General features: G+C 68.4%; 204 protein-coding genes, 4 tRNA genes, 3 pseudogenes and 1 riboswitch (1 of these 212 running past the window's edge). Of the genes and pseudogenes, 116 read left to right on the forward strand and 95 right to left on the reverse strand.

The window, feature by feature from the left end:
• From E6A21_RS17865 to E6A21_RS09225, 3 genes are all read left to right on the forward strand, one after another.
• A partial coding sequence (locus E6A21_RS17865; protein WP_171041338.1) for an IS30 family transposase occupies positions 1-226 on the forward strand: 226 nt, incomplete at its 5' end.
• Positions 227-364: 138 nt separating this feature from the next.
• A complete protein-coding gene (locus E6A21_RS09220; RefSeq protein ID WP_138443867.1) occupies positions 365-1,006 on the forward strand; it encodes a winged helix-turn-helix domain-containing protein in 642 nt (213 codons plus the stop codon).
• Positions 1,003-1,725: an SRPBCC family protein gene (locus tag E6A21_RS09225; RefSeq protein WP_138443868.1), complete on the forward strand. Its 723-nt coding sequence runs from the start codon at positions 1,003-1,005 to the stop codon at positions 1,723-1,725. Before E6A21_RS09220 ends, E6A21_RS09225 begins: the two co-directional genes overlap by 4 nt.
• A 105-nt stretch (positions 1,726-1,830) precedes the next feature.
• On the opposite strand, the gene E6A21_RS09230 is transcribed toward E6A21_RS09225, so the two are convergent.
• The 5 genes from E6A21_RS09230 to E6A21_RS09250 all read right to left on the reverse strand — a co-directional run bounded on the left by E6A21_RS09230 (position 1,831) and on the right by E6A21_RS09250 (position 10,021).
• Positions 1,831-2,709, reverse strand: coding sequence for a DNA-formamidopyrimidine glycosylase family protein (locus E6A21_RS09230; RefSeq protein ID WP_138443869.1), 879 nt, complete (start codon positions 2,707-2,709; stop codon positions 1,831-1,833).
• Positions 2,702-7,615, reverse strand: coding sequence for an ATP-dependent helicase (locus E6A21_RS09235; protein ID WP_138444075.1), 4,914 nt, complete (start codon positions 7,613-7,615; stop codon positions 2,702-2,704). The genes E6A21_RS09230 and E6A21_RS09235 overlap by 8 nt, the downstream gene beginning before the upstream one ends.
• A gap of 123 nt (positions 7,616-7,738) precedes the next feature.
• On the reverse strand, positions 7,739-8,410 hold the full coding sequence (locus E6A21_RS09240; RefSeq protein WP_138443870.1) for a DUF4232 domain-containing protein: 672 nt from the start codon (positions 8,408-8,410) through the stop codon (positions 7,739-7,741).
• 31 nt (positions 8,411-8,441) lie between these two features.
• Entirely contained in the window at positions 8,442-9,608 is a 1,167-nt protein-coding gene (locus E6A21_RS09245; protein ID WP_138443871.1) for a cation:proton antiporter, read from the reverse strand.
• A 5-nt stretch (positions 9,609-9,613) separates the two neighbouring features.
• The gene (locus E6A21_RS09250) at positions 9,614-10,021 is read right to left on the reverse strand and encodes a hypothetical protein (protein ID WP_138443872.1); all 408 of its coding nucleotides are present in this window, start codon (positions 10,019-10,021) and stop codon (positions 9,614-9,616) included.
• A gap of 135 nt (positions 10,022-10,156) precedes the next feature.
• Here E6A21_RS09250 and E6A21_RS09255 point away from each other — a divergent pair, with 135 nt between their 5' ends.
• Positions 10,157-11,098 carry an alkaline phosphatase family protein gene (locus E6A21_RS09255; RefSeq protein WP_138443873.1) on the forward strand — a complete coding sequence of 314 codons (942 nt, stop codon included), beginning with the start codon at positions 10,157-10,159 and terminating at the stop codon, positions 11,096-11,098.
• A gap of 37 nt (positions 11,099-11,135) precedes the next feature.
• On the opposite strand, the gene E6A21_RS09260 is transcribed toward E6A21_RS09255, so the two are convergent.
• A complete protein-coding gene (locus E6A21_RS09260) occupies positions 11,136-12,128 on the reverse strand; it encodes an NAD-dependent epimerase/dehydratase family protein (RefSeq protein ID WP_138443874.1) in 993 nt (330 codons plus the stop codon).
• Between the two features lie 213 nt (positions 12,129-12,341).
• Between E6A21_RS09260 and E6A21_RS09265 the strand changes: the two genes are divergently transcribed.
• From E6A21_RS09265 to E6A21_RS09280, 4 genes are all read left to right on the forward strand, one after another.
• Positions 12,342-12,896, forward strand: a complete 555-nt coding sequence (locus E6A21_RS09265; protein WP_246036312.1) for a ferric reductase-like transmembrane domain-containing protein — start codon at positions 12,342-12,344, stop codon at positions 12,894-12,896.
• A gap of 9 nt (positions 12,897-12,905) precedes the next feature.
• Positions 12,906-14,117: an NADH-ubiquinone oxidoreductase-F iron-sulfur binding region domain-containing protein gene (locus E6A21_RS09270; RefSeq protein ID WP_138443875.1), complete on the forward strand. Its 1,212-nt coding sequence runs from the start codon at positions 12,906-12,908 to the stop codon at positions 14,115-14,117.
• The gene (locus tag E6A21_RS09275; RefSeq protein ID WP_138443876.1) at positions 14,117-14,344 is read left to right on the forward strand and encodes a ferredoxin; all 228 of its coding nucleotides are present in this window, start codon (positions 14,117-14,119) and stop codon (positions 14,342-14,344) included. Before E6A21_RS09270 ends, E6A21_RS09275 begins: the two co-directional genes overlap by 1 nt.
• A 123-nt stretch (positions 14,345-14,467) precedes the next feature.
• Positions 14,468-15,661, forward strand: a complete 1,194-nt coding sequence (locus E6A21_RS09280; RefSeq protein ID WP_138443877.1) for an outer membrane protein assembly factor BamB family protein — start codon at positions 14,468-14,470, stop codon at positions 15,659-15,661.
• Positions 15,662-15,710: 49 nt separating this feature from the next.
• Here the strand turns inward: E6A21_RS09280 and E6A21_RS09285 are convergent, their stop codons facing one another.
• Positions 15,711-16,238, reverse strand: a complete 528-nt coding sequence (locus E6A21_RS09285) for a hypothetical protein (protein ID WP_138443878.1) — start codon at positions 16,236-16,238, stop codon at positions 15,711-15,713.
• 87 nt (positions 16,239-16,325) lie between these two features.
• Positions 16,326-17,102 (reverse strand): hypothetical protein, encoded by a 777-nt coding sequence (locus E6A21_RS09290; RefSeq protein ID WP_138443879.1) that lies wholly within the window; start codon positions 17,100-17,102, stop codon positions 16,326-16,328.
• A gap of 476 nt (positions 17,103-17,578) precedes the next feature.
• On the opposite strand from E6A21_RS09290, the gene E6A21_RS09295 reads away from it, so the two are divergent.
• From E6A21_RS09295 to E6A21_RS09305, 4 genes are read left to right on the forward strand one after another with little or no spacing between them, the layout of a single operon-like run.
• Entirely contained in the window at positions 17,579-18,697 is a 1,119-nt protein-coding gene (locus E6A21_RS09295) for a glycosyltransferase (RefSeq protein ID WP_138443880.1), read from the forward strand.
• A 59-nt stretch (positions 18,698-18,756) separates the two neighbouring features.
• On the forward strand, positions 18,757-19,542 hold the full coding sequence (locus tag E6A21_RS09300; protein WP_246036313.1) for a class E sortase: 786 nt from the start codon (positions 18,757-18,759) through the stop codon (positions 19,540-19,542).
• A 1-nt stretch (position 19,543) separates the two neighbouring features.
• Complete coding sequence (locus E6A21_RS17870; RefSeq protein ID WP_171041339.1) at positions 19,544-19,708, forward strand: hypothetical protein; 165 nt, start codon at positions 19,544-19,546, stop codon at positions 19,706-19,708.
• Complete coding sequence (locus E6A21_RS09305) at positions 19,705-20,235, forward strand: DUF6993 domain-containing protein (protein ID WP_138443881.1); 531 nt, start codon at positions 19,705-19,707, stop codon at positions 20,233-20,235. The genes E6A21_RS17870 and E6A21_RS09305 overlap by 4 nt, the downstream gene beginning before the upstream one ends.
• Before the next feature lie 165 nt (positions 20,236-20,400).
• On the opposite strand, the gene E6A21_RS09310 is transcribed toward E6A21_RS09305, so the two are convergent.
• Positions 20,401-21,108, reverse strand: coding sequence for a CPBP family intramembrane glutamic endopeptidase (locus tag E6A21_RS09310; RefSeq protein WP_171041340.1), 708 nt, complete (start codon positions 21,106-21,108; stop codon positions 20,401-20,403).
• 101 nt (positions 21,109-21,209) lie between these two features.
• Here E6A21_RS09310 and E6A21_RS09315 point away from each other — a divergent pair, with 101 nt between their 5' ends.
• The 3 genes from E6A21_RS09315 to E6A21_RS09325 all read left to right on the forward strand — a co-directional run bounded on the left by E6A21_RS09315 (position 21,210) and on the right by E6A21_RS09325 (position 24,634).
• On the forward strand, positions 21,210-22,637 hold the full coding sequence (locus E6A21_RS09315; protein WP_138443883.1) for a tyrosine-protein kinase domain-containing protein: 1,428 nt from the start codon (positions 21,210-21,212) through the stop codon (positions 22,635-22,637).
• A gap of 30 nt (positions 22,638-22,667) precedes the next feature.
• Positions 22,668-23,297 carry an arsenate reductase/protein-tyrosine-phosphatase family protein gene (locus E6A21_RS18415; protein WP_425471539.1) on the forward strand — a complete coding sequence of 210 codons (630 nt, stop codon included), beginning with the start codon at positions 22,668-22,670 and terminating at the stop codon, positions 23,295-23,297.
• A 137-nt stretch (positions 23,298-23,434) separates the two neighbouring features.
• A complete protein-coding gene (locus tag E6A21_RS09325) occupies positions 23,435-24,634 on the forward strand; it encodes an oligosaccharide flippase family protein (protein ID WP_171041341.1) in 1,200 nt (399 codons plus the stop codon).
• 241 nt (positions 24,635-24,875) lie between these two features.
• On the opposite strand, the gene E6A21_RS09330 is transcribed toward E6A21_RS09325, so the two are convergent.
• Positions 24,876-25,613: an SGNH/GDSL hydrolase family protein gene (locus E6A21_RS09330; RefSeq protein ID WP_138443886.1), complete on the reverse strand. Its 738-nt coding sequence runs from the start codon at positions 25,611-25,613 to the stop codon at positions 24,876-24,878.
• A gap of 166 nt (positions 25,614-25,779) precedes the next feature.
• Between E6A21_RS09330 and E6A21_RS09340 the strand changes: the two are divergent.
• Positions 25,780-26,657, forward strand: a pseudogene (locus E6A21_RS09340) (IS3 family transposase); the annotation flags it as partial.
• Positions 26,658-26,664: 7 nt separating this feature from the next.
• Here the strand turns inward: E6A21_RS09340 and E6A21_RS09345 are convergent.
• A complete protein-coding gene (locus tag E6A21_RS09345) occupies positions 26,665-28,014 on the reverse strand; it encodes an IS30 family transposase (RefSeq protein WP_246036315.1) in 1,350 nt (449 codons plus the stop codon).
• Positions 28,015-28,108: 94 nt separating this feature from the next.
• Between E6A21_RS09345 and E6A21_RS09350 the strand changes: the two are divergent.
• Positions 28,109-28,399, forward strand: a pseudogene (locus tag E6A21_RS09350) (integrase core domain-containing protein); the annotation flags it as partial.
• Between the two features lie 186 nt (positions 28,400-28,585).
• Here E6A21_RS09350 and E6A21_RS09355 read toward each other — a convergent pair.
• The 5 genes from E6A21_RS09355 to E6A21_RS09375 all read right to left on the reverse strand — a co-directional run bounded on the left by E6A21_RS09355 (position 28,586) and on the right by E6A21_RS09375 (position 35,075).
• Positions 28,586-29,548, reverse strand: a complete 963-nt coding sequence (locus tag E6A21_RS09355) for a hypothetical protein (RefSeq protein ID WP_138443890.1) — start codon at positions 29,546-29,548, stop codon at positions 28,586-28,588.
• Positions 29,549-29,551: 3 nt separating this feature from the next.
• On the reverse strand, positions 29,552-30,784 hold the full coding sequence (locus tag E6A21_RS09360) for an oligosaccharide repeat unit polymerase (protein WP_138443891.1): 1,233 nt from the start codon (positions 30,782-30,784) through the stop codon (positions 29,552-29,554).
• A 322-nt stretch (positions 30,785-31,106) separates the two neighbouring features.
• Entirely contained in the window at positions 31,107-32,582 is a 1,476-nt protein-coding gene (locus tag E6A21_RS09365; protein WP_138443892.1) for a sugar transferase, read from the reverse strand.
• Positions 32,583-32,601: 19 nt separating this feature from the next.
• A complete protein-coding gene (locus tag E6A21_RS09370; protein ID WP_246036317.1) occupies positions 32,602-33,906 on the reverse strand; it encodes a glycosyltransferase family 4 protein in 1,305 nt (434 codons plus the stop codon).
• Positions 33,903-35,075 carry a glycosyltransferase gene (locus E6A21_RS09375; protein WP_138443893.1) on the reverse strand — a complete coding sequence of 391 codons (1,173 nt, stop codon included), beginning with the start codon at positions 35,073-35,075 and terminating at the stop codon, positions 33,903-33,905. Before E6A21_RS09375 ends, E6A21_RS09370 begins: the two co-directional genes overlap by 4 nt.
• An 875-nt stretch (positions 35,076-35,950) precedes the next feature.
• On the opposite strand from E6A21_RS09375, the gene gmd reads away from it, so the two are divergent.
• From gmd to E6A21_RS09420, 8 genes are all read left to right on the forward strand, one after another.
• A complete protein-coding gene (gmd, locus tag E6A21_RS09385) occupies positions 35,951-36,994 on the forward strand; it encodes a GDP-mannose 4,6-dehydratase (protein ID WP_138443895.1) in 1,044 nt (347 codons plus the stop codon).
• Entirely contained in the window at positions 36,984-37,958 is a 975-nt protein-coding gene (locus E6A21_RS09390) for a GDP-L-fucose synthase family protein (RefSeq protein WP_246036318.1), read from the forward strand. Before gmd ends, E6A21_RS09390 begins: the two co-directional genes overlap by 11 nt.
• Positions 37,955-39,781 carry a DUF4012 domain-containing protein gene (locus E6A21_RS09395; protein ID WP_138443897.1) on the forward strand — a complete coding sequence of 609 codons (1,827 nt, stop codon included), beginning with the start codon at positions 37,955-37,957 and terminating at the stop codon, positions 39,779-39,781. The genes E6A21_RS09390 and E6A21_RS09395 overlap by 4 nt, the downstream gene beginning before the upstream one ends.
• 77 nt (positions 39,782-39,858) lie before the next feature.
• Positions 39,859-40,443 carry a hypothetical protein gene (locus E6A21_RS09400; RefSeq protein WP_138443898.1) on the forward strand — a complete coding sequence of 195 codons (585 nt, stop codon included), beginning with the start codon at positions 39,859-39,861 and terminating at the stop codon, positions 40,441-40,443.
• 180 nt (positions 40,444-40,623) lie between these two features.
• A complete protein-coding gene (locus E6A21_RS09405) occupies positions 40,624-41,970 on the forward strand; it encodes a UDP-glucose dehydrogenase family protein (RefSeq protein ID WP_138443899.1) in 1,347 nt (448 codons plus the stop codon).
• 4 nt (positions 41,971-41,974) lie between these two features.
• Entirely contained in the window at positions 41,975-43,120 is a 1,146-nt protein-coding gene (locus tag E6A21_RS09410) for a glycosyltransferase (RefSeq protein WP_171041343.1), read from the forward strand.
• Between the two features lie 192 nt (positions 43,121-43,312).
• Positions 43,313-44,131 carry an AfsR/SARP family transcriptional regulator gene (locus E6A21_RS09415; protein WP_138443901.1) on the forward strand — a complete coding sequence of 273 codons (819 nt, stop codon included), beginning with the start codon at positions 43,313-43,315 and terminating at the stop codon, positions 44,129-44,131.
• Between the two features lie 234 nt (positions 44,132-44,365).
• Positions 44,366-44,644 carry a helicase associated domain-containing protein gene (locus E6A21_RS09420; RefSeq protein WP_138443902.1) on the forward strand — a complete coding sequence of 93 codons (279 nt, stop codon included), beginning with the start codon at positions 44,366-44,368 and terminating at the stop codon, positions 44,642-44,644.
• Positions 44,645-44,895: 251 nt separating this feature from the next.
• On the opposite strand, the gene E6A21_RS09425 is transcribed toward E6A21_RS09420, so the two are convergent.
• The 3 genes from E6A21_RS09425 to E6A21_RS09435 all read right to left on the reverse strand — a co-directional run bounded on the left by E6A21_RS09425 (position 44,896) and on the right by E6A21_RS09435 (position 47,303).
• Complete coding sequence (locus E6A21_RS09425) at positions 44,896-45,426, reverse strand: PP2C family protein-serine/threonine phosphatase (protein ID WP_138443903.1); 531 nt, start codon at positions 45,424-45,426, stop codon at positions 44,896-44,898.
• A 14-nt stretch (positions 45,427-45,440) separates the two neighbouring features.
• Positions 45,441-46,070: a GAF domain-containing protein gene (locus E6A21_RS09430; RefSeq protein ID WP_171041344.1), complete on the reverse strand. Its 630-nt coding sequence runs from the start codon at positions 46,068-46,070 to the stop codon at positions 45,441-45,443.
• 189 nt (positions 46,071-46,259) lie between these two features.
• The gene (locus tag E6A21_RS09435; protein ID WP_138443905.1) at positions 46,260-47,303 is read right to left on the reverse strand and encodes an NAD(P)-dependent alcohol dehydrogenase; all 1,044 of its coding nucleotides are present in this window, start codon (positions 47,301-47,303) and stop codon (positions 46,260-46,262) included.
• A 153-nt stretch (positions 47,304-47,456) separates the two neighbouring features.
• Here E6A21_RS09435 and E6A21_RS09440 point away from each other — a divergent pair, with 153 nt between their 5' ends.
• Positions 47,457-48,041, forward strand: coding sequence for a TetR/AcrR family transcriptional regulator (locus E6A21_RS09440; RefSeq protein WP_138443906.1), 585 nt, complete (start codon positions 47,457-47,459; stop codon positions 48,039-48,041).
• Positions 48,042-48,086: 45 nt separating this feature from the next.
• Here E6A21_RS09440 and E6A21_RS09445 read toward each other — a convergent pair whose 3' ends face one another.
• The 5 genes from E6A21_RS09445 to E6A21_RS09465 form a co-directional block, all read right to left on the reverse strand.
• Positions 48,087-49,205 carry a YeiH family protein gene (locus E6A21_RS09445; RefSeq protein ID WP_138443907.1) on the reverse strand — a complete coding sequence of 373 codons (1,119 nt, stop codon included), beginning with the start codon at positions 49,203-49,205 and terminating at the stop codon, positions 48,087-48,089.
• Positions 49,206-49,322: 117 nt separating this feature from the next.
• Entirely contained in the window at positions 49,323-49,568 is a 246-nt protein-coding gene (locus tag E6A21_RS09450; protein ID WP_138443908.1) for a hypothetical protein, read from the reverse strand.
• A 155-nt stretch (positions 49,569-49,723) separates the two neighbouring features.
• On the reverse strand, positions 49,724-50,758 hold the full coding sequence (locus tag E6A21_RS09455; protein WP_138443909.1) for a zinc-dependent alcohol dehydrogenase family protein: 1,035 nt from the start codon (positions 50,756-50,758) through the stop codon (positions 49,724-49,726).
• 38 nt (positions 50,759-50,796) lie between these two features.
• On the reverse strand, positions 50,797-51,096 hold the full coding sequence (locus E6A21_RS09460; protein WP_138443910.1) for a DUF4193 family protein: 300 nt from the start codon (positions 51,094-51,096) through the stop codon (positions 50,797-50,799).
• Between the two features lie 145 nt (positions 51,097-51,241).
• Positions 51,242-52,312, reverse strand: a complete 1,071-nt coding sequence (locus E6A21_RS09465; protein WP_138443911.1) for a LacI family DNA-binding transcriptional regulator — start codon at positions 52,310-52,312, stop codon at positions 51,242-51,244.
• Positions 52,313-52,443: 131 nt separating this feature from the next.
• On the opposite strand from E6A21_RS09465, the gene E6A21_RS09470 reads away from it, so the two are divergent.
• The 8 genes from E6A21_RS09470 (at position 52,444) to E6A21_RS09505 (ending at position 61,960) form a co-directional block, all read left to right on the forward strand.
• Entirely contained in the window at positions 52,444-53,265 is an 822-nt protein-coding gene (locus E6A21_RS09470) for an ABC transporter substrate-binding protein (protein ID WP_138443912.1), read from the forward strand.
• Positions 53,266-53,324: 59 nt separating this feature from the next.
• Positions 53,325-54,104 carry an amino acid ABC transporter permease gene (locus E6A21_RS09475; RefSeq protein WP_138443913.1) on the forward strand — a complete coding sequence of 260 codons (780 nt, stop codon included), beginning with the start codon at positions 53,325-53,327 and terminating at the stop codon, positions 54,102-54,104.
• Positions 54,101-54,892, forward strand: coding sequence for an amino acid ABC transporter ATP-binding protein (locus E6A21_RS09480; protein ID WP_212745900.1), 792 nt, complete (start codon positions 54,101-54,103; stop codon positions 54,890-54,892). Before E6A21_RS09475 ends, E6A21_RS09480 begins: the two co-directional genes overlap by 4 nt.
• The gene (locus E6A21_RS09485) at positions 54,892-55,962 is read left to right on the forward strand and encodes a Gfo/Idh/MocA family protein (protein WP_138443914.1); all 1,071 of its coding nucleotides are present in this window, start codon (positions 54,892-54,894) and stop codon (positions 55,960-55,962) included. Before E6A21_RS09480 ends, E6A21_RS09485 begins: the two co-directional genes overlap by 1 nt.
• Positions 55,963-55,984: 22 nt before the next feature.
• Positions 55,985-57,121, forward strand: a complete 1,137-nt coding sequence (locus tag E6A21_RS09490) for an NAD(P)/FAD-dependent oxidoreductase (protein ID WP_138443915.1) — start codon at positions 55,985-55,987, stop codon at positions 57,119-57,121.
• Positions 57,122-57,252: 131 nt separating this feature from the next.
• Entirely contained in the window at positions 57,253-58,305 is a 1,053-nt protein-coding gene (locus E6A21_RS09495; RefSeq protein WP_138443916.1) for a 3-oxoacyl-ACP synthase III, read from the forward strand.
• Positions 58,299-60,992 carry an alpha/beta fold hydrolase gene (locus E6A21_RS09500; protein ID WP_138443917.1) on the forward strand — a complete coding sequence of 898 codons (2,694 nt, stop codon included), beginning with the start codon at positions 58,299-58,301 and terminating at the stop codon, positions 60,990-60,992. Before E6A21_RS09495 ends, E6A21_RS09500 begins: the two co-directional genes overlap by 7 nt.
• A complete protein-coding gene (locus E6A21_RS09505; protein ID WP_138443918.1) occupies positions 60,989-61,960 on the forward strand; it encodes an NAD-dependent epimerase/dehydratase family protein in 972 nt (323 codons plus the stop codon). The genes E6A21_RS09500 and E6A21_RS09505 overlap by 4 nt, the downstream gene beginning before the upstream one ends.
• Here the strand turns inward: E6A21_RS09505 and E6A21_RS09510 are convergent.
• From E6A21_RS09510 to E6A21_RS09555, 10 genes are all read right to left on the reverse strand, one after another.
• On the reverse strand, positions 61,947-62,696 hold the full coding sequence (locus tag E6A21_RS09510) for a GolD/DthD family dehydrogenase (RefSeq protein WP_138443919.1): 750 nt from the start codon (positions 62,694-62,696) through the stop codon (positions 61,947-61,949). The two genes, E6A21_RS09505 and E6A21_RS09510, sit on opposite strands and share 14 nt — an antisense overlap.
• Positions 62,696-65,092, reverse strand: coding sequence for a beta-xylosidase/alpha-l-arabinosidase (locus E6A21_RS09515; RefSeq protein ID WP_138443920.1), 2,397 nt, complete (start codon positions 65,090-65,092; stop codon positions 62,696-62,698). Before E6A21_RS09515 ends, E6A21_RS09510 begins: the two co-directional genes overlap by 1 nt.
• A 48-nt stretch (positions 65,093-65,140) precedes the next feature.
• Positions 65,141-66,112 carry a Gfo/Idh/MocA family protein gene (locus E6A21_RS09520; RefSeq protein ID WP_138443921.1) on the reverse strand — a complete coding sequence of 324 codons (972 nt, stop codon included), beginning with the start codon at positions 66,110-66,112 and terminating at the stop codon, positions 65,141-65,143.
• Positions 66,112-67,059, reverse strand: coding sequence for an aldo/keto reductase (locus tag E6A21_RS09525; protein ID WP_246036319.1), 948 nt, complete (start codon positions 67,057-67,059; stop codon positions 66,112-66,114). Before E6A21_RS09525 ends, E6A21_RS09520 begins: the two co-directional genes overlap by 1 nt.
• Complete coding sequence (locus E6A21_RS09530) at positions 67,056-68,138, reverse strand: NAD-dependent epimerase/dehydratase family protein (protein WP_246036320.1); 1,083 nt, start codon at positions 68,136-68,138, stop codon at positions 67,056-67,058. Before E6A21_RS09530 ends, E6A21_RS09525 begins: the two co-directional genes overlap by 4 nt.
• 17 nt (positions 68,139-68,155) lie before the next feature.
• Positions 68,156-68,512, reverse strand: coding sequence for a tautomerase family protein (locus tag E6A21_RS09535; RefSeq protein ID WP_138443922.1), 357 nt, complete (start codon positions 68,510-68,512; stop codon positions 68,156-68,158).
• A 20-nt stretch (positions 68,513-68,532) separates the two neighbouring features.
• Positions 68,533-69,321: a carbohydrate ABC transporter permease gene (locus E6A21_RS09540; protein ID WP_138443923.1), complete on the reverse strand. Its 789-nt coding sequence runs from the start codon at positions 69,319-69,321 to the stop codon at positions 68,533-68,535.
• On the reverse strand, positions 69,321-70,253 hold the full coding sequence (locus tag E6A21_RS09545) for a carbohydrate ABC transporter permease (RefSeq protein ID WP_138443924.1): 933 nt from the start codon (positions 70,251-70,253) through the stop codon (positions 69,321-69,323). The genes E6A21_RS09540 and E6A21_RS09545 overlap by 1 nt, the downstream gene beginning before the upstream one ends.
• Positions 70,250-71,629, reverse strand: a complete 1,380-nt coding sequence (locus tag E6A21_RS09550; RefSeq protein WP_138443925.1) for an ABC transporter substrate-binding protein — start codon at positions 71,627-71,629, stop codon at positions 70,250-70,252. Before E6A21_RS09550 ends, E6A21_RS09545 begins: the two co-directional genes overlap by 4 nt.
• Before the next feature lie 292 nt (positions 71,630-71,921).
• The gene (locus E6A21_RS09555; RefSeq protein WP_171041345.1) at positions 71,922-72,953 is read right to left on the reverse strand and encodes a LacI family DNA-binding transcriptional regulator; all 1,032 of its coding nucleotides are present in this window, start codon (positions 72,951-72,953) and stop codon (positions 71,922-71,924) included.
• A 240-nt stretch (positions 72,954-73,193) separates the two neighbouring features.
• Between E6A21_RS09555 and E6A21_RS09560 the strand changes: the two genes are divergently transcribed.
• The 11 genes from E6A21_RS09560 to E6A21_RS09610 all read left to right on the forward strand — a co-directional run bounded on the left by E6A21_RS09560 (position 73,194) and on the right by E6A21_RS09610 (position 85,835).
• Positions 73,194-73,961: an SDR family NAD(P)-dependent oxidoreductase gene (locus E6A21_RS09560; RefSeq protein ID WP_138443927.1), complete on the forward strand. Its 768-nt coding sequence runs from the start codon at positions 73,194-73,196 to the stop codon at positions 73,959-73,961.
• The gene (locus tag E6A21_RS09565) at positions 73,958-74,821 is read left to right on the forward strand and encodes an SMP-30/gluconolactonase/LRE family protein (protein WP_138443928.1); all 864 of its coding nucleotides are present in this window, start codon (positions 73,958-73,960) and stop codon (positions 74,819-74,821) included. The genes E6A21_RS09560 and E6A21_RS09565 overlap by 4 nt, the downstream gene beginning before the upstream one ends.
• A 157-nt stretch (positions 74,822-74,978) precedes the next feature.
• Entirely contained in the window at positions 74,979-76,421 is a 1,443-nt protein-coding gene (locus tag E6A21_RS09570) for a glycoside hydrolase family 5 protein (RefSeq protein ID WP_138443929.1), read from the forward strand.
• A 3-nt stretch (positions 76,422-76,424) separates the two neighbouring features.
• A complete protein-coding gene (locus E6A21_RS09575) occupies positions 76,425-77,528 on the forward strand; it encodes a zinc-binding dehydrogenase (RefSeq protein WP_138443930.1) in 1,104 nt (367 codons plus the stop codon).
• A 29-nt stretch (positions 77,529-77,557) separates the two neighbouring features.
• Complete coding sequence (locus tag E6A21_RS09580) at positions 77,558-79,267, forward strand: IlvD/Edd family dehydratase (protein WP_138443931.1); 1,710 nt, start codon at positions 77,558-77,560, stop codon at positions 79,265-79,267.
• Between the two features lie 212 nt (positions 79,268-79,479).
• Entirely contained in the window at positions 79,480-80,481 is a 1,002-nt protein-coding gene (locus E6A21_RS09585) for an SIS domain-containing protein (RefSeq protein WP_138443932.1), read from the forward strand.
• 9 nt (positions 80,482-80,490) lie between these two features.
• Positions 80,491-81,414, forward strand: coding sequence for a PfkB family carbohydrate kinase (locus tag E6A21_RS09590; RefSeq protein WP_246036323.1), 924 nt, complete (start codon positions 80,491-80,493; stop codon positions 81,412-81,414).
• 34 nt (positions 81,415-81,448) lie between these two features.
• Complete coding sequence (locus E6A21_RS09595; protein ID WP_138443933.1) at positions 81,449-82,546, forward strand: LacI family DNA-binding transcriptional regulator; 1,098 nt, start codon at positions 81,449-81,451, stop codon at positions 82,544-82,546.
• A gap of 156 nt (positions 82,547-82,702) precedes the next feature.
• Positions 82,703-84,025 (forward strand): ABC transporter substrate-binding protein, encoded by a 1,323-nt coding sequence (locus tag E6A21_RS09600; RefSeq protein ID WP_246036324.1) that lies wholly within the window; start codon positions 82,703-82,705, stop codon positions 84,023-84,025.
• On the forward strand, positions 84,022-85,005 hold the full coding sequence (locus E6A21_RS09605; protein WP_138443934.1) for a carbohydrate ABC transporter permease: 984 nt from the start codon (positions 84,022-84,024) through the stop codon (positions 85,003-85,005). The genes E6A21_RS09600 and E6A21_RS09605 overlap by 4 nt, the downstream gene beginning before the upstream one ends.
• Complete coding sequence (locus E6A21_RS09610; RefSeq protein ID WP_138443935.1) at positions 84,999-85,835, forward strand: carbohydrate ABC transporter permease; 837 nt, start codon at positions 84,999-85,001, stop codon at positions 85,833-85,835. The genes E6A21_RS09605 and E6A21_RS09610 overlap by 7 nt, the downstream gene beginning before the upstream one ends.
• Positions 85,836-86,175: 340 nt before the next feature.
• On the opposite strand, the gene E6A21_RS09615 is transcribed toward E6A21_RS09610, so the two are convergent.
• Positions 86,176-86,478 carry a hypothetical protein gene (locus E6A21_RS09615; protein WP_138443936.1) on the reverse strand — a complete coding sequence of 101 codons (303 nt, stop codon included), beginning with the start codon at positions 86,476-86,478 and terminating at the stop codon, positions 86,176-86,178.
• Between the two features lie 258 nt (positions 86,479-86,736).
• Positions 86,737-86,823 (reverse strand) — tRNA-Ser (locus tag E6A21_RS09620).
• Positions 86,824-86,988: 165 nt separating this feature from the next.
• On the opposite strand from E6A21_RS09620, the gene E6A21_RS09625 reads away from it, so the two are divergent.
• Both E6A21_RS09625 and surE read left to right on the forward strand, forming a co-directional pair.
• Positions 86,989-88,011, forward strand: a complete 1,023-nt coding sequence (locus E6A21_RS09625) for a 1-phosphofructokinase family hexose kinase (protein WP_138443937.1) — start codon at positions 86,989-86,991, stop codon at positions 88,009-88,011.
• Positions 88,008-88,844 (forward strand): 5'/3'-nucleotidase SurE, encoded by an 837-nt coding sequence (gene surE / locus E6A21_RS09630; protein ID WP_138443938.1) that lies wholly within the window; start codon positions 88,008-88,010, stop codon positions 88,842-88,844. The genes E6A21_RS09625 and surE overlap by 4 nt, the downstream gene beginning before the upstream one ends.
• Here the strand turns inward: surE and E6A21_RS09635 are convergent.
• The 8 genes from E6A21_RS09635 to E6A21_RS17875 form a co-directional block, all read right to left on the reverse strand.
• The gene (locus E6A21_RS09635; RefSeq protein WP_212745901.1) at positions 88,841-89,737 is read right to left on the reverse strand and encodes a DNA-3-methyladenine glycosylase 2; all 897 of its coding nucleotides are present in this window, start codon (positions 89,735-89,737) and stop codon (positions 88,841-88,843) included. The two genes, surE and E6A21_RS09635, sit on opposite strands and share 4 nt — an antisense overlap.
• Positions 89,737-90,429 (reverse strand): DNA-3-methyladenine glycosylase I, encoded by a 693-nt coding sequence (locus tag E6A21_RS09640; protein ID WP_138443939.1) that lies wholly within the window; start codon positions 90,427-90,429, stop codon positions 89,737-89,739. The genes E6A21_RS09635 and E6A21_RS09640 overlap by 1 nt, the downstream gene beginning before the upstream one ends.
• Positions 90,426-91,127 (reverse strand): alpha-ketoglutarate-dependent dioxygenase AlkB family protein, encoded by a 702-nt coding sequence (locus E6A21_RS09645; RefSeq protein WP_246036326.1) that lies wholly within the window; start codon positions 91,125-91,127, stop codon positions 90,426-90,428. Before E6A21_RS09645 ends, E6A21_RS09640 begins: the two co-directional genes overlap by 4 nt.
• A complete protein-coding gene (locus E6A21_RS09650) occupies positions 91,124-91,825 on the reverse strand; it encodes a methylated-DNA--[protein]-cysteine S-methyltransferase (protein WP_246036328.1) in 702 nt (233 codons plus the stop codon). Before E6A21_RS09650 ends, E6A21_RS09645 begins: the two co-directional genes overlap by 4 nt.
• Complete coding sequence (locus E6A21_RS09655) at positions 91,822-92,319, reverse strand: RNA polymerase sigma factor (protein WP_138443941.1); 498 nt, start codon at positions 92,317-92,319, stop codon at positions 91,822-91,824. The genes E6A21_RS09650 and E6A21_RS09655 overlap by 4 nt, the downstream gene beginning before the upstream one ends.
• A gap of 135 nt (positions 92,320-92,454) precedes the next feature.
• Positions 92,455-92,955 carry a methylated-DNA--[protein]-cysteine S-methyltransferase gene (locus E6A21_RS09660; RefSeq protein ID WP_138443942.1) on the reverse strand — a complete coding sequence of 167 codons (501 nt, stop codon included), beginning with the start codon at positions 92,953-92,955 and terminating at the stop codon, positions 92,455-92,457.
• 72 nt (positions 92,956-93,027) lie between these two features.
• Positions 93,028-93,540: a tRNA adenosine(34) deaminase TadA gene (tadA, locus tag E6A21_RS09665; RefSeq protein ID WP_138443943.1), complete on the reverse strand. Its 513-nt coding sequence runs from the start codon at positions 93,538-93,540 to the stop codon at positions 93,028-93,030.
• Positions 93,541-93,657: 117 nt separating this feature from the next.
• Positions 93,658-93,822 (reverse strand): hypothetical protein, encoded by a 165-nt coding sequence (locus E6A21_RS17875; protein ID WP_171041347.1) that lies wholly within the window; start codon positions 93,820-93,822, stop codon positions 93,658-93,660.
• An 86-nt stretch (positions 93,823-93,908) separates the two neighbouring features.
• On the opposite strand from E6A21_RS17875, the gene upp reads away from it, so the two are divergent.
• The gene (gene upp / locus E6A21_RS09670; RefSeq protein WP_138443944.1) at positions 93,909-94,544 is read left to right on the forward strand and encodes a uracil phosphoribosyltransferase; all 636 of its coding nucleotides are present in this window, start codon (positions 93,909-93,911) and stop codon (positions 94,542-94,544) included.
• Here upp and E6A21_RS09675 read toward each other — a convergent pair.
• From E6A21_RS09675 to E6A21_RS09705, 7 genes are all read right to left on the reverse strand, one after another.
• Positions 94,526-94,963, reverse strand: coding sequence for a hypothetical protein (locus E6A21_RS09675; protein ID WP_138443945.1), 438 nt, complete (start codon positions 94,961-94,963; stop codon positions 94,526-94,528). The two genes, upp and E6A21_RS09675, sit on opposite strands and share 19 nt — an antisense overlap.
• Before the next feature lie 47 nt (positions 94,964-95,010).
• Positions 95,011-95,820, reverse strand: a complete 810-nt coding sequence (locus E6A21_RS09680; protein WP_138443946.1) for a hypothetical protein — start codon at positions 95,818-95,820, stop codon at positions 95,011-95,013.
• Entirely contained in the window at positions 95,817-96,371 is a 555-nt protein-coding gene (locus tag E6A21_RS09685) for an RNA polymerase sigma factor (RefSeq protein WP_246036330.1), read from the reverse strand. Before E6A21_RS09685 ends, E6A21_RS09680 begins: the two co-directional genes overlap by 4 nt.
• 155 nt (positions 96,372-96,526) lie before the next feature.
• Positions 96,527-97,189: a protein tyrosine phosphatase gene (locus E6A21_RS09690; protein WP_138443947.1), complete on the reverse strand. Its 663-nt coding sequence runs from the start codon at positions 97,187-97,189 to the stop codon at positions 96,527-96,529.
• Positions 97,190-97,312: 123 nt separating this feature from the next.
• Positions 97,313-99,439: a mannosyltransferase YkcB-related protein gene (locus E6A21_RS09695; RefSeq protein WP_138444087.1), complete on the reverse strand. Its 2,127-nt coding sequence runs from the start codon at positions 99,437-99,439 to the stop codon at positions 97,313-97,315.
• Positions 99,439-101,580, reverse strand: coding sequence for an ArnT family glycosyltransferase (locus E6A21_RS18295; RefSeq protein WP_138443948.1), 2,142 nt, complete (start codon positions 101,578-101,580; stop codon positions 99,439-99,441). Before E6A21_RS18295 ends, E6A21_RS09695 begins: the two co-directional genes overlap by 1 nt.
• A gap of 80 nt (positions 101,581-101,660) precedes the next feature.
• Positions 101,661-102,995: a bifunctional glycosyltransferase family 2/GtrA family protein gene (locus tag E6A21_RS09705; RefSeq protein ID WP_138443949.1), complete on the reverse strand. Its 1,335-nt coding sequence runs from the start codon at positions 102,993-102,995 to the stop codon at positions 101,661-101,663.
• 308 nt (positions 102,996-103,303) lie between these two features.
• On the opposite strand from E6A21_RS09705, the gene E6A21_RS09710 reads away from it, so the two are divergent.
• Positions 103,304-104,206 (forward strand): DMT family transporter, encoded by a 903-nt coding sequence (locus E6A21_RS09710; protein WP_138443950.1) that lies wholly within the window; start codon positions 103,304-103,306, stop codon positions 104,204-104,206.
• 79 nt (positions 104,207-104,285) lie between these two features.
• On the opposite strand, the gene E6A21_RS09715 is transcribed toward E6A21_RS09710, so the two are convergent.
• Complete coding sequence (locus tag E6A21_RS09715) at positions 104,286-105,827, reverse strand: sensor histidine kinase (protein WP_138443951.1); 1,542 nt, start codon at positions 105,825-105,827, stop codon at positions 104,286-104,288.
• Positions 105,824-106,564 (reverse strand): response regulator transcription factor, encoded by a 741-nt coding sequence (locus tag E6A21_RS09720; protein ID WP_138443952.1) that lies wholly within the window; start codon positions 106,562-106,564, stop codon positions 105,824-105,826. Before E6A21_RS09720 ends, E6A21_RS09715 begins: the two co-directional genes overlap by 4 nt.
• Before the next feature lie 57 nt (positions 106,565-106,621).
• Here E6A21_RS09720 and E6A21_RS17880 point away from each other — a divergent pair, with 57 nt between their 5' ends.
• Positions 106,622-107,770: a hypothetical protein gene (locus E6A21_RS17880; protein WP_171041348.1), complete on the forward strand. Its 1,149-nt coding sequence runs from the start codon at positions 106,622-106,624 to the stop codon at positions 107,768-107,770.
• Between the two features lie 185 nt (positions 107,771-107,955).
• On the opposite strand, the gene E6A21_RS09730 is transcribed toward E6A21_RS17880, so the two are convergent.
• Positions 107,956-108,645 (reverse strand): aggregation-promoting factor C-terminal-like domain-containing protein, encoded by a 690-nt coding sequence (locus tag E6A21_RS09730; protein ID WP_246036332.1) that lies wholly within the window; start codon positions 108,643-108,645, stop codon positions 107,956-107,958.
• A 4-nt stretch (positions 108,646-108,649) separates the two neighbouring features.
• A riboswitch (cyclic di-AMP (ydaO/yuaA leader) is annotated at positions 108,650-108,851 on the reverse strand.
• Between the two features lie 612 nt (positions 108,852-109,463).
• Between E6A21_RS09730 and E6A21_RS09735 the strand changes: the two genes are divergently transcribed.
• Together E6A21_RS09735 and E6A21_RS09740 are read left to right on the forward strand one after the other, a co-directional pair.
• Positions 109,464-110,276, forward strand: coding sequence for a winged helix-turn-helix domain-containing protein (locus E6A21_RS09735; RefSeq protein WP_138443954.1), 813 nt, complete (start codon positions 109,464-109,466; stop codon positions 110,274-110,276).
• A gap of 43 nt (positions 110,277-110,319) precedes the next feature.
• The gene (locus E6A21_RS09740; RefSeq protein ID WP_138443955.1) at positions 110,320-110,874 is read left to right on the forward strand and encodes a SixA phosphatase family protein; all 555 of its coding nucleotides are present in this window, start codon (positions 110,320-110,322) and stop codon (positions 110,872-110,874) included.
• Here the strand turns inward: E6A21_RS09740 and E6A21_RS09745 are convergent.
• The 3 genes from E6A21_RS09745 to E6A21_RS09755 form a co-directional block, all read right to left on the reverse strand.
• A complete protein-coding gene (locus E6A21_RS09745) occupies positions 110,816-111,451 on the reverse strand; it encodes a hypothetical protein (RefSeq protein WP_138443956.1) in 636 nt (211 codons plus the stop codon). The genes E6A21_RS09740 and E6A21_RS09745 overlap by 59 nt on opposite strands.
• Before the next feature lie 82 nt (positions 111,452-111,533).
• Positions 111,534-112,946 (reverse strand): dihydrolipoyl dehydrogenase family protein, encoded by a 1,413-nt coding sequence (locus E6A21_RS09750; RefSeq protein WP_246036333.1) that lies wholly within the window; start codon positions 112,944-112,946, stop codon positions 111,534-111,536.
• Positions 112,947-113,059: 113 nt separating this feature from the next.
• The gene (locus E6A21_RS09755) at positions 113,060-113,842 is read right to left on the reverse strand and encodes an IclR family transcriptional regulator (RefSeq protein WP_138443958.1); all 783 of its coding nucleotides are present in this window, start codon (positions 113,840-113,842) and stop codon (positions 113,060-113,062) included.
• A gap of 163 nt (positions 113,843-114,005) precedes the next feature.
• Here E6A21_RS09755 and E6A21_RS09760 point away from each other — a divergent pair, with 163 nt between their 5' ends.
• The 4 genes from E6A21_RS09760 (at position 114,006) to E6A21_RS09775 (ending at position 118,131) form a co-directional block, all read left to right on the forward strand.
• A complete protein-coding gene (locus E6A21_RS09760; protein WP_138443959.1) occupies positions 114,006-114,722 on the forward strand; it encodes a CoA transferase subunit A in 717 nt (238 codons plus the stop codon).
• A 13-nt stretch (positions 114,723-114,735) separates the two neighbouring features.
• A complete protein-coding gene (locus E6A21_RS09765; RefSeq protein WP_138443960.1) occupies positions 114,736-115,428 on the forward strand; it encodes a CoA transferase subunit B in 693 nt (230 codons plus the stop codon).
• Positions 115,425-116,612, forward strand: a complete 1,188-nt coding sequence (locus E6A21_RS09770) for an acetyl-CoA acetyltransferase (RefSeq protein WP_138443961.1) — start codon at positions 115,425-115,427, stop codon at positions 116,610-116,612. The genes E6A21_RS09765 and E6A21_RS09770 overlap by 4 nt, the downstream gene beginning before the upstream one ends.
• 121 nt (positions 116,613-116,733) lie before the next feature.
• Complete coding sequence (locus tag E6A21_RS09775; protein ID WP_138443962.1) at positions 116,734-118,131, forward strand: outer membrane protein assembly factor BamB family protein; 1,398 nt, start codon at positions 116,734-116,736, stop codon at positions 118,129-118,131.
• Positions 118,132-118,197: 66 nt separating this feature from the next.
• On the opposite strand, the gene E6A21_RS09780 is transcribed toward E6A21_RS09775, so the two are convergent.
• Positions 118,198-118,271 (reverse strand) — tRNA-Arg (locus E6A21_RS09780).
• A gap of 268 nt (positions 118,272-118,539) precedes the next feature.
• On the opposite strand from E6A21_RS09780, the gene E6A21_RS09785 reads away from it, so the two are divergent.
• Positions 118,540-120,378, forward strand: coding sequence for a phosphoenolpyruvate carboxykinase (GTP) (locus E6A21_RS09785; protein ID WP_138443963.1), 1,839 nt, complete (start codon positions 118,540-118,542; stop codon positions 120,376-120,378).
• Between the two features lie 198 nt (positions 120,379-120,576).
• Positions 120,577-121,776 carry an L-2-hydroxyglutarate oxidase gene (gene lhgO / locus E6A21_RS09790; RefSeq protein ID WP_138443964.1) on the forward strand — a complete coding sequence of 400 codons (1,200 nt, stop codon included), beginning with the start codon at positions 120,577-120,579 and terminating at the stop codon, positions 121,774-121,776.
• A gap of 99 nt (positions 121,777-121,875) precedes the next feature.
• Here lhgO and E6A21_RS09795 read toward each other — a convergent pair whose 3' ends face one another.
• Entirely contained in the window at positions 121,876-124,506 is a 2,631-nt protein-coding gene (locus tag E6A21_RS09795; protein ID WP_171041349.1) for an ATP-dependent Clp protease ATP-binding subunit, read from the reverse strand.
• A gap of 107 nt (positions 124,507-124,613) precedes the next feature.
• Here E6A21_RS09795 and poxB point away from each other — a divergent pair, with 107 nt between their 5' ends.
• Positions 124,614-126,338 carry a ubiquinone-dependent pyruvate dehydrogenase gene (gene poxB / locus E6A21_RS09800; protein ID WP_138443965.1) on the forward strand — a complete coding sequence of 575 codons (1,725 nt, stop codon included), beginning with the start codon at positions 124,614-124,616 and terminating at the stop codon, positions 126,336-126,338.
• A gap of 26 nt (positions 126,339-126,364) precedes the next feature.
• Here the strand turns inward: poxB and E6A21_RS09805 are convergent, their stop codons facing one another.
• Positions 126,365-126,733 (reverse strand): winged helix-turn-helix transcriptional regulator, encoded by a 369-nt coding sequence (locus tag E6A21_RS09805; protein WP_138443966.1) that lies wholly within the window; start codon positions 126,731-126,733, stop codon positions 126,365-126,367.
• Between the two features lie 86 nt (positions 126,734-126,819).
• Here E6A21_RS09805 and E6A21_RS09810 point away from each other — a divergent pair, with 86 nt between their 5' ends.
• Positions 126,820-127,434, forward strand: coding sequence for an NAD(P)-dependent oxidoreductase (locus tag E6A21_RS09810; RefSeq protein ID WP_138443967.1), 615 nt, complete (start codon positions 126,820-126,822; stop codon positions 127,432-127,434).
• Between the two features lie 30 nt (positions 127,435-127,464).
• Here the strand turns inward: E6A21_RS09810 and E6A21_RS09815 are convergent, their stop codons facing one another.
• The 5 genes from E6A21_RS09815 to E6A21_RS09835 all read right to left on the reverse strand — a co-directional run bounded on the left by E6A21_RS09815 (position 127,465) and on the right by E6A21_RS09835 (position 133,205).
• Positions 127,465-128,871: an alkaline phosphatase family protein gene (locus E6A21_RS09815; RefSeq protein WP_246036334.1), complete on the reverse strand. Its 1,407-nt coding sequence runs from the start codon at positions 128,869-128,871 to the stop codon at positions 127,465-127,467.
• A 17-nt stretch (positions 128,872-128,888) separates the two neighbouring features.
• Positions 128,889-129,422: an RrF2 family transcriptional regulator gene (locus E6A21_RS09820; protein ID WP_138443968.1), complete on the reverse strand. Its 534-nt coding sequence runs from the start codon at positions 129,420-129,422 to the stop codon at positions 128,889-128,891.
• A gap of 83 nt (positions 129,423-129,505) precedes the next feature.
• The gene (locus tag E6A21_RS09825) at positions 129,506-129,979 is read right to left on the reverse strand and encodes a hypothetical protein (RefSeq protein WP_138443969.1); all 474 of its coding nucleotides are present in this window, start codon (positions 129,977-129,979) and stop codon (positions 129,506-129,508) included.
• Positions 129,976-131,424 carry a phosphomannomutase/phosphoglucomutase gene (locus E6A21_RS09830; protein ID WP_246036335.1) on the reverse strand — a complete coding sequence of 483 codons (1,449 nt, stop codon included), beginning with the start codon at positions 131,422-131,424 and terminating at the stop codon, positions 129,976-129,978. The genes E6A21_RS09825 and E6A21_RS09830 overlap by 4 nt, the downstream gene beginning before the upstream one ends.
• A 77-nt stretch (positions 131,425-131,501) precedes the next feature.
• Entirely contained in the window at positions 131,502-133,205 is a 1,704-nt protein-coding gene (locus tag E6A21_RS09835) for a thiamine pyrophosphate-dependent enzyme (RefSeq protein ID WP_138443970.1), read from the reverse strand.
• Between the two features lie 152 nt (positions 133,206-133,357).
• On the opposite strand from E6A21_RS09835, the gene E6A21_RS09840 reads away from it, so the two are divergent.
• Together E6A21_RS09840 and E6A21_RS09845 are read left to right on the forward strand one after the other, a co-directional pair.
• Positions 133,358-135,520 carry a DEAD/DEAH box helicase gene (locus tag E6A21_RS09840; RefSeq protein ID WP_246036336.1) on the forward strand — a complete coding sequence of 721 codons (2,163 nt, stop codon included), beginning with the start codon at positions 133,358-133,360 and terminating at the stop codon, positions 135,518-135,520.
• Positions 135,521-135,595: 75 nt separating this feature from the next.
• A tRNA-Ser gene (locus E6A21_RS09845) sits at positions 135,596-135,684 on the forward strand.
• A gap of 141 nt (positions 135,685-135,825) precedes the next feature.
• Here E6A21_RS09845 and E6A21_RS09850 read toward each other — a convergent pair.
• Complete coding sequence (locus E6A21_RS09850) at positions 135,826-137,922, reverse strand: prolyl oligopeptidase family serine peptidase (RefSeq protein ID WP_246036337.1); 2,097 nt, start codon at positions 137,920-137,922, stop codon at positions 135,826-135,828.
• Positions 137,923-138,023: 101 nt separating this feature from the next.
• Between E6A21_RS09850 and E6A21_RS09855 the strand changes: the two genes are divergently transcribed.
• Positions 138,024-140,003, forward strand: coding sequence for an FAD/NAD(P)-binding protein (locus E6A21_RS09855; RefSeq protein WP_138443972.1), 1,980 nt, complete (start codon positions 138,024-138,026; stop codon positions 140,001-140,003).
• Positions 140,004-140,039: 36 nt separating this feature from the next.
• On the opposite strand, the gene E6A21_RS09860 is transcribed toward E6A21_RS09855, so the two are convergent.
• A complete protein-coding gene (locus E6A21_RS09860; protein ID WP_138443973.1) occupies positions 140,040-140,840 on the reverse strand; it encodes a VOC family protein in 801 nt (266 codons plus the stop codon).
• A gap of 194 nt (positions 140,841-141,034) precedes the next feature.
• Positions 141,035-141,122 (reverse strand) — tRNA-Ser (locus E6A21_RS09865).
• A gap of 84 nt (positions 141,123-141,206) precedes the next feature.
• On the opposite strand from E6A21_RS09865, the gene E6A21_RS09870 reads away from it, so the two are divergent.
• The 7 genes from E6A21_RS09870 to E6A21_RS09900 all read left to right on the forward strand — a co-directional run bounded on the left by E6A21_RS09870 (position 141,207) and on the right by E6A21_RS09900 (position 145,825).
• Entirely contained in the window at positions 141,207-142,190 is a 984-nt protein-coding gene (locus E6A21_RS09870) for an NAD(P)H-quinone oxidoreductase (protein ID WP_138443974.1), read from the forward strand.
• 55 nt (positions 142,191-142,245) lie between these two features.
• Positions 142,246-142,902, forward strand: a complete 657-nt coding sequence (locus E6A21_RS09875; RefSeq protein ID WP_425471538.1) for a bacterial proteasome activator family protein — start codon at positions 142,246-142,248, stop codon at positions 142,900-142,902.
• Positions 142,903-142,910: 8 nt separating this feature from the next.
• Positions 142,911-143,351, forward strand: a complete 441-nt coding sequence (locus tag E6A21_RS09880) for a hypothetical protein (RefSeq protein ID WP_138443976.1) — start codon at positions 142,911-142,913, stop codon at positions 143,349-143,351.
• Positions 143,352-143,439: 88 nt separating this feature from the next.
• On the forward strand, positions 143,440-144,294 hold the full coding sequence (locus E6A21_RS09885) for an aldo/keto reductase (RefSeq protein WP_138443977.1): 855 nt from the start codon (positions 143,440-143,442) through the stop codon (positions 144,292-144,294).
• A gap of 132 nt (positions 144,295-144,426) precedes the next feature.
• Complete coding sequence (locus E6A21_RS09890) at positions 144,427-144,888, forward strand: very short patch repair endonuclease (RefSeq protein ID WP_138443978.1); 462 nt, start codon at positions 144,427-144,429, stop codon at positions 144,886-144,888.
• Positions 144,889-144,953: 65 nt separating this feature from the next.
• Positions 144,954-145,547 (forward strand): hypothetical protein, encoded by a 594-nt coding sequence (locus E6A21_RS09895; protein WP_138443979.1) that lies wholly within the window; start codon positions 144,954-144,956, stop codon positions 145,545-145,547.
• A complete protein-coding gene (locus E6A21_RS09900; protein ID WP_138443980.1) occupies positions 145,544-145,825 on the forward strand; it encodes a DUF2795 domain-containing protein in 282 nt (93 codons plus the stop codon). The genes E6A21_RS09895 and E6A21_RS09900 overlap by 4 nt, the downstream gene beginning before the upstream one ends.
• A gap of 37 nt (positions 145,826-145,862) precedes the next feature.
• On the opposite strand, the gene E6A21_RS09905 is transcribed toward E6A21_RS09900, so the two are convergent.
• The 6 genes from E6A21_RS09905 to E6A21_RS09930 are packed head-to-tail and all read right to left on the reverse strand — an operon-like array spanning position 145,863 to position 152,528.
• Positions 145,863-146,987, reverse strand: coding sequence for an enolase C-terminal domain-like protein (locus E6A21_RS09905; RefSeq protein WP_138443981.1), 1,125 nt, complete (start codon positions 146,985-146,987; stop codon positions 145,863-145,865).
• Positions 146,984-148,774 (reverse strand): thiamine pyrophosphate-requiring protein, encoded by a 1,791-nt coding sequence (locus E6A21_RS09910; RefSeq protein WP_138443982.1) that lies wholly within the window; start codon positions 148,772-148,774, stop codon positions 146,984-146,986. The genes E6A21_RS09905 and E6A21_RS09910 overlap by 4 nt, the downstream gene beginning before the upstream one ends.
• A 56-nt stretch (positions 148,775-148,830) precedes the next feature.
• Positions 148,831-150,528, reverse strand: coding sequence for a GMC family oxidoreductase (locus E6A21_RS09915; RefSeq protein WP_138443983.1), 1,698 nt, complete (start codon positions 150,526-150,528; stop codon positions 148,831-148,833).
• Positions 150,525-151,142: a gluconate 2-dehydrogenase subunit 3 family protein gene (locus tag E6A21_RS09920; protein WP_138443984.1), complete on the reverse strand. Its 618-nt coding sequence runs from the start codon at positions 151,140-151,142 to the stop codon at positions 150,525-150,527. Before E6A21_RS09920 ends, E6A21_RS09915 begins: the two co-directional genes overlap by 4 nt.
• Entirely contained in the window at positions 151,139-151,624 is a 486-nt protein-coding gene (locus E6A21_RS09925) for a hypothetical protein (RefSeq protein WP_246036338.1), read from the reverse strand. Before E6A21_RS09925 ends, E6A21_RS09920 begins: the two co-directional genes overlap by 4 nt.
• A 13-nt stretch (positions 151,625-151,637) precedes the next feature.
• Positions 151,638-152,528 (reverse strand): SDR family oxidoreductase, encoded by an 891-nt coding sequence (locus tag E6A21_RS09930; RefSeq protein ID WP_138443985.1) that lies wholly within the window; start codon positions 152,526-152,528, stop codon positions 151,638-151,640.
• A gap of 159 nt (positions 152,529-152,687) precedes the next feature.
• Between E6A21_RS09930 and E6A21_RS09935 the strand changes: the two genes are divergently transcribed.
• The gene (locus E6A21_RS09935) at positions 152,688-153,659 is read left to right on the forward strand and encodes a DNA topoisomerase IB (protein ID WP_138443986.1); all 972 of its coding nucleotides are present in this window, start codon (positions 152,688-152,690) and stop codon (positions 153,657-153,659) included.
• 104 nt (positions 153,660-153,763) lie between these two features.
• Here E6A21_RS09935 and E6A21_RS09940 read toward each other — a convergent pair whose 3' ends face one another.
• Together E6A21_RS09940 and E6A21_RS09945 are read right to left on the reverse strand one after the other, a co-directional pair.
• Complete coding sequence (locus tag E6A21_RS09940; RefSeq protein ID WP_138443987.1) at positions 153,764-154,105, reverse strand: hypothetical protein; 342 nt, start codon at positions 154,103-154,105, stop codon at positions 153,764-153,766.
• A 39-nt stretch (positions 154,106-154,144) separates the two neighbouring features.
• Positions 154,145-154,408 carry a GlsB/YeaQ/YmgE family stress response membrane protein gene (locus E6A21_RS09945; protein ID WP_138443988.1) on the reverse strand — a complete coding sequence of 88 codons (264 nt, stop codon included), beginning with the start codon at positions 154,406-154,408 and terminating at the stop codon, positions 154,145-154,147.
• A 281-nt stretch (positions 154,409-154,689) separates the two neighbouring features.
• On the opposite strand from E6A21_RS09945, the gene E6A21_RS09950 reads away from it, so the two are divergent.
• Entirely contained in the window at positions 154,690-155,364 is a 675-nt protein-coding gene (locus E6A21_RS09950; RefSeq protein WP_171041350.1) for an SDR family oxidoreductase, read from the forward strand.
• Positions 155,365-155,886: 522 nt separating this feature from the next.
• Here the strand turns inward: E6A21_RS09950 and E6A21_RS09955 are convergent.
• The 6 genes and pseudogenes from E6A21_RS09955 to E6A21_RS09980 all read right to left on the reverse strand — a co-directional run bounded on the left by E6A21_RS09955 (position 155,887) and on the right by E6A21_RS09980 (position 162,444).
• Positions 155,887-157,023 carry a glycosyltransferase family 4 protein gene (locus E6A21_RS09955; RefSeq protein WP_138443990.1) on the reverse strand — a complete coding sequence of 379 codons (1,137 nt, stop codon included), beginning with the start codon at positions 157,021-157,023 and terminating at the stop codon, positions 155,887-155,889.
• A 13-nt stretch (positions 157,024-157,036) separates the two neighbouring features.
• On the reverse strand, positions 157,037-157,444 hold the full coding sequence (locus tag E6A21_RS09960; RefSeq protein ID WP_138443991.1) for a 6-pyruvoyl trahydropterin synthase family protein: 408 nt from the start codon (positions 157,442-157,444) through the stop codon (positions 157,037-157,039).
• Positions 157,422-158,468: a zinc-dependent alcohol dehydrogenase gene (locus tag E6A21_RS09965; RefSeq protein ID WP_212745902.1), complete on the reverse strand. Its 1,047-nt coding sequence runs from the start codon at positions 158,466-158,468 to the stop codon at positions 157,422-157,424. Before E6A21_RS09965 ends, E6A21_RS09960 begins: the two co-directional genes overlap by 23 nt.
• 8 nt (positions 158,469-158,476) lie before the next feature.
• Complete coding sequence (locus E6A21_RS09970) at positions 158,477-158,938, reverse strand: hypothetical protein (RefSeq protein ID WP_138443993.1); 462 nt, start codon at positions 158,936-158,938, stop codon at positions 158,477-158,479.
• A pseudogene (locus E6A21_RS09975) lies at positions 158,935-161,352 on the reverse strand (molybdopterin oxidoreductase family protein). The gene E6A21_RS09970 and the pseudogene E6A21_RS09975 overlap by 4 nt, the downstream one beginning before the upstream one ends.
• 117 nt (positions 161,353-161,469) lie before the next feature.
• Complete coding sequence (locus tag E6A21_RS09980) at positions 161,470-162,444, reverse strand: glycosyltransferase family 9 protein (RefSeq protein ID WP_342777853.1); 975 nt, start codon at positions 162,442-162,444, stop codon at positions 161,470-161,472.
• 140 nt (positions 162,445-162,584) lie between these two features.
• Between E6A21_RS09980 and E6A21_RS09985 the strand changes: the two genes are divergently transcribed.
• The 7 genes from E6A21_RS09985 (at position 162,585) to E6A21_RS10015 (ending at position 169,512) form a co-directional block, all read left to right on the forward strand.
• Positions 162,585-163,166 (forward strand): D-glycero-alpha-D-manno-heptose-1,7-bisphosphate 7-phosphatase, encoded by a 582-nt coding sequence (locus E6A21_RS09985; protein WP_138443994.1) that lies wholly within the window; start codon positions 162,585-162,587, stop codon positions 163,164-163,166.
• Positions 163,163-164,191 carry a glycosyltransferase family 9 protein gene (locus E6A21_RS09990; protein ID WP_138443995.1) on the forward strand — a complete coding sequence of 343 codons (1,029 nt, stop codon included), beginning with the start codon at positions 163,163-163,165 and terminating at the stop codon, positions 164,189-164,191. The genes E6A21_RS09985 and E6A21_RS09990 overlap by 4 nt, the downstream gene beginning before the upstream one ends.
• A complete protein-coding gene (locus tag E6A21_RS09995; RefSeq protein WP_138443996.1) occupies positions 164,191-165,258 on the forward strand; it encodes a glycosyltransferase in 1,068 nt (355 codons plus the stop codon). Before E6A21_RS09990 ends, E6A21_RS09995 begins: the two co-directional genes overlap by 1 nt.
• Positions 165,259-165,287: 29 nt before the next feature.
• Positions 165,288-166,577, forward strand: coding sequence for a glycosyltransferase (locus E6A21_RS10000; protein WP_138443997.1), 1,290 nt, complete (start codon positions 165,288-165,290; stop codon positions 166,575-166,577).
• Entirely contained in the window at positions 166,574-167,269 is a 696-nt protein-coding gene (locus E6A21_RS10005; RefSeq protein WP_246036339.1) for a D-sedoheptulose-7-phosphate isomerase, read from the forward strand. Before E6A21_RS10000 ends, E6A21_RS10005 begins: the two co-directional genes overlap by 4 nt.
• 1 nt (position 167,270) lies before the next feature.
• Entirely contained in the window at positions 167,271-168,653 is a 1,383-nt protein-coding gene (locus E6A21_RS10010; protein WP_138443998.1) for a PfkB family carbohydrate kinase, read from the forward strand.
• Between the two features lie 154 nt (positions 168,654-168,807).
• The gene (locus E6A21_RS10015; RefSeq protein WP_138444096.1) at positions 168,808-169,512 is read left to right on the forward strand and encodes an SDR family oxidoreductase; all 705 of its coding nucleotides are present in this window, start codon (positions 168,808-168,810) and stop codon (positions 169,510-169,512) included.
• A 115-nt stretch (positions 169,513-169,627) separates the two neighbouring features.
• On the opposite strand, the gene E6A21_RS10020 is transcribed toward E6A21_RS10015, so the two are convergent.
• On the reverse strand, positions 169,628-170,725 hold the full coding sequence (locus E6A21_RS10020) for a glycosyltransferase family 9 protein (protein WP_138443999.1): 1,098 nt from the start codon (positions 170,723-170,725) through the stop codon (positions 169,628-169,630).
• 101 nt (positions 170,726-170,826) lie between these two features.
• Between E6A21_RS10020 and E6A21_RS10025 the strand changes: the two genes are divergently transcribed.
• The 8 genes from E6A21_RS10025 to E6A21_RS10060 all read left to right on the forward strand — a co-directional run bounded on the left by E6A21_RS10025 (position 170,827) and on the right by E6A21_RS10060 (position 180,776).
• On the forward strand, positions 170,827-172,290 hold the full coding sequence (locus tag E6A21_RS10025) for an aldehyde dehydrogenase family protein (RefSeq protein ID WP_138444000.1): 1,464 nt from the start codon (positions 170,827-170,829) through the stop codon (positions 172,288-172,290).
• 2 nt (positions 172,291-172,292) lie between these two features.
• On the forward strand, positions 172,293-173,924 hold the full coding sequence (locus E6A21_RS18140; RefSeq protein ID WP_138444001.1) for a PfkB family carbohydrate kinase: 1,632 nt from the start codon (positions 172,293-172,295) through the stop codon (positions 173,922-173,924).
• A complete protein-coding gene (locus E6A21_RS10035; protein ID WP_246036341.1) occupies positions 173,921-174,814 on the forward strand; it encodes a glycosyltransferase family A protein in 894 nt (297 codons plus the stop codon). The genes E6A21_RS18140 and E6A21_RS10035 overlap by 4 nt, the downstream gene beginning before the upstream one ends.
• 502 nt (positions 174,815-175,316) lie before the next feature.
• Entirely contained in the window at positions 175,317-175,997 is a 681-nt protein-coding gene (locus E6A21_RS10040) for a DUF6328 family protein (RefSeq protein WP_212745903.1), read from the forward strand.
• Positions 175,998-176,034: 37 nt separating this feature from the next.
• On the forward strand, positions 176,035-177,534 hold the full coding sequence (locus E6A21_RS18300; RefSeq protein WP_138444002.1) for an aminotransferase class I/II-fold pyridoxal phosphate-dependent enzyme: 1,500 nt from the start codon (positions 176,035-176,037) through the stop codon (positions 177,532-177,534).
• Between the two features lie 67 nt (positions 177,535-177,601).
• Positions 177,602-178,399 (forward strand): ANTAR domain-containing protein, encoded by a 798-nt coding sequence (locus E6A21_RS10050; RefSeq protein WP_138444003.1) that lies wholly within the window; start codon positions 177,602-177,604, stop codon positions 178,397-178,399.
• 165 nt (positions 178,400-178,564) lie between these two features.
• A complete protein-coding gene (locus E6A21_RS10055) occupies positions 178,565-180,256 on the forward strand; it encodes a sensor histidine kinase (protein ID WP_138444004.1) in 1,692 nt (563 codons plus the stop codon).
• 163 nt (positions 180,257-180,419) lie between these two features.
• The gene (locus tag E6A21_RS10060) at positions 180,420-180,776 is read left to right on the forward strand and encodes an SPW repeat protein (RefSeq protein WP_138444005.1); all 357 of its coding nucleotides are present in this window, start codon (positions 180,420-180,422) and stop codon (positions 180,774-180,776) included.
• A 50-nt stretch (positions 180,777-180,826) separates the two neighbouring features.
• Here E6A21_RS10060 and E6A21_RS10065 read toward each other — a convergent pair whose 3' ends face one another.
• Positions 180,827-182,833, reverse strand: coding sequence for an amylosucrase (locus E6A21_RS10065; RefSeq protein ID WP_246036342.1), 2,007 nt, complete (start codon positions 182,831-182,833; stop codon positions 180,827-180,829).
• 194 nt (positions 182,834-183,027) lie between these two features.
• Here E6A21_RS10065 and E6A21_RS10070 point away from each other — a divergent pair, with 194 nt between their 5' ends.
• From E6A21_RS10070 to E6A21_RS18020, 4 genes are all read left to right on the forward strand, one after another.
• On the forward strand, positions 183,028-185,343 hold the full coding sequence (locus tag E6A21_RS10070; protein ID WP_138444006.1) for an LGFP repeat-containing protein: 2,316 nt from the start codon (positions 183,028-183,030) through the stop codon (positions 185,341-185,343).
• Between the two features lie 91 nt (positions 185,344-185,434).
• Positions 185,435-185,638 carry a cold-shock protein gene (locus tag E6A21_RS10075; RefSeq protein ID WP_138444007.1) on the forward strand — a complete coding sequence of 68 codons (204 nt, stop codon included), beginning with the start codon at positions 185,435-185,437 and terminating at the stop codon, positions 185,636-185,638.
• A 126-nt stretch (positions 185,639-185,764) separates the two neighbouring features.
• On the forward strand, positions 185,765-186,886 hold the full coding sequence (locus E6A21_RS10080; RefSeq protein WP_425471540.1) for a fatty acid desaturase family protein: 1,122 nt from the start codon (positions 185,765-185,767) through the stop codon (positions 186,884-186,886).
• Between the two features lie 31 nt (positions 186,887-186,917).
• Complete coding sequence (locus E6A21_RS18020; protein WP_212745904.1) at positions 186,918-187,235, forward strand: MDR/zinc-dependent alcohol dehydrogenase-like family protein; 318 nt, start codon at positions 186,918-186,920, stop codon at positions 187,233-187,235.
• Positions 187,236-187,253: 18 nt separating this feature from the next.
• Here E6A21_RS18020 and E6A21_RS10090 read toward each other — a convergent pair whose 3' ends face one another.
• Positions 187,254-188,294, reverse strand: coding sequence for an NAD(P)-dependent alcohol dehydrogenase (locus E6A21_RS10090; protein WP_138444008.1), 1,041 nt, complete (start codon positions 188,292-188,294; stop codon positions 187,254-187,256).
• A 196-nt stretch (positions 188,295-188,490) separates the two neighbouring features.
• On the opposite strand from E6A21_RS10090, the gene E6A21_RS10095 reads away from it, so the two are divergent.
• From E6A21_RS10095 to E6A21_RS10130, 8 genes are all read left to right on the forward strand, one after another.
• On the forward strand, positions 188,491-190,023 hold the full coding sequence (locus E6A21_RS10095; protein ID WP_138444009.1) for a sodium:solute symporter family protein: 1,533 nt from the start codon (positions 188,491-188,493) through the stop codon (positions 190,021-190,023).
• Positions 190,024-190,259: 236 nt separating this feature from the next.
• Complete coding sequence (locus E6A21_RS10100; protein WP_212745905.1) at positions 190,260-191,288, forward strand: AGE family epimerase/isomerase; 1,029 nt, start codon at positions 190,260-190,262, stop codon at positions 191,286-191,288.
• Positions 191,285-192,034, forward strand: coding sequence for a 6-phosphogluconolactonase (locus E6A21_RS10105; protein ID WP_212745906.1), 750 nt, complete (start codon positions 191,285-191,287; stop codon positions 192,032-192,034). Before E6A21_RS10100 ends, E6A21_RS10105 begins: the two co-directional genes overlap by 4 nt.
• A 5-nt stretch (positions 192,035-192,039) precedes the next feature.
• The gene (locus E6A21_RS10110; protein ID WP_212745907.1) at positions 192,040-192,840 is read left to right on the forward strand and encodes a sugar isomerase domain-containing protein; all 801 of its coding nucleotides are present in this window, start codon (positions 192,040-192,042) and stop codon (positions 192,838-192,840) included.
• Positions 192,840-194,009, forward strand: coding sequence for an N-acetylglucosamine-6-phosphate deacetylase (locus tag E6A21_RS10115; protein ID WP_138444011.1), 1,170 nt, complete (start codon positions 192,840-192,842; stop codon positions 194,007-194,009). Before E6A21_RS10110 ends, E6A21_RS10115 begins: the two co-directional genes overlap by 1 nt.
• Positions 194,006-195,289, forward strand: coding sequence for a neutral/alkaline non-lysosomal ceramidase N-terminal domain-containing protein (locus tag E6A21_RS10120; protein ID WP_171041351.1), 1,284 nt, complete (start codon positions 194,006-194,008; stop codon positions 195,287-195,289). Before E6A21_RS10115 ends, E6A21_RS10120 begins: the two co-directional genes overlap by 4 nt.
• Entirely contained in the window at positions 195,286-196,275 is a 990-nt protein-coding gene (locus E6A21_RS10125) for a LacI family DNA-binding transcriptional regulator (RefSeq protein ID WP_171041352.1), read from the forward strand. Before E6A21_RS10120 ends, E6A21_RS10125 begins: the two co-directional genes overlap by 4 nt.
• 78 nt (positions 196,276-196,353) lie before the next feature.
• On the forward strand, positions 196,354-197,799 hold the full coding sequence (locus tag E6A21_RS10130; protein ID WP_138444013.1) for an MFS transporter: 1,446 nt from the start codon (positions 196,354-196,356) through the stop codon (positions 197,797-197,799).
• A 7-nt stretch (positions 197,800-197,806) separates the two neighbouring features.
• Here the strand turns inward: E6A21_RS10130 and E6A21_RS10135 are convergent, their stop codons facing one another.
• The 5 genes from E6A21_RS10135 to E6A21_RS10155 form a co-directional block, all read right to left on the reverse strand.
• Complete coding sequence (locus tag E6A21_RS10135) at positions 197,807-198,610, reverse strand: IclR family transcriptional regulator (protein ID WP_138444014.1); 804 nt, start codon at positions 198,608-198,610, stop codon at positions 197,807-197,809.
• 98 nt (positions 198,611-198,708) lie between these two features.
• Positions 198,709-199,965 (reverse strand): M24 family metallopeptidase, encoded by a 1,257-nt coding sequence (locus E6A21_RS10140; protein ID WP_138444015.1) that lies wholly within the window; start codon positions 199,963-199,965, stop codon positions 198,709-198,711.
• Between the two features lie 80 nt (positions 199,966-200,045).
• Entirely contained in the window at positions 200,046-201,389 is a 1,344-nt protein-coding gene (locus tag E6A21_RS10145; RefSeq protein ID WP_138444016.1) for an MFS transporter, read from the reverse strand.
• Between the two features lie 78 nt (positions 201,390-201,467).
• On the reverse strand, positions 201,468-202,292 hold the full coding sequence (locus E6A21_RS10150) for a creatininase (RefSeq protein ID WP_138444017.1): 825 nt from the start codon (positions 202,290-202,292) through the stop codon (positions 201,468-201,470).
• On the reverse strand, positions 202,289-203,833 hold the full coding sequence (locus E6A21_RS10155) for a purine-cytosine permease family protein (RefSeq protein ID WP_138444018.1): 1,545 nt from the start codon (positions 203,831-203,833) through the stop codon (positions 202,289-202,291). The genes E6A21_RS10150 and E6A21_RS10155 overlap by 4 nt, the downstream gene beginning before the upstream one ends.
• Positions 203,834-204,050: 217 nt before the next feature.
• On the opposite strand from E6A21_RS10155, the gene E6A21_RS10160 reads away from it, so the two are divergent.
• The 6 genes from E6A21_RS10160 to E6A21_RS10190 all read left to right on the forward strand — a co-directional run bounded on the left by E6A21_RS10160 (position 204,051) and on the right by E6A21_RS10190 (position 210,203).
• Positions 204,051-205,568: a PucR family transcriptional regulator gene (locus E6A21_RS10160; RefSeq protein ID WP_138444019.1), complete on the forward strand. Its 1,518-nt coding sequence runs from the start codon at positions 204,051-204,053 to the stop codon at positions 205,566-205,568.
• 35 nt (positions 205,569-205,603) lie between these two features.
• The gene (locus E6A21_RS10165; RefSeq protein ID WP_171041353.1) at positions 205,604-206,062 is read left to right on the forward strand and encodes a DUF2087 domain-containing protein; all 459 of its coding nucleotides are present in this window, start codon (positions 205,604-205,606) and stop codon (positions 206,060-206,062) included.
• A gap of 91 nt (positions 206,063-206,153) precedes the next feature.
• Positions 206,154-207,089 (forward strand): helix-turn-helix transcriptional regulator, encoded by a 936-nt coding sequence (locus tag E6A21_RS10170; RefSeq protein WP_138444021.1) that lies wholly within the window; start codon positions 206,154-206,156, stop codon positions 207,087-207,089.
• Between the two features lie 477 nt (positions 207,090-207,566).
• Positions 207,567-208,586, forward strand: coding sequence for an aldo/keto reductase (locus tag E6A21_RS10180; protein ID WP_138444023.1), 1,020 nt, complete (start codon positions 207,567-207,569; stop codon positions 208,584-208,586).
• On the forward strand, positions 208,583-209,458 hold the full coding sequence (locus E6A21_RS10185) for a fumarylacetoacetate hydrolase family protein (protein WP_138444024.1): 876 nt from the start codon (positions 208,583-208,585) through the stop codon (positions 209,456-209,458). Before E6A21_RS10180 ends, E6A21_RS10185 begins: the two co-directional genes overlap by 4 nt.
• Positions 209,459-209,462: 4 nt before the next feature.
• The gene (locus E6A21_RS10190; protein ID WP_138444025.1) at positions 209,463-210,203 is read left to right on the forward strand and encodes an SDR family NAD(P)-dependent oxidoreductase; all 741 of its coding nucleotides are present in this window, start codon (positions 209,463-209,465) and stop codon (positions 210,201-210,203) included.
• Between the two features lie 149 nt (positions 210,204-210,352).
• Here E6A21_RS10190 and E6A21_RS10195 read toward each other — a convergent pair whose 3' ends face one another.
• The gene (locus E6A21_RS10195; RefSeq protein WP_138444026.1) at positions 210,353-211,027 is read right to left on the reverse strand and encodes a GntR family transcriptional regulator; all 675 of its coding nucleotides are present in this window, start codon (positions 211,025-211,027) and stop codon (positions 210,353-210,355) included.
• 132 nt (positions 211,028-211,159) lie between these two features.
• Here E6A21_RS10195 and glyA point away from each other — a divergent pair, with 132 nt between their 5' ends.
• From glyA to E6A21_RS10240, 9 genes are all read left to right on the forward strand, one after another.
• On the forward strand, positions 211,160-212,485 hold the full coding sequence (gene glyA, locus E6A21_RS10200; RefSeq protein WP_138444027.1) for a serine hydroxymethyltransferase: 1,326 nt from the start codon (positions 211,160-211,162) through the stop codon (positions 212,483-212,485).
• Positions 212,485-213,702 (forward strand): sarcosine oxidase subunit beta family protein, encoded by a 1,218-nt coding sequence (locus tag E6A21_RS10205; RefSeq protein WP_138444028.1) that lies wholly within the window; start codon positions 212,485-212,487, stop codon positions 213,700-213,702. The genes glyA and E6A21_RS10205 overlap by 1 nt, the downstream gene beginning before the upstream one ends.
• Before the next feature lie 48 nt (positions 213,703-213,750).
• Positions 213,751-214,071: a sarcosine oxidase subunit delta gene (locus tag E6A21_RS10210; RefSeq protein WP_138444029.1), complete on the forward strand. Its 321-nt coding sequence runs from the start codon at positions 213,751-213,753 to the stop codon at positions 214,069-214,071.
• Positions 214,068-217,010, forward strand: coding sequence for a 2Fe-2S iron-sulfur cluster-binding protein (locus E6A21_RS10215; protein WP_138444030.1), 2,943 nt, complete (start codon positions 214,068-214,070; stop codon positions 217,008-217,010). Before E6A21_RS10210 ends, E6A21_RS10215 begins: the two co-directional genes overlap by 4 nt.
• Entirely contained in the window at positions 217,003-217,617 is a 615-nt protein-coding gene (locus tag E6A21_RS10220) for a sarcosine oxidase subunit gamma (RefSeq protein WP_138444031.1), read from the forward strand. Before E6A21_RS10215 ends, E6A21_RS10220 begins: the two co-directional genes overlap by 8 nt.
• Positions 217,604-218,443: a formyltetrahydrofolate deformylase gene (gene purU / locus E6A21_RS10225; RefSeq protein WP_138444032.1), complete on the forward strand. Its 840-nt coding sequence runs from the start codon at positions 217,604-217,606 to the stop codon at positions 218,441-218,443. Before E6A21_RS10220 ends, purU begins: the two co-directional genes overlap by 14 nt.
• Positions 218,444-218,462: 19 nt before the next feature.
• The gene (locus E6A21_RS10230) at positions 218,463-219,839 is read left to right on the forward strand and encodes an L-serine ammonia-lyase (protein WP_138444033.1); all 1,377 of its coding nucleotides are present in this window, start codon (positions 218,463-218,465) and stop codon (positions 219,837-219,839) included.
• Between the two features lie 82 nt (positions 219,840-219,921).
• A complete protein-coding gene (locus tag E6A21_RS10235; RefSeq protein WP_138444034.1) occupies positions 219,922-222,225 on the forward strand; it encodes an FdhF/YdeP family oxidoreductase in 2,304 nt (767 codons plus the stop codon).
• A gap of 135 nt (positions 222,226-222,360) precedes the next feature.
• Positions 222,361-223,299: a serine/threonine-protein kinase gene (locus tag E6A21_RS10240; RefSeq protein ID WP_281281574.1), complete on the forward strand. Its 939-nt coding sequence runs from the start codon at positions 222,361-222,363 to the stop codon at positions 223,297-223,299.
• A gap of 31 nt (positions 223,300-223,330) precedes the next feature.
• Here the strand turns inward: E6A21_RS10240 and E6A21_RS10245 are convergent, their stop codons facing one another.
• Entirely contained in the window at positions 223,331-224,008 is a 678-nt protein-coding gene (locus E6A21_RS10245) for an HAD family hydrolase (RefSeq protein ID WP_138444036.1), read from the reverse strand.
• Positions 224,009-224,132: 124 nt separating this feature from the next.
• Between E6A21_RS10245 and E6A21_RS10250 the strand changes: the two genes are divergently transcribed.
• Positions 224,133-224,522, forward strand: a complete 390-nt coding sequence (locus E6A21_RS10250) for a hypothetical protein (RefSeq protein WP_212745908.1) — start codon at positions 224,133-224,135, stop codon at positions 224,520-224,522.
• Here E6A21_RS10250 and E6A21_RS10255 read toward each other — a convergent pair.
• The 3 genes from E6A21_RS10255 to E6A21_RS10265 are packed head-to-tail and all read right to left on the reverse strand — an operon-like array spanning position 224,519 to position 228,112.
• A complete protein-coding gene (locus tag E6A21_RS10255) occupies positions 224,519-226,306 on the reverse strand; it encodes an MFS transporter (protein WP_138444037.1) in 1,788 nt (595 codons plus the stop codon). The genes E6A21_RS10250 and E6A21_RS10255 overlap by 4 nt on opposite strands.
• Positions 226,303-226,782 carry a MarR family winged helix-turn-helix transcriptional regulator gene (locus E6A21_RS10260; RefSeq protein ID WP_138444038.1) on the reverse strand — a complete coding sequence of 160 codons (480 nt, stop codon included), beginning with the start codon at positions 226,780-226,782 and terminating at the stop codon, positions 226,303-226,305. Before E6A21_RS10260 ends, E6A21_RS10255 begins: the two co-directional genes overlap by 4 nt.
• Before the next feature lie 40 nt (positions 226,783-226,822).
• Positions 226,823-228,112 (reverse strand): MFS transporter, encoded by a 1,290-nt coding sequence (locus tag E6A21_RS10265; RefSeq protein ID WP_138444039.1) that lies wholly within the window; start codon positions 228,110-228,112, stop codon positions 226,823-226,825.
• A 132-nt stretch (positions 228,113-228,244) separates the two neighbouring features.
• On the opposite strand from E6A21_RS10265, the gene E6A21_RS10270 reads away from it, so the two are divergent.
• Positions 228,245-228,830: the 5' portion of an FUSC family protein gene (locus E6A21_RS10270; protein ID WP_138444040.1), read on the forward strand. 536 nt of this gene lie beyond the right edge of the window; only the first 586 of its 1,122 coding nucleotides appear in the window; its start codon is at positions 228,245-228,247; the stop codon falls past the right edge of the window.

Genomic DNA, 228,830 nt, shown 5'->3' on the forward strand with positions numbered 1-228,830 from the left:
CTACTTCGCCGACCCCCATTCGCCATGGCAACGCGGCACAAACGAGAACACCAACGGCCTGCTGCGCCAGTACCTGCCCAAGGGCAGCAAGATCCCCAGCGACCCCTCCTACCTCGAGGCCATCGCCTTCGAGATGAACAACCGGCCACGCAAGACACTAGGCTTCAAAACACCACGAGAAGTCTTCCTCGAAGACATCGAACAGGCCGTTGCCAACATGCCTTGAATCCGCCTTCCTTCCCCATCGGTCCAGAGACCGGTGTGTTGCGCCCTGACACGGGAGGGGAGGGCTAGAAGCGGGCAGGACGGCACCGAACGCAAAATGTTCCTTGACAAAAACTTTTGTCGGTTACAGACTGGAGGCATGCAGGACGTTGTAGTGATCGAGGATGCGGCCGCTGCCGCCGCGAGCCTCGACCCGCTCCGGGCAAGGCTCCTCCGGGAGCTTGCCACGCCATCCTCTGCCGCCGGCCTCGCCGCCAAGGTGGGGCTCCCACGGCAGAAGGTCAACTATCACCTGCGCGCCCTCGAGGAGCACGGCCTCATCGAGCTCGTCGAGGAGCGCCGCAAGGGCAACGTCATGGAGCGCGTGCTCCAGGCGACCGCCGCCTCTTACGTCATCTCGCCGGCCGCGCTCGCGGCCGTCGAGCCGGACCCCACGCGCTACCGCGACCGCTTCAGCGCCTACTGGCTGCTCGCGCTCGCGTCTCGCATGGTCCATGAGGTCGGGCGGCTCATCATGGGGGCGGCCGCGGCGAAGCAGCAGCTTGCGACGTTCGCGGTCGACGGCGAAATCACGTTCGCGTCCGCGGCGTCCCGTGCCGCCTTCGTCGAGGAGCTCGCGGCAGACGTCGCGCGGCTCGCAGCGAAGTACCACGATGCGAAGGCGCCCGCCGGGCGGCCGCATCGGGTGATCGTCGCCCTCCACCCCAGCCTCAAGAAGGACTCCCGCCCGGAACCGGGCGGGACCGTGCCAGCATCAGAAAGCCAGGAGATTCAGCCATGAACCACGAATTCACGATCGTCCACGACGGCATCCTCCGGGCCACGCCCGAACAGATCTGGAAGGCGGTCACAGACGACACTGCGGCGTGGATGTTCCCCACCGACCAGTGGCCCGCCGTTCGCACGGTCGACGAGTACCCCACCCACCTCGTCTCCCGCATGGAGGGTCCCGACGGCTGGTACAACCAGCTCGAGCACGTCATCACCCCCGGACCGAACGGTACTGAGCTGCACTACGTCCACTCCGGCGTCATGACGGACAACTGGGAGCAGCAGTACGACGGCGCGGAGAAGCACACCGTGTTCTACCACCACACCCTGGGCCAGTACCTCGAGCACTTCTTCGGTCGGGCGGTCGCCTTCAGCGACGTGCGTGGTCCCGACGCTGCAGCCGAGCCGGACGCGTTCAAGCGCTTCGTCGCGCAGATCGGTCTCGACGGGGCGATGGAGGGCGAGAAGCGCGAGCTCGAACTGCCGGGCCTGGGCTCCCCGACCCCTACCGTCGTCGAGACGACGGTGGACTTTCGCAACGAGAACTTCCTCGGTCTCCGGACCCCGGATGCGATGGTGCGCGTCTTCGGACGCAACGCATTCGGCGATCGTGTCGGACTCACGGTCCACGACTTCTCGCTCGATACGGCGTCCCCGGAAGAGCGGGCTGCGCGCGGTGAGGAGAACACGACGGCGTTCACCGAATGGCTGGGCCGCCTCTACGCGTGACGCACGACCGGCCGCCGCCTGACCTCACCACTGTTGGCGCACGGTGGCCACTGGGTGTCCGGTCGCGGGGCATCGCACCATCCTCCTGACCGGTCGACTCGGCGATCACGAGGCGCGCTCCGAGCTCCAGCCCTGAGGCGCGGGCTGGCAGCGCGGGCAGAAGTAGATGTCCCGCTCGCGCTGAACGGCGGCCCCAGAGGAAGCCGCCACGGATGGTTCGCCCAGCAAGCCGTGCTGGATCCTCGTCCGGCACCGTCGGCACGGCTGCCCCGCGCGTCCGTAGACCCACGAGTCCCCGCGGGGCCCGAAACCACCGGTTGTGTTCCGGGCACCGCGGTTGCGGTTGACCTCGAGCAGCCGCTGGGCCATCGCGACGAGTCCGGGCAGGTCAGGCACCGCGGAGACGGGTGTGGCCGGATGCACGCGCATCAGGAAGCACACCTCGTTCCGGTAGATGTTGCCGACGCCGGCGAGGTTCCGCTGGTCGAGGAGGGCGAGCCCGATGGGCCGCTCGGGCTGGGCCCGGAGGTTGGCCTCTGCGGCGTCGGGGTCCCAGTCGGGGCCCAGGAGGTCGGGGCCGAGATGGCCGACGACGCTGTGCTCCTCGGCGGTCGGGATGACCTCGAGCACGCCGAGGGAGAAGCCGACGGCGCTCGTACCGTCCTCGGCGCGCAGCACGGCGCGTGCGGTGTGCGCGGGCTTGCGCCACCGCTCGCCGTTGCCGTACACCTGCCAGCTTCCCTCCATCTTGAGGTGCGAATGGATGCTGAGGGGCGCGGAACCGGCGCTCGGATCGGCGGCTTCGGGCGGGGTGAGCCGGTGGAGTAGGTGCTTGCCCCTGGAGACGACCTCGAGGACGGTCCAGCCGGCGAGGTCGAGCGTCGCGAACGCGGGCACACGGAAATCGGTCTGGGCGAGGCGCTTCCCGGCGAGGGCCGCGTGCATGCGGGTGGCGGCCTGCCAGACGTTGTCGCCCTCAGGCACGGATCCGCACTCCTCGCGGTGTCGAGTATGCGCCGGCGGCGGTGAGCGCGCCGGCGAGGGGCGTGTCGAGCAGGTCCCGTCCGTTGACCTTCTCCATGACGAGCTTGTCGACGGCTCCGGAGCGGACGACGCCGACCAGTGCCGAGGCCGCGGGAGCCAGCGACTCGACGTCGTCTGTGAAGGCGAGCAGTGTCTTGCCGCCCCGCTCGACGTAGAGGACCAGCGCGCCGTCGACTGTCACGACGAGGGCGCCCGCTTTGCGCCCCGGGCGGTGCCCTGTCGCGGCATCGGGGACGTCGGGCCAGGCGAGGGCAGCGCCGTACGGATTGGCAGGGTCGGTCGCCGCGAGGGCGAGGGCCGCGCGGGGGGCGGCCGGCTCGAGCACGTCGCCGGCCCCGTTCTCGTCCCGCACGTAGGACCGAAGGCGGTCGACGGTAGCGGGTACGGCGAACTGGGCAGCCCCGAGACGATCCACGAAGTACCCTCGGCGGCACTTGCCGGCCTCCTCGAGCCGGGACAGCACCTTGTACAGGAGGCCGAAGCCTCCTGGGACGTCCTCGGACATGACGGACCCGCGGGTGAGGACCCCGTAGCGGTCCATGAGGAGCTCGGCGAGGGCGTGCGCCTTGACGGTCGGGTCCAGCTCGACGTGCTGCACGCCGGCCCAGCGGCCCACGGCCATGGGCGGTGCAGCGGACGACGGCGCGTCGAACCCGAAGCCGGCCACGGCACCGAGGCGACCGACCCGGGGGAGCCGGCCGCCGCGAAGGGCTGATCCCCCGATCGGCGCCCGCCCGCCTCCGTACGTACGGGCCCGCGGGGTCCGTGAGGGCTGGCGATGCGAGGTGTGGCCGGCGTCGAGCATGGCGCGGACCGGGGCGAACGTGTCCCCGGTGACCCGGCCAGCCCAGACCAGGTCCCACAGTGCCTGGACTGCGGCCTCGTCGGAGAGGATCGAATCCGGCAGCGCTTCGGCCGCCGCTCCGGCTACCTGACGGAAGAAGTAGCCGCCTCCGCCGGCGAGGAAGTCGAGGATGTGCTGCTGGACCGCGTCGGGCGCGAAGTCCGGGTCGGGTGCGAGGGTGAGGGGCGCGGATTCGGCGACGTGCAGGGTGACCCAGCCGTCGTTGCCGGGCAGGGCGCCGGCACCGGTCCAGAGGATCTCTCCGGAGGCCATGAGCTCGTCGAGCAGCGAAGGCGAATAGTCGGAGACCCGGCTGCGCAGGACGAGCGATTCCCACGCGCTGGCCGGTATCGGTACGCCCGCGAGCTGGTCGACGACGGTCAGGACTCCGTCGTGACCGCGTAGCGATCCGCGTGGCCCGCGGGCCGTAGGGTCTGAGACTCCGACGTGCTGCCACGCGGCGAGGAACCGTGCGAAGGCGGGCTGGTCGACGGGTTCGACGTCGGCCCGCAGCGCCGCGAGAGAGCGCCGCCGGATCCTGCGCAGGACCTCCGCGTCGCACCACTCGCCCGGGCTGCCGCCGGCCGGCGGGTCGCCGGTCGCGGGCCGGAACGTCCCCTCGATGACGCGCCCGTCCGCGGCCAGGCGCTTGAGCGTCCCGTGCACGACGGCGACGCCGAGCCCGAGCCGCGCCGCGGCCTCGCCCGCGGTGAACGGGCCGTGCGTGCGCGCGTAGCGCCCGACCAGGTCGCCCAAGGGGTCCGCGACGGGCTCGATGAACGCGAGCGGCACCCCGATCGGCAGGGGAACCCCGAGCGCATCCCGCAGCCGGGAGGCGTCCTCGATGGCGGCGTAGCGCTCGGCCCCGGCAATCGAGACGACGAGGGCCCGCCTGCTGGCGACGAGCTCCTCGAGGTGTTGGGACGTGGAGGCGAGGTGGTCGCCAGCCTCGGAAGTGCGAAGCCGCTCGGCGACCTCGACGACGGAGAGCGGCCCCAGGAGCCGCAGCAGGTCGGCGGCACCCTCCAGCCCCGAGAGCTTGCGATCTTCGGCGAGCCTCTGCAGCTCCCGCTCGGTCTGCTCGATGATGCGGCCGTCGAGGAGTTCGCTGAGCTCGGCACGGCCGAGGAGTTCGTTGAGGAGGGTCGAGTCGAGGGAGAGGGCGGCCGCCCTGCGTTCGGCGAGCGGCGAGTCCCCTTCGTACAGGAACTGGGCCACGTAGCCGAAGAGGAGGGAACGCGCGAAGGGAGAGGGCTGCTGGGTCGTGGTCTCGACGAGCCGCAGTTCGCGCCTCTGCATCGCTCCCGCGACGTCCTTGAGGGCCGGAAGGTCGTACACGTCCTGGAGGCATTCCCGGACGGCCTCGAGGATGATGGGGAACTGGGGGAACTTCTTGGCGACGTCGAGCAGCTGCGAGGCGCGCTGCCGCTGCTGCCAGAGCGGCTGCCGCTTCGACGGGTTCTGCCGGGGGAGGAGCAGCGCGCGGGCGGCGCATTCCCGGAACCGGGCCGCGAAGAGCGCGGAGCCGCCGACCTCGTCCGTCACGACGCCCTCGAGTTCGTCGGGCTCGAAGACGAACAGTTCCGCGCCGGGCGGCTCGTCCTCCATCATCGGGACGCGTAGGACGATCCCGTCGTCGGCAGCCATCGCGGAGCCGTCGATCCCGTACCTCTGGCTCAGCCGCTGCCCGACCGCGAGGGCCCATGGCGCGTGGACGGGCATGCCGAACGGCGAGTGCAGGACGACGCGCCAGTCGCCGAGCTCGTCCTGGAAGCGCTCGACGACGACGGTCCGGTCGCTCGGGACGACCGACGTCGCCTGCTTCTGCTCGTCGAGGTATTGGAGGAGGTTCCCGGCGGCGAACGCGTCGAGGCCCGCAGCCTCGATCCGTTCGAGGGCCCGCTCCCGGTCCGCGCCGGCGACCTCGCGCTGGAACGCGCCGAGGGCGCGGCCGAGCTCGACGGGGCGCCCGACGCCGTCGCCCTTCCAGAACGGGAGCTTGCCCGGCTGGCCGAAGGCGGGGGAGACGAGGACGCGGTCGTGCGTGATGTCCTCGATCTTCCAGCTCGTCGCCCCGAGCGCGAAGATGTCGCCGACTCGCGACTCGTAGACCATCTCCTCGTCGAGCTCGCCGACCCGCCGCCCGCCGCGCGCGGCCTCCCGGGCAGACCCCTCGGCCTCCGATCCCACGATGTAGACGCCGAAGAGTCCCCGGTCCGGAATGGTGCCGCCCGAGGTCACGGCAAGCCGCTGGGCGCCGGGGCGGCCCTCGATCAGGCCCTCCTCCCGGTCCCAGACGATGCGCGGGCGGAGTTCCGCGAACTCGTCGCTCGGGTATTTGCCCGAAAGCAGGTCGAGCGTTGCGTTGAAGGCCGAGCGCGGAAGGGTGGCGAAGGGCGCGGACCGGCGGACGACGTCGAACCATTCCTCGACGTCGATCGGACCCAGCGCCGTGGCGGCCACGGTCTGCTGCGCGAGGATGTCGAGGGGGTTCGCCGGGATGCGGAGCGCCTCGATCTCGCCCGCGAGCATGCGCTCTACCGTGATGGCGGTGTGCACGAGGTCCGCGCGGTGCTTGGGGAACAGCACGCCCTGGCTCACCTCGCCAACCTGGTGGCCCGCGCGCCCCACGCGCTGAAGGCCCGAGGCGACCGAGGGCGGCGACTCGACCTGGATCACGAGGTCCACGAGGCCCATATCGATCCCGAGCTCGAGGCTGCTCGTCGCGACGACGCAGCGCAGCCTGCCGGACTTGAGGTCGTCCTCGATCTGGGCCCTCTGCTCCTTCGAGACGGAGCCGTGGTGCGCGCGGGCCAGCACGGGGTCGGCGCCGGAGGTCTGGCCGGCCTGCGCCATCATCTCCGCCGGTGTGCGGGAGGGCGGCGCCATGCCCGGATCAGCCGGTGAGACGGGCTCGTCCCATACGCTCGGCTGGAGCCGTTCGGCGTAGATCTCGTTGAGCCGCCCGGTGAGCCGCTCGGCCAGTCGCCGCGAGTTCGAGAAGACGATCGTCGAGCGGTTCGCGAGGACCAGATCGACGATCTTCTCCTCGACATGGGGCCAGATCGAGGCCTGCGGCTGGAGCCCGCTCGCCGGACCCATGTCGTGGGCAGCGGCCGCGCCCTGCAGATCGCTCATGTCCTCGACAGGGACCGTCACCGTGAGCTCCCACGTCTTGGCGGCAGGCGGAGCGACGATCTCGCAGGGCGCCTGGCCCGCGAGGAACTGCGCCACGAGTTCGCGCGGCTCGACGGTCGCCGAGAGCCCGATCCGCTGGGCGGGCTTCGGCAGGAGGGCGTCGAGGCGCTCGAGCGACACCGCGAGATGCGCGCCGCGCTTCGTGCCCGCCACCGCGTGCACCTCGTCCACAATCACGGTCTGGACCTCGCTCAGCGTCTCCCGCGCCTGCGATGTGAGCATGAGGTAGAGGGACTCGGGCGTTGTGATGAGGATGTCAGGCGGGTTGCTCAGGAGGGCCCGCCGGTCGGAAGCGCTCGTATCGCCCGAGCGCACCCCCACGCTCACCTCGGGTGCGGGCAGGGCGAGGCGCCGTGCCGTCTGCGAGATGCCGATGAGCGGCGCCCGCAGGTTGCGTTCGACGTCGACGCCGAGCGCCTTGAGCGGGGAGATGTAGAGCACCTTCGTCAGGTTCTTGGGTCCCCGGCCCCTGCCTGAACGACCGCGGGGCCGCGCAAGGCCCGGCAGCGCGCCGTCGTCGTCCACCTGCGCGTCGGCAGCTTCAGCGCCCACTGAAACGGGCGACCCGGCAGAGCCGGGCCGCATGAGCCGGTCGAGTGACCAGAGGAACGCGGCCAGGGTCTTGCCGGAGCCGGTGGGCGCAACGACGAGCGCGTGCTGGCCGGAGGAGATCGCCTCCCATGCGCCCGCCTGGGCTGGCGTGGGCTCGCGGAAGGCCCCGAGGAACCACTCCCGCGTCGCCTCGCCGAAGCGGTCGAGGACGGCGCGCCCGGCCGGGGGTGCGGGGGTCGCGCTCCGAGCCATCATGCGTCCATCATGCCGCACCCCACTGACAGGACAATGGGGGCGCAGATGCGCCGAGGACGTCCGCGGAAGAGACCGGGACGTCCTCGGAACGGTGGCAGGCACCCTCGGAAGGGCGCGGTGTTACATCGGCTGGAATGCCTTGAGGGTCAGGAGGTGGACGCTCGTCTCACTGCAGGCCGTCTCCGGCTGGGCGATGAAGAGCGAGCCGTAGTCCTCCGGCGGGTAGATGCGGATGCCGGCGGCCTGGACCTGCGTGCAGCTCCCGCCGTAGAGGCCCGGCTGCGTGTAGCCGAAGTCGGCCCCTCCGGACTGGCCGGGCTGGAGCACGATGTCCGCGACCGGCACAGAGGAGTCGCGGTCGGCGGGCGCGCCGATCGGGCTGCCGCTCGGGCCTGCCGTGAGCGAGACGCCGGCGAAGCCGCTCAGGAGGCACGGGGTCGAGCCCGTGTTCGTGAGGACGATCTTGGAGTAGACATGGCCGGCAGCGCCGCCCGCGCCCGCGCCCAACGAGGCCTTGAGCTGGGACGAGACGCACCGAGCCGGTGCGCCGGCCTCGGTGGAGCCACCTGAGGGAGTCGACACGGGAGCCGAGCTGGGTGACGCGGTTGCGGACGCGGAGTCCGTTGCGGACGACATGGCGGACGGCGACGACGTGGAAGATCCAGAGGATGACGCGGACGAGCTGCTTGAGCTCGTGCTCGTCTGGCTCGCGGCGTTGTTGCCGCAGGCAGCGAGGCCGAGAGCCACGATGAAGGTGGCGGCGAGGGCCGGAAGGCGCAGGTGGCGTGTCACAGTCCCACGATTCACTCCAGTCACAGGAGTGTCAAGTAGTGCCGACGGCGGTGTCCTGATCGTGATGTTGGGCAGGGGGCCGACGGGCAGCGAAGCTCGCGGCCGCCGTCGTCATTCCGATGGTGACGAGCGCCCCCAGGAGGAGGGCTGCGTCCTCACCGGGGGCCAGGACGCCGAGGGTACGGCCGATCGTCGCGGCCGCCACCGGCACCCCGAGCTGGGCCGCCGAGGCGACGGCGAACGGGAGGGGCATTCCGGTGAGACGGCCCGCGGCGTGGGCGAGCACCGCGCCCGCGCCGAGCGCCAGGCCGAGGCCGATCATCGCGGGGTGGCTGCCGAGCTGGCGCAGGTCGATCGACGCGCCGAGCCACACGAAGAAGACCGGCCCGAGGAAGCCGTCGTTCACAGCGAAGAGCTGCCGGGCCAAGCGGCGGGGCTCGCCCACGGCAGAGACCGCGAGCCCGAAGGCGAAGCCGGCGAGCATGATCGAGACGTTGAAGAAGACGGCGAGCGCGGCGAGGGCGAAGAGGATCGAGAGCTGGATCCTCAGCTCAAGGGCGAATTTCCGGTGCTCGGAGAAGGCGTGGAGGCGGCGTCGGACGCCGTTCAGTTCCGCGCGGCGCAGCACCCACCAGACGACGACCGCGCATACAGCCACGGCGAGCGCGCCCACGGCCTTCACGGCGGCATGGGCGGGGTCGATGGCGAGGGGGAGGGCCACGATTGCGGCGACGTCAGCGAGGGCGACCTGCGCCGTGAGGGCGAGGATCGAGGGGCCCTCGAAGGCGAGGGAATCGATGATGGGCAGGACCAGGGCCGCCGACGACGAGCCCATGAGCACCGCGTACAGCGGCGCCTTGGCGGAGCCGAACAGGAACGCGACGGCAATGCCGAGGACGACTGCGACGGCGGCCGTCACGACGGCGCGCAGCGCGCCTTTGCCGATGGCCGCGCGGATGGTCTTGTCGCGCAGCGGGACGTGGGTGCCCGCAACGAACATCATGAGGGCGAAGCCGATGTCCGCGAGGAACGTGAGGGTCTGGTTGCTCGCGTCGACCCACCCGAGCAGCGACTTGCCCACGGCGACGCCGGCGAGCAGTTCGCCGAGGACGAGCGGCAGGTGCCACGCCTCCCGCGCGGCGAGCAGCGGGCCGAGGAGCGCGATGAGGCAGATGAGCGAAAGCTCGATGAAGGACACTGGCGCTACTCGCCGTCGTCCTCGGGCTCGCCGCCCGGCGACGGAACCTCGACGATCTTGACGGGGATGTCCGTGTTCTCGTCCGTGTGGTAGCTCGCGCAGACGCGATGGTAGCCGTCCGCGATCTGGAGCGGTGTCCCGTTCGCGAGGCTTCCCCGGACGAGCAGGATGGGGGAGAGCTTCTCGCCCCGGTGGATCTTGACGAGATCCGCCCGGACATGGGGGTTGGTCTCCTCGAGGAGTGCGAGCCGCGCGGCGCGGAGGATGTCCTTCGCCTTCTGATGCGAGACCGGCGCCTTCTTGAATGCCTTCACGACCGCTTTCACCTCGTGCGGGGCCGCGAGCATCGAGAGGTAGGCGGCTGCGGCAGGGTAGTCGTGCTTCTCGGGCTCGTCGAGCCATTTCACAGCCACGTCGGGCTCCTTCCGGCCTGCGTCTTCGGAGACAGGCGTGGCCGCATCATACGCTGAGGCGACTCCGAGGTTGGCTGCGGCCAAGGAGGGCAAAGTGTCCGGAGGACGTTCAGGGTGGTCAACGAGAGTGGTGAAATGACAAGGGTGAGGATCTCCGCCGTCGTGCTGGCGGGCCTGGTGGCCGCCTCGATGCTTGCGGCCTGCGGGAGCGGCGCGAACAGGACGACGACGCCGGAGCCGAGCGCGCCGACTTCGCCGAATCCCAGCGGCGCGGCTTCAGGGACGGTGCCTCGGCCGGCCCATGTGGTCATCGTCGTCGAGGAGAACCACTCGTTCAGCGACATCATCGGCAATTCGGCGGCGCCGTATCTGAATTCGCTGGCCGGTCAGGGCGCGCTGTTCACCAACTCGGCGGCGGTCGCCCACCCCAGCGAGCCGAATTACCTCGCGCTGTTCTCCGGATCCACCCAGGGGATCACGGACGACTCCTGCCCCCACAGCTTTGCGGCCGAGAACCTCGGCTCGCAGCTCGCGTCGATCGGCCAGTCCTTCGCGGGCTACTCCGAGGACCTCCCCGCGACCGGGGATCCCACCTGTTCTGCCGGGGCCTACGCGCGCAAGCATGCCCCGTGGACGAACTTCCCGTCTGTCCCGGCGTCGGCCAACCGGCCCTTCAGCGCGTTTCCCAAGGACTACAGCGTGCTCCCGACCGTCTCGATCGTCGTGCCGAACCTCGACCACGACATGCACAACGGTTCTGTTCAGGCTGGCGACGCATGGCTCCGCGACAACCTCGACGGCTACGCACAGTGGGCGAAGACGCACGACAGCCTGCTCATCGTCACGTGGGACGAGGACGACAACAGCGCGGGCAACCACATCGCGACGATCTTCAGTGGCGCCCAGGTGAAGCCGGGCCAGTACGGCGAGCAGATCGACCACTACCGCGTGCTGCGCACGGTCGAAGCCGCCTACGGGCTGCCACCTCTGGAGAAGGCTGCCGACACGACGCCGATCACCGACGTCTGGTCGGCCGGGAACACAACTGCCGGGACCACAACTGCCGGGACCGGATAAGTCGGGCCGGCTGCGGTTCCAAGGTGCCGCAGAGGTCTCAGCCTGCCGAGACCTCCAGCGGGCCGGCCACGCGCAGCTGGTTGTTCTCGACGAGCCATCTGACGGATTCGAGCACGGCCTGTTCGGGCTCGTACCCCGGCGCGTAGCCCAGGAGGGACTGGGCCTTCTCGATGCTGAAGCAGTGGCTGCGGACCAGGTGGGCCCATGTGGATTCCCCGAACTCCGGCGTCGTGGTCCGGCGGAAGTCCTCCCAGCCAACCGTCTCGAGCTTCGCGGCCTGCCCGAACCAGCCCGCCGCGACGTCCGCGTAGCCGCGGACGCTGAGCGCGGTGGGGGCCAGGATGTTGAAGTCCTCTCCGGCTGCCGCCTCGCGGCGCTCGATGGCCTTCTCGAAGCCCTGCGCGACGTCGTCCGCATGCACGTGGTGCATCATCTCGGCGCCGCTCCCGGGGACCCGCAGCGGCTCGCCGGCGGAGAGGGTGTACCAGACGGCAGGATCGAGGCTCCCCAGCGGGCCAATGGGGTGCCAGCCGGGCCCGACAATGTGTCCCGGGTGCAGGGACGTGGTGACGAGGCCGCCGGAGGCTGTCTCCTCCTTGAGCATCCGAGCGATCCGATCCTTCTGGATGCCGTACTCGCCGAAGGTCGGCGCGGCCGTGGCATGGCCGTTGCTCTCCGAGATCGGCAGCTTCCGGCTCGGTCCGTACCGCCAGACGGACCCGCAGTGCAGCAGATGCCCGATCTCGCCCCGGAGCCGGCCGACCAGTGCGCTCGCCGAATCGAGGGTGAAGCAGACAAGGTCGACGACGACGTCGGCGCCCAGGCCCGCTACGCGGTCCCCGAACGTGCCCTCCCGGTCTTCCTGTTCCCTGTCGGCAATGACTCGCCGTACCTGCTGCCATTCCGGCGCATCGAGATAGGGCTCGTGGCTTCCGCGGCTGATCGTGGTGACTTCGTGGCCCGCGCGGACCATCCGGGGAACGAGGAACGAGCCAATGTGGCCGCTTCCCCCGATGACGACGATTTTCATGTGACCGACGTTAGGCGCTCTGACGGTGCCTTTGGGAGGGTCTGCCGGGACCACCCAGACTGGCGAGGGGCTTGTCGTTGCCTGAATTGCACAGACGCCTTTCAGCGGAGGCACAACTGCGCTCTCCATGCTGGAAGCACAGCCTGAGGGCGGAAGGTCGAGGAGGAAGCCATGAGGCGGAAAACAGGCGCTATCCATCAGGGTCGTGACTGATTGAACGAGATCTTCTGGGCGTTCGGCCGCGCGAGCGGGATCGTCTCGCTCGGCCTCTTCACGCTCGTGCTCCTGCTCGGAATCGTGAGCCGATCCGGCCGGCCCCTGCCGGGGCTCCCGCGCTTCTCGGTGGCGCTCCTGCACCGCAGCACGTCCCTGATGGCACTCGTGTTCCTCGTCCTGCACGTCAGCACACTCATGCTCGACCCCCACGCGAAGCTCTCCCTTGCGAATGCGATCGTCCCCTTCACGGCGGGTTGGAACCCGTTCTGGGTGGGTCTCGGCACCGTGGCCTTCGACCTCGTGATCGCGCTGGTCGTCACGGGCCTCCTGCGCCAGCGCATCGGGCAGCGCGCCTTCAGGGCGATCCATTGGTGCGCCTACGCGATGTGGCCCTTCGCCTTCGCGCACGCGCTCGGTTCCGGGACCAACGCGGTCGACCTCTGGTTCCAGGCCTACGCGTGGGGCTGTGCGGGCCTCGTCGCTGTTGGGGCCGGATGGCGGCTGAGCGCGAATTTCGCCGAGACGTCCCGGGCTCGCCTCGGACGGATCTGAGGAGGAGAGATGACCGAGATGACCCTGGACCCGCGGCAGCTCGGAACCGGCGGCCTCTTCACAGCAGCCGTGCCCGACCTGGCCTCGCACGAGGCGGCCTACGGCAGGAGGCCTTCCGGCTGGACCCGCAGCCCGCTGCTCCGCGAACTCGAGGCTTCGGGGCTGGCCGGGCGTGGAGGCGCAGGCTTCCCGGCGTGGCGCAAGCTGGCGGCAGTCGGCGCCGGCCGGCCTGCCGTGATCGCGAACGGTGCCGAGGGCGAGCCGCTGAGCCGCAAGGACACAGCCCTCCTGCGTCAGGCACCCCACCTCGTCCTCGACGGCCTCGTCACCGCCGGTGAGGCCGTCGGCGCGTCGGAGCTGTTCCTGTATGCGACCGCGGAGTCCCTCCCGGGCGTCGGGCAGGCCCTCGCCGAGCGGCGCGACGGGCCCCGGGTCACGCTCGTCGAGGCTCCGGCGGCCTTCATCTCGGGCGAGGCTTCCGCCGTCGTCAATGCGCTGGAGACGGGCACGGCCCTCCCGCGGGACAAGGCGGCCCGGATTGCCCGTTCGGGCTACCAAGGGCGGCCGACGCTGCTCCACAACGTCGAGACGCTCGCACACCTCGCGCTCGTTGCCAGGTACGGCGCGCAGTGGTTCCGGAGCGCGGGCACCGCCGATGATCCCGGGACGAGGCTCTACAGCCTCTCAGGAGACGTCCCCGCCGAATGGGTCGTCGAGGCGCCCGGAGGGGCGAGCCTGCGCGACGTCCTGCGACTCGGAGGGGCGGAACCGAGCTCCCTCGCGGCCGTCCTCGTGGGCGGCTTCCACGGCGCGTGGGTCCCCGCCGAGGCATTCGACCTGCCGCTGACAGCCCGCGGGCTCGCACGCTACGGCGCAAGCCCCGGCGCAGGCGTGCTCCTGGCTCTCGCCCGCGGGCGCTGCGGCCTCCAAGCCTCGGCGGGGATCGTCCGGTACCTGGCCGAGAGCTCGGCGAGGCAGTGCGGGCCCTGCATGTTCGGCCTTCCCGCCATGGCGACGGTGCTCGAGCGCATCGCAGCCGGGGAACGGGCGCCCTGGCTCGCCTCCGAGGCTGAACGTCTCGCCGGGCTCGTCACCGGTCGGGGTGCGTGCCACCACCCCGACGGGAGCGCGAGGTTCGTCCGCAGCTCCCTCGGCGTGTTCAAGGACGAGGTCAGAGCGCATCTCGCAGGTGCCTGCACTGCGCATCATGGGAGGGTCTGATGAGCCGCGCCCAGCTAGAGCTCCACATCGACTTCACCCGCTGCGACGGCCGTGGACTGTGCACCGAGATCCTGCCCGAACTCCTGGTCCGTGATGACTGGGGCTACCCCGTGGGCCGGGGCGGCCGGGACATCCACGTGCCGGATGGCCTGGCCGGCGCAGCTCAGGACGCGGTGGACCTCTGTCCTCTCCAAGCCCTCATGCTGCGCCGCGTCACCCGCTCCTGACCGGAAGTTTCGTAGCTGGTGATCGGCAGGGTAACCACCAGCACGGGGGTCTTCTTCGGATCAACAATTGGGACGAAATTGGGTGGCAGGTACAGGGCCGCTGTGAGGCGCCGAAGGCCTGCGGTGGCGATTGGGGCTGCGCTCGCCGTCGCAGCTTTCGTCGTCGTCGCCTGCAGCGGCTCGGTGAGCGAGGTGCCGAGCGAGGCGCCGACGACGTCGACGGGCGGCTCGAGCGGACCCCGCCCCACCGCGCCCACAGCGAGCGCGACGAGTTCGGCCACCCCCACGCGGACGGCGACAGCGACGCCATCGCCGTCCCCCGACTATCTGTCCTCCCTCGTGGCGAGCGCATCGGGGGAGGGGCACCTGCAGCCGGGGTCCGATCCTTCGGCGCTGGCCGTTCCTATCCTGATCGCCGACAAGCTGAACAACCGGGTGATCATCGTCGATCCTCAGGGCCGCGTCATCTGGCAGTACCCGAGGCCCGGCGACCTGAAGCCGGGTGAGACGTTCGCTGTCCCCGACGACGCCTTCTTCACCCCGGACGGGAAGCAGATCGTGGCAACGGAAGAGGACGACGAGATCATCCGCGTGATCGACCTGCAGACCCATACAGTGACCTATCACTACGGCACGGCGGGAATCGCCGCCGCGACCGCCGGCCACGTCCATCATCCCGACGACGCCCTGATGCTGCCCGGCGGAACGATCATGAGCGCCGACATCATGAACTGCCGCCTCATCGCGATTCCGGCGGGAGGGACAGACATCAGCAGGCAGTTCGGCGATGGCCAGTGCGTCCACAACCCGCCGGCCTCCTACGGAAGCCCGAACGGTGCCTTCCCCCTGGCCGACGGCAATTTCCTCGTCACCGAGATCAACGGCAGCTGGATCGACGAGATCAGCCCGAAGGGCGAGCTGAAATGGTCCGTGCGCCTCCCGTCGGTCGCGTATCCGTCCGACACGAACGAGGTCCGGCCGGGCGTGTACCTGACCGTCGACTATTCAGCGTCCGGGCAGATCGTCGAGTTCGACAACACGGGCAAGATTCTGTGGCGGTACGCGCCGACCGGGGCGCAGGCGCTCGACCACCCGTCCCTCGCCCTCCCGCTGCCGAACGGGGACGTCCTGGCCAACGACGACTACAACCACCGGGTCATCGTCGTGGACCCCCGCATGAACCAGATCGTCTGGCAGTACGGCGTCGACCACGTCGCGGGGGACGCCCCGGGGCTACTGGCCAACCCGGACGGCGTCGACCTCTACCCGCCGGACTCGTTGATGATCACGCATGCCGCCACGGTCGGACGACCCTGAGTGGTCTGAGAGGATCGGGGGCCGTCCGAGAGGACCGGCGGCGGTCGCCTCAGCCCTCGCCAGATCCTCCCTGGAAGCGTGCCTTCGCCGTCGAGCGCATGACCTCGGAGAGGTCTCGAATCTGGCGGAGCGCCCGGTCGTGCAGGCGCTCTATGGTCATAGCTTCGATTCGGACGTCCTGGTCGGCCAGCAGGAGGAGCGTCTCCCACAGCAGGGACTTGCCCGTCACAGCACTGATGAGGCCTTCAAGTTCGAGCTGGCTCGAGTGGCCACCGGCCGTGTGGGTGGGATTGAGCGGATCGAGCTTCGATGCCTGCTCGCCAATCCACGCCGTCGCCTGCTTGTGCGCCGGAAGTTCCACCCCGAGGCCCTTCGCGATGCGTTCGAGCTCGTCGGCATCCTCCGTCACCTCACGGGCCAGCCGCTCAAAGGTGGGTCCGTGGGGTGTGCCGTCCCAGACCTTGGCCGCCTCCTCGAAGAGCCGCTTGCCGGAATTGGCGGCGATGATGTGGTTGTGCAGGTAGTTGGCCAGCACGTCGTTGTCGACCTGGCCGCTGGTCTGCTGGGCGTCGCTCATGGTTCCTCCTGGCGCGTTGGTGCCCGAAACGGGCTTACCGCTGCTTTACCCGGGAGGCGAGTGGCAAAGCGGGTCGGTCCAAGGCCGTCAGTGGAGACCGATCAGCAGCATCTGGTCGGTTCCCGGGATGCAGGTCTGGAGGAAGATCGGGGGGTAGCCGCCCGCGAAGCCCGCGAGGACGCCCTGAGGCGCCGAGTTGGGGACCACGAGCCGCTGGAAGGCCGTGAACGTCCCGTAGCCCTGGACCGTCACGAGGGTGCCGGGCTGGATCCAGCTCATGCGGCTCCAGCCGCCGCAGAAGTCGTGCTCGACGATGCTCACCGACACGGTGACGGGCGTGAACCTGATCGGCCCCATGCACGCGTCCACGGCTGACTGTCCGCCCACGCCTGCAACGGGGATGTAAGCGGTGGGTGCAGCGGGCGCCTGCTGCTGGACGGGCGCTTGCTGTTGGACGGGCAGTTCGACGGGGGCCGGCGTCGCAGCGGGGACAGCGACTGCAACCGACTGTGCCTGCTGGGCGGCCTGCTGCTCCTCCGCGTTCTTCTGGGCTTGGGCTGCTGCCGCCGCCTGGGACGCCGCAGCGGCCTCAGCTGCCGCAGCCTTGGCAGCCGCTGCGGCCGCCTGCTGCTGGGCCCTGAGCTTGGCTGCATCGCTCGCGAGCACCGCAGCCCGCTGGACGATCTGGCGGTGCTCCTGCTCGGGATCGGCAAAGGGCGGCGCCTGAAGGGCTGCATCCGTTTGGACTCCAGCCGGCTCCGCCGGAATCGGGGGCTGTGTCAGCGTGCTGCCGACGAGCAGGAGGCCGCCTAGGGCGGCGGTTGCTGCAATGGACGAGCGTCTGAAGACGATTTTCCGTTCCATGGTCGGACCTCTGCTCGGCGCCGGCCCCTAGCTCCGGCGGGGTCCTTCCACGGTCGTCGGACGTGTCCAATGCGGTAAACGTCCTTGGCCCGAATCGAGTCCTCAACCATGCAGATTCAAGTGATAGAGGCAGTCCGGTTTCTACGGCCTGCGTACTGTGGTGCCCTCAAGGCAAGTAGGAAGCCTGGTCGGAGAGGCGGGACAGGCGTTTTCCCCGGGAATTCGGGGTGAATTCCCAGCTTGACGGGGAGCGGTCCTCGTCGCACCGCAATTCCTTGATTTTCCGCGCCTCGCGGCCGTTCGGCGCCAGTTGGGGCACCCATTTGCCCCCGTCGGGCGAACCTTAGTATCAGCTATGAATCGGCTATGAGGCGGCGACGCTCTGTTCCTTCTGCCTGCCCTGATTCGGAACAACGTCGACCTTTCGAGAGGCAGGCTTCCATGCGAGCACAGACGACGACCGGCGGCTGGGCAGCGTGAGCAATGTCCGCGGCCGTATCGGCTGGGTGACGAACTTGGCGGCGCCCTACCGCCGGCCCATATGGGAGGACTTGGCGACGCGCGCCGAGCTTGAGGTGTTCCTCCTGGAGAACCGCGAGCGGTTCGGGCGGGAGTCCAGCAACCGGGACGCAGGGTGGATGGCGTACGACGACGCCGCTTACCCCGTGAGCGAGATTCCCACCTTTCGGGTGTCGATGGGGGAGCGGCAGGTCTTTGTGCCGCGGAGTGCGGGGAGCGTGCCTGGCAGGGGCTTCGACGCTCTGGTCCTCGGCGGCTGGGAATCGCCCGTGTACTGGCTCGCAGCCCTGCGAGCGCGCCGGGCGGGGGCGCGAGTGGTCGGCTTCTACGAGTCGACGCTTGCCTCGCACGCGTTCCGAAGCGGGCCGGTCTCCTCCGCCCGCCGATCGTTCTTCCGGCGGATGGACGCCGTCGTTGTCCCGGGCCGCGCGTCAGAACGCGCTGTCCTGGCGATGGGCGTTGACCCGTCGAAGATCCACGTGGGATTCAACCCGGTCGATGTAGAGGGAATCCACGCCGCCGCCACGCGGGCACGGGTGGCACAGCCCGTGCCGGAGCGCTCCGGGCACAGATTCCTCTACCTCGGGCAGCTCATCGACCGGAAGAACGTCGGCAGCCTCATCGGCGCGCTCTGGCGGCTGGGCGAATCGGACGATTCGCTGACTGTCGCCGGTACGGGGCACCTGAATTCGCGGCTCATCGAACTCCGCGACGAACTCGGCCTTCAGGATCGGGTCGCCTTCATCGGGGCAGTCCCCTACGAACGGGTTCCCGAACTGCTCGCGCAGCACGACACCCTCGTCCTCCCGTCCAACGAAGAGGTGTGGGGCCTCGTCGTCAACGAGGCGCTCGCCGCAGGGCTTCACGTCGTCGTCACCCAGGCCTGCGGAGTGGCCGAATCCGTGAAGGGGATGAACGGCGTCTACATCACGCACACACCGGACAGCAGCGTCCTCGCGCATGCGATGCGTCAGAGCAGACGCGAGTGGAATGGTCCGATAGACGAGCCCGAAATTCTCGCCCACACGCCCGAGGCCTTCGCCGACGTCGTCCTCCAAGCCGCGTTCGGCGACTGACCCAGAAAGCCCCTGTATTCTCTTCAGGGGCTGAGCAGGGGCAGCATTCGGGGAGGAACGTGGCGGCAGAGCGAGGTGCAGCTGGGCCATCCGCGGCGGTGAAGGCACTGGGGGTCGCGGGGGAGCTCCTCATCACGATTGCGGTGATCATCGGGCTCTTCGTTCTCTGGTACGCGTATTTCAATCCGTGGGTCGTGGGCCTCCGCCAAGAACATGTGGCGGCGCAGCAGAGCCGCCAGCTCTCCCAGCAGCTCAAGAGCCAGGCGTCGCCACCGGCATCCGCTCCCTCCCCGGGAGCAGCTGCAGCAGGCGATCAGAGGCCCAGTGCGGTCCCTGTCATGGCCGAGCCACCCAATATCGCCGACACCATCGGCGTCGTCTACATTCCTCGCCTTGGCAGCGACTGGCGACGGATTCTGCGCGAATCGGTCAATACCGAATTGGTCCTGAACAGCGTCACGGCCGGCGTCGGCCATTACAGCGGCACCGCGATGCCCGGCGGCGTGGGAAATTTCGCGATTGCCGCCCACGACATCGGCTACGGGAACAGCTTCCTCAATCTGAGCAAGCTGCGCCTCGGGGACAAGGTCTACATCCAGACGTCGCTCGGCTGGTACACCTACACGTTCCGCAATTTCCAGTTCGTCCAGCCCGACGCGATCAATGTCCTCGACGCTGTCCCGACCGTCTCGCGGACTCCGGGGAGCGATCGACTCATCACCCTCACCACGTGCTACCCGGCGATCTTCCCGCCGCTTGAGCGGGTCGCCGCCTATGGGACGTTCGTGGGCTTCAGCACGGCCCCGCCAGCGGAACTGGCTCCTCTTCTCGCGAAGGACGGCTGATATGTACCGCGCATTGTGGAGGAGCCTTCCCGGACCTGTCGTCGTGCGAATTCTCATCCTCGCCCTGATGACCGCCGTGCTGCTCGTTGTGCTCGACCAATGGGTCTTTCCGTGGATGGCGGCGACCTTCGTCGACGACCAGGCGACCGTGGGGCCGGCGTCGTGAGGAATTTCCTGTGGGGAGGCATCGTCGTCGTGCTTTTGGCCGTCGGGGGTTTCGGGCTCACGGGTGCCCTGCAGGGCCTGGACTTCAGCCCCGCGCCTGCGGCGAGCGCCGCGCCGTCGTCCGCGCCGTCCGTGTCGGCCCCGCCCCCAGCCACAGCGGCACCCGCCGCCAGCACACCAACGGCGGGGAGCCTCGCCCGGTTCGATCCTTCCGCCCCGGATGAGTCGAACCTCGACCTGTTCAAGAGGACGCTGGAGAAGGCAGCCCAGACGACGGCGTCGTCGGTCCAGGCGAAGACCCTCACCGATGCGCTCACAGCAGTGGGGTTCCAAGGTTCGGCCATGCAGCAGAGCGCGGACCAGACGAGCGCGAATCTACAGGCCCCGACCCTCATGGTTTCGGTTCGCGTGGGCGCGCAGTGCCTTATTGGCCAGTTCGTGAGGTCGGACGGAAGCATTTCGGCCCAGATCGCAGCGCCGATTCAGACGGGTGCGTGCCTCATCGGGCGGCAGTCGGCCGTTTCCTGACCTTGTGATGACGGCGCCCCTGGGCAGGTGACCCAGGGGCGCCGCTTCGCATCCACATGATGGGGGTTCATGAAGAAGTGCTCCCAGCCTAGGGCCGATCTGACCATCTCAGTGGTCTCGTCGGGACACTCAGTGTTCCGGGCTTCGCGCGCCTGAGTGGTCCGTTCAGAAGGGCCACGTGAGCAGCACGCCGAGGCCGTTGAACACAACGTGTCCGGCGATCGAGCCGCCCAGGCGGTTCGTGACCGCGGCGGTGGCGCCCGCGAGGAGCGCGAAGACGAACGTCGAGATCCCCGTGAGCATGGCTTCGGTCGGGGCGCCCACGAGCAGGAGTGCGTGAACCAGCGCGAAGGCGAGCGAGGTGAGGACGACGGCGGCCGCCATCCGGGGTGCGCGGCCAAGGGGTTCGAGGCTGGAGGCTAGGCTGCGCTGGATGAGGCCTCTGAAGTAGATCTCCTCGAGTACCGGTGCTATGAGGACGGGAGCGAGGATGCCGAGGACAACGGTCTGGACGACCGGGCTCGCGAGGGCGCTCAGCGTAGGTTGCGGGACGAGGCCGCTGGACCCGGTGAGAAGCAGGCGGAGGAACGCGTCGAAAGCTCTTGCGAGGCAGCCGATCCCTAGTCCCCAGAGAACATCGAGGGGCTGGAACCGGAGGCCGAGGGCCGAGGCGGCCTCATTGAGGCGCTGACGTGCGAAGCTCAGCACCAGGGCCCCGAGCAGCGGGATCCAGACCGCGAGGAACGCGGCGGCGCCCAACAGGGTGGGATCGATCCTGGCGGGCGGGATCGCCTCAATCGCCCAGCCGCAGACGACGGCGGCAATGAGGCCGAGCGCGGCCCAGACGAGGCGCGGCACGCGCAGGGTTGTCATCGTGTCCAATGGTTCTCCACGAAGGCCGTAATGGAAGTTGACGTGTGGCAACATATGTGTGGACGCGGTGTGCAACCGTGTGACATGAGGGGGAGGGCCCTTTGGAGCTCAAAGACTACATCCGGATCCTACGCGCGGGCTGGATCTTGATCGTTGTGATGGCCTTGGTGGGCGTGGCGGCGGCCGCTCTCTTCTCGATTCTCAGCAAGCCCCAGTTCAAGGCCTCCGCCCAGGTGTTCGTCTCGACCCAGTCGGGTGGTACCGTCCAGGACCTCGTCCAGGGGAGCACTTTCACGCAGCAGCGGGTCAAGACGTATGCCGGGCTCGTGACAACGCCGATCGTCCTCCTCCCGGTCATCTCGAACCTGCACCTCTCGATGACGGCAGATGAGCTCGCGAAGTCAGTCTCGGCGACGGCGCCGCTCGACACGACGCTTATTGACATCTCCGCGACCTCTCCTGATCCGGTCCAGGCGGCCAACGTCGCCAACGGCATTTCGGAGAGCCTGACGAATGTCGTCCAGAACATCGAATCGACCGGGTCTCAGAGCGCTCAGGTCAAACTCACTCGCGTCGAAGAGGCCCAGGTTCCGTCTGCGCCCGTGACGCCCAATGTCCCGATCAACGTCGCCCTCGGTCTGCTCGTTGGGCTCGCCTTGGGAATCGGAGCGGCGGTTCTCCGGCACACTCTCGACAACCGGATCCGAAGCGACAGTGACGTCCAGGCCATCAGCCCTGCCCCCATCCTCGGCGGAATCACCTATGACGCCAAGGCGCCCAAGCGGCCGCTCATTGTCCAGGACGATCCGCGCAGCCCGCGAGCTGAGGCGTTCCGGACTCTGCGCACCAACCTTCAATTCCTTGATGCGGGCGAAGGGGCACGCAGCTTTGTTGTCACGTCCGCGATCGAGAGCGAGGGCAAGAGCAGCACGGCGTCCAATCTCGCGATCGCCCTTGACAATGCGGGCCACAAGGTCATTGTTGTCGACGCTGACCTCCGCCGTCCCAAACTGGCAACGTACATGGGTCTCGAGGGCGCTGTTGGGCTGACCGACCTGCTCATTGGGCGAGCGGACATGGACGATGCTGTCCAGCAGTGGGGACGGGGCAACCTTCACGTGCTCCCCGCGGGAAGCGTTCCACCGAACCCGAGCGAGCTCCTCGGCTCGGCCGCCATGCATTCCCTGGTCTCGCGGCTCGAGAACGAATTCGACTACGTGCTCTTCGACGCACCTCCTCTCCTTCCCGTGACCGACGCCGCAGTCCTGAGCAAGACGGCGGGTGGTGCGATCGTCGTCGTCGCCGCCGGCCGCACTCACCGAAGCCAGCTGACCGCTGCGGTTACGACACTCGACAACGTTGGAGTGCGTCTCTTCGGGTTCGTCCTGACGATGCTCCCGGTCCAAGGCCCGCACTCCTACGGCTACCAGACGTACGGTTACGGTCCTGTCTATGCGCAGGACGATGTCACGGTAGGTAAAGACTCTCGCAGGATGACCCATCGACGGGTCCGCGGGCTTTCGGGCTGAGCTATGTCTGAGGCATCTTTCACGGTCCTCATGGTCTGCTCCGGCAACCTATGCCGCTCGCCGATTGCCGAGCAACTCCTTAGAGCTCGCATGAACGGATACGCTGTCCGGGTTCACAGCGCTGGCGTGATCGCTGAGGACGGAGCACGGATGCCTCAAGAAGCAGCCACAGTCTCCCGTCGCTATGGCGGAGACCCGAGTGGACACCGCTCGCGTCTGCTGACAGAAGCCCAACTTCGTGAAAGCGACCTCGTGCTGACGGCTACCAGGGCCCAACGCAGTGCGGTGGTTAGGCTATTGCCGAGAATGTCGCGCAGGACCTTCACTATCAGGGAGTTCTCACGTCTGGTCCGCGCCCTGTTGGATCATGACGCCGAGTCTCACCGGGATCCCGCGGGCCTAGTCGACGCTGTCAGGTCCCTTCGCGGGTTCGTTACGCCACCCGAGGATCCAAGCGAGGACGACCTTGAGGATCCGTATCGGCGACAAATCGAGGTGTACGAAGCGGTCGGGGCTAGCCTTCACCTGTGTATCGAAACAATCGTGGTGGCCCTCTCGAGGATCGTGCCATTGTCGCGGCCGTCTGACGTGAAGGACGTAGGGGCTAAAGCGCGAGATGCGGCGGACTGCCCTCAGTCGCTCCAATTTGAATTGCCCTAACTGCTCGACGATTGGGTGGTGACGAGATGCAGGTTCGCGAGCGTGAGGAGAGCGCCGACCCTGACCGTGCCTCGCGGCTGGCAGTAGCGCGCCCTAGGGGTCGGCGACGCAAGCAGAAGATTTGGGCGACAACCAGTGTGGGCAGGCAGGCAACCTCGCTCGCGGCCGCCACGGGGGTCGCACAAGGATTGCTGGCCCTTTTGTACATTCTCGCTGCCCGCGGCAGTGGACCTGAGGCATTGGGTTCTGCCGTATCTGCGGTGGCACTGGCGACTGCCGGGGTTGGATTCATAGACTTTGGAACAAATTCCCACTGGGTCCGGGAGATCGCTCGTGGCACCCTCAGTTTGGGAGAATTTAGTTCCAGGCTTACCGGAAAAATTGTGGCGGCGACCGGCTTGGCCGCTGTATGGACTACCCTAATGTTGCTATTCGACCGCAACAGCCTGTCGTGGACGGCTGGCCCGATCATGCTATGTTTACTCATCAACCAAAGTCTCCAAGTTTCTTTGAGGGCCGCGGCCCGGGGCGAACTTGTTGCGATAGCGATCCTCTCCGATCGAATGGTCGCATTATCACTCTTTGCAGTACTGACCGTGGCTCACTTCAACGGGGCTGCGGTCATCTGGGTATGCCTATGCTGTGGGTCCGTAACGGCCTCCGTGGTTGGATTCCGTCTAACCAAAAGAACGCTTAGGCCCAATCTTCGGGCTGCCGCAAGAATCAATCCTTGGCGTGGCGCAAGCTTTTACGGGCTCGCCACGCTTGCCAATACCTCCCAAGCCCTCGACCTTCCAGTTCTATCGCTGGCAGGCGGTGCTACTGCGGCAGGCATATACGGTGCTGTGAACCGCTGGACCCAGCCAATGAGTCTCCTTGCCAACGCTTTCTCCACTGCCGCTGCCCCCCTGATTTCCAGAGCAGGAAACATCGTCGACGCATGGAAGCACCTGCGAAAGGCCATGTGGATGCTAGCTGCCGCGATTGTTTTATCGGGCGGCATTGCTGTAGCTTCGCCGCTTATAATCGAGCTACTTCTGGGTGCAAGTTACGAAGATTCCATCGCAGCCCTCCGCTTGCTGGCGGTAGCCACAATCTTTTCAATCGTTGCTCAGCCGCTTTCGGTCGTCCTGCAATCGTTGGGAAGGGATCGTTTTGTGGCGGGGGTGTTGGCGGGAGCGGTCCTAATCCAGCTTGCCCTGGTAATGGCCCTCGGGTCGCAGCTCCGGGCAACAGGGGCGGCAATCTCCTATCTGGTTGTCGAGGTATTGCAATTCATCGCTATGGGCATAGGGGCCTACGTCGAGTACCGCAGGGGACGGGTGGACGGGGTCTAGTCTGGTGGATCTCCCCAAGCGGTTCTGACAAGAGTATTCGGAGAGAAAAATCGCCGATGAGGCGACCTAGACGATGTTCCATGTCGGCCCTCAACTGGTGGAGGATGGATCCTTCGGTCGCGAAAGAGCGGGGGTCATCTTCATCGGGACAGCCAGCTTCTACGTTTTACGACTCATCGTCTGGGGCTTAGAAAGTTAGCGGAGCAACTGATATTGCCACCGCTACACAACTTCCGACTCTTCAGCCCAGGTGAGGAAGGAGACGACCGACAGTTGCAGCGAGGACCTTCTGTCCCGCGACGTTCGGATGAACCCCGTCAGGCCCTACGAGCTCACCATGGTTTCCGAGAGGGGCGCCCAAATCGATGTGTGTGCCACCAACAGACTCCACAGCCTGCTTCACAGCTGGTTTCACCGTTGGAAAGCTCGACGGGGTGTCGTCTGCGGCCAAGATGGGCGAGAGGCCGATGAGCTTTGCGTTAGGTAGGCTCTTTCGAAGCGTGGTGTACACGGCTTTAATGTTCTGCTCCAGGTCTGGGGTGAGCACTGTGCCGTCATTACGACCACCAGCGACGATGACCACGTCAGGGGCAGCCGCCACAGCTTGGGGGACGACCTGAAGATAGTTTGGACAGACTTCCCCACCGCACGCAGCCTGACCGCCGCTTGAGTAACCCTTGACGTATCCGGTGCCTCCGCGCGCAACGTTTACGACGTTCCACCCGTTTGCCGCGCCAAGAACGTTAGCCCACGACTGCGCCTCACCGACGACGGCGCCGGCAGTATAGGAGTCACCAATAAAGGCGACGGTCAGTCGCTTGGGCGCTGATAGTGACGGAAAAAGGCTCGGGGCCACGTAGCTGGCCCGTTGGGCGGCATCGCCACCGGATGCTGGACGCGCAAGAGCGAATGTTGCGAGCCCGAGAGCGACGGCCGCAAGCAAAGCAAGACCAACAAAGGTGAGGCGTGTCGCCCGCATGAAGGATCCCCCAGTCAATTGATGATCTGCACTAAGGTCACCAGCACTTTGAGGCTAAGAGAGGAGTCCGTCCGAAGGAGAGCAGATTACGCAGGGGACTGCTGAAGGTTCGGTTGACTCCTGACTCCAGAGGTTCTGAGGTTCCTCTGGTGGGAGGATGTGAACCATGGCGAGGCCGTATCCGAAGGAGTTCCGTGACGATGTCGTGGCCGTGGCCCGGAAGGGCGAGGCGCCGCACAAGCAGATCGCGAGGGACTTCGGGATCAGCGAGGCGACGCTGTTCAACTGGCTCAAGGCCGCCGACGCCGCTGACGGTGCCCGGCCCGGCGCGGGCCCGGAGCAGGCCTCGGCCGAGGTGAAGGAGCTGCGCCGGCGAGTGAGGCTGCTCGAGCAGGAGAACGAGGTCCTGCGCCGCGCGGCCGCATACCTCGCCGCCGGCACGCTCCCAAAATGATGTACCCGCTCGTCCGCGAGCTGGCCGCCCCGGAAGCGCCCGTGAGGGTGCCGGTGGCGGTGACGTGCCGGGTGCTGGGCTTCTCCAAGCAGGCCTACTACAGGTGGCTGAAGAGCCCCGTGACGGACCGGGACTGGGACGAGGCCCACCTGGCCAACGCCGCCATGGACATCCACACCGACGACCCAGCCTTCGGGTATCGGTTCATCGCCGATGAGCTCGCCGAGGTCGGCCACCAGGCCTCGGAGCGGCGCGTCTGGAGGGTCTGCTCGGCGCACGGGGTCTTCAGCGCCTTCGGCAAGCGCAAGGGCCGGCGCCCCAGGCCCGGCCCGCCGGTGCACGACGACCACGTCCGACGGGAGTTCACCGCCGAGGCCGTGGACACCCTGTGGCTGACCGACATCACCGAGCACCGCACCGGCGAGGGCAAGCTCTACCTATGTGCGGTCAAGGACGCCTGCTCCAACCGAATCGTCGGGTACTCGATGGATTCGAGGATGGAGTCCTCCCTCGCCGTCGCAGCCCTGCGGATGGCCGTGCACCAGCGCGGACCTGTAGGCACCATCGTGCACAGCGACAGGGGCAGCCAGGGCGGATTCAACTGATCGTCGCAACACGTTCTCGTTGAACAGATCTTAGGTGTTCGTCCCAGGCTTCGGCGGGGGTCCGCCATCCGAGTCGTTTCCGTGGCCGGGTGTTCAGGGCGTGTGCGACAGCGCCCAGGTCCTCGGGGCTCCATCGTGAGAGGTCGGTGCCCTTGGGAAAGTACTGGCGCAGCAATCCGTTCGTATTCTCATTCGTGCCCCGCTGCCAGGGGCTATGCGGATCGGCGAAATAGACCTTCAGGCCCGTATCGATGGTGAACTGAGCATGGGCGGACATCTCCTTCCCACGATCCCAGGTCAACGAGCGTCTGAGCTCGGCGGGCACCGACTCCATCGCCTGCGCCAGAGCCTTGTTCATCGAGAGCGCCCCATAGCCGGAGAGGGAGGGCCCGTTCTTGGTCACCGGCTGCTCTCTCCACCCTTCCTCTCGGGGCAGGTGGACGAGGGTGGTGTAACCGGTCGTTCGCTCAACGACGGTGCCGATCGCGGACCTGTCGGTGCCGATGATGAGGTCCCCCTCATGGTGCCCGGGGATCGCACGGTCCTGGGCCTCGGCAGGACGCTCGCTGATGAGCACGTCCGGGGTCACATGGGCCCAGGCGACACGCTTGGCCCTCGCGCGGGGCATCCGCAGCGCACGACCGGTGCGCAGGCACAGGATGAGCTCGCGGTTGAGCGCCCCGCGGCCCTCAATGAAGAGGGCCTGGTAGATGGCCTCGTGACTGATCCGCATGGACTCATCATCCGGGAAGTCGATCTTCAGCCGATTCGAGATCTGCTCGGGGCTCCATGCCTTGACCCATCGGCGGTCCTCACGGTGGGGCTTGTTCAGGCCTTTCCACTCCCGTTCCTGCGGGCCGGGAACGGCGTCGCCGTCAGGCATCGTGATCTTGCCCGAGAGGCGATCCTCCACGTACTCGCGCAGCCGATCGTTCTCGGCGAGCTTGGAAGTCCTCGGGCGCCGCGCGTACAGCTCGGCCTTCCAATGCGCGACGCTGGCCCGATAGTCGAGCTTGCCGCCTCGGGTGGCGGCGTTGCGCCGCAGCTCCCTCGAGATCGTCGACGGGCTCCTCCCGAGGACACCTGCGATGCCGCGCACCCCTTCGCCGAGGGCGTGCAGGATCGCGATCTCCTCACGCTCGGCGAACGAGAGGTACCGGCCAGACGGTGCCGGCCACGAGAAGGGACTCATTCCGCCAGCGTGCCGGAACCAACGCTGGCCAACAGCCTGCGCCACGCCCACCGCATCGGCCGCTTCCCGAGGGAGCTTCCCCGTGGAGATCTGGTCCCAGAACTCCCGCTCTTTTGAGCGCGGTCGGCTCGGCGCACCCGGAGACCTCATCGGTGCCCTGCCCGTTACCTCACGCACCCACTCCGATGGTCTTCCCACAACACCCTCCTGACCTCGGGTGTTGCGACCACCGGTTGAACCCCCTCAGTTCAGGTCCAAGAAGTACGTCCGGCTCCTGCGCTCCCACGGCCTGAAGGGGTCAATGGGAAGGGTCGGGGCGTGCGGGGACAACGCCGCCATGGAGAGCTTCTTCGCCCTGCTGCAGAAGAACGTCCTCGACACCCGCACCTGGGCCACCCGAGGCGACCTCCGCCTCGCGATCATCACCTGGATCGAGCGCACCTACCACCGACGCCGGCGCCAGCGCAGGCTACGCCGTTTGACCCCCATCGAATTCGAAGCAATCATGACCAAGACCGCCGCAGAGGCGGCATAGCCGAAGAGTCAACTAAACCTTCAGCAGTCCCCAGCGGAGCAATCTGTTGAGGTCGCGCCGCCGTGCTGTTGAGGTTGCGCCCCCGTGCTCAGAGACATAACGCCAGATCGGAGCATCTTTAGTTTAGGACGAGATTTCGCTCCCTGACTGCAAGGCGGGAGTACGGCGGAGCGAAGGCCTTTGAGATCAGCGTCTCAACAGATCGTGGTCCCACCTATTTGCGACTGCGCCCAAGAGATCGAGTACGAGGCGCTTCGGTGACCTTCCGTGAAGCCCCATGGCGCGCGAACTCCGACGAACGAACTCTGTTCGGCTAGCGCCCCAAAACCAAGAATCCCTGTCCTGAGAAGGCCCAAACAATGCAGCGAAGCCGCGGTCCTTCTCCGCCGGCAGATGCCATAAGGTGAGAGAGCCTTCATCGCCCCGCACTGTCCGGTATCGGTGCGCGGTCCAAATGCGTCTGGCGTACAGGTTCATCGGTTTCAACGGCACGCGGCGCAGGGCGTAGCTAAGGATGTGTTCTTCCGTCTTGAACCCTGGCTTGCCGTTTGCAAACCGTTCGAGAGCGTGGTGCCAAGCACGCTCTGAATTCTCGATTATGGACGCTGAGAGATGTTGGGGCACGAAATATGCCTCGCCTCCGATATGCTCGGGGATTCCTTCGGGCATTTCCAACTCGACGTGCAGCTGAGCGGCCTCGCGTCTCGAAAGCCCGTTTATATCATCATCGACTGGTGTATCTAGGATAATACCCGAGGCAAAGCCTTCGATTTGATCCATCAACAGGGCTATTGGTGCGATACACAGGACATCTGGATCCAGATACAGAACATCGCGCCCTGCTAGGACTGGGAGGGCGTCCAGAAGAAAAAGGCACCCTTCGAACTGATTCATGAACCCTTTAGGGGGCCTGTGGGCAAACGAGGTTATATAAACCTCAACATTTAGTCTCTCTAACCATTCTTGATAACCACGACGGAGTTCAGAATTCGTCACAAGAACGAGCTCGATATCACTGTTCCATCGTGACAGCGAAGCAAAGGCGACTGCCATGGCACGCATGTAAGACTCTGTAGGATCGGTCTTCCGGCGAAGATTGGGGTTTTGGTGGGCGTCAGTTTGAACAAATGGAATAGCAGCGGTGATCATAATTCAATTCCCTGCTTCCAGGTTTCCAAAGGGCGCCGATTCTGAAGCTCTGCCGATCGATATCACTCGATACCCGACCAGGAGCACTGCTAGATATGCCATCGATTGGAGCAGCGAGCCACGGAGGACGAGTATCAGATAGAAGGGAAGGATGCACCCCAAGACCCCGGGTAGTCCGGTGTGACTGATGGTTTCGTCAAGCCTACGGTCAAGCTTAGAAATAACAAGACCAAGCACAAACATGCCCACAATTAGGAGAACGATTCCACCGTTTATCAGTAGTTCCCCCCAGATGGGTTCTGAGAGGTTCGTGAAGCCGTATCCTTTGAACTGCGCTACAAGCACTCCAGTGTCGATGGGCTTACCCGGCCAGATGCTCCTAGGTACCCAGAAGAGAAGCACGCCTGCGAGCTGCGATCCCCCGACCTCTCCACGTACGTGCACATATTCGAGAGTGTTGACGATTTGGGAGTAGCTGTCGAAGTCCCCACTGAGCATCGATGTTAGTGGACTCTGTGACTTGACCGTTGGAGACAGAGACCATCTGAACATGTCCGCAATTGGGAAGACATAAATCATGCCCACGAGGGACGTGATCGAAAAGATGCGGAATCGACGAACACTGGATACCGCACCGTACGAGGTCACGAGCGCCAGGGCGGCGGTTCCGAAAATGTAGCGAGCACTGCTTATGGGATTGGTGCTGATGACGAGTGAGATTAGAGAAACGATAAATAGGAGACTTGGCACGACTCGACGGCTATAGCCAGTGTCTATCCGGCGTAAAAAGATCTGGGCTACGACGCAGACTAGGAGCCCCATCTGCGTGAGCGCGGTGAAGATGGCGGCTGTTGTTGAATCCGGCCAGATCCGGCTGCGAATCGAGTCCAGCGTCATTCGGCTCGAGAAGAGCTGCATAAAGCCTACGCGCGATGCGTAATATCCAAAGATGCCCAGAGTTATAACGGTCAGTAACGTGACCGCCCTGTGGTTTGGTATCGAAGCCCTCGGTCGAGCCTCCGGGGTCGCTGATTGCATAGAACGGTGTGATTTACGTTGGATCTGACCAAGCGCGACGCCCAACAGCATGACGACGCAGCCTATTAGGATCGCTCCGCTGGCTTCCCAATCCAAGTCATGATTGACCGAAGCGGTCGTGTCTGTGTCCTGACCGAAGCGAAGCTGGACGAACGGCGCGATTCCGAGGAATGCATAGGCAAACAGCCAGAACGTCATTTCGAACAAGCGGCGTCGATGGGAGGCAATTATGAAGGAGAATCGAAGAGCTGACAGTTCAACGACAAGGAGCGGGCCGAGGGCGTGACCTTGGGAATGGTCCGCACCAGTTGCCAGAATGAGGACTAGCGGGGCTATTGCCCCCAAACCTATCCACGTCAAAGTGCCGACCAGTGGGGACCGTTGGCTGAGGTCCCGTCTTACGGGTCGAACGCGGACGTCTTTAGTTCCAGCGGTCGCCGCACGTTCCCCGGGTGTCCTCGGTTGTTTCAGGTCTGCTCCCTCAGTGCGATTGAGATCGGCAATCTGACTTGATGTCATGTTAATACGCTCCGGCTCGAGAAAGTACCGCGCGGATAGTGCGGGCAAGAATTAGTAGGTCCTGAGTGAGAGACCAGTTCTCGACGTAGTAAAGATCTAGGCGGAGCGCATCCTCCCAAGAGAGGTTGCTCCGACCCGAGACCTGCCACGACCCAGTGATCCCGGGTTTCACTAACAATCTCCGGTGAGCAAAGTCGTCGTAGCCGATCACCTCGGATGGAAGCGGGGGGCGGGGACCGACTAGGCTCATTTCTCCGCGGAGGACGTTCAGCAGCTGGGGAAGTTCATCGATGGAGTACTTCCGGATTACTTTGCCCAAGCGGGTGATCCGGGGGTCCTGCTTCATTTTGAAGAGGAGGCCGGCGCCATCGTTGTGCTGGCGCAACGACTCCAGCCTTGCTTCGGCATCCGCAACCATCGAACGGAACTTGAACATCCAGAACGGCGCCCCGGCGCGGCCCACCCGTTGTTGACGGAAGATGGCGGGGCCCTTGCTGTCGAGGCGAACGAGAAGTGCGACGAGACCCATTGGCAGAGCAAGGAGGGCCAAAAGAGTCACCGAGGTGAGGATGTCAAAACTGCGCTTGATGACACGCTTTGAGCCCTCAAGCTTCGGTGTCGTCACGTGAATAAGGGGCAGCCCGGCGACGGGCTGAGTCCGAATGCGGGGCCCGGCGACGTCGGTGAGCGCCGGGGCCATGATCATACCGATGTTTCTGGCAGCTAATTGCCAGCCCAACTGGCGTAGGACCATGGGGTCGAAGGCTGCTCCCGCGGTGATCGCGACTGCAGTCGCTGCCGAGTCGCGGATCGCCTCGAGAACGTCGTCAATCCCCTTGCCGTGACCGATGACGGGAAGGGGGCCGGACTCCGTCTGAATCGACTCTAATGATGATGGTTCCGGCATGTGCGCGGCTACAGGGAGGTAGCCCGCTTCCGGGTGCATGCTTAGCTGCCGGTGGAGATGACGTGTGGTGTGTGGTCCGCCTATAAGCAGTACACGTTGAAGTCCTCGGCCCTGCTGTCGCTTGGCGACGAGTGTTGCACGAACGATCCATCGCCCAGCCAGGAGACTGACGATTCCGAGTGGCAGAGCGATCGCCACGTAACCCCTGGCGGTGTCAAGCTGGAAAACATAGGAAATGATGGCTACCGCACCGAATAACCAAAGCGTCGACTTGATGACCCGGCGGTATTCCTCGGGGCCATAGCCCAGAACTTGGTCCTCCCGGCTCCCGCCCGTTCCGAGAACTAGCCACCATGTGACGATCAACAGAAGAGAAATGAAGGTGTACGACGTTCGCTGATTGCCGACGTCCAGGGACTGCTCGTTGCCACCGAACCTGGCGATCTGGGCGCCGATGGTAGCCCAAGCGATGCACAAAAGGTCCACCACGAGCATGCGGCGCTGCGCCGCTTCCAGAACGCGGTTGGCTTCACGCAATTGAGGCTGGGCCTCATCTCGGATAATGCTCATACTTCCCCCAAAAGCAGATCTAGTTGAGTGCGCGTGGAACGCCGGTGGAAAGACTCGCAAGCCAACTGGAGTAGGCCCCGATCGCCGCGCTTTCCGAGAGAACCCTTTCGGCGTAGATGGGTCCTCTGGAGCCCAATGCTTCTGCTTCGGCAGGGTTGTCGCGGAGCCTTTCGACGCCACGCAAGAGGGCGGACGGGCGCTGGGGATCTACCAGAATGCCTGCGTCAGATGCCCGTATCTCGTCGGCGGTTGCACTCTCGGGATGGGTCGAAGCCACGATGGGCAGTCCCGTTGCGAAGTAGGAGGTCAGCTTGCTCGGGACGCTCATCTCACGAAGTTCGGGACGTTCATTGACAATCAGCACGTCGGCGGCCCGCAGGGCCTCGGAGTACTCCCGATCACTCAGAGGCTTTACGAACGACAGGGAGCGGATGCCCTCGCCGGCAACGTGCAGGGCCTCACGACGATTTCCGTCGCCCAAAAGCACGAACCTGACCCTGCTGTCGAAGGCATCAGCAAGCCGTGCTGCTTCTACGACATTCTCAAGGCCCTGCTTCACTCCCATGTTCCCGGCATGAAGTGCGATGGTTTCCTCAGAGGACCAGCCCAGACGAGACCGAACGGCCTCACGATCGAAAACAGAGTCGTGCTGGATATGGGTCCAGTTGCGGATGACGTCGACGTTCTCTCGCGAAACCTCGAGCTCGTCGACGACGTAGTCGCGGAACCGTCCATGGATCACCGTGATACCGCTGCAGGACCGGAGGATCTTCGACTCGATCCACTTCACAGCCTTCGTTGCGGTGGCGCTTCCGCCCGTTTCCTCCAACCCACGGCTGTAGAGGTCTTGAATCCAAATGGCCACAGGAATGCCCTTGAGGCGGGCCTTGGCAACCGCAAAGGCGGAAGCAAAGAGCCCGGGGCTGACGACGAGCACGATGTCACGCTTGGGCCAGCGTCGGAGTGCGGTATGAAGCCCGAAAGTGAGCTCCATGACCAGGCGGTTCAATGTCCGAGGAACGGCCGGAACTGTGTGCCGGAGACGCCGGACAGGGACACCATTGATGATTTGGTGGCTGGACAGTCCTGAGTATCCTTCAGCAACTTGCCACTGGGGATAGTGCGGGTAGCCGGTGAGGACCTCGACCTTGTGTCCGAGTCCCGCGAGGCCCTCAGCGAGCTTCGTGGTGTACGGGGCATTTCCTGTGGGCTCAGGAGCATAGTTCAGACCGACGACGAGGACGGAGGCCAGATCATCCCGCACCTTGCCGCTGCCAGCGACCCGGAAGGCCCCCGATTGGGGCTCATACTTCTGCGTCGTCACGCGATGCTCCCCACTCCGTCTTGGGCGTTCCGCTTTGCCCGATAGACCTCCTCGAGCCGGTCCACCACGGATTTCATGGAGAACGACTGAGCGACCAAGTTCCTCGCGTTTGCACTGCAAGCCAGGCGTCGGGATTCGTCGCCGAGCAGGACAGAGATTGCCTCGGCGAGGGCTTCAACCGACCCATCGACCACGATGCCCGCGTCTGCTTCCCGAACTGCGGTGCTGAGCCCGCAGTCTTCACTGATGATCACCGGAAGACCGAGTGACATCGCCTCGAGGACGGTCATGGGAAACGGCTCGTTCTCCGACGGCAGCACGAAAATCTGGGATTGGCGCATCCGCTGGGCGGTCTCATGCAGTTGAAGCGATCCTTCCACGCGGATCTGCCGTCCCGCAGGATCAAATTTCACGGCAAGATCCCTCACCGGTTTCCCCTCGCCCTCGTCGGGGCCGACTACAGAGAACGTCGTGTAGGGAAACTCGGCGGCCAGACGGCGGGCGGCCTCGACGAACAGCCGTGGCCTCTTTCGGGGATGGAGCCTCGCCAGAAAGAGGACGTCAGTCTGACGGCCTAGTACGTTGGCTGGGTTTTCGGCTACCGGAACGCCATTGTGGAGCAGCTGCAGATCCACGTCTCGATTCCCCATGACTTGCTTGAGATCCGACGCTTCACGCTGGGTCAAGTAGAAGGCCCGCTCCGCTGAACCCAGGAGCGGACGTGTGAGGAAGCGGTCGAGAGGGCGGGACAGCAGTTTCGATGAAGCATCGATCATCCCGTGCGTTTGCGTTACGAAAGGAACCCCTCGCCGACGCGCGATGAGAGCGGCCGGGAGGGTTACGAGATCCCGGGCCAGATGGATGTGGATGACGTCGAAGTCACGCGCGTGGCGCAGAAGATGAGCTGAAAGACCCGCAGAAAACAGTCCTGCGAAGCCCGACCCAGGCACGAGATGTGCCACTGGGAAAAGACGAGCGGGGACGCCGTCAAAGGAGTCGGGAAGCTGCTCAAATCCTCGGGCCCCGCCCAGGAGGGTCACCTCATGCCCGCGCTCAATGAGTTCCTTCGCATGGTTGACCGCCACCCTCGTGGGGCCGCCATAGGCCCCGTCCGGGCTGAAAAGGGTGGCTACGTGCGCGATACGCAGAGGGCTTCCAGACCTATTCATTGGGACCCGATATCGAATCGGTGTCCGAGAGCGGAGGGAGCGTTCTGGCTCCCCCAGATGGTATTCGCGGGGACATTACCGCTCACGACGGTTCCTGGTGCGATGAGCGCCGAACGGCCAATGCGACTTCCTCCAAGGACGATGCATCTCGAGGTCACCCAAGCGCCCGCTTCGATATGAACGGGCTTCGTCAGGAGGGCCATGTCGCGACGGTGGGCGTGGCTCCCTGTAGTCACGAAGGTCTCCTGGGACAGCGTGACGTCATGGCCGATGTAGACGTGATCCTGATTGTGCAGCCACACACCTTCGCCGATCCAGCAGTCCCGCCCCACGTGAAGCTTCCAAGGGAAGCGGACCCGGGTTCGGGGGCGGAAGACCACGCCTTCCTCGATTTCGGCGCCGAACGCCCTCAGGACAGCGGCGCGAAGGCGCGAACTCAATTGCCAGGGGTTCGTGACAAAGAGCAGCTCGGCGGCTGCCCAGAGGTAGACCACCACTTTGGGCCTGTCCCAGCTTTCGCCTGCCCCTGGCGCCCTCCGAAGGCTTATGACGGGAACGGAGTCCATGCCGCGAACCGCGTCCTCTTTCGACGGGTGACCCTGCACCAATGTCTCCCCCTAGGACCGCACTGATCCTTCCAACCCCGCACGCTATCACCGCGAAGATCAGCGGCATATCCTAGCTTGTCATGAAAGGGTGAGCATCTAGTGAACGATGTCTCAGTACCGTAGCGTTTGGTTTTCAGCGTAAGTCATGCACCACGTAGGTCTCGTATGATGACTGTGCCTCAGTGGTCAGCGACCTAGGGTGCTCGCCGTAGGCGAGAAAATCGGGCGGCACCGTCGCGTGTCCCCTAGGGGGAAGGGACATTCGTCGTGGCAAAGAAGGCGTTCATTACCGGAATCACAGGGCAGGACGGCTCGTATCTTGCCGAGCTGCTGCTCTCCAAGGGCTATGAGGTCCATGGGCTTATCCGTCGCAGCTCGACATTCAACACTTCCCGCATCGACCACCTCTACGTCGATCCCCACGAAAGCGATGCGCGCCTCTTCCTGCACTATGGGGACCTGAGCGACGGCGGCCGCCTTGTGAGCCTGCTGGCGAACCTGCGCCCCGACGAGGTCTACAACCTCGCTGCCCAGTCGCACGTGCGGGTCTCCTTCGACGAGCCAGAGCACACCGGAGACACGACCGGGATCGGCTCGGTTCGCATGCTCGAGGCCGTTCGCCTCTCCGGAATTCACACCCGCTTCTACCAGGCCTCGTCATCGGAAATGTTTGGCTCGACACCTCCGCCCCAGGACGAGACGACGCCATTCCACCCGCGCTCCCCATACGGAGCAGCCAAGGTGTACAGCTATTGGATCACTCGGAACTACCGCGAGGCCTACGGCATGTTCGCGGTGAACGGCATCCTCTTCAACCACGAGTCGCCCCGGCGCGGCGAGACCTTCGTGACCCGCAAGATCACGCGCGCCGCCGCAGCCATCAAGGCCGGCATCCAAGACCACCTTTACCTCGGCAACCTCGACGCCGTTCGTGACTGGGGGTACGCGGCTGAGTATGTGGAGGGCATGTGGCGCATGCTCCAGGCTGACGAGCCTGAGGACTTCGTCCTCGCCACAGGCCAGAGCCGGACAGTGCGGGACTTCCTCGACGTTTCCTTCGGGCATGTCAACCTCGACTGGCAGGACCACGTGCGCTTCGATGAGCGGTACCTCCGGCCGGCCGAGGTCGATGCCCTCATCGGGGACGCGAGCAAGGCTCGCGAGAAGCTGGGCTGGGAGCCGACGGTCGGGCCGGATGAGCTCGCGCGACTCATGGTGGACGCCGACCTCGAAGCGCTCAAGTTCCCGAGGGGTTCGTGGATTGACACAGTGGACCTCGAAAGCTGGGGAGCGACGGCCGGTGTCCGCTGAATTAGATTTCACGCCCGGTCCGCTCGACCGGGACGCGCCTGTGTATATCGCCGGGCACCGTGGCCTTGCGGGTTCTGCCATTTGGCGGAAGCTCGAGGCGGAGGGCTTCTCGAGGCTGATCGGCAGGACGTCAACCGAGCTTGACCTGAAGGACCGGGACGCTGTCTTCGGATTCTTCGAGCAGGAGAAACCGGAGTGCGTCTTCCTCGCGGCGGCGAAGGTCGGCGGGATCCTCGCGAACGACACCTATCCCGCTGACTTCCTGAGCGAGAACCTGCAGATCCAGGTGAACGTCATGGACGCGGCAGTCCGCTTTGGGGTGCGCAGGCTCCTGTTCCTGGGCTCATCCTGTATCTACCCGAAGTTCGCGCCGCAGCCGATCAAGGAATCGGCCCTGCTCCAAGGCGATCTCGAACCGACGAATGACGCGTACGCAATCGCCAAGATCGCGGGAATCCTCAATGTGCAGGCGGTCCGCCGCCAGCATGGGCTTCCTTGGATCTCAGCGATGCCAACCAACCTCTACGGCCCGGGGGACAACTTCTCGCGCCTCGGATCGCACGTTCTGCCGGCCTTGATCCGCCGCTACGAGGAAGCCCGTCTCGAGGGGCTTCCCAGCGTCGTGAACTGGGGGACAGGCAGCCCCCGCAGGGAATTCCTGCACGTCGACGACCTCGCGTCAGCGCTTCTCCACCTCATGGAGAATTACGACGGCCCGCAGCACGTGAACGTGGGGACGGGCACGGATGTCACCATCAAGGAACTCGCCGAAGCGGTTGCGGCGACGGTGGGCTACGAGGGGTCATCCGAATGGGACCTGAGCAAGCCCGATGGCACGCCGCAGAAGCTGCTGGACGTCTCGAAGCTCAACGCCACCGGCTGGTTCCCGACGATTGACCTTGAGCAAGGCCTCAAGTCCACGGTGGAGTGGTTCCGCGAGCACTCGGAGGATTTCCGTCAGTGAGCGTCGAACCGGGCACGCCTGCACGGCGTCGCCGGGCTCTGGCCCGGCCGCGTCGACGCAAGCGTCCCTGGCTCCTTGCAACGGGAGTGATTCTGCTGCTGCTCGTCGCCTGCTCCGTCTGGCTCGGGGTCAGGGGCTATCTCGCGCAACGAGAGATTGCCCAGTCTCAGGAACTCGCAAAGGTTGTCCAGGCTGAAATCGTCGCCGGGCAGACCAGCCAGGCCAAAGGCAGCGCAGCGCAGCTCGCTTCGCACGTCGACGCTGCCCGCGGATACGTCGACGACCCCATGTGGCGAGCCGCAGCCGTGATTCCCGTCCTCGGCACCAATTTCTCAACCGTCAACCAGCTGACGGCCATTCTGAGCAACGTCGCCCACGGGGCTGTGCTTCCGCTTTCCGACGTGGCGGCAAGCATCAGTCCCTCAACGCTCAAACCCGCTCAAGGGGTCATGGACCTTCAGGCGCTGACGGCAGCTCGCCCTGCGGTCGTTCAAGCCAAGGGTGTCCTCGAGGGCGCCTATTCACAGGTGAGCGCCATCTCGCCGGGTTTCGGCGCACTGCCACAGATCACGGACGGCCTCGACAAATTCAAAGCTGTGCTGAACCAAGCGGCCCAGCAGATTTCGACGGCGGACGTCGCCACGGGCGTGCTGCCCGCCATGCTGGGGGACGACGGGCCGCGGACTTACCTCGTGCTGTTCCAGAACAATGCAGAGCTCCGCTCGACAGGAGGCATTCCGGGCGCCGCTGCAGAGATCCACGTCGACCACGGCCACATCACCTTCGGACGGCAGGCCGAGGCCAAGGACATCGGGCAGTTTCCGCAGCCCGTGCTTCCTCTCGCCGATCAGACGAAGGGGCTGTATGGGCCGATCGTCGGCCAGTACTTCCAAGACGTGAATCTTGCTCCGCAGTTTCCACTGACGGCTCGACTGGCCACCGAGATGTGGAAGCAGCGCTTCGGGGACCAGACTGACGGCGTCATCTCGCTCGACCCCGTCGCGCTGAGCTACATCCTCCAGGCGACCGGCCCTGTGCATCTCCCGACGGGGGAAAGTCTTGACAGCAGCAATGCGGTCAAGCTCCTGCTGAGTGACGCATATGCGAAGTACGACACCGTCAATCAGAAGGATGGCTTCTTCTCGACCGCGGCTGCGGCCGCCTTCGCCAAAGTCGCCGCTGGGGGATTTCAGCCGAAGCCCATGCTCTCTGCCCTCACCCGCTCCGCTTCCGAACACCGCCTGCTCGTGTGGAGTCCGAATCAAAAGGAGCAGGACGCGATCCAGGCTGGAAACGTCTCGGGGTCGCTGCCCGCGCAAACGCCCTCTCGCGGGGTTTTCGGTGTCTATCTCAACGATGCCACCGGGGCCAAGATGGACTACTACCTCCGCGAGTCCTACAAGATCGGTGGAGCCATGTGCCGAGCCGACGGCAGGCCGACGTGGCAGCTCGAAGTGACTCTGACGAATACCGCACCTTCGGACGCCGCCAGCGCGCTGCCCGCCTATGTCACCGGAGGCGGCGTCTACGGCGTCCAGCCCGGAGACGTCAAAACTCAGGTCAGTGTGTATGCGCCGCCTTCGGCCATCTACCTTGGCTCGTCTCAGGACGGGAATGTCCTCAGCGTCCACAGTGACATGGATTCCGGATATCCGGTCGCGCAGACGGCCCCCGTCCTTTCACCGGGCCAGACCGTGACGCTGAAGTTCCAATTCCTCGGAGCACCCAACGCTGAGACCAAGCCCGACATGATATCGACGCCCACCGTTAACAATCCGAGCGTTTCGACTGCGTCACTTTCGTGTCAAGATGGAGTACGCTAACGTGTCCGTAGAGTACTGGTTCGGGAGCTGTCGTAGAACCGATATTCAACTATCAATCAAAGACTGGGGACCTTGCCATGTTGAAAAAAGCCCTCGCAGTACTGTCCTTCGCCGTCCTGGCCTTCGTCGCTGCGCCTAGCGCTGCGAACGCGGCCGGCTACGTTCCGAACAACAACGTCACCGTGACGGGGAATGCCGTGCCCGGTGGTACCGTCACGGTCAACTTCGCTGCCGGCTCCTACGCACCCAATGAGTCGGTTGCTGTTTCCGTGAGCGGCAACACGCCTGTCACTCTCTCGGTTGTGAAGGCGGCCGTTCTCACTTCCATCACCAAGCAGGCGTCGGCAAGCGGCGCCCTGTCGGTCAACGTGACGCTTCCGACCAATGCATCGGGCACCTACACGCTGACCGCCACCGGCCTGAGCTCGGGCAACGTGGGCACGGCGTCCATCACGACCGTCCCGGCGGCTAGCGGAAGCCTGGCGAACACGGGCACGACCGCCAACACGAGCGGAAACCTCGCGAACACGGGTGGCAACCTTGCCAACACGGGCGCCACGCTTCCGATGCTCATGATCTGGATCGGCGCCGGCGCGCTCATCCTCGGCATCGCGATCGTCGGCACGCTGACGTTCGTCCGCCGTCAGCGCCGCAACGCCTAGCTCGAACGCTTTCCAACGGCCCGGAGCTCATTGAGCTCCGGGCCGTTGCCTATAGTTTGAGCGCGTTGGCTCGCAGGGCGCGCTGGTATTGAAGAGCAATTGTTTTGAGGCGTGGCAGCGACGCACTTGATGGCTTTGTGACGAAGCTGTCAAAGTTGCTGCGCAGGGGGCGGGGTAACCATGAAGATCAGCGTCATTGGCACGGGCTACTTGGGAGCCACGCACGCGGCCTGCTTGGCCGAGCTTGGGCACGAGGTCATAGGGCTGGACACTGACCCGCTCAAGATTGCGTCCCTCGCGGCCGGCGAACTCCCCTTCTTCGAACCCGGTCTTGCCGAACTCCTGAACCGGCACGTCGCCAGCGGGCGGCTGCGATTCACGACGTCCTACGAAGAAGTGGGCGCGTGGGCAGACGTCCACTTCCTGGGTGTCGGGACTCCCCAGCGTCAGGGCGAAGGATCCGCCGATACGGCCTTCGTCGAGGCCGCCGTGACGTCTCTGGCCGAGACGATCACGCGCGATGCCCTGATCGTGGGCAAGTCGACCGTTCCGGTCGGGACCGCCCAGCGCCTTCGCGAGCTCCTCGTCCGTCATGAGGATCCGAGCGTCAGGATCGGTCTAGCCTGGAATCCAGAGTTCTTGCGTGAAGGCTTCGCGGTCCAAGACACCCTGCGCCCCGATCGGATCATCGTGGGCGTGGACGACGCCGCTCACGCGGAAACAGTGAAGGCTGTCTACGCTGCGGCGGACGAACTCGGGATCCCCTTCATCGTGACGGACTTCGAGACGGCCGAACTCGTGAAGATGGCAGCCAACGCATTCCTCGCCACTAAGATCAGCTTCATCAACGCGTTCTCAGAGATCACAGAGGCAGTCGGCGGTGACATCCGGACCCTCGCGGAGGGACTGGGCCTCGACGAACGGATCGGCCCCAAGTTCCTCCGTGCTGGCCTCGGGTTCGGCGGCGGGTGCCTGCCGAAGGACATCAGAGCCCTTCAGGCGAGGGCAAGCGAACTCGGCCACGAGCGGAGTATGCGATTCCTCTCGGAAGTAGAGGGCATCAACCTGAGGCGCCGCGAACGGGCGGTCTTCCTCGCAACGTCGATGCTCGGCGAGCTCCGCGGGAAGAGGATCGCCGCACTCGGCGCGGCCTTCAAGCCCGACAGTGACGACGTCCGCGACTCGCCAGCACTCGACGTCGCCGTCCGGCTCTTCGACGCTGGCGCCGACGTCGCGGTCTATGATCCCAAGGCCAACGCAAACGCCTCCCAGCGATTCCCGAGACTCGGATATGCCGACAGTCTTGCAGACGCGGTCATGGGGGCTGACCTCATACTCGTCCTCACGGAATGGGATGAGTTCAAGAGTCTGAGCCCTGACATGCTGGGCGCTCTGACCCCGGCGCGGAAGATCGTGGACGCACGGAATGTGCTCGTCGCCCATCAATGGACCGCCGCCGGTTGGGATTTCGCTGCACTCGGCCGCAAGCACGCGCCGGTTTTCGACCACGTGCCCGTGGACGCCTGACTCCATGGGCTCTACCGACACCGGACGTCTCAGGAAAGTCGCCATCGTTCAGCCCTACGTCCCCACCTATCGCGTCGCGTTCTTCGAGGGGCTGCGCGCTCGGCTCGCTGAGCAGGGAGTCGATCTCATCGTCGTCGCCGACGATCCGGACGGCGCCCAGTCAGGGCGGAACGACGCAGCCGACCTTCCCTGGGTCGAGCACTTCAGCCAACGGCGGATCCGTGTAGGGAGTCGAACTGTTCGCCTGGGGACGGCCTACCGCTTCTGGAAGCGGTGCGACGCCGTCGTCGTCGGCCACCTCGGCTCGTCACTCGATACAAATCTCGCGCTCGCACTCTCGTCGCTCCGGGGACCCAAAGTCGGGGTCTGGGGTCACATCGGCTCCTACGTCCGCGACGCCAATCCAGTGGACGCCTGGGTGGAACGATGGCAGGTCCGCAGAGCGGGCCACGTGTTCGCCTACACGCCAGGCGGGGCTCGCCTCGCCGTCGAACTCGGTGCCGATCCCAGCAGGGTGACTACGGTCATGAACACGATCGACACGGCGGTGCTTGAGGGGGCTGTGGAAAGCGTCGATGACCGTCAGGCCCGGGAACTCCTCGCCGCAGCAGGGCCAATCGACCGCCGAAGGACGTTCGCCTTCATCGGAGGCCTCGACGCGAGCAAGCGGATCGGATTCCTTGCCGAGGCCTTGGACAGGATCTGGGACGAGGACCAGACGGTTCGGGTCCTCGTGGCGGGGCGAGGCGAAGAGGAATCACTTCTCGGGAGTGCAGTAGACAGAGGTCAAGCTGTGCTCCTCGGCTACGCCGACGCTTGGATCAAGGCCGCCCTTGGTCGCGCAACCCGCGCCATTCTCATGCCGGGCAGAATCGGCCTCATCGCCGTCGACGCGTTGGCGCTCGGGCTGCCTGTCCTCTCGACGTCCTGGCCGTACCACGCCCCGGAATCGGAGTACCTCACCCCGGGGGAGTCCCTGCTGCAGAGTGACGACTCGCCTGAGGCGTACGCCCGTCTGGTCCTCGACGAGGTGCGAACAGCGCCGCGGACTCTCCCACGGGGATATCCGACGCTGGATGGGATGATCGAGAACTTCTCGGCTGGAGTGCTCAGACTGCTGGACGGCGAGCCGGGCAGCTCGGCCGCGTAGGCCGAGACGAGAGTCGAAGGCACCGGCAACCGCCCACTTTTCGAGTATCCGCCCGTGCCCGATGCCCCTCTGCTGAGTACCCGCGACAGCCCTGCCTGAGTGGACCCCCGGGCGAGGACGCGTAGCCGCCACTCGGGACACAGCGAGCAGTCTCGTCTGTACTGGTGTGTGAGCCCATCGCAGGAGGAAGACATGCTCCACATCAGCGCCGCGCCCCGCTGGAAGGTCCAGCTGCTGCGGCAATGGGAACTCCTGCGTGACGGGACGCAGGTACCCGTCGGCACGTTCGGAAGGCGAGTCATCGCCGGCGTGACCCTGGCCGGTCCGGCCTCCGTCGAGGCGATCGCCGAACTGCTCCTGCCTGGGCGGCCCGTGGACGAATCGGCCGAAAGGCTCAGGGCAGAGGTCCACGCGCTCAGGGATCGGATGCCGGGCCTCATTGACGACAACCTCGGCCGGTTGGCCCTCGCTCCCGAGGTCTGGGTGGACCTCGCGGAGCTTCTGCACACGGCGTACAGCCAGGCTGCCATCGTCCCGGCAGGTTCTGAACTCATCGGAGAGCTCAGGGACGCCGAGCTCCTTCCCGGCTGGGTCGAGGACTGGGCCCTGTACTACCGGGAATGCGTGCGCCTCTTCCGCTTCGCCACCCTCGAGGCGATCGCCCGATACAGCCTCAGGCTCGACGACCCGGGGACGGCCGCCGCAGCCGCTCGCAGCTCGTCAGCCCTCGAACCCCTTCGCGAGTCCTCGCACACACTGTTGATCCGGGCCCTCGTGCTCGCCGGCCACCTGCGGGAGGCCTTCTTCGTCCACGAGGACTTCCGCCACCGACTGTTGGAACAGACCGGCACCGAGCCGAGCCCGGCCCTCACGTACGCCCTCGGGCTGGCAGCGTCCACCGCACACACTCCCGCGCGATCGATTGGAGCTGGCGCTGCCGCAACAGAAGCGGCGCGTCCAGATGATGAAGCGGCGCACCCGCAGAAGGAGGCAGTTGAGAATGGCCCTTGATTGCAGACCGGCAACCAGACCCAGGACGACCCGATGAGCGGCCTGGGAGAAGCGCACGAAGCCGGTCCCGGCTCCCGGCACGGTGGGCGCAGGTCGGCGTGGTGGACGGGATGCCTGAGATTCTTCCGCCGCTGGAGTCATCACCCGCGCCACTCCGCCGGAATCGACCCCATGCTCGCCGACGACCTGGGCCCGAAGGGCGAATGAAGCGCTGACGGTTTCAAGGGGGAAACCATGGACGAAGCGATGAGACAGAGCCTCGCGAGGCAGATCACCGGCCTCCCCGAGCCGAAGCAGCCGGAAGGCCAGTTCCCCAGGATGGTCAGGGCGCTCGCCGACTTCAGTGAACTGCGCGGCCGTGCACCGGCGCACAACGCGCAGGACCCGTCCGAGGCCTGGCTCGGCTCATGGCTGGAAACGCAGAGGGCAGCCGAGCGCAGCGGGGACCTGCCCCGAGTCCGCAGCGACCTGCTCAAAGACCTCCTCGGGCCAGACTGGGCCCACCGGGCCTGACTGGGCCCACCGGGCCCACCGGGCCCACCGGGCCTGAAGGACTCGACTCAGCTGAGCTGTCGCGACCGAGCCGGCACGTCGATGAGGGCCCCCATAGTCCCAGTGATTCAGAGGCCCTCATTCGATATTCAGTTTGTATTCGGCTATTCAGTTGAGTTTGCCCCCGCCCAGCCGGGAACGTACTTCTACGCTCCCATCGGAAGGGGGGACAGCCAACACTTGGCCGGTACTCGAATCCGCCCGAGTACCACTTAATTTGCGGCCGAAGCCGCCCGGTGCACGGCCAGGACCGTGACGTCGTCCTCAGCGGACGCCTCCGTGATGAGAGCCGTGACGGCGTCGACTATCGAACTCGGGTCACGATGCTGTGCGACGAGCTCCGCGATTTCCTCGAAGGCCTCGAGGGTCCCACCGTGGAGGTCGAGGAGGCCGTCGGTGAAGGAGACGAGGGTGTCGCCCGGTTCGAGCGTGGCGCGCTCGTTGTTCCGAGACGTCGAGAAGTTGAGGCCGAGCGGCAGGCCCGATCCGCGGAGCTGCTCGCGGGTCCCGTCCGCTCGGACCACCAGGTTCAGTCCATGACCGGCGTCGGCGAAGGTGAGGGCGCCGGTTTCCACCTCGAGGCGCGCGTGGAAGACAGTGACGAAGATTCCCGTGGCCTCGAGGTCCCTGTCGACGACCCTGCCTGCGCCCGCGAGCTGCTCGGCGGGGGAAGCGGGCTCCTGCGCGTTGAGGGCGGCCCGGACTGTCGCCGCCATGAGGGCGGCGCCGGCGCCCTTGCCCATGACGTCTGCGACCGTCAGCTCGACGGCGTCTCCGATGCGCCTCCACGAGTAGAAGTCGCCTCCGAGGCTCTTGAAGGGAGCGCTTGTTGCTGCGATGGCGTAGGCCGGGGCGGCAGGAGGGCCTGCTGGATGGTGACCGCCTGCTCGATCTCGCGCGAGTCCAACAGCTCCCGCTCTGCCCACACGCCCATCTCGTCGAAGCGGCGAAGGGCGTCGCCCAGGAGTTCGCGAGGGCGGTCGTCGTAGAGGCAGAGAGTGCCGACCGGCAGCCCGTCAACATGAAGCGGACGCCCAGCATAGAAGCGGACCCCGCGCCCGCCCGCGACGTCCGGCTTGTGCGCGAACCGGGCGTCGGCCGCCGTGTCGGGGGAGACCGTGAGCTCGTCCGCGCTGATCGTGACGTCGCAGAACGTGTCAGCCCTGTTCCGCACAGCCGTGCCGGGGAACTGGGGCGACTTCGTATAGAGGTAACGGTCGTCCAGCAGGTTGACCGCGGCCACGGGGACCTCGAACAGCTCCTGCGCCGCCCGGGTGATCCGGTCGAAGCGTTCTTCGGAGCCGGTGCCCACCAAGTTCAGCGAGGCCAGGGCGGAGAGGCGATCACCGCCGTCGTCCTCGCCGTCGCCTGCAGCAGTGCTGTCCAACCATTTCCCCTCTCTGGAAAACCGAGACAACGGTAGCGGCTCTTCCCTGCACCTGCATACCCGCGCGTCGAGGTGTCCACCGAACGGCCTCGCCGTTCGCGGTCATCGGACGACGGCGGCCCCAAGCCTCTGCTGGATTGGGGCCGCCATTCCTCCTGATTTCCAGAGTGAATCAATTCCCGGAGCGGATCAGGCGAAGGTTGCCGCGTCGATGACGAACCGGTAGCGGACGTCGGAGGAGAGGACGCGCTTCCAGGCCTCGTTGATGTAGGAGGCATCGATGAGCTCGGTGTCCGGGACGATGCCGTGCTCTGCGCAGAAGTCGAGCATCTCCTGGGTCTCGCGGATTCCTCCGATGCTGGAGCCGGCAAAGGACCGGCGGTTGCGGAAGAGTGTGAAGACCGTGAGGGGAAGGGGCTCGGCGGGGGCGCCCACGTTGACCATCGTGCCGTTCCTGCGCAGGAGCCCCAGGTAGGCGCCGAGGTCGATCGGTGCGGACACGGTGTTGACGATCAGGTCGAAGATGTTCCTGAGCTCCTCGAACGTCTTGGCGTCCTCCGTCGCGAAGTAATGGTCGGCGCCGAGGCGCAGGCCGTCGTCCTTCTTCGACAGGCTCCGGGAGAGCACCGTCACCTCGGCACCCATCGCGTGGGCGAGCTTGACGGCCATGTGCCCGAGCCCGCCCATTCCGACGACGGCGACCCTCTTGCCCGGCCCGGCCTCCCAGTGCCGCAGGGGGGAGTAGGTCGTGATTCCGGCGCAGAGGAGCGGGGCGGCCGCAGCGAAGTCGAGCGCTTCGGGCACACGGAGGACGAAGTCCTCGTCGACCACTACGTGGGTCGAATAGCCGCCCTGGGTGATGGTGCCGTCCCGATCGACGCTGCCGTACGTGCCGACATTGCCGTTGAGGCAGTACTGCTCCTCGCCGGCCAGGCAGTTCTCGCATTCACGGCACGAGTTGACCAGGCAGCCGACGCCGACCCGGTCGCCGACGGCGTGCTTTGTCACTTCGGAGCCGACCTCGGCCACGAGTCCGACGATCTCGTGCCCGACGACGAGCGGGTGCTTGATCGGGCCCCACTCCTCGCGGACGGTGTGGATGTCGGAGTGGCAGATGCCGGCGTACTTGATCTCGATGAGCACATCTTTCGGGCCCACGTCCCGTCGGGTGATCCTCACCGGCTCGAGCGGGGCGTCGGAAGAAGGGGCGGCATAGGCATTGACGGTGAGCAAGGGGTTCTCCTCGGGTCGTTGGTGTTGCTTGCACGACGGAAGCCACCGTAGACCTACCCAGACGAGCACTCCTTAAGCGCCGTGCCCGGGCTGGATGCAAGAAACGGGATTCCAAATGGGTAGACAGACCGGTCTGTATCGTACGATGGCGACGTGGAGGCCGTGCAGAGGGACAAGGACCGGCCGGGTGTCCGGGAACGGGTTCTCGCGGCGGCCTTCGAGCTGTACGCGACCAAAGGCGTCCGGGACACAGGGGTCGAGGAACTGCTGGCCCGGTCGGACGTCGCCAAGGCCAGCTTCTACCGGCACTTCGCCTCGAAGGACGAGCTGGGACTGGCCTATCTGGAACGCCTCTACCAGGAGCGCCGTGAGGAGCTGGCGGCGGCGGTGCGCGCGGCGGGAGAGGGACCGGCCGGCCTGCTCGGCGTCTTCGACGTCTACGCGGAGCTGTTCCGCGCCAAGGTTCCGGAGGCGCGATCCTTCATCCACGTGCTCATGGAGTTGGGGCCGGAGCACCGGCTGGGGAAGGCGTGCATCCACTACTCCGCCCTGCTCCGGGCGGACCTCGCACGCTCCGCAGCCGAGCGGGGGATCCCCGAACCTGACGAATTCGCGGCGGAGATCCAGACCCTCATCAAGGGAGCCATCGTCTCCGCCGCAGAGGGGGACGAGGCTGCGGCCGAGCTGGGGCGGCGGCTCGGGAAGCTCGTCGTGGAGGCACATCTGCGCATGGCGTAGTGCGTGCTTCGGCACCCCGGGGACCCAGCGCTCCGGGGGTCCCGCTCAGAGGGTGCCCGTGAGGGCCTGCAGTCCAAGGCTTGCAAGCCCGACGGCGGCCCACAGCATTCCTCCGAGCAGGAGGGGGCGGGGGCCGGCGGTGCGCATCTGGCTGAGCCGGAGGCTGAGACCGATTCCCGCGAGGGCGACCGTGATCAGGAAAGTGCCGAGGGCCGAAAGGGCCGCGTGCCAGGAAGCCGGGATCGCGCCCAAGGTGTCCAACGCCGCGGCGAGGACGAACCCGATGAGGAACGCCGGGACCAGCTGGGTCCACGGCACGTTCCCGGTGGCCTCGCCCGCAGCCCTGCGGCGCCTGGCCCTGAGGATCGCCAGCCCCACGCTGATTGGAATGATCATGAGCGATCTCGTGAGCTTGACGACGAGGGCGTAGGGCCCAGCTCCCGAACCATAGCTGAATGCGGCGGCCACGACCGACGAGGTGTCATTGATGGCCGTTCCGCTCCAGAGGCCGAAGGAGTGCCCGCTCAGCCCGAGGAGGTGCCCGACGCTGGGGAACAGCAGCACCGCGGCGATGTTGAAGGTGAAGATCGTGCCGATGGCGTAGGCGACGTCCGCCTCCTTCGGCTTGATGACCGCCGTCGTCGCCGCGATCGCCGAGGCCCCGCAGATCCCGGTGCCGACGCCGATGAGGGTGCGTGTGTCGGGGTCGACCCGGAGCCAGCGACCGAGCACCGCGGCCCCGCCGAGGGCCACCGTGAGGGTGCCGAGCATCACCGGAAGCGAGCCTGCGCCGACCTGCACCACCTGCTGGAGGGACAGGCCCGTTCCGAGGACGACGATCGAGGACTGAAGGACCTGCCTTCCGGCGAAGTCGTATCCCGGGCTCCATCGGGTCCCGCGCAACCCGGGCAGTACCGTTCCCACGAGCATCCCGAGCAGGATTCCGAATACCGGTCCGCCGACGACCGGAGCGAGCCCTCCCAGGAGAGTGGCGGCGATTGCGAGCACCACGGCCACGGTCAGCCCGGGCAGCACGGCCAGCCTAGGGAGCACCGTCAGCCCGTGGAGCACCGTCAGAACGGCCCGTGCGCGCGGGGCCCGGCTATCGTCGCGCTCCGCGTCGGCCGCCGTGCCAGAACCTTCCGCAGGCTGTGTCCACCTCATGCCATCACTCTTCTGTGAAAGCCCAGACCCCGGTAGACGCTGATTTGGCATGTCGCCATATACGCCCGATATGGGAAAGGGGCCCATACCGGCCCGTTGCGGCCGGCCCCAGCGGAATCAGTGCTCCTGCAGCTCCCTGACCAACCCATCCAGAGCATGGCGGATCTTCCGCCTCCCCGATGTGATCATGCAGAGCGCGGTGATCAGAAGAACGAGCGAGATCGTGGAGGTCACGTTCGGCCTCATCGGGACGGCCGTCCCGAAGACCAGGACCAGAATCGCGATGGTCGCGATCTTGATGCCGTTGTCCCGACGCATCTGACCCGCCGCGCACTCCTCGCCAAGTCGTTCCAGCTCGTCCATCGCGATCCCATCCGGGTCGGCATGCCCTGCCGGCCGGCCCCGCTCAGCATTGAAGCTCTCGCTGGGGAGATACCCGGCCCGAGGGGATGCAGACACCAGAGGAGGAAGGCGCCGCAGCCTGGTTCCGCAGCGCTCGCCCGCGCGCAGGCTCTGGCCTACCGGAGCAGCACGCGTGACTCGGAATCGTTCGGACGGATCTGCAGCTTGCGTCCTTCGCCCCTGCGGAACATCTCGAGCGCAGTCGGGTAGTCGTCGAGGGTGAAGGAGTGGCTGATCATCGCCTTGGCGTTGATCGCTCCGGCCTCGAAGAGTTCGACGGCGCGCCCGAAGGAGTTCAGCACCGCCATGGTCCCGACGACAGAGATCTCGTCGCGGTAGATGCGGAAGGGGGAGAACTGGGCAGTCCGGTCGGCGGGGGCCACACCGAAGTCCTGGAAGAAGCCGGCGGGCTTCACCCGCGTGAGGGCATCTTCGATGGCACGGATGCTGCCCGTGCAGTCGATGACGACGTCCCACTTCTCCCGCGCGGCGTCGTCCGGCGTGGTGTAGCGGTGCTCGATGCCGCACTCTTCCGCGGTCTTGAGCCGCTCCTCGTTGAGGTCGACGATGGTGACGGTCACGGCTCCGGCCCTCTTGGCCAGCTGGGCCATGAGCAGGCCCATCGTGCCCGAGCCGTACACCAGGACGTGGTCGCCCAGACGGCGGGGGAGGACGTCCCAGCCACGGATCGCGCAGGCCAGCGGCTCGATGAGAGCGGCCTCGTACAGGTCTGTCTCGGGCTTGAGCCTGTAGACGTTGCTGGCCGGGGCCGTGAAGTATTCCTGCGATGCCCCGTCCGAGGCCACCACGCCGAGGCCGTTCCAGAACCGGCAGAGGTTCTGGTGCCCGTTCAGGCAGAACTCGCACTCCCCGCACGTCCTGCTCGGGTTCACGGCGACGTGATCGCCGACCTTGAAGTCGAACACCCCGTCGTTCACGCCCTCGCCGAGTTCGACGATGGTTCCCGTGGCCTCGTGGCCGGGAACCAAGGGGAATACCGTTCCCTCGAACTCGCCGTCGAGCACGTGGATGTCCGTGCCGCAGATGCCGACGGCGGCCGTCTCGATGAGGATCTCCTTGTGTCCCGGCGTCGGCTTCTGCCGCTCCTCGAGTGCGAGATCGCCCTCCGCTTTGAATACAACTGCGCGCATCGTTGCTCCTTCTCGCCGGCAGACCCGTTCGGGCGTGCTCAGTCCTCGCAGTCCCGGCAGTAGGCGAGGCCGTCCTTCTCCCTGGCGAGCTGCGAGCGGTGCCGGACCAAGAAGCAGGACTGGCAGACGAACTCGTCCTCGCCTTGGGGGATGACGTGCACGGTGAGCTCTCCGGACAGGATCTCCCCGCCCAGGTCACCCGTGTCACCGCTGTCGTCGCCGTCGAGCTCGCGGACGACACTTCGCGGATCGGGGGCATTGGCGGATTTGACCGCCTCGAGGGAGTCCTCCTGGGACTCCTTGAGGTCTGGTCGCAGTTCGTCGTAGTCAGTGGCCACGTGTCGGATCGCTTTCTTGACGGCAATGGACAAGGCAGCAACCCTACATCAGACGGACGCGGTCGGCGTCTCGCCCTTCCTGCAAAAATCGGCAATCTCACATCCCGTGACGACCGCGCGGGCGGCGCCCGGTTGCGCGCGGCCCCTAGTTTTCCTCGGACGGCGCGCCCACCGAGGCGCGTTCGACGAGGTGTGCTCTGAGCGGGAGCCGCTCCGCGGGGACGCGGTGCCCGAGCCTCCGCAGGAGCGCCCGCGCTGCCTCCCGGCCCATGTCGTACACGGGCTGGGCCACCACCGTCAGAGGGGGCTCCACGAGTTCGGTCCAGGGAAAGTCGTCGTAGGCGACGACGGAGATGTCCTCGGGAATACGCAGCCCGCGGCGCTTGATGTGCCCGAGTACGCCGAGGGCGATGAGGCTGTCCGAGCAGACGACGGCGGTCGCCGGCGCGGGCCGGTCGAGCAGCTCGGCGCACGCCGCGGCGAGGGTGTCATCGCTGAAGGCGTTGAGCTGGACGAGCGTCGGGTCCCATTCGTCTTCGGCCTCCGTGAAGGCTTGCTCGATCCCGCGGACGCGGTCGGCGACGGGGGAGAGCCCAAGGTCCGCGCCGGGCTCGTAGGGCCCGTCCGTGCGGAGGCTCGAGACGTAGCCGATCCGGCGGTGCCCCGCGTCGAGGAGGAGCCGCCCGACCTGCAGGGCTGCGTCTGCGAAGTCGACCCGCACGGTGTCGAGTTCGAGGCCGTGGATCCCGCGGTCGAAGAGGACGACGGCGCGCCCCCGCTCCTGCGCCGATCCGAGATGGGCTGTCTGGGTGCTCGAGCAGGGCGCGACGACGAGGCCGGCCACCCGCTGCTGCAGGAGCTCCTGGACCGCGCCCACCTCGGCGTCGAGATCCTCGTCGGTGTTGACGAGCACGACCGTGTAGCCCGCGTCGCGGACCTCGTCCGAGATCCCGCGGAGGGCGAGCCCGAAGTGCGCGTTCTCGATATCGCCGACGACGACGCCGATCGAGTTCGAGCGTCCAGTCGTCATGCTCCTGGCGACCTGATTGGGCCGGTAGCCGAGCTGTTCGCTCGCCGCAATCACGAGGGACAGCACCTGCTCGCTCACTGCTCCGTAGCCGCCAAGTGCCCTTGCCGCCTGCGCCTTGGACACTCCCGCGGCACGCGCGACGTCGGCGACGGTGGCCTCCCTCACTGGCTGCTCTCGCTTCGTCATAACTGCATCCCATCCGAAAAAAGAGATTGACGCCACACGGCAACGTAAGTACAGTCACATCATCCCTGAAGTTGAGACCGGTCTCAAACTGAAGAACTGAGACCGGTCTCACCAAAGCGAAAGACGGACGAATGAAAAGCATCAAAGCAGCGGCCCTCGCCGCGGCGGCCGCCCTGGCCCTCTCGCTGTCCGCCTGCGGCGGCTCGAGCACCGCATCCACCACGGACAATCCCTACGGACTCATCACCCCGGGCCAATTCCGGGTCGCCAGCGTCGGCGACTCCAAGCCCTACACGTTCACCGACTCGTCCGGGAAGTTCACCGGCTTCGACGTCGAGCTCTTCACCGACGTGGCCCACCGCATGGGCATCAACAACGTCGTCTTCACAGGCCAGGACTTCTCGGCCATCCTGCCGGCGGTGGCCAACGGCCAGTTCGACGTCGGCGCCGCCGCCATCGGAATCACCGACAAGCGCAAGGAGACCGTCGACTTCTCCGACGGCTATCTCGCCGGCTACCTGACCGTCCTCACGACGAAGACGTCGTCCGTGACGGGCACCGACAGCCTCAAGGGCAAGCGGCTCGGGGTCGTGCAGGGGACGCTGCAGGAGACCTACGCCATGAAGAACTTCCCGGACGCGAACCTCGTGCGGTTCCCCGACAACAACGCGGCGGTCGCCGGGCTGAACTCCGGAAGCATCGACGCTCACTTCCTCGACTACGAGGCCGCCAAGGACTACGTCACGAAGTTCGGCCTCAGGGATGCGGCGGACATCCCCTCGTTCGACGCCCCCGCGGGCTTCGCGATCGCGAAGAACAAGCCAGCCCTCAAGGACGCGCTGAACAAGGCGCTCAAGGCCGCAATGGCCGATGGCACGTGGAAGCGCCTCTACCAGAAGTGGTTCCCGGGCTCGCCCATGCCGAAGCAGTATCTGCCGGCCTCCGACCAGTAAATGAGCGGGCGGGGGCGCGGCCTCCGCGTCCCCGCCCCGCCTCGACGGAAAGCACCACCATGGACCTGCTCGACAGCCTCACCAAGACCTTCTTCGACTTCCAAGCCATGGCCGACGTCCTGCCCCAGCTGCTGCAGGTCGGCCTCGTCAACACCCTCGTCATCTCGATCTGCGCCACCGTGATCGGCTGCGTCATCGGCATGATCGTGGCCCTCATGGGCATCTCGCCCTCCTCCTGGATGCGATGGCCCGCCCGGGTCTACACCGACCTGTTCCGTGGCCTGCCGGCCATCCTGACGATCCTGCTGATCGGCCAGGGCTTCGCCCGCGTGAGCCAGCAGATCTTCGGCCCCAGCCCCTACCCGCTCGGCATCATCGCGCTGAGCCTCATCTCGAGCGCCTACATCGGCGAGATCTTCCGTGCAGGAATCCAAGCCGTGGACAGGGGACAGCTCGAGGCCTGCCGCGCCCTGGGCATGGGCTACGGCCGGGCGATGCGCCTCGTCGTCATCCCCCAGGGGATCCGCCGCGTGCTCCCAGCGCTCGTCAACCAGTTCATCGCGATCGTCAAGGACTCGAGCCTCGTCTACTTCCTGGGCCTGCTGGTCTCGGAGCGCGAGCTGTTCCGGGTCGGCCAGGACGCCGCCGTGCTGAGCGGAAACCTCTCGCCGCTCGTCCTCGCGGGGCTGTTCTACCTCATCATCACCGTTCCGCTCACCCACCTGGTCAACTTCATCGACCAGCGCTTCCGCACCGGCCGCCGCAGGGCCGCACCGCCGGTTTCGGGCCTTCGTGAGGTAGTCGAGCTCGAGACGGCCGGCGTAGCAGAAAGCAGATGACGATGACCTCCCCAACCGAAACGCGCAGGCGCACCATGACGAACTCCGCCAGCCAGGCCTACACGGGCGCTGGCCTCGAACTCAAGGACCTGACGCTCGCCTACGGCGACATCGACGTGGTCCGGAACATCAGCCTCCACGTCGAGCCCGGAACCACCACGTGCATCATCGGACCGTCCGGCTCCGGCAAGTCCACGCTGCTCCGCGGCATCAACCGGCTCCACGAGCCGAAGTCCGGGGACGTGCTCCTCGACGGCGAATCGACCCTCGGCCAGCACCCGGACCAGCTCCGCAGGAAGATCGGCATGGTCTTCCAGCACTTCAACCTCTTCCCCGACCACTCGGCGCTCGAGAACGTGGCGCTCTCCCCGTGGAAGGTCAAGCGGCTCTCCAGGAAGGCAGCCTTCGAGCTCGCGTATGCCCGGCTCGACGAAGTCGGCCTCCGGGAACGCGCGGACCACAAGCCCCGCGACCTCTCCGGCGGTCAGCAGCAGCGCGTGGCCATCGCCCGCGCACTCGCGATGGAGCCACAGGTCATGCTCTTCGACGAGGCCACATCCGCCCTCGATCCCGAGCTCGTCAACGGAGTCCTCAACCTCATGGCCAGCCTCAGCGGCCGGGGGATGACGATGGTCGTGGTCACCCACGAGATGGGCTTTGCCAGGCGGGCCGCCAACCAGGTCGTCTTCATGGACGAGGGCCAGGTCGTCGAGACCGGCACGCCCACGGACATCTTCGACCGACCGCAGTCGGCCCGGCTCCAGCGCTTCCTCTCGGAGGTGCTGTGATGATGTCGCGCCCTCCGATCTCCACCGCCATCGTCGGCTTCGGCGTCTCCGGCGGCGTCTTCCACGGCCCCTTGATCGGGGCGAACCCGTCCTATTCGGTGGCTGCCGTCGTGACCGGCAACCCGGCCCGGGTCGCTGCCGCCCGCAGTCGCTTCCCCCAGGCCCGCATCGTGCCCGACTATCGGTCGCTCCTTGGGCTCGTCGACGACGGAACGCTCGAGCTCGACGTCGTCGTGCTCGGCACCCCGCCAGCGCTCCACCGGGAGCAGGCGCTGGCCGCCGTCGCCCGTGGGCTGCACCTCGTCGTCGACAAGCCGTTCGCCCCCTCCATCGAGGATGCGCAGGCGATGATCGACGCCGCCCGTGAGGCGGGCACGCTGCTCACCGTGTTCCAGAACCGCCGCTGGGACGGCGACTTCCTGACCGTCGCGGAACTCGTGCGGTCCGGGCGGCTCGGCGACGTGCGGACCTTCGAGTCACGCTTCGAGTGGTGGCGCCCCGAAGGCTTCGGGAACTGGCGGGACGGCGCGTCGGTGGACGACGGCGGGGGTCTCCTGACCGACCTCGGCAGCCACCTGATCGACCAGGCAGTCCAGCTCTTCGGTCCCGTCGAGGAGGCCCGCGCCGACCTGCGACGGTACAGCACCGGGCCGGGCGGGGACGAGGACAGCTTCGCCGAGCTGCGGCACGCCTCCGGCGTCACGAGCCGCCTGTGGATGAACGGACTCGCGCCCGCCCTCGGGCCTAGGTTCCACGTGCTCGGCAGCCAGGCGGGATTCACGTCGTGGGGGCTCGACGGCCAAGAGCCCGCCCTCGCTGCCGGCGCCGATCCGGCGAGGCCCGGCTACGGCGCGGTCCCCTCCCGAGAGCCCGCGCAGCTCGCGGACGGCAGCTCATCACTCGACGTCGGCCTCGTCCCGGGAGACTATCCGGCCTTCTACCGCCTGCTCGCGGACGCCATCCGCCGGAACGGGCCCGTCCCCGTCGACCCGGACGAAGCCCTCGCGACCCTCCGGATCATCCGCGGGCTCCACGCGAGCACGCCGGTCCGATCCCTCGCCTACACCTGAGATGAAGAGGAAGAATCACGAAATGCCCGAGAACCAGAACCTCCGCAACCCTGCCAGCCGCCGCAGCGTCGCCGTCCTCGGCGGAGGTGTCATCGGTGTCTCCACCGCCGTCCACCTGCTCCGCTCGGGGGTCGACGTCACGCTCATCACCGAGGGCGAGCTCGCATCCGGCGCTTCGGGCCGGTCGCTCTCGTGGCTGAACTCGGCCGGAACGCGGAGCCTCGAATACCACGCCCTGCGCATGGCGGGCATCGACCGGTACCGGACGCTCTTCGCCGATGATCCGTCGAGGGAATGGCTCCAGTTCGGCGGCGGGGTCTATTGGGACAACGACGGCGGTGCCGCCGCACGGAACGAGTACGAGCGCGCGCACGCCTATGACTCCCACCTCGTCGGGCCTGACACCGTCGCCGACTTCACCCCCGGCCTGAACGCCAGCGCTCTCGCACCCACCTCCGTCTACAACCCGGGCGAAGGGTGGGTCAGCCTGCCGCATCTCATCGGGCACCTCATGGCCGAGTTCACCCGCCGGGGCGGGGTCCTGAGGACCAACGCGGGAACGGCGCGGGTCGAGGTCGACGACGCCGGGCGCGCCACCGGCGTCGTCACCCCTGCCTTCGGGACCCTCGAGGCCGACGCCGTCGTCGTCGCCTGCGGTGCCCACACGCCCGACGTCGTCGCGCCGCTCGGAGTGCGGATCGACAATGCCTCCCCGGTTGCCATGCTCGTGGTGACCGAGCCGTTCGAACACGACGTCAAGGCCGTCCTCAACACGCCCCGCGCCGCGATCCGTCCGAATCCCGGGAACACGATCGCCGTCGACCACGACTGGTACGAGGAGCACATCGTGCGCGACGGCTCCGGGTATTCGATTCCGGAACCCGTCGTGGGCGAACTCCTCGCGGAGGCCAGCCGGCTCATCGACGGTGAGCCGGAGCTCAAGGCCGCGTCCTGGAAGATCGGCCTCAAGCCCATCCCCGGCGACGGCGAGCCGGTGTTCGGCGAGCTCCAGAAGGTTCCCGGATGCTTCGTGGCGTTCACCCATTCCGGTGCGACGCTCGCGCTCATCGCGGGCGAGCTCTTGGCCGACGAGGTCATCACCGGGGGGCGGCATCCCATGCTGGCGACGTTCCGCCCGGAAAGGTTCGAGCAGAACTAGCACCGCCCGATTGCCGGCTTTGGAGGGCGCGCGGCGCGCGCCCTCCAAAGCCGGCACCTCCGCGAGAGGGCTATAAGTCGGACTGCGTTATATCTTGGGCTTGCGCTTATGTGGGTACAGTCTCCGCATGAATGCAGCACGGAAACGGACAGGGGCTCGACTTGGCAGGGAACGCGACTTTTCGGCACAGCAACACGGCGCTGCTTTCGGTGAGCAGTGTCGAGGCCCCGAGGATCGTGAGTTCCAGGGATTTTGACCGCAGCTTGGCATCGACCCTGAGGCGGCTGAAATTCCCGCCCCGGCTGCTTGAGCGCGTTGCCGGCATTTCGCACCGTCGCTGGTGGGCCCCGGGGACATCGTTCGATGACGCCGCGGTCGAAGCGGGCGCCAAAGCCTTGGCCGAGGCTGGCGTGGAAGCCGCCCAGATCGGCCTCCTGATCAACACCTCGGTCACGCGGCGCAACCTCGAACCGTCCGTCGCGGTGAAGATCCACCACAAACTGGGCCTGACGTCGTCCGCGATCAACTTCGATCTGGCCAACGCGTGCCTTGGATTCGTGAACGGCATGATCCTGGCGGCCAACATGATCGATTCGGGCCAGATCAAGTACGCCGTGGTCGTCAACGGCGAGGACTCCCAAGCGGTCCAGGAGACCACTCTGGCACGACTGCAGCGGCCCGAGACCACCCGCGAAGACTTCAGCCGGGAGTTCGCCACGCTCACGCTTGGATCGGGCGCCGCCGCAGCAGTCCTTGGCCCCGCGGACGAGCACCCGGGGGCGCACCGACTTGTCGGCGGGGTGATGCGTGCCGGCACCGAACACCACGAATTGTGCGTGGGAGGCATCGACGGGATGGCCACCGACGCGAAGGGCCTGCTCGACGGCGGCCTCCAGCTCGTCGTCGACGCCTGGAAGGAAGCCCAGCCAGAGTGGGACTGGGCCGCCATGGACCGCTATGTCACGCACCAGGTCAGCAACGCCCATACCCAGGCGATCATCAAGGCCATTGACCTGGACCCGGACAAGGTTCCGATCACGTTCCCGCACTGGGGCAACGTGGGCCCTGCCTCGCTCCCCATGACACTCGCAGCCGAGGCGCAGTCACTCACCTCGGGGGACCGGATCCTGTGCATGGGCGTCGGCTCAGGGCTGAACGCGGGCATGGTGGAAATCGTTTGGTAGCCGCCAACTGGCCCGGGTTCGACCCAGAATGGTCCCGGACGATCGCCGTCGAGTCCACATCGGCCGTTGACGTGCCAGGCACGGTGCGCCGCTGGCACCTGCTGGACAACGCTGCCCAGCTCTCCCGCAATGGGCTGCCTCCCGAGGGCACCCTGCTCTGCGTCCACGGCAACCCGACCTGGTCGTATCTGTGGCGGACGCTGCTGGCCGCCGGATCCGACCCGGCACATCCGTGGCGCGTGGTGGCCGTGGACCAGCTGGACATGGGCTACTCGCAGCGCACCGGCACGTTCCGGCGCCTGGCGGACCGGATCAATGACCTGGGCGACCTCACCGACGCGCTGGGCCTGGACGGGCCCGTCGTGACGGTGGGCCACGACTGGGGCGGGGTGATCAGCCTGGGCTGGGCCCTGGCGCACCCGCAGCACCTCACCGGGGTGGTGCTCACCAACACGGCCGTCCACCAGCCCTCCGGTTCGGGAATCCCGCCCGCCCTGAGGCTGGCCCTTCACCCCGCCGTGCACCGGTGGGGCACGACGACGTCGGACGCCTTTCTGCGGGTGACCCACAGTCTGGCGAATCCGCCACTGCCGGCCGACGTCCGAGGGGCCTACATGGCCCCCTACCGCCGAACCGACCGCCGGGCGGGGGTGGGAAATTTTGTTGCCGACATTCCGGTGGATGCGTCCCATCCCAGCTTTGCCTCCCTCAGGGGCGTCGCGGAAGGCCTGCGCGGCCTGAGGGTACCGGCCCTCATGCTCTGGGGCCCCCGGGATCCCATCTTCTCCGACCGCTACCTCAAGGACCTCATCGGCCGGCTTCCGCACGCGGAAGTGCACCGCTTCGAAGGCGCCGGGCATCTCGTGGCGGAAGACCGGGACATCGCCGCACCGATCTTCCGGTGGCTCGCCGTGCACAGGGGTCCGAGCGGAAGCGATTCCCGGGCGCCGGGAGCCACCTCGACCCCTCGACAGGGGCCGAAGGCCACGGCTGCACGCGATCCCGAATTCCGGCCCCTCTGGAACCTTCTCGGCGAGCAGGCGGCGGGGCCGTCGGGCGGAGATGCCGCCGTGGTGGAAATGGCGGAGGACGGCACCCCGGCCCGCTCGCTCACCTGGAAGCAGCTGGAGCGGAACATCCTGGACGCTGCCGCGGGGCTGCGGGAAGCCGGGGTGGGGAGCGGCAGTCGAGTGAGCCTCATGGTTCCGCCTGGGGTGGACCTGACCGTGGCCCTGTACGCCTGCCTGCGGCTGGGCGCGGTGGTGGTTGTGGCCGACGCCGGGCTGGGAACCCGGGGCCTGAGCCGCGCGGTGAAGGGCGCCACGGCAGATTTCATCATCGGAATCGACAAGGCGCTGGCTGCTGCCCGGACGCTCGGCTGGCCGGGACGGCGGATCAGCGTCCGGGACCTCCCGGGCGCCGTCGGCCGGATCCTGGGCGTCGAAACCTCCCTCGACGCGCTGGCCCGGTCGGGCGCCGGACGCGGCTCGGGGCACTCCATGCACACCGTGGACTCAGCTGACCCAGCCGCCGTGCTGTTCACCTCGGGCTCGACCGGTCCCGCCAAGGGGGTGCTCTACACGCACGGGCAGCTGGCGGCAATGCGGGACACGGTGGCCGCTACGTTCGGGATCCGTTCCGGTGCGCGGCTCGTGGCGGGCTTCGCCCCGTTCGCCTTGCTCGGCCCCGCGCTCGGAGCGGTTTCGGTGACCCCGGCCATGGACGTCACGGCTCCCCGCACCTTGACGGCCCGCGCGCTCGCGGACGCCGCAGCGGCGATAGACGCAACGGTGGTCTTCGCCTCGCCGGCGGCGCTGCGCAATGTCCTTGCCACCCGGGACGGCATGGACGAGGCAGGGCACAAGGCCCTCGAACGGGTCGAGCTGCTGCTGTCTGCCGGGGCGCCTGTCCCAGAACCGCTTCTGGCGGAGGTGCAGCGGCTCATGCCGCGGGCCTCGCTTCACACCCCGTATGGGATGACCGAGGCGCTCCCGGTCACCGATATCAGCCTCGAACAGATACAGGCGGCCGACGCCGACGCTGCCGCCGGCACCGTGGCCGGAGCAGGCAACGGCGTGTGCGTGGGAACGCCGGTCGACGGCGCGCGCATTGCCGTCGTCCCCTTGACGGCGGACGGCACCGCACCCGGGCGTCACCCCGTGACGGACGCTGGCGTGACAGGCGAGATCCTCGTCAGCGCCGCCCACGTCAAGGAAGCCTACGACCGGCTCTGGCTGACCCAGCAGGCGAGCGCTAGCCTGCCCGGATGGCATCGGACGGGCGACGTGGGGCACTTCGACGCCGTCGGCCGGCTCTGGGTGGAGGGCCGTCTCGCCCATGTCGTGACGGCGCCCGGTGCCGTTGTGACGCCCGTGGGCGCCGAACAGGCCATCGAACGCCTCGACGGCGTCCGCCTGGCCGCCGTCACCGGAGTCGGACCGGCAGGGACGCAGGCCGTCGTCGCCGTCGTCGAGACCGTACCGCCCGCCCGCAAGGCCGGTCCCGCCGATCCCCGGCTCGCCGCGCGCGTCCGCCGCGCGGCGCTCGAGGCTGGGGTCGATGTCTCCGCTGTGCTCGCGGTCCCCGCTCAGCCCACGGACATCCGGCACAACGCGAAGATCGACCGGACCCGCCTGTCCCGCTGGGCTTCACGGGTCCTGGCCGGTGGCCGCCCGGGAGAGCCGTGAGAGTCCTCGTTACCGGCGCAAGCGGGCTGCTCGGAGGGGAGGTGGCCCGGCTCCTGGTCAGCCAGGGCCATGCCGTGACGACGTTCCAGCGCCGCCCCTCAGGAGTCGACAGCGCCGCCGACGTCCGCGGGTCCATCACCGACGATGAAGCGCTCCGCACCGCCGTCCGGGGCGCAGAAGGAGTCATCCACCTGGCCGCGAAGGTTTCCTTCACGGGACGTGCCACCGAGTTCGACGAAGTGAACGTCCAAGGGACCCGCCGTCTGCTCCACTCCGCCCGTGCGGCCGGGGTGCGGGACTTCGTGTTCGTCTCCTCCCCGTCCGTGGCCAACTCGGGCGCGGCGATCGAAGGGCTGGGCGCGGAGCCGGCAGACCCGCAGCGTGCGCACGGGGACTACTCCCGCACCAAGGCCGAGGCAGAGCTGCTCGCGCTCGCAGCGGACGCGCCGGAATTCCGGGTCGCGGCGGTGCGCCCCCACATCGTCTGGGGCCCGGGGGACACCCAACTGGTGGAACGGGTCCTGCAGCGTGCCAGCCGCCGTCGCCTGCCCCTGCTCGACGCCGGCGCGGCCCTGATCGACACCACCTACGTGGACAACGCCGCCTCGGCCATCGTCGCCGCGCTGCACCGCATGGAGCACGTCCATGGCAGGGCACTGGTGGTGAGCAACGGCGAGCCCCGCCCCGTGGGCGAGCTGCTGGCGGGCATCTGCGCCGCCGGCGGCGTCCCCGCGCCGTCGTGGTCAGTGCCGGGCGGGGTGGCACGGGCCGCGGGCGCAGTGGTGGAGAGGGTCTGGACCTGGGCCGGGCGGAAAGAGGAGCCGCCGATGACCAGGTTCCTTGCAGAGCAGCTCTCCACCGCCCACTGGTACGACCAGCGGGAGACCCGCGAACTCCTCGACTGGAGACCCGTCGTCTCCCTCGATGAAGGGCTCGCGAGGCTGGCCGAGCATTTCAGACGGACGTGAATCCTCCGTCGATGAGCACGTTCTCGCCCGTGATCATCGCCGCCTGGTCGCTCGCGAGGAACGCAATGAGCGCGGCGACCTCCTCGGGCTGCGCGAACCGGCCCACAGGAATCTGGGCCTTCGCCCTCTCTCCCTTCTCCCCGGCCCACGCCTTCAGGCCGAGCGGAGTCTCGACGACGGTGGGGGACACCGCGTTGACGGTGACGCCGCGGCGCGCCCATTCGAGGGAGAGGACGCGGGTGAGCCCGACAATCGCCGCCTTGCTCGCGCAGTACGCGGCATGCTGGTCGAGCCCGACGACGGCGGCCTGGGAGGCGAGGTTGATGATCCGCCCGTACCCGGCCTCGAGCATGAGGCGCCCGGCCGCCTGGGCCATGTAGAAGCTCGCGCTGAGGTTGACGTCGATGGTGGCCTGCCACCGTTCGGCCGGGACCTCCGTCGCGGGGTCGAGCAGGGCAATGCCCGCGGAGTTGACCAGGATGTGCGGGGTGCCAGCCTCCTCCTGGACAACTTGCATGACCTGGCTGGCCGCATCGGGTGACGTCAGGTCCTTCCTGATGCCGCGGTGCCCCGAGCCGGGGAGCTCGGCCATGACCTCCTCGACCTGGTCCATGAGATCCACCCCGACGACACGCGCTCCCCGCTCGGCGAAGTGATGGGCCACGGTGCGGCCGATCCCACTCGCCGCGCCCGTGACCACTGCGATGCGTTCCGCGAAGCGCAGGTCCTCGGACATCAGCGCTCTCCCGGGGTCGGGGCGGCGGTCGCTGCGGCTTCGGTCGAGACCGCGGAGATCGGGTGGAGCGCGCGGGTGTGGTCCACGATCCGTACCGGCCCGGTCAGCGTCACGGTGTGGCTGAGCACGATGTCGGCGCTGGACCGCCCGAGGCCGAGGACGATCTCCCCGGGTTCGACGATGCGCCTCCCGACCCGCCCAGTGAACGAGGCGAGGTCGGCCGGTACCTCGAACGAGACCAGTGCCTCCTCGTCGGGGCCGAGGCTCACTCTCCGGTAGCCGATCAGGCGCTGGAGCGGGCGCACCACCGAGCCGACCGGGTCGTGCAGGTAGAGCTGGACGACGTCGGCCCCCTCCCGGGCACCGACGTTGCGGACCCGCAGTCCAAGCCGCACGCTTCCCGCCGTCGACATGGTGTCGCTGTCCGCCTGGAGGTCGCCCCATTCGAAGTGCGAGTAGCCGAGGCCGTGGCCGAAGGGGAAAGCCGGGGTCGGGTCGATATTCGAGACGGACGTCCTCGACGCCAGGGTGGGAGCCAGATAGGTGGAGGGCTGGGCGTCAGGGCGCTGCGGAATGCTCACGGGAAGACGGCCCGAGGGGTTGACCCGGCCGCTGAGCACCCCGGCCAGAGCCGCCGTTCCCTCTTCTCCCGGGAAGAACGCCTGGACTATCGCGGCCGCCGAGCGCGCCGGGGAGCCGAGCGCGTACGGGCGGCCTGCGAGGAGCACGAGGACCGTCGGGGTTCCCGCGGCCAGAACGTGCTCCAAGAGGTCCTGCTGCGCCCCCGGGAGGTCGAGCGAGCCGGCGTCGCATCCCTCTCCGCTGGTCCCCCTGCCGAAGAGGCCCGCGCGGTCCCCGAGGGCGAGGACCACCAATTCTGCCTCGGAAGCTGCCCGGGCGGCTTCCGCAAACTCCTCCGTCTCGCCCCCGTCGACGCTCGTGCCCTGGACGAACTCGATCTCGGCGTCCGGGAACTCGTCCCGCAGGGAGTCCAGCAGCGTGGGCAGCCGCAGGCCGAGGGGGGTCTCCGGGTGCTGTACGCCCACATGCGCGGGGAACGAGTAGCAGCCCAGGACACCCATCGGGTCGTTCCCCGTGGGGCCGATGAGGGCGATCTTCCGGGGGGAAGCCACCGGGAGGGTGCCGTCGTTGGCGACCAGGATGACGGCCTGCTCGGCCAGTTCCCTGGCGACGGCACGGTTCTGCGGGCTGTCGAGGTCGACGGTGCCGCGGAGCGACGACGGATCGGACGGGTCAACGCCCTCGAGCACCTGCGGGACCGGCGACCAGTCGGGGTCGAGCAGGCCGAGCTGGATCTTCTGCTTCAGGACTCGTTCGAGGGCACGGTCCAGGAGCTCCTCGTCGATCGCTCCTTCCCGAACCGCTTCGATCAAGGGGGAGCCGTACGCCTTGACGGTCGGGAGTTCGACGTCGACTCCAGCGCCCAGCGCCTGCCCGGCGGCCTCTTCCCAGGACCGGGCCGTCCTGTGGAGCGTCTTGAGGAACGCGATCCCGAAGTAGTCCGCGACGACCGTCCCCTCGAAGCCCCACGTCTCGCGGAGGAGGCCCGTGAGCAGTTCCGTGTCCGCAGCGGAGGGCACGCCGTCGATGTCGGTGTAGGCGTGCATCACCGAGCGGACCCCGGACTCGCGAATCGCCATCTCGAAGGGCGGGAGCAGCACGTCGGCGAGCTCGCGGCGGCCGATGGAGACCGGCGCGAGGTTGCGGGCAGCCTTGGAGGCGGAGTATCCGACGAAGTGCTTGAGCGTGGCCACGATGCCGCTGCCCTCAAGGCCCTTGATGTACGCAGTCGCGATGCTCCCGACGAGATAGGGGTCTTCTCCGATGGTCTCCTCGACGCGCCCCCAGCGGGGGTCTCGGACCACGTCCAGCACCGGGGCCAGGCCTTGGTGGACCCCGACGGAGCGCATGTCCCGGCCGATCCCCGACGCCATGCGCTGGACAAGCTCAGGATTGAACGTCGCTCCCCAGGAGAGGGGGACCGGATAGGCTGTCGCCCCCCAGCTCGCGAAGCCGGCGAGGCATTCCTCGTGGGCCAGGGCCGGGATCCCGAAGCGGTTCTCGGCCATGATCCGGCGCTGCGTCGTCATGAGCGAGAGCGCGCCGAGCGCGGGGTCGACCGGGGCGGTCCCGAACGGCCGGGTCAGCTGCCCCAGCCCGTGCGGCAGAAGCCGGTCGAGGTCCACTCCCTCTTCCATCTCGTGCTGGTGGGGAGCGACCTCTCCGCCCTGGTCCGAGGCGCCCACCCACACGCCGTACAGCTGGGCGGCCTTCTCCTCGACCGTCATTTCGGCGATGAGCAGCGGTGCGCGCTCGGCCGCCGGCAATGCGGGGTCGCTCCAGGGACCCGAAAGCGGGGTGCTCGAAGAGGACATGTCATTCCTTCCTGGCAGTTCTCGGGTCAGCTGGCTGGTGGTCCGACGTCATCGGATTCCGGCGGCGGAGTAGATCGCGTCGATGACCGCCATGTTGGCGACGTAGTCCGGCCCCTCCGTCGCGAGCGGCTCCTGGGTGCGGAGACCCTCGACGACAGCGGCGAGCTGGTGGTCGTAGGTGTCGAGGCCGGCGACCGTCGAAAGGTGGGCGAGGCCGTCGCGCTCTACGCGGATGGAGTGGCCACGGGCGGGGAAGACCATGTTGTCGACCCGCAGCGTCCCCTTCTCGCCGACCACTGAGAGCGAGGACTCGAGGACTACATCGGGCTCCATGCTCGCGCTGATAAGACCCTTCACGCCACCCTCGAACTCGAGTTCCGCTTCGATGCTCAGGTCAGCACCGAGGGGATTCCGTTCACCGGTCGCTCGGCTCACGGTCGGCTCGCCGAACAGGGTCCGAACCCAGTGGACGGGGTAGCAGCCGAGATCCATGAGAGCGCCGCCGCCGAGTTCCGGGGCGTGCCGGATGGAACGGGGGTCGAAGGGATTCGCACCGTTGAAGACCGCCGTCACCGAGATGACGGAGCCCAGCTGCCCGGCTCCGATGAAGTCCCGGACCCAGGCCTGGAGGGGGTGGTAGTAGTCGTGGAACGCCTCGAAGGCCCGCTGACCGGTCCTGTTCGCGGCTTCCAGGACGGCCTGCGCCTCGCCTGAGTTCATGGCCATCGGCTTCTCGCAGAGAACGTGCTTGCCAGCCTCGAGCGCGGCGATCGTCCACTCGGCGTGCTCCGAAGGCGGAAGCGCAACGTAGACGAGGTCGGCGGATTCGTCCGCGATGAGGTCTTCATAGCGCGAATACGCCGTCGGGATGCGGTGCCGTGCGGCGAAGTCGGCCGCGTGGTGCCGTGAGGCGACGGCGACAAGGTCGACGTCGTCCCGGCGTCGTGCTGGGGCGATCATGGCAGCCGGCGCGATGCCTGCGGCCCCGAGCAGGCCGATACGGATCCTCTCCGGAGACATCAGCCCAGCCAGAATTCCGAAGGGGGGACCAGCGCTTCGAGTTCGGCCCAGAGCGCTTGGGGAATCTCCAGCCCGGCGTACTCGAGGGTCTGGGCGACGCGCTCGGGGGAGGAGATCCCCACTACGGTCGCGTCGACGAACGGCGCTCGCAGGGAGAAGCGCAGCGCCGCCGCCGCGAGGGGAACCCCGTGTCGCGCGCATGCTTCCCCCATGCGGCGGGCCGCTTCGGCCACGCGGTCGTCCCGTTCTCCGTAGCCGTACTTGCCCTGCACGTCGGGCCCCTTGGCGAGCATTCCGCCCCCGTAGGGAGCCGCGTTCACGACGCCGATGCCCCGCTCGTGCGCGGACCTGAACAGCTCTTCTGCCGAGCGGTCGAGCAGCGTGTACCGGTTGTGGCTCAGCAGGACATCGAACGAGCCGGTGTCGAGGTAGCGGGCGAGCAGGTCTATTGGACCCCCCGCGACGCCGATGTGGTCGACGCGGCCTTCGTCGCGGAGCTGCCGGAGCGCCTCGACTGGCCCGCCCGGCGCGATCCCGTCTTCGAACGAGATCCGCTCCGGGTCGTGCAGGTAGAGGAGGGGGACCCGATCGACGCCGAGGCGTTCGAGGCTCTCCTCGTAGGAGGCCAGCACCCGCCTGCCGGAGAAGTCGCCGGTGCTCGGATCGGGGTCGACCTTCGTTGCGAGCACGACGTCGGCGGGCAGGCCCCCGCGGGCCGCAAGGGCCATTCCGATCCGCTTCTCCGCCTCGCCGTGCTCGCCGTAGCCGTTGGACGTATCGATGAAGCGGATCGGGCTCTCGAGCACGGCGTCGATGGTGCTCACGGCCCGCTCGTCGCTCACGTCATAGCCGTACAGCCGGGCCATGCTGGCGAGCGGGCTGGTGCCCACGCACAGTTCCGTGACCTTGAGCCCGGTCGAGCCCAAGGTGTGGGTTTCGAGGGTCACGATGCGTCCTCCAATGCTGGCGCGTGGTCGGCGTACGCCTGATGGGCTGCATGGTACGCGCGGACGATGCGATCGAGGATCTCTTCGGTGGGGGCGTCCCCGCGGGTGCTCTCGGGGTGGGCGCTCCGCCAGTCGAGCATCCGCTTCACGGCGCGTTCGAAAGTGAGCCGGGGCGCATAGCCTGGGACGAACCGGCGGATCTTGGAGTTGTCGAACACCGCCGAGTGGCCGAGGTCTCCGACGAACTCCCCGGACCAGAACCATTCCGGGGCCACCACGGGGTACAGCTCGCTCGCGACGTGCACGAGGCGGGGCTGCACGCCCAGGGCTTGGGCGAACAGAGTGTAGATCTGGTCCCAGGTCAGGACGTCGTCCCCCGTGATGTGGAACGTCTCCCCGATGGCCCGCCTGCTGCCGAGCAGCCCGACGAGGCCCTGCGCGAAGTCCTCGGCGTGGGTGAGGGTCCACAGGGAGGTCCCGTCGCCGTGGACGGGAATCTCGGCCCCGCGGGCGATGCGGTCGACGACGGTCCACCCGCCGGGCAAGGGCGGGTTCGCGTCGTCGTAGGTGTGCGAGGGGCGGATCACCGTGGCGGGGAAGCCCTGCTCGCGGTGGGCGCGGGCAATGGCGGCCTCGGCCCGCCACTTGGCAGTGGCGTAGGGAAGGGGCGGATTGGGGCCGGTCGGGGTGGATTCGGTGATGGGGGTCAGGAGCACCGGCTTGGCGTAGATCGAGGCGGAGCTGATGTGCACGTACTGGCTCGTCCGGCCTGTGAACAGCGCAACCCAGCGGGCGACGTCGTCCTCGTCGTAGGAGAGGAAGTTGACGACTGCGTCCCAGTCCCTGTCGCCGAGGACCGCACGGACCGACGTATCGCCGCTGACGTCGCCGGTGAGCTGCTCGACCTCGGGCGGGAGGGACCGCCCAGCCCTGTTCTCGCCCCGGTTCAGGACGGTGACGGCCATGCCGTGGGCGGCCGCGAGCCGCACGCACGAGGCACTGATCGTTCCGGTTCCGCCTATGAACAGCACCCTCAGGGGCGCGGCATCGTACTGGTGCATCTCATCCTTCCCGGTCATCTGCCCGTCCTTTCCCTTCACTTGCCCGCATACCAGTCTTCGAAGCCGTTCTCGACGAGCGAGACGAGCACATCCTCGCCTCGGATGCCGAGCGGTGCGAGCTTGGCAACGAGCGTTTCGAAGAACTTCCGCTTCACCGCGACCGGGTACATGTGCACCGCCGTCACCTGGATGAGCAGCAGGGCGCGCCGGTCGACGCCGTTGTAGCCGGGATCGAACTTGAGCTCACCCTGACCATGCGTCCGGAAGACCTGGAAGCGGTCGTCCGCGGGGATTCCGAGTGCCTCGATCTGCGCCTCGTGGATCGCGTCGGAGATGGCCGGATGGGAGCTTTCGTAGAGGTCGCGATCGAGGTCGACCTGGATGAGTGGCATTCAGACTCCTTGGGGTTGGATCACTTGATTGCTCCAGCTGAGAGGCCGCGCTCGAACAGGCGCTGCAGGCACAGGTAGGCGCCGATCTCCGGAAGCGCGGTCAACACCGCGGAGGCCAGGATCTTGGTCTGGTCGTTGCTGAACTCGCCCACGAAGAACCGGGGGACGAGGGTGATGGTCTGCATGTCCTGCGACTGGAGGAACACGAGGGGCATGAGGTAGTCGTTCCAGGCCCCGATGAGGGTGAAGATCAGCACGGCCGCGGCGATGGGCCTGGTCAGGGGGATCACGAGGTGGATGAAGCCGCGGAAGGAACTCGCCCCGTCGACCCGGGCCGCCTCGAACATCTCGTCGGGCAGCCCATGGATGAAGTTGCGCGTCAGGAGCACGGCGAACGGTACCTGGAGCGCGGCGAGCGGCAGGATCACAGCCCAGTAGGTGTTGAAGAGGCCGACGGCCTGGGTCGTCGTGAAGAGCGGTGTGAGGAGGACGACCTCGGGCAGCGTGAGGCACGCCAACAGCATCCAGAAGTAGATCTCCCGGAAGCGGATCCGCAGCTTGGCGAAACCGTAGGCCGCGAGCATCGTCACCGCGTAGACGAGCACGATGACGCCGGCAGCGATGATCGCGCTGTTCACGAAGAACCGGAAGAAGCCGGGCACCTGGAGCACGTCGCGGTAGTTGCCCCAGCCGTCGCCCGCGAACGAGCCCTGCACCATGGCGATGAGCGGGAACAGGTACGGCAGCACGAGCAGCGTGGCGATCAGCTGGAGGAGCCCCTTGCTCCACCATTTGCGCACCTCGAACATCAGGGCCTCCCCGTCCTCTCGCGTGCTGCGACCTGCAGGATGATCGCCATCACGAGGGCGATGACCAGCAGGATGATCGACAGGGCGGCGCCGTAGCCGACGTGCGCCAGCTGGATGGTCATCTGGTAGATGTAGGTCCCGAGGAACTGGGTCGAGTTGCTCGGCCCGGCCACCGTCACGAGCCACGGCACGTCGAAGGTCTTCAGGGCCCCGATTGCGCTCAGGATTGCGAGCGAGAGGGTGGTCCCGCGCAGATTCGGCCAGATGATGCTCCACAGGACGCGGATGTTGCCCGCGCCGTCGATGCGGGCCGCCTCGAGAAGCGACTGGTCGATCTGGCTCATCGCTGCGTAGTAGAGCACGAAGGTGAGCCCGGTCCACTGCCAGATCGTGATGGCAATGATCACCGCGAGCGACGTCGAGGTCTGTCCGATCCACGGCTGGGCGAGGAAGCCCAGGCCTAGGTGGCTGAGCACCCAGTTGAACTGCCCGTTGGCGGCGTAGACCTGACGGAACACCGGAGCCATGATCGCGGGAGCCAGGACGACGGGGACGAAGATGATCACCTTGTAGACCACCGCGAGCCTGATGCGCGAATGCATGATGACTGCGAAGACGACGCCGAGCGCGGTCTGGAGGACGAACGTGGTCACGAAGAACGCCACCGTATGCTCGATGGACTTCCAGAAGACCGGGTCGCTGAAGATGTTGGAGTAGTTCCGGAACCCGACCGAGAGGGGATCTGGGCTCGCGCCGTCCCAGTTCAGGGTCGAGATGTAGACGGTGTAGCCGATGCAGTAGTAGATCAGGCCCACGCCGAGGACGAGGGCGGGCAGGATCCACGGCAGACCAGATGCTTGGAGGCGGCGGCCGCGCGGCCGGCTCGGGTAGCCGGCCGCGCGGGTCAACCTCTCCTGGGCGGAGACGGTCATTTGTTCTGTGCCTTAGCTGCGTCAGCCGCCTGCTGCAGCGTGGTCGCTGCCGCCTGGGGCGTCGCACTGCCGCTCGCCACCGATTGGGCTGCCGCGAGGAAGGCGTTCTCGACGTCCGCGTTCAGCAGGGCGAAGCGAGGTTCGTTGACCGACACCAGTTTCTTCAGGTAGTCGTTCACGGGGCCGCTCTGCTGGGCGGGGTCTACGAATTTGATCGTGTTGAAGTCCGGTGCGACACCGCTCAGCACTGGGGTGGTGTCGAGGCGGTCGGCAACGACCTGCTGTCCCTTGGTGCTGGTCGACATCCACTTCACGAACGTCTCGGCGGCAGACTTGTTCTGCGACTTGCTGGCGACGGCCAGACCGTAGTCGGCGTCACCGAACATCTCGCTCGTGTTGCCCTTGCCGGCCACGTCGGGGAACTGCATCGGCAGGATGGGGAACGGCTTCGCTCCGGCAACGCCCGCAGCCGAGATCGACTGGGTCATTGCGGCCTGGGTCGCGTACTGCGTGTACCAGCTGCCCATCATCACCATCGCGTACTTGCCCGTGAGGAAGGCGTTGTTGACGTCCGGGTACTGCTGGGCGCCGAGGGCGCCGCTCTGCATGATGCCGCTGCCGAAGAGGTCCTTCCAGACCGAGAGCGTCTGGACGATCTGGGGTGAATCCCACTTGGCGTCACCCTTCGAGGCCTTCGTCCAGTAGCCCGGCTCGATCGAGTTGGAGATGGCCTGCAGGGTGTCCTGGTCGAAGCCCTCCTGGGCCGCGCCTTGGGCGAAGCATCCAACGCCGTGGCTCTTGAAGGTCTGGCAGACCTGCTTCCAGTCACTCAGGGTCTTCGGCGGCTGCAGGCCGTACTGCTTGAACAGGTCGGTGTTGTACCAGAGCGAACCGGCGTAGGAAGAGCCGATGGGCATCGCGGTCAGCTTGCCGTTCGAGGTGAGCCCGTCGACTGCGATGCTCGCGAGCTTGGACTTCCAGTCACTCCCCAGAGCCCCCTGAGCGGAGGAGGTGAGGTCCTCGGCGTAGCTGCCGAACTGCTGAACGTACGCGCCCGGCTGCAGATCGTACACGTCGGGCCCGTTGTTGGAGGCCAGGGCCGGCCGCATCGCGGCCTGGTAGTCCGAGATGCCGATGAGCTTGAAGTTGACCTTGATGTTTGGGTAGTCCTTGTTGAACGCGGCGATGAAGTCGTTCGCCTCGGCGGTGTTCGTCGGTGTCCAACCCCACCAATTGATGGTTCCGCTCGTCGCCGAGCCGGCCGAGCCTTGGCTGCTGCCGCCCGAGCAGGCGACGAGCCCCAAGCCCGTCAGGCCGGCTACCGCCAGGGCAGCGAGCGACCGGAGCGTGGTCTTTGATCTGAATGGGAATCGCATGTCATTCCTCTTGCGTCGCGGATACAGCACTGTGTCCGGGTGAATGCCCGAGCCGGGGGGCCGGGCGTACTCGAGGCCGCTGGGCTCAGAGCCCTCTTCGTCCTGTTCACGAGCCCTTGGGATTCGTGATGTCACTCTGGACCGATGAGACGAAGGTAAATGAGTGCGAAAGTTTACGTCAAGGTTTACAACGAAATCCGAAAGTTTTCGTTAAAGGAGTGGCAGAAGAGCGGTCCGCAGCACTGCTGCAGGTCCTTCGAAGGCCAGAAGCGGGATGGAGGCGGGGAGTTCTCTACGTTCGCGGGGACGCGCTGCTCTCCCTCACGACGAGGGAGGTGGCCATGTCCACGCGGCTGAACGCGAGCTCGGGCTCGTCGCGAAGGCGCGTGACGAGATGCATTGCCTGCTCGGCCATTTCGGAAAGCGGCACCCGGACGGTCGTGAGGGGCGGCCCGACCCACTGGGCGATCGGAAGATCGTCGTAGCCGACCACCGAGACGTCGTCGGGGATGCGCAGCCCGAGCGAGCGGGCGGCCTCGTAGACGCCGAGAGCCTGCAGGTCGCTCGAGGCGAAGATTGCCGTAGGAGGCTCGGCTCCCGAGAGGAGGTCGCGACCCTCGGCAACGCCGTCGTCGCGGTGGAACGCGCCCGGCCGGATGTAGTCGCGCCGAAGCGGGATCCCCGCGGAATCCAGGGCTGCCCGGTAGCCCGAGAGCCGCGCCGTGGAGGCCATCATGGTTTCGGGGCCCGTGATGATGGCGATGCGCTTGTGGCCGAGGGCGATCAGGTGCTGGGTCGCGAGGAAGCCGCCGTTCCAGTCGGCGGAGCCGATCGAAGGGGCTTCCGTGGTGGGCGCGCCGTAGGGATCCATCATCACGATGGGGATGGCGCGGCTGCGCAGGCGCGCCAGGTCCTTCTCGGGCAGCAGTGCGGCGACCAGGATGACCCCGAGGGGCTGGCGGCGCAGGACGCCGTCGATCCATTCGGGTGCTGGCAGATGGGACTCCTCGGCGCCCGCCACGACCATCCCGATGCCGTGTTCGCGGGCGGCACGTTCGATGCCCGAGACCGCCGCGCCGGCGAAGGGGCTGTCGAGCTCGTAGCAGAGGACGTCGATGAGGGGGGCGGTGCTCTGGGCGCTCAGCCGTCGGTTGTAGTTCCGCTCCTCGAGCAGCGTCTCAATGCGGCTTCGGGTCTCGTCGGAGACGCCCGTCCGGCCGTTGAGGACCTTGGAGACGGTGGCAACCGAAACCTTCGCAAGGGCAGCTACCTCCGAGAGCGTTGCCCGCGCGGCCTGCGTCTCGCCCGTTGCGTCCTTCACCATGGGCTTCATCGTATCGGGGCGCGGGGAACGGGACCGCCCGGTCCGATGGGGTGGTTGACGCCTCGGGGAGGAGCTCATAGCCTCTCTCTCAGATAGTTTTCTCAAGATTTAGGAAATCTTGCTAAGAGAGGGTATCAATGATGACGACCGATCGAGAGCAGGATCTCGGATCTACGTCCTCGGGCCGGCGCTCCGCGCGGCTGCGGCGGTTCGTCCCGGCGGCAGCCCGGGGTGTCACCTGTGCCTGAGTTCGGCCGCTATCCCTCTCTCGCGGGCCGAACAGCCTTCGTGAGCGGCGGCGCGACAGGGCTGGGGGCCGAATTCGTCTCGCAGCTGGCCGCCCAAGGGGTATGGGTAGCCTTCATCGACCTCGACGAGGACGCCGGAGCGGAATTGAGCCGCAGCATTGCCGGCCGAGGAGACCCCGAGCCCTTCTTCCAGGCCGTGGACGTCCGGGATACCACCGCGTTGCAGCGTTCGATTGTCCGCGCATCCGATCGTCTGGGTGCCATCACAGTGCTCGTCAACAACGCGGCGAACGACGCCCGCCAAAGCATCGCCGACATCGACGCGGAGGCGTGGGACGACGGCATGGCCGTGAACGCCCGCCACCATTTCTTCGCCGCCCAGGCCGTTTGGCCGATCATGAAGGCGGCGGGCGGCGGCTCGATCATCAACCTCGGCTCGATCAGTGCCCACATCGACCTGGTCGACCTGCCCGTGTACATCACCGCGAAAGCAGGAATCGAGGGTTTGACGCGGACCCTCGCCCGCGAACTGGGCCCGGACGACATCCGCGTGAACTGCATCGTCCCGGGCTGGATCATGACGCCGCGGCAGCTCGAGAAGTGGGTCGGGGACGCCGAACGCGAGAAGATCCTCGCCGCCCAATGCCTGCCAGAGCTGCTGTACCCGGCTGACGTGGCACGCCTGATGCTCTGGCTCGCCGCAGACGATTCGCGCCTCGCGACCTCGCAGACCTGGGTTGTGGACGGGGGCTGGCAATGAGGGCGGAACAGCTGACCGCGCCCGTGACGTGGCACGGGGAAGGGCCCTATTGGGACCCAGAAGGGCAGCGGATGCTCGTGGTCGACATGCTCGCGGGTGCCGTCGTCGACCTCGCCTCGATCGAGCGCCCGGTGCGCTACGACGTCGGGAGCCGCGTGGCAGCGGTCGTCCGACGGCGGGCGGCAGGCGGCTTCGTCGTGGCAACCGAGCACGGCTTCTCGCTCTTCGACGACGCGTTCTCACTGGAATCCCGCCTGCCCGACGTGCTGGCCGATCCCGCCCTCCGGCTCAACGAGGGCGGGTGCGACCCCCAGGGGCGCTTCTACTGCGGATCCATGGCCTACGACGAGACCCCGGGCACCGCATCCGTGTACCGGCTCGATCCCGGAGGTGCGGTCTCAAGCGTCTTGGACGGTGTCACGATCTCCAACGGGCTGCAGTGGAGCCGGGATGGCCTGCTCGCCTACTACGTCGACACGCCGACCCGACGGATCGATGTCTTCGACTTCGACGGCTCGGACGGGTCCTTCCATGAGCGGCGGCCCTTCGCCCAGATGGGGGAAGACGTCGAGGGTGCGCCCGACGGCCTGACGATCGACGAGGAGGGCGGCCTCTGGGTCGCCCTGTGGGGAGGCGGCGCGGTGCGGCGGTACGACTCCGCGGGCCAGCTCACCGAGGTCGTTGACGTTCCGGGGGTGACGAGGACCAGTGCTGCCGGGTTCGGCGGCCCGGGGCTCGACACGCTCTACGTCACGTCCTCGCGGCAAGGCCTTCCCGACGCGGCGGAGCCGGGGGCAGGTGCCGTCTTTGCGGTGCAGCCCGGCGTCCGTGGCGCTGTCCTCCACGCCTTTGCGGGCTGACGGGAAGCACGACGCCGCTGCCTCCCTCCAGCGGAACTTCCATGTCGCCGTCGTTCGGGCCTGCAGGGGTTGACGCCGTTGTACAGCATCCCTAGTCTAATCGGAACGAAACTACTCGTAACTTTTTAGAAACTTTTCGTATGAGGAGATCAGAGACATGGTCGAGGAGCGTCCGCCCGGTTTCGTCCGCACTGAAGGTCCGCGATTCATTGACGGCTGGGGGCGCCCCATCCGCTTCACCGGCGTGTGCGTCGGCGGATGGCTCAACATGGAGAACTTCATCACCGGCTACGCCGCCAACGAGACGCTCATGCGGGAAAAAGTTGCTGGCGTGATCGGTCCCGCCCGCGCCGAGCGCTTCTTCGGGCGGCTTCTCGAGGCGTTCTACGGCGAAGCGGATGCGGAGTTCCTCGGGTCGCTCGGCATGACGATCATCCGCATACCGGTCAACTACCATCACTTCGAGTCGGACGGGGACCCGTTCACGATCCTGCCGAACGCTTTCGACCATCTGGACCGTGCCATCGAAGCGTCAGGCCGGCACGGCATCTATTCGATCATCGACCTCCACGCGCTCCCGGGGAGCCAGAACCACCACTGGCACTCCGACAATCCGACCCACGAGCCGCACCTGTGGCGTCACCCGCACTTCCAGGACCGGGTGGAGAACATCTGGAAGGCGATCGCCGAGCACTACAGGGACAACACCTGGGTCGCGGGCTACAACCTCATGAACGAGCCGGCGGACGAGTCCCGGGCAGTAGTGGGTCCCTTGTACCGGCGCCTTTTTGAGACGGTCCGCGGGATCGATCCCGACCACACCATCTTCCTCGACGGGAACACCTACTCGACCGAGTTCGACATGTTCGACGAAGATCCGTGGCCGAACACGGTCTACAGCCTGCACGACTACGTGGCCTCGGGACTCGGCCGCGGGGGCGATTACCCCGGCTACACCGATGGGACGTACATCGACAAGGACTACGCGCGGAAGAAGTTCCTGCAGCGCTCCGAGTATGCCCGCCGGACTGGGACGCCCATCATGGTCGGCGAATTCGCGCCCATCTATACCGGCGACGAGCGCGTGGACGCGATGCGCCGGCAGATCCTCGCGGACCAGCTCGAGCTGTACCGCGAGTTCGAGGCCAGCTGGACGAGCTGGATGTACAAGGACCTCGGGCGTCAAGGACTCGTGAATGTGTCGGAGCATTCACCGTACCGACGGCGCTTCGACGCGTTCGTCGCGAAGAAGAACCGGCTCGCCGCCGATCAATGGGGCAGCGACAGGCTCGGCGGGGAGGGCGTGCGGGAGGTCAGCCAGGCAGTGCAGGACCTCATGGCCCGCGAGTTCCCGGATTGGGCGCCGTACCCGTGGGGTCGTTTCGACACCGTCGCAACCGTGCTGAACAACCTCCTGTTCGCCCAACCGCTCGCCGAGGACTACGCAGAGCTGTTCCGCGGGCTCGACGACGACGAACTCGACGCGCTCGCCGACTCGTTCTCCTTCGAGCAGTGCGTGGTGCGCGAGAGCCTGCGTGACCAGCTCGTGTTCGGCCAGGACCCCAAGCCGGTCCCAGCAACGCCTGCCGGACAGGGGTAGGGCGTGCGCGCCATCGTGCTGCGCTCGCCGGGGGAACCACCGCAGCTTGAAGACGTCCAGCTTTCGGCGCCGCGTGCGGGCGAGCTGCTCGTCCGCATCGAGGCCGCTGGCGTCTGCCACAGCGACTACCACTACATGACCGGGGACCTGACCGCCCCGCTGCCGCTCGTGCTCGGGCACGAGGGCGCAGGAATCGTGGAGGAGGTCGGTCCCGCTGCGTCGGGCCGGATCCGGGTCGGCGATCGGGTGGCGCTTCTGTGGCGGCCCCGCTGCGGCCAGTGCGCCGCGTGCATCTCGGGCAACCCTGTGCTGTGCGAGCTGGGCGCGGTCCAGGCCGCGGCGGGCGGGCTGCCGGATGGCACCTCGCGGCTTTCGACGGGCGACGGCGGCGAGCTGCACCATCTGATGGGCGTCTCATGCTTCGCGGAGCGGGTCGTCGTCAACGAGAACGCCGCCGTGGTGGTGCCCGACGGCGTCCCGCCCGAGATCGCAGCGATCTCGGCGTGCGCGGTCATCACCGGGGTCGGCGCGGTGTTCCACGAGGTGGGAGAAGCGGCCGGGCGGCCCCTGCTCGTCATGGGTGCTGGGGGCGTCGGTCTCTCGAGCGTGATGGGTGCCGCGCTTGCCGGGGCACATCCGCTGATCGTCGTCGACGTCGACGACGCCAAGCTCGAACTCGCCGAGCAGCTCGGCGCGACCCACACCATCAATGCCCGGGAGGCCGACGTCGTCGACCGCGTCATAGCGATAACGTGCGGCGCAGGGGTGCCCTGGGCCATCGAGGCGGTGGGCCGTGCCCAGACACTCGGGCAGGCGCTCAATTCGGTGGCCCCGGGCGGAACCCTCGTCGCCGTCGGCCTGGGCGCCTCCGGCGCCGAATTCCCGGTTCCCCTGAACCAGCTCGTGCAGCGGCAGAAGCGCGTGGTCGGTTCGCTCTACGGATCGAGCAATCCGCCGCTCGACCTGCCCCGAATCTTCGGGCTCTACCTCGCCGGGAAGCTGCCCATCGACAAGCTCCTGGGCGACAGGCTGCCCCTCGAGGAGTTCGGGGAGGCCTACGGGCGGCTCACCGCCGGCGCCGTCGGGCGCGGCATCCTCGTGCCCTAGGGCGCAGATCGAAAGTGAAGGAGACACCAGTGGTCCGCTCACAGGGCTGGTACGGCGGCGAGGGCCGCGACCCGTTCATCCACCGGGCATGGATGCGGCGGGGAGTTCCCGACCACGCGTTCGACGGACGTCCTCAGATCGCGATTGCGAACACCGCGAGCGACCTGACGCCGTGCAACATGCACCTGAACGAGGTGGCCGACTACGTCAAGCAGGGCGTGTGGGAGGCGGGAGGGGTTCCCGTGAACCTGCCCGTCGTCTCGCTCGGAGAAACCCTCGTGAAGCCCACCGCCATGCTCTGGCGCAACATGGCCGCGATGGCGACTGAGGAAATGCTCCGCGCAAACCCGATCGACGCCGTCGTGCTGCTCGGTGGCTGCGACAAGACAATCCCCGCACTGCTCATGGGCGCCGCCTCGGTCGATCTGCCCGCCGTCGTCCTGCCCGGCGGCCCGATGCTCAACGGCTACTTCCGCGGCGAGCGGATGGGCTGCGGCACCGGGGTGTGGCAGCTGTCGGAGGAAGTGCGCGCTGGCACCTTGCCCGCGGAGGAGTTCGAGGCCAGCGACAAGAAGATGATCCGAAGCAAGGGCCACTGCAACACGATGGGGACAGCCTCCACCATGGGGCTCCTGGCCGAAGCGCTCGGGATGACCATTCCCGGCGTGGCCGGCACACCGGCGGCAGACAGCCGACTCCTCGAGGCTGCTCACGCCTCCGGTCGGCTGGCGGTGGAGCTGGCCCTCGAGGACCGGCGGATCTCCCAGGTGATCACGAAGGAGTCCTTCCACAACGCGATCGTCGCCCTCGCCGGCATCGGCGGCTCCACCAATGCCGTAGTCCACCTGCTTGCGATCGCCGGTCGCCTCGGCATCGACCTCACCCTCGAGGACTTCGATCGCATCGGCGGCGAGGTGCCCCTGCTCGTCAACCTCCAGCCAGCCGGCCGCTACCTGATGGAGGACCTGTTCCGAGCCGGGGGATTCCTCGCGGTGCTCGATCAGCTCGTCGACCTGCTGGACCCTGCCGCACAGACCGTCACCGGCCGCCCCCTCGCTGACTACCTCGGCGGCCACGAGGTGTGGGACAGAGATGTGATCTCGCTCCGCGCGGACCCACTCCAGGACGACGCCGGAATTGCCGTCCTGCGCGGCAACCTCGCTCCCAACGGAGCCATCATCAAGCCCGCCGCCGCCACCCCCGAACTGCTCGTCCACACCGGTCCCGCGGTCGTCTTCGACTCCATCGAGGACGCGCACGCACGCCTCAACGATCCCGAGCTCGAGGTCGGCCCCGACTCCGTGCTCGTATTGCGCGGGTGCGGGCCCAAGGGCTATCCGGGCATGCCCGAAGTCGCGAACATGCCCCTGCCCGAGAAGCTCTTGAAGCGGGGGATCCGCGATGTGGTCCGCATCTGCGATGGGCGCATGTCGGGGACTGCGTACGGAACCGTCGTACTGCACGTTGCCCCCGAGGCTGCGGCGGGCGGTCCGCTGGGCCTCGTGCGGGATGGGGACCTCATTTCCCTCGACGTGCCGAACCGACGCCTCGAACTTCTGGTCAGCGAAGCGGAGCTCGCGAGCCGCCAGACCGCCGAGGGTGCCGTCGGAGCCTTCGCGCGAGCCGACCGCGGCTGGCAGAAGCTCTACATCGACCACGTCCAAGGCGCGGAGACGGGCGCGGACCTCGATTTCCTTGTCGGATCGAGCGGGTCTGCGGTCGGGCGCGAGTCTCACTGACGGGGGGCCGGGGCGAGCCCGACTTCAGACAGCCTGACCACAGTCGTCAGGGCCGGGTGCGAACCTAGGCCTGGCGTCGAGGAGTGAGGCGTCCCTACCTCGGCCTGCAGCGAGCCGCTGGTTGCATCGGAATATGAGATGTGCCACGATACTGGAACATCTTGATACCGGTATCAATCGCGATCACCGGGCAGATGTTGAAGGGAGACAAAATGCTGGACTTCAATGAACAGGAATTCCTCGAGCAGCTCCGGAGCGCGGTTGCGCTCCGCCCCCAGATCGAGAAGCTGGTCGAACGCATCCAAGGCGGCCCTTGGAAGAACGTGTACTTCATCGGGGCCGGCGGCACGTACGCTGCGGCTCTTCCTTACGAGCGGTTCTTCCAGACCCGCTCGTCCTTCCCGGTGCGTAGCGTGATCGGGAAGGAGTTCATCCTTGCTCCTGATCCCCAGTTCGGCCCTGAATCGGTGGCCATCTTTGCCTCTGTCTCGGGCACGACCGAGGACATTCTCGAATGCATCGAGTTCGCGCGGGGGAAGGGCGCACTGACCGTGGGCTTCACGGGCTATCCCGAGAGCCCCGTCGCCGGCGCCGTGGACGAAGTGCTCCTCTCGGCACCGAAGGCATGGCCCTTTGACATCCAGTTCCTGCTGTTCTCGGCGTACCTGCTCGCCGGTCGCGGGGAGTTCGAGGGCTACGACCGTCTGGTCCGGGATCTCGAGGGAGTGCCCGAGGCGCTTGTTGCCGTCGTCAAGCAAGCCGACGCGGTCGGAGAGGACTTCGCGCGCAGGCATGCCGAGACGGACCATCACTTCCTCGTCGGCTCGGGGAACCTCTGGGGCTTCACCTACCTCTATTCAATGTGCGTCCTCGAGGAGATGCAGTGGCTCCACACCACTCGCGTGCACGGGGCCGAGTTCTTCCACGGATCGCTGGAACTGGTCGAGGAGGACACGAGCATGCTCCTCTTCCTGGGGGAGGACGAGACGCGCCCCCTCATGGAACGGGTCCGCTCCTTCGCCGAGCAGTACAGCCGGGACGTGACGGTGATCGACACGAAGGATTACACGCTGCCCGGAGTGAGCCCGGAGTTCAGGGCCGTGCTCGCCCCCATGGTGGCCGATGCCGTCGTCGACCGTTTCAGCAGGCACCTCGCCAAGGTGCGAGACCACTCGCTCGAGCTGCGCCGGTACTACCGCGTAGTTGCGTACTGAGCGGCGCGCATGGGCAGCGTGCGCGTCCTCGGCTTCGGGGACAATATCGTCGACCGGGTGATAGACCGGGGGATCGAATATCCCGGCGGGAATGCCGTCAACGTCGCCGTGTTCGCCCGCCAGCTGGGAGCGGAGGCGGCGTATCTCGGGGTCTTCGGCGACGATGAGCACGGGCAGTTCGTCCGGGATGCGATCGAGGACTGCGGCGTCGATACCTCACGGTCGTCTGTGCGGCCCGGGCCGAACGGGATCACCGAGATCGAGACTGTGGACGGGGAGCGTCGATTCCTGGGCTGGAACCAGGGCGGGGTGACCACCAGCAACCCCATCAGGCTCAGCGACGCCGACGTCGGCTACGCGGGCAGCTTCTCGCTGATCCACTCGAGCGCCTACTCCGCGACCGTCTCGGAGCTGCCCAAGCTTGCCTCTACGGACTCCCTGCGTTCGTACGACTTCTCCTCTGAGCCGGAGTACCGCACACACGAATACCTTGGCCAGGTGGGCCCGTGGATCGACATTGCCCTGGTTTCGTGCGGGGACCTCACGCGCGGCGAGGTCTGGGCTGAACTGCGGAGGGTCGGCGCCTATGGGCCGTCGATAGTTGTGGGAACCCAAGGAGGCGAAGGGGCCATCCTCTTCGACGGCAATGCGTTCTACTATTCGGGCGCTGCCCCGGTGACTGGTGCATTCGTGGACACGGTCGGATGCGGCGACGCCTACCTGAGCGCACTCATGGTTGAATTGCTCAAATCAGGCTGGCGCCGGAACACGAAGCTCAGCCCGCTCGCTCTCCACCGATCGATGCGCACGGCAGCGGTATTCGCCGCGCGACAGTGCACAGTCGAGGGGGCGTTCGGCCATGGGCGTCCGATCGGTGCCCAGGCCCACACGGGCGGGCGGATCGGGGGATCCCCTGCGGCCGAAGTCGGGTGAGGCGGAGCCTATGGTGTGATCAGGAAGGGATCGGATGTCCATCGAGCACGACCGGACGCCGCCGACCATATCCGAAGTGGCGGAGGCAGCCGGCGTCGGGCGGGCGACGGTCGCACGCACCCTAGGCGGTTATGGGTCCGTGAGCCCGAGGACCCGCGACCGGATCCTCGCTGTCGCAAGGGAGCTCGGCTACCGCCCGAACTCCCTTGCGCGCAGCATGACCACGGGTGAGACGCGCACCCTCGGCGTTGTACTCGCGGACGTCGGGAACCCGTTCTTCGTCGGGGTCCTGCGAGGCCTCGGCGAGGCGGCCCGCAGCGCCGGCTACGACGTGCTCGTACTGAGCACCGATGAAGACAGGAACAGGGAAGCAGCGGCGATCGATGTCCTTGTCGGCAAGCAGGTCGACGGCATCGTGCTCTCGCCCGCTGCGGGCAGGAGCGATGTGGTCCCGCACCTGGACATTGTGGCCAAGCGGGCGATCCCGTTGGTCCTGCTCGATCGGCTAGTCGACACCGTCGAGGCCGACGCCGTCGTGATCAACAACCGTGAGGCCTCCCGTCAGGCTGTGGCCGCCCTCATAGCGCGTGGCCATCGCCGCGTCGGCTTTGTCTGGGGCCCAGTGACCAATGAGCCGGCGGCCGATGCGACCGATTTGCGCCGAATCATCGACCACGCGCTCTGGAGTGATGGCGAACGACTCCTGGGCTACCTGGATGCGCTCGAAGAGGCGGGCATTCCCTTCGACACCTCGCTTGTGACGCACGTGCTCAAGCACGAGCCCCAGGCCACCCGCGCTGTGCTGGGCATGCTCGCGCTCTCGGATCCGCCCACCGCCATCTTCGCCACCGAGACGGACGCCCTCACCGGAACCCTGAGGGCCATCCGGCAGCGCGGCCTGCGCTGCCCCGACGACATCTCACTGATCGGGTTTGACGACAGCTCGTGGGCTAGCGTCATGGAACCGCCCATCTCGGTGGTCGCCCAACCCGTGCACCAGCTCGGCACGCTAGCTGCCGAATGCCTGCTGGCACGCATCGCGGGCAGTGACTCACCTGCGTCGACCCACGTCCTCGAGGCAAACCTGATCGAACGCCAGAGCGTCGCGGAGCCGTCCACCCTGACGCGCTGACATCCCGGCTGGAAATATTCAAATTTCCGCTTGGCCACTATTGATACCGGTACCAACTTTCCGTATATTCATCGAAACCGGCCGTCCGGCGGCCGCTGGTCCAACGACGGATCAGGGCGGATGGCCCCCATGATCCGCCAACGACGGGAGACAAGCATGAACAAGATCCGAACGGCCACGGCGGCAGGTGCGGGTGCCATGATGCTCGCCCTCAGCGCATGTTCCTCGGGAGGCACCACCCAGGCAGCTGATCTCAGTGCGAAGCCCGACTACTCGGGAAACCTGAGCATCCTCACCGCTGGGGCGGGGGATCCGATGAGCTCGTACTTCGAGAACCTCGTCAAGGACTACGAGGCCCAACACGCGGGGGTGAAGATCACCCTGACGCAGGAGACGGACGACAACGCGATCAAGGACAAGGAGAAGGTCCTGATCGGTTCCCAGTCGCTGCCCGACATCTATTTCAGCTACGCAGGCAACTGGGGACAGAACTTCGCCGACAACGGCCTCGCGGCCGATCTCAGCTCCGTGATCGCCCCGGGCACACCTTGGGGGAGCACGTTCGGCGTAGGCTCGCTGGACGCCTTCAAGTACGACGGCAAGTACTATGGCGTTCCGCTGTACAACGACGCGAAGTTCATGGGCTACAACAAGAAGATCTTCTCCCAGCTCGGACTGGGCGTACCGAAGAGCTTTGGGGAGCTCATCTCCGACTGCTCGGTCATCAAGAAGGCCGGCTACACCCCAATTGCATTCGGGAACAAGGATGGCTGGCCGGGCCTGCACTACCTCGGCCAGCTCTTGGCCTATGACGTTCCCGCCTCCGTCCGTCAGAGCGACTTGCAGCCGAAGACAGCCTCGTACAGCGACCCGGGCTATGTGGAGGGCATGAAGCAATTCCAGCAGCTGGTCAACTCATGCACCGGGGACGGCTCGAACTCAAACGGTGTGGCCTACACGACGGCGCAACAGCAGCAGGCGAACGGCCAGGCCGCGATGTACTACCAGGAGCTCATCGAGTTCGACTCGGTCAACACGAAGGGCAGCGAGCTCAGCAAGGACGGGTTCGGGATCTTCCAGCTGCCGGCGCCGGACGGGGCCAAGGGCGACGCCGCCACGCTGGAGGCAGCGCCCGAGGGCTACATGATCAACAACCGCAGCAAGAACGCCGCGCTGGCTCTGGACTTCCTCAAGTTCGTCACGAACCAGAAGAATGCCTCGACCCTCTCGGCTCCCCCGTACGGGCAGCCCAGCGCGGTGAAGGGCGCCGTCACCCCGCAGAACGCCACCCCCGCGGTAGTCGACGGGACGGGAATGGTCAACGACGCCAAGAGCACGGTCGTATGGCTGGACATGGCGAACGTCCCCGGCGTCGCCGATGCCTGGGTTTCCGCCTCGGAGGGCCTCGTCTCGGGCAGCCTGACTCCTGAAGCCGCTCTGAAGTCGGTGCTTCAAGCGTCGCAGAAGGCCAAGCCATGAGTACCCAGGCTCCGGAGGCCGCCCAAGCCCGCGTACTCGCCGGCCGGAAGGTCGAGCAGGCCGGGGTCCTCAGGGGCAGCGGGAGCCGGCGCGCGCGGAGGCGGGGAGCACAGGTCGCCGGGCTGGTCTGGCTGGCCCCAGCGCTATTCGTCCTGGCTGTCTTCGTCTACTGGCCCCTCATCGAGAACGTCGCCTTCAGCTTCCTCAAATGGAACATCTACAACGGGGAGCAGACCTTCGTCGGGCTGGACAACTACGCCAACCTCGCCAGCGACCCCGTCTTCTGGCGCGCTCTGGGCAACAACGTGTGGTACGCGGGCCTCTCGATTGTCTTCCAGGTCTTCGGCTCGCTGGTCCTCGCGGCAATTGTCGAGAGCCTGCGAAACGAACGCTGGCGCAAGGTGTTCCGCGGCATCTACTTCATCCCGTCGGCGATCTCGCTCACCGTAGCGGGCCTCCTCTTCTACTTCATCTACCAGCCCCAGACCGGCCTGCTGAACGTGTTCCTCCAGAATCTGGGCCTCGGACAGTTCTCCCAGGCCTGGCTGGGCCGTGAGAACACCGCCATCTTCGCGGTCATTGCCATGAGCCAGTGGCAGGGCTTCGGCTACAGCGTCCTGCTGTTCTCCGTGGCGCTGCAGCGCATCCCGCAGGAGCTATACGAGGCGGCGCAGTTGGACGGAGTCGGGCCAGTTCGCCGGTTCTTCTCCCTCTCCGCACCGTTGGTGCGGGAGATGACCGGACTGATGGTGATCGTCACGATCTCCGGCGCGTTCCAGGTCTTCAACGAAGTCATGGTGATGACCAGCGGTGGCCCGAACAACGCCAGCCAAGTACTGGGAACGTGGCTCTACCACGCAGGGTTCGTCACCAACGACTTCGGCTCCGCCGCCGCCATCGGCGTTGCGATCTTCGTCATCACCCTGGTGCTTGCGATGGCGCAGCTGGCCTATTCGAGGAAGAGGCGAGTGGAATGGTGACGCTCCTCAGGCTAGGGCGCGGAGTGCGCGGCGCCGCGGTCTGGGCGCTCCTGCTCGCGCTCCTCCTGGTGGTGCTCTATCCGCTGGTCTGGATGGTCGGCAATGCGCTGAAGACGAACGCCCAAGTCTTCAACGATCCCTTCGGGCTCCCGACCTCGCTCCTGTGGCCGAACTTCGCGACTGCCTGGAACCAAGGGGTTGGCGAGTTCGTCCTCACGAGCGTCTCGCTCACGGCCCTGGCAACGCTGGCGACGGAACTCATCAGTGTGTGGGCCGCCTACGGGCTCACTCGCGTGAACATCCCGCTGAATCGCCAGCTCACCGTGGCGGTCCTCGCCGGCCTGATGCTCGCCCCGACTGTCGCTCTGGTCCCACTGGTGAAGATGTTCCAGGGATTGGGGCTCTACAACACGTTCCTCGGACTGCTGTGCCTCTACACGGCGTTCCGCATCCCCTTCACTGCCTTTCTCATGCGCGCGTACATGCTGGATCTCCCCCGCGAGGTCGATGAAGCGGCTGCGCTGGACGGGGCTTCAACTGCGGCCACCTTCTGGCGGATCATCCTGCCCATGAGCACCCCGATCATCGCGGCAACTGTCGTGCTGAACGTCCTGCAGGACTGGAACGAATACCTCTTCGCGATGGTCTTCACGAGCGGGACCGGAGTGGAGACCCTACCGGTGGGTCTCGCCGACATGATGTCCAAGAATGGGACGCAGTACCCGGTCGTGTTCGCGGGGATGGTCATGGCTGCGCTGCCCATGGTGATTCTGTTCTTCGTGTGCCAGCGATATTTCGTCCGGGGTCTGGCCGGAGGCGTCGGAAAGTAGGAATCGCACCGATCCGCAGGCCGCGCGTTCCACGCAACTCAGGGCCTCGAGGGCTATTTCCGATGTGATCTCTGGTCTGCCCGTCCTTGGCTCGCCCCTGGGAGGCCCGAATTCGAGGTCAAGTCTCAGATATGTTCACCTAAAGTCTCAGTTCTTGTCTTGAGATTGACAACTTCGGTCACGAAAGATGGACCGTGCAGTGTCAGAACGGGGGACAGCACACCACAACTGAGGAGGACATCACCATGTCGAAATTCAGTGGACTTGGGACGCGCAAGATCGCCGTCGGCGCACTGGCAGCGGGCGTGATTGCTTTGGGCGGTGTCGGCACCGCGGCTGCCTACGCGGCTGGGACGGTGCCGGGGGTCGATCCTTCGGCTACCGCAACGGCCACCTCCACGGCGACGGACACGGCGTCGCCGACGGCAACGAGCACCGCGACAGACTCGCCAACGTCGACTCCAACCGCTACTGCATCGCCGAGTGCACCCACGACGGCGGCACCGTCACCGACGGCAACCGACACACCATCCACGACGGCAACTCCCACGTCGCCCACGACGACCTCCAAGCCGACCGAGACCGAGACCGCTGAGCCGACCGAGACAGCCGACCCCGAACCCACGGAGACGGCTGAACCCACCGAGGCGCCCAAGCCGAGTGTGGCTCCGACTCGGATCGCGCGTGACGACAATGACGAGCAGGGGGAGGACCAGAACGAGCAGGGCGAGCAGCACAAGTCGGCTGCTGTTCCCGCCCGCCAGACAAGTCAGCACCATTCGGAGGGGAACTCAGAGGGCCACAAGGCATGATAGGCCTCTTCCAATAACCACCGTGGGGTGCGCCCTATGAGTACGACAGAGGCCCCGAGTTCCGTAGAACTCGGGGCCTCTGGCCTTTGCGGTGGTGGAGGGATTTGAACCCCCGTTGGCTTTGACACCAAACATCATTTCGAGTGATGCACCTTCGGCCGCTCGGACACACCACCAGCAGGCATCTACTCTACCGGGATGCCAGCCGCTCTCCAAACCGGACCATGCACAGCCCCTGATGGCCGCGCCGTCGTCACGGGTTGTGGGTGGGTAGGGCCTCCCTCCTCGGGGTAATACGGCCCCCGGAGGGACAGCTCACTGCGTTTGCTGGAGGAGGAGCCATGCAACCAGATCAAGAGCCAGCGGCGGACGACACACCCGTGGACGTAGTCGTCTTCGCCCCCACACCGACACTGACGGTGACCATCGAAGAGGTCGAGGGCTCACCCGACATCCATCTGCACGCCGGCGGGCAGGGGGTCTGGCAGGCTCGCATGGCCAACCTCTTGGGCAGCAGTGTCGAGTATTGCGCGCTGCTCTCGGGCGAGACCGGGCAGGTCATCGGCCATCTGCTCGAGGACGAAGGGATTCGTGTCAGGTCGGTCGCCGGGCACGCGGCCAGCAGTGCGTACGTCCACGACAGGCGCGGCGGCGGTCGTGAGGAAATTGCCGCAGCTCCGGGGGACCGCCTTTCCCGCCATGAACTCGACGAACTCCACGGCCTCGTGCTCCGCGAAGGGCTTATCGCCAAGACGGCCGTCCTGAGCGGGGCGCCGCGCGACGACGCCGTGCCTGTCGACATGTACCGCCGCCTCGCATCGGACCTCCGCTCGGGCGGTTGTCGCGTTATCGCCGATCTCTCGGGGGAGCGGCTCGAGGCCGCGATCTCCGGCGGCCTCGCGCTCGTGAAGGTGGCCGACGGCGAGCTCATCGCGAGTGGCCGCGCGGAGAGTGACGACCCCGACGAACTCGTCCAGGGCATGCGCTCCATGGTGGCGGACGGTGCGGAAGTCGTCGTCCTCACGAGAGGATCGCGCCCTGCCCTGCTGCTGGAGGGGGACAGCATTTCGGAGGTGAGGGTCCCTGAGCTCCAAGTCGTCGATGAGCACGGGGCCGGTGACTCTATGACCGGAGCGATCGCATCCGCCCTCGCTGCCGGAGACACCATCCAGTCGGCCGTTGTCCTCGGCGCATCCGCTGGCGCGAACAACGTCACTCGGCACGGTTTGGGCAGCGGCCACGCCGACAGCATCCGCCGGCTGGCTGCGCTCATCGACGTTGTGCCCTTCGAGGAGGGGACGCAGACGGGTCCGGTTCAGCAGGCAAGCCCGGAGGATCTGGCACGGAAGGCGAAGACCCAATGACTCAGGTGAACACGGCGGCCCGCACAGTGCTCGTCACGAACGACGACGGCATCCAGTCCCCGGGCCTGCACGCCCTCGCGGCCCGCGCCCGTGACCACGGCTTCGAGGTCATCGTCGCGGCACCGGCCCGCGAGTCGAGCGGCAGCAGCGCTTCCATCACGGCCGTCGAGGATGAGGGGCGGATCCGCATCGAGCGGCGGGAGCTCCCGGGACTCGACGGGGTCGAGGCCTTCGCAGTCCACGGCACGCCGGGCTTCATATCGATGATCGCGTCCCACGGTGCGTTCGGTCCCGTCCCGGGCATCGTCCTTTCGGGCGTCAACCGGGGAGCCAACGTGGGAACGGTGATCCTGCACTCGGGAACGGTGGGCGCTGCCCTCACCGCCGGTTCCAACGGGGCGCGGGCGCTCGCCGTTTCGCTGGACACAGGCATCAACCCCGAACGCCTCGAATGGGGGGTGGCTGCGGATGCCGCCATAGGGCTCATGGATTTCCTCCTCGAGCACCCAGCCGGCACGGTGCTCAACCTCAACGTTCCGAATCGCCCGGGAACTCCCTCCTACCGGGAGGCGTCTCTGGCATCCTTCGGCATCGTCCAGACCGTCTTGGCTGAGCGCGGCCAGCAGCACGTGAGGCTCTCGATCTCCGACACCGAGGAGGTTGCGGAGGAAGGAACGGACTTCGCACTTCTCACCGAGGGCTTCGCCCCTGTCACAGCACTCCAAGCCATCAACACGGAGGCGCTCAAGGGCACGTTGCCGGACCGCGCGGAGGAGAGTGATCGCCGCCGATCGGCCGGCGAGGACGAACGGGAGCCTGCCGGCCAAGGCTAGCGCTGGGGTGCGTTCGTATACGCGGTCTGCGTCCAGAGGTGCACGAGAGCGTAGGCCCGATAGGGGCTCCAGGCCTCGGCGCGCTCGGTCGCTTCCTTCGCCGTGATTCCACCGAGGGCTCGCCGCAACACGAGATCGCCGGGGGCGAAGGCGTCCCGGTCACCGAACCGGACGGAGAGGTAATCGACCGTCCAGGGGCCGATTCCGGGCACCGCGAGGAGCTGCTCGCGGGTGGGCGCACCGTGGGATCCCTCTTCCGCCTCGAGCCACGCGTGAGCGAGTGCAAGCACCGTCCGTGCGCGAGCGGACGTGAGCCCGACCGCCGCGCGGAGCTCCTCGGCCTCGGCCTCGGCGAGAGCTCTGGGTCGAGGGAAGCATCGGAATCCGCCAGCAAACGGCTCGCCGTAAGCCTCGACGAGGCGGCCAGCGAAGGTCCGGCCTGCGGCGAGGGAAACCTGTTGGCCGAGAACGGTCGTCACGGCACTCTGGAAGCGGTCCGGAGTGCCGATGACTCGGAGCCTCGGTCGCGCGGCGACGAGTGGGGCGAGGACGGGGTCATGGCTCAGGGCGTCGCGGATCGGAGCGAGGTCCGCGTCGAGATCGAACCACACGCGGACGATCTCGGAGAGGGACGACAGCTCGTCCGGATCGATGCCGGCCTGACCGTCGACCTCGAGGTCGATGCCGCGCTCGTCGAAGCGAAGGAGGACCGGGCGCGGGCCTCGGGGTCCGTGGACGAGGCGAGAATGGGTGGCCGACGTAGGATCTGTGCGCTCTGCTCCGGGCACGTTGTGGGCCGCGAGGCTGCCGAGCATGGCATCGGGCTCCAGACCGCCGACCGCGTCGAGACGCGCACGGAGGCTCGTACCCTCGAATGACCCCGCGCTCGGCATCACGCCCAGACGCCCGAGGTGCCTCGGCGATGGCTGTCGACAAGGTGGGTGTCTATCATCCCGACGGCCTCCATGAGGGCAAACATCGTGGTGGGGCCGACGAACGAGAAGCCCTTCTTGCGCAGAGCCTTCGAGAGCGCGACCGACTCAGGGGAGCTGGAGGGGATGTCTCCGAGAGAACGAGGAGTGGGGGTTGACTCGGGCCGGAACGACCAGACGAAATCGACGAGGCCGCCTTCCTCCCGGAGCGCCAAGGTGGCCTGGGCATTCCGGATCGTTGCCCGGATCTTGGCGCGATTCCGGATGATTCCCTCGTTGAGCATGAGCCGCTCCACATCGTCTTCGGTGAAGGCGGCAACGACCTCGGGATCGAATTGGGCGAAAGCTTCTCGGAAGGCGGGGCGCTTCCGGAGGATCGTTGCCCACGAGAGTCCGGCTTGGAATCCCTCGAGGCTGATCCGCTCGAAAAGCCCGTGCTCGTCGCGGACCGGCATGCCCCATTCGGTGTCGTAGTAGTCCCGCAGCAGGGCATCCGTGCTGGCCCACACTGGGCGGGCCAGTCCGTCCTCGCCGATGACGACCCCGCTCAGGGGACTGGCCACCTCGTTCACGGGACTGGCTATCTCGTTTACAGGACTGGCTATCTCGTTCACGGGACTGGCTTCCGCCGACTCGACTCCTGCTTCGCTCATGGTGCTTCAGGTTCCCTTCGTTCGGTGTCGCGCAGCCCGGTGACGCGCAGAGTGATGTTGATCCGTCCCGCATCGACCCCGCAGCCTGGGGGAGCGGTTCCGGGGAAGACTTTGGTGATGCCGTGGAACGCAAGTCGCGAGGGGCCGCCGAAGACGAACAGGTCGCCCGACTCGAGGACGATGTCCTCGTAGGGGCGCCCGCGTCGCTCGGGGTTGCCGAAACGGAACTGGCACGAGTCCCCGACCGAAAGGGAGACAACCGGCTCGGGCGAAACCTCGTCCCGGTCCTGATGCATGCCCATGCGTGCTTCTGCATCGTAGTAGTTCACGATCGCGGTATCGGGGGAGTAGCCCTCCGTTTCATCCGGCCCCGTGCCGTACGCCTCCGTTACAGCCAAGCGGCCGACCCGAACCATCCAGTCAGGTAACGGAAGCACACGGCGACCGTTCACGTCCGTGGCGTCACGCGTGTACTTGTAGGGCTGCCAATGCCAGCCGAGGCACACGCTCTTGACGGACATCTCGTGACCTCGGACCTTCGCGCCGCGGAGTGGCACTGGGCCGGCTGACCACTCCCGGAACCGCTCTGAGATCCACGCCTGCTGCTCCAGCGTGAGCCAACCCGGAACGTGCACGGCGCCCGGTGCGAGCTCGCGCCGCGGCCGTTCGAGGAGGTCATCGCCGAAGAGAGCGCTCACGCCGCCTCCGCCTCGAGGCGCAGCAGCGCCGTTTTCGCCTCCAGTCCGCCGATGTAACCTCCCAAGCTCCCGTCTGAGCGCAGCACCCGGTGGCATGGCAGCACCACGGGCAGGGGATTGGTCGCGCACGCCGTCCCGACTGCCCGGACCGCCTTGGGGTTCCCGACGGCCCGAGCGACCTCCGCGTAGCTCTCGGTCTGGCCGAAGCCGATGGCCGAAAGGTGCTGCTGCACCGTGCGGCGGAAGCCAGTGGAGAGTGCCAGATCGACTGGGAGGTCGAATGACCTGCGTCGGCCGGAGAAGTACTCTTCGACCTGACGGGCAGCCTCGCCGAGCCGGGCCGGGGCCTCGAGGATCCGCGGACTCAAGCGTTCAGCGAGGGTGTTGAGCACCGAATCGAGGCCCTCACGTTCGTACGCGACGCGAACCAGCCCCCGTTCCGTACACGCGAGGAGGAGTTTGCCGACCGGTGTGTCCACAATCCGGTACGCGACATCGAGGATGCCCTCATTCGAGGCGCGCTGGGCGAGACCGGCATGGAGATGCTCGAGGACGCCCGCCTCGATCGTGATCAGTTCCGGGGCCAGAGCGATATCGACGGGCCCGAGCTCACCTGGCCGGGTACCGGCCGCAGGAGACTCCGTGTGGAGCGAACCGGCAGAGGGCGGGTCAGCAGGGCGCGAAGCGAACATGTTCATGCGCTTTCTCCTTCTAGCTCCGTAGCCGTCAGGCGTGTGCGGAGGGACTTGATTCCGTCCGAAGCGGCACGCCGTGCCGCGGCGGGAGTGCCGCCGACGATGGCGGCGATGTCGTTGAAGGCCAGGTCCGCGAGATAGCGGTACGCAATGACCCTCCTCTGTTTGTCGGGCAGAGCGGCCACCCTGCTCCAGAGCCCGTTGCCGGCGTCTCCCGATCCCGGGACACCGTGCGGCGAAGGAGTCTCCGGCACCTCTCCGACCGGCACAGCCCTCCTGCCAGTCGATCTCACGGCGTCGAGGCTCTTGCGGTGGGCGATCGTGACGAGCCATGCCTCGGTATTCGCGTCCGGAGGAAGGCCGGGGTAGGCGCGGAGCGCGGCCAGGAAGGTCTCCTGCCACACGTCTTCGGCGTCCGAGGGCCCCACGACCGCACGGCAGACGCGCAGCACCGTGGCGCCGTGCAGTTCCACGAGCTTTTCGAAGGGCTGTTTCATGTCCATCATTGGGTAGACGCGGAGGGGGCACTGAATGTGAGGTGCGGGCTGAATGTGAGGTGCGGGCTGAACGTGAGGCGCTGGCTATACGTGGGCGCGGGCTGAACGCGAGGTGCCGACAGAGTATGAGATGCGTCAGAAGAGGCGCGCGGCCCTCACCTCCGGCGGCTCCTCGAGCTCCAGGAGGAATCGTTTGCGCTCCAGTCCTCCCGCGTAGCCCGTAAGACTCCCGTCGCTCCCGATGACGCGGTGGCACGGAACGACGATACTCAGCGGATTGTGGCCCACGGCTTGGCCGACCGTCTGCGCGAGGCCGCGGCCGCCCAAGCGCTCTGCGAGCAGGCCATAGGTCGTGGTGGCCCCATAGGGGATCTGGGCGAGCAGCTCCCAGACTGCGAGCTGGAACGCGTTGCCGGCGGGCGCCGTCGTGAGCTCGAAGCCACGGCGTTCGCCGGCGAGGTATTCGCGGAGCTGCCGGGCGGCGTCGTCCAGCAGCCCGTCCCCGATGACCCGCTCCCCGAACGAATCCCGCCGCGGCAGCGTCCAGTGGCCCGGGAAATAGACGGCGGTGAGGGCGTCGCCCTCCGCGACGAGGGTAAGCGGACCAAGAATGGTGTCCGCCTCGAGATGCCGCATTCCACTATTCCACCACGTGCGTTCGGGCCGAGGCCGCCGGTGAGTGCCCTCAGAAGAGGCGCGGGCACCCATTCAGCGATGGGCGGCGAAGAATTCCCGCAGGAGCTCCCCGCACTCCTCGCCGAGGACCCCACCGTAGACCTCCGACCGGTGGTTGAGCCGACGCTCCCGGAGGATGTCGAACACGCTTCCCGCGGCCCCGGCCTTCTCGTCCCAGGCGCCGAAGACCACGCGCGGAATGCGGGCGAGCACGACTGCACCCGCGCACATTGCGCAGGGCTCGAGGGTGACTACGAGCGTGCAGTCCTGGAGGCGCCACCCGTCGCCACGCTCCTCCGCCCGAAGGGCCGCGGCCGCGGCGCGGATCGCGAGAACCTCTGCGTGTGCGGTCGGGTCGCCGAGCGCCTCCCGCTCGTTGCGTCCGGCGCCGATCACCTTTCCCGCGGGATCGACGAGGACGGCGCCGATCGGCACGTCGCCCGTACCGGGGGCAGCCTCGGCCTCCTGGATGGCCAGCCGCATCCAGGCCTCGAACGGGGGCGTCCCGTGCGGGGACGCGTCGAGCGCTGACTCGGGGGCGGCCATGCTGTCCATGATAGGTTCGCGCCGCTCCTTCCCCAGCCGCGCTTCCCTGAGGCGGCAGGCAGCTGCGGCGCCAGGGTATCCCGACGCCGCAGCCGGACTCGCTTCAGGATCGCGGGGTCACAGGACCGTAGCCCAGACGGCGACGACGGCCACGATCACCCCCCAGGACGCAATCAGCTGGCTCCACCGCGGATTGGGCCAGCGGGCAGCCAGCCACATCCCGAACAGGGCCCCCGTCCCTGCGGTGGAATATGCGAGCAAGGAGACCATCAGCGCCTTCATGACGCCCTACCTCCTCACCGAGGAAGGTCACCAGTGTACTCCGGGCGCGAGTCGGTGCCGAGGGGTCGGATGATAGTTTGGCAGCCATGCGCACCCTCGTCGTCGACCACCCGCTCGTCGCCCACAAGCTGACGGTCCTGCGGGACAAGAACACCCCAAGCCCCGTGTTCCGGCAGCTCACCGAGGAGCTCGTGACGCTCCTCGCCTATGAGGCGACCCGCGAGGTACGCACTGAGACAGTCACGATCGAGACTCCCATCGCGACGACTGCGGGCACGGCGTTCACGAAGCCGACACCGCTTGTCGTGCCCATCCTGCGGGCAGGGCTAGGGATGCTCGAGGGCATGGTGAAGCTCGTTCCGACGGCGGAGGTCGGCTTCCTGGGGATGGCCCGCGACGAGGAAACCCTGGATATCGTGACCTATGCCGAGCGGCTTCCCGAGGATCTCACTGGCCGCCAGATCTTCGTTCTGGATCCCATGCTCGCCACAGGCGGGACGCTGAGCGAGGCGATCAAGTTCCTCTTCCGCCGGGGCGCGCGCGACGTCACGTGCATCTGCCTCCTCGCCGCACCCGAGGGGCTGGCCCGCCTCGAGAGCGGGCTCGGGGACGCGAACGTGAGGGTCGTCCTTGCCTCGATCGACGAGCGCCTCAATGAGAAGGCCTACATCGTGCCCGGGCTCGGTGACGCGGGCGACCGGCTCTACGGACTGGCGAAGTAGCCACCGGGGGTCTGGTCCTCGAGGCCCGCAAGAGACGGCCCGGCATAGCCGTATTCGTCCAGATCCTTGCCGTCGCTCAAGACCGTCTCGGGGCGGACATCCGCGTAGACGATCGGCCAGTCGTTCGCGGCGGCGTCGTCGCGCATCGCGTGCTGCCGGGCGTAATCCATTGAGAGGGTGATCCAGTCGCCCGTAGTGATCTGGCCAAGCCCTGGCGGCAGGGCGCGGTAGATACGCACCGTGGCGCGGGGCTCGTCGCGGACCCGACGCAGCTGGCGCATCGTCTCGGCGTCGCATTCCCCATACCCGTGCTCTTCGGGATGGTCGTAGACCTCCTTGCCGAGGGCAGCGGCCAACTCCGTGATGGGGCGCGCCCGGCCGCCGCTCCAAGGAGCGCGGGGCGAGTCGGTGTAGTCCACGTCTCCACGGTACCGCCCGAGCTCGCGGTCGGCGCCTTGAGTCATGCCTAGGGCAGGCCGCCCGGGAGGCCAGCCGGGGCCGTCGGCTGCGGCAGGGAGCCGGGGACGGTCGGAAGGGGCGGGAGCGGAATCCCGAGATTCGGGCTCGGCAGCTGGGATGGCACGCCGCCCAGGCCCGCCTCGGGCGAGGTGGAGGCTTCGGCGCCCGGCGCCGTCGTCCGCGGTCCAGTGGGAGCCGGAGACGCCGCACGTGCCCCCGAGCTCGGCTTCGCGTTTGGCACCGCGGCCGACGACGGAACGGACTGTGGCGTTGCAGCGGACGCGCCGGTCGGGGCCGGAGCGGGCGAGGTGGGGGTAGAGGGTGCGCTCGCGGGCCTGCCGCCGAGGACGCTCATGACGGAGCTGATGCCGTCGCCGAGCGCCGACCGGAAGCCTTCGTCGGCAGCGGCCGCCGCCGCAGTGCCGGCGCCGATCGCCGCCGTCAGGACGAGTGCCGCCGCGAGCGGCCGACGACGGCGGGCCGGCTGGGCCGCACGACGACGGCGCGCGGGGCGGCGGGGACCGTCCCCCTCGAGGACCTGAAGAACAGGCACCGCGCGGGTGTCATCATCGGCGCCGGAACCGGCAGATGCGGAGCCGGGAGCGCCGGAGGCACCAGCTGCGGGCCGGTCCTCGGGCAGCAGGAGCGCCTCGAGCAGCGGGCCTGGCTCGACCGGACCGCCATGGGCCAGGGTGCGCAGTTCGGCAAGCAGCGGCCGGAGGGAGTCGGCGCCGTCGGGGTCGACGTCGGTCAGGACCTGATCGATGACCTTCTGGTCGTTGTGATCGTCGATCTCATGATCGTTGAGATGGTTCATGACGCGCTCAGCTCTCTGGTGGCTGCGTGGCTTCTCAGGGCTTCGAGGGCCCGCCGTTGGAGCTGCTTGATGGCGCCCGTGGAACGCCCCATGATGTCGGCGGTCTGATCGATGGAGAGATCTGCGACGACCCGGAGGAGGAGGACCTCGCGGTGGTCGTCGGTCAGGGAGTTCAAGAGGTTCAACGCGCCGGTCGTCCCAAGGGCGAGGTCTTCGGTCGTGGCCGGGGTCGCGCGGGGATCGAGTTCGGGTTCATGCGGCACGAGGGCCGGGGTCCGCTGGCGACGGCGGTGATGGTCGACGGCGCGGGAGTGGGCAATCGTGAAGACGAGGGCCTTCGCACCGTCGAGTCCCCCTCTGAGGGACCCGATGCGCGAGTACAGCGACAGGAAGACGTCCTGCGTCACCGCTTCGCAATCGTCCACGCCGCGCGCCCTCAGATAGCCGTGTACAGACGGCGAAAGGGTGCGGAACGCCGTCGTGAAGAGTTCAGCGTGGTCGCCGGGATCCATCGTGGGGATCTCGGGGTTCGGATCCTCGTGGGGCTCCAACCGGTCTCCCTTGGTTGTTCGGGGCCGGGCGTGCGGGGCGGGTTGTCCTGACGAACAGGTGCACGCGCCGGTCTCGGGCAAGGCCGCGGGGGCCAGCCGGTGGCCGGTCCCCGCGGAACGACTTGCCAGACTACCTCAGTCGGCGGGCAGCCCTGTTACGGCTGGACCGGAGACGACGGCAGGACCGAGGGGAGGGCCGGGGCCGCGGGGACCGACGGCGCCGTCACGGACGACGGCAGCGACGGGACCGCGGGCGATGACGGCAGCGACGGGACGGAAGGCGTGGTCGGGAGCGCTGCGCTCGCCCCGGCACCCGCATTGGCGCCCGCGTCCGCCGAGGCCTGAGCCGACTGGCCCGCGATCTCCGTGTTGCAGAACGCCGAGACGTTCGACTCGCCCTTCGCGTCGGCCGCGAGGCTGTGGAATTCGGCGGAGCTTGTGTTCAGGCCGCCGTGCAGGTAGGCGGTGCAGAGCCCGACGACCACCTGGCTGTTCGCGTCAGCGTTCGGAGCGATCGACGAGGGCAGGCCAGAGGCCGAAGCCGCGGCGGACTTGGCGGCGGCCGCAGCCTGTCCGGCGGCCTGGGAAGCGGCGCCCGTCGGCAGTGCGGGCGTCGAGGGCGCGGCAGGCGTCGCCGGGAGCGCCGCGGACGGGAGGCTCGGGGACGGGGCACCGATGAGCTCATGGGCCGTCTGCTGCGCCGGGGTCGGAAGCGCGTTCGCGTAGGCGGCGGTCCCCGCGCCGCCGACGGCGAGGGCGCCGAGGGCGACGGCGCTCAGGGCGGCCTTGCTCGACACGGCAAGAGTGAAGAACGACATGGATACTCCTCAGGGTTTGGACGAACTGGGAGGACCGTCTGCACGGCCCTACCCCCGTCCAACCGAGGCGGAGCCCGGAAAGGTCACGCGCCTTCCGGAAAATCTTTTGGGAGGCGCTGTGCCCTACCCGAGCGCGTAGACGGTGGCGCCGCCGATCGTCTGGGCCTGGAAAGTGGAAGCGACCCACGACGCGATCCGCTGGGCGTCATCGGAACCGGAGCTGCCCTGCATGAGGTTCGAGGCGATGAAGTAGTGGATCCTGCCCTGGCTCACGAGCTGCTGGAACTGGGCGAGCGTCGGTGCCGGGTCCGTGCCGTTGAATCCGCCGAGGGCCATGACGGGCAGCTGGGTCGCCAGCTGATAGCCGGCGGCGTTGTTGGAGCCGACGACGGCGGCCGCCCACGTGTACTTCGAGGCGTCGGCTTCGAGCGCGCTGACGAGGGAGGCTGAAGGAGTCGTCGCGTTCAGCAGGCCGGACGCCCCGCCGAAACCACCGCCGCCCCCGAAGGAGCCGGCCCCGGGCCCGCCGCCACGGCCCCCGCCGGGCTGGCCGCCGAAGCCGCCGCCCGCCGTCGTCCCCTGGCCGATCCCGAGGAAGCTGTTGAGGCCGTTCTGGCCGCCGCGGAAGCCGCCGAACCCGGGGCGGCCCCCGGAGGATGGGCCGGCGGTGACGATCGCGCCTGTGTGAGGCGTCGCAAGGGTCTGAAGAGTGAAGGCCAGCGGCCCTGACAGCGCCGCGATCAGGGCGACGGCAGCGGCCGCACCCGCTACAGCCCGGGGGGCCCGACGGGGCGCGGCTCCGCGTGCTCCGAAGCCGCTTGCCAGGAGGCTGGCCACTGCGGCCAGCGTCGCGACGCCGATGACCCAGGGGAGCCACGGGACGAAACCCGAGGCCCTCAGCATGAGCACGATCCCCATCGCCCCCGCAGAGAGGACGGCCGCGGCGAGGGCGCAGGCCTCGAACGGCCAGCGCCGGCGGTGCCACAGGATTCCGCCGCCGAGACCCACGAGTGCCGCGATGCCCGGCGCGAGCGCCACCGTGTAGTACTCGTGGATGATGCCCTGCATGAGGCTGAACGTGAGGCCCGTGACGAGTACCCACCCACCCCACGCGATGACCGAGGCCCGGACGGGATCGGTGCGGGGCGCTCTCCGGCCCACCCACACGAGCGCCGCCCCCACGAGGAGCGCCGCCGGCAGTAGCCACGCGATCTGGCCCCCGAAGGTCGAGGAGAAGAGCCTGAGGAGCCCGGGCTGCCCCCAGCCGTTGGCGCCGCCCACCGAGCCGACCTCGTCACCGCTCAGCCGTCCGAGGCCGTTGTAGCCGAGCGTGAGCTCGAGGATCGAGTTGGTCTGGGAGCCGCCGATGAACGGCCGGTCGCTCGCCGGCGTGAGCATGACGGCGACAATCCACCATCCGGCGGCGGCCACCATCGTCGCGAAGGCGGCGAGCAGGTGGACGACCCGCTTCCCCAGGCCATGCGGCGCCGCCCACAGATACGCGAGCCCGAAGCCCGGGACCACGAGCAGCACCTGCAGCTGCTTCGTGAGGAAGCCGAGCCCCAGCATCGCCCCAGCGAGGACGAGCCACCGCGCCCTGCCATCCTGCACCGCCCGGACCGTGCAGTAGCACGCCGCCGTCATGAGCAGCACAAGGAGCGCGTCGGGGTTGTTGAACCGGAACATGAGCGCCGCGACGGGAGTCAGGGCGAGGACGACGACGGCGACGAGCCCCGCGCTGTGGGCCGTGCGATCGCTTCCGGTCGCCGGGTATGCCGCACGGCGTACCGCCAAGTAGAGGAGCCACGCTGTCGCGACGGCCATGAGGACCTCGGGCACGAGGACGGACCAGGAGCTCAGGCCGAAGACCCGGACGGAGAGGTCCATGATCCAGAGGGAGGCGGGCGGCTTGTCGACCGTGATGGCGTTCGCGGCGTCCGACGAGCCGAAGAAGAAGGCCTCCCAGTTCTGGCTCCCAGCCTGCGCCGCGGCACTGTAGAACGCGTTGGCCCAGCCGCTGGCCCCAAGGTTCCACAGGTAGAGGAGCCCCACCGCGGTGAGGAGGGCGGCGAGCTCGAGCCCGCTGCGGTGACCGACTCCGGCGCGGACCACGCGCGCCGCTGCGCTCCCTCGCGGACCGCTCCCGCGACCGGGTCCGGCACCGGAGGCGCCGGACGTCCCCGCAGGCCCGAAGCCGCTCGAGGCGGCCCCGGACCCGGGGGAGGTGACGACTGGAGGGAGCGAGGACATCACTTCACCAGTTTGTAGACTGTCGTACTGCCGACCGTGGTCGCCTGGAAGTTGGACTCGACCCACTGGGTGATCGCCGACGTGTCGCTGCCGCTTCCGCCGCCGCGACCGCCGAAGCCGCCGCCGCCCATACCGCCGCCCGCGATGTAGTAGCTGATCTCGCCGTTCGCGACCATCGTCTTGAACTGATCGAGGCTCGGGTACGGGTCGCTGCCCGTGAAGCCGCCCATCGCGATCACGTTCGTGTTGGAGGCGAGTTCGAGGCTCGCCGCCGAGTTCGAGCCGTTGGTCGCGGCCGACCACTTGGTCGTGGTCTGCTCGAGGAGCGCCACGAGTTCGCTCGACGCGCTCACATCGCCGCCGGGCCCTCCGCCGAAGCCGCCGCCCGGCGTCGTGCCCGCTGCCCCGGTGCCTGCTGTCCCCGAGCTCTCCGTGCTGAGACCGTTGCGGAAGCCCCCGAACCCTGTGCGGTTGCCGAAGCCACCGCCGAAGCCGTTCTGGCCGGACGGGCCCGAGGTCGGGATCGAGCCGGTGTGCCCGACCGACGCTGTCGCGACCGTGAACGCGGTGGTGCCGAGGCCGCTCGCGAGGAGCGCGGCGAGCACGACCGAGACGGCGCCGAAGCGGAGCCGGTCGAGGCGGACCAGGAGGGCGACGGCGGTGAGGACGCCGAGGATGACGACGACGAACTTGAGCCATGGGAGCCACGACGAGTCACGGCCGAGCAGCACGGCGGTCCAGATGCTCGTGACGAGGACGGTCGCCGCGAGAACGATCCGTGAAGGCCAGTAGGCGCGGCCCCGCCACAGTTCGGCGCCGCCGATGCCCACGAGGCCCGCGATGCCCGGAGCGAGGGCGATCGCATAGTACGGGTGGACGGTACCGGTCATGAAGCTGAAGACGCCCGCGGTGACGATGGTCCAGCCGCCCCAGATGATGAGGGAGGCGCGGACCCGGTCCGTACGTGCCGCGCGGCGCGTGAACCAGAGGCCGGCGACGAGCAGGATGAGCGCCGCGGGCAGAAGCCATGAGATCTCGGTGCCGAAGCTCGAGCCGAACATGCGGAGCAGTCCAGCGGAACCGCCGAAGCTCGCGCCGCCGCCGGGGCCGCCCCCGTTGCCCCCACCCGGGAAGCCGCCCGTCAGCCCCCCTGCCAAGCCCCCCGTGCCGGCGGCAGCTCCGGCATCGGCGGCCGCGCCTGAAGTGCCGCCGAAGCCCCCGCCCCTGTTGCCGAAGATGCGCGCGAAGCCGTTGTAGCCGAAGGTGAGCTCGAGGAAGCTGTTCGTCTGCGAGCCTGCCATGTACGGTCGGATGCTCGTGGGAGTGAGCGTGAAGGCGAGAATGTACGCGCCGGCGACCACCACGATGCCGCCGAGGGCGCCGAGCAGGTGCACAATCCGGCGGCGCAGCGTAGTCGGGGCTGCCCAGAGGTAGGCGAGGCCCAGGGCCGGGACGATGATGACGCCCTGGAGCATCTTGGTGAGGAACGCGAACCCGATCACGGCGCCGGCGCCCACGAGCCATTTCCAGCCCGCCTTCTCGATGGCCCGGACTGTCATGTAGGCGGCGAGCACGAGGGCGAACGTGAGCATCGCGTCAGGGTTGTTGAACCGGAACATCAGGGCCGCGACTGGCGTCGCCGCGAGCGCGCCCCCGGCGAGCAGGCCCGCGGCGGGTCCGCTCACCCGCTTGACGGCCGCGTACATGAGAGCGACCGATGCGACTCCTGCGAGCGCCTCCGGGAGCAGCATCGTGAAGGAGTTGAAGCCGAACAGGCGGCCGAGGAGGCCCGGTATCCAGAAGGCCGCCGGCGGCTTGTCCACGGTGATCGCGTTGCCCGCGTCGAGCGATCCGAAGAACCACGCGGTCCAGTCCTTGCTGCCCGCCTGGATGGCAGCGGCATAGAACGAGTTGGCGTACCCGGAGCTCGTGAGGTTCCAGAGGTACAGGAACGCGCTCGCGACCACGAGGCCGAAGCCGGACGGGCGGACCCAACGGGCCTGGTCGCTGCCGAAGGCGAGGCGCTGCCACCGGCTCCCGGAGGAGCCGAGGTGGGGCGGACGACGGCGGGAGGCGGCGTCGTCGGACGCGGTGTCGGGCGGTGTTGGCGCCGAGGCGCCGGGGGCGAGTGAAGTGGTCATCGTCTGGCCTTTCGGTCGGAAGTCTAGCGGCCGTGTGAAGTTCGCTGGTGTTGCGCGGCGGGGGCCGCGCTCGGCGTCGGTCATGCTCGGCGGCGGAATACCCAGAGGCGGAAGAGGAGGAACTTGAGCGCGGTTGCCGCGAGATTTGCGAGCGTGAGGACAGCGAGCTCGAGCCACTGGCTCGGGTGCTGGAGGGAATTCATCCAGGCGAGGGCGCCCGCTGTGAGGGCCCAGCCCATGCCGAAGACGATGAGGCCCTCGAAGTGATGGCGGGCGAGCCGTGCGGCGCCCAAGACCCCGAACGTGAAGCGACGGTTGGCCGCCGTGTTGGCGACCGCGGTGATGAGCAGCGCCACGAAGTTGGCGGCCTGCGCGCCCATGAACACGCGCCCCATGAGATACAGCACCGCGTACGCGAGGGTCGAGGCAACGCCGATCGCGCCGAAGCGGACCAGCTGGCCGAAGAGGCTCTGACCCCGGCCAGCCTCCTCGGCTCGTTCCCCGGCCGGAAGGGGTCCGCGGGCCATGGCGGCCTGGAGCTCCGCGAGCGGGACACGGCCACGGGCCATGTCCGTCGTCATGCGGTACATGCCCCGGAGATCCTCGACGGCCGTGCGGAGGATGTCGACCTTCGAGTTCGGGTCGTCCGTCCAGTCAACGGGGACTTCGGCGCAGCGGAGGCCGCAGCGCTCTGCGAGGACGAGGAGCTCGGTGTCGAAGAACCACGCCTTGTCGAGCGTATGGGGGAGCAGCTGCCGGGCGACGTCGGCCCGGATCGCCTTGAAGCCGCACTGGGCGTCGCTGAAGCGGGCGCCCATGAGCGAATGCAGAAGCAAGTTGTAGGAACGCGAGACGAAAGCACGCTTGGGTCCGCGTACGACCCGCGACGAGCGCGAGAGCCTCGTGCCGATCGAGAGGTCGGAATGGCCCGAGATGAGCGGCGCCACGAGAGGGGCGAGCGCGTTGAGGTCAGTCGAGAGATCCACGTCCATGTAGGCGAGGACCGGGGAGTCCGACGCGAGCCAGACGCTGCGCAGCGCGTTCCCGCGGCCCTTCTCTTCGAGATGGACAGAGCGGACGGTTTCGAGCTCCCGGGCGAGACGCTCGGCGACGCGGAGGGTCGAGTCCGTCGAGGCGTTGTCCGCGATGGTGATGCGGTACGTGTGGGGGAACTGCGTGGCCAGGTAGGCGTCGAGATTGCGGACGCACACCTCGAGGTCGGCCTCCTCGTTGTACACCGGGACAGTGACGTCGAGAAGCGGGATGCCTGCGCGGTTGAGTGCGGCGACGTCGAGGGCGGCGCCGGGGCGGAGGCCGGGGGCCTCGAGTGCGACGGCGGAGCCCGACTGGGCGGTGGGCTCGCCGAGGTCTTCGGGGGCCACAGGGGCCTGAGAGGCGGGATCCGTGAGCGTCATGCTTCGACTTTCCGGTTTGCGCTTGTGCTCGGATTAGAGCAGACCTGTGCCATCGCTGTGACCGCGGCGGAGCTGCTCCGTCCCGCCCGTTTGCAGCTCCCAGTTTCGCAAAAGATCGGCGTGTCCGCGCGAACGGACGTGCCGCCACCGGACAAACGGGCTGGACGGCAGGGGGCGGAGGCCCGACACCGGGACGGGGGAGGAATTGGGCCGGAGACTGTCGATGGCGTGGGGCGGTCATACAGTTGGTGGGTGAAGCACCGCACTCGTCCTTCCGCCCTTCTCGGAACCCTCTCAGGGAGCCGCTCGTGACGCGCCGCACCTGGCTGCTCTTCGTGGCCATGAGCCTCATCTGGGGCGTCCCGTACCTGCTCATCAGCGAGGCGGTCGCCGAGGTGAGTCCCGCCGTCGTCGTCTTCGCGCGCACGGCGATCGGCACCGTCGTCCTCCTGCCCTTCGCGTGGCGGCAGCTGCGTGTCGTGTGGGAGCACCGCTGGCCCGTGCTCGCGTTCGCCCTGCTCGAGATGGTGGGGCCCTGGTTCCTGCTGAGCGACGCTGAACGGCACCTTTCCAGCTCCCTCGCGGGACTGCTCATCGCGTTCGCCCCGGTTCTGGCACTCGTGATCGCCCGTGTTATCGGGCTCGAGCGGCGGATCGGCGGGCTGCGGATCGTGGGGCTCGTGCTCGCCGTGGGCGGAGTCGCGGCCTTGGGCGGGGGAGGGATGCAGGCCTCCGGGGCGTGGCCCGTGATCGAGATGCTGCTGGTCGCGGTGGGCTACGCGATCGCGCCGCAAGTCGCCGCGGCCAAGCTCGGCGGGGTGCCCCCGCTCCCCATGACAGCCGTGTGCCTCACCATCGCCGCGCTCCTCTCGGCGCCGTTCGCCATCATCACGTGGCCGTCCGCCATGCCGTCTGCCACGGCCGCGGGGTCGCTCGTGCTCCTCGGACTCCTCTGCACCGCCCTTGCGTTCCTGCTCTTCTTCCGCCTCATTGCCGAGGCGGGGCCGGCCCGGGCGACGGCGATCGCCTACGTGAACCCCGTCGTCGCCCTCGCGCTCGGCGTGAGCCTGCGGGGCGACCCGTTCACCCCGCTCATCGGAGTGGGCGCTCTGCTCGTGCTCGCGGGGACCTTCCTCGCGACCCGCCGGAACGAGCCTTCGGCCGCGGGCGCCCGCCAGGGAACCGAGGCCGAGGGCGCCCCCACGCCCTGACGGTCGGGGGAAGACGGGCCTTGCCCGGTTCCGGGAGGGGGGCACGGCGCAGGAGCGTGGACCGCTCCGGCGCCCCCGGTCAAGCCGGCAGGTACACCGCGAACTCCGTGCGTCCGGGCCGCGAGGTGAGCTCGACCGACCCGCCGTGCGCATCAACAATTGCCTGCACGATCGAAAGCCCGAGGCCCGTAGAACCCTCGGTGCCCGTCCGGGCCTTGTCGGCCCGCGTGAAACGCGAGAAGACCTTCTTCTGCAGCTCCGGCGGCACCCCAGGACCGGTGTCCGTCACCGTGATGACGGCCTCGCCCGTCGCGGACCGGGTCACGCCGGTAGTGATCGTGGTTCCGAGGTCCGTGTGCTTCCGGGCGTTGGAGAGCAGGTTGACCATGACCTGATGCAGGCGCGCGCCGTCAGCCTTGACCTCTACCGGCTCGTCCGGGAGGTCGAGCCGCCATTGATGGTCGGGCGCGATGATCTTCTGGTCGCTCACCGTCTCCACGACCAGCTGGGTCAGGTCCACGGGCCCGAGCTTGAGCGGCTGGCCCTCGTCGAGCCGCGCGAGCGTGAGGAGGTCCTCGACGAGTCGGCTCATCCGTAGCGACTGGGTCTCGACGCGCCCCAGCGACTCCGAACCCTGCGGGGAGAGCTTCTCGGTCATCTTGAGCATGTCGGTGTAGCCGCGGATTGCGGTGAGCGGGGTCCGCAGCTCGTGCGAAGCGTCGGCAACGAACTGGCGCACCTTCATCTCAGACTCCTGGCGCGCCTGGAGCGCACCCGAGACGTTGTCGAGCATCCGATTCAACGCGTTCCCCACATTGCCCACTTCGGTCCCCGGATGGGCGGCCGACGGCGGGACACGCATTGCGAGGGCGACCTCGCCGGCGTCGAGCGGGAGTTGGGCGACGTTGGCGGCGACGGAGGAGACCTGGTCGAGCGGCTTGAGCGTCTTGCGGATGATGTAGGTGCCCACGAGTCCGATGAGCACCAGGCCGCAGAGCGAGACGACGACTGTGGTCAGCACGAGCGACGCGAGCGTGCTGTCCTTTGCGGCCAGCGGGAGCCCCGTGACGATGGTGTCCCCCGCTGCGGTCTGGACGGCCACGAGGCGGTAGCGGCCCGCGGTGAGGTTCTTGTCGACGGGGACCGGCTGCGCGCCGCTCGTGTACGGCACCGCGTTCTGGGCCACCGACGCGAGGACGGCGGCGTCCGAGTTGCTGAGGGAGATCTTCCTGCCGTCTGCGCTGATCAGTCCTGCGACCTCGAGGATGTTGTCGTGGAGCCGGGCGTTGAGCGTGCCGGCACCCTGTCCCCGCGCTTCGAGCGGGTCGGGGCGGGGCGTCGATGCGCTGGGGTTCTGGGCCGTGCCGGGGGCCTGGGAGCCCGGAACCCCGGGCTGGGTGACCGTGCCGAACTGTGCCGCGCGATGGCTCGCCTGATACAGCTGGGTATCAAGCTGCTGCGTGAGGAAGCCGTCCATCGAGGCGTAGAGCACAGAGCCCACGACGGAGCAGATCGCGACGAGGAGGAGCATCGTCGCGAGGACGAGCTTAGTGCGCAGATGCCAGGCGTTCGGATCGGTCCAGCGCTGGCGGGAACGTGGGACGCCCGCGAGAGTGCTCATCCCTCAGCGGGCTTGATGACGTAGCCCGCTCCACGGACGGTATGGATCATTGGCGCCCTGTTCGCGTCGATCTTCTTGCGGAGGTACGAGATGTACAGCTCGACGATGTTCGCCTGGCCGCCGAAGTCGTACTGCCACACCCGGTCGAGGATCTGGGCCTTGCTGATGACGCGCTTCGGGTTCTCCATGAGGTAGCGGAGCAGCTCGAACTGCGTCGCGGTGAGCTGGATGTCCTCGCCGCCACGGGTCACTTCGCGCGTGTCCGTGTTGAGCACGAGGTCCCCGACCACGAGCTCGGCGTCGTCCTGCGCCGCGACCCCGGAACGCTGCACGAGCCGGTGCAGGCGGAGCATGACCTCCTCCATGCTGAACGGCTTCGTGACGTAGTCGTCCCCGCCGGCGGCAAGCCCCGTGATGCGGTCCTCCACGGCGTCCTTCGCCGTGAGGAACAGGGCAGGGACCTCGGGGAGGAACTGGCGGATGCGGTTGAGCGCCTCGACCCCGTCGAAGCCGGGCATCATGACGTCGAGCACGAGGACGTCAGGCCGGAAGTCACGTGCTGCCTTGACGGCGGCGGGACCGTCCGCAGCGACCTGAACGCTCCACCCGGTCATGCGCAGTCCCATGCTCATGAGCTCGGAGAGGCTCGGCTCGTCGTCGACCACGAGGGCGCGGATAGGGGAGCCGTCCGGATGGGTCAGGGCCGGGAGGTTGTTGGTCGTGTAGGGACTTGCCATGGTTCCAGCCTCCTGTGGGTGGATAGTCCGAGCCTGAGTTAATACTGTGGGGAGCCTGTGCAGCTCAGCCTAGACCTCCGCCTCCGTGTCGGCGCGCTCGTGCTGCGGGAAGCACAGCCGGACCAGCCGGTGGGCACAGGAGCGGCACAGGATGGGCCGGGAATCTGGTACCAGCGATCAGACCACCATCGGAGGATCACGATGTCATTCGGACAGCAGAACCCTCAGTCTCCTGACCCGCAGCGGCCGGGCAGCGAGGGCCACGACGCGCATGCTGCCAGCTCCCAGCAGACGGAGACGCTCTACCCGAACCAGCCCGGAGTCCAGCAGCCGGCCCAGGGCTGGGGCGCCCCCGGTCCGACGGGTCCGGCCGCACAGGGGCAGGGACAGGGCTGGGGTGCGCCTGGTCCGACGGGTCCGGCCGCACAGGGGCAGGGACAGGGCTGGGGTGCGCCCGGTCCGACGGGTCCGGCCGCACAGGGACAGGGACAGGGCTGGGGCGCCCCGGGTCCATACGCGCCCGGTCAAGGCTGGGATGCCCGGCCCGCAGGCCCGGTGGGCACCTCGGGCCGGTACAGGAGTGCGCTCTCCCGGCTCACACCGGTCCAGAAGGGGCTGGCCGTGGCGGGTATCGCTGTCGTGGTCGCTGCCGGGGCTGGTGCGGCCGTCTACGCGGCGAGCAACTCGGGCAGCAGTGCCTCCGCCGCATCGTCCAATCAGGGCTTCGGGGGCGCGCCGGGCCAGGCAGGCAACGGGCAGGGCCTGGGCCAGGCCGGGACAGGACAGAACTCCGGCGGCGGCTTCGGCGGCCCTGGCAACCTTGGAGTCGGCGGCATGGGCCAAGCGGTCCACGGCGAGTACGTCGTCCAGAACAACGGCCAGTACGTGACCGAGCTCGAGCAGACCGGCACGATCACGGCAGTCTCTGGGAGCCAGGTCACGGTCAAGAGCGTCGACGGCTACGTTCAGGCCTACGCGATCTCCTCCGACACGACCATCGCGAGCTTCGCCGGCCGCCGTCAGAGCCAGTCCTCGGGCGGATCCCTCAGCGCGTCGAGCCTCGAGTCCGGCCAGACCGTCCGCGTCACGGCGCTCAAGGACGGGAACGCCGCGCTCACGATCCTTGTTTCTTCGACCGCGGGCACGAGTTCCAACGGCTCAGGCTCCGGCACATCAGGGTCCGGCACCTCAGGCTCCGGCACCTAGGGATCGGGTTCGACGAGCTCCGGCCAGAGCAACTAGTAACCGGCAGAGCAACTAGTAACCGGCAGAGCAATTAGGACCGCAGCAATCCAGCCTTCTTGCCAGAGAAGAACGACGGCGCCGCTCCCCGAGAGGGGGGCGGCGCCGTCGTCTGTGGTGGCCGTGTCTGCGGTGCCGTCGGCTGCCGGTCAGTACCAGCCGCTCGCGTAGTGGAACGTGAGGGCGTTCGCCGGGGACCCATAGCGGTCCTTGATGTAGCCGAGGCCCCAGTCGATCTGGGTGCGGTAGTTAGTCTGCCAGTCATCGCCTGCGGAGGCCATCTTGCTGCCCGGGAGCGCCTGCACGATGCCGTATGCGCCGCTGCTCGAGTTGGTCGCGGTGGTGGACCAGTCGGACTCGAGGTTCCAGAGGGTGACAAGGGCCTGCATCTGGTCCTGGCCCCAGCCGAACTTCGCGAGCTGGCTCGAGGCGTAGGCCTGCGCGCCCGCGGGGTCGTTGACCGGCTGCGTCTTGAGGAGCTCGGCCTTGGCGGCCGCGGCGGCGGCTTGGGCCTCCTGGTCGACTTGGGCCTTCGAGACCGAGGCAACCGTCGAGCGGGCGAAGTCGAGCTTCGCGTCCGCCGTTGCCCTGACCGGCGCGACGGCGGCGGTTCCAGTGGCCTCGGTGGAGCCGACGGGGGAGATGTGGCCTGTGCTGGCCGCGGCGCCTCCGCCGACGGCTACGAGGCCGAGCGATGCAGCGACGACGGCGTTGCGGTAACGGCCGCCCGTCGAGGTGCCGAGTCCGGCGGTGATGCGGGCGAGGCGGCTGGGCGGGGTTGCCGCACGATGCCGCCCGCGCTGGCGCGCAGGCGCGCCCGTAGGCATGGTGATGCTCACGCAAGAAACCTCTCGTTAGCGCCTGCGAAGTTAGCTGACGGGTTCGGATGCGAGTCATCCGGCCATGCCTCGCGGCGTGGCTTCACCCCAGACCTCAGCTCCAGTTTCGAGCGCACGGCTCTCCACTGGCCTCCTCGGCCGATTGGTTCCTCCGTCTCTGCCTGCTTCACCCTTGGGCTGCCGGCAGAGTTCGGCGGGCTGCGCCCAAGGGAGCACGGGGGTCCCGTGCACTCGACCTACCCTACGGTATGGACGAAGCATTGTCACATTTGGGTAACAGCCGATGCGTTCGAGGCCTCCCCGCGAGCCGGTAGGGTCGCGGGAACGGTCCACCTCGGCCAGCCCCTAACCCGCCTCGCCGAGCCCAGAGGGCCTGAGCGAACCTCCTCATCGCCCCATCGTGGCGTCCGAATAGTGAGACAGGACAGTCTGACGGTGTAGGGGCTCGCACCCGCCGAGCCACTCCGAACATCATTCGACCGAACGTTCAATTTCCGCCGGAAACGTGAAGATACCGGTTCACATCTCTCTTGCGCCGAATGGTGAAACGCATCACAATTTGGTTCTTTGTCTCACGATCCGAGACAAAGAGGCCATTGTTACTTGCCTGTAGCCTTTGTTACGGGCACACTCACTGGTGTGAACAAGAACTCAACGGCACCTGCAGCCTTCCGCCCCGGCTCATCCGCCGGCCGGACCATGTGCTGTTGTCGAATGCATAGCTGACTGCCCACCCCAGCACTTGGCTCTTCGCTCAACCCCTGTTCAGCATTCGAAGCCGCTCCACAGCGGCTAGTCACATACGAGGTCAGCACTCCATGTCGGTTGCATCCGGATACGTCCACATCTCTGTCCGAAACGCCCAGCGCGCCCAGACTGCCGGCGGTCGGCAGCCCTTTGGCGGCCGCTCTACCGTCCAGCAGGATTCCTATGGGGCGGCACGCCCCCTGCGTCCCGTCACGGAGGATTACGCTCCGATCACGGCACCGACCCCCGTCGTCGCACCGGGCGCCGAGCCCGTCCGCTCGGTTTCGTCCGACACCGTAGCCCATGGCTTCGTCCTCTATGTCGGAATCTCCGAGGAGCAGGCTGCGGCTGCCGGCTCGTCCATCGCCCGGATCGCGCAGGAGATCCGCGCCTACGCCCAGAACCTCGTGCCCGGCGTCGAAAGCTACGCCGCGGTCGCCGTCGCCCCCCCAGGTGCCCAGGGGAGTCCGCTCGACGTCGTCCGTTCGACCTTCGGCGATCCGACCATCGGCAGCCGCCCGCGCCCTGAGCCCCGCGTCAGCCAGCACAGCGAGAGCCGCCCGAGCGGCGTGCTCATCGACCTCGCCCGTCGCGAGGTGCACCTCGACGGCGACTCACTGAACCTCACGTTCAAGGAGTTCGAACTCCTGAACTATCTGGTCGAGAACGGCACGCGGACGGTCAGCCGCGAAGAGCTCCTGGAGAACCTCTGGAAGAACGCCGAGGAAGTCCCCAACGAGCGCACCATCGACGTCCACATCCGCCGCCTCCGCTCCAAGCTCGGCCGTCTCGCCAACACCGTCCGGACCGTCCGGGGGCAGGGCTACCGCTTCTACGAGCACCCCGAAGTCATCGTGTGGGCGGCACCCGAGTACTCGATCTAGGGCTGCTTCCCCCGCTTCCGCTCGGGCCCTCTACGCTTGCTGCATGAGCAAGCACCACCTCAAGCGCCTTGTTGTGCTGCGCCACGCGAAGGCGGCATGGCCCGTCGGCGTTCCCGACGTCGACAGGCCCCTCGCAGAGCGCGGCCACGCCGACGCGCCCGAGGCGGGGAAGTGGCTCCTCGCCCACAAGGTGGTGCCGGACTTCATCCTGTGCTCGGTGGCCCTGCGCACACGACAGACCTGCACGTGGGTCTGCGGTGAGCTCGGCGACCTCGCGCCCACGCCCAAGCTCGAGACGGGCCTCTACGCGGCGAGCGCTGCCCGGATGCTCGCCGTCGTCAACCACGTCCCGGAAACGGTGACGACGCTTCTCGTCATTGCGCACATGCCCGGCGTCCAGGACCTCGTGCTGCACCTCGCGGCACGCGATTCCGACCAGGACGCGTACCTCGACGCCGCCAACCACTTCCCGACCGCCGGCCTCGCCGTCCTCGAGACCGCGAAGCAGTGGGCCGAGCTCGACGGGCAGGACGCCCGCCTCACCGACTTCGCCGTGGCGCGGGCCGGGAGCCGGAAGCACGGGGACCGCTCGCACTAGGTCGGGGCGCCGCCGGCTTGGGCTGGCTGGTGCGGGCGGTGGAAGGCCGCCCCTCCGCCCCGCGGGTGCCCGAGGTCCGCGCGTTGGTCCGTCCGCCCGAGGACCGGGTGCCCGACGTCGCCGGCCGTGATGCCGGGCGCGTCGACGGGCGGCGCGTCGGCCGCGCCGGGAGCCGCCTTCTTGCGGGCCACACGGCGCCGACGAGCAGGAGCCCGAGCGTCGCGACGAAGGCGAGGACCGCCGTGTAGAAGTACGGGTCGGCGTCGCGGCTCGAGGCGGTCGTGACGGCGTCAGGCGCGTCGTCCCACGCAACGCCCAGCAACCGCAGGAACGCGAGCGTGCAGGCGATCGTCGTCGCCGTCGTCGCGGCGGCCAAGCCCGCAACGACGTAGCGGTTCATACCGAGGATCGCGTAGAGGGCGCAGAGCACGAACCCCGCGAGGGCCGCGATCGCGAGTGCGCCCATCCATTCCTCGAGGAACCAGGCCGTGATCCCGCTGAAAATGGTCGCCAAGGCTGCGCACCAGAGGGTCGCGCGGGCGCTCGAGCGCAGGGGAAGGAATCGCGAGGGTGCCACTGGGCCAGTCTGTCATCGCGGACCACCACGGACGGGGAACGCGCGCGGTGTCCCCCGGAACGCGCGCGGTGTCCCCTGGAACCTAGAGGCCGTACGCCTCGAGGAAGCGCAGCCAGATCTCGCTCACGGTCGGGAACGACGGCACCGCGTGCCAGAGGCGCTCGAGGGGAACCTCGCCCACAATGGCGATCGTGGCCGACTGAAGGAGCTCGGCGACATCGGGCCCCGCGAAGCACGCTCCGACCAGGGTCCGCCTTGTCTCGTCGACGAGGAACCGGGCCCATCCCTCGTAGTCCTCCGCGAGCTGCCAGGCCCCAGCAACCGAGATGGGGAGGTCGACGGCGCGGACCCGGATGCCGTGCTCCCACGCCTCCTCCTCGCTGAGCCCGACCATCGCGAGCTCAGGGTCCGTGAACACGACGCGGGGGACGGCGAGTTCGTCGGCCGTGCGGGCGTGGCGGCTCCAGGGCGACGGGGCGCCGTCGAGCTCGCCCTTGGCGCGCGCCACGATCGCATCACCGGTGATGCGTGCCTGGTACTTCCCCTGATGGGTGAGCATTGCGCGCCCGGAGCAGTCGCCGACGGCGTAGAGCCACGAGCTGCCGGGAACGAGCCCTGTGTCGTCGACGCGGAGCGACGCCGGCTCGATGCCGAAGGCCGGCAGCCCCAGGCCGTCGAGTGCCGGGCGGCGCCCGACCGCGACGAGGAGCTTGGCCGCTTCGATCGTGCGGCCCCCGGGCAGCGTGACCCTCGCGCCGCCGTCGTCCCTCGGTTCGACCTGCTCGGGGGAGACGCCCTCGATGATCTCGACGCCGTCCGCCCGCAGTCCGGCGGCGACAAGGTCGCGCCCGTCCTCGGGGAACGCGCTGAGCAGACTCCCGCGTGCGAGCACCGTGACGTGGGAGCCGAGACGGGCGAACGCCTGCGCGAGCTCCGCCCCGGCGACGCCAGCGCCGATCACGACCAGGCTTTCGGGGACCTCCCGAGTGCTCGTGGCATCGGCGGTGGTCCAGTGCGGTGTCCGCTCGAGGCCGGGAACCTTGGGGGTGGAGGGGTGCGAGCCTGTCGCGAGGACGACGGCGTGGCGCGCCAGGAGGTCGAAGTGGTTTCCATTGGCGTCGTCGACTGCAAGCCGCTTCGCGCCGGTGAGACGCGCTCGCCCGCGGACGAGGGCGATGCCAGCGCTTTCGACCCAATCCTCCTGCGACTGGTCGTCCCAGTTGTTGACGGAGTCGTCGCGGTGCTTGAGGACCGCGTCGACGTCGAGGTCTCCCGTTGCCGCCTCGCGGGAGCCGGGCACTCGGCGCGCCGCGTGCAGCGCGCTGCCCGGGCGGAGGAGGGCCTTGGAAGGCTCGCAGGCCCAGTACGAGCAGGCCCCGCCAACGAGGTCGCTCTCCACGAGGGCTGCGCTGAGCCCGCCCTTCACCACGCGGTCCGCGGCGTTCTCGCCGGCAGCGCCGGCACCGATGACGATGACGTCGTACTCGCTCTCCACCCCACAGATGCTACGTGACGCCCCGGCTGTGCCAACCCCCTGCCCCATGAAGAGAGACCCGACCGCAGAGGAGCCGCAGTGCGCGGCAAGCGGGCCGACGTCGGCCGACGGCCTCAGCGCTCGCGTGCCCCCGGCAGGCGGAGGCTGATCCTGTGCGCCTCTTCCATGAGCAGGCGGCCCAGGAACGGCTGCCGCTCCGCCCGGAACCTGGGCTCGATGCCCGTGAACGAGACTGCGCCGACGGGACTCCCATGCGTGTCGAACACAGCGGCTCCCATTCCCCAGCTGCCCTCGAGCACGAGCCCGGGGTTCACCGAGTACCCCCGGAGCCGTGTCTCGTCGAGCTGCCTGCGCACGATCGCCTCGGTATGGCCCGCGGCGTACTCGCCGGCGTGCTCTGACCACCGGCCCAGCAGCGCGTCCCGCTGCTCCGGGGGCATGAAGGCGAGCATCGCCGTCCCGGCGGAGGCGACCCCGAGCGGGAAGCGCACGCCTTCCCGGAGGACGAAGGACCGGATGGGGAAGCTCCCCTCCTCCCGCAGGAGGCACACGGACTCTGAGCCACGGAGGATGCTGTAGAAAGCGCTCTCGCCCGACTCCTCGGCGAGACGTCGCAGACTGGGCCGTGCGAGCTCCTCGAAGGGGAACCGGGCAGCCGCGGTAGCGCCGAGGAGGAAGACCTCGGTGCCGAGGACCCAGTTTCCCGTCGCGCGGTCGACGTCGAGCAGCCCTTCCCCGGCGAGCGACGTGAGGATGCGGTGGGCGGTGGGGCGCGTCAGCCCCGATTCGCGGACGAGGCGTGCTGTAGAGGCGCCGCTCGGGCGGCTGCCCACGAGCCGCAGCAGGCGCGCGACACGACCGACGACCTGAGTCCCCTGGACGGTTCTCGCTTCCATGCTTCCCCTGAAAATCGAGCCACTATGTGGACATCTTAGGGGACGGCGTCCACAGTATGTGTCCAACGTACTGAGCACCATTGCGGAGATCCCGCCTCATTCCTAGCCTCGAGGAGGGAAGCACATCCGTCCACAAAGTGGTGGTGTCCGAAGGAGGGCATGAATGGGAAAGCTCAAAGAAGACCCCGCCGACGCCTTGGCGGCCTCGCTGCACGACGGCGCGACGCTCGCCGTTGGGGGCTTCGGGCTCAGCGGGATTCCGGCCGACCTCATCGAGGCGGTGCGGGACACAGGGGTCAGCGACCTCACGGTGGTCTCGAACAACATGGGCGTGGACGGCAAGGGCCTCGGGATCCTGCTCGAGTCGGGCCAGGTCCGCAAAGTGATCGCCTCGTATGTCGGGGAGAACCGGCTGTTCGCACAGCAGTACCTCGCCGGCGAACTCGTGGTCGAGTTCGTCCCCCAGGGAACGCTTGCCGAGCGGCTCCGGGCCGGCGGTGCCGGGATTCCGGCCTTCTACACCCGCACCGGAGTGGGGACCGTCGTGGCCGAGGGCAAGCCGCACGAGGAGTTCGACGGGCAGCTCTACGTCCAGGAGCGCGGCATCGTTGCGGATGTGTCGCTCGTGCACGCGCACACGGCCGATCCCGAGGGCAACCTCGTCTACCGGTACACGGCGCGGAACTTCAACCCCGTCGTCGCCACGGCGGGCCGGGTGACGATCGCCGAGGCCGAGGTCATCGTCGGCCTCGGCGAGATCGACCCGAACCACATCGTCACGCCGGGCGTGTTCGTCCAGCACGTCGTGCAGGCCAGGCCCCGGGTCAAGGACATCGAGCAGCGCACCGTTCGGCCCCGGGCCCTCGCGGGCCAGAACTGAAGGAGGAGTCCCGATGGCGTGGACGAGAGACGAGATGGCCGCGATCGCGGCCGAGGAACTGAACGACGGCGACTACGTGAACCTCGGGATCGGCATCCCCACGCTCGTGGCCAACAACCTGCCTGACGGGGTCCGGGTGACGCTGCAGAGTGAGAACGGCCTCCTCGGCATGGGCCCGTTCCCCTTCGAGGGCGAGGAGGACGCGGACCTCATCAACGCGGGCAAGCAGACCGTGACGGTCCTGCCCGGAGGGAGCATCTTCGACTCCTCCGACTCCTTCGCCATGATCCGCGGCGGGCACGTCAAGGTCGCGGTCCTCGGCGCGATGCAGGTTTCCGCCGAAGGCGACCTCGCCAACTGGCAGATCCCCGGGAAGATGGTCAAGGGCATGGGCGGGGCCATGGACCTCGTCGCGGGAACGCCGCGGATCATCGTGCTCACCGAGCACGTCGCGAAGGACGGCTCGCCGAAGATCGTCGCGGAGTGCACGCTCCCGCTCACCGGCCGGCGCGTCGTCGACCGCATTGTCACGGATCTTGCCGTCTTCGATGTGGGATGCCCGCAAGCGCAGGACGCCGCCCCTCGCCTCGTGCTGCGGCGGCTCGCCCCGGGGGTGGGCCTCGACGAGGTGAGGGAGAAGACCGGGGCACCGTTCGACGTCGTGCTCGAACAGCAGGCCTCACAAGAGGAAGGAGCGCTCGCATGAGCATCAGGGAACAGTTCGGCAAGGACGTTCTGATCACCGGCTGGGGCCACAGCCGGTTCGGGAAGCTCGGCGACGAGACGCTCGAATCGCTCATCGTGCAGGTCGCGGGCGAAGCGCTCGCTCACGCGGGCCTCGAGCCGGCTGAGGTCGACGAGGTCTACATCGGCCAGTTCAACGCCGGGATGATGCCGCTCGCGTTCCCGTCCTCGCTCGCGCTCCAGCTCTCCCCGGACCTGGCCGGGGTCCCGGCGACCCGCGTCGAGAACGCGTGCGCGTCCGGTTCGGCTGCCGTGCAGCAGGGCGTCAAGGCACTCCTGGCCGGGACTGCGCGGAACGTGCTCGTGGTCGGGGCGGAGATGATGACCCCGGCCGGGGCGGAGAAGGTCGGTGCGGCCCTGCTCGGCGCGGACTACGACATGGCCGGCCAAGCCTCCTCGGCCGGGTTCACGGCCTTGTTCGCCGAGGTCGCGAAGCACTACGAGAAGCGCTACGGTCCCGTCTCGGACGTCCTCGGCTCGATCGCGGCGAAGAACCACCGCAACGGTGTGGACAATCCGTACGCGCAGCTGCGCAAGGACCTGGGCGAGGAGTTCTGCCGCACAGTGTCGGACCGGAACCCCATAGTCGCCGACCCGCTGCGGCGCACCGACTGCTCGCCCGTCTCGGACGGGGCAGCCGCCGTCGTCCTGAGCCTGGCCCCGCGCCCGAGGGCCGCCACGAGCCCCGTGCGCCTCGCGGGGTTCGGCCATGCGAACGACTTCCTCCCCGCCGAGCGGCGAGACCCTACGGCGTTCGCGGGCACCCGGCTCTCGTGGGAGAGGGCGTTCGCGATGGCTGGAATCGGGCTCGATGGACTCGACTTCGCCGAGGTGCACGACTGCTTCACGATCGCCGAGCTCGTCATGTACGAGGTCATGGGCCTCGCGCCCGTGGGCGAGGGCGCCCGGGCCATCGAGGAGGGCTGGGTCTGCAAGGACGGCAAGCTGCCCGTGAACGTCTCCGGCGGGCTCAAGGCCAAGGGCCACCCCGTCGGGGCGACCGGCGTCTCCCAGCACGTCCTCGCCGCAATGCAGCTCACCGGCACCGCTGGCCTGATGCAGCTCGCCAACCCCCGCCGCGCGGCGGTGCAGAACATGGGCGGCGTCGGCATCGCCAACTACGTGAGCATCCTCGAGGCGGTCTAGTCCACCACGGCGGGTGGCTCGGGCTGCCTTGCAGTGCAGCTGTTGCCCTCGCCGTCCTCGCGTCCCACTGTAGAGAGGGCAAAGCACACGGCGGAACCGCACCCTCCCGAGAGGCGGGACCATGGCAGGCACACGGCTGCATCGCGCGCTCGTGGGCGCGGGCGCCGTCATGCTCGCACTGCTCACGGCATGCACGCCCGGATCGCAGGCGACGCCCACGGGCACGCCGATCGAGTCGCTGACCGCCGCGCCGAGTGCGCTCAGCCCAGCTCCCCTGCAGGCCGGCGACTGGCCGACGTACCACCACGACGCGGCTCGGACGGGCGCCGCCCTCGGGCTGCCCCCGCCGGGCACGCTCCACACGGCGTGGACGGCGCGGCTCGATGGGGCTGTCTACGGCGAGCCGCTCATCGTGCGGGACGAGGTGATCGTCGCGACGGAGTCGGACACGGTCTACGCGCTCGATCCGGCCGACGGGCGGATCGTGTGGCAGCGCAACGTGGGCACACCGGTGCCCGGATCCGCTCTCCCGTGCGGGGACATCAGCCCGCTGGGGATCACCGGCACGCCTGTCTTCGACCCCGCGACGGGCCTCGTCTTCGCTGTCGCCGAGGTTTCGGGCGGTCACCATGAGTTGGTCGGGCTGGATGCGGTGAACGGATCCCTCGTGGTGCGGCGCGAGGTCGAACCGCCCCGGGGCGAGCTCATCGCCTACCAGCAGCGGCCGGCCCTCGCGCTCGCGGGCGGCCGGGTCTACGTTGCGTTCGGGGGCCTCGACGGCGACTGCTCCGACTACATCGGCACCGTGCTCTCCGTCCCGACCACGGGCAGCGGGCCCATCGGTTCCTATGTTGTGCCGACATCCCGGCTGGCTGGCATCTGGGCGCCCGGCGGCCCTGCCGTAGACGGATCCCGGCTGCTCGTCGGGGTCGGCAATGGGGCCTCGACCGCGAGCTTCGACGGCTCCGATTCGATCCTCTCGCTCGACGCCGCGTCGTTGAGCCGTACCGACTTCTTCGCGCCGGAGACGTGGGCGCAGGACAACGCGCGCGATGCCGACCTCGGCTCGATGACGCCCGTGAGGGTCGGGCCCTACGTGTTCGCGGACGGCAAGGCCGGCACAGGCTACGTCCTCGATGCGGGCCATCTCGGCGGCATCGGCGGTGCCCGGGACGAGGCCACGGTGTGCCCGGCGTTCGGAGCACCCGCCGTCACGGGGATGACGCTCTTCGTGCCCTGTGAGGACGGGCTGCAGCAGGTGACGGTCTCGTCCTCGGGCGCGATCAGCCTGGGGTGGCGGCTGTCCCTGCAGGCGGCTGGCTCGCCCGTGGTCGGTGCCGGAGCGGTGTGGGTCATCGACTACGGGGCCGATGAGCTCTACGCCCTCGACCCGGCAGACGGTCACGTCCAGCAGAAGGTGCAGCTCAATCCCGTGCCGCACTTCGTGACCCCGACCCTCGCGGCCGGCCGCGTCTTCGTCGGCACGCTCGACGGCGTGACGGCATTGGCGGGAGCATGACGGACAGGTGGTGGAGGACCGTTAAACAGGACCACCCCCAGTCGCTAGACCGGGGGTGTCTTCTTGTGCGCCCAGAGGGATTCGAACCCCCGACCTTCTGTTCCGTAGACAGACGCTCTATCCAGCTGAGCTATGGGCGCATGCAGCACGCTTCGGCGTTTTCTGCGCCGCGGCCTGAATAACTTTACGCGAAGACCAACGCACATCCAAATCCGCAGACCACTCTCTCTGTGACTATACCGGTCTATGTGACCTTGATCACTTAAACTGGGACTGGTGCATGGCAAAACCCCCGAATTCCGGTATTTCGAGTGTTTCGCTCTCATTTCAACCCCCTCACAGGCCTCAGTGGTACAGACCACCTTCCCTACCATTGAGGGACAAACGACCCAGACGAAGGAGGAAGACATGGGCGCAACTCGTCTTCGGCTTCTTGAAGGAGCCCCTACCACCTACGAGCCCCTGCTGTCCTGGGTTGAGGAAGTCGCTGAACTGACTCAGCCCGACCGGATCCACTGGGTGGACGGTTCCGAAGCGGAATACCGCAAGCTGACTGACGAGCTCGTGGCTGCTGGGACGCTGACCCGGCTCAACCCGGTCCTCTTCCCGAACTCCTTCGCCGCCTTCTCCGACCCCGCGGACGTCGCGCGCGTCGAGGAGCAGACCTTCATCTGCTCACGGGACGAACACGACGCCGGCTTCACCAACAACTGGATGGAGCCGACGGAGATGAAGGCCAAGCTGAAGGGCCTCTTCTCCGGCTCGATGCGTGGCCGCACCATGTACGTCATTCCGTTCGTCATGGGCCACCTCGACGCCGAGGACCCGAAGTTCGGCGTCGAGATCAGCGACTCCGCCTACGTCGTCGCCTCGATGCGGATCATGGCCCGCATCGGCACGGACGTCCTCAAGAAAATCGAGCAGACCCGCGCGTTCTTCGTCCCGGCCCTCCATTCCGTCGGCGCGCCGCTCGAGCCGGGCCAGGCCGATGTCCCGTGGCCGTGCAACCCCGAGAAGTGGATTGTGCACTTCCCCGAGGAGCGGTCCATCTGGTCCTACGGCTCCGGATACGGCGGCAACGCCCTCCTCGGCAAGAAGTGCTACGCGCTCCGCATCGCCTCGGTCATGGCCAGGGACGAGGGCTGGCTCGCTGAGCACATGCTGATCCTCAAGCTCACGAGCCCCGAGAAGAAGGTCTACAACGTCGCCGCGGCCTTCCCGTCCGCGTGCGGCAAGACCAACCTCGCCCTCCTCGACCCGACCATCGAGGGTTGGAAGGTCGAAACCCTCGGCGACGACATCACGTGGATGCGCTTCGGCAAGGAGGGCGAGCTGCGTGCCGTCAACCCCGAGGCGGGCCTCTTCGGCGTCGCCCCCGGCACCGGCTGGGGCACGAACCCGAACGCGATGCGCGCCATCGCGAAGGGCAACAGCATCTTCACGAACGTCGCGCTCACGGACGACGGCGGCGTGTGGTGGGAGGGCATGACCGACGACGTCCCCGCACACCTCACGGACTGGCAGGGCAACGAATGGACGCCCGAGATCTCTGCCGCCAACGGTGGACGTCCCGCCGCGCACCCCAATTCGCGCTTCTGCACGCCGATCGACCAGATCGACATGCTCGCCCCCGAATACTTCGCACCGAACGGCGTGGAGGTGCATGCGATCCTCTTCGGCGGGCGCCGCAAGACGACCGTCCCGCTCGTGACCCAGTCCCGCACGTGGGCGAGCGGCATCTTCATGGGTGCGACGCTCTCCTCGGAGACGACGGCGGCCGCAGCTGGCGCCGTCGGCGTCGTGCGCCGCGATCCCATGGCGATGCTGCCGTTCATCGGCTACGACGCGGGCGACTACCTCAACCACTGGGTGCGGCTCTCGGCGAAGGGCGACCCCGCGCGGCTGCCGAAGATCTTCCTCGTGAACTGGTTCCGCCGCACGAAGGACGGCGGTTTCGCGTGGCCCGGCTTCGGCGACAACGCCCGGGTCCTCAAGTGGGCCATCGAGCGCATCGAGGGGGCAGCCGACGCAGTGGAGACGCCGATCGGCTTCATCCCGACGGCGGAGAGCCTGGACCTTGACGGCCTGGACCTGACCCCGGAGCAGGTGCAGGAAGCTGTGCGCTTCGACGCCGACGAGTGGCGCGAGGAAGTCCCGGGCCTCGAAGAGTGGTTCGCGCGCTTCGGCGACTCGCTCCCGCTCAGCCTCACCAACGAACTCGAGACCCTCAAGCAGCGTCTCGGCTGAGACTCGTGCGCCCTTCCCGGGCGCATGGCAGACTCCGGCGAACTGAACGGCGCCGGACCCCTGGAGGGCCGCCCCGCTGCACACGGGGCGGCCCTCCCATGCATCTGGCCCTAGGCAGCTGGGGGACCCGTGGATGTAGCGTGGGGCCAAGGCCCCCACCGCGCGTGGAGGACAGTCCTGGGGACGAGCGGAGACGGCATGACGGAACGCGTCGGAGTGGTCGGAGGCGGCATCGTCGGGATGGCGATTGCCCGGGCCCTTGCGCTCGCGGGCGACGCCGACGTCGTCGTCCTCGAGAAGGAGCGGCGGGTCGCCGCGCACCAGACGGGGCACAACTCCGGCGTCGTGCACGCGGGGCTGTACTACCAGCCCGGCTCGCTCAAGGCCGTGCTGTGCGCACGCGGCCGAGAGCTCACGCGCGACTACTGCCAGGAGCGTGGCCTCCCGTATCGCGAGCTCGGCAAGCTTGTCGTGGCGGTGACCCCCGAGGAGGTACCACGGCTCGACGACATCGAGCGCCGCGCCCGCGCCAATCGAGTGCCGGACCTTTCGCGCATCGGGCCAGAGCGGATGCGGGAGATCGAGCCGCACGTCGCCGGCGTCGCGGCCGTGCACTCGCCGCACACCGCCGTCGTCGACTACGCGGCGATCACCGAGGCGATGGCCGACGACATCCGCCGCGCCGGGGGCCGTGTCCTCCTGAGCACCGAGGTGACCGGGGTGCGGGCGGGGGAGCGGACGACGACGGTCGCCACCACCGCGGGGTCCCACACCTTCGACCGGCTCATCGTGTGCGCGGGGCTGCAGTCCGATCTCCTTGCACGCATGGTGGGAGCCTCGCCGTCGCCCCGGATCCTGCCGTTCCGCGGAGAGTACTGGACGCTTTCGCCCGCGCGGACCGCGCTCGTTCGCGGGATGATCTACCCCGTGCCCGACCCGCGCTTCCCATTCCTCGGGGTCCACTTCACGCGCGGCGTCTACGACGACGTGCACGTCGGGCCCAACGCCGTCCCGGCACTCGCGCGCGAGGGGTACGGCTGGGGCGACGTGTCGGTGCGGGACACGTTCGGCTCGCTTGCGTGGCCCGGCGCCCCGGCCCTGTTCAGGAAGCATTGGCGGATGGGCGTCCGGGAGATCTCCGCTTCGCTCCTCAAGCCCCTGTACTTCCGGCAGGCCCGGGCCTTCGTCCCGGAGCTTCGGCCGGGGGACCTCGAGGAGAAGGCCGCAGCGGGCGTGCGGGCGCAGGCGTGGGGTGCAGACGGCTCTCTGCTCGACGACTTCGCGGTCGACCAGGTCGGCTCGGTCACCCTCCTCCGCAACGCTCCCTCGCCCGCGGCCACGTCGTCGATGGCGATCGCCGAGTACGTGCTCCGCGAGCATCTCGGTATCCACGTCTGACCCGGTGGAAGTGCCGGCGCAACGCGAAACCACTGTTAACCGCCGAAACCCCGGATCGCGATCCGGGGTTTCGGCGGTAGAGCTGGGTTTCGCGAGGGCCTAGGCAGCTGTCGCGACGGACTCGTCCGCGCGGACGGCGAGCTCGCCGGCGTCTTTCGCCCGGGCGTCGTCCGTCGGCTCCACGGTCACCACGACGCGGCCGCCGTCGCCGAGCGAACCGGCGACGAGGAGGTCCGCGACGCGGTCCTCGAGTTCGCGCTGGATCACGCGGCGCAGGGGCCGGGCGCCGAACTCGGGCTCATAGCCGCTCTCGGCGATCCAATCGACGGCGGCGTCGTCGACGTCGAGGGTGATCCCCTGCGCCGCGAGCCGCGCCTCCGTCCCGCGGAGCTGGAGCCGCACGATCTCGTGCAGCTGCTCGCGGGTGAGCTTACGGAACAGCACGATCTCGTCGATGCGGTTGAGGAACTCGGGCCGCATCGTCTCGCGGAGCCGCCCCATGACCCGTGCCCGCAGCTCGGTGTCGGAGGGCGAACCGTCGGCCCCGCCCGGCGCAAAGCCGAGCCCGGCACCGCGCGTGGCGAGGAACTCGGAACCGAGGTTCGAGGTCATGATCACTACGGTGTTGCGGAAGTCCACGGTGTGCCCCTGGCCGTCGGTGAGCCGCCCGTCGTCGAGCACCTGCAGGAGCAGGTTGAACACGTCGGGGTGCGCCTTCTCGACCTCGTCGAGCAGCACCACGGAGTACGGGTGCCGCCGAACGCGCTCGGTGAGCTGCCCGGCCTCCGAGTAGCCAACGTATCCGGGAGGGGCACCGACCAGCCGGCTGACCGTGTGGCGTTCGCCGAACTCGCTCATGTCGAAGCGCACCATCGCTGACTCGTCGCCGAACAACGACGCCGCGAGGGCCTTCGCGAGCTCGGTCTTGCCCACGCCGGTCGGACCGAGGAAGAGGAAGCTGCCGACCGGCCGCCCCGCGTCGCCCAGCCCGGTGCGGTTGCGTCGCACCGCCTTCGCGATCGCCGTCACCGCATCCTCCTGGCCGACGACCCGACCGTGGAGCTCACTCTCAAGGCGTGCGAGCCGCTCGCGCTCGCCTTCCGTGAGGCGGGCCGCCGGGATGCCGGTGGCGCGGGCGACGACCGCCGCGATGTCCGGCTCGTCGACGACGTCGGACCCGGTCGCCTGGACGGACGACTCCACCGCATCAGCGATCTTGAGTGCCACCTGCTCGATCGCGTCGCGGAGCCTCGAAGCCTGTTCGTAGTCCTCCTGGGCCACTGCGGCCGCCTTCTGCTCCTCGAGCCGGGTCGCCTCCGCGTTCAGTGCCTCGAGATCGTTCCGGGGTCCACGCGCGAGGCTCTTGCGGGCGCCCGCCTGGTCGATGAGGTCGATCGCCTTGTCAGGCAGGTACCGGTCTGTGATGTACCGGTGGGAGAGCTCGACGGCGGAGCGGATCGCGGAATCGGTGTACGTGATGCCGTGGTGCTCTTCGTAGCGCGGCTTGAGACCGTCGAGGATTGCTATCGCGTCCTCGACGCTCGGCTCACCGACGGTGATCGGCTGGAATCGGCGCTCGAGGGCGGGATCCTTCTCGATCTTCCGGTATTCGTCGAGCGTGGTTGCACCGACGAGGTGGAGTTCACCGCGCGCGAGCCTCGGCTTGAGAATGTTGCTCGCGTCCATGCCGCCCTCTCCGCCACCGCCCGCACCGACGACCGTGTGGAGCTCATCGACGAACACGATGACGTTGCCGTCGGCCGCGATCTCGTCCATTGCCTTGGTGAGCCGCTCCTCGAAGTCGCCGCGGTAGCGGGTGCCGGCGAGCATCGCCGGCAGGTCGAGGGAGACCACGGTCTTCCCCTGCAGCTGCGCGGGAACGTCACCGGAGGCGACGGCCTGGGCGAGGCCCTCGACGATGGCTGTCTTGCCGACGCCGGCTTCGCCGATGAGGACGGGGTTGTTCTTCGTGCGGCGGGCCAGGATCTCGATCGCCTGCTCGATCTCCGAGGCGCGGCCGATCACGGGGTCCAGCCTGCCTTCGCGGGCGAGCGCCGTCAGGTCGGTGCCGAACTGGCCGAGCATGCTGTCCTTGCCGCGGCTGGCCGCGGCACCACGCCGACGCGCGGCGTGGCGAGGTGTCGCAGGGGCAGCCGGGGCCGCGTCGTCCGCGCGCCCGCCCTCGGAAGGCTCGCTCGCGCCGTCGCCCGCTTGGAACGACTGGGGCGTGATGCCCTGGGCCGCCAGGATCTGGCCGGCCGGTGCGTGGGAGGCGAGGACAAGAGCGAGGAAGAGGTGCTCGGGGTCGATGTAGGTCGAGCCGAGCGAGCGGGCTACCTTGTAGGCGTCCAGCAGAGCGTGCTGCGCGGACTGGGTGAGCTGCGGCATCGCGCCGTCCTCGGCGTCACCGCCGGCGGGAGAGCCCGCGGGCAGCCGCTGCTCGGTTGCGGCGACGATGTCGTCCGCGCCGGCGCCGGCGAAATCGATCATGCCGGCCACCGACTCCGTGGTGGCGAGCGCGTGCAGGAGATGCAGCGCGTCGACTTCGCGGTGCCCGTGCTCGAGCGCATAGCGGCCGGCGGCAGTCAGGACCTGCTGGCTCCCGCGGCTCATGAGGTGCGTGATGTCGAGGGGGCGGCTCGTGCGGCGGGACCCCTGGCCCTGCAGGTAGCGGGCAAGGAAGTCATCGAACGAACCGTTGCCAGCAGTCGGTCCGAAAAAGATAGGCAAACCATCCTCCAGAAAGTTGAGTGACTGTCGCTCATGTTCAACGCTGTGGTGAACGAGATATTCCCAAGCCCTACCCGTCCCTTGGGAACCCGGGCTAGCGTGGCGGAATGACGACCATCGCGCAGAACATCGTCGATACCCTCGCCGCCAACGGAATCCGCAGGGTCTACGGACTCCCCGGAGACTCGCTCAACGGCTTCACCGACGCCCTCCGTGGGACGCCCAGCATCGAGTGGGTCCACGTCCGCCACGAGGAGGCGGGAGCGTTCGCGGCTGCTGCCGAAGCGGCGCTGACCGGGGAGGTCGCCGTGTGCGCCGGTTCCGCGGGACCCGGAAACCTCCACCTGATCAACGGACTCTACGACGCCAACCGGTCACGCGTCCCCGTCCTCGCGATCGCAGCCCACATCCCCAGCGCGGAGATCGGGTCCAACTATTTCCAGGAGACGCACCCGCAGGAGGTCTTCCGCGAGTGCAGCGTGTACGCCGAGCAGGTGACCGACCCAGCGCAGATGCCGCGCATCCTCGAGATCGCCCTCAGGACCGCCGTCGAGAAGCGGGGCGTCGCCGTCGTCGTGCTGTCCGGCGACGTCGCGCTCACCCAGGTCGACTCGGAGCGGGTCACCGTTGTCCGCAGGGCCAAGCCGCGTGTCGTCCCGAGCGACGAAGAGCTGCGCGAGGCCGCGGGCCTCCTCAACTCGGCAGCCAAGGTGACCATCCTTGCCGGCGCGGGCGTCGAGGGGGCCCACGACGAGGTGATCGCGCTTGCCGACGAGCTCGGTGCTCCGATCGTGCACGCCTTCCGTGGGAAGGAGTTCATCGAGTACGACAACCCGTTCGACGTCGGCATGACCGGCCTGCTCGGCTTCAGCTCGGGCTACCGCGCGATGGAGGACTGCGACGCGCTCCTCATGCTCGGCACGGACTTCCCGTACCAGCAGTTCTACCCCGACCACGCGAAGATCATCCAGGTCGACATCCGGGGTGACCAGCTCGGCCGGCGTGCGCGCCTCGATCTGGGACTCGTCGGCGACGTCAAGGACACCGCGACCGCGCTCCTGCCCCTCCTCGAGCGGAAGCGCCGCCGCGCCCACCTGGAATCCTCCCTCAAGCACTACGCGAAGGCGCGCTCGAAGCTCGACGACCTCGCTGCCCCCACGAAGAAGGGCCAGCCGCTCCACCCGCAGTACATCACGAGGGTGCTCGACGAGCTCGCCGCCGACGACGCCGTGTTCACGGCCGACGTCGGGACGCCCGTGATCTGGGCCGCGCGCTATCTCACCATGAACGGACGACGGCGGCTGGTCGGCTCGTTCGCGCACGGCTCCATGGCGAACGCCCTGCCTCACGCGATGGGCGCGCAGGCCACGTTCCGCGGGCGCCAGGTCGTCGCGCTTGCCGGTGACGGCGGGCTGTCCATGCTCATGGGGGAGCTCATCACGCTCGTGCAGAACAAGCTGCCCGTCAAGCTTGTCGTGTTCAACAACGCGTCGCTCAACTTCATCGAGCTCGAGATGAAGTCAGCGGGGTTCGTGAACTTCGGGACGGGACTCGACAACCCGAACTTCGCCGCCGTGGCCGAGGCACTTGGCATCAAGGGCGTACGGGTCGACGACTCGTCCGAACTCGAGCAGGGCCTCAAGGAGGCCCTCGAGCACGACGGGCCCGCGCTCGTCGACGTCGCCACGATCCGGCAGGAGCTCGCGATGCCGCCGACCATCACCGCGCAGCAGGCGAGCGGGTTCACGCTCTACGCGCTCCGTACGGTGCTCTCGGGACGCGGCGACGAGGTGCTCGACCTCGCGAAGACGAACTGGCGGAGGGTGTTCTAGGACCAGCAGCTCGGGACGTGCGCCCCTCACGCCGTCGCAGCGTCGAAGGCGTCTCGTGCTTCGAGGATCTTGCCCGCATGGCTCTCGGCCCACTCGCGGACCGCGTCGAGCGGGCCGAGCAGGCTCTCGCCGACAGCCGTGAGCCGATACTCGACGCGGACGGGCACCTCGGCGAAGACGGCCCTGCTGAGGAGACCGTCGCGTTCGAGGGTCCGGAGAGTCTGGGTCAGCACTTTGGGCGTGATGCCGCCGACGGCGACGCGCAGCCCGCTGAAGCGAAGGGGTCCGTCCTTGAGTGCCTGGACGATGAGTGGAGTCCACTTGTCGCCGATCCGCTGGAGCACGACGCGAGACGGGCAGTCCGGATCCATGACGTCGAACGGGATGCTTTCCATAAAGTAACCATAGCACTTTGAAGTACTTGATATCTTCTGGATACTGTTGATCTGCAGGCACAGCAGGTTCAAAACAAGGAGCTTTCATGAAGATCGCCGTCTACGGAGCCACCGGCATGGTGGGCAGCCAGATCGTCGCTGAAGCGGCCCGCCGAGGCCACGAGGTGACCGCCCTGAGCCGGAAGGGAGCCCCGGTGGAGGGCGCCGCCGTCGTGCGCTCCGCCGACCTGGCCGACGTCGAGACCTACCGTTCCATTGCCGCTGCCCACGACGCCGTCGTGCTCGCGACGTCGCCCGACCGCACCGGCGGCTCCCGCGAGCCCTACTTGGCAGCGCACCAGGCCGTGGCCGAGGTCCCCACCGACGCGCGCCTCTACTTGGTGGGCGGCTTCGGAAACCTGCAGGGCCCGGACGGGACGCAGATCAAGGACCTTCCCGGCTTCCCCGCCGAGTACAAGGCGGAATCGGACACCGTCTTCCGGGCGTACGAGGCGCTCCGCGATTCGGCGGCCGGCCTCGACGTGACTGTCCATGCTCCCGCCGCGGTCATCCAGCCGGGCGAGCGGACCGGCAAGTACACGACCGCTGTCGGTGTCCCCGCTCCGGGTGACTCCATCTCGTCCCAGGACTTCGCGGTTGCCGCCCTCGACGAGCTCGAGAAGCCGCAGTTCCAGGGGAAGATCTTCACCGCCGCCAACTGAGGCGAGGTGCTGGACCGGACGACGGGCCAGCTAATACGTCGTGGCGTTCGGCAGGAGGACCGGCGGGGACGGCTTCTGATTGAAGTTGAAGTCGTTCTCGAGATTCCCAAGGAGCGGATTGTCTTCGCGCACGTCGGGGCGAGGATCGGGGCGGCCATCGGTTGCCGGGTCCAGGCGCTGGCCGTGGAGGAAGTCGTCCTCGATGAACTTCACGTAGGCGTCCTGGCTCAGCGTCTGATGGTCGATGTACCCCTTCTTTGCATAGGGGCTGATGACGATGCCGGGTACGCGGAGCCCATAGCCGTTCTGGTCGACGACGGGCGGCGTGACGTGGTCGTAGAACCCGCCCCAGTCGTCCCACGAGAGGAAGATCGCGGTGCTGCTCCAGTCCGGACCCGACATGATCGCGTTGACGAGTCCCGTGACGTAGGCCTGCCCCGTGCTCACGAGTGCGGGCGGATGCTCGCTCACCGCGCTCGTCGGATCGATCCAGCTCACGGCGGGGAGCGTCCCCTTCTTCGCCGCAGAGTAGAAGTTGGCGAGGGACTGGATGTTGCCCAGCTGCCCGTCCTGCTTGACGGTGTCGAAGTAGGGCAGGGGATTCCAGATGCCCGGCGTCTTGGCGTCCTGCTTGACGGGCGCGCAGGTCATGGCCGAGTCGCTTTCGCAGTCCGGTTCGGTTCCGTTGAACACGTAGTAGCCCCACGAGACGCTCTGCTGGTAGAGGAGGTACGTGAGGTCGGTCCACGCGTAGTCGGGTGCTGGCCTCGGTGGGGACTTCGGCTTCCCGAAGTCGGGCGGGAGCTGCGGGCCCTGCGGCGCGTTCACGCAGGACGCCGCCTGTCCCGGCACGCTGCACTTGGCCGACCACTCCGAGACCATGTAGAGGTGGGACGGCAGGCTCCACGAGGCGTCCGACTGGAACAGGTGGTCCTGGAGGGTGAAGTCCTTCGCGTACGTCCAGTAGTTCGGGATGTCGCGGGCGTCGTGGTAGCCCATCACGTCGGTGACAGCGGCACCGGTGCAGGCAGGGTCATTCGCTGCGCAGTTCGACGACGCATGCTCGGCCTGGGCGATGAACCCGTCCATCTTTCCGCCGTTGACGGCGGCCTTCGCGTTCGACTGGCTGTGCGGGCCGCCCGCGTTGCGGTCCGCGGGATCGTAGTAGGGGCGAACGCACGCGTGCTTGGCCGGGTCCGGGACGCACACCGTGGGAACCCCGTTCTGCATCGGAATCCCGTCGGCCCCGGGGAACGTTCCGAAGTAGCTGTCGAACGAGCGGTTCTCCTGCATGATGACGACGACGTGCTGGATCTTGGAGATGCCGGCGGGCGGCAGGCTCTGAGCCGGTCGCCCGACCGTGAGGCACGCGGCGAAGATCAGGAGGGCGACGACGGCGAGGACCACCCCGACGAGGGTCCTCCGAGGTATGCCCACTGCCCGCTCCGAAGGCCCTAGGCCTGGCTCTCGGCGGCCGTGGGGGCCGCGGCGGCAGCAGGCGGGGCGGCAGGCGGCGGGCCGGCAGGCGCGAATGACGCCGCTGCCGGGGCGAGGCCGAGCTGCAGGAAGACGCGGCTCATCTGGCGGGAGTTCGGGAGCGAGGTGATTCTTACCGCATCGAGTTCCCGGTAGAAGGCCTCACGGGCCCGGCGGAGTGCTGAACGCAAGCCGCATTGGGGCAGGAGGGGGCAGTCGCCGGCCGCTCCTCCCTCGCATTCCGGAAGGTCGGGTCGGGTGTCGAGTGCTCGCAGCACGGAGCCGATCGTCGCGTTCCGGCCCGCCTCGCTCAGCCGGACGCCGCCGGCGCGGCCGCGCGTCGCCTCGATGAGGCCCAGATCGCGCAGCCTGAGCACGGCCTTGCTGACATGGTTGTACGGCGTGCCGACGCCCTCTGCTATGGCCCGCGTCGCGAGCGGCCCCGACGCGTCGACCGCGCTCAGGAGCATGAGGGCCCGGAGACTGACGTCCTCGAAAGCAGTCATGCGCATTCGGCCAGTCTACGCCGAAATACCCAAACATCCGTTCTGATATCGGGCGGTCAGAGGGGAAAACCAGCCGTCAGAGGAGAAAACTACGTGGTGTAGACGGCAGCCTCGTGGCCATCCGCCTCGAGAGCCCCGTACACGTAACCCGTGGCGGTCATCTCGTAGGGGAGGATGGCCGCGAGGACGCCGCCATGCCGGTGCTCGGCCGAGGCGTGGATCCCGTCCGACCCGTGTTCCGGGAGATTCACGTCGCTCGCAATCGCCACGGCTCGTGTACCGTCCCGGCCCTGGCGCAGGAGCTCGACGAGATCGTGGAGCATTGCCTCCGCATCGAAGTCTGACTCGAGCCCGGCTTCCGGCTCGCCTTCCCCGTCGTCCTCGCCGGCCGCGGGCGTGACGAGCACGAGCCGCAGCTCGCCGTCGTCGTCCAGCGTGACCCCGAATGGGAGGAAGCCGCCGTTCTGCTCGAGATGCTCCTGGGCCATGCCCAGGGCTGTGCCCAGCACGTCGTGCAGCTCGCGGAGGACGGTCTCGCCGTCGGAAGCCGGGCCCGAGCTCATGCGCGGACGATCGCGAGCACGTTGTCGCGCACGGACGCGAGCGTCTCGCGGTCCTTTGCCTCTCCGTTGAAGCGGAGGTAGGGCTCGGTGTTGGACGGCCGGAGGTTGAACCACCACGACCCGTCGGCGGCGGAGAACGTCGTTCCGTCGAGCTCGTCGATCGCGACGTCCGGGCCGTCGTACGCTTCGCGCACCCGCGCGACGGCCGCGGCCTTGTCCTCGATCTCCGAGTTGATCTCCCCGGACGAGACGTAGGGCTCGTATTCGGCGCCGAGCTCGGAGAGCGGCCGGTCCTGTCCGCCGAGCGCTGCGAGGACGTGCATCGCGGCGAGCATCCCCGTGTCAGCGTTCCAGAAGTCGCGGAAGTAGTAGTGGGCAGAATGTTCGCCTCCGAACACCGCGCCCTCCTCGGCCATCACGGCCTTGATGAACGAGTGGCCGACGCGTGTGCGCACCGGACGGCCGCCGTCGTGCTCGACGAGCTCGGGCACAGCACGCGAAGTGATGAGGTTGTGGATGATGATCGGCTCTTGCTCGCCACCCGCCTTGGCGCGCGCGATTTCCCGACGGGCGACGAGCCCCGTGATCGCGGACGGCGAGACCGGGTCGCCGTTCTCGTCGATCACGAAGCAGCGGTCGGCGTCGCCGTCGAACGCGAGCCCGATGTCCGCGCCGTGCTCGACGACGGCCTTCTGGAGGTCGCGCAGGTTCTCGGGCTCGAGCGGATTGGCCGGATGGTTCGGGAAGGTCCCGTCGAGCTCGAAGTAGAGGGGCACGATCTCGAGCGGCAGCGCGGGCAGGAGGGTGTCGCCCAGGACAGCCGGCGTCGTCATGCCCGCCATGCCGTTGCCGGCGTCGACGACGACCTTGAGGGGCCGGATGCCCGAAAGGTCGACGAGGCCGCGGAGATGCACCGCGTAGTCTGCGAGGACGTCACGCTCGGACACCGTGCCGGGGTTCTCGACCGAGGGGATCCCGCGTCCGTTTGTCCCGCCTGCGGCGAGATACGCCTCGGCGGCCTTCTGGATCTCCTTGAGACCCGTTTCCGAGGAGACGGGCAGCGCGCCCGGCTTGGCGAGCTTGATCCCGTTGTACTGGGCGGGGTTGTGGCTCGCGGTGAACGTCGCGCCCGCGGCCTGGAGGGCGCCGCACGCGTAGTAGAGCTCGTCGGTCGAGATGAGGCCGATCTTCTCGACGTTGCCGCCCCGGGCCGACGCTCCGCGCGCGAAGGCATCGATGAACTCGGGCGACGAGGGGCGCATGTCACCGCCCACGAGCACCGTCTTTCCCGAGAGGCCGAGGACGTCGACGAACGCAGCTCCCACCGCCTCGACGATGCGGGCGTCGATCGTCTGGCCCACGATCCCACGCACGTCGTACGCCTTGAATGACGCGGAAAGGTCGGTCTGGGGCGCCTGGCCGGCGGAGGTGCTCACGTTGCTCACCCGCCCGATTATGCCAAACGCGGGCCAACAGAGTGCGACATCAAGGCGCCGTCGTCCGTGGGAGCAGCGAGACGGGCTCAGTACGCCTTGACACGCTGCTCGACGATGAGGTGGATGAGGGCGAAGGTCCCGTCCTCGTCGATCGCGCGGAGGGCCGACTGGATCGCGGCGGGGACGTCGGCGTCGTTCTCGACCCGCACGCCGAACCCGCCGAAGGCCTGGGCCATGAGCGCGAAGTCGGGGTTCTTGAGCTGGGTGCCCGAGACCCGACGGGGGTACTGGCGCTCCTGATGGGTGCGGATGGTGCCGTACTCCTGGTTGTCCATGACGATCACGAGCGGCGTCGCCCCGTACTGGGCTGCCGTGGCGAGCTCCTGGCCGTTCATGAGGAACTCCCCGTCCCCGGCGATCGTCACCACCCGGCGCCCCGGATGGGCGAGCGACGCCGCGATCGCGGACGGCACGGAGTAGCCCATCGAGCCGTTGCGGGCGCTGATCATCGAGGCGTAGCGCTGGGTGGGGAAGTAGCGGTGGGCCCAATTGGTGTGCTCGCCCGCGCCCAGGGTGACAATGGCGTCATCGGGCAGGGTGGGGACGAGGTTGGCCATGAGGGTGTCCATGCGCGCCGGCCCCTCGGTGGGCGTCGCGGGAGGAAGGGCAGCGAACTTCTCCTGCTCCCCGCGCATGCGCTCGGTCCAGGCCGCCCACTCCTCGCGCACCGGCAGATTGATCATGACGAGGTCCCGGACGAACACATCCGGCTTGGCCACGATCTGGTACGAGACCGGCCCCGAGCGGCCGCGCAGGGACGGGTCGATCGTGACGAGGAAGTTCTTCTTCGTCCAGTCCTGCCGCACGAGGAACCCGTCGGTGATCACGTCCCCGGGCACGGTGCCGACGAAGATCAGCAGGTCCGTCTCCTCGAGGAGGTCGTAGGTCGGCTTCGGGCGCCCGTAGCCGATCGGGCCGACATAGGAGGGGGAATCGAACGGGATGGTGCCCTCGCAGCGCCATTCGGCGGCCGCCGGGATGCGGTGCTCCTCGAGCCAGTGGGTCAGCGCGGTGGCGCCCTCCTGGGTCCAGTCGCTGCCGCCGACGACGAAGAGCGGCTTCTCCGCCGCGAGCAGGGCGCTCTTGACCGCCTTCCAGTCGGTGACCGTCATCCCGCCCGTCGCCACGGGGATCTTCGGGTGGATCGTGGCGTCGATCTCCTGCTGGATGATGTCCTCGGGAAGGCCGACGACGACCGGCCCGGGCCGCCCGTTGAGCGCCGCGAACATCGCCTCGGCCACGATTTCCGAAGCCCGCTCGGCGTGGTCCAGGACCATGACGCGCTTGGCTCCGGTGTCGAACCAGGACTTGATGTCGAACTCTTGGAACGCCTCGCGGTCACGGTGCGCGAAGGGAATCAGGCCCACGAACAGGACCATCGGGGTCGAGTCCTGCCACGCCGTGTGCAGGCCCACGTGGGCGTTGGCCGCCCCCGGGCCGCGGGTGACCATCGCGACGCCGGGGAGCTGGTTCATCTTGCCGTCCGCCTCGGCCATGTACGCGGCGCCGCCCTCATGGCGGCACACGATCGTCTCGATCGGGGACTCGTGCAGGCCGTCGAGCACGTCGAGGAAGGACTCGCCCGGCACTACGTAGCTGCGGGTCACACCGTGGGCCACGAGGGAGTCCACGATCACGTGGCCGGCGGACTTCTTCACGGGGATGGAAGCGGGATCGGAACTGCCGGCGGGCAGGCTCGGATCGGACAGGGGCGGCGCCGTTGCCGTCATGGAGGTACATCCTTCTTGTTGGCACTGAGAATGGGTGTGTTTCTACCGTATCGGGCGGTTGGAAGCCGCGGGAGCCAGAAGTGTCAGACGTCACGGGGATACTTGAAGGCATGGTCCGGAGTTCCAGTCACTTCTCCCCAGCCGAAGGTTCTATGACGTTTTCTGACAGCGGTGCCCCCGCCTCCGGCGAGCTGCATGCGCAGGCTCTCGAGATGCTCCGCAAGCTCGTGGGCCGTGACGACGCAGCCTTCCATCCGGGGCAGTTCGAGGCCATCGAAGCGCTCGTGGCGCATCGCCGTCGGACGCTCGTCGTCCAGCGCACGGGGTGGGGCAAGTCGGCGGTGTACTTCGTCGCGTCGCTCCTCCTCCGGGCCCGCGGCGCGGGCCCGACACTCATCGTGTCCCCGCTCCTCGCACTCATGCGGGACCAAGTCGAGGCGGCTGCGCGAGCCGGGGTGCGCGCGGTGGCCATCAACTCGGCCAACCGGCTCGATTGGGACGAAGTGCACGCCGCGCTCGCCGCGGATGCGGCCGACGTCGTCCTCATCTCGCCCGAGCGGCTCACCAACCCGGCGTTCCGCGAACAGCAGCTGCCCGAGCTCCTGGCGCGAACCGGGCTGCTTGTGGTGGACGAGGCCCACTGCATCTCCGACTGGGGGCACGACTTCCGGCCCGACTACCGCCGCATCGCGGCGCTCATCGACGAGCTACCACCGTCGGTGCCCGTGCTTGCAACGACCGCGACAGCGAACGCGCGCGTCGTCGCGGACGTCGAGGAGCAGCTCGGGGCGGACGTGCTGACGCTGCGCGGCCCGCTCGGCCGAGACTCGCTGCGCCTCGGCGTCCTGCGGATGCCCGAGGCCGGGCATCGGCTTGCGTGGCTCCTCCAGCACCTCGGCGACCTGCCGGGAAGCGGCATCATCTACACCCTCACCGTCTCGGCTGCGGAGGACACCGCCCGGCTCCTCGCCGAGGCGGGCTATCGCGTCCTCGCGTACACGGGCAAGACCGACACCGGCGAGCGGGAAGAGGCCGAGCGCCTGCTCAAGGGCAACGCGGTCAAGGCCCTCGTCGCTACGTCCGCTCTCGGCATGGGGTTCGACAAGCCGGACCTCGGTTTCGTCGTGCACCTGGGTGCACCGTCGTCTCCGGTCGCCTACTACCAGCAGGTCGGGCGCGCGGGCCGCGGGGCCGCGCACGCCGACGTGCTCCTCCTGCCCGGATCGGAGGATCGGGAGATCTGGCGCTATTTCGCGACCACATCGATGCCCGATCGGTCCAAGGCCCACGCGGTCCTCGACGCGCTCGCGGCCGCCAGCGGCCCACTCTCGACGGTTGCGCTCGAGGCGCAGGTCGAACTGCGGCGCACGCAGCTGGACCTCCTGCTCAAGGTGCTCGCGGTGGACGGCGCTGTCGAGCGGGTTGGCGGCGGATGGCGATCGACGGGCGCGCCCTGGGAGTACGACGGCGAGCGGTACCGGCGCATCGCCGCGGCGCGGGAGGCGGAGCAGGCCGCGATGGTCGCGTACGAGGAGACGACCGCGTGCCGCATGGAGTTCGTCACGACCCAGCTCGACGACGAGACCGCTGCTCCCTGCGGCCGGTGCGACAACTGCGCGGGCCGCTGGTTTCCCGCCGACGTCGACCCGGGGGTGCTCGAGCGGGCAGGGGAGCAGCTCCGTCACGCCGGTGTTCCCATTGAGCCGCGCGCGCAGTGGCCGAGTGGCATGGACAAGCTCGGCGTTCCAGCCAAGGGCCGCATTCCCGCGGGCGAGCAGCTTTCGGAGGGTCGTGTCCTCGCCCGCCTCACCGACCTCGGCTATGGGGGAGCGCTGCGTGAGCTGTTCGCGCCGTCGGCGTCCGACGGCGAGGTGCATGCCGGGCTGCGGCCCGCCGTCGTCGAGCTCCTCGCGGGATGGGCTCGGGGGGACGGCTCGGCGGGGCCGTGGAGCGGCGTCGGGAGGCCCGCAGGCGTGGTCGCGATGCCATCTGCCACGCGCCCTCTGCTCGTTGAGTCGCTCGCCCGCGGTATCGCCGAGGCGGGGCGGCTGCAATACCTCGGGGCACTGTCCCGGACGGCTTCGGCGAGGCCGGGCCAGGCGGGGGGGAACTCCGCGTTCCGGCTCGCCGGGGTGTGGTTCGCGTTCGACGTCGGCCCCGAGCTTGAGGCTGCTGTCGCAGGGATCGGGGGCGCTTCCGTGTTGCTTGTCGACGATCTCGTGGACAGCAGATGGTCGCTCACCGTGGCTGGTCGGCTGTTGCGCCTGACCGGTGCCGGGCCCGTGCTGCCGCTCGCACTCGGGCAGGCCGGGTAAGCCGGCGCCGGCTCGCGGTTCCGCTTTGCGTCCGTCCGCCGGTTCTGGGTACCCTTGGGGAGCTAGCGATAGCAAGGAGACGTGCCAGAGCGGCCGAATGGACTTCACTGCTAATGAAGGGTCCGGGGAAACTTGGACCGGGGGTTCAAATCCCCCCGTCTCCGCCGTGTGAACGCCCCCGGTCTTTGAGCCGGGGGCGTTCTACTTTTCCTCGATTGCGCTCTCGTTGGGCAGGGCCTCGGAGGGAAGCCTCAGAGTACGGAAGTCTCGATTCATTCCGACTCAGTGGTTCTTCCGCGATCCGCCTACGCGCCCAGCGACCTCCACAGGAATGCTTGGCTCCTCGCTTGGAGGGCCGCCGCCTGGCGGTTGTCTGAGGCGCCGGCGTGGCCGCCCTCTAGCGCCTCGTGGTACCAGACGTTCGGAATTCCCATCGCCAGCATCCGCGCCGCCATCTTGCGTGCCTGCACGGGCCCCACGCGATCGTCGGACGTCGCGGTCCAGATGAACGTGTCGGGGTAGTCGACCCCGTCGCGCAGCAGGTGGTACGGCGAGAACGTCTTGATGAACTCCCACTGCTCGGGCACGTCTGGGTCGCCGTACTCCGCGATCCATGACGTACCCGCCGAGAGCTTCGTGTAGCGCCGCATGTCCAGCAGCGGCACGCCACACGAGATCGCGCCGAAGAGCTCGGGATAGCTCACGAGCATGTTCCCCACGAGCAGGCCGCCGTTCGACCCACCCGTACAGCCGAGGTGCGCGGGGGAGGTCACGTCGCGGCGGACCAGGTCGCGTGCCACCGCGGCGAAGTCCTCGTACGCCCGGTGGCGGTTCTCCTTGAGCGCGGCCTGATGCCAGGCCGGACCGTATTCCCCGCCGCCCCGGATGTTCGCCACGACGTACACGCCGCCCCGCTCGAGCCACGCCCGACCGATTATCCCGCTGTAGGCGGGGGTGCGTGAGATCTCGAAGCCGCCGTACCCGCTCAGCTGTGTCGGGTGGGATCCATCGAGCTCGAGGTCCTTCGGCCCGACCTGGAAGTACGGGACCTGCGTGCCGTCCTCCGAAGTGGCGAAGTGCTGCTCGACGGTTAAGCGGCTCTCGTCGAAGAACGACGGCGCCCTCTTGACTTGGTCGTTGCCCCCGCCGATGGTGCCGCGGAGGAGCGTCGTCGGCGTGAGGAATCCCGTCGCGATGAGCCAGTAGTCGTCGCCGGCCTCGGGGTCCTCGTCGTCGACCGCGTAGCTCTCCACGAGGTGGAGCGGTGGGCACGCGTCGAGCTCGGCGGCGGACCATTCAGCCGATCCCGAGGCGGGCGGGGTCAGGACGCGGATCTCCGAGGACACGTCGCGGAGCAGGTTCACGAGGAGATGGTTGCGCGTCCAGCTCCAGGACTGAAGGGACGTGTGCGCGTCGGGGGAGAAGAGCAGCGTGAGCTCTTTGGAGCCGCCCATGAAGGCCTCGAAGCCGGCGGCGAGCAGCGACCCGGCACGGTGGACGGCGCCGTCGAGCTCCCAGTCGCGCTGCGGTCGGAACAGGATCCATTCACGATGCACGTCGATGTCGACGTCGGTGGGGACGGGAATCTGCTGCCACCCGCCGTCGCGCCACACCGAATGCTGGACGTCGAAGAAGCTGATCCGATCGCTCGCGAGCAGCCGCTCGAATCCGGGAGTGTCGTCGAATCCGCCGCTCGCCATGAGATGGTCGGCGGGCACCTCGAAGATCACCTCGGCATCGTCGAGCGCCACGCCGCGCGGGAGCTTGCGTACGATCCGTGGGTACGAGGACGTCGTGACCGCGTCGGGGCCCAGCGTCGACGAGACAATGAGGGTCTCGGCATCGAGCCAGTCCGCCCCGCCCTTGGCGGCCGGCAACGAGAAGCCGCCGTCCTCCGGGGACACGAAGGCCCGCTCGTCGACGTCGTACTCGCGCAGCGCTGACGCGTCGCCGCCATCGGGGGAGAGCCGCACCATGCAGCGCCGCCAGGACTTCCCGTCGGCCGGGCGGAGGAAGCTTGCACCGCCCCACACCCACTCCGTGCCCTCGCGCTCCGCGAGCGCGTCGACGTCGAGCAGGATCTCCCACTCCGGTGAGTCCGTCACATAGCTCTCCCAGCGGGTGCGCCGCCAGAGCCCCTTGGGATTCTGAGCGTCCCGCCAGAAGTTGTAGTACCAGTCACCTCGCTTGGTGACCATCGGGATGCGGTCCTGGGAGTCCATCACCTCGAGGATCTCGGCCTCGAGTTCGGGGTAGTCGCCGGTCTCCAGGAGGTCCTCGGTCCGCGCGTTCTGCTCGCGCACCCAGTCGAGCTGCTCGGTCCCGTGAATGTCCTCGAGCCAGAGGTTCTCGTCCACGGGTTCCCTGGGGACAGGAGTGAGGGTCTGCGCCGGATCCGTCATGCTGCTCATCCTCGCACGGGGCGCCGACAGCGCAAGGGGCATGCGCTATGCGTCACCTGTGACGCGGAGGGCGCTGTGGGCCGCCGGGTTAAGCTCGGAGGATGATTCCGGGAGGTGCACGAGCGCGGCTGCGCGTCGCCGTCGTCGGCGGCGGCCCGCGCGGTGCCTCCGCCGTCGAGCGCCTCCTCGCGAACTGGTCGGCTGCGGAGCCGCGTGTGGGGGCCGGCGCGGACCGGCCCCGGGAGCTCGAGGTCACCGTTTACGAGCCGTTCGTAGCCGGGCCGGGACGGGTCTGGCGGACGGAGCAGCCCCGCGAGTTCCTCATGAACACGCCGTGCTTCTTCCCGACGCTCATCCCTTCGGAGCCGGGGCTGGCCAAGCCACTCGCCGGCGGCAGCTTCGACGACTGGCGAGAGGCGCGCAAGACCGGACTCGCAGAGGAGAACGCGACCGGCCTCAGCCCCGAGGAGGCCGCGGAGCTCGCCGTCCTCGGGCACTCCGACTTCCCCCCGCGCGCACTGTACGGCCGCTACCTGGCCGACACGTTCGCTGCGGTCGTCGAGGCGGCCCCGCTCGGCGCGCGGGTCGACCACCTCCGCGAAGAGGTGACCCGCCTCGGCCGCACCCCCCACGGATGGGCCCTCACGACCCGCGACGGCCGCGCCCGCGAGGCGGACGCGGTTGTCCTGGCACTCGGCCACGTGCCCTCGAAGCTGAACCAGACGCAGCGCGCGCTCGCCGAGGCGGCAGCCCGGCTCGGCCTGACCTACCTCCCGCCCGCCGCCCCGGCCGACGTCGACTGGGACGCGCTCCCGAGCGGAAGCACGGTCCTCGTGCGCGGGATGGGCCTCAACTTCTTCGACGTCATGGTCCGCCTGACCGAGGGACGCGGCGGGCGATTCAAGGAGCGGCCGAACGGCCAGTTGGAGTACGTGGCATCGGGCCGCGAACCGCGCCTCGTTGCCGCTTCCCGACGGGGCGTGCCGTACCGGGGCAAGGTCGAACTCGGCGCCTACTACGCGCCCAGCGTCCGCCTGCGCTGGCTCACCCGGGCCGCCGCGCTCGCCCCTCGGGAGGCGGGGCTCACGCCGTCGTTCGACGCGGACCTCTGGCCGCTCCTCCACCGCGACACGCTCTGGGCTTACTACTCGACGCTCGCGCGCACCACGCCCGACGAGGTCGCGCCGGGGTTTCTCGATGCGCTCGACGCCGCGCTCGCCGTCCCGGGGCCGACGTGGGAGGAACGGGCCGAGGCTGTCGTCGAAGGCGCCATCCGTGACGGGCTCCGCCTCGACCTGCGCGGCCTCGGTGCCCCGCTCGCGGGCCACCACTTCGCCCGGCGCGAAGACCTCGACGCCCGCGTCCTCACCTATCTCGACGACGACGCGGCAGGGTCGGCGCGTGGAGAGGACGACCCCGTCAAGATGGCGATCGCCGCCCTGCACCGCGGGCGGGCCGTGCTCAAGGAGGCGGTCGCCGATGGGGGCATCACGGAGGAATCGTGGGTCTCGGGCCTGCGCGGCTGGTTCGAGGGGCTCGTCGAGGGGCTCGCGAGCGGGCCCCCGCCCTTGCGCATCCGCCAGCTCGCCGCACTCATCCGTGCGGGCGTGCTGAGCACGGTCGGACCCGAGCCCCGTTTTCGCGTGGACCGGGGGGCGGGCTGCTTCGTCGCGGAATCGCCCTGGGTCGGAGGGCCGCCCGTCTACGCGGCCGCAATGGTCGAGGCCCTCGCCCCGGCGAATGTCGTGGGCGCCGCCGATTCGCCCCTGCTGGAGGGGCTCCTCGCGGACGGGCTGGCGCGCCCCAGATACGTCGCCGGCGCGGACGGCGTGCCCAGGCCGGCCAGCGGTCTCGACGTGACCATGCCGCCCTACCGGCCCCTCGACGTGAACGGCCAGCCTGTCCGCGGCCTTTACGTCCTCGGGCTGCAGCTCTCCGCCGTCCAGTGGGGCACCGCGATCGCGGCCGAGGCGCATCCTTTCGGGGCGCCTGGGGAAGCGAACGACGGTGCCCCCTACCCGAGTGCCCAGCGGACGCTGCGCGACGCGGACGCGGCGGCGAAGGACATTCTGGGGATCTAGGCGGCGGCCATCCTCGGAAGGTCCGTTCGCTTCGGGCTAGGCCTGACCCTCCGCTGAGGCCTGCGAGAGGTCCTGGTGAATGAGGAAGACGGCGCCGAGCGGATCGGTGAGCGTGGCGATGCGGCCGAACGGGGTGTCCTCCGCGTTCCGGACGATCTGGCCCCCGAGCCGCTGGGCGGCCTCGACGGCCGCATCCGTGTTCTCGACTCCCCAGTAGATCTGCCAGTTCGACGGAACGCCCTCGGGGAGGATGCCGTCCGCGTCCATGACACCGGCCTTCGCCTCACGTCCGGCGCCGAGGGTCGTGTACCGGAACTCCGGGGTGTCGCTCATCGTCTCGGTCTCCCATCCGAGCACGTCCTGGTAGAACTTCACCGTCTGCGGGTAAGCGCGGGAGAGCACCTCGAACCAGACGGGCGAGCCCGGCTCCGCGAGCTTCCCGAAGCCCGTGTGGCCGCCGGGCTGCCAGCCGCCGAAAGCCGCCCCGCCGGCGTCGCCGAACATCGCCATGTGCCCCTGCTCGGGGACTTCCATCGGCGGCATGAAGACCTGCCCGCCGTTCTCCTGGACCTTGCCCGCGGTCTTCGTGATGTCCTCGGTGAGCAGGTAGACGGTCCAGACGTCGGGCATCGTGTCCTGGTCGGGCATCTTCGGCATGATGCCGGCGACCTGCTCTCCGTCCTTGAACGCGGTCGTGTAGCCGCCGTACTTGTCGGGGTCGCTGCCCTCGAAAGTCCAGCCGAAGAGTTCGCCGTAGAAGGACTTGGCCTTCTCGAGGTCACTCGTCATGAGGTCGGCCCAGCAGGGGGCTCCCGGGGTGAGATCGGGCTTGGGCATGGATGCTCCTTGCGATTGGTTCTGCGTGGGTGGATTCGTCGCGCTCCTGACTCTGCCGACGCTATAAGCGGCCACCGACACTTTCAAGGCCACGATCGAACGCTCGTCCGCGCCACGCCAATGAGCAGGCAAAACGAACGGCACCCCCGGTCGGAAGACCAGGGGTGCCGTTCACGTCCCGGGAGACGATGCTGCGGAAGGTAAGGGATTTGAACCCTTGGTACGGGGTGACCGCACACTGGTTTTCAAGACCAGCTCCATAGGCCGCTCGGACAACCTTCCTCGTGCCTAGTAGTGTTTCATAGGCACCAGACTTGACGAAACCGACGGCATCCGGAACCGATGCCGGATGCCCCGGGAGGAAGCATGAAGGCCGTGTACATCGCCGAGCCCGGCGGCCCTGAAGCCCTGCAGGTCCGCGAGGTCGAGGACCCTCTGCCGGGACCGGGCGAGGTGCTCATCGACGTCGTGGCCGCCGGCATCAACCGGGCTGACGTCCAGCAGCGCCGCGGCTTCTACCCGCCGCCTCCGGGTGCCTCCGAGGTGCCGGGCCTCGAAGTCTCCGGCCGCATCTCGGCGTTCGGCCCCGACGTCGTCCGTCCCTTCTCTGCGGGGGACAAGGTCGTCGCGCTCCTGTCGGGCGGGGGGTACGCGCAGAAGGTCGCGGTGCCCGCCGAGCAGGTGCTGCGCATCCCCGAGGGAGTGGACCTCGTCACCGCGGCGAGCCTTCCCGAGACCGCGGCGACCGTTTACTCGAACCTCATGATGACGGCGCAGCTCCAGCCCGGCGAGCTCGTCCTGATCCACGGGGCGACGGGCGGGATCGGCACCATGGGCGTCCAGATGGCGAAGGCCTTCGGGGCGCGCGTCGCCGCGACCGCGGGAAGCGACGAGAAGGTCAGCACTGCGCGGGCCTTCCTCGGCGTCGACGTCGCGATCAACTACCGGGAGCAGGACTTCGTCGAGGCGGTCCGCGATGCGACGGACGGCCGCGGCGCGGACGTGATCCTCGACGTCGTCGGCGCGAAGTACCTCGAACGGAACGTCGAGGCGCTCGCCCCGTATGGGCGGCTCGTGGTGATCGGCCTCCAAGGGGGTGCGAAGGCCGAGCTCAACCTCGGTCTCCTCGTCAACAAGCGCGCGGCGATCATCGGAACCGCGCTGCGGCCGCGGCCCGTCAAGGAGAAGGGCGTCATCATGTCCGCGGTGCGCGAGCAGGTCTGGCCGCTCATCGCAGACGGACGCATCAAACCCCTCGTGGACCGGACCTTTCCCCTCGAAGACGTCCAGAAGGCGCACGAGTACTTCGACTCCGGCGAGCACGTGGGCAAGGTCCTCCTCACGATGTAGCCGTTCGCTTCCCGCGAAGGACAGGCCACCCAGCGGCGCGGAGCCACATGAGAGGATGGGCGACATGAGTGAAGCGCACGGGAGCTCGGCGCCGAACGGCGGGCCGCACGACGACGACGCATTCGTCGGGACCACCATCGACGGCGGGCGGTCCAACGGTCGCGCGGGCGAGGGCGCGGGTCACCATGACGAACAACCCGAGCGCCCCCGGCGTGCGAGCGTCCAGGAACTCGTCGACGAGCCCGCGAAGGTCATGCGGATCGGGACGATGATCCGGCAGCTGCTCGAAGAGGTGAAGGGGGCCCCGCTCGACGAAGCCGCCCGAACGCGCCTCGCCGAGATCCACGATCGCTCCATCCAGGAGCTCGAAAACGGCCTTGCCCCCGAGCTCGTCGATGAACTACACCGCATCTCCCTGCCGTTCTCGGACGAGGCCGTGCCCTCGGAGTCCGAGCTCCGGGTCGCGCAGGCCCAGCTCGTCGGCTGGCTCGAGGGGCTCTTCCACGGGATCCAGACGGCCATCGCCGCCCAGCAGGCAGCCCACCAGCTCGCCGCGGCGCAGGTCCAGCTCCGGCAGCTCCCGCCCGGCACCATGATCGCGCCCGGCGTCGTGATCGGAGAGAACGGCGAGCCGCAGCGCACCCCCGGCCCCATCGAGCCTGAGCGCCCGCGCACCGACCGCCCGGAACACGGCCCGGGCCAATACCTCTGAGCCCCCTGGTGGGAGTTCTCGGCAACGTTCTTCGCGGACGCCGCGACGATGCGGAGCTCGGCAAGGGCCTGTGGCGGCGCGCGCACGACCGCTTCCAGCGTGGGCTCGACCGGTACCACCAGGTTCTCGAGGGAGTCGAGGACGATGGGCTCTACGCGGAGCTCGTGGTCATCGCCGACGCGCTTTCCGACCTCCTCCCGCGCGTGCGCGCCGTGTGCGTGGCGTGCCAGCAGCGTTCACCGAGCGACGGTTTCGACGTGCCGGGCGACCTTGCTCCGGTCCACCGTGCTCTCTCCAAGGCCGGGAATGCCCTCGCGACGACCGCGGAAGCGGCCGCGATGCTGAGCCTCGCAGTAGGACCTGTGCCCGTCGGGGCCCTCTCCGTGCAGCGACGCGCGGCATCCGTGCTCGAGCAGGTAGAGCTCGCAGAGCAGTACGTCGCTGCCTGAAATATTCCCCCGTTCGCGATTCGCGAAGTCGCGTGGCAACTTCGGAAACTCCACCCGCTACCGGTTGCGCCGATGGCAGGATGAGGACATGGCTTCTACCGATTCCCTGACATCCCCTGTGCTCACTTTCCACGACGGGAACCAGATCCCCCAGCTCGGCTACGGCGTCTGGCAGGTCGAGGACGCTGTCGCGGAGCGCGTGGTCGGCGAGGCGTTCGAGGCCGGCTACCGCCACATCGACACCGCCGCGATCTACGGCAACGAAGCGGGCGTGGGCCGCGCGATCGCCTCTTCCGGCCTGGCACGCGAAGACCTCTTCATCACCACCAAGCTCTGGAACGCGGACCAGGGCGCCGGCAAGGTCGGGCCGGCATTCGAGGCGTCGCTCGACAAGCTCGGCCTCGAGTACATCGACCTCTACCTCATCCACTGGCTCCAGCCGAAGCAGGGCAAGTACGTCGAGACGTGGCAGGAGCTCGTCAAGCTCCATGCGGAGGGCCGCGTCCGCTCGATCGGCGTCTCCAACTTCACGGTCGAGGCGATGCAGGAGATCGAGCGCGAGACGGGCGTCCTCCCGGTCATCAACCAGGTCGAGACCCACCCGTACTTCCCCCAGTCCGAGCTTCGTGCGTTCGAGTCCTCGAGCGGCATCCTCCACGAGTCGTGGTCGCCGCTCGGCCAGGGCAAGGACCTCCTCGAGGATCCCGCCCTCAAGGCGATCGCCGACAAGCACGGCGCGACCGTCCCGCAGGTCGTCATCGCCTGGCACCTCGCACTCGGCAACGTCGTGATCCCGAAGTCGGTCACGAAGGAGCGCATCGCGCAGAACTGGGCCTCGCTCGGCGTGAGCCTCGACTCCGAGGACCTCGCAGCCATCGCGCAGCTCGACAAGGGCGCCGAGGGCCGCATCGGCCCCGACCCCGCAGTGAGCGACTTCGCCTGATCACAGGTCGGCTCTGATCCAGAACGTCCTCGTCCAGCCGTCGCCTCCCCCAAGTCTCATTCCTCGGGCGGCGGCGGCTGGACGCGCTTGGAGCGGAGTGTCCCGAGGCAGCTCGGGGCGTAGGCTGCTCGCATGAGCGAGGAGCCCGACGTCGTCCTCTCGTGGGCCTCGACGCCCGCCATCCGGAAGACGATGCTCGGCAACCGCTCCCGCGATACCGCACCCGAGCTCCTCGTCCGTCGCGCCGTCCATGCAATGGGCCTCCGGTACCGCGTCGCGGCCCGCCCCGTGCGCGAACTTCGGCGCACCGCCGACCTCGTCTTCACGCGAGCACGGGTCGCCGTGTTCATCGACGGCTGCTACTGGCACGGCTGCCCTGAGCACTACATCGAGCCCAAGCGGAACGTCGACTACTGGCGTCCCAAGATCGCACGCAACCGCGAACGAGACGCGGAGACGACGGCGGAGCTCACCGCGCGCGGGTGGCGAGTGCTCCGCTTCTGGAGCCACGAGGACCCTCTCGGTGTCGCTCTCGAGATCCGTCGTGCGGTGACGGAGACAGCGGAGGGGGAGCCGTCGGCGTCGTCCCCCTGACGGGAGGCGCTGGTTAGAGGCGCCTAGGCCGGGTAGTGGGCTGGTACCTGACCGAGGAGGGTTCCGTGGACACCACTCAGATCGTGTGGCTCATCGTGGCGATCGTCGTGTTCATCGCGGTGATCGTCGTGGTGCTGACGATGACTCGTCGGCGCACCGCGCGCCGCAACGAGCAGATGAGGGATCGCGCGAGAAGCATGCGGGACGAGGCGGCTCAGCACGAGCTCGACGTCCGCGAGCGCGAGGCCCAAGGGCTGGAGGCGCGTGCCCGGGCCGAGAAGGCCCAGGTCGAGGCCGAACGCCTCCGCCGCGAGGCCGAAGAGAAGGCCGGCGCCGCGCGCGAGGGGCGTGAACACGTCGAAGAGCAGCGCCGGCGCGCCGACGAGCTCGACCCCGACGTCGAGGACCACGGCAGGAGGCGGAACCGGGACGACGGCACCGACGCCGACCGCTCGGAGCTCCGACGGGACCGCTCGGACCGGCGAGGGGCGGACGTCGCCGACGCCGGTGGGCAGGATCCGAACCTCGAGCCGACGTCGGACACCCGTCGGGCCGAGGGGAGCACCGGCTCCCACGTGCAGACCGAAGAGGACCAGAACCTGCAGGACGCGCAGCACCGAGAAGCGCAGTATCGAAACCGGAGCGAAGGAAGGTCATGACCGACACCGTCAACCCGATCCAGATCCAGAAGTTCCTCCAAGGGGTCGACTACCCCGCGGACAAGCAGGCACTCGTCTCCGCCGCGAAGGACAACGGCGCCGACAGCAACGTCGTCCGCGCCGTCGAGGGCATCCCAGAGCGCACGTACGAAAGGCCCACTGAGGTGAGCGAGGCCATCGTGGAGGCCGGGCGCCACCCCGAGGGCGGCAGCATGGGCCACGGCGGGGCGCCCGCTGGTGATTCCGACGACGACGCCGAGCGTTTCGACGCGGGGTGAGCCGTTGGGCTTGTCGCGAGCAAGTTGAGTAGTTGAGTCAGGCGACCCGGTAGCGCTCGGCGTCCGCAGTGCGGAGCTCGAGGCCGTTGCCGGGTCGTTCTGTGTCCGGGGTGATCGTCCCGCCCTTGGGGTCGAGCGTCCCCTCGAAGAGCATCTTCTCGAGCCGGACGTGGTCGTGGAACCACTCGAGGTGTCGCAGCCGCGGCGCCGCGGCTGCGACCGAGGCCGTGATCGCGGGTGCGCAGTGACCGGAGAAGCCGATTCCGTGGGCGTCCGCGACAGCCGCTGCACGCAGCCACCCCGTGATGCCCCCGCAACGGGTCACGTCGGCCTGAAGGCAGTCGACGGCGCCCGACGCGCACATGCGCTCGACGTCGGCGGGACGCGTGAGATACTCGCCGGCTGCGACATCCGCGGCAACGGACTCGCGCACGAACCGGAGCCCCGCGAGGTCCTCGCTCGAAACCGGCTCCTCGAACCAGGTGAACGCTGCCTCGCGCGCCGCCTGGGCAACGCGGACGGCCTGTTTCGCCGAATACGCGCCGTTAGCGTCGACGAACAGCTCGGCGTCCGGTCCAACGGCCTCGCGCGCGATGAGCATGCGTTCGATGTCGCGCGTCTCGTCCTCGCCACGGTCCTGGCCGATCTTGATCTTCGCGCGCGGGATGCCCTGCCCGAGGACCCAGCCCACGAGCTGTTCCGTGAGCCGTTCGTACGAATACGTTGTGAACCCGCCGCTCCCGTAGACGGGAACTTCGGAGCGGGCAGCCCCGAGGAACTGGTGAAGCGGCAGGCCCGCGAGCCGCGCTGCGAGGTCCCAGAGCGCGCAGTCGACGGCGGACGCCGCGTAGGAGCCCGCACCCGACTGCCCTGCATTTCGGAGCGCGCGCGCCATCGCCTCGGCGCTCGCCCGGACGGAGAAGGCATCGGTCCCGCGGACGGCCGGTTCGAGCAGTTCGGACACCATGCCGACGAGGGCCTTTGGCCCATAGGTGTATCCGATTCCCGTCTCACCGGCCGCCTCGGCATGAACGACGACGATCGTGGTGGAGTCCCACGCGAACGTCCCGTCCCCTTCCGGCCCATCGGTGGGGACGGTGTAGGCGGACGCGCGGACCGCGGTGACCGGCGAGACCTCCCCGGGAGAGGCCGGCTCGCTCACTTCCGGTGCCCCGGGAGAAGTTCCTGCGCCTTGGTCTTGAGGCCTTCCTTGATGTAGCCCCACCGGTTCGGGTCGCCATGGATGACGCTCTTGGCGGCATTGACCGCCTGCTCGAAGGTCGCGTGCGGCGGGATGGGCGGGACGTTCGGATCGGTGCGGACGTCGAGCACCGTGGGCCGTGACGCCGTGAGGGCCTCGTCCCACGCGGGGCCGAGAGCATCGGGATTATCGACCGAGACGGCGCCGAGGCCCAGGCTCGCGGCGAAGCCTGCATAGTCGACCTCCGGGATCGACTGGGTCATGGAGACCGTCGGCGAGCCGCTGAAGGCACGCAGCTCCCACGTCACTTGGTTGAGGTCGTTGTTGTGGAGCACGACGACGACGAGCCGCGGATCTTCCCACTCCTCCCAGTAGCGCGAGATGGTGATGAGCTCGGCGAGGCCGTTCATCTGCATTGCGCCGTCCCCCTCGAAGGCGATGACGGGACGGCCCGGGTTCCCGAACTTGGCGCCGATGGCGTAGGGGACGGCCGGTCCCATGGTCGCGAGGTTGCCGGAGAGGCTCCCACGGACGCCGGAGGGGAACCGGAGCTGCCGCGCGTACCAGTTGGCGGCGCTGCCGGAATCCGCGGCGACGATCGCGCTCGCGGGCAGGCGCTCGGAGAACTCCGAGAACACGCGGAGGGGGTTGACCGGGTCGGCCTCGACGAGGGCCTCGTCGTGCATGGTCTCCCACCACCTCGACACCTTCTCCTCGATGTCGTTCCGCCAGCCCCTGTCCTCCTTGCGCACGAGGAGCGGGATGAGGGCCCGAAGTGCGGCCCCGGCGTCGGCCACAATGTTGACCTCGTACGGGTACCGGAGGCCGACCATGGTCGGGTCGACGTCGATCTGCACGCCGCGCGCCTGGCCGGGCTCCGGGAAGTAGTTCGCGTACGGGAAGCTCGAACCGACTGTGAGGAGGGTGTCGCAGTCCCGCATGAGCTCGTAGCTCGGCCTCGTGCCGAGGAGCCCGATCGAGCCCGTCACGTAGGGGAGCGTGTCGGGCAGGGCGTCCTTGCCGAGGAGCGCCTTCGCGACCCCGGCGCCGAGGAGCTCGGCGACCTGCTGGACTTCGGCGGCCGCATGCCGTGCGCCCTGGCCGATGAGCATCGCGACCTTCTTGCCCTCGTTGAGCACGTCCGCGGCCCGCCGGATCGCGTCCATATTGGGCTGGACGTCGGGCCACTCGATGCCGAGGCTCGAGGGCACCATCTTCATGGCATGGGTTGGGGCCGAGTACTCGAGCTCCTGGACATCGGCCGGGATGATGACGGCGGTCGGAGCTCGGCGTGCGCACGCCACCCGGATCGCCCGGTCGATGACGTTGGGAAGCTGCTCGGGGACGCTGGCGAGCTGGACGTAGTCGGACGCGACGTCCTTGAAGAGCGTCGGCAGATCGACTTCCTGCTGGAATGATCCGCCGATGGACGTCCTAGCGGCCTGCCCGACGATCGCGACGACGGGCACGTGGTCGAGCTTGGCGTCGTAGAGGCCGTTGAGCAGATGGATCGCGCCGGGGCCGGAGGTCGCCATGCACACGCCCACTCTGCCGGTGAACTTCGCATAGCCGACGGCTTCGAAGGCAGCCATCTCCTCGTGCCGCGCCTGGATCAATCGCGGGCCCTCGCCCTTGCCGAGCGCGGTCACGATGCCGTTGATGCCATCCCCGGGGTAGCCGAACACCGTCTCGACGTCCCACGCCCTCAGCCGCTCGAGCAGGAACTCGGCAACATTCTGTGCGGCCATCTCAGCCTTCCTTCGGATAGATGCGCGTCTTCACTCGTTCGGATGCGTCGGCGTTTTCACTCGCTCTGCTGCACGGACGCTTCAGTCGGGCGGCGGACGCCCTGCCGGGCCCCCGCGGCAAGCCTCGCCGCCGTCCTCGCGGCGAGGGCCATGATCGTCAGGGCCGGATTCGCACTGCCCTGAGTCGGCAGGACGCTCCCGTCGGTGAGGAACAGGTTCGGCACAGCGAAGGTGCGGCAGTCGGCGTCGACCACGCCATGCTCCTGGTCCGCGGCCATGCGGGCGCCGCCCACGAGGTGGGCGTAGCGCTCGATGGTCATGACCTCGGCAGCGCCCGCCGCGCGGAGGATCTGCTCCATGGTCTCCTGGGCGGCCTTCATGAGGCGCTTGTCGTTGCCACCACGGCTGTACGTCACGTGGGCGACGGGCATGCCTCGCCGGTCCTTCTCGGCGTCGAGCGTGACCCGATTTCCCGGCAGTGGCAGGAACTCGCACAGCGCGCCGAGGCACGCCCAGTGCACGTAATCGGTCATGCGGCGGCGGAGCTCCCTGCCCCAATGCCCCTGCGCGGCGACGTGCTCGGCCCACGTTATGGGCAGCGGCGAGACGGTCTGGATCGAGAAGCCGCGCTTGTACGGCTTGGACGGATCCGTCTCGTAGAACTGCTCGCTGCTGACCTCGGGCGGAGGCGCCTTGTACATGCGGACCTCGTCCTCGAACCTCCCGCCCGTCTGGGGCGCCCCCTGAACCATGAGGTACCGGCCCACGAGGTCGAAGTCGTTGCACAGCCCCTCGGGAAAGCGGGGGGACGACGAGTTCAGCAGGAGCCGAGGCGTTTCGATCGAGTACGCGGCGACGGCGACGATCCGGGCCCGCTGGAAGCGTTCGACGCCGCCCTGAACGAAGTGCACCCCCCTCGCCAGCCCGGTGCGCGCGTCGACGTCGACGCGGATCGCGGTCGAATTGGCTCGGATCTCAGCGCCGTGCGCGATCGCGTCGGGGACGTGGGTGATGAGCGGTGACGCCTTCGCGTCGACCTTGCACCCCTGCAGGCAGAAGCCGCGGTAGATGCAGTGCCGACGGTGCCCGAACCGGCCGTTCGAGATGGCCACAGGCCCAACCCGGGCCTCGATCCCACAGTTCTCGGCGCCTCGGAGGAACACCTCGCCGTTGCCGCCCACGGGATGCGGGCTGTGCGGATAGCTGTGCGGCTCGCCCCACGGCCAGTCCTGGCCCGCGACAGGGAGCTCCTCCTCCATGTCCTCGTAGTAGGGCCGGAGGTCCTCGTAGTCCAGCGGCCAGTCGGCGCCCACGCCGTCGAGCGTCTCGGTCTGGAAATCGCTCGGGTGGAAACGCGGAGCGTAGCCGGCGAAGTGGACCATCGATCCGCCCACGCCCCGGCCCGAGTTGTTCGAGCCGAGGGGGACCGGGTCCTCGCCGTCGATGACGCGGGGTTCGGTCCAGTAGAGGTGGTGCGATCCGGCCTCGTCGCTCACCCAGTCCCGCTCAGGCTCCCAGAACGGGCCGGCCTCGAGGACGACGATGGACCATCCTTGGCGCGCAAGGCGCTGCGCGAGGGTAGACCCGCCCGCCCCGCAGCCGACGATCACGAGGTCCACCTCGTCGTCGTCCGCGTAGCTCCGCATGCGCTCGGCAACGTCCGGGCTCGAGACAGGAAGCAGCCAAGCCGACTCATTGCGTGCCCTGACCGACCTGAGGGCATTGACGGTCCCGAGTGGATTCTGCGACCTCATGCCTGCTCACCGGGACGTGCGTCCCGCACCTCGAAGTGCTCGCGGCGGCCGACGCCTAGGTTGGAGTACCCGCGGGGATATGCGGGCCCGGGGAAGCCGATCTCGTCCCAGGCCCAGGGGTGGGCGTAGAACGCCGTGCACGCGTAGCGGAGCCAGAGGTTCCAGACGTGGCCCGCCGGCATGCCGTGCCATTGCCCCTCGAGGCCATGGACCGCCTCGAGCACGGCCTCCTGCTGAGCCGGCGTCGCTTTCGCGAACCCGACCCCGTAGCGTTCACGTGAGTCCTCGTCGATGTATCGGACGGAGCGTCGCCACACCTCGCCGTCCTCAGGCAGGTCCGCGTACCGCCAGCCGTCCGTCTCCCCGGCGGCCAAGCGCGCGTCGACGACGTTCACGAGCGGAACCCGCGGCTCGCCCTCCTGCCCCACGAGCTGGTCCAGCATCGCCGAGGCGATTCCCTCCTCTTCCGCGTTGAAGAAGCACACGTCCGGCGGCCGCCCCACGCGCGAGAGGATGAGGGACGACGTCGCCTCGTCCCAATGGTCCCTCTGCTCAAGCGAACGCTGCCCCGGGAAGCGGCCGCCGCCGTCGTGCTCCGGTAGTGGGAGGGTCACGACTCCCTCCTCAGCACCGACGCCAGAAGTCCCATCCCCCCGACGAGGGTCACGAGGAGCGGCGCGAGCAGCGGCGGCCCCATCTCCGAGTTGTAGCGGAACTCCTTGAAGCCCCCCGGCCGCTGCGCGATCCCGCGCAGGTGGAGGTAGGTCCCCTGAAGCCCGTTCGCGACAATCGCCGCGCTCGCGAGCGGAAGCGCGGTGTGCGCCATGCGCGTGCTCACGACGCCGGCCACCCCCGCTGCCGCCCCGATGGGGCCGAGCACCACGGGCGCCCACATCCACGGGTCCCCAAAACTCGCTCTGTCGTGCTCGAGGTAGATCTCCGCCGCCGTCACGAGCGCGCCTGCTGCTGTCAGGCCCGAGAGCGTTCGCTCGAAGCGCCCCGTCTCGACGTTGCGGACGAGACGTTGGATCCCTCTGGGCGCGGGTGTCTGTGCCACCAATCGGCTTGCTGGGCCCTTGGAGGGGATGAGCTTCATGGGGTTCCTTTCTCTAGAAGGGCTTTCCTCCTGTCACGGGTACGACAGCGCCCGATATATAGGAGCCCTCGTCGGACGCGAGCAGGACATAAGCGGGGGCGAGCTCCGCCGGCTGCGCGGGGCGGCCGAAGGGGCTGTCCTTGCCGAACTCCGGCACGTTGTCCGGCCACCCTGTGGAGGGAATGAGTGGTGTCCACACCGGCCCGGGTGCGACGGCGTTGATGCGGATCCCCTTCTGGCCGAGCTCCGGGGCGAGTGCCTTGACGAGCGCGACCTGTGCGGCCTTCGTCATCGCGTAGTCGAACAGGCCCGACGAAGGCTGAGCAGCCTGGATTGAGCTCGTGATGATGATCGAGGCCCCCGGCTTGAGGTGCGGAAGGGCCGCCCGGAGGATCCAGAACTGGCTGTAGAGGTTGGTCTTGAGCACACGGTCGAATTCCGCGGTCTCCACAGAGTCGATGCCGTCGCGTGCCTGCTGGTACGCCGCATTGAGCACGAGGACATCCAAGCGGCCGAACTCGTCGAGCACGCGGCGGGGGAGCGAGCCTGCGTACTCCTCGTCGCGGAGGTCGCCGTCGAGGGTCAGGGCTGCGCGGCCGGCTTCACGTACGACGGACGCCGTGGAGTCGGCATCTTCCCGCTCGTCGGGCAGGTACGTGAGCGCGACGTCGGCCCCCTCGCGCGCGAACGCGATGGCGACCGCCCGGCCGATGCCGGAATCGCCGCCGGTGATGAGGGCCGCGCGTCCCTCGAGACGCCCGTGACCTTCGTAGGTCTCCTCCCCGTGATCCGGGGTCGGCTCGGTGGCCGTGGTGGTTCCCGGCGCCTTCAGGTCCTGCGGGGGCTTCTCCCCGTCCTGGTGCACTTCCTGCGGGTTGTCGGGTTCGTTGGTGCGCTCAGACATACGTAAAGGCCTCCAAGAAGTCCAAGAAGGTGGAAGGCGGACAGGGACCTACGGCTTGATCCTGGGCTCACCATACGCCCGGCTCAGGGGCGGCGGAACCCGTCGTGCGACGTATGTGGAAAGTGGTTGGACCGCGGAAAACTGGGGTAAGTCGAGCCAGTGGCTCGCATTCACCGTTCCCTCCGCACCGCATGGACGCGGCGCCGCGCGGGCCGCGGCTTCACCTATCTAGACCAGAACGGCGAGAAGCTCCCTCCGGACCAGCTCGAGCGGGTCCGGTCGCTCGCCATCCCGCCAGCGTGGCGGAACGTCAAGATCGCGGCCTCGCCCAAGGCGAAGCTGCAGGCAGTGGGCGTCGACGCGGCCGGGCGCACCCAGTACCTCTACAATCCTGCGTGGCGTGCCCGCCAAGAGGCCCGGAAGTTCGACCGTGCGCTGGCGCTCGCGCACCGGCTCCCGCACATTCGCCGGGCGGTGACTCGCGATCTGCGGGGGGACCGCGGGCCGCGCATCCAGGCGCTCGCCGCCGCGATCCGCCTCATCGACCGCGCAGCGGTGCGCGTGGGCAGCCGACGCTATGCGCGCGAGAACGGCACGTTCGGGGTCACGACGATCCAGCGTCGCCACGTCAAGGTCGACGACGGGCGCATCTCCTTCGACTTCCCCGGCAAGTCGGGCAGCCGGTGGCGCTTCGAGCTCCGCGACCCGGACCTCGCGCGCTATCTCGAGGGCCTCCCGGGCGGGCGCGCCAGCAGGCCGGCTCTGGGGTACGACGACGGCGGGTCCTTCCAGCGGATCGGCGCCTCTTCCGTGAACGGATACCTGCGCGACATCGCGGGGATCGAGGCGAGCGCGAAGGACCTCCGCACGTGGCGCGGAACAGCCGTCGCGGCGGCATCCCTCGACTCGAGCCTCGCCGCTGGGCGGAGCGCCGACGCCGCGTGGAAGCAGGCGATCGACGACGCAGCGAGCTGGCTCAACAACACCCCGGCCGTCGCGCGGGGATCCTACGTGGACCCGCTGCTGCTCGAGGCCTACCGTCTGGGGCGGACGGCGACGACGGACGCCGAGGTCGCGCGGCTGCTCACAGAGATGCGGGAACGCAGCGCCACCTTGGCCCCGCGCGCCTGAGTGCCGGGCCGTGCTGGGCACTGGGCTGTCCCGGGCCCCTAGACACGGGTGACGGCGAGGGGAGCCCCAGCCTCCGCCTCGCCGCCGTCTATGGAACGGGTTCTCTACCCGTGGTCGGGGAAGTCGTCCGTCGTGCCCTGGTCCGCCTCGCCGTCCTTCGGCGTGAGGTACCGTTCCCCGTCGTCGGTGCTGACGACGTCGTACTCCTCGGCGACCGCTTCCATGGCCGCCTGATCCGTCTCGTTGGGTTCACGCACCGGGCCCGGGTGAGGGGTCCGTTCTGCATCGCCCCAGATCGCTCCGACCCCTTGGGAAGTCGGAGTCACTTCATCGCGGCCTGGGACGTCGTCCGCTTCGGGTTCCCGGGAAATCGGGCTGCCGGGCTCTTCCGGGGACTCGTCGGAGCTGCCGTCCGAGTTCATGCGGTCCTCATCGCGTTCCGTCATTTCAGACCTCTCATGTCAGGGCTCTCCGACCCACTCCGCTCAGGTGCGCGAGCGGCGGGTCACAGCGCCGTAGATCAGGAGCACGATCACCGAGCCGACGATCGCGACGATCCAAGTCTGGATGCTCCAGAAGTTCTGGAGGCCGACGCCGAACAGCGCGCTGCCGATCCAGCCGCCGAGGAGTGCTCCGACCACGCCGAGCACGAGCGTCATGAACCATCCGCCGCCCTGACGTCCGGGGATAAGAGCCTTTGCGATCGCACCGGCGATCAGACCGAGTATGAGAAAAGCCAGGATGCCCACAGTTCTCACCTTTCGTTCGTTTCGGACCGGACTGCATTCCGGCCCTGCTGAACGGGCTCTTACCCCACGCCCCTGCCCCAAAACTGCGGTGCACATTCCCTCAGAGCGTTATTTTCCGCGGCAGGAGGGTAAGGGCCAGATGACGCGGGGAGGATGGAGTCTCTCTAATCTTGGTGCACGAAATGCTAACTTATCCCTTTGACCCTGCTTGCGGTGGAAAGCCGAGAGCGGACATCCCTGACCGTACAGCCGCTGAGGCTGTTGACCGACGGAGTGGATCGATGCTTGCTAATGCCCGGCTCAGTGGCCGGCGCGTCCTGATCACCGGAGAGGACGAGGTCCTGGCGCAGCGGCTCGGCCGCGTGCTGACCTTCTCGGAGGCCGTGGTCGCGATCAACTCCGCTGTCGGTCCCGACAGCACCCGAATCGTGCGGGAAGCGATCAGAGAGCTCGGCGGCGTGGACGTGCTGGTCAACACGGGCCCCCCATCGATTCCCGAAGAGGGATCCAATCCCTGGGCGGTCCAGCACGGGGTCGAAAGGGCGCTCCAGCGCTCCATGTCAGTCCTCGTCACGGCGACCGAGGCGGCACTCCCCTCATTGAACGAGAGGGCCAGCATCATCAACACCGTGGCGTTCTCGACTCCGGGCCTTCTCCTCACGCGCGGCCAAGAGGCCCTCGCGACGGCGGTCCTGGAGACGACACAGGGTTGGGCTCAGACCCTTGGCCCCCGCGGTATCCGGGTCAACGCAGTCGTGGGAGGGCCCAGATGGGATCCCGACCTCGAGCCGCTCCTCGACCACGGACACCACAACGAACCGGCCATGACGGACTTCGAGGAGCTCGACGCCTTCGTGTATCTCGCGTCCGAGGAGTCCTGCCATGTGTCCGGGTCGGTGCTCGCCGTCGCCCGGCCTCTGGCTCCCGAGGAGGTCGGGCCCGGCTCGCGAAGCTGAGTCAGGCGCGACACCTCCCTCGGCTCCCGGCCCCCCAGTTTCTGGGCCGGTTTCCCCAGCTGCCAAACCGGATTCCCCAAGTTCCGGACCGCCTTCCGCAGCTCTACGTCCGGTTTCCCCAGCTTCCGCCTCAGGTTCCGCAGCTGCCAAACCGGTTTCCCCAGCTTCTACACCGGGTTCCCCAGCTTCTGCGCCGGGTTCCCCAGCTTCCAAACCCGTTTCCCCCGCTATCGCCCCCGTACGGCTAGCTCTTTCGGCGTGTCGCCTGAAAAGCTCGGCGAGCCGCGCCGTCGTCTGTTAGCTGCGGGGCGGAAGGCACCAATGCGTGGGGAGGACGGCGCAAATGTTGGGGAAACTGGCGCAGAAGGTGGGGAGTACGACGCAGAAAGTGGGGAGGACGGCGCAAATGTTGGGGAAGCCGGCGCAGAAAGTGGGGAGGACGGCGCGAAGGTTGGGGAGACTGGCGCAGAAAGTGGGCGAGCCGGCGCCCGCCGCTGGGCTGCCCCCACCTCAGCGCCCACGTCAGCCCAAGCGGCCGTCGCCCTCGCTGGCCTCGGCGGGGGCGCCGTCGGCCGCACCCCACTCAACCCCGACCGCCTCAGCCACTGTGGCGGCTGTGTCGGCCCACGTCGGCAGGGTGGGGCGGGCCGCGCGGGCGGCTGCGGCGAACGCTGACCTCTGCCCCGCGTCGGTGAGCCACGTCCGCAGCAGCTCGCGGAGAACGGCCGCATCCCGCAATTCGCCGATGCCGCCAGCCAGCCCGACGCCGCCGGCGAGGGAGAGCGCGAGCGCCTCCTCCGCGCCCGTCCCGGCCGGAACGAGCGCGGGCACCCCGTGGGCGAGGGACTCGACGACGGACATCCCGAAGGTCTCGTGGGCGCTCGGGAGGACACTGAGATCCGCCGCGTCCCACGCTGCCTCGAGGGCTGGGCCGCGCAGCTCGCCCGTCAGGCGGACCCTCCCGGCCAGGCGTGGAGAGGCTGCAGCCCGACGAACCTCGCGCGCGTAGGCCCGGTCCGCCTGGTCCGAGCCGACGAGCGTGGCTCCCCAGGGGACGTCCAGGAGCCCCTCAAGCGCTTCGAGGAAGACGAGCTGCCCCTTGGCCGGGAGGAGCGCTGCGACGCACACGAGCTGCGCCGGCCTCGAGCCCCGCGCCTGCGGAGCTGGGTCCACGCCGGGATGGGCGACGACGGCCTCCACCCCGCAGCGCTGGACGAGGGTCGCCGCCGCGAATCGGCTCGGCGCAATCGCGCCGGAGCACGCCCCGAGGGCCGCTCGCTCAAGGCCCGCGAGCCGGGCAGCCTCGGACGCCGCGACGGAATGGGTGCCCACCGCGAGGTCGGCGAGCGAAACGTGGACGAGCAGCCAGACCTCGATCCCGGCCCGTTCCGCCTGCGCGATCTCGTCGGGGCAGCCCAGGCCCACGAGCCCGTCGACGACGACGACGCGGCCGCCGTCGCCCGCCAGGCCCAGCAGGAGGCTCGCGAGGCGCTCGCGGTCCGCGGCGCTGCCTTCGGGCCAGTCGCCCGTGAGGCTGTATGCGTGCACCGCGATCCCTGCGTCACGGAGCGCGGCGACGAGCTTGTCGTTGTAGACGCTCCCGCCCGAATTCCAGCCGAGCGGCGCCGCGGCGACGAGGTCTATGCGATGGGGTGACATGGGCCGCCCGGGCTCAGGGAAGGTCCAGGCTGTAGCCTGCCCACGCGTCCGGGTGTTCCCGCAGCACGACGGAGAGCCCGACGAGGCGATCGCCCTCGGCGCCCGCGGCGGCCGTGGCCTCGCCCAGCCGCCCGGCGACGTCCTCCGCGAGGTGTCGGGCCACGGCCTCCGTGGTCGAGAGCCTGCCCTCGAACGCGGGGTGCTCGTCGAGGTTCCGGTAGCGCAGGCCCTCGAGCGCCTCGCCGAGCACGCCGGAGAGCGCCCCGATGTCCATGACCGTCGCGTTCTCGTCGAGCTCGCGCGCCCGGACGGTGAGTTCGACGACGAACGTCGCCCCATGCAGGCCCTGGGCCGGCCCGAAGGCGGGCCGCGGCAGGCTGTGGGCAATCATGACGTGGTCACGGACGGTCAGCGAATACATGCTCTCCCTTTGCTCCTGGGTACCGGATGACGTGGCACAGGCCGGTGCCGGCTCCCGCTTCTCCTGATGTCTCCGAGGCTAGCCCGTCCATCGCCTCCGGGAGGTCCTCGAAGTCGGTGGGGCCGCCCAGAAACGTGTCGAAGACCGGGTCTTCGAGGAGTTCGAGGGCGAGGGCCAGGCGCTGCGCCGTCGTGCGCCGATGCCTGCGGGGGAGTGCGACCTGGCCGACCTGGCTCGCCCGGATGGAGAGCCGCCGCGCGTGGAAGTCCGCACCCAGCGGAACGCTCACGGGCTGCTCGCCGTACCAGGAGAGCTCGATGATCTCCCCGTCGTCCCCCACAAGCTCGAGGCAGCGGGCGAGGCCGGGGGCGCTCGCGGAGCAGTGGACGACGACGTCGCAGTCGTCGTGCGCTTCTTCAGGGGCGGCGAAGTCGACGCCGAGTGCCTCCGCGAACCGGGCCTTGGCCGGGTCCGCGTCGACGGCCTCGAGACGGGAGAGCGGGAAGCGGCGCAGGAGTGCGAGCACAGCGCCGCCCACGAGTCCGCAGCCGACGACGGCGACCCGGTCGCCGATGCGGGGGCTCGCGTCCCAGAGGGCGTTGACGGCGGTCTCGACGGCGCCGGCGAGCACGGCCCGGTGCGCGGGGACACCGTCGGGGACGACGGCGAGCTCGGCTGCCGGGACGACGTACCGGTCCTGATGCGGGTAGAGACAGAAGACGGTCCGGCCCACGAGCTCCGTGGGCCCCTCCTCGACGACGCCGACCGAGAGGTACCCGTACTTCACGGGGCACGGGAAGCTGCCCTCCTGATGGGGTGCCACCATGAGGTCGGCCACGCGTTCGGGCACCTCGTTGGCATGGACCAGCCGCTCGGTGCCCCGGCTCAGGCCTGAGTACAGCGTCCGGACCAGGGCCTCGCCCTCCCGGGGCGCGGACAGGGTCTCGCGCCGGAGCTCGCCCTTCCGCGGGCCGACGGTCCAGTATGCGGTTGCAGAATAGTCGGGAGCTTTGCGTTCCTCCACGGCCTCGCTCATCCCTTGATCGCGAGGGCTTGGGGCGCGGCCTGCTTCATGCGCGTCTGAAGCCAGCGCAGCTGGCCTTCGAGCTGCTGGCTGCATTGTTGAACGGTCTCATTGAGCTCCTTGTCCCGTAGGGCCTGCGCGGCTTGGCCGACCATGGTCCACGATGAATGTGCGAGTGTCGTCAAGAGGTACAGGTCCTGGAGGTCGCGGATGAGCCCCACGGGACCGCTGCGCGTCTCCGACAGCGTGTCGGCGTGGAGGCGTTCGGGCTCGTCGTCCACGTTGGACTCGCCGTAGCGCTCGAGGAATGGCGCGAGGGCGCGCACATGGGCGTCGCACTGCTGGGCCAGCAGCCGCGTGAGCTCCCGGACGTCGGGCTCCTCACCGTGCCCTTCGGCCACTTGGCGGTAGCTCTCCGCGAGGCTCTGCTCCGAACGGTGGAGCAGCCCGAGGTAGATGGCGATCCTCATGCCTGTCCCTCCTCGGGCCCGGCGTGGGCCTCGGGCCCGGCGTGGGCCTCGGTTCCGGCGCGGGCGGGAACAGGACGGGGTGAGGCGCCGGCGGGGTCGGCGAGCTCGACGCGGACGGTCGCCGTCTTGAAGACCGGCTGCTTCGACACGGGGTCCCACTCGGTGACGGTGAGCTCGTTGGCGGCACGTGGTTTCCCGTCGGGGGCCCCGCCGACGTCCCAGTAGCCGTAGTGGAATGGCTCGAACACGGTGCCCCGCGCCATCTTCCGGACGCGGAGCCTCGCGACCACCGCGCCGCGCCGCGACGTGACGCGGAGGAAGTCGCCGTCGTCCGCTCCAAGCTCGGCGGCGTCCTCGGCGCACATCTCGATCCACGCCTCGGGCGCCGCCCGTCGGAGCTCCGGCGAGCGGGCGGTCTTGGTCCGGGTGTGGAAGTGGTACACGGTGCGGCCCGTCGTGAACTGGAAGGGGTACTCGCTGTCGGGCGCCTCGGCGGGTGGAACGACGTCGGCCGTCTTGAACCTGGCCCTCCCGTCGTAGCGGGCCGCGCGAACGGCCTGGGGGCCGACCGTGGCGCCCGTGAGGAGGTCGTGGCCGTACGTCTCGCAGTAGTCCGGCGCCGTGGGAAACACCCCGTCAGTGTAGAGGCGGACGGTTCCCTTCTCGGTGCCCTCGGGGAACGGCCATTGAAGACCCGTGTTGCCCCTCAGCCGTTCGTAGCTGAGACCGGTGTAGTCGCAGGGGCGCCCCCGCGTGCACTCGCGCCATGCGTCGAAGACCTCCTCGGGGGAGCTCCACGGGAGGAGCGGGCTGCCGTCGAGGCGGCGGAAGTCCATGCGCCGGGCGTAGTCGAGGAAGATGTCGAGGTCGCTGTGGGCTTCTCCGGGCGGCTCGACCGCCTTGTCGGAAAGGTGCACGGTGCGGTTGACGTTGGTGAACGTCCCCGCCTTCTCGCCCCAGCCTGCGGCCGGCAGGACGACGTCCGCCTCCTGCGCCGTCTCATTGAGGTAGAGGTCCTGGACCACGAGGAAGAGCTCGGGCTTGCGCAGGATCCGGCGGATGCGCGCCAGGTCCGGCATGGAGACGGCGGGGTTCGTCGCGGAGATCCACAGGAAGTTGATCGAGCCCTGCTCGGCGTACCGGAAGATCTGCAGGGCGTGGGTGGGCGGGGCCCAGTCGGGAATGATCGCCGGGTCCACGCCCCAGAGCTCCGCGAGCTCCTCGACGTGCTCGGGGTTCTCCCAGTTGCGGAAGCCCGGCAGGTCGCCGTCGGCCCCGCACTCCCGGTTGTTCTGCGCCGTCGGCTGCCCGTTCATCTGCAGGACGCCGCAGCCCGGCCGCCCGAGGAGACCCCGGAGCAGGTGGAGATTGTTGACCTGGCACGAAGACGCCGTCGCCTGGGTGGACTGGTAGAAGCCCTGCAGGACGGTCGAGAGCACACGCTGCGACGTACCGAAGATCTCGGCGGCACGGCGGATGTCCGCGGCGTCCACCCCGCAGAGTTCGGCGGCGGCCTCGGGCGTCCACGGCTCGGCGGCGGCGGCGAGCTCGGAGAAGCCGGTTGTGTGCGCGGCGACGTAGTCGTCGTCGGTCCAGCCGTTCCGGATCACCTCCCGGATGAGCGCCTACATGAGGGGAAGGTTCGTGCCCGGCCTCACGGCGAGGTGGACGTCGGCCGCCTTGGCAACGGGGGTCAGTCGCGGGTCGACGCAGACGACGAGCGGCGGCTGGGGGCCAGCGAGCCGGTCGAGGACCCGGGCCCACAGCACTGTGTTCGTCTCGGCCATGTTGTGCCCGAACAGGAAGATCGCGTCGCAGTGCTCGATGTCCTCGTACGAGCCGGGCTGCCCGTCGGCGCCGAAGCTCTCCTTCATCGCCTGGGCGGCGGTGGCCGTGCACAGCCGGGTGTTGCCGTCCATGTGCGGGGTCCCGATGCCGGCCTTGCCGATCATCGCGAGTGCGTAGTACTCCTCGAGGAACAGCTGGCCGCTCGTGTAGAACCCGTGGCTCAGCGGGCCGCGCTCCTCGAGCAGCGCCTTGCTCCGCTCGACGATCCGCCCCATGGCCTCGTCCCAGCTCGCCTCGACGAGCTTGCCCCCCTCGCGAACGAGGGGACGGGTCAGCCGATCGGGGTTGGAGACGCCCTGCCAGCTTGCGTAGAGGCCCTTCGGGCCGAGCCGGCCGTGGTTGACCGCGTCGATCTCCCGGCCGCGGACCCCGACCATACGGCCGTCCTTGACTGCGATGTCGCAGCCGCAGCCGTTGCTGCACAGGACGCAGGCCGACTGGACCCACCGGTCGACGTCGGACTCGGTGAGGCCTTCGGCCAGCTGCACGTCCACGCGGACAGGCCATTCTCCACCCCGCGCGACGGGCGTTCGTGGGCCCCAGACATCCTTGATGCGGTCAGGGATTTCTTCGACGCGAGCGCGTTCACCACTGTCGGACACGGTCGTTCCTTCCCTCGACAGGCCTCCCTGCGGCCCTACCCCGGTCGGACTGGAACAAAACCGCGCTGGCACGGACCCCGACTACGGCGCCGCGAGGTGCCTCGGCTCATGGGCCGTGCCGCGTTCCTCGAGGCGGGCGACGGCGTCGAGGACGTGCCCGGGCCACACCGCGAGCATCGCGGGGTCGGGGAGGTCCGCGAACGGGTCGCCGTGACGCACCGCCGGGTCGGTCAGCACGACGTGCGGCCCGTCCTCGGGAGGCCCCCACTGCTCGGGGGTAGCTGGGCCGAAGATGATGACGGAGGGGGTCCCGTAGGCCGTCGCGATGTGCCCGGCCGACGTGTCGGCGGTGACGACGAGGCGGGCGGCCGCGACCGCGGCGAAGAACGACGGGAGGTCCCAGCGGCCGGCGACCACGGCAGTCTCCGGGAGGCCGGCGCCGTGGGCGACGGCGGCGGCGCGCGTGCGGTCCTCCTCGCCACCCGTCACGAGCACGTCGTGCCCCCGATAGTGGAGCTCGCGGGCGACGCCGGCGAACCGCTCCACGGGCCAGCGCCGGCTCCCGTGGGCGGCACCGACGTGGATGAGGGTCGCGCCGTCGGCCGGCGCCGGAGCCTCCGGTGGGAGCAGCCGGTAGTCGTCAGCACTTCCTGGCAGCCCGTGCCAGCTGAGCAGGCGCACCCAGCGCTCGCGCTCGTGCAGAGTGTCGTCCCATTCCGGGCCGGCCCAGCCGGGCGCCCGGTGTCCGATGCGGTGCTCAGGCAAGAGCTCCTCGAGGCGCGTCCGGCTCTCGATCCCTTTGCCGTGGAAATTGACGGCGACGTCGACCCGGCCGGCGTACGGAATCGGGTCGTCGAGTCCCGGCGTCGGAAGGTGCCGGTTGATGCCGCCCACGAGCGGGACGACCGGCTCGAGCCACTTCGGCGCGGCGAGCACGAGTTCGTGGTCTGGGAATCCCGCGCGGAGACCCCGGAGGCCCGGCACGGAGACGAGCAGGTCGCCGAGCTTGAGTGCTCGGAGTACCAGCAGGACAGGTCGTTCCGAACCCGCTGTCACGGCAGCCTCCATCATCGAAAGCGACAATGCCCTTGGCTTGAGCGAATCGAGTTCTCCACGCGGGCTTGGGAACCGCCCCGAGGAGAAGTTGCAGGAGAAAAGAAAGTTTATTGTAGCTTCTCCCGGGGCAGATTCCCGTCATGGAGAAAGCCCGTCTGGACCAGTCATGGGCGACCACCCCGGCCGCCGTGCTCTTCGACCGCGACGGTACCCTCGTGCACGACGTCCCCTACAACCGAGACCCGCAAATGGTCAGCCCGGTGCCCGGCGCTTCCGAGGCGCTCGGGCGCTTGCGCGCGGCAGGCGTGCGGACGGGCGTCGTCACCAACCAGTCCGGCATCGGGCGCGGCCTCATGGGCTCTGTCGATGTCTACCGCGTGAATCGGCGCGTCGACGAGCTGCTCGGGCCGTTCGACGTATGGCGCGTCTGCCCGCACCACCCCGAGCAGGGCTGCCGCTGCCGCAAGCCCAGGCCAGGCCTCGTCCTCTCCGCGTGCCGGGCGCTCAGGGTCGCGCCCGAGGATGTGGTCGTCGTGGGGGACATCGGCACCGACATGGAGGCCGCCGGCCGGGCCGGGGCCCGAGGCATCCTCGTTCCGACTCCCGTGACCCTCCCAGAGGAAGTCGAGGCAGCGCCCGCCGTCGCGCCTGACCTGCTCTCCGCCGTCATGCTCGCCCTTGGCGAGTCCGTGGAGTCTGCCCCTGCGGGGAACGGGCCGTGAAGCGTGTCCTCGTCGCGCGTCTCGACAGCCTCGGCGATGTCGTCCTCTCGGGGCCGGCGGTCCGTGCCGTCGCGGCGAAGGCCGAGGCCGTCCTGCTGACCGGACCCCGGGGCGCGGCGGTCGCCACGATGCTCCCCGGAGTGGCCGAGCACCTCGTGTGGGACTCACCGTGGATCGCCAACCCGGCTCCCGAGGCCACCCCACGGCATGTGCGCCGGCTCGAGCGGCTCCTCGACCACGCTCGCGTCGACGAGGCCGTCATCCTCACCTCGTTCCACCAGTCGGCGCTCCCGCTCGCGCTCGAGCTTCGCCTGTGCGGAGTCCCGCGCATCACCGCGCTCTCCGAGGACTACCCGGGCAGCCTCCTGGACGTGCGGGTCACGAGCGGCGACCTCCCCTGGGATCTGCACGAGGTCGACCGCGCCCTCGGCATCGCTGCGGCGGCGGGCTTCCCGCGCCCCGCGGACGACGACGGCCTTCCCGCCCTCCTGCCGCAGCCCCGGTCGTCGCTGCGCCCCTCGGGCGAATACGTCGTGGTGCACCCGGGCGCCGACGCCCCCGCCCGGACGTGGCCAGCGGAGCACGCGGCGCGGCTCGTCTCGCTGCTCGCCGCGGAGGGCTTCCGCGTCGTCGTCACCGGGAACGACGCCGAGCGCGGCCTGACCGCGGCCGTTGCCGGTTCGCGGGGGATCGACGCGGGCGGTGCGACCGACCTCCGGGGGCTCGTCGACCTCCTCGCCGGGGCGAGCGTCGTCGTCGCCGGCAACACGGGGCCCGCGCATCTGGCCGCGGCCGTGCGGACCCCCGTCGTGAGCCTCTTCTCTCCCGTGGTCTCTGCGCGAACCTGGGCCCCGAGGGGGTCCGAGGTCGTGGTCCTCGGCGACCAGTCGGCGGCGTGCGCTGGCTCGCGGGCCCGCACCTGCCCCCTGCCGGGGCATCCGTGCCTCGCGGGCGTCACCCCGGGCGAGGTGCTGCGCGCCGTCGAACGACTCGTCTCCCACAACACGAAGGCGGTGCCCGTCTGATGCGGATCCTTCTCTGGCACGTCCACGGCGGATGGACCGACGGCTTCGTCCGCGGCGAGCACGAATACGTGCTCCCAGTCGACGCCGAGCGGTCGGCATGGGGGTTGGGCCGCGGGGGCCGCGACTGGCCCAACGCCGCCGAGGTTCCGCTCGAGGAGCTTGCCGCCATGGCGGATACGGTCGACGCCGTCGTGCTCCAGAGGCCCGACGAGGCGAAGCGAGTGCGGGAACTCACGGGGCTCCGCCCCGGGACTGATCTGCCGGCCGTCTACGTCGAGCACAACACCCCGAAGGGCGGCGTCCCCGAGACCCGCCACCCGCTCGCCGAGCAGGGCGAGATCCCGATCGTCCACGTGACGCACTTCAACGCCCTCATGTGGGACAGCGGCAGGGCGCCCGTCCACGTGGTCGAGCACGGCGTCGTGGACCCGGGGCTCTGCTACACGGGCGAACTCGAACGGCTCGGCGTGGCGGTCAACGAGCCGGTGCGTCGCTGGCGCGTCGCAGGCACGGACCTGCTGGGCCGCTTCGCCGAGGTTGCGCCGCTCGACGTCTATGGCATGGGCGGCGACGGCCTGGTCGAAGCTACCGGGATCGACCCCTCCCGTATCCACTGGGCGGGCGATGTCCCGACGGCCCGCCTCCACGCCGAGCTCGCCCACCGCCGAGCCTACGTGCACCCGTTCCGCTGGACGTCGCTCGGGCTAGCGCTCATCGAGGCCATGATGGCCGGGCTGCCCGTGCTAGCGGTCGGCTCCACCGAGGCGTGGCGCGCCGTCCCGGCCGCGGCGGGCTGCGTGAGCTCGGACATCGGGGAGCTCGTGGCCGCAGCGCGCCGGTTCGTCGCCGACCCGGATGCGGCCCGGGAGGCCGGGCTCGCCGCACGGGAAGCGGCCCTGGCCCGCTACAGCCTGCACCGGTTCCTCGCCGATTGGGACGACGTCCTCGCCGACGTGAGCGGCGAGCCCACGGCTCCGAGACGCACGGCAGCCGTGGGGGCGGCCTCCGGCTCGGCTTCCCCCCTGCAGGCTTCTTCGGTCCGACCTGAGGCTCCGACAGTTCCGTGAGGGACCGGTCAGTGAGGAGAGAAAGCACAATGAGAATCTCGATGGTGTCCGAACACGCAAGTCCGCTCGCCACCGTGGGCGGAGTCGATGCAGGCGGGCAGAACGTGCACGTCGCGGAGCTCTCCGCTGCCCTCGTGCGCCGGGGCCACGACGTCACGGTCTTCACGCGCCGCGACAGCGAGCGGCTCCACTGGGAGCAGACGCTGCCCAACGGCGTGCGGCTCGTGAACGTGGACGCCGGGCCTGCCCGCACCGTGCCCAAGGACAAGCTCCTGCCGTACATCCCCGCGTTCGCGGAGCAGCTCGCGAACTACTGGACGGACAACCCGCCGCACATCGTCCACGGGCACTTCTGGATGTCGGGGATCGCGAGCATCGAGGCCGTCGGGAAGCTCCAGAAGCAGCTCCTCCCACCGCCCGTCGTCGCCCAGACCTTCCACGCGCTCGGCGTCGTCAAGCGGCGGCACCAGGGAACGGACGACACGAGCCCGGCGGAGCGGGAGTTCCTCGAGCCCTGGGTCGCGCGGAGCGTGGACCGCGTCATCGCGACGTGTCCCGACGAGGCGTTCGAGCTCCGGCAGCTCGGCGTGAACCGGCGCCGGATCTCCATCGCGCCGTGCGGGGTCGACGTCGAGAAGTTCACCCCGGACGGGCCCGCGCGTGCCCGTGGAAAGCGGCTCCGCCTCGCCGTCGTGGGGCGGCTCGTGCCGCGCAAGGGCGTTGACATCGTCGTCTCCGCGCTCGCGCTGCTCGCCGCGGCCGGGCGCCGCGACATCGAGCTCCTCGTGGTCGGCGGCACGAGCGGCAAGGACCGCATCGCCTCGGATCCCGAGGTCCGCAGGCTCCGGGAGCTCGCGGAGTCGCTCGGCGTGGGAGGCCAGGTCATCTTCGCCGGGCAGGTCCCGCGGGACGAGATGCCCGAGCTCTTCCGCAGCCTCGACGCCGTCGTGTGCACCCCGTGGTACGAGCCGTTCGGCATCGTCCCGCTCGAGGCCATGGCATGCGGTGTCCCGGTCATCGTCTCCGCGGTCGGCGGTCTCCAGGAGTCCGTGGTCGACGGCGTCACAGGCATCCACGTCCCCCCGAAGCACCCGGCGGCGCTCGCGGACGCGATCGCGATCCTCGCCGACGATCCGGAGCTGCGCGCCCGCTTCGGCGCCGCGGGAGTCGAACGGACCCGGACCCGGTACACGTGGGACCGGGTCGCATCCGACACGGAGAGGATCTACCGCGCCATGCTGGACCACTGGGACCAGCCGGAAGCCGACGTCGCCGCATCCAGGAGCCGTCTTCGGCACGTCGGAGAGGGGGCCCGATGAAGATGAGCCGCGCGCTCCGTGGACAGTCCCTCACGGCCACACCCGCCGCAGGACTCACCGCTATCCGGTCCGGCGGCCCCCTCGGCCCCGCCGGATTCCGTGTGCTCCCTCCCGAGCAGCTCTCGGACGGCGTCCTCGAGCACATCTTCGAGGCGAGCCAAGCGCTCGACTCGCTGCGGCGGCAGTCGGCCGTCCTCGCGCGATGGGGGCAGACCCTTGCGCATCGGCTCGCGTCGGGCGGTCGGCTGCTCGCGGCGGGCAACGGGGGTTCCGCGGCCGAGGCTCAGCACCTCACCGCCGAGCTCGTCGGGCGGTACGACGGCGAGCGGCGGCCGTTCTCGGCGATCGCACTCCACGGTGACACCTCGGCCATGACGGCCATCGGGAACGACTACGGCTACGACGAGGTGTTCGCACGGCAGGTCCGGGCGCACGCCCGGCCCGGCGACGTCGTCATCCTGCTTTCGACGAGCGGCAAGAGCCCGAACCTGGTCGCGGCCGCGCAGGCCTCCCACGAGGTCGGCGCGCTGAGCTGGGCACTCACGGGGCCGGGGCCCAACCCCCTCTCGGCCGCCGTCGACGAGGCCGTCGCGCTCGAGGGCCGCAACTGCCACGTCCAGGAGGCCCAGCTGATCGCGATCCACGCCCTGTGCGAATGCTTCGACGCCTGTGTAGCGGAAGAGGAGGACTGACATGAAGATCGCTGTCGTCGGTGACACCCTGCTCGACATCGACCTCGTCGGCCACGCCGACCGGCTGTGCCCCGACGCGCCCGTGCCCGTCCTCGACGTGGACGACCGCCTCGAGCGGGCAGGCGGCGCCGGGCTCGTCGCGACGCTCCTTGCGGACGACGGCCACGAGGTCGATTCGGTCACCGCGCTGGGGGAGGACGACGCCGCATCCCGCCTCCGCGCGCTCCTCGGCCCCGTGCGCATCCACGCGGCACCGCTCGGAGCGCCCACTCCGGTCAAGATGCGGCTCACGGCGAGCGGCCAGCGGATCGCCCGGGTGGACGAAGGCTGCGCGACCCCTCCCTACCCGGTGGTGGACGCAGGGCTCCTGTCCGTGCTCGAGGAGGCCGACGCGGTCGTCGTCGCGGACTACGGGCGCCGTTTCACGAGCGTGCCCACGGTGCGCGCGGCCCTCGAGACGGTCGCACGCCGCGTCCCCGTCGTGTGGGACCCGCATCCCCGCGGAGCGCGGCCGATCTCGGGGGCGGCCGCCGTCACGCCGAACCTGTCCGAGCTCCTCACGTTCTCCGGCCGAGAGGTCGACGAGCCGGGCGCCGTCGCGGTCGCAGCCGGTCGCATGCGGCAACGGTGGGGGGCCCGCGCCGTCGTCGTCACGCTCGGCGAACGGGGAGCGCTCGTGTGCACGCCCGACGGCGATACCCACGTCGCGGTGCCCTCTGCGGGCCTGCGGATCGAGGACCCGTGCGGTGCGGGGGACCGTTTCGCGTCGTCGCTCACGATCGCGCTCGCCCACGGAGAGCCGCTCGGCGCGGCCACCGAGGCCGCCGTCGCGACCGCCGCTGCGTTCCTCGCCGCGGGGGGCGTGGCCTCTCTGCGCCGCGGCGCGCAGCCCGGCTTCCCGGAAGCCGAGGGGACCGGCGCTTCCGCCGATTCGCCCGCCGTCGCCCTTGCCCGGCGAGTCCGCGCGGCAGGCGGAACGGTTGTCGCGGCGGGCGGCTGCTTCGACCTCCTCCACGCGGGGCACCTCCACCTCCTGCAGGCGGCGCGCGCGCTCGGCGACTGCCTCATCGTGTGCCTCAACTCGGACGACTCCATCCGGCGCCTCAAGGGGCCCGGACGGCCCGTCATGAACGAGCACGACCGCGCGGAGCTGCTCCTCGCCCTGAGCTGCGTGGATGCCGTGGAGATCTTCACGGAAGACACCCCCGAGGCCGTGCTCGAGACCCTGCGCCCCCACGTGTGGGTCAAGGGCGCGGACTACAACCCCGATGAACTCCCCGAGTCGAAGCAGCTCCGTTCGTGGGGCGGCGAGGTCGTGACCGTGCCGCTTGCGCCCGGGCGTTCGACGACGGGCCTCGCCGCGGCGATCGCAAGCCTCGGCTAGTACAGGCCTCGGCTCGTACGGGCCTCGGCTCGTACGGGCCTCGGCTAGTACGGGCCTCGGCTGGCGAAGGCCTCGGCTGTTTGAAGCTCGGCTACTGGATGACAGAGAGAGGAACGAATTGATGACGCAAGGAATGGACACCATCCCGGAGACGATGACCGACCCAAGCCACCCCCTCAAGGGCGCACGCGTCCTCGTGACCGGCGGCGCCTCGGGGCTCGGCGCCGCGGTGGTCGAGGCGCTCACGGCCGAGGGCGCGCTCCCGCTCGTCCTCGACCGCCAGCCGGTCGAAGCGCCGGCCCGCGGCTGGGTCGTCGACCTCTCGGGGCGTGAGGCCGCGGAAGCCGCGGTCGCCCAGGCGGCCGAGGACGCCGGCGGCATCGATGCGATCGTGTGCGCGGCCGGCATCGACCGCTGCGGGGAGCTCAACGAGGTTCCTGCGGAGGAATGGGAAAAAGTGATCTCGGTGAATCTGCTCGGCACGGCGGCCGTGGTCCGCGCGGCGCTGCCGCACCTCCTGCGCAGCCACGGCCGAGTCGTCACGGTCGCCTCGACGCTCGGCCTGCGCGGAGCGGGCGGGGCGACGGCCTACTGCGCCTCGAAGTTCGGCGTGATCGGGTTCAGCCGGGCCCTCGCGGCCGAGCTCAAGGGCAGGGTCGGCGTGACTACCCTCATCCCCGGCGGCATGGACACCGCGTTCTTCGACGACCGCCCGGAGCAGTACAAGCCGCACGACCGGACCAACCTCAACCGCCCCTCCGACACGGCGCGCTCAGTGATCTTCGCGCTCTCCCAGCCCCGCGGCTGCGAGGTCCGCGAGCTCCTCGTGATGGGCTCGATGGAAGATTCCTGGCCGTAACCTCAGTGGCTTGATCGACGAGACCCGAGCTGACGGACGAGGCCGCAGGTGAATCCCTGCGGTCTCGTCCGTCAGGTGCGGTCTCGCTGAGACGCATCCCAGCTGAGAGGGCGGTTCAGTGGCCCGCGAGGAGATCCTTCGCGTCCTGCAGGACTGCCTCGGCGGGCACGGCGTCCACCCACGTCACGGCGTGGTCGCAGCGCCGCCCGAACGGGTCTGTGCCGTCCGCGCCGCACACGGGGCAGTCGCCCCGCCATGCGATCTGCACCCGGTGGAGGCGCCGCCCCTCCGGCCCGGCGTTGATGACGTTCCCCACCCAGTAGACCGACGCCGTCGGGGTCCCGAGCGCCTGCGCGAGGTGCCGCGGGCCGCTGTCGTTCGCGACGACGAGGCGCGCGTGCGCCAGCAGCCCCACGAGTGCCCTCACGCTCGTGCGTCCGGCCGCCGAGGAGATGAGCACGTCGCGCCCTGCGAGGTCCAGGGCCTTCTCCGCGATCCCATCCGCGAGCTCCTTCTCGCTCGGGTCGCCCACCACGATGACCTGCCAGCCGTCCAGTGCCAGCTCGGCGGCTACGGCGGCAAAGCGCTCTGCCGGCCAGCGGCGCCGGGGATCGGTCGCGCCCGCATGCACGACGACGAGTCCCGGCGCCCCTGGCACGAGCCACGGTCGCGCTGCTTCGGCATCCGCGGGCGTGGCGACGAAGCGCGGTTCGTGGTCGAGGGGCGCCGCGCCCGCGAGGGCGACGACCTCGAGCCAGCGGGCAGCCTCGCGCTGGTAGTACAGGTGGGGGAGCATCCGCTCGAGCGGCTCTGCGTCCGGCGTCGCGCAGCCGACCGTGTGCCGGGCCTCGAGCGCGTTGACGAAGGGGTTGGAGTTCCGCCCGCCGCCGTGGAGCTGGAGGGCGAGGTCCACGCCGTCGGCCCGCAGCTTCTCGATGACCTCCATGGTCTCGCGGTGCTCGCGCCAGCCGCGGCCGTCGGGCGTCACGGCGTCCGGGAAGACAGGCACGACGACGGCCCGGTCCACGGGGCTCGGGCGGTCCTCGAGGAGGCTGGCCAGGAGGGGGGTCGTGAGCATGACCTGCTCCGCCGTCGGGTAGACGGCGCGGATCGCCTCGAGTGCGGGCAGCGTCGAGAGCAGGTCGCCGATCCCGCCTCCGCGCAGGATCGCGATGCGCTCGACGTCGTCGAAGAGCTCAGGGGTGTCTGTCATGGTGGAGGGCTACCCTCCCCGCGGATCTCGGAAACCCTGACCCGCTGCTTGGGGAGACCGCCCGCGGGTAACCCCTCGATGCACTCAATCAGGAGGATTTGATGAGCCCCGCTTTGCCCGATCGGGCAGCACAGCCACAGCCTCTCACCGCGCCCCTTCCCGTCGTGGAAGGTGCGGCGCCCGAGGCTCAGACCACGAACGAGGGAGGCCATCGCCGGGACCCGCGTACCGGTGGGCTGCTTGCCTCCGTAGAGTTCAGCGATCCGGACCGCGCCGAAGTGGTCCTCCGCACTGCCCGCCAGGCCTGGGTCGAGTGGCGGCGCTCGCCCCAAGCCGACCGGGCGGCAGCACTGCGCGAACTGGCCACCGCCGTCGACGACGCGGCGGAGGACCTTGCCGACCTCAACCTCCGCGAGACGGGGCGCATCTTCGCGGATTCGCTCGCGGGCATCCGTGCAGGGGCGGAAGCCCTGCGCCGCTACGCCGAGCTGAGCCTCCTGCGCTCCGGCCCCAGCCTCGCGGGAGTGGTCTCCGGCCTCGACTTCACCGTTTTCGAACCCTACGGAGTCGTCCTCGGACTCACCTCGTGGGACGACCCCGTCGCGACCGCGTGTGCGGTCGCCGGGGCGAGCCTCGCGGCCGGCAACGTGGCCGTGCTCAAGCCGAGCGAGCGGTGCCTGCTTGTCGCACGACGGCTGGGCGAGGTCTTCGAATCGGTGACCCCGCCGGGCGTCCTGAGCACGGTCCTCGGGGACGCCGAGCTCGGGGAGGCCCTCGTGCGGGACCGCCACGTCGACGCCGTCGTGCACGTCGGGGGAGCGGACATCGCGGAGAACCTCGCCGAGGCCGCGTATCGCGCCGGCGCCCGCCTCGTCCGCATCCCCTCGGGCAACGGGGCCGTGATCGTGGACCGCGGCGTGGACGTCGAGTGGGCCGCCTCGTGCGTGGCGGAGTCCGCCTTCCAGCACGCGGGTCAGCTCCGGTGGTCGGCTGGCCGGGTGTTCGTCATGGACGAGATCGAGGAGCCCTTCCTCGGTGCGCTCGCGGGTGAGGCCGCGGCGTGGGCCGACCACCAGCGCGTGGGACCGCTCGTCGACGACGAGGCGCGCCGGGCCGTCCACGATTCCGTCACAGCTTCCATCCACAGCGGAGCCGTCGCGGTCGTCGGCGCGAGCATCCCGCCCGGACCAGGCTCCTACTACCCCCCGACCGTCCTCGGCGCGTGCACTCCGCTCATGCCCGTCATGCGCGAGGACGTGCACGGGCCGATCGCGGCCCTGATGGGGGTGCGCAGCTTTGAGGAGGCGCTCGCGGAGGCCGCCGAACCGCCGTCCGGCCCGGCGGCGACCGTCCTGACTCGGGACATCGGGCACGCCCAGCTGGCCGCGGCCGAGCTGCCCGTGGCTTCCCTCACGATCAACGGCATCCCCGGCGGCTCCGACGCCCCCAGCGTCCCGCAGAGCGGGATGCCTGCAGGTTTCGGTCCGGCTCTCCTCGACGAGCTGAGCCGGCCCAAGGCTGTCCACCTCGAACCCCCCGTCACTGCGCGAGCAAGGAGACCCTGAGTATGGGAGCCGAGCACCTGATCGAGATCCTGCACGACAAGCGCCCGAGCGTCCTCGTCGTCGGTGACGTCCTGCTCGACCGGCGCTGGGAGGGGACGGCCGAGCGGCTGTGCCGTGAAGGCCCTGTTCCCGTGCTCGACGTGAAACGCACTCTCGACGCGCCAGGAGGCGCGGCCAACACGGCGATGAACCTCGCGGCCCTCGGCGCCCGGGTCCGGCTCGTCGGCGTCGTGGGCGACGACGAACCCGGCGCAGCGCTCGTCGCGAGGCTTGCGGAGGCTGGGGTCGACACGGACTCGATCGTGCGGCTTCCAGGGCGCAGTACCTCGGTCAAGGCCAGGCTCGTCGCAGAGGGCCACCTGCTCCTGCGCTCCGACTTCTGCCGGACCGCGGACGACGACGAGTCACGCGAGGCGTGCGAACGGGCCCTCGCGGCGTTCGGCGAGGCGGACGCCGTCGTGCTCTGCGACTACGGCCTTGGCACGCTCGCTGCCCTCGACCGCTCTGCCGCCCGGGCCCGCGCCCGTGCGCTCGTGGTCGACGCACGCCATCCGGCGGGCTGGGCGAGCCTGCACGCGGACGTCGTGACACCCAACGCAAGCGAGGCCGCCGAGCTCCTTGGCTCGGCCGCCCCGCGCGAGGACCGGGTCGCGTGGGCCGCCGCGCACGCCGCGGAACTGAGCCGCGCCACGGGCGCCCGGCACACCCTCGTGACCCTCGACCGCGACGGCACGATCCTCCTCGGCCCGGACCAGGCCGACCAGTCCGGCCAGTCCGACCCCGTGCGGCACAGGACCCGGGCCCGCCCGGCACCTGAGCAGAATGCCGTCGGCGCGGGCGACACCTTCGTCGCCGGGCTCGCGCTCGGCCTCGCCGCAGGCCTCCCGATCGACGACGCGGCCGACGTCGGGCAGGCCGCCGCGGACGTCGTCGTCGAGTCTCCCGGCACGTCGACGTGCACGGCGGAGCGGCTCCTCGCGGAGCTCGGCGGGGCCGCGGGGGCCGAAGGCGCGAACAACACCGGCGTGAACAACACCGGCACAACCAGCACCGGTACGGGCACGACGGCGGTCGAGGAGCGGGCGCTCAAGCGGCCGAGCGCCGTGCGGACTTGGGCGGAGACGCGGCGTGCGGTCGAGGAGGCGCGCGAGGCGGGGTTCGCCGTCGTCCTCACGAACGGGGTCTTCGACGAGCTGCACCGCGGGCACACCGCCTTCCTCGACGAGGCCGCCCGGCACGGCGGCCTGCTCGTCGTCGGCATCAATTCGGACGACTCCGTGCGCCGGCTCCGGGGCGCGCCGCCCGTGGTGGGCGAGGAGGACCGCGCGGCCGTCGTCGCGGCCCTCGGCTCGGTGGACTGCGCCGTGGTCTTCGACTCCGAGACGGCCGTGCCGCTCATCCGCGAGCTTCGCCCGGACGTGTACGTCAAGGGTGGCGACTACCTTCCCGGCATGCTCGCCGAGCAGTCCGCCGTGCGCGAGGTCGGGGGCCGGCTCGAGCTGCTCGGCTACGTCGAGCGGAAGGCCCCCGGCGTGTCCCGGGGACGCCCCGTCGGCGCCGACGCGAGCGTCGATGCAGGGTCAGACGCGAGCGGACTCGAGGATGCCGCCTCGGACTGGGGAGAACTCTCGTGACCGCGCGCGGCCCAGAGCTGTGGGGCGAGCAGTCTGGTCTCCCGGAGGCTGGGAAGCCCCCGGTCGAGGTCCTCATCCCGACGCGCAATCGGCCGGCCGAGCTCGCGACGACGCTCGCGGGGCTCGCAGCGCAGACCGACGTCGACTTCGGCGTCGTCGTGAGCGACCAGAGCGACGGCGAACCGGGCTGGAAGCATCCGGCCGCGCAGGCCATGATCCGCGTCCTCGAGGCACAGGGCCGGCCCGTCGCAGTGCATCGCCACGGGCCGCGCCAAGGCCTTGCCGAGCACCGCCAGTTCCTCCTCGAGCAGTCCGCCGCGCCGAGGATCCTCTTCCTGGATGACGACGTCTGGCTCGCGCCTGGCGGACTGCGCACGCTCCGCGAGGCCCTCGACGTGACGGGGGCGGGTTTCGTCGGCATGGCCGTCCAAGGCCTTTCCTATCTCGGCGACGAGCGCGACCGTGAGCTCGAGCCCTTCGAACCCTGGGAGGGCCCCGTCGAGCCCGAGCGGCTCGGACCCGACGAGCCGGGGTTCGAGCGCTGGACTCTGCACAACGCGGCCAACCCGGCGCATCTGGCCGCCCGCGCCCTCACTGCCGGGCGACTGCGCACCGGTGAGTGGACCGCGTACCGCGTCGCGTGGGTCGGCGGCTGCGTGCTGTTCCGCCGGGACGCGCTCGTCGAATGCGGCGGCTTCGAATTCTGGCGCGACCTTCCTCCCGTCCACGCGGGCGAGGACGTCGTCGCCCAGTGGCGCGTCATGGAACGCTACGGGGGCGCGGGCGTCCTGCCATCCCACGCTGTCCACCTCGAGAGCCCGACTACGGTTCCGGACCGCGACGCCGAGGCGACCGAGGTGCTGGGGAGCGCGGGCCAGGCGGCGCGCTGACTCGGGACGATGGCCACCGCGGCCGGACAGATCGGGGAACGATGCCCAAGGTGAGAGACCTCGTATCGCGTAGGGGACCTCATCGCCTTCCTCTCGCAGTGAGATAGGTCCGGCGAAACTCCTACTGCAGGTGTAACGGCTCTCGAATCGGGAAACGATCCAGTGTCCGAGTAACCGAGACGTCGTGAGGAGGACCATGTCTGCAGCGATGACTGTGACGTCCGAGACCACGCTTCCACCGGAGGAACGCCCCGAACCATCGCCCGACCCGGTTCCGGGACTGCCTCCACAGCAGCCGGAACCCGGCCGCGGCCCAGACGGACCGCCGGATCCCAACCAGCCGTTCCCCGGACCCGGGGGACCCCCGGATCCATTCGGGCCGGGCGGTCCGGCCATACCGGACGACTGAAAGGAAACGAAGCGGACCGCTGGCGGCACAGCCGCTGGCGGTCAATCGAATCCAGCAGGGAAGGGGCTGTCATGCCCGGCGAGAAGCGGATCGATGTCATCCGACACTGATCTGGAAGGACGAGGCCAGGACGCGCGGGGGAACGACGCGAAGAGTGACGGCGCGCGCGACGGTGTGAGCCATGCCCTGTACCGCCGGAATGAGACGTATGCAGAGAAGCTCGACCGCAACTGGGGCGAGATCCTGCAGGAGCTCCGCATCCTCCAGACCGGCCTCCAGCTCATTGCGGGCTTCCTCTTGACCCTCCCGTTCCAGAATCGCTTCTCGGTGCTGGACTCCTACGAGAAGACCCTGTACCTGGCCCTCGTCATCGTCGCCGCGACCGCGCTCTCGGTCGTGCTCATGCCCCTCGCAGTCCACCGCAGGCTGTTCCGCCACCAGGTGAAGAACCGGCTCGTGGCGAACGGGGCCTGGGCGGCGAAAGTGGGCCTCGCCCTCGCTGCCCTCCTCATCGTCGGCACGGCCGCACTCATCTTCGACGTCGTCCTCGGCCGCTGGCCGTCGTGGATCGTCGCGGGAGCCCTCGCCGCCCTGTGCGCCGTGATGTTCCTCGCCGTGCCCGTCGTCGTCGGCCGCACTCCGGAACCGGCGCTCATGACGGAGCCGGAGGAGGGGCGCGACCGGGTCTCAGACGAGCCCCACGGCGAAGTGACCGTGGAGCAGAAGAGCGCCAGCAAGACGACTGACCTGCCGAGGCAGGATCCCCAGACCTGACCCCGCCCAACCTGACCCCCTCCGGAAAGGGAGCCGAATGGACCAGAGCGAAGCACCGATTCTCGCCGCACTCGAGGACTACAAGAAGTCCGATCACTACGGCTTCACGCCCCCGGGCCATCGGGAGGGGCGCGGCGTGGACGCGAGGACGCTCCATGCGATCGGGGCGGACGCGTTCCGCTCCGATGTCCTCATGACGGGAGGGCTCGACGACCGCAAGGCGTCCCGGGGCATCCTGAAGCAGGCCGAGGAGCTCATGGCCGATGCGGTCGGCGCCGACCAGGCGTTCTTCTCGACGTGCGGCAGCTCGCTCTCGGTCAAGGCTGCGATGCTCGCGGTCGCGGGAGGCAAGGGCCAGCTCCTCGTGGCGAGGGATGTGCACAAGTCGGTCGTGGCCGGTCTCGTGTTCGCAGGCCTCATGCCCCGGTGGGTCTCGCCGTCATGGGACCCGGAGCGCCATATCGCGCACCCGCCGTCTCCCGAAGCCGTCGACGAGGGCTTCAAGCGGTACCCGCGGGCGGCGGGGTGCCTCATCGTGAGTCCGACGCCGTATGGCACCTGCGCCGATATCGCGGGCATCGCGGAGGTCTGCCACCGCCACGGCAAGCCACTCATCGTCGACGAGGCGTGGGGGGCGCACCTGCCGTTCCACGAGGACCTTCCTCCGTGGGCCATGTCGGCCGGCGCGGACGTGTGCGTCGTGAGCGTGCACAAGATGGGCGCGGGCTTCGAGCAGGGCTCGGTCTTCCACCTGCAGGGCGACCTTGTGGACAGCTATCGCCTCTCGACGTGCGCCGACCTCCTCAGCACCACGAGCACGAACGTGCTCATCCTCTCGGCGATCGACGGATGGCGGCGCCACATGGTCGAGGAAGGGCACCGGGTGCTGGGGGACGCGCTCGACGTCGCGCGCAAGCTCCGCCGCGAGATCGACGGGATGCCGGGCTTCCACGTGCTCGAGGACGAGCTCCTCGGCGCCGAGTCCTCCCACGACCTCGACAGGCTCCAGGTCCTCATGGACGTCTCGGCCCTCGGCGTGAGCGGCTATGACGCGGGGGACTGGCTGCGCGAGCACGAGGGCCTCGATCTGAGCCTCTTCGACCACGACCACATCCAGGCGGCGCTCTCGCTCGCGGACACCGAGGAGACGGCCGACCGGCTCCTCGGGTCGCTCCGCCGCCTCGCTGAGGAGGCGCCGACTCTCCCGCGCCCCCGGCCGGTTGACTTCCCCACGCCGGAGGAGCTCGAGCTCGAGCCCGCGATGCCGCCACGCGAGGCGTTCTTCGCCGAGGCCGAGCTCGTCGACGCGAAGGACGCTGTGGGGCGGATCGCCGCCGAACAGCTCACGCCCTACCCACCGGGGATCCCCGTCGTCGTCCCGGGGGAGAACATCAACGAGGCCGTTGTCGACTACCTGCGCAGCGGCGTCGCGGCGGGAATGGTCGTTCCGGGCGCCCAGGATCCGTCGGTGGAGAAGATCCGGGTCGTGGCCCACACCCGTCTGCCGTGGTCCGAGCAGCGGGCACCGCGCGCCTGAAAACGCAGGCCATTCCACAGATTTAAACCCGTGCTTAGGATGCGCTTTTTTGGGGTACAGCCTAAACATGGAGTCAACGAGCCCTACGAACCGCCGGCAGTCCGGGGCGGAGGCTCGGAACGACGATCTGGAACTGGAGTACTCGGAACTGCACCGGCTGCTGCTCGAGCACCGCGCCTTGGAGGATGTTGCCGAGGGCCTCGCCCGCTGGGCTTCCGAGGCGCTCGCCGAGCACTCGGTCGCGTGCGGCATCGCCGTGCAGCGGCCTCGTCGTCCGATCCTCGTCACCGCGAGCGACAAGGCGACCGAACGAACCATGAATGCATGGCTGGCGCGTGAGACGAGCCCGCTCCGATCCGTGCTCGCGGACTCGGTCTCCGTGATCGTGCCCGAGAACGGCGATGGCCGGCGCGGCCCCGCGGGCCATGCCACGGAGATCGCAAATCCCGCCGAGGTGCACGGCAAGCCTGCCGCCGCCGAGCTCCTGATGGCACTCCCGGTTCCCCTCGAGGACGAGGCGCGCGCCGCCCTCGTCATCCTCGGCTCAGAGGCCGAGGTCGACTCCCATGCGCTGCTCGCCGCCGTCGGCCACTGTCGGCGAGCAGTCTCGTGGGTGCTCCGGCTCGCTGCACGCTATGCGCACCAGCAGGAACTCGCCGAACACCGGGCGGCGGCCATGAAGAGCCGGACGGTCATCGACATCGCCATCGGGGTCGTCATCGGACAGAACCGGTGCTCGCCCGAGGAAGGGTTCGAGATCCTCAAGCGGGCCAGCAACGCACGGAACGAGAAGCTTGCGGACGTGGCCCGCACTGTCGTCTCGAGCGTGACGGGCTCGGAGGTCGAGACCAAGTTCGACGCGTGATCCGCCGACGGCCGGCCGGTCCCCTTCAACGACACCCTCGACGGCGCCGTCCCCTCTAGAGCACCACCCTCCTACCACCGAGTAACTTTTACAGTGGTCTGTCACGGTTCCGGTGCTGTGCGATCAAGAGGTGCTGTGCGATCAAGAACAGGGGAAGGGACCACCATGGAGCGGCTGATCGACGTCCTGCTGTTGGGCCGGTATGGGTTCCACGAACTGAGCCTGAGGCGTCGGGTCATCCTCAGCCAGCTGCCACTCAATCTGACGATGGTCCTCACAGTGGTGCTCTTCGGCGTCTCGAACCCCGCTGAGCTCGTCGACCCGGTCTTCGTCCAGGGGCAGGCCGTAGTCCTTGTGCTCCTGGGCCTGTGCGTGGCTGTGCCTTGGGACCGGCTGCCCTACCCGTCATTCCTGGCCATTCCCCTCCTGGACTTCATCCCGGTGGCGCTCCTGCGCGACTCGTCGTCGGCAGTGCTGGCGGGTGCCGGGCTGCTGGCCGTCTTCCCCGTCATGTGGCTCGCAGGTTCGGGCTACCGCCCGAAGCTCACGGTCCCGGCCGCGGGAATCGGTGCCCTCCTGGTGGTCTGGGTTCCTCTCCTGGCTTCGGGGAGCGCGACTCCGCAGGCTCTGGCGGCGCCGCTGATCTACCCGTTCGTGATGCTCGCCATCGGGGTCGCGACGTCGGTCATGACGGCGAGCAGCCAAGCCCAGCAGGCGCGGACCGAGGAGCTGCTGGAACGGAGTGAGACGCGGTACCGGCTCCTCGAGACGATCGTGGATACAGTCGACGTCGGGGTAGTGGTGATTGGGGCCGACGGCCATGACATGCTCATGAACGCCCGTCAGCGGCACCTCCATCGCGCGGCGCTCCCTTCCGGCGTCGAGGATGCCCCGGAGGCTGAGCTCCTGGTCTATCGCGAGGGCTCCGAGGTGCCGGCGCCGCTTGAGGAGCGGCCTGCCGCCCGCGCCGTCGCGGGGGAGGAGTTCGCTCACACCGTCTACCGCCTCGGCAACGGGGGCGCCGCACGGGCCGTGTCCGTGTCCGCCCGCCAGTTCAGGGACGCGGCCGGCCGTCGCGCCGGGACGGTCCTGGCCTTCGCCGACATCACCGACGTCCTCGCCGCAGTGCGGGCCAAGGACAGCTTCCTGGCCGCGATGTCGCACGAATTCCGCACGCCGCTCACCAGCATCATCGGCTACACCGAGCTCCTCGACGCCGAACCGGCCCTCACTCCCGCGGGGCGCGGGGACCTCCACGTCATTGCGCGCAACGCGGGCCACCTGAAGAAGATGGTCGACGACATCCTCGCCGCCGCCACGACCGGCGCGGCCGGAGCCTTGGCCTGGACCAGAGTCGACCTCGCCGAGATCCTCCGGGAAGCCGCGGCCACGGCGCTTCCGGAGGCCGACCACGCCGGAATCCGCCTCGCTGTCCAAGCCGGGGCTCGCCTGCCGGCCTTGGCTGATCTGACGGGGCTCAGGCGCGTCCTGGACAACCTCGTCTCCAACGCCATCAAGTACTCGCCCGACGGCACGGAGGTCACGCTCGCCGCTGCAAGAGAGGGCGAGTGGGCGGTGGTCACCGTCGAGGACCAGGGGATGGGGATGTCCCCGGACGACGTCAAACGGGCCTTCACCCGCTTTCACCGAAGCGACGACGCGAAGCGCTCCGGCACTCCCGGCACCGGGCTCGGCCTCGCCTTGGCGTACGAGGTCGCCGTCCAGCACGGCGGGCGCCTCGACTGCGCGAGCGAGCTCGGGAAGGGGAGCACTTTCACCCTGCGGATCCCTGCCCTGGGAGAAGCCGCCGAGGGCTTGAATGCCGGGCCCTTCCAGCCCGACCACGGCCGAAAATGATGCCCAGTCCGTTACCATGCGTGCCCTTTACAGCATGGGTCGGAGCGTCGTGTACTGATAGAGGCCAGCGGCTCCGGCGCGCCGGCGCGGAAGCACCGACCACCAACCACTGACCGGCTCCCTCGGGAGGCCGGGGGAGCGGAATGTTGGGAGGAGTAACCAAATGAAGAAGTGGACGCGTTGGGAGGACTACGTCGCAGGTATATGCGGCCTGTACGCCGCGCTGTCGGTCTTCTGGACCAATCAGACCGGTTCGTCGATGTCTCTCATGCTCATTTTCGGCATCCTGCTGATCGTTTCGGCAGTGTGCAACCTGGCGCTCCCGGGCACGCCGTGGCTCGAGTACGCGCAGTGCGCTTTCGGAGTCCTGCTGTTCATCTCCCCGTGGATTGGTGCGTACTACGACCACACGGGCGCGGCGTGGACTTCTTGGATCACGGGGATCATCGCGGCGGGTGTCACCGCAGCGGCGATCAAGCCCGCCATCGACACGCATCACAGGATGATGCCTTCGCACTAGGAGACCAGGTCCACCCGATCCGGCCGCGACGCCCAGGCGCCGCGGCCGTTTCATGCCCGGGGCCCGCTCCGCCTGTCCTGCTGGCCCGCCGACCGGTCGGCGAGCCAGACGAACTCGTGGGGAGCGAGGGTGAGCCCGCCGCCGAGCGGCCTGCTGTGCCCAGTCAGGAGGTCGACGGCGTCCGGTGCCAGACCGGAGAGCGTCGCCGCAGCGACGTGCTGAGGCGAGTCGTCGAAGTTGGCGAGGATGACGACGGCGGCCGCCTCCCGCGGACCGGCACCCTCGGTTCCGTCGTCGCCGGGTCGCTCGTCGCGTGGCTGCCCATCGCCTGGCCGCTGATATCCGAGGACGTGCGGATTGTGGGTGTGGAAGCCGATGAGGCGGTTGCCCGCGAACTGGGGCGTCCGTGCCCGCACCGCGAGCATCTGCCGGATTCCGGCATAGACCGCGCCTTCCGGTGTCGATGGGTCGCCACGGTGCCCGTAGCTCCCAGCGGGAAAGTGCGGGCGGTGGACCCACCGGCTGTCCGCCTCGTGGCCGGCCTCCTCGCCGTAGGAGTAGTCGTTGAGCTGCCCGACCTCGTCGCCGAGATACACGAGAGGGATCCCGCCCGTGCTCATGGCGATCGAGTGGACGAGCAGGATGCGACGAACCGCCTCGGGAGAGCCGTCCTCGAGGCCGCACAGTGAGGCGGTCGTGCCGGAGATGCGGCAGTCTCCGGTTCGGGGGTTGTCCTGGAACGCGACTCCGCGGGCGAAGCTGCCGGGGAAGCGGTTTACGTAGAAGGCGTTGAGGAAGCGGCGGTGGTCGAAGGCGTTGATGCCGAGTTCGGCCGCGTCCTCGTCCGCGAACGTCCAGCCGATGTCGTCGTGGCTGCGCACGTAGTTGACCCAGGCCGTACCCGGCGGGAGGTTGTGGCGCCGTTCGAGGGCCTGGGAGAGGAGCCGAGTGTCGCGGGTCGCGAGCGCCTCCCATGTGAGGGCCATCTCGAGCGGGTTGTAGGAGAGCTGGCATTCGGCGGGGTCGACGTACTTGACCACCTCGTCCGGGTGCACGATCGCCTCCGACTTGAACAGGAGCGACGGCGCGGCGAGGCGGCAGACGGCGTTGAAGGCCCGGAGGAGGTCGTGGGCCTGGGGCAGGCTCTCGCAGGCGGTTCCCAGTTGCTTCCAGATGAAGGCGACGGCATCCATGCGCAGGATCTCGACGCCCTGATTCGCGAGGAAGAGCATCTCCGACGCCATCGCCCGGAAGACCGCAGGGTTCGAGTAGTTGAGGTCCCACTGGAAGCTGTGGAACGTGGCCCACACCCACCTCCCGTCGGGAAGCTGCACGAATGATCCCGGGTGGTCGTCTGGGAAGATCTCCCGGACAGTCTGCTCGTAGGCGTCGGGCTCCGTCCGGTCCGGGAAGATCCAGTAGTAGTCCTCGAACTCCGGGTCGCCCGCGGCGGCGCGCTTGGCCCACTCGTGTTCGTTCGAGGTGTGGTTGAAGATGAAGTCCAGAACAAGGCTTATCCCGTGTCGGCGGAGCTCAGCCGCGACGTCCCGGAGCTCGCCCATCGTGCCCACCCGGGGGTTCACCTCCCGGTAGCTCGAGACGGCGTAGCCACCGTCCGAGTTGGGTTCGGGCGCGAGGAACAGGGGCATGAGGTGCAGGTACTTGAGGCCGAGTTCGTCGAAGTAGGGGATGCGTTCGCGGAGTCCCTCGAGGTTCTTGGCGTATCGGTCCACGTAGCAGACGGCGCCGACCATCTCCCGCGATTGGAACCATCCGGGCTCAGCCTCGCGCCGGGCGTCGAGCGCCTTCAGTTCGGCCGGGCGGCGCTCCCACGACTTCGCGCAGTCGACGACGAGCGCGGCGAGCTGATCGAGCCAATCGTCGCGTGAGCCGTAGAGGGAGCGGAAGAGCCGCTCGAGATCCGGGAAGTGCCGCTCGAACCGGCGCCCGAATTCCTCCAGGTCGGTGCCGGCCGTCCGGTCGAGCCCGGGGTCCCGGTCGAGAACAGAGAGGACGTGCCTCTGGCTCTCCAGGCCGACGTTCGCGATGTCTCCCACTCGGCTCCTCCCGCGGCGTGGCGATCCCGGCCCGAAGCGGCCGTGGCACCTACGTTAGTGCTGGGCGCCGCCGCGAGGGAGTGGTTGACGCGCTTAGTCTCGGAGGATGACCCCCTGGAGAAGGGGTTTCTCTGGCCTGTCATATATCAGTAATATTGGCGCGGAATGCGCCAAAGGCGAGAGGACTGACCGACATGGCCAAGCCGGAACACACAGCACATCGAGGTCGCCTCGGGCTTGCCTCGACCGTCGCCGCCGTCCTCCTCGCCGCCGCCCCGGCGACCTCGGCCCTCGCCTCGCCGGGTGGGGCTGCTCCGGCCGCCGTGCCCGCGGGCATCCAGAGGCCCGCCGCCGTCCAGCCCGAGCTCTCCTATCCGCAGCGCACGGCCCAGATCGCGGTCACGATCGTCACGGTCAAGACGACCGACCAGCCCAATGCGACGTACGACTCGACCGCGCTCAACAACTCCTTCCAGTCCGCCCACGACTACTGGCAGACCGTGTCGGCAGGCCACATCACGCTCAACCTCGCCCGAACCGTGCAGGGCATGTCGATCAATCTGTCGTCGACCGCGGACTTCTCCAGCATCACGAACGCCGTCGCTGCCAACCTCGGCTGGTCCGACGCGCCCGACAAGGTGCTCATGGTGATGATCCCGAATGCGAACGTCTCGGTGAGCGGGGTCTCCGGCGCGCTCGGTGTGACGTGGCAGATGGGCAACGCGCTCGGCGACGAGTACGGCCGCATCGTCCTGGCGCAGCAGTCGAGCTTCACCGGGCCAGTCATGACGCACGAACTCGGCCACATCCAAGGCCTCGGGCATTCCAACATCCTGCAGTGCACCGACGGTGCGATGGATTCCCAGATTGTGGGCAGTGCCTTCTCTGACCCAGCATGCTCCTCCCGCGAGTACGGCAACAACAACAGCATCATGGGCATCTCGCAGTACAGCTGGCCGTATCTCGATTCGGTGCTCTTCCAGTACGGCGGCTTCGGCAACGGCAATGAAATCCAGGATGTGGGCACGGCGGGAACCGCCCGGACGTACACGCTCACCCCGTGGGCGGGGACCGGGGCAAGTCGCGGGGTCAAGTTCACCGACCCGGCGACGGGCGAGGTGTACTCCCTCCAGTACAAGGCTCCCGTCGGCTATGACGCCCCGACTGCCACCAGCGGCAACCAGGGAATCCAGATCCTCAAGACTGACATCGACCCGGCGGAGTCGCTGCTCATCCCGCCGAGCACCAAGCCCTACAGCGGCTACTACTCGTACAGCCTTTCCTGGCAGCCCGGCCAGACCTTCACGACCGACGGCGGCACCCAGGTCACCGTCAACTCGGTCTCGTCGTCCTCGGCAACCGTCACGATCACGGCGATGGCCGCGGTCGTGAGCCCCCAGATGGACGCTAAGGCTTCGCAGTGGGGTCTGGGCTCGGCGACCGGCGCGGTCACCGCCATCCGCAACGGCGGCTACTACCGCAACTATCAGGGCGGCGCCGTCATCTGGACGCCGGCAAACGGCGCCATGGTCTCGCACGGTGCGATCCGGTCACGCTGGTCTGCCCTTGGATTCGAGAACGGGCCACTCGGCTATCCGACCACCGACGAGGTCGGTGGCCTCCGCAATGGCGGCGCGTACCAGAACTACGAAGGCGGGGCGATCATCTGGTCCCCGACCACGGGCGCACACTCCTCCATGGGGGCCATCCGCCAGCGCTGGGGGCAGCTCAACTTCGAGATGGGCGCGCTCGGCTACCCGATGACGGAGACCATCACCGGCCTCCGGAACGGCGGCTCGTACCAGAACTACGAGAACGGCGCGATCATCTCGTCGCCGACGGCGGGCACGCACGAGTCCGTGGGGCCGATGCGGACCCGCTGGTCGCAGCTTGGCTTCGAGACCGGAATCCTCGGCTACCCGACGACCAACGTCGTCACGGGGATGGTCAACGGCGGCTCCTACCAGAACTACGAGGGCGGGGCGATCATCTCCTCCCCGACGGCGGGAACCCACGAGTCATACGGGTCGATCCGGCAGGAATGGCAGCAGCTGGGCTTCGAGACGGGGACCCTCGGCTATCCGACGAGCAACGTCGTCACGGGGATCAAGAACGGCGGCTCGTACCAGAACTACGAGAACGGCGCCATCGTCTCCTCGCCCACCACGGGAACCCACGAGTCGTACGGGCCCATCCGGCAGGAGTGGTCGACGACCGGCTTTGAGACCGGAGTGCTCGGGTACCCGACGACCGAGGTCGTCTCGGGCATCAAGAATGGCGGGACCTACCAGAACTACGAGGGCGGCGCGATCATCTGGTCGTCGGCCACGGGAGCGCACGGGTCGTACGGCCCCATCCGTCAGGCCTGGCAGTCGACCGGGTTCGAGACCGGGAAGCTCGGCTACCCGACGAGCGAGGTCTACGCGGTCACGAACGGTACGGCCCAGGACTTCCAGGGCGGGCGCATCGTCTCCAGCAACGGCAGCACGACGATTAGCTATAACTCCTGATCGTCTGTAGACTGATCAGAATGCCCTTACCGGCATACCATGGCCGCTGGCAGTTCCTGCGGCCGAATCAAACAGAAAGTTAAGACTGACTATGGCCACTGGCACCGTCAAATGGTTCAACTCTGAAAAGGGCTTCGGCTTCATCGCGCCGGACGGCGGCGCCCCCGACGTCTTCGCGCACTACAGCGCGATCGTCTCGCAGGGCTTCCGCTCCCTCGAAGAGGGCCAGCAGGTCGAGTTCGACACTGAGCGTGGCCCGAAGGGCCCCCAGGCGACGAACATTCGCCCGCTCTGAGCCAAGCAATCGACTTGAGGGATCAATCGCGTTGAGCGATTGATCGACGGATCCGGCGGGCGGATCGCCCCAGGGGCCCCGCCGCCGGATCCCACCCCAACGAGGGTGACCGCACAATTACATCCACTGAACAGGTGCCTGATCGCCGTAGTCTCTAGCCCCGCACTTCCTTCCTCTTCCGGTCGTCGAACCTATGCGGGCACGGAGACTTTCCCTCCGCTGACCAAGGCCTACCTGGGTCTCTCCCAGACGATCCGCGAGTCGGGCCTCCTACGCCGTGCCCGATGGTTCTACGCGCTCGTAGGCGGAATCCTCCTGGTCGGCCTCGCGGCATGCACCGCCGGTTCGGTTCTTCTGGGTGAGAGCTGGTTCCAGCTCCTCATTGCTGCCGCTCTCGGCATCCTCTTCACGCAGGTGGCGTTCCTCGCGCACGAGGCTGGCCACCGCCAGATCCTCGCGGGCGGACCGGCCAACGATGTGCTGGCCCGAGCCCTCGCCGTTGTAGCCGGGGTGAGCTTCTCGTGGTGGGATTCAAAGCACACACGTCATCATGCGAACCCGAACCGGGTGGGCCGCGATCCAGACATCGAGGTCGACACGGTCTCCTTCCTCGAGGAAGACGCGGCGAAGGCGAGGGGATGGCGGGCCTTCATCACTCGCCGCCAGGGGTGGCTGTTCTTCCCTCTCCTGACGCTCGAGGGCATCAACCTGCACTATCTGAGCTTCCGGCACCTCTTCTCCAGACGCCCGGTCAAGGCACGCTGGACCGAACTGGGCCTGCTCGCACTCCGCTTCGGCCTGGTCCTGGTACCGCTCTTCTGGGGGCTGCCGCTGGGCATGGGATTCGCATTCCTCGGTGTCCAGGTCGCGGTGTTCGGGCTCTACATGGGGGCGACCTTCGCGCCGAACCACAAGGGGATGCCCATCGTGGCAGCTGACGCGAAGCTCGACTTCTTCAGCAAGCAGGTCCGGACCTCGCGGAACATCTCCGGCGGCTGGTGGGCCACGTGGCTCATGGGCGGCCTGAACTACCAGGTGGAGCACCACCTGTTCCCGAGCATGCCGCGGCCGCACCTCGCCAAGGCCCGCAGGCTGGTGCGGGAGCAGTGCGCCCAGCTCGCCGTCCCGTACGCGGAGACGACCATCTGGCGCTCCTACGGGATCGTGATCTCCTACCTCAACAGGGTCGGGCTCGCGGCCCGGGACCCCTTCGAGTGCCCCGTCAGCGCCCGCTTCCGGCGCATCTGAGAGCATCATCGAGTCGACCGCATACAGCGCGGTGCCGATGCTGTCCTCAGGTGCCGAAGGGGTTGCGCCGGATCACGAGAACGACTTCACCCTGCTCTCCGACATCTTCCCGACGGGGTACCACGGCGCCGAACTCGCAGAGGTGAGCCCCGGGCACACCGTCGTCGTGTTCGGTGGGCAGTGCCCGGGGAAGAAGTACAACCGGTACCTGCGCGATCTCATCATCGCGGGCCGCGCCGAGCCCTCCCTCATCGTGTCGCATGAGGTCGGGCTCGACGAGGCTCCGGATGCCTATGAGAAGTTCGACAAGCGCGTAGACGGCTACACGAAGGTGCTACCGCACCCGTGAGCTAGGCGACGCTTCGAGTCACAGCGTGGACGTGTCGATCACGAACCGGTAGCGGACGTCGCTTGCAACGACGCGGTCCCAGGCCTCGTTGATCTTCTCGGCTGGGATGACCTCGATTTCTGCGCCGAGCCCATGCTCGGCGCAGAAGTCGAGCATCTCCTGCGTCTGGCGGATGCCGCCGTTCTTCGTTCCGGCGAGGCGGCGGCGGAAGCCGACGAGGGAGCCGGGGCCGAAGCTCATCGGGTTCTCCGGGAGTCCGGCCGCGACGAACGTTCCGTCGAGGGCCAGGAGGGACAGGTAGGCGTCGAGGTCCAGGTCGGAGGAGACCGTGCTGACAATCAGGTCGAAGCGACCCTGAAGGTCCTCGAACGTGCTCTCGTCCGAGCTGGCGTAGTAGTGGTCCGCACCGAGCCGGAACGCGTCGTCCTGCTTCTTGAGCGACTGGCTGATGACCGAGACCTCGGCACCGAGCGCGTGGGCGATCTTGACGCCCATGTGCCCGAGGCCGCCCATCCCGACAATTGCGACCTGCTTGCCGGGGCCGGCCTGCCAGGTCTTCAGCGGTGAGTACAGCGTGATTCCGGCGCACAGCAGAGGCGCGGCGACGTCGAGGTCGAGCCCGTCAGGGATCCGCAGGACATAGTCCTCCTCGACGGTGATGTAGGTGCTGTACCCGCCTGCGGTCGGTTTGCCGTCGCGGCCGATGGCGTTGTAGGTGCCGATCTCGCCCTCGAGGCAGTACTGCTCCTCACCGGCGAGGCAGTTGGCGCACTTCCGGCACGAGTCGACGTAGCAGCCGACGCCGACCCTGTCGCCGACGGCGTACTTTTCCACTTCGGCGCCGACCGCCTCGACGACGCCGGCGATCTCGTGGCCAGTGACGATGGGGTACGAGACGGCGCCCCACTCGCCCCGGGCGGTGTGGATGTCCGAGTGGCAGATGCCGGCGAACTTGATCGCGATGAGGACCTCGTGGGGCCCCGGTTCGCGGCGTTCGATGGTGATCGGAACAAGGGGTTCGGTCGCGGACGGCGCCGCGTAAGCACGTGCGGTAGGCATGCTTCCAAGCTACGCACCGTGAGCCTGGCTGTCAGGCCGGAGCCCACTCCCTGCCTTTCCTAGGACTCTCAGACCCACCTTCGCCGATGCCGAAATCCGCCTCCCCAAACCCCTTGTCATGCAAACGTTTGCAGAGAAACATGACGATTCAACGCCCCCCAAACTGGAGGGCCGCGTTCCATCGAGGAGGCTGGAAATGCACATTGGCGATTGGCTCGTTCTGTCTGGCTACTTCGTCGTCATGGTCGGAATCGGCTTGTGGGCGAAGAAGCGTGTCACGAACGCCGCTGACTTCTTTACTGCTGGAGGCCGTATGCCTTGGTGGCTGTCCGGCATCTCTCATCACATGTCCGGATACTCCGCCGCCGTGTTCGTGGCGTACGCCGCCATCGCCTACACCACTGGGTTCGCCCTGTACGTCTGGTGGGCGATCACGATCACCATTGCCTGCCTTATAGGTTCTTTCCTGTTCGCACCACGGTGGCCGCGGCTGAGGCAGCGTCTCGGCATCATCTCGCCGCTCGAATACCTGAGCACCCGCTACAACCTGCCCGCCCAACAGGTGCTCGCCTGGTCAGGCGCCGCACTCAAGGTCTTCGACGTCGCGGCCAAATGGGCCGCCAGCGCCCTGCTCCTCAACGTGTTTGCAGGCGTTCCCGTTGCGCTCGGCGTTCTGATCGTCGGCGGCGTCACGCTGATCTACTCGACCGTGGGCGGCCTTTGGGCGGACGCGCTCACCGATTTCGGCCAGTTCGTCATTCAGCTCGTGGCCGGCATCGCGATGCTCGTCTCTTCGCTGATCCGGCTTGGCGGGGTCTCAGCCATCGGGGGCATCTGGACCAGGCTGCCCGCTTCCCACGCCCAGCCGTTCGGGGGCGACTACACGCTCCCCTTCTTCCTGGCCTACATCCTCATCAGCACCATCTCCTACAACGGCGGCACATGGAACCTTGCCCAGCGCTTCATCGCCTCGCCGACTGGCTCTGCGGCTCGAAAGTCCTTGCTGCTCTCCGGCGCACTCTACTTGTTCTGGCCCCTCGTCCTCTTCTTCCCGATGTGGGCCGCCCCGCTGATACTGCCGAACTTGACTCACCCAGATCAGTCCTACGCGCTACTGACCCAGCAGTTGCTTCCCGTGGGTCTCATCGGACTTGTCGTGGCAGGGATGTTCTCCCACACCATGGCCATGTCCTCGTCTGATGCGAACGCGATCTCCGCCGTCGTCGTTCGAGACATCATCCCGGCCCTCCGCGGATCGCACCGGCCCCTGTCCTCAAAGCTGGAGCTGGCCGCCGGACGCGTGTCAACGTTCCTGTTCATCGGGCTGTCAATGGTCATTGCGCTGAGCGCCAGCTCGTTCGGCGGCGTGCTCGGCCTGATCATCCTGTGGTTCGGCGCGCTGGTCGGCCCGATAGCGGTGCCGATGCTGCTCGGAATGCTCAAGCCGTTCCGTCGCTGCGGCCCGTCGGCAGCACTCTTCTCCTGGGCCGCCGGGCTGATCGTCTTCGCCCTCACCAAGTACGCCTTGGCTGCTCCTATCGCGAGCCTCGGCTCGGCGAGCGCCCAGAGCATCCTGGTGGCCGCACCCATTGTGGCGTCGATCGTCATCTACGTCGTCATGGGCTGGATTCGGCCATGGCACAGCGCCGCCTCGGACGAGCTCGTCGAATCTCTCGACCACGACATGGTCGTCGAGTTGCCTGTGGCCGTGGCGGCTGATGCCTCGTGACTGCGGAAGCGGAGCGAGTCCAGAGCGAGCTGCTCGACAATGTGCTGCCGTGGTGGTTGGAACATGGGGCGGACACCGAGCAGGGAGGAGTCCTGACCTGCTTCTCCAATGACGGACGCCTTCTATCGTCGGAGAAGTACACCTGGTCGCAAGGACGGTGGGCCTGGCTTTGTGCCAGGCTAGCTGCCGCGGCCCGAGGTGGGGCGATCACCTCCGATGCAAGCCAATGGGAGAGGATGGCAGTCGCGACCGCCCGCTTCCTTCAGGACCACACGCTTCTCCCAGGCCCCGTGGTCGCGTACCGGACCAGCGTCGACGGTAGGCCGCTCCCCAGTGGGCGGAACGGAGAACTCGCAGTCAGCGTGCTCGCGGATCTCTTCGCCGCCCTCGGTCTGGCCGGAGCTGCGCGTGTGCCGGGCGCCGCCACGGACGAACGCTCCCAATGGCTCCAGATCTCACACGCACTGCTGCGGCACGCGAGGGAGAGGATCAGTTCGAGGACGGCTCCGTCGGAGCCCTACCCGGTCCGGGCGGGATTCACCGATGCAGCGGGATTCATGCTGCTGCTCAACGTGGGGGCTGAACTGCACCGATCCAGTGGGTCCAGTGAGAGCGCGGAGACCGCCGAGTGGGCTTTGGACCAGCTCCTAGGGGACGGCTCGGACGGGAGCGGGATGTGGCGCCGTGATGCCTGGTGGGAGTACCGCCCGGATGATGACGGCGACCGTGACACCCTGCTTGCCCGGCATCGGACTCCCGGGCACCTTCTGGAGATGACCTGGATGGTGGCGGACGCCGCGGAGGCGATCCCCTCGCTCGGCCCGCGTATCCCGGCGTGGCTCCCGGATCTCGCGGTGCGGGCCCTCGAGCTGGGATGGGACCAGGAGTACGGCGGCATCTTCCGTTACGTCGACGCGGACGGCGGCCAGCCACGTGGCCGATTGTTCGGCGACGACCGTTACGAAGTGCTCGTGCAGCGGACGTGGGACACGAAGCTGTGGTGGGTGCACGTTGAGGCCCTCTACGCCACGCAACGCCTTGCAGCCGAATTTGACCGGGCGGATCTCCGCGAATGGCGCGACCGGCTATGCGCCTACACTCTGGACACCTTCCCCGAGCCCCGGGGAGGGGAATGGACTCAGATCCGCGACCGTCATGGGAGACCGCTTGACGAGGTCGTTGCGCTGCCCGTGAAGGACCCCTTCCACATTGCTCGTGCCTTGCTTCTCATCACTGAACTCGACTCCGAGAGGAACCCCCTGTGACCACGACGACCACCTACCCTGTTGCCGTTTCCTCGTACCCGACGCGGGAGCAAATGGGCCTGCATGCCGGCCGCCGTGCGGCGGCTGCCCTGCGCCGCACCCTCGCCGAGAAGGGAGAGGCAAGGATGATGCTCGCCGCGGCGCCGAGCCAGGAAGCGACGCTTCAGGCCCTTGCGGCCGAACCGGGAATCGAGTGGGCCCAAGTGACCTGCTTCCACATGGACGACTACATCGGTCTTCCCCAGGATGCTCCACAGGGCTTCGGGAATTGGTTGCGCCAGACCTTCTTCACCCACGTGCCGGAGGCGACTTTCCACGCGATCGACACGACTCAGGCGGCGGAAGAGGAATCAGAGCGATACGGCCGCATCATGGGCGAAAAGCCGTTCGACGTCGTCCTGCTCGGCATCGGCGTCAATGGACACCTCGCGTTCAACGACCCGCCGGCAGACCTCAATGATCCGGAACCAGCGCGGGTCATCGCCCTGGATCCCGTGAGCCGCCAGCAACAGGTCGATGAAGGCTTGTTCGGGCGCTTCGAGGATGTCCCGGACCGGGCGATCACCGTGACGATCCCGCGGCTCCTGAACGCCGTCGAAATTATCGGTTCTGTCGCAGGGAAGGCGAAGCGGAACGCAGTGGCCGACACACTGAACCAACCCGTGAGCGGGCAGCATCCCGGTACTGCTCTGCGGACTCATCCCAACGTAGCGCTGTACCTCGACGCAGAGGCAGATCCAAGGTGACCTCGATGAACAAGATGCCTTCAGTGAATGGAGCCGAGAGCGCGGACGTGACTGCGGGCCTGGCCGAGCAGTACTTCCAGAAAGTCACGGGCCTCCTGGAGCGGATTCGTGCCGAAGAGGTTGCCAGCGTAGACAGGATCGCGGCACTCCTGGCCGACCACATCGCGGAAGACCGCCTCATCTACGTTTTCGGACCAGGCGGCCATTCCAACCTTGCCAGTCAGGAGATTTTCTTTCGGGCGGGTGGTCTCATGCATATCTCGGCACTGCTCGACGAGGGGACGCTGCTTTCGAATGGTGCGCTCCGTTCGATGGCCATTGAGCGGACGCCGGGCTACGGGCGAATCGTCATCGACGACGCCGGACTCGGTGCCGGCGACATCCTCATCCTGGTCAATGCCTACGGGATCAATAGCGCACTGATCGATGCGGCCCTGACCGCGAGGGAGAGGTCCGTGACCACTGTCGGCGTCTCGTCGCGATCGCACGCTGATCAGACGAGCGAAGGGCATCCGGCGCGCCATCCCAGCAAGCTGAATCTGCACGACGTCGTCGACTACCACATTGACAGCAAAGTGCCCGTCGGTGACGCCGTGATGGAGATCCCCAACGTCACGGAGAAGACGGCCGCCGTCTCGACATTCGCCAATGCGTTCGCCCTCAACTGGCTCACGACCGCAACGATCGCCAAGCTGAGCGCGAAGGGGATCGATCCTCCCTTGTGGCGCTCCGGGAACGCACCAGGCGGTGATGAGGCGAACGGTAGGTTCATCGAGCGTTTCAAGGGGCGAGTGCGAAAGCTGTGATGATGGCGAGACATGTGCGAGGCAAGGACCCTCATAGCGGCACGACCTTGGAGGTCGCGTACGACGACACGAGAATCGTGTCCGTCACGGATCTCGGAGTACCCGCGGATGCAGAGCTTCCGTATATAGCCCCTGGCTTCATTGACGGCCAGGTCAACGGCTATCGAGGACTGGACATCAACGGCGAGGACATCACCCCCGAAGCGGTCATGGATATTACCGGCGAATTGGCAAAGAAGGGTGTGACCAGCTGGGTTCCGACCATCGTCACCGCCCCCGAGGAAGCCATCGTCAACGCCCTGCAGGTCATCTCGTCCGCCCGGGAGAAAGACCCGATCACCCATGCGGCCGTCCCTTGCGTCCATATCGAAGGTCCGTTCATCTCTGACCAAGACGGCCCACGAGGTGTCCACGATGCACAGTGGGTCCGGCCGCTGGATGCTCAAGAAGTACAACGCTGGAAGAGGGCAAGCCGTCTCGTAGGGATTGTGACAGTCTCGCCCCACACGGCAGACGCAATGCGCCAGATCGCGCGCATGCGTGCCCTTGGGGTTGAAGTTGCCATCGGCCATACGCATGCCACCCCCGAACAGGTGTCGGAGGCCGTGGACGCAGGCGCAACGCTGTCTACGCACTTGGGCAACGGCATCTCTACGACGATTCCTCGGCACCCCAACGTCCTCTGGACGCAGCTCGCCGACGACAGGCTCACGGCCGGACTCATCGCGGACGGTCATCATCTGCCGCCGGAGGCGCTCAAGGTGATGCTCAGGGCCAAAGGCACCGAACGGGCATACCTCGTCTCGGATGCAACTGCCCTCGCCGGGAAGGAACCGGGGCGCTACGAGACCCCGGTTGGCGGGACGGTCGATCTTTCGGAGAACGGCCGCCTCTCGTACGTCGGGACCCAGCTGCTGGCGGGTGCCGCGGCAGACCTTGCGAGCGGCTTCCGGTTCGTGCTCGCAGAGGTGGGTCTGGCCCTTGACGAGGCGCTCAAGCTGGTCACCTCAACTCCCGCCCGGGTCATCCCTTCAACGCGCCCAGGCCTGGGCCACCTCATGCCCGGAGCGCCCGCCGATCTCGTACTCCTAGGCTCCAGCGAGGCGAGCCTCGGCCAGGTGGTGGGCGCGGTGCAGTCAGGCCGCTGGGTAGCGGGCGGTCCGGAGTGAGTGGGAAGCGGGAAGGCGAGCCGCCATTTAGGGTCGGCGCCGCCGTCGTCGACGTCTACCCGCCTCCGGGGACGAGGATGGCGGGCTTCGCAGCCCGGACTGACCCCAGTACGGGAGTCCACGATCCGGTGAGCGTCCGAGCATTGGCGGTAGACGAGACTTGCTTGATCACGGTTGATGCCTGCGGGCTCCACGAGATGACGTGCCACCAGATCGCGAGCGCGTTGCCGGTTCCCACCGGGAACGTGGCCGTCACGGCGACCCACACCCACGCTGGCCCCTGCATCATGCCCGGGCGGCTGGGAGGCCACGACGAGAAGGTGCTCGACCAAGTTGTTGCCGCCGCTGTCAGGGCTGCCGAGGAAGCGATCACCCGTCAGGAACCCGCCGAGCTCTTCTACCGGGAGGCCACCGGCATAGGCGTCGCTTCCAACCGCCGTCATGTGGAGCGGACCATCGACCCCGCTGCCCAGCTGGCTTCCTTTCGCAGGCCGGGCGGCCGGGTCATAGCGTGGGTCCTGCTCTACCCCTGCCATCCGGTCGTCGTCGGGCCCTCGAACCGTCTGATCAGCGGTGACTATCCCGCCTTCGCCCGGAACTCGCTCGAGGCAGGTGCCCCTGGTTCTACCGCATTCTTCCTGCCGGGAGCAGCCGGAGACGTCAACACCGGCCATTCCGCGGAGGCGTCCTACAGCCTCGGAGGAGGATCGGGACGGACCATGGAGGAGGCCAGACGAATCGGCGAGCTTATCGCGCAGAGGGTTCTCGGCGAGCCGGCGCAAAAGATGAGGCCGCTCCCGGAGCGTTCTCCTACGAGTGTTCGGAAACAGAGTGTGAGCCTCCGAATGGAACCCCTCGACAGCTGTGGACCGAGGGAACTGGCGGCCAAATGGTTGGCTGAGGCCGACTCCGCGGATCCGGGCCGCCGAGCCCTCCTCAGGACATGGATCAACTGGGCCGAAGGGTGCACAGCGACCGACGAGCTGATGTGGCTCGCGCCTGTGAGCGTCATCAGATGGGGGTCACTCACAATCGTCGCTCTGCCCGGTGAGCCCTTTCTCGAAACGGCAGACGCCGCAGCAGCCGGGATTGGCGGTACGGTGATGGTCACGGGGTACACGAATGGGTGCCCGGGGTACCTCCCCCCACAGGATGAATACGAATTCGGAGGCTACGAAGTCATCGATGCACACCGTTACTACGGCATGCCGGCGCCGTTCGCCCGCGGGAGTGCGGAAGAACTGGTGCGCGCAGCCGTCAGATTAGCCAGCCACCAGTGATTCCACGGCCGACCATCACCCAGCTTGCGGCGCAGCTCGGCGTTTCCCCGTCGACAGTCTCGCGCGCCTTTACCCGCCCTGACCTCCTTCGCACCGACACGGTGGACAGGGTGCTCGCGGCCGCCCAAGCCGTTGGCTACGTTCCCAACAACCATGCCAGAGCACTCTCGACGGGCAAAGCCGGAGCCATCGGGCTCATCGTCCCCGATATCGCGAATCCCTTTTTCCCGCCGCTCATCCGCGCGGCTCAGAATCACGCGACCGCCGCCGGCCTGGCCGTCTTCCTTGCGGACAGTGACGAGAACCCGGACCGCGAGGAACGGCTGATCATCGCCATGGCACCGCAGGTCGAGGGGCTCCTCGTCGTGTCCTCGAGGCTTCCCTCGTCGCGTCTCCGTGATCTGTCGGGGCGCTATCGACTCGCGTTGGTTAATCGGGATGTAGGCGGGACATTCAGAGTCTTGCTCGACGCAACGAGTGCCATTCACGCCGCACTGTCCCACCTGGCGGGTCTGGGGCACACCCGGATCGCGTATGTGGGAGGCCCGGAGCGTTCCTGGTCGAACCGCCAGCGTCGAGCGGCTGTGGAGAAGCGATCTCGGGAACTGGGCCTGCACTTCATGTCCTACAGCGCTGGTCCCGGGACGTACGAGGCAGCCAAGGCCCTCAGTAGGACCGTGGTAGGCAACGGGGCGACGGCAGTCATCGCCTTCGACGACGTTCTGGCCCACGGTCTCATGGGAGGCTTCGCGGAAGAGAAGGTGGATGTTCCCGGGGATGTCAGCATCATCGGGTGCGACGATGCCCTCGCGACGACCACTTTCCCTCCTCTTTCCACCATCTCGTTCAGGGTCGACGAAGCAGCCGCCGAGGCTGTCCACGCCTTGACCGCGCACTCGAGCCCGGGGACCCTCCCCGCCACCAGGGTGGCTTTCGAGGGAAGCCTCGTGTTGAGGGGAACCACTTCAACACCTAGACGGGACTAATTCGGTTCCCCTCGTGGTTCACGCTTGAGGACGCTGGCCATTCGTGCCACTCACCCCTTCACAGAAGAGACGGAACACATGACGAACAAACACGCCGAAGGAGTGGGTTTCCGCTCCGAGCGTGGCCCCATCCTGATCGCACTGATGCTCACGACCGCTCTGGTCGCCATCGATTCGACGATTGTCGCGACCGCGGTCCCGTCCATCGTCCGCGACGTGGGCGGGTTCTCGTCCTTCCCGTGGCTCTTCTCCGGCTACCTGCTCGCGCAGGCCGTCTCGGTGCCTGTCTACGCGAAGCTCTCCGACATGGTCGGCCGCAAGCCGATCGTCCTTGCCGGCATCGGCCTCTTCCTCCTCGGCTCGATCCTCTGCGGCATCGCCGTCAGCATGCCGGCGCTCATCGCGTTCCGGGTCCTCCAGGGCCTCGGCGCCGGAGCCGTCCAGCCCATGGCGATCACGATCGCGGGCGACATCTACTCCCTCGCCGAGCGTGCGAAGGTCCAGGGCTACCTCGCGAGCGTGTGGGCCATCTCGTCCGTCGTCGGGCCGACGCTCGGCGGCGTGTTCTCGTCGCTCGGCATCTGGCGCGGGATCTTCCTCATCAACGTCCCGCTCTGCCTGCTTGCCGGCTGGATGCTCATCCGCACGTTCCACGAAAACGTCGAACGTGCCCGGCACCGCATTGACTACCTCGGGTCCGCGCTCCTCACCGGGGCCATGACGCTCATCATCCTCGGTGCTCTCGAGGGCGGGCAGGCCTGGGGCTGGAACTCGCCCCTCGGCATCGGTGTCTTCGTGATCGGCGCGGTGCTGCTCGTCATCTTCGTGTTCGTCGAGCGGCGCGCTGCCGAGCCGGTCCTGCCGATGTGGGTTGTCTCGCGCAGGCTCCTGCTCACCACGACGCTCGTCTCCTTCGGCGTCGGCGCCATCATCCTCGGTCTCACGTCGTATGTGCCCACGTTCCTCGAAGGTTCCCTCTCGGTCTCGCCGGTGCTCGCGGGCCTTGCCCTCGCCGCGTTGACGATCGGCTGGCCCATCAGCGCGTCCCAGTCCGGGAAGCTCTATCTCCGGATCGGATTCCGCAACACGGCCCTCATCGGGATCGTGATCTCGGTGGCCGGCGCGGCGGTCCTGGCCCTGACCGCTCAGGCACCGACCGTCCTGCTCGTTGCGGTGAGCTGCTTCGTCGTCGGCCTGGGCCTGGGCCTCGTTGCGACGCCGACCCTCATCGCCGCCCAGTCGAGCGTGGAATGGAACGAGCGCGGCGTCGTCACCGGCACCAACATGTTCGCGCGCTCGATCGGCAGCTCCCTCGGCGTCGCGGTGTTCGGTGCGGTTGCGAACGCGATCTACGCGGCCACGCCGGGCGGCAGCTCGAACCCCCACACGATCATCTCGGCGTCGGACACGGTGTTCTTCGCAGTCCTGATCTGCACCCTGCTCACGGTTGCCGCCGTCGTCGGGATGCCGCGCACGGAGCGTGAGGTCCCCGCGCCGGCACAGCGCGCGGCCGCCTCGTCCTGAACCGCCTCTAGAACCGGGTCCCCGGGCTCCCTGCCGAGCCGCCGAGCCGCCGCGTCACCTCGGCGGCGGTGACGGCGCAGGCCTTCCCGAGTTCCGTGACCTGTTCGGGGGAGATGCGGAAGCGCGGGGCGGAGATGAGCACCGCGGCGACGACGTCTCCGCGGTGGTCGTGGACGGGAGCGGCGACGCCGACCTCTTCGTCGGACGTCTCGCCGTAGTTGACTGCGTATCCGCGCTCCGAGACTTCGGCGAGGCGCCGCCTGTAGGCCTCGAACTCGTCGTCGTCCGGGGCGCCTGGGCTTCCGTGGGCGAGGATCTCGCGCACGCGCTCTGGTGGCTCGCTCGCGAGGAAGACCTGGACGGAGGCCGAGAGCGTGGTCGCGTAGCGCGTGCCGAGGGTCGTGGTGTGCTTGACCTGGTGGCGGCTCGGGATCTGCTCGACCGAAACCGCCTCGCTCCCGTTCCAGAGGAGGAGGGCGCTCGTCTCGCCGGTCTGCTCGGCAAGCTCGCGCAGCGCTGGGTAGGCCACGCGGCGCTCGTCGAGGTCCGCGAGGAGCGGCCCGGCGATGCCGATGACGCCGAGTCCGAGCCGGAAACGGCGGGTCGGCTCGTCACGCTCGACGAGTCCCTCCGACTCGAGGATCGCGAGGATGCGCGACACCGAGCTCTTGTGGAGGCCCACCCGCACTGCGATGTCCGTGACGCCGAGCAGCGGTTCGTCCACGCTGAAGCACCGCAGGACCGCAACGGCGTTCGAGATGGGGGAGGCTCCGCGGGGCTCCGCCTGCTCCCCGTTCCCGTTCTGAGTCATGAATTCCACCTTAGGGGCGCCCTTCGCCAAAACGGACGACGGCGGCGCGGCGCCATGGGTGTCATGGCGCCGCGCCGCTGCAGCCGGCAAGCGGCCTGTCAGGCCTCGATGATGTTGTTCTCGGGCCCGAAGCCGAACTTCGTGATGTTCTCGGCCCCGTCCTCGCCGACCACGAGGATGTCGTGCTCGCGGTACCCGCCCGCCCCCGGCTGGCCCTCGGCCACCGTGATCATGGGTTCCATGGAGACCACCATGCCCGGCTCGAGCACCGTGTCGATGTCCTCGCGCAGCTCGAGGCCCGCCTCGCGCCCGTAGTAGTGCGAGAGGACGCCGAACGAGTGGCCGTAGCCGAACGTGCGGTTCGGGAGCAGGCCGTAGCCGATGTAGATCTCGTTGAGCTCGGCTGCGATGTCCTTGCAGACAGCGCCCGGCTTGATGAGCTCGAGACCGCGGCGGTGCACCTCGACGTTGATCTCCCACAGCTCCCGCGAGCGGGCGTCGGGCTCGCCGAGGAACATCGTGCGCTCGAGGGCGGTGTAGTAGCCGGAGGTCATGGGGAAGCAGTTGAGCGAGAGGATGTCGCCCTTCTGCAGCTTCCTGGTGGTGGCCCAGTTGTGGGCGCCGTCGGTGTTGATGCCGGATTGGAACCACACCCAGGTGTCGCGGATCTCGGAGTCGGGGAACGTGCGGGCGATCTCGTGCACCATCGCCTCCGTGCCGATGAGCGCGACCTCGTACTCGCTGATGCCCTCGCGGATCGCGGCCTTGATGGCCTCGCCCCCGAGGTCCCCGATGCGAGCGCCGTGCTTGATGACCTCGATCTCCTCGGCCGACTTGACCATGCGCTGCCGCATCGCGGCCTGGGAGACGTCCACCAGCGCCACGCCCGGGAAGGCGCCAGCGATGCGTTCGCGCTGGAGCTGCGGCACGGTGTCGTCCTCGATGCCGAGGCGCTTCGCGTTGATGCCCCGCTGGCGCAGGGCCTCCTGGAGCCCGAAGTAGTAGTTGTCGCGCCGCCAGTCCGTGTAGACGATGTTCTCGCCATAGCTCCGGCGCCACGGCATGCCAGCGTCGATGTTCGCGGTCACGGTCACCTGGTCGTCGGGCGTGACGACGAGCGCGTACGAGCGGCCGAAGTACGTGAAGAGGAAGTCGGAGTAGTACTTGATGCTCTGGTACGAGGTGAGGACGACGGCGTCCAGCTCCTTCTCGGCCATGATCTGCCGGAGCCCCGCAAGGCGGCGCTCGAACTCGGCGTCCGAGAACGTGAGCGGCTGCTTCGTGCCGTTGTGGAGGACCTTGAGGCGCTCGAGCTCGGCGACCGAGGTGATGTTGGGGGTCGTGTCGATGGACATGTGTCTCCTTGAGGAAGGGTGTGTGATGGAAGGGGTCGATGGTGCAGGGAAAGCAGGGGGAAGCAGCTGTGGTCCCGCCGCTACTGCGCGAGCGGCTTGCGGGACGTCTCCTTCGCGCAGAGCACGGCGGCCAGGGAGATGAGCGCGGCGGCCACGAGGTACCAGGCCGGGGCGAGCTTGGTGTGCAGGGCCCCGATGAGGAGCGTGGCCACGAACGGGGCGGTTCCGCCGAAGAGGGCATTCGCGAGGTTGAAGCTCACCGCGAAGCCCGAATAGCGGATCCGGGTCGGGAAGAGCTCGGCGAGGAAGCTCGGCAGCGTGCCGTCGTTGAGCGTGAGCATGCCGCCCAGGAAGATCTCGACGAGCAGGATCACGCCGAAGTTGCCCACGTCGAGGAGCATGAACGCGGGGACCGTGAGCAGGGTGAAAAGCACGGACGCCGTGATCAGGACTCGCTTCCGGCCGAAGCGGTCCGACGCGAGGCCCGTCAGGAAGATGAAGCCGATGTAGGTCACGAGCGCGATCGTCGTGGCTGCGAAGGACTCCGTCGCGCTGAAGCCGAGCTCGGTCGAGAGGTAGGTCGGCATGTACGAGAGGATCACGTAGAAGCCGACCGCGTTGAGCAGCACGGCTCCGACCGCGAGCACGAGCGAGGCCCAGTGCCGCGTGAACATGTCCTTGACAGGCGCATGGTCGACCTTGTCCTCTAGGGCGAGTTCGCGGAACACCGGGGTGTCCTCGAGCTTCGTCCGGATGTACCGCCCGATGAGCCCCATGGGTGCCGCGAGGAGGAACGGGAGGCGCCAGCCCCATTCGGCCATCTGCTGGGCGTTCAGGACGACGGAGAGCACGGCCGCGAGGAGTGAGCCGAGCAGGAGGCCCGCTGCCGTCGAGGCGGGGACGACCGCGGCGTACATGCCGCGGCGGTGGGCGGGGGCGTACTCGACGAGGAAGGCCGAGGCTCCCGCGTACTCTCCCGCTGCTGAGAAGCCCTGGATGACGCGGATGACAAGAAGGATGATGGGCGCCCCCATGCCGATGAGGCTGTACGAGGGGATGAGTGCGATGCAGAAGGTCGCGCCGCTCATGATCAGGATCGAGATCGACAGGGCTGTGCGGCGGCCGATCCGGTCGCCGATGTGCCCCCATACGAAGCCGCCGAGGGGGCGGACGAAGAACGAGATCGCGAAGACCGCGAACGTCGCGAGGAGGGCGGTCCGCTTGTCGGAGTCGGGGAAGAATGCTGCTGCGATCGTCGAGGCGAGGTAGCCGTAGACGGCGTAGTCGAACCATTCGACGAAGTTGCCGATGAAGCTGCCCCAGAGGACCCGGCGGCGCGCATCTTTGCTGAGGCCGGTCGGGAGCGGGGTCCTGCTGTCGGGGGAGGTGCTGGGTGCTGCAAGAGGGGAGTCGTCAGTGCTCATGGAAACCACCAAGGGGGATTCTGGGGTTGCTATGGATGCAACGCTGTTGCATCAGATTACGAGTGGTCCAGATCACGGTCAAGGGTTAATCTCGCTCAGTGCAACGTCGTTGCATCTGGAGGGTTCCGGGAAAGCCCTGCCGATCGCCTCGGTGAGTGCCGCCGTCGTCCGCTCGAGCAGCAGGCGCCCCGCCTCCTTCGAGGCCCGCGCCGCCGAGGAGAGGCAGCCGGAGGCGGGGGTGAGTTCGCTGCGGACCGGCAGGACGTCGTAGCGCGGCAGCTCCGCCGGCGGGAGGTCCATGACGCGGCCTAGGTCCACGAGCTGCGGGCAGAGGTGGAGCATGAGCGACGTCTCGAGGACCCCGCCGTGTTCGACCTCCCACCCCGGGAAGCTCCCGGCGTAGACCTCGTCGAGAGTCGCGTCGTCCACGAAGTCCCAGTAGGAAACGAGCATCGCCTCGACGCCTGGGCCGCCTCCGGTCCGCAGGGACAGCTCCGTCGTCGCGAGCTCGACCCCTTCGTAGAGGAACTGGTAGTTCTCGAAATGGCCGTTGAGGAAGACAACCCGCTCGGCCCCGTGCCGCGCGAACTCGAGGGTGAGGGAGCGGGCAATGGCGATCATCGTGGTGGCGTCGAGGCTCGTCGTGCCGCCGAGGTGGTTGCCGCCGCCCGAGCGCTGCTGCGACTTGTACCCGTACACGATCGGAGCGGCCACGAGCGCTCCGAGGGCCTCCGCCAGCCGGCCGCTCACAGCACGGGCGAGCAGGACGTCCGTGGTGAGGGGGAGGTGCGGGCCATGCTGTTCGACGGACCCCACGGGGACGATGACGAGCCGGCCGCCCGTCGCGAGGCGCTCGCGGTAGGTGAAGGCGTCGAGGTCCTCCATGAAGACGCTCGTGCTCATGATGCCTCCTCGAGGGGTGCATTCTGGAGGGCTGCCGGCGCGGTCGGTGCCTGCTCGAGGGCGAGGTACTCCGCGTCGGTGAGGTCGGTGCGGATCCCGAGGGGGATGTGATGGGCGATGCGGGTCCGGAAGCGGAAGTATCCGAGCCCGAAGTAGACGGCGGCGGAGGTTGCGGTCCCTGCGAGCCACGAGAGGTCGACGCCGCCCATGGCCGTGGCGATCGGCCCCTGGAAGATCGGGAGGGTCCCGTACATGAACATCCACGTCATGACGAGCCCCGCGCCGAACGCGATGAGCGCGGCCGGGTTCACTGCCTTGAGCCGCGTGTCGCGGGGGCTCAGGAACAGGTAGCTGTAGTCGCTGTGCCTGCGTTCGAAGATGAAGTAGTGTACCGCCATGATCCCGCCCCACGTGGCGACCCACGCGACGATCGTGCCGAGCCAGTTGTCGAGCAGGGTCGCGAAGTCCTGGGCGAAGAGGAACAGGACCACGGCGGCCATCGACAGGCACCCGACCACGATCGAGAGCTTCTTGCGGGAGATCCTGATGTCGAGGGCCTGGGTGGCGACGCCGAACGTGTACAGGTTGATGATGTTCGTCGCGATGGGGCCGTGGATGACGAGCAGGATGACCGGGACGGCGAGGGCCCCGAAGCTCTTGACCACGAGCTCGCCCGGATCGGCTGTGCCGTTCATGGTCGCGAGGCTCGCTCCGAGGAGGCCCAGCCACACCACGGGGAGGAACTGGCCGAGGACCGACGTGAGGTAGAGCTTCGTGCGGGGGATGCTCTTCGAGACGAAGCGGGAGTAGTCCGGGGCGTACGTGAACCAGCCGATGCCCCACCCGATGCCGATCACGGTCATGATGCCGGACATGGCTGCGAATCTGGCGTCTCCGGTCAGGATGTGGCCCGGCTGCCCTTGGTACCCCCAGTCGATGTGGAGCTGGGTCCACGCGATGACGGACATGGCGACGAGGACGAGGAGGGTCGGCGGCATCGTGATGCGCTCGAACTTGGCGATGGCACCGTAGCCCCGGTAGCAGATGGCGACCTGGACGCTCATGATGATCGCGGCGACGACGACCCTCCACGCGATGTTCTGCTGGTTCGGGTCCACCCAGCCGAGCTGGCCGAAGAGCGCCATGACGAGGTCGAGGATGACCCACGTGTTGACGGCGGACCATCCGACCGCGACGATCGCCTGGATCGCCGCCGGCAGGTACGCACCCCGCCGGCCGAACGCACCGCGGGCGAGGAGCATGCCGGTCGCGCCGGTCTTCTGCCCGAGGAGGACGAAGAAGCCGAAGCCGAGCATGCCGATGGCATTGCCGATGACGAGGACCGTCATGGTGTCGGCGAGCCCTAGGCCGAGCTGGATGCCGAGGGCTCCGAGGATCCAGTTGATGGGGGCGACGTTTGCTCCCGCCCAGATCCAGAACTGCCCCGACACCTTCGTCGTGCGGGCGGACTCGGGAATGGGCTGGAGGACGTCTTCGACGCTGTGGGTAGCGCTCTCGGAGCGCTGGGGTTCGAGGCTCATGGGCCACCTTCTGGGGCAGAAGCAGGGCGGTTTGGGGGATTCGATACAGAGGGCCGGCCGGCTTGCGATCCAGCCTAGATGTGGCACGCAGCACACCATAGATTCACTTCGTCACCTCTCTCGTCGCTGCGGGTGACAGAGCGTCACCTGACCTCGCTAAGATGGTCAGCCTGAAGGGTCGCGCAGGAGGCGCGCCGCGAGAACCGGAGGCAGCGAGTTGTCCGTACCCCTCGAAGAGGTCCTCGGGAGTGAACCTCTGCGCTTCGGCGACCCCGTCGTCGTTGCCGGCGCCGAAGCCGTCGCCCGCAAGGTGGTGCGCTGGGTCCACTCGAGCGAGGTGGTCCAGATCGCTCCGCTCCTGCGCGGCGGCGAGCTGCTCCTCACGGGAGGCCAGGCCTTCCTCGCGCTGCGCCCCGGCGCCCAGCTCGAATATGTCCGCAGCCTCGCGGAGCGCGCCGTCGCCGGCGTGGCCGTCGAGACCGTCGGAGGGCGCCTCCTTCCCAGGGCCGTCCTGGAGGCCGCGGACGAGCTCGGGCTCCCGCTCGTCGAGCTGCGGCGGGTCGTGCCGTTCGTCGAGGTGGCGGAGTCAGTCAACCGGCGGATCGTCTCCCGCCAGGTCGAGGCGCTCCAGACCGCGGACGCCCTCTCGCAGCGGCTCGCCGAGCGCATGGCGGTCTCCGGGTCCGCCCTGCGGCCGATCCTCGAGTTGACGGCGCAGGCGCTCGGGGCGGCGGTCGCCGTCGTCGATCCCGCCCTGGGGATCCTCGAAGCAGCGGGAGACCAGGCAGCGGGCGCGCCGGCGCAGGAAGGCGGGGCGTTCGCGAGCGTCGGGCTGAGCGTGGGAGGCGTCGACGTCGCCCGGCTCGAGCTGCGCGGCGGTCCCGACGTCGACGCGTCACTGCTCGAGACCGTCGCCCAGCGGGTCAGGGGGATCGTGGCCCTCGCGCTCGCCCAGCGTCATAGGCCCAGCTTGGCGCGCATGGCCGACGACGCGCTCATGCGGATGGTCGTCGCGGGAGGGGGCGGCGACCAGCTCGTCGAGCTTGCCGAGGCATCGGGCCTCGCGGCCGACGCCCCGGTCGCCGTCGCGCTCTTCCAGGCGTCGGCCGACTCGCAGCCTCGCGGCGCCGTCGAGCGCGCGCTCAGAGGCGCTGGCGCTCGGGCTCGCCTCCACACCGACGGCGAGACCACCATCGCCCTCGTCGCGCTCACCGCGCCTCGCGCCCCGGCCGAACGGGCGGGCCTCATGGCCGCCCTCCGCGAGGCGCTGGCCCGGACTGGGACCGTGGGCGCCCTGGGGCCTACCGCGCCGACCATCCGAGGAGCGTCGTCCTCGCTGGCCGAGGCCCGCACGACCCTGCGCCTCGGCCGTGCCTCGAAATGGGACCATGCGGTGTACGACAGTGCCGACTTCGTCGTCGAGCGCTTCGCCGAGCGCGAGCTCTCCCGCACGGCAGCCGAGGCTCTCGTGCAGGAGACGCTCGGAGCGGTGATTGAGCTCGAGCAGCGCCGGGGCGGCGAACTGGTCCGCACCCTCGACGTCTGGATCACGGCGGGCTGCAATACCGCAGACGCTGCTCGCATCCTGTTCCTCGAGCGGCAGAGCCTGCACAAGCGGCTCGCGCGGATCTTCGACGCCCTCGGCGGGGATCCTCGCGGCACGGGCCGGCTGGGTGCCCTCGCGTTCGCCGTCAAGCTCGCCCGGGGCAACGCCCAGCTGCGCGACGGCGCGTGATGCGCGCTGGCCACCGCGTGAGCCACAGTGGAGGCATGCAGCCTCAGCTCATCCAGTTCCTGGCCGCCCTCGCCAACAGGCGTTCTCGGGCGCGCTTCGCCGAGATCGTGCGGGGAGGGCACGACGGCGTCGCCCAAGACGAGCGTCAGGATCGCCTCCTCACCGCGGCCGGGGTCCTGAAAGCGGACCCCCATGGGCGGGTGACTGTCGACGACGATGCCCTTCACACGCTGCTGTCCGAAGCCCGTGCGGCCCTTCCCGAGAAGCCGAGCGGAAAGCTCGAGCAGCTCCCGCGCCAGCACAGGCATCGGCACGAGCTGCTGCGGGAGCTGGGAGCGGATCTCCTGGGCCCCGACGAGGAAGTCTCCGAGGCGGAGTTCAACGCGCGGCTCGGAACAAGGGTCGACGACGTCCCGGGGGTGCGCCGCGCGCTGGTCGACGAGGGCGTCGTCGACCGCAAGCGCGACGGCAGCGGATATTGGCGGGTTCCGTAGCCTCGCAGCGGATGTGGCACACCCGTCCTAGGACTGCGAGTCCTACCTTGCGCGTGGAAGACGACCCCCCATTGGGGCCAGAATGGAGTGCATGGGTCAAAGCGCTGAGTTCGGTCGGTTCCTCAAGGCCATGCGGTCGCGGCTCACGCCGGAGCAGGCAGGGATCCCCGCGAGCTCGAGCGGCCGCCGTGTGCCCGGGCTGCGGCGCGAGGAGATCGCGCTGCTTGCCGACGTGAGCACGGACTACTACACACGGCTCGAGCAGGGGCGCAACATCCACCCTTCGCGCGCGGTGCTCGACTCCGTCGCCCGCGCGCTGCGTCTCGACGCCGCCGAGCGCGCCCACATGATGGACCTGCTCGAGCATTGCGCGAAGTCGCAGCGTTCGCCGCTGCCCGCCCAAGGCGTCCGGCCGGCGCTCCGCCAGCTTCTCGACGCCGTCGGCACGGTGCCTGCGCTCATCCTGGGCCGCCGCACCGACGTCCTTGCCGGAAACCGCCTTGCGTTCCTCCTGCTCGCGGACTTCCCGAGCATGCCAGTGAACGAGCGCAACCTCACCCGCTGGATCATCCTGGACCCACGCGCCCGGGAGCTCTTCCCCGACTGGGCGGCGATGGCGGCCGAGGCAACAGGGGCACTGCGTGTCGACATCGGTCGTCACCCGAGCGACCCTCAGGCGAATCAGCTTGTCGGTGAGCTGGCTGTTCAGAGCGAGCACTTCCGGCAGTGGTGGGCCGGGCACCGGGTTGTGACCGAGCACGCCGGCACCGTGCGCCTGCGGCACCCGGTCGTGGGCGAGCTGGAACTGAACTTCGAGGATCTCGCGCCACGCGACGACCCGGACCAGACCCTGCGGCTCTTCTCCGCGAAGCCCGGGTCGCCGTCGGCCGATTCCCTCGCCCTGCTCGGAAGCTACGGGGCGCCCGAGTCGTCGTTCATCGGGTCCGCGTCGTCGACCACGGATCCGGCTCAAGCGACCACGCGAGGCGATGAAGGGCATTCGCGAGCCCACCGCGGAATTTCATGAGCAGTCGGCGTCGCTGATTCGCGCCGCGCCGGCCTTGGCCGTCGTCGACGATTGGTGCATTCGGCAGCGCGCTGCGGCTTTCTGGGTTGTCGAAGCCTACGAGTGCGAGGGCCATCAGGGCAGTGTGTTCCATGTTCCTCTTCTTGCTCTCACGGGCCCCTGCCTCGGTAAGGGCAGCGGCCCGGCGCACGGGCGCGCGGCTGCACGCCCCCAGTGGGGGTCCGGGTGGACGGTGAGCCGAGCGCACTCTTCGGGCGGCGGTCTCTCGGTCCGGTCGCCCCGGCGCGGTATGCATTCAACGCTACTTGAAGGCAGCTCCCAAGGCTCCACGTGAGGCGCGCCCTGCGCTTCCTAGGAGTGGGAGGCCTAGGCTGCCGGGGGAGACGCGGGTGGTATCCCGACCCAGCCGGGACAATGCCGGTGCATGATGGGGAGCGACGGACTCGCGCCAGGCCCCACTCCTAGGAGGACCGATTGATGCAGACGCACACTATCCCGGGCACCCGGATCGACCTGACGGTGCTCGGCTTCGGCGGTGCGCCCATTGGCAACCTGTACCGCCAGATGAGCGATGCGGATGCCATCGGAGCCGTCGAGGCTGCCTGGAAGCACGGCATCCGCTACTTCGACACCGCGCCCCACTACGGAGTCGGACTGTCTGAGCGACGTCTCGGCGAAGCCCTCCGGGGCGTTCCTCGCGACGACTACGTCCTCTCGACCAAGGTCGGACGGCTCCTTCGTCCCAACGGCAATCCCGGCGGCAAGGACGCAGAGGGGTTCGATGTCAGCGATGAGCTGGTGCGAGTCCGCGACTACTCCCGGGACGGGGTCCTGCGCTCGATCGAGGAGAGCCTCGCGCGGCTCGGCACCGACCATGTCGAGATCGTGTACATCCACGATCCCGACGACTACTGGCCGGAGGCACTCGAGGGCGCCGTGCCCGCCTTGTCGCAACTGCGGGACGAAGGCGTCATCGGCGCGTACGGTGCCGGGATGAACCAGTCGGAGATGCTGCACCGGTTCGTGACCGAGACCGACGTGGATGTCATCATGCTCGCTGGGCGTTACACCCTGCTCGAACAGGGGGCGAAAGACGCTCTCCTGCCCGCCTGCGCCGAGCGCGGAGTCGGCATCGTCAACGTCAGCGTCTTCAACAGCGGCCTCCTCTCCGTGGACAGGCCGGCGCCCGGAGCGACGTACAACTACGCGCCGGCTCCCGCCGAACTCCTCGAACGGGCCAACCTCCTGGCGGACATCTGCGAGCGGCACGGCACCACCCTTCCGGCCGCCGCCCTCGCCTTCTCCTTCCGCGAGCCCATCGTGACCAGCACTCTCGTCGGAGTGCGCAGCGCGGCCGAAGTGGAGCGGAACGTTGCCCTGGCCGCGCAGGGAGTCCCCGACTCGCTCTGGACGGAACTGCAGGAACGCGGCCTGGTCGACACAGCTTCCAACCCTGGCGCCCCCGAATCCCCGGCCCCGAAGGGAACAGCACGTTGAGATTCATGCGGATCGGTCTATCCGGTAGCGAGCAGCCTGTCGTCCTCCATGGCGACCGCGCCTACTCGCTCAGCCCCATTGCGTCAGATCTGGACGGAGCCTTCTGGGCAGACGGGCCCCGGAGGACATCTGAGGCCCTTGCTCAAGGAAGCCTGTCCGAAGTCGACATCGAGGGGGCCCGGGTCGGGGCGCCCATCGCGCGCCCGGGCGCCGTCGTATGCGTTGGACAGAACTACGCGGCCCATGCGGCAGAGTCGGGTTCAGCGCCGCCGTCCAGGCCCATCATCTTCTTGAAGACTCCCAACACTGTCGCCGGACCCTTCGACACCGTGACGATCCCGGAGAATTCCCGCAAGACGGACTGGGAAGTCGAACTCGGCGTCGTCATCGGGAAGACGGCGGCGTATCTTGCCTCCCCGGCGGAGGCACAAGAATGCATCGCCGGCTATCTCACTGCGAATGACCTGTCCGAACGCACCTACCAAATCGAGGAATCGGGCGGGCAATGGAGCAAGGGCAAATGCGTCAAGGGCTATCTTCCACTCGGCCCTGTGCTCGTCACCCCTGAAGAGGTCGATCCGTCCCGCCTGCGCCTCCGCACCTGGGTCAACGGGGATTCACGCCAGGACTCCTCCACTGCCGACATGATCTTCGACGTCAACCACCTCGTGCACGATCTCAGCCAGTACATGGAACTCGAGCCGGGCGATCTGGTGCTCACCGGAACTCCCGAGGGTGTGGCCCTGTCGGGTCGCTTCCCCTATCTGAAGGACGGAGACGTAGTCGAGCTCGAGATCGAAGGTCTGGGCAGGCAACGGCAGGACTACATCCAGCGGGTGCGGGAGGAGAACGGCATTGGCGGCAGAGTTTGACGGCATGAGGGCAATCGTGACGGGCGGCGCTTCGGGAATAGGCGCGGCCGCTGCGTCCTATCTGATGGAGCGGGGCTGCGCGGTAGCCGTGCTGGACGTCGCTCCGGATTCGGCCCCTGAAGGAACTGTTCCGATCGCGTGCGACGTCGCGGACGCCCGCTCCGTCCAGTCAGCGGTTGAGGAAGCCGCCCGCGCCCTGGGCGGCCTCGATATCGTCGTGAACAACGCGGGCATCGGCGCCCAAGGCAGTGTCGAAGACAACGACGACGACGAGTGGCGCCGAGTGCTCGAGGTGAACGTCCTGGGGATCGTACGGGTGGCGCGGGCAGCTCTGCCACATTTGAGGAATTCGGAGCATCCAGCCATCGTCAACACCTCGTCCATCGCTGCCACCGCGGGTCTTCCGCAGCGTGCGCTCTACTCGGCGAGCAAGGGTGCCGTCTATTCGCTGACCTTGGCCATGGCCGCCGACCATGTGCGAGAGGGCATCAGGGTGAACTGCGTCAGCCCTGGGACCACTGATACCCCTTGGGTCGGCCGACTGTTGGAAAAGACCGCCGATCCTGTCGCCGAGCGGGCTGCCCTGAACGGACGCCAGCCGCATGGCCGGCTCGTCTCTGCGGAGGAGGTTGCTGCGGGTATCGCCTACCTCGCCAGTCCATTCAACGGTTCCACGACGGGAACCTCCCTCGCCGTCGACGGAGGCATGAGTGGCCTCCGCCTCCGTCCTGCCTCCGGGCGGTAAAGCCGGACTAGGGCCCCAAGCGACGATCAAGCGCCGTAGGCAGCGGCGGGAGGTCGGTCGAAGCGCTGCCCCTGAGGGTTGGCTGGCCCATCGCGGGCGTCCCCTGCCAGGTTCTCTCCAGCAGAGCGCGGACTACAGCAGAGCGGGAACTACAGCACAGCGCGGATGGTCTTCTCGAATCCCGTGACGTGCTCGAGTGCGAGCCGGCCTGCCTTCTCCGCGTCCCCGTCCGCAATCGCCCGGAGCAGCTCGGCGTGCTCGGTCACGTGGCCGGCCACGGAGGCTGCCCGATCGAGCACGAGGCACCAGATCCGGGTTGCGAGATTGTCGTAGCGGATCAGCACGTCCTCGAGGTGGGCGTTGCCCGCGCTCCGGTAGATGAGCCGGTGCACGGAGAGGTCGAGCCGCATGAGCTGGATCTGGTCGGGCTCCGCCTGGTCCAGGCTGCCGATCTCGTCGGCCTTCGTCCGCATCTCCCGCCGTAGAGAAGGGCTTGCGTTCTCGGCCGCCCGCCGCGCGGCGAGGGGCTCGAGGAGCTCCCGGATCTCCGAGATGGCGGCGAGTTCGGTGATGTCGACGACCGTGGCGAACGTGCCGCGACGCGGGTACGAAACCACGAGGTGGTCCGTCTCGAGCCGCTTGAGCGCCTCCCTGACCGGCGTGCGGCCCACGCCGAGCTCGGCGGCCAGCTGGCCGTCGTTGATGGGCTCCCCGGGCCGGATGTCGAGCATGATGAGGCGGTCCTTGAGGACCTGATAAGCGTGCTCGGCGAGTGAGAGGGCTCCTCCAGGCTCGCCGGTGGCCAGTGTGCCCTGCGCCGTCATCCCCAGACGTCCCTTCCCTCGGCAGATGGTTGACATCGTCCTTCAACGTCAATCATACTCGTGCACAGACTTTGATATATCAGTCTCATACCAGTTGTTGAAAGTCTCTATGACACAGCAGAGGAGGACGCAATGGTGACCGTCCTAACCACTCCACTCGCCGACGCGGACCCCGAGGTCGCGGCCGCGATCGACGGGGAGCTGAAGCGCCAGCAGGGCACGCTCGAGATGATCGCGTCGGAGAACTTCGCTCCGACGGCGGTCATGGAGGCCCAGGGCTCGGTGCTGACGAACAAGTACGCAGAGGGGTACCCGGGCAGGCGGTACTACGGCGGATGCGAGCACGTCGACGTGATCGAGCAGCTCGCGATAGACCGCGTGAAGACGCTTTTCGGCGCCGGGTTCGCGAACGTCCAGCCTCACTCGGGCGCGCAGGCGAACGCGGCCGCCATGTCCGCGCTGCTCGAGCCGGGCGACACGATCCTCGGCCTCTCGCTCGCCCACGGCGGCCACCTCACCCACGGCATGAAGATCAACTTCTCAGGCCGCCTCTACAAGGTCGTCCCGTACGAGGTGAGCCCGAAGGACTTCCTGATCGACATGGCCGAGGTCGAGCGGCTGGCGCTCGAGCACCAGCCCAAGCTCATCGTGGCTGGCTGGTCCGCGTACTCACGTCAGCTCGATTTCGCCGAGTTCCGCCGGATCGCCGACCTCGTCGGCGCATATCTCATGGTGGACATGGCCCATTTCGCGGGCCTCGTCGCGACCGGGCTCCACCCCAACCCCGTGCCTCACGCTGACATCGTGACGACGACGACACACAAGACCCTGGGCGGACCGCGCGGCGGGGTGATCCTCACCAACCGGGCGGACATCGCGAAGAAGGTCAACTCCTCCGTCTTCCCCGGCCAGCAGGGCGGCCCGCTCGAGCATGTGATTGCCGCCAAGGCCGTCGCCTTCAAGCTCGCGGCCGAGCCAGCCTTCCGGGAGCGCCAGGAACGCACGCTCCTCGGCGCGCGAATCATCGCCGAGCGCCTCCTCGAGGAGGACGTCGCTGCTGCCGGCATCTCCGTCGTTAACGGCGGCACCGACGTGCACCTCGTGCTCGTCGACCTGCGGAACTCCGAGCTCGACGGACAGCAGGGCGAAGACCGCCTCCACCGGATCGGGATCACGGTGAACCGCAATGCGGTCCCGTTCGACCCTCGGCCACCGATGGTGTCCTCGGGGCTGCGGGTCGGGACGCCCGCGCTCGCAACGCGCGGATTCGGCGAGGCCGAGTTCCGCGAGGTCGCGGACATCATCGCCACGGCGCTCAAGGCGGAATTCAACGAGGAACTCGCGGGGGCCCTCCGGGGCCGGGTCGCGGCCCTCGCCGAGAAGCACCCCCTCTACCCGAACCTCACCCCGATCCTGACGGGCTCGAACCCCGAACTGACGTTGAACGGAGCCCAGTGATGGCGGACCTCCTGCCGGAACACCCAGACTTCCTCTGGCGCAATCCCGACCCCAAGCCGTCCTACGACGCGGTGATCGTAGGCGGCGGCGGCCACGGGCTCGCGACGGCCTACTACCTCGCGAAGAACCACGGGATGGCCAACATCGCGGTGCTCGAGCGTGGGTGGCTCGCGGGCGGGAACATGGCCCGCAACACAACGATCATCCGCTCCAACTACCTCTGGGACGAGTCGGCCGCGATCTACGAGCACTCGCTCAAGCTCTGGGAGGAGCTCCCCGAGGAACTCGAGTACGACTTCCTGTTCAGCCAGCGCGGCGTGCTCAACCTCGCGCACACGCTGCAGGACGTGCGCGAGTCGGTCCGCCGCGTGAGTGCCAACAAGCTCAACGGAGTCGACGCCGAATGGCTCGACGTCGACCAGGTCAAGGAAGTCTGCCCGATCCTCAACACGAGTGACAGGATCCGCTACCCCGTCCTCGGCGGAACGTTCCAGCCTCGCGCTGGCATCGCCAAGCATGACCACGTCGCCTGGGCCTTCGCGCGCAAGGCCGATGAGCTCGGCGTGGACCTCATCCAGAACTGCGAGGTCACCGGCTTCGTCAAGGACGGCAACCGCGTCGTCGGCGTCGAGACGAACCGGGGAACGATCGCGACCGGCAAGGTCGCCCTCTGCGCGGCGGGCCACTCGAGCGTTCTCGCGAAGCTCGCGGGCTTCGACCTCCCGATCCAGTCGCACCCGCTCCAGGCGCTCGTCTCGGAGCTCCACGAGATCGTGCACCCGACTGTCGTGATGTCGAACCACGTCCACGTGTACGTCTCGCAGGCGCACAAGGGCGAGCTGGTCATGGGTGCTGGCATCGACTCCTACAACGGCTACGGCCAGCGCGGCGCGTTCCACGTGATCGAGGAGCAGATGGCCGCCGCCGTCGAGCTCTTCCCGATCTTCGCCCGCGCCCACCTCCTCCGGACCTGGGGCGGCATCGTCGACGTCACGCTCGACGCCTCGCCGATCGTCGGCAAGTCACCGATCGAGAACCTCTACGTGAACTGCGGTTGGGGCACGGGCGGCTTCAAGGGCACTCCCGGGGCGGGCTGGACGATGGCGCACACCGTCGCCACCGACGAGCCGCACCCGCTCAACGCCCCTTTCGCCCTCGACAGGTTCGTCACGGGGGCCCTCATCGACGAGCACGGCGCGGCCGCCGTCGCCCACTAGCAAAGTGCCACTCACCTACGCTCCCACCGAGCACCAAGGAAGCCAGCCATGATCCTCATCAGCTGCCCGAACTGCGGGCCTCGCGACGAGACCGAGTTCCACTACGGAGGCCAGGCCCACGTCGCCTACCCCGAGGACCCCTACGCCCTCACCGACGAGGAGTGGGGCCGCTACCTCTTCTACCGCGAGAACCCGAAGGGCCTCTTCGCCGAGCGCTGGGTCCATTCCGGCGGCTGCCGGAAGTGGTTCAACGCCATCCGCGACACCACCACCTACCGCATCGCCGCGGTCTACCGCATGGGCGAGACCCAGCCTTCCCTCGTCTCGGGCGAGAAGACGGGCGAGAAAATCGCAGGAGGAGCCAAATGAGCCGCCAACCGTTCCGCCTACGCGAGGGCGGCCGCGTCGACCGGTCGACGGAGCTCGAGTTCACCGTCGACGGCCGCACCTACACGGGCCACCCGGGCGACACCCTCGCTTCTGCGCTGCTGGCCGCAGGCGTCGTCGAGACCGCGCCGTCCCTCTACCTCGACCGGCCCCGGGGTATCGTCGCCGCGGGTGTCGAGGAGCCCAACGCACTCGTGAAGGTGAGCCGTCCCGGCCACTCGACCACCGAGTCGATGCTCCCCGCCACGACCGTCGAGCTCGTGGAGGGGATCGAGGCCCAGTACCTCTCCGGCCTCGGCCAGCTCGACCCCGCCGAGGACACCTCGGTCTACGACAAGAAGCACGTCCACGCTGACGTCCTCGTCGTCGGCGGGGGGTCCGCGGGCCTGGCTGCCGCCCGCGAGGCCGCAGCCACGGGTGCCCGCGTCGTCCTCATCGACGACCAGCCCGAGCTGGGCGGCTCGCTCCTCGCGGACCCGCGGGCGGAGATCGCGGGCCGGCCCGCCCTCGAATGGGTCGCCGCCATCCGGCAGGAGCTCGACGCCGCGCCCGAGGCGACCGTGCTGACCCGCACGAATGCCTTCGGCAGCTACGACTCCAATTACGTCATCGCGCTCGAAAATCGCACCGACCACTTGGGTGCCAAGGCCACAGGCCCCGAGCTCGCAGGCGTCTCGAGGCAGCGCCTCTGGCACATCCGCGCCCGGCAGGTCGTCCTCGCGACGGGCGCCCACGAGCGGCCGCTCGTCTTCCGCAACAACGACCGCCCCGGGGTCATGCTCGCCGCGGCGGTCCGCACCTACCTGAACCGCTACGGGGTCGCCGCCGGGTCTCGCGCCGTCGTCGCGACGACGAACGACAGCGTGTACCCGCTGGTCGCCGAGCTCGCCGCGGCGGGTCTCCAGGTCGCCGCCGTCGCGGACGCCCGGCCCGAGCTCTCCCCCGCAGCCAAGGCAGCGCAGGCCGCCGGCGTCGTCGTCCTTCCCGGCACGGCTGTTGTAGACACAGCGGCAGGCGCCGGGGGGACCGCGCGCGTCGCCTCTGCGACGGTCCAGGCGATTGACGACGACGGCACACCGCGTAGCGGAGAAGGCAGCAGCCAACAGGTCATCCCCTGCGACCTCGTCGCCGTCTCAGGCGGCTGGAGCCCGGTGGTGCACCTGCACAGCCAACGCCAGGGCAAGATCCGCTGGGACGACGACCTCGTCGCGTTCGTGCCGTCGGGCGCCGTCGAGGGGCAGCAGATCGTGGGCTCGGCGCGTGGCAGCTTCGTCCTCGAGGACTGTCTTGCCGAGGGCACCACTGCCGGTGCGGTCGCCGCGTTCAACGCGGGCTTCGTCAACGAGGGCGGGGAGCACGCGATCGCCGTCGCGGGCACAGCCCTGCACGTGAGCGGGAAGACCCGCCCGCTCTGGGTCGTGCGCGCCGAGGACGGCAGCCTCGACGGGCTCGACGAGCACTTCGTGGACCTCCAGCGCGACCAGACCGTCAAGGACGTCCTCCGTGCGACCGGCGCGGGCATGCGGAGCGTCGAGCACGTGAAGCGGTACACCTCGATCAGCACCGCGAACGACCAGGGCAAGACGTCCGGGGTCAACGCGATCGGTGTGATCGCGGCCGCGCTCAACAACGGATCGACCCCAGGCGAGGTCGGCACCACGACCTACCGCGCCCCTTACGCTCCGGTCGCGTTCGCTGCCCTTGCGGGGCGCGAGCGGGGCGAGCTCTTCGACCCCGCACGCCTCACCTCCATCCACCAGTGGCACGTCGAGCACGGCGCCGAGTTCGAGATCGTGGGCCAGTGGCTGCGGCCGTGGTTCTACCCGGAGCCAGGCGAGTCGATGGACGACGCCGTGCTCCGGGAGTGCGCGGCCGTCCGCACCTCGGTGGGCATGATGGATGCGACGACCCTCGGCAAAATCGAAATCTGGGGCAGGGACGCCGGCGAGTTCCTCAACCGCGTCTACACGAACGCCTTCAAGAAGCTCGCGCGGGGCTCGGCCCGCTACGGGGTCATGTGCACCCCGGACGGGATGATCTTCGACGACGGGGTCACCCTGCGCATCGACGACAACCGCTATTTCATGACGACGACGACGGGCGGCGCCGCGCGCGTCCTCGACTGGCTCGAGGAGTGGCACCAGACCGAGTGGCCTGGGCTCGACGTGAACTTCACGTCCGTCACCGAGCAGTGGACGACGGTCGCCGTCGTCGGCCCGAAGTCCCGAGCGGTCATCGCCAAGCTCGCCCCGGAGCTCGACGTCGACAACGAGGCCTTCCCGTTCATGGCCTTCCGCGAGACGAGGCTGGCCTCGGGGATCCCGGCCCGCGTGTGCCGCATCTCGTTCTCGGGCGAGCTGGCCTTCGAGGTCAACGTCTCGGGCTGGTACGGGCAGCAGGTCTGGGAGGACATCTACGAGGCCGGGGCCGAGTTCGGGATCACCCCGTACGGCACCGAGACAATGCACGTCCTCCGTGCCGAGAAGGGCTACCCGATCGTCGGCCAGGATACCGACGGGACGGTGACCCCGCAGGACGCCGGCATGGAGTGGATCGTCTCGAAGGCGAAGGACTTCATCGGCAAGCGGTCCTACTCGCGGGCCGACGCCGTCCGTACCGACCGCAAGCACCTCGTCTCGCTCCTGCCCGTCGACCCGACGTTCCGGCTTCCCGAGGGAACCCAGCTCGTCGAGGCGGGGATCAGTGTGAATCCCGCCTACGGCCCCGTGCCGATGCTCGGCCACGTGACGTCGAGCTACCACTCCGCGGCGCTCGGGCGGTCCTTCGCCCTGGCCCTGATCAAGAACGGCCGGAACCGCATCGGCCAGACCCTCGTCGCCCCCGTGGGCAACCAGCTCGTCGACGTCGTCGTCGGCGATACCGTCCTCTACGACCCGGAAGGGAAGCGCCGAGATGGCTGAGCAGACCCTCATCGCCCCTATCACCGAGCTGCGCCGCAGCCCTGCAGCCCACCTCGCCGCCGAATTCGCGGCGGCTGAGGTGGCGGGCCCGTACAGCGTGGCCCTGCGCGAGGTCCCGTTCCAGACCATGGTCGGCCTCCGTGTCGCGCCGGGCACGGACGCAGCGCGCCGCGTCGAGGAACGGCTCGGCACGGCGCTCCCGGCTCGCTGTGGCGAGGTCGCCCAGGGCGCGGACAGCTCGGTCCTGTGGCTGGGTCCCGACGAGTTCCTCGCCGTCTCCTCAGCCGACCCGGCGCACGCGACCGCCCACCTCGTCGAGGCCCTCGGCGGCGACCCGGGCTCCGTCGTCGACCTCTCAGCGAACCGCACTACATTCGAGCTGAAAGGCACGGCGGCGCGCGACGTCCTCGAAAAGGGCTGTCCGCTCGGCCTGCACCCCCGCGCGTTCGCGGTCGGCTCGGCGTACGCCACCCAGCTGGGCCCGGTGCCGATCCTCCTCTGGAAGACCGGCAGCGACTCGTGGGAGATCTTCCCGAGGGCCTCGTTCGCGGACTACCTGGGGCGTTGGCTGCTCGACGCGATGCGGGAATTCCATGCCGCCCCGTGAGTACGTCCTGACGCTCGACTGCGCTGAGCGGCTCGGGATCGTGTACGCCGTCTCGGGGTTCCTCGCGGAGCATCGGTGCGACATCCTCGACATCAAGCAGTACGGCGACCGCCGGGGCGGGCACTTCTACATGAGAGTCCACTTCGAAGCACCCGGGCCGCTCGAAGCCGACTTCGGTCCGGTGGCGGAGCAGTTCGGCATGACGTGGCGCCTCCGCCCGGCCGGGGAGAAGACCCGCGTCCTGCTCATGGTCTCCAAGTTCGGCCACTGCCTCAACGACCTGCTCTTCCGGTCGCGGATCGGCGAGCTTCCCGTCGATATCGTGGCGGTCGTGTCGAACCACGAGGACCACCGGGGACTCGTGGAGTGGCACGGCATCCCGTACCACCACATCCCCGTGACGCCGGGCGCAAAGCAGGAGGCGGAGGCCAAGCTCCTCTCCCTCGTCGACGGGTACGCGGTGGAGCTCGTCGTGCTCGCACGCTACATGCAGGTGCTCAGCGACGCCCTCGCCACGCGGATGACGGGCCGGGTGATCAACATCCACCACTCGTTCCTGCCGTCGTTCAAGGGCGCGAAGCCGTACCACCAGGCATGGGAACGCGGCGTCAAGACGGTCGGCGCCACGGCCCACTACGTCAACGCCGAGCTCGACGAGGGCCCGATCATCGCCCAGCAGGTCATCGAGGTCGATCACACCCACTCGCCCGAGGACCTCGTCGCCGTCGGCCGCGATGCGGAGTGCAAGGCCCTCAGCAACGCGGTCCGGTGGCACTGCGAGGGCCGGGTCATCCTCAACGGAAACCGCACGGTGGTGCTCCGATGAGCACGGAAGGAGCTCTTTCATGGCACTGAGCGCACTCGACATGTTCTCGGTCGGCATCGGACCCTCGTCGTCGCACACCGTGGGGCCGATGCGGGCCGCGGCAATCTTCCTCGACGGGCTCCGTTCGGGTGGCCTCATGGGCGACGTCGAACGGGTCCGGGCGGAGCTGTTCGGCTCGCTCGGCGCGACTGGGCACGGCCACGGCTCGGACAAGGCCGTGATCCTGGGCCTTCAGGGCGAACGGCCGGAGACCGTGGACACCGACACGGCCGACGCGCGGGTCGCCCAGGCCACCGCCGAGGGCAAGCTGCTGCTCGCGGGAGAGCGGTACATTCCGTTCTCCCGCGGGGATGAGGTCGTGATGCACCGACGTCGGTCGCTCCCCGCCCACCCGAACGGGATGGTCTTCAGGGCGTACGACGGCGGGGGCTCCCTTCTGCGGGAGGCGACCTTCTACTCCGTCGGCGGGGGCTTCGTCGTCGACGAGGACGCTGTCGGCTCGGACCGGATCGTCGAGGACTCGACCCCGCTGCCGTACCCCTTCACGACCGGCGCCGAGCTGCTCGCACATTGCCGCCGCGAGGCCATGAGGGTCAGCGACATCATGCTCGCGAACGAGCTCGCCTGGCGCACGGAGGAGGAGCTTCGCGCGGAGCTCCTCCACATCTGGGCTGTGATGAAGGAATGTGTGCGCAACGGCTGCACCCGCACGGAGAAGCTCCTCCCCGGGGGCCTGAAGGTTCCGCGTCGAGCGCCGAAGCTGCTCGCGGACCTCGAGGCCGCCGACGACCAGACCGATCCCATCCGTGCGATGGACTGGGTCAATCTCTTCGCGCTCGCAGTGAACGAGGAGAACGCTTCGGGGGGACGGATCGTCACCGCGCCCACGAACGGTGCGGCCGGAATCGTTCCCGCTGTCCTGCACTACTACGAGAAGTTCGTCCCGGGGGCCGACGACGACGGCGTCGTGCGCTTCCTGCTCACCGCCGCAGCGGTGGGGATCCTGTTCAAGGAGAACGCCTCGATCTCGGGCGCGGAGGTGGGGTGCCAGGGCGAGGTCGGCTCCGCCTGCGCGATGGCCGCCGGCGGCCTGTGCGAAGTGATGGGCGGGAGTCCGGAGCAGGTTGAGAACGCCGCCGAGATCGGCATCGAGCACAACCTCGGGCTCACCTGCGATCCGGTGGGCGGGCTTGTGCAAATCCCCTGCATCGAGCGCAATGCTGTGGCCAGCAACAAGGCCATCAACGCTGCCCGGATCGCGATGCGGGGCGACGGCAGCCACAAGGTCTCCCTCGACAAGGCGATCAAGACCATGCGCGAGACCGGGGCGGACATGAAGGTCAAATACAAGGAGACCTCGCGTGGCGGGCTCGCCGTGAACGTCATCGAGTGCTGAGGTCCTCCGCACCGGACCTCCGACGCCGCGAGACGCGCGACTGGCAGGAGGCGGCTCTAGTTCAGCATGGAAGGATGGGCTTGTGTTTGCGCAGAAGCCGGTTGTTGGGGATATCGATGAGGGTGCCCTCGAGGTTCATGCCCCGAAGACCGATGCGGCGGGGGTGAAGGCGGTGAGGGTCGCGCTCGGGCGTGGCCTCGCCCAGGCCGGTGTGGCTCGGACGGTGCGTTCGATGCTGCGGGTGAACCAGCGGGACGGGTTCGACTGCCCGGGGTGTGCGTGGCCGGAGTCGATCACCGACAGGCGCAAGCCGGCGGAGTTCTGCGAGAACGGGGCGAAGGCGATCGCGGAGGAGTCCACGCTCCGGACCGTGGGCCCGGAGTTCTGGGCGGCGCATCCGGTCGCGGAGCTCGGGGGCAGGAGCGAGTTCTGGCTCGGGTCGCAGGGCCGGATCACCGAGCCGGTCGTGATCCGGCCGGGGGAGACGCATTACAGCCCGATCTCCTGGCCGGACGCGTTCGCCCTGATCGCCGATCACATCAGGGCCACGACTCCTGAGAGGTGCGTGTTCTACACCTCGGGGCGGACGGCGAACGAGACCGCGTTCCTGTACCAGCTCTTCGCCCGCTCGCTGGGGACGAACAACCTCCCGGACTGCTCGAACATGTGCCACGAGTCCTCGGGGGCCGCGCTGAACCCGACGATCGGCATCGGGAAGGGCACGGTGTCCCTCGAGGACATCCACCGCGCGGACCTGGTCCTCGTGGTGGGGCAGAACCCCGGCACGAACCACCCGCGGATGCTCTCGGCCCTCGTGGAGGCGCGGAAGAACGGCGGGAAGGTCGTCGCCGTGAACCCGCTGCCGGAGGCCGGGCTGCTGGGGTTCAAGGACCCGCAGTCGGCCGCGGGCCTGGTCGGCGGCGGGGCGAAGGTGGCCGACGAGTTCCTGAAGATCAGGGTCGGCGGGGACCTTGCCCTGTTCCAGGCCCTGGGCCACCTGCTGCTGGCGGCTGAGGAACGCAGCCCGGGCACCGTCGTCGACCGGGCCTTCGTCGAGGCGCAGACCGAAGGGTTCGAGGCCTATGCCGCCGCCCGCGCCGCGGTGGACTGGGAGGCGACGGAACGCGCGACGGGGCTGTCCCGGGCGCAGATCGAGGCCGTCGCCCAGATGATGGCCGCCTCGAAGGCCACGATCGTGTGCTGGGCGCTGGGGCTCACGCAGCAGCCGCACTCGGTGGACACGCTCAAGGAGATCGTGAACCTGCTCCTGGTCCAGGGGAACTTCGGAACGCCCGGGGCCGGGGCGTGCCCGGTGCGGGGCCACTCGAACGTCCAGGGCGACCGCACGATGGGGATCTGGGAGAAGCCGACCGAGAAGTTCATCGCCGCGCTCGAGGCCGAGTTCGGGCTCCCGTTCCCGCGCGATCACGGGTTCGAGTCGGTCGGGACCCAGCACGCCCTGGAGGCCGGGGAGGTGGACGTGTTCGTCTCGATGGGCGGGAACTTCCTCTCCGCCGCCTCGGACACCGCCCACACCATGGCAGGGCTGAAGCGGACCGGGCTGACCGTGCACGTCTCCACCAAGCCGAACCGCTCACACGTCGCGCACGGGCGCACGTCCCTGATCCTGCCCACCCTGGGCAGGACCGACGTCGACGACAAGCACCCCGCCGGGCGCCAGTTCGTCTCGGTCGAGGACTCGATGTCCGTCGTGCACGCCTCGCAGGGCCGGCTCCGCCCAGTCTCCGAGCACCTGCTCGCCGAGCCGGTCATCGTCGCGCGCATGGCCCAGGCCGTCCTGGGCGACGCGCACCCGATCGACTGGCGGGCCATGGCCGAGGACTACGACGTGATCCGGGACCACATCTCCCGGGTGATCCCCGGGTTCGAGGACTACAACACCCGGGTCAGGGGCAGGAACGGGTTCGTCCTGCCCTCCCCGCCCAGGGACACCCGCACGTTCGCCACCGAGGCCGGCAAGGCCCGTTTCACGGTGTCCCCGCTCGAGTACCTCGAGGCTCCCGAAGGGCACCTGATCCTGCAGACCCTGCGCTCCCACGACCAGTACAACACCACGGTCTACGGCCTCGACGACCGCTACCGCGGCATCAGCAACGCCCGCAAGGTGGTCCTGGCCAACCCCGAAGACCTCGCCTCGCTCGGGTTCGCGGACCGCGAGCTCGTCGACGTCGTCTCCGTCTTCAACGGCGACGAGCGCCGCGCCGAAGCCTTCCGCATCGTCGCCTACCCCACCGCCAAGGGCTGCGCCGCCGCCTACTTCCCCGAGGCCAACGTCCTGGTCCACAAGGACCTCGTCGCCCGCGGGTCCAACACCCCCGGCTACAAGGCCGTCACCATCAGATTCGAAAAGCGCTCCGACGGCTAGCGACGGTCCTCCAACGCCCGGGAGAGGCGGCCTCAGCGCAGTTTCGCCAGCACTCTGCAAGGGTATTGGACTTACGAGACGCCTGACTACCGCGTGTGGCCGTCCGGCCGTCCTGGGCGATGAAAGCGGGTAAGGGTGGCTAGACACGTACGCGGTACTGACGCTCTCGGCGGCAGATACCGCCTGCTCGAAAAAGTGGGGGCGGGCTCGATGTCCGTGGTCCACCGAGCCTTCGACGAGTTCCTCGAGCGTGAGGTCGCCGTCAAGCTCATCCATTCGAGCGCCGCCGACGACGCTGAGCTGCGCCGCAGCGACGTCGAGGTCAAGCTCCTCGCCCGGCTCACACACCCGGGCCTGGTGACCCTCCTCGACGCGGGCACGGAGTGGACGCCCGAGGGCCTGCCGCGCATCTTCCTCGTCATGGAGCTCGTGTCCGGCCCCGACCTCCGGGCGCGGCTCAAGGAGGGTCCCCTCCCGGCGACGCGGGTCGCTGAGATCGGTCACGACCTCGCGGAGGCGCTCGACTACATCCACGGCAGGGGCGTGGTGCACCGCGACGTCAAACCCGCGAACGTCCTGCTGCTCGACGACCCCGTCAAGGGGATGGACTCCATCCGGTGGACCAGGGCGCACGCGAAGCTCACGGACTTCGGCATCGCGTGCATGACCGAATCGGTCCTCACCCTCGAGGACGCGGTCTCGGGGACACCCGCCTATCTGAGCCCCGAGCAGGTGCGCGGCGAGGTGGTGACCCCGGCGAGTGACATCTACTCGCTCGGGCTCGTCCTCCTGCAGTCCCTCACGGGTGAACTGGCCTTTCCCGGGCCACCCCTCGAGAGCGCGGTGCGTCGCCTCACGCAGGGACCGCCGATCCCGGAGACGGTCGACCCGCTATGGCGCGAGCTCGTCGTCGGGATGACGGCCCTGGAGCCGGCCCAACGGCTTACCGCCGCCGACGCCGCTGCCGCGCTCTACCGCCTCGCGGCGCTGGGTGCCGTCGGCGGACCCATCGCCTTGGGCGGCGCCGGCACACCGGCAGCCCTGGGTGCCCAGCCAGCCAGCTTGGGCAGCTGAGCTGGGCGCCTAGGCTCCCGCCGAGCAGCACTCAGGCAGCGAGGCGTCCCAGGAGGCTCGTCGCGAAGCCCTCGAGGAGCTTGTCCGGACCCGAATAGACCTCTGCCGCGCCCGCTTCCCTGAGTTCGGCCTCGCTCGTCCCCCCGCACGTGACCGCGACCGTCGGGATGCCAAGCTTCGAGGCCGCGTAGACGTCCCAGACAGAGTCGCCGACGAAGACTGCATCCTCCGCCCGCAGGCCGCCGGCGTCGAGCGCGGCCGTGAGGATGTCGGGGGCCGGCTTGCTCTCCTCCGCGTCCGAGGAACTCGTGGCGGCACTGATCGCCTCGTCCGCGTCGAGGGCCCGCCGCAGGACGTGGAGCTCTCGGTCCCGTGCCGAGGACGCGAGGACCACGGTGAGTCCCTCCCCGGCGCAGTGCTTCAGGAGCGATCGGGCGCCGTCGAACGCTATGAGCGAGGGCCAATACGTGCCGAACACCGCCCCGTGGGTGGCCTTGAGCTCGTCGTCCTGGCTCTCGTCCCGGTCCTCGCCCAGCAGGTGGGGGAGGAGCTTCTCGCCGCCCATTCCGATCGCTCGGTGGATCGCCGCCATCGGGACGGTGTGCTCGAACTGGCGGAAGGCCTCCCACCACGCGAGTGCATGGAAGTAGTTCGAGTCGACGAGGGTTCCGTCGACGTCGAAGAGCACTCCGCGTGGGCGCGTGTCCATCCATTCCCTCTTTCCGTCAATGCTGCTGTCTCTCGGGCTGCGGGAGTGATTGCGAAACCCCCACCCCGGGGTAATGCTCCGGTGCCCCAAACCTCAAACGCAACTCGGACGCAAGGAGGATGCCATGGCAGACCAGAAGGAAGCCGGCGGCGTGCGCAAGGGCAGCGAAAGCTCGGACTCCCTCAAGTACTCGCAGGAGATCACTTCACCCGAGGACAAGCCCGAGCGCGAGGGCCGCAGCCTCGTCACGACGAATCACGAGGTGATCCGGAAGTGGGCCGAGGAGCGCAACGGCTCGCCCGCGACCGTGGAGGGCACGGAACACGGGGACCACCTCGGCGTCCTGCGGATCGACTTCGGCGCCAAGAACGACAAGCTCCGGCACATCGACTGGGACGAGTGGTTCGAGACGTTCGATGAGCGTGGGCTCAACTTCATCTACCAAGAGCAGCGCAGCGACGGCAGCCAGTCCAACTTCTTCCAGCTGGAGAACCCCAACCGCGAGGACGCCTAGCCTTCGAGCGCGGCGTCCGGCGCTGGAACGAGCACGATGTCCGGACGCGGCGTCGCCGGGACCCCGGTCCCGGAGAACAACGCTCCGAGGCTCGGCTCGAGGTGCTTCGCGACCGTGCCACGCACGGAGTCGCGGAGGACGATCGCCCGCGCCCCGACATCCGCGGCGTGCCGGGCAAGGACTTCGGCTGTTGCCGCATGCCCCCCGACGCTGTGGAGGACGAGGCCGCGAACCGCGAGGGCTTCCCGGACCGGTCGGCCGTCTCCGAGCCGGTCCTCCGCGAGCTGGTTCCCCGCCAGCCGCTCGAGGTGGGCGGCGACGGCTGCGCGCGCCTCGTCCCCGCTCTCCGGGCTGATCGCGAGCTCTTCGAGCACGTCGGTCTCACGTACGTGGACGATCTCGAGCGATGCATGCTCGGCCCGGGCAAGCGCTGCTGCGCGGTCGACGACGGCGGCAGCGGCGGCGTTCGAGGCCACGGCGGCGACGACGGGACGAGAACCTTCGAGGACCGGGCCAAGCGGCTCGAGGGTGGGCGTGGCAGGGCTCGCAGCAGTTGCCGGGCCCGAAGCGGCGACGTCCTCGGGCGCCACGACCTCAGGCTGCGCGTCGCGCTCGGCGGCCGTGACGAGCCGGTGGCCTGCCGCGAGGACCGGGATCGCGAGGAGGAACGCGAGGGCCCCGACGAGGAACGCCATGCTCTGGTTCGAGGCCTCGGCGATCTTGCCCGCGGCGAACGGGGCGAGGCCTCCGCCGATGAACCGGACGAAGCCGTAGGAGGAGGACGCGACCGACCGGTCCACGGGGGCGACGAGCATCACGGCCTGGGTCGTGAGCGTGTTGTTGATGCCGATGAACGCGCCGCTCACGATCACCGCGACGATGACGACGGACGGCGTCGCCACCCCGAAGGCGATCACGGCCATGACGATGGCGAGGCCGAGCATGTTGGCGTAGAGCACGGGGGCGGTGCCGAACCGCCGCTGGAGCCGCGGAGCGAAGACGACGGCGAACAGGGCTACGAGGACACCCCAGCCGGTGAAGACGAGGCCGAGCTCGTGGGCTCCGAGCTTCATGGGGTAGGGGGCGTAGCCGAGCATGGTGAAGAAGCCCCAGTTGTACAGGAGCGCCATGAGGCCCATGATCAGGAGGCCGCGGTGCCGTAGCGCGAGCAGCGGGGCGGCAAGCGACGTCTTCTGCGCGGGCCGGGGCTGCTGGGGGACGAAGAGGAGCGTTGCGATGAGGGCGATCGCCATGAGCACTGCGACCCCGTAGAACGGGCCGCGCCAGCTGATGCTGCCGAGCTCGCCGCCGAGCAGCGGCCCGACGGCGATGCCGATGCCGAGTGCCGTCTCGTAGAGGATGATCGCGCCGGAGAAGCCCCCCTTGGCCGAGGCGACGATGACCGCGAGGCTCGTCGCGATGAACAGGGCGTTGCCGAGGCCCCAGCCCGCGCGGAATCCGACGATTCCCCCGATGGAACCGGACGTGCCGGCCAGCCCTGCGAAGACGACGATGAGGAAGAGGCCCAGGATGAGGGTGAGCTTGGAGCCGATGCGGCTCGAGACCCAGCCCACAACGAGCATGGCGACGGCAGTCACCACGAGATAGCTCGTGAACAGGAGGGAGACGTCGCTCGGGGTCGCGTGCAGGCTCGACGCGAGGGCAGGCAGGATGGGGTCGACGAGACCGATGCCCATGAACGAGATGACGCACGCGAACGCCACCGCCCATACTGCGCTCGGCTGTTTGAACGGGTTGGTCTTCGTGCCGTGCGGCGCGCTCATCGTGTCGCTGTTCCTCTCATGGGTAGGGAAGGCTGCTGTGCAGCCGCCGATACAAGGCGTTCGAGTGCCGGAAGGGCAGCCTCGATCGCGGCCCGGTCGGCGGGCTCGAGGCTTTCGAGGAGCTCGTGCAGGTAGTCCGAGCGCCGCGCGCGACGCCGGGAGAAGACTTCCCGGCCGCGGGCAGTCGGGGCGATCAGGACGCCGCGCCGGTCGCCCTGGGGAGTCGTGCGCTCCACGAAGCCGTCGTTCTCCATTCGCCCGACGAGCTGGGTCATGGCCGGCTGGGAGACCCCTTCGGCGCGGGCGAGTTCGGTGATGCGAAGCGGGCCTTCGGCTTCGAGCCGGCTGAGGGCCGAGGCCACTGACGGCGAGATCCCGCCGACGGACGCAACCGAACGCAAACGGCGGACGAGCTGCTCGATGACCCGGGAGAAGCGCTCCACGGGATCGTCGGCCGATTTGCCCTTCCGATTCATAAGCAACTTATATCATAAGGTGCTTATGAGGAGAAGGGCCCTAACCCGCCGTCCTCGCATCCGCCCCGGAGCCCACGAACTCCTTGCCCCGGGTCTCAGGCCCGAAGGCGATGAGCACGGCGATGAAGACCGCGATGATCGCGGCTACGACCGCCATGGCGAGTGCGTAGTTTCCGCCGGCCGACTGGGCGATGAGGGCTTGGATGGTCGCGTTCGCGGCCGCTATGACATTGCCGACCTGGTACACGAACCCGGGCAGGACGGCGCGGGTCCCCTCGGGCACGAGCTCGTTGAGGTACGCGGGGACGACCCCCCACGCGCCCTGCACCATGAACTGGATGAGGAATGCGCCCACCCCGAGTGCCACGGAACCGGTGGAGAACGCCCACAGGGGGATGCAGGGGAGGGCGAGCAGCGCAAAGACGATGATCGTCCGCTTCCGCCCGAAGCGCTCCGAGAGCGTGCCGGCGATGAGGCCGCCGATGATCGCCGCGATGTTGTAGAAGATCGCGATGATGCTCACGGTTCCCGCGGTGAAGTGCTGCTGGACCGTGAGGAACGTGGGGTAGAGGTCCTGCGTGCCGTGGCTGAAGAAGTTGAAGCCGGCCATGAGGAACACGGCGAAGACCAGGACCGGCCAGTTCGCTGCGACGGCTGGCCAGAATGCAGGCTTGCGCTCGCCCTGAATCCCGCCGTCGGGCCGGGCGCCTGCGGCGGAGCGGCGCGTCGCCGTCCACACGGGCGATTCGTCGACCCAGAAGAAGATGTACGCGGCCAAGAGGATCGGGACGACGCCGATGGCGAACATCCCGCGCCAGCCCACGGTGTCGATGAGCAGCCCGTAGATCACGGACGCGATGAGGTAGCCGAGCGGGTAACCGGCCTGAAAGACTCCGGACACGAACCCACGGGAGCGGGTCGGGATGGACTCCATGGTGAGGGCCGAGGCAACGCCCCAGATGCCGCCCATGGCGACGCCGTACAGGAGGCGCAGCGCGAAGAACGTTTCGAAATTGGGCGAGAGCGCAGAAGCCAGCTCGATGAGCGAGAACACGACGATGTTCACCACGAGGATCGGCTTCCGGCCGAAACGCTCTGCGAGCGGGCCGAAGATGAGAGCCCCGACGGGGCGGAGGATCAGAGTGAAGGTGATCGCGAGCGTCGCAGTGACGATCGTGATGTGGAACTCCTTCGCCATCGTCGAGAGGACGAAGACGAGAACGAAGTAGTCGAACGCATCGAGGGTCCAACTGCCGGCGCCCGCGAACAGTGCCTTCCGCTGGGCGGGGGACCACCGTTCCTTCGGCGGGATCGTGCTGCTGCTTGGCATGAGCTTGCCTTCCTCCCCTTCTCCTCCACCGCCTTTCCCACCTTCGGCCGTTTCACACAGGCTGTCCGGGGGACGGGGGAAGCGGCGTGTCCGATTTGCGCCGCGGGGGCGCTCAGGTGCAACCCTTGAGAGATGGCGGCCAGCAGCCGATCCGGCACCTACCCAGCCCGCGAAACCCTGAGCAAGGCGCGCAGCTCGGCCCTTTCAGGGCTGCGCAAGGCCGTCGCCCGCAGCCGCCTCGAGCTCGCGGGGAAGACCGCGCTCGCGGCGGGGCTCGCTTGGGCCGTCGCCCCGTTCATGCCCGGCTCCGCAGCCCACTATCCGTACTACGCCCCCCTCGGTGCACTCGTCACGATGTATCCGACGGTTGCCGACTCCGCACGGAAGGGCCTTCAGAGCCTCCTCGGGCTCGGCCTCGGAATCGGCGTCGCCTTCGCCGTGGCCACGTTCACGGGTGCGAACGCCGCTGCGGTCGCGGCCGTCGTCGGCCTCGGCGTCCTGGTCGGCGGGCTGCCGCGCATGGGCGCCGCGAGCGACTGGGTGCCCATGGCCGGGCTGTTCGTTCTGGTCATCGGCGGCCAGCGCGCAGACACCTTCTCGCTGGCCTACCTGCTGCAGATGGCGGTGGGCGTCGGGATCGGCTTCGCCGTCAATTGGCTCATCCTGCCACCACTTCACTTCCAGGCGATAAGCCTTGCCTTCGCCCGCCAGCGCCATG

Source organism: Sinomonas susongensis (assembly GCF_005877005.1).
Classification (GTDB): domain Bacteria; phylum Actinomycetota; class Actinomycetes; order Actinomycetales; family Micrococcaceae; genus Sinomonas; species Sinomonas susongensis.

Coding starts and splice junctions, on each gene's coding strand:
- E6A21_RS09220 (WP_138443867.1), top strand. CDS start 365: ATGCAGGACGTTGTAGTGATCGAGGATGCGGCCGCTGCCGCCGCGAGC.
- E6A21_RS09225 (WP_138443868.1), top strand. CDS start 1,003: ATGAACCACGAATTCACGATCGTCCACGACGGCATCCTCCGGGCCACG.
- E6A21_RS09235 (WP_138444075.1), bottom strand. CDS start 7,615: ATGGCTCGGAGCGCGACCCCCGCACCCCCGGCCGGGCGCGCCGTCCTC.
- E6A21_RS09255 (WP_138443873.1), top strand. CDS start 10,157: ATGACAAGGGTGAGGATCTCCGCCGTCGTGCTGGCGGGCCTGGTGGCC.
- E6A21_RS09260 (WP_138443874.1), bottom strand. CDS start 12,128: ATGAAAATCGTCGTCATCGGGGGAAGCGGCCACATTGGCTCGTTCCTC.
- E6A21_RS09270 (WP_138443875.1), top strand. CDS start 12,906: ATGACCGAGATGACCCTGGACCCGCGGCAGCTCGGAACCGGCGGCCTC.
- E6A21_RS09275 (WP_138443876.1), top strand. CDS start 14,117: ATGAGCCGCGCCCAGCTAGAGCTCCACATCGACTTCACCCGCTGCGAC.
- E6A21_RS09285 (WP_138443878.1), bottom strand. CDS start 16,238: ATGAGCGACGCCCAGCAGACCAGCGGCCAGGTCGACAACGACGTGCTG.
- E6A21_RS09290 (WP_138443879.1), bottom strand. CDS start 17,102: ATGGAACGGAAAATCGTCTTCAGACGCTCGTCCATTGCAGCAACCGCC.
- E6A21_RS17870 (WP_171041339.1), top strand. CDS start 19,544: ATGTACCGCGCATTGTGGAGGAGCCTTCCCGGACCTGTCGTCGTGCGA.
- E6A21_RS09310 (WP_171041340.1), bottom strand. CDS start 21,108: ATGACAACCCTGCGCGTGCCGCGCCTCGTCTGGGCCGCGCTCGGCCTC.
- E6A21_RS18415 (WP_425471539.1), top strand. CDS start 22,668: ATGGTCTGCTCCGGCAACCTATGCCGCTCGCCGATTGCCGAGCAACTC.
- E6A21_RS09330 (WP_138443886.1), bottom strand. CDS start 25,613: ATGCGGGCGACACGCCTCACCTTTGTTGGTCTTGCTTTGCTTGCGGCC.
- E6A21_RS09345 (WP_246036315.1), bottom strand. CDS start 28,014: ATGAGGTCTCCGGGTGCGCCGAGCCGACCGCGCTCAAAAGAGCGGGAG.
- E6A21_RS09355 (WP_138443890.1), bottom strand. CDS start 29,548: ATGATCACCGCTGCTATTCCATTTGTTCAAACTGACGCCCACCAAAAC.
- E6A21_RS09360 (WP_138443891.1), bottom strand. CDS start 30,784: ATGACGTTCTGGCTGTTTGCCTATGCATTCCTCGGAATCGCGCCGTTC.
- E6A21_RS09365 (WP_138443892.1), bottom strand. CDS start 32,582: ATGAGCATTATCCGAGATGAGGCCCAGCCTCAATTGCGTGAAGCCAAC.
- E6A21_RS09375 (WP_138443893.1), bottom strand. CDS start 35,075: ATGAATAGGTCTGGAAGCCCTCTGCGTATCGCGCACGTAGCCACCCTT.
- E6A21_RS09400 (WP_138443898.1), top strand. CDS start 39,859: ATGTTGAAAAAAGCCCTCGCAGTACTGTCCTTCGCCGTCCTGGCCTTC.
- E6A21_RS09405 (WP_138443899.1), top strand. CDS start 40,624: ATGAAGATCAGCGTCATTGGCACGGGCTACTTGGGAGCCACGCACGCG.
- E6A21_RS09410 (WP_171041343.1), top strand. CDS start 41,975: ATGGGCTCTACCGACACCGGACGTCTCAGGAAAGTCGCCATCGTTCAG.
- E6A21_RS09415 (WP_138443901.1), top strand. CDS start 43,313: ATGCTCCACATCAGCGCCGCGCCCCGCTGGAAGGTCCAGCTGCTGCGG.
- E6A21_RS09420 (WP_138443902.1), top strand. CDS start 44,366: ATGGACGAAGCGATGAGACAGAGCCTCGCGAGGCAGATCACCGGCCTC.
- E6A21_RS09425 (WP_138443903.1), bottom strand. CDS start 45,426: ATGGGCAAGGGCGCCGGCGCCGCCCTCATGGCGGCGACAGTCCGGGCC.
- E6A21_RS09445 (WP_138443907.1), bottom strand. CDS start 49,205: ATGAGGTGGACACAGCCTGCGGAAGGTTCTGGCACGGCGGCCGACGCG.
- E6A21_RS09450 (WP_138443908.1), bottom strand. CDS start 49,568: ATGGACGAGCTGGAACGACTTGGCGAGGAGTGCGCGGCGGGTCAGATG.
- E6A21_RS09455 (WP_138443909.1), bottom strand. CDS start 50,758: ATGCGCGCAGTTGTATTCAAAGCGGAGGGCGATCTCGCACTCGAGGAG.
- E6A21_RS09465 (WP_138443911.1), bottom strand. CDS start 52,312: ATGACGAAGCGAGAGCAGCCAGTGAGGGAGGCCACCGTCGCCGACGTC.
- E6A21_RS09470 (WP_138443912.1), top strand. CDS start 52,444: ATGAAAAGCATCAAAGCAGCGGCCCTCGCCGCGGCGGCCGCCCTGGCC.
- E6A21_RS09475 (WP_138443913.1), top strand. CDS start 53,325: ATGGACCTGCTCGACAGCCTCACCAAGACCTTCTTCGACTTCCAAGCC.
- E6A21_RS09480 (WP_212745900.1), top strand. CDS start 54,101: ATGACGATGACCTCCCCAACCGAAACGCGCAGGCGCACCATGACGAAC.
- E6A21_RS09485 (WP_138443914.1), top strand. CDS start 54,892: ATGATGTCGCGCCCTCCGATCTCCACCGCCATCGTCGGCTTCGGCGTC.
- E6A21_RS09490 (WP_138443915.1), top strand. CDS start 55,985: ATGCCCGAGAACCAGAACCTCCGCAACCCTGCCAGCCGCCGCAGCGTC.
- E6A21_RS09495 (WP_138443916.1), top strand. CDS start 57,253: ATGCAGCACGGAAACGGACAGGGGCTCGACTTGGCAGGGAACGCGACT.
- E6A21_RS09510 (WP_138443919.1), bottom strand. CDS start 62,696: ATGTCCGAGGACCTGCGCTTCGCGGAACGCATCGCAGTGGTCACGGGC.
- E6A21_RS09515 (WP_138443920.1), bottom strand. CDS start 65,092: ATGTCCTCTTCGAGCACCCCGCTTTCGGGTCCCTGGAGCGACCCCGCA.
- E6A21_RS09520 (WP_138443921.1), bottom strand. CDS start 66,112: ATGTCTCCGGAGAGGATCCGTATCGGCCTGCTCGGGGCCGCAGGCATC.
- E6A21_RS09530 (WP_246036320.1), bottom strand. CDS start 68,138: ATGACCGGGAAGGATGAGATGCACCAGTACGATGCCGCGCCCCTGAGG.
- E6A21_RS09535 (WP_138443922.1), bottom strand. CDS start 68,512: ATGCCACTCATCCAGGTCGACCTCGATCGCGACCTCTACGAAAGCTCC.
- E6A21_RS09540 (WP_138443923.1), bottom strand. CDS start 69,321: ATGTTCGAGGTGCGCAAATGGTGGAGCAAGGGGCTCCTCCAGCTGATC.
- E6A21_RS09545 (WP_138443924.1), bottom strand. CDS start 70,253: ATGACCGTCTCCGCCCAGGAGAGGTTGACCCGCGCGGCCGGCTACCCG.
- E6A21_RS09550 (WP_138443925.1), bottom strand. CDS start 71,629: ATGCGATTCCCATTCAGATCAAAGACCACGCTCCGGTCGCTCGCTGCC.
- E6A21_RS09555 (WP_171041345.1), bottom strand. CDS start 72,953: ATGGTGAAGGACGCAACGGGCGAGACGCAGGCCGCGCGGGCAACGCTC.
- E6A21_RS09565 (WP_138443928.1), top strand. CDS start 73,958: ATGAGGGCGGAACAGCTGACCGCGCCCGTGACGTGGCACGGGGAAGGG.
- E6A21_RS09570 (WP_138443929.1), top strand. CDS start 74,979: ATGGTCGAGGAGCGTCCGCCCGGTTTCGTCCGCACTGAAGGTCCGCGA.
- E6A21_RS09585 (WP_138443932.1), top strand. CDS start 79,480: ATGCTGGACTTCAATGAACAGGAATTCCTCGAGCAGCTCCGGAGCGCG.
- E6A21_RS09590 (WP_246036323.1), top strand. CDS start 80,491: ATGGGCAGCGTGCGCGTCCTCGGCTTCGGGGACAATATCGTCGACCGG.
- E6A21_RS09595 (WP_138443933.1), top strand. CDS start 81,449: ATGTCCATCGAGCACGACCGGACGCCGCCGACCATATCCGAAGTGGCG.
- E6A21_RS09600 (WP_246036324.1), top strand. CDS start 82,703: ATGAACAAGATCCGAACGGCCACGGCGGCAGGTGCGGGTGCCATGATG.
- E6A21_RS09605 (WP_138443934.1), top strand. CDS start 84,022: ATGAGTACCCAGGCTCCGGAGGCCGCCCAAGCCCGCGTACTCGCCGGC.
- E6A21_RS09610 (WP_138443935.1), top strand. CDS start 84,999: ATGGTGACGCTCCTCAGGCTAGGGCGCGGAGTGCGCGGCGCCGCGGTC.
- E6A21_RS09625 (WP_138443937.1), top strand. CDS start 86,989: ATGCAACCAGATCAAGAGCCAGCGGCGGACGACACACCCGTGGACGTA.
- surE (WP_138443938.1), top strand. CDS start 88,008: ATGACTCAGGTGAACACGGCGGCCCGCACAGTGCTCGTCACGAACGAC.
- E6A21_RS09635 (WP_212745901.1), bottom strand. CDS start 89,737: ATGCCGAGCGCGGGGTCATTCGAGGGTACGAGCCTCCGTGCGCGTCTC.
- E6A21_RS09640 (WP_138443939.1), bottom strand. CDS start 90,429: ATGAGCGAAGCAGGAGTCGAGTCGGCGGAAGCCAGTCCCGTGAACGAG.
- E6A21_RS09650 (WP_246036328.1), bottom strand. CDS start 91,825: ATGAACATGTTCGCTTCGCGCCCTGCTGACCCGCCCTCTGCCGGTTCG.
- E6A21_RS09655 (WP_138443941.1), bottom strand. CDS start 92,319: ATGAAACAGCCCTTCGAAAAGCTCGTGGAACTGCACGGCGCCACGGTG.
- E6A21_RS09660 (WP_138443942.1), bottom strand. CDS start 92,955: ATGCGGCATCTCGAGGCGGACACCATTCTTGGTCCGCTTACCCTCGTC.
- tadA (WP_138443943.1), bottom strand. CDS start 93,540: ATGGCCGCCCCCGAGTCAGCGCTCGACGCGTCCCCGCACGGGACGCCC.
- E6A21_RS17875 (WP_171041347.1), bottom strand. CDS start 93,822: ATGAAGGCGCTGATGGTCTCCTTGCTCGCATATTCCACCGCAGGGACG.
- upp (WP_138443944.1), top strand. CDS start 93,909: ATGCGCACCCTCGTCGTCGACCACCCGCTCGTCGCCCACAAGCTGACG.
- E6A21_RS09680 (WP_138443946.1), bottom strand. CDS start 95,820: ATGAACCATCTCAACGATCATGAGATCGACGATCACAACGACCAGAAG.
- E6A21_RS09690 (WP_138443947.1), bottom strand. CDS start 97,189: ATGTCGTTCTTCACTCTTGCCGTGTCGAGCAAGGCCGCCCTGAGCGCC.
- E6A21_RS09695 (WP_138444087.1), bottom strand. CDS start 99,439: ATGTCCTCGCTCCCTCCAGTCGTCACCTCCCCCGGGTCCGGGGCCGCC.
- E6A21_RS18295 (WP_138443948.1), bottom strand. CDS start 101,580: ATGACCACTTCACTCGCCCCCGGCGCCTCGGCGCCAACACCGCCCGAC.
- E6A21_RS09705 (WP_138443949.1), bottom strand. CDS start 102,995: ATGACGCTCACGGATCCCGCCTCTCAGGCCCCTGTGGCCCCCGAAGAC.
- E6A21_RS09715 (WP_138443951.1), bottom strand. CDS start 105,827: ATGAGCACTCTCGCGGGCGTCCCACGTTCCCGCCAGCGCTGGACCGAT.
- E6A21_RS09720 (WP_138443952.1), bottom strand. CDS start 106,564: ATGGCAAGTCCCTACACGACCAACAACCTCCCGGCCCTGACCCATCCG.
- E6A21_RS09735 (WP_138443954.1), top strand. CDS start 109,464: ATGTCGGTTGCATCCGGATACGTCCACATCTCTGTCCGAAACGCCCAG.
- E6A21_RS09740 (WP_138443955.1), top strand. CDS start 110,320: ATGAGCAAGCACCACCTCAAGCGCCTTGTTGTGCTGCGCCACGCGAAG.
- E6A21_RS09755 (WP_138443958.1), bottom strand. CDS start 113,842: ATGGAAGCGAGAACCGTCCAGGGGACTCAGGTCGTCGGTCGTGTCGCG.
- E6A21_RS09760 (WP_138443959.1), top strand. CDS start 114,006: ATGGGAAAGCTCAAAGAAGACCCCGCCGACGCCTTGGCGGCCTCGCTG.
- E6A21_RS09765 (WP_138443960.1), top strand. CDS start 114,736: ATGGCGTGGACGAGAGACGAGATGGCCGCGATCGCGGCCGAGGAACTG.
- E6A21_RS09770 (WP_138443961.1), top strand. CDS start 115,425: ATGAGCATCAGGGAACAGTTCGGCAAGGACGTTCTGATCACCGGCTGG.
- E6A21_RS09775 (WP_138443962.1), top strand. CDS start 116,734: ATGGCAGGCACACGGCTGCATCGCGCGCTCGTGGGCGCGGGCGCCGTC.
- E6A21_RS09785 (WP_138443963.1), top strand. CDS start 118,540: ATGGGCGCAACTCGTCTTCGGCTTCTTGAAGGAGCCCCTACCACCTAC.
- lhgO (WP_138443964.1), top strand. CDS start 120,577: ATGACGGAACGCGTCGGAGTGGTCGGAGGCGGCATCGTCGGGATGGCG.
- poxB (WP_138443965.1), top strand. CDS start 124,614: ATGACGACCATCGCGCAGAACATCGTCGATACCCTCGCCGCCAACGGA.
- E6A21_RS09805 (WP_138443966.1), bottom strand. CDS start 126,733: ATGGAAAGCATCCCGTTCGACGTCATGGATCCGGACTGCCCGTCTCGC.
- E6A21_RS09810 (WP_138443967.1), top strand. CDS start 126,820: ATGAAGATCGCCGTCTACGGAGCCACCGGCATGGTGGGCAGCCAGATC.
- E6A21_RS09820 (WP_138443968.1), bottom strand. CDS start 129,422: ATGCGCATGACTGCTTTCGAGGACGTCAGTCTCCGGGCCCTCATGCTC.
- E6A21_RS09825 (WP_138443969.1), bottom strand. CDS start 129,979: ATGAGCTCGGGCCCGGCTTCCGACGGCGAGACCGTCCTCCGCGAGCTG.
- E6A21_RS09835 (WP_138443970.1), bottom strand. CDS start 133,205: ATGACGGCAACGGCGCCGCCCCTGTCCGATCCGAGCCTGCCCGCCGGC.
- E6A21_RS09840 (WP_246036336.1), top strand. CDS start 133,358: ATGACGTTTTCTGACAGCGGTGCCCCCGCCTCCGGCGAGCTGCATGCG.
- E6A21_RS09850 (WP_246036337.1), bottom strand. CDS start 137,922: ATGACGGATCCGGCGCAGACCCTCACTCCTGTCCCCAGGGAACCCGTG.
- E6A21_RS09855 (WP_138443972.1), top strand. CDS start 138,024: ATGATTCCGGGAGGTGCACGAGCGCGGCTGCGCGTCGCCGTCGTCGGC.
- E6A21_RS09860 (WP_138443973.1), bottom strand. CDS start 140,840: ATGCCCAAGCCCGATCTCACCCCGGGAGCCCCCTGCTGGGCCGACCTC.
- E6A21_RS09870 (WP_138443974.1), top strand. CDS start 141,207: ATGAAGGCCGTGTACATCGCCGAGCCCGGCGGCCCTGAAGCCCTGCAG.
- E6A21_RS09875 (WP_425471538.1), top strand. CDS start 142,246: ATGGGCGACATGAGTGAAGCGCACGGGAGCTCGGCGCCGAACGGCGGG.
- E6A21_RS09885 (WP_138443977.1), top strand. CDS start 143,440: ATGGCTTCTACCGATTCCCTGACATCCCCTGTGCTCACTTTCCACGAC.
- E6A21_RS09890 (WP_138443978.1), top strand. CDS start 144,427: ATGAGCGAGGAGCCCGACGTCGTCCTCTCGTGGGCCTCGACGCCCGCC.
- E6A21_RS09900 (WP_138443980.1), top strand. CDS start 145,544: ATGACCGACACCGTCAACCCGATCCAGATCCAGAAGTTCCTCCAAGGG.
- E6A21_RS09910 (WP_138443982.1), bottom strand. CDS start 148,774: ATGGCCGCACAGAATGTTGCCGAGTTCCTGCTCGAGCGGCTGAGGGCG.
- E6A21_RS09915 (WP_138443983.1), bottom strand. CDS start 150,528: ATGAGGTCGCAGAATCCACTCGGGACCGTCAATGCCCTCAGGTCGGTC.
- E6A21_RS09925 (WP_246036338.1), bottom strand. CDS start 151,624: ATGAAGCTCATCCCCTCCAAGGGCCCAGCAAGCCGATTGGTGGCACAG.
- E6A21_RS09930 (WP_138443985.1), bottom strand. CDS start 152,528: ATGTCTGAGCGCACCAACGAACCCGACAACCCGCAGGAAGTGCACCAG.
- E6A21_RS09940 (WP_138443987.1), bottom strand. CDS start 154,105: ATGACGGAACGCGATGAGGACCGCATGAACTCGGACGGCAGCTCCGAC.
- E6A21_RS09950 (WP_171041350.1), top strand. CDS start 154,690: ATGCTTGCTAATGCCCGGCTCAGTGGCCGGCGCGTCCTGATCACCGGA.
- E6A21_RS09955 (WP_138443990.1), bottom strand. CDS start 157,023: ATGTCACCCCATCGCATAGACCTCGTCGCCGCGGCGCCGCTCGGCTGG.
- E6A21_RS09960 (WP_138443991.1), bottom strand. CDS start 157,444: ATGTATTCGCTGACCGTCCGTGACCACGTCATGATTGCCCACAGCCTG.
- E6A21_RS09970 (WP_138443993.1), bottom strand. CDS start 158,938: ATGAGGATCGCCATCTACCTCGGGCTGCTCCACCGTTCGGAGCAGAGC.
- E6A21_RS09985 (WP_138443994.1), top strand. CDS start 162,585: ATGGAGAAAGCCCGTCTGGACCAGTCATGGGCGACCACCCCGGCCGCC.
- E6A21_RS09995 (WP_138443996.1), top strand. CDS start 164,191: ATGCGGATCCTTCTCTGGCACGTCCACGGCGGATGGACCGACGGCTTC.
- E6A21_RS10000 (WP_138443997.1), top strand. CDS start 165,288: ATGAGAATCTCGATGGTGTCCGAACACGCAAGTCCGCTCGCCACCGTG.
- E6A21_RS10005 (WP_246036339.1), top strand. CDS start 166,574: ATGAAGATGAGCCGCGCGCTCCGTGGACAGTCCCTCACGGCCACACCC.
- E6A21_RS10010 (WP_138443998.1), top strand. CDS start 167,271: ATGAAGATCGCTGTCGTCGGTGACACCCTGCTCGACATCGACCTCGTC.
- E6A21_RS10015 (WP_138444096.1), top strand. CDS start 168,808: ATGACCGACCCAAGCCACCCCCTCAAGGGCGCACGCGTCCTCGTGACC.
- E6A21_RS10020 (WP_138443999.1), bottom strand. CDS start 170,725: ATGACAGACACCCCTGAGCTCTTCGACGACGTCGAGCGCATCGCGATC.
- E6A21_RS10025 (WP_138444000.1), top strand. CDS start 170,827: ATGAGCCCCGCTTTGCCCGATCGGGCAGCACAGCCACAGCCTCTCACC.
- E6A21_RS18140 (WP_138444001.1), top strand. CDS start 172,293: ATGGGAGCCGAGCACCTGATCGAGATCCTGCACGACAAGCGCCCGAGC.
- E6A21_RS10040 (WP_212745903.1), top strand. CDS start 175,317: ATGTCATCCGACACTGATCTGGAAGGACGAGGCCAGGACGCGCGGGGG.
- E6A21_RS18300 (WP_138444002.1), top strand. CDS start 176,035: ATGGACCAGAGCGAAGCACCGATTCTCGCCGCACTCGAGGACTACAAG.
- E6A21_RS10050 (WP_138444003.1), top strand. CDS start 177,602: ATGGAGTCAACGAGCCCTACGAACCGCCGGCAGTCCGGGGCGGAGGCT.
- E6A21_RS10055 (WP_138444004.1), top strand. CDS start 178,565: ATGGAGCGGCTGATCGACGTCCTGCTGTTGGGCCGGTATGGGTTCCAC.
- E6A21_RS10060 (WP_138444005.1), top strand. CDS start 180,420: ATGAAGAAGTGGACGCGTTGGGAGGACTACGTCGCAGGTATATGCGGC.
- E6A21_RS10070 (WP_138444006.1), top strand. CDS start 183,028: ATGGCCAAGCCGGAACACACAGCACATCGAGGTCGCCTCGGGCTTGCC.
- E6A21_RS10075 (WP_138444007.1), top strand. CDS start 185,435: ATGGCCACTGGCACCGTCAAATGGTTCAACTCTGAAAAGGGCTTCGGC.
- E6A21_RS10090 (WP_138444008.1), bottom strand. CDS start 188,294: ATGCCTACCGCACGTGCTTACGCGGCGCCGTCCGCGACCGAACCCCTT.
- E6A21_RS10095 (WP_138444009.1), top strand. CDS start 188,491: ATGCACATTGGCGATTGGCTCGTTCTGTCTGGCTACTTCGTCGTCATG.
- E6A21_RS10100 (WP_212745905.1), top strand. CDS start 190,260: ATGGCAGTCGCGACCGCCCGCTTCCTTCAGGACCACACGCTTCTCCCA.
- E6A21_RS10110 (WP_212745907.1), top strand. CDS start 192,040: ATGAACAAGATGCCTTCAGTGAATGGAGCCGAGAGCGCGGACGTGACT.
- E6A21_RS10115 (WP_138444011.1), top strand. CDS start 192,840: ATGATGGCGAGACATGTGCGAGGCAAGGACCCTCATAGCGGCACGACC.
- E6A21_RS10130 (WP_138444013.1), top strand. CDS start 196,354: ATGACGAACAAACACGCCGAAGGAGTGGGTTTCCGCTCCGAGCGTGGC.
- E6A21_RS10135 (WP_138444014.1), bottom strand. CDS start 198,610: ATGACTCAGAACGGGAACGGGGAGCAGGCGGAGCCCCGCGGAGCCTCC.
- E6A21_RS10140 (WP_138444015.1), bottom strand. CDS start 199,965: ATGTCCATCGACACGACCCCCAACATCACCTCGGTCGCCGAGCTCGAG.
- E6A21_RS10145 (WP_138444016.1), bottom strand. CDS start 201,389: ATGAGCACTGACGACTCCCCTCTTGCAGCACCCAGCACCTCCCCCGAC.
- E6A21_RS10150 (WP_138444017.1), bottom strand. CDS start 202,292: ATGAGCACGAGCGTCTTCATGGAGGACCTCGACGCCTTCACCTACCGC.
- E6A21_RS10155 (WP_138444018.1), bottom strand. CDS start 203,833: ATGAGCCTCGAACCCCAGCGCTCCGAGAGCGCTACCCACAGCGTCGAA.
- E6A21_RS10165 (WP_171041353.1), top strand. CDS start 205,604: ATGCAGCCTCAGCTCATCCAGTTCCTGGCCGCCCTCGCCAACAGGCGT.
- E6A21_RS10170 (WP_138444021.1), top strand. CDS start 206,154: ATGGGTCAAAGCGCTGAGTTCGGTCGGTTCCTCAAGGCCATGCGGTCG.
- E6A21_RS10180 (WP_138444023.1), top strand. CDS start 207,567: ATGCAGACGCACACTATCCCGGGCACCCGGATCGACCTGACGGTGCTC.
- E6A21_RS10190 (WP_138444025.1), top strand. CDS start 209,463: ATGAGGGCAATCGTGACGGGCGGCGCTTCGGGAATAGGCGCGGCCGCT.
- E6A21_RS10195 (WP_138444026.1), bottom strand. CDS start 211,027: ATGACGGCGCAGGGCACACTGGCCACCGGCGAGCCTGGAGGAGCCCTC.
- glyA (WP_138444027.1), top strand. CDS start 211,160: ATGGTGACCGTCCTAACCACTCCACTCGCCGACGCGGACCCCGAGGTC.
- E6A21_RS10205 (WP_138444028.1), top strand. CDS start 212,485: ATGGCGGACCTCCTGCCGGAACACCCAGACTTCCTCTGGCGCAATCCC.
- E6A21_RS10210 (WP_138444029.1), top strand. CDS start 213,751: ATGATCCTCATCAGCTGCCCGAACTGCGGGCCTCGCGACGAGACCGAG.
- E6A21_RS10215 (WP_138444030.1), top strand. CDS start 214,068: ATGAGCCGCCAACCGTTCCGCCTACGCGAGGGCGGCCGCGTCGACCGG.
- E6A21_RS10220 (WP_138444031.1), top strand. CDS start 217,003: ATGGCTGAGCAGACCCTCATCGCCCCTATCACCGAGCTGCGCCGCAGC.
- purU (WP_138444032.1), top strand. CDS start 217,604: ATGCCGCCCCGTGAGTACGTCCTGACGCTCGACTGCGCTGAGCGGCTC.
- E6A21_RS10230 (WP_138444033.1), top strand. CDS start 218,463: ATGGCACTGAGCGCACTCGACATGTTCTCGGTCGGCATCGGACCCTCG.
- E6A21_RS10245 (WP_138444036.1), bottom strand. CDS start 224,008: ATGGACACGCGCCCACGCGGAGTGCTCTTCGACGTCGACGGAACCCTC.
- E6A21_RS10250 (WP_212745908.1), top strand. CDS start 224,133: ATGGCAGACCAGAAGGAAGCCGGCGGCGTGCGCAAGGGCAGCGAAAGC.
- E6A21_RS10255 (WP_138444037.1), bottom strand. CDS start 226,306: ATGAGCGCGCCGCACGGCACGAAGACCAACCCGTTCAAACAGCCGAGC.
- E6A21_RS10260 (WP_138444038.1), bottom strand. CDS start 226,782: ATGAATCGGAAGGGCAAATCGGCCGACGATCCCGTGGAGCGCTTCTCC.
- E6A21_RS10265 (WP_138444039.1), bottom strand. CDS start 228,112: ATGCCAAGCAGCAGCACGATCCCGCCGAAGGAACGGTGGTCCCCCGCC.